This window comes from Pseudomonas sp. NY8896 (assembly GCF_039634505.1).
The window spans coordinates 4,015,845-4,241,832 of sequence record NZ_CP132350.1 but is presented as its reverse complement, the minus strand read 5'-3'; the positions used below and the strand labels follow the sequence as shown (position 1 = coordinate 4,241,832).

Here is a 225,988-nt window from a genome sequence, read left to right as displayed (position 1 = left end):
CATTGGGAATGCTGGTCAGTTTCTCGTCATACAGCTTCTGAAACGCCGGCAGGTCCTTGGCCACCACATGCAGCAAATAATCCGGGTCGCCGAACAGCCGCTGCGCCTCGACGATCTGCGGGATCTCCGCCAGTGCCGCTTCAAAGTCCGCCACCGGTTGGCGGGTTACCTCGCGCAGGGTAACGAACACCAACGCGGCAAAGTTCAGCCCCAGGGCGCTCGGCGCCAAGCGGGCGTGATAGCCCAGAATCGCTCCGGACTCTTCCAGCGCCTTCAAGCGCCGATGGCAGGGCGACAGGCTGAGCCCTACGCGGTCGGCCAGCTCGGTTACCGACAGCCGCCCATCCTTTTGCAGTTCGGCAAGGATTTTTCGATCTGTTCGGTCCATGGGGGAGAGTCTTCCAGTAAATAAATGAAGAGGGGGAATATACGAAAGAAAATCCCCGGGCGGAATCCGTAATCTTTCGACATCCAACGCAGTAGATAAGGAAGATTCAAGTGGCTATCAGTGTGCTGACGGCGTTTTGGGCCGTGTCGATGCTGTTCGTGATAACCCCGGGTGCAGACTGGGCCTACGCCATCTCGGCGGGCATGCGCGGGCGCTGGGTGATGCCGGCGGTGGTGGGGATGTTGTCGGGGCATTTTCTGGCCACGCTGGTGGTGGCGGCCGGGGTCGGCAGCCTGCTGGCAGGTCACCCCTTGGCGCTGACCTTGCTGACCCTGGCGGGTTGCAGCTACCTGCTATGGCTGGGCGGCAACCTGTTGCTGAGCCCGGCATTGCCGGCGGCCGGGCAGGGCGGTGCGGGGGAGTCGGGTTCGCGCTGGGCGTTCAAGGGGTTTTGCGTCAGTGGCCTGAACCCGAAAGTGTTCCTGCTGTTCCTGGCCTTGTTGCCGCAGTTCACCGACCCGCAGTCGAGCTGGCCGGTGCCGTTGCAGATCTTGTTGCTGGGGCTGGTGCACCTGTGCAGTTCACTGGTGATCTATTCGCTGGTGGGTTACGGCGCCAAGGCGGTACTGAGCACACGGCCAGGGGCGGCGAATTTGGTCGGGCGGGTGTCGGGGGTGGCAATGATTGCAGTAGCCTTGGGACTGATTGCAGGGCAAATCAACTGAACTCACCTGTATGCGATGGCTTCGGATAAACTCGCTGCAGCCCAACGCACAACAAGGATGTGCCCCATGCCCGATATCACCCAACTGCTCACCTTCGCCCTGATCTGCCTTGGCATGGTCCTTACCCCAGGGCCGAACATGATCTACCTGATCTCCCGCTCGATCTGTCAGGGCCGCAAGGCCGGGTTGATTTCCCTCGGCGGTGTGGCCCTGGGCTTCGTTATCTATATGTTCTGCGCCGCGTTGGGCATCACTGCCCTGGTGATGGCCGTACCCTTTGCCTACGATGCGTTGCGCATCGGCGGTGCGCTGTACCTGTTGTACCTGGCCTGGCAGGCGCTGCGCCCCGGTGGTCGTTCGCCGTTCCAGGTGCGTGACCTGCCTGCCGACAGCCCGAGGCGGTTGTTCACCATGGGCTTTGCCACCAGCCTGCTGAACCCGAAGATCGCCGTCATGTACCTGTCGCTGATGCCGCAGTTCATCGAACCGGGGCACGGCAGTGTGCTGTTGCAATCGCTGGTACTGGGTTCGACGCAGATCGCCATCAGCGTCACGGTCAATGCCATGATCGCGATCATGGCCGGATCCATCGCCGTGTTCCTTGCCGGTCGCCCATTGTGGCAGCAGGTTCAGCGCTGGTTGATGGGTACGGTACTGGCTGGCCTTGCCGTGCGCATGCTGGCGGAAGGGCGCCGCTGATCGCCCATCACAAGCGTGGGTTCAGTTGCCCAGCACTTTCCCGAGCAGGCGGCACACCTGTTCTGCCGAATAGGGCTTGGCCAGGAAGGTGAACCCCTGGTGCCCGCCTTCGGCAATCGCCTCGCTGTAACCCGACGTGAGGATCACCGGCAACCGTGGGTGCAGGCGGCGCAGCTCACGGGCCAGCGCCAGGCCGCCCATGCCGGGCATGACCACATCGGAAAACACCGCATCAAAGTCACCTGCCGGTCCCTCCAGCTGCGTCAGGGCCTCTTCCGCCGAGCGCGCATAGCTGATCCGATAGCCGTGGTCTTCTAGGATTTGAGCGGTGAAGTTGCCAAGATCAGGGTTGTCCTCCACCACCAGTATTCGCCGTCGTTCGCCCTGCGCCTGCGCCTGGCTGCTGCTTGGGGCATCCGCCGGCAAGGCTGCGGGCGGTGTCTCCTGTGGCAGGTACAGGGTAAAGGTGGTGCCCTGGCCCTGAACGCTGTGCACCTGCACGTCACCGCCAGACTGCTTGGCAAACCCGAACACCTGCGACAACCCCAGCCCGGTGCCTTCACCCGGCGCCTTGGTGGTGAAGAACGGGTCGAAAATGCGCTCCAGCAGCTCGCTGGCAATACCGACACCACTGTCGCTCACCGAGATGGCCGCAAACGGGCCAGGCTGCGGCGCCTGGCCGCGCAGGGCAGGCAGGCTCTGGTCGGCCTGCAGACGCAGCAGCAACGTACCTTCGCCGGCCATGGCGTCGCGTCCGTTGAGCATCAGGTTGATCACCGCCGTTTCCAGCTGGCTGAGGTCGGCGCGGATATGGCAGGGCGCCTGCGGCAGCTTCAGTGCGACCTGGATGCGTGCGCCGGTGGCGGTGTCGAGCATTTCGGCCATGGCTTCCAACCGAGGGCCGGCCTCGAACACTTGCGGGCTGAGGGCCTGGCGGCGGGCAAAGGCAAGCAGTTGGCCGGTCAGCTTGGCGCCGCGGTCCACGGTGTCGGACATGGTCTTGATGTAGCGTTCGCGGCGTTTCTCGTCCAGGTCGGGGCGCTGCAGAAAGTGCAGCGAGGACCGGATGATGGTCAGCAGGTTGTTGAAGTCGTGGGCGACACCACCTGTCAGCTGGCCGATGGCTTCCAGCTTTTGTGCCTGGCGCAGTACGGCTTCGGTGTGCAGCAACTGGGTAGTACGTTCTTCGACGCGGTGCTCCAGGGTGGCGTTGAGCGCCTCCAGCGCTGCCATGGCCTCGCGCACTTCGGCATTGGCCTGCACCCGCTGGATATGCGCCCAGCAACGTTCGGTCACTTCGCCGATCAGCGCTTGCTCGTAGTCGGTCCATACCCTTGGCACGCGGTCATGAATGGCCATCAGCGCCGTCAACCTGCCACCCTTGATCAGCGGTATGCAGATAGTGGCCGTAATGCCGATGGCCTGAAAGGTTGCCGCCTCGTCAGCCGCCAGCTCGCGGAGGTTGTCGTTGATCACCAAAGCCAGGCCGCTGCGCAGTCGGCTGACCGCCATGTGGCCGAAGTCATGCAGGTGGTACTGGCCCACCAGGCGTGGTGAACCGGGTGCCACCGCGTCGCCGCAGATAGTGAAGCCATCCTGGTCCGGCTCCATCACCGCATAGGCACAGCTGGACAGGCCAAGGTGCTCGACCAGCATGCGGGTGGTGATGGCCATGATCTGGTCCGGGTCGTTGGCCTCGGTCACGGCGCGCCCAAGGTTGTCGAGAAAATTCAGGCGCTGGTTGGTGACCACGCTGGCGGTGGTTTCGGTGACCGTGTCGAGCATGCCCAGCACCTTGCCGTCATGGCCGCGTATCGGGCTGTAGCAGAAGGTGAAATAGGCACGCTCGGGGCAGCCGTTACGCACGATCGCCAACGGGAAGTCTTCGATGTACACCGCTTCACCGGCCAATGCACGGTCGGCCATGCTGCTGATGTCGGCCCAAGCTTCTTGCCAGACCTCGCGGAAGGGGACGCCCAGGGCCAAGGGTTTCTGCCCGAGGATTGGCAAGAAGGCGTCGTTGTGCAGGGTAAGCAGGTCGGGGCCCCACAACACGGCCTGTGGGAAGCGCGAGGCCAGGCACAGCGCCACGGTGGTCTTGAGTGCATCCGGCCAGGCCTCGAGCGGGCCGAGGCTGGTACGTGTCCAGTCGTGGTTGCGGATGCGTTCGGCCATCAAGCCGCCGCCGTCTAACCATTTCGCCATGGCCTGATGCCGATCCTTTAGCTTGAGAAGCTAAAAGATGCACTGAGATGGCGTGATTTGCGAGTGTTTTGTAGCGGTCAGCCAGGCGAGTGGTGAGCTGTTAGCGAAAACCCGCCACGATCCCTTTGCGCTCTTCGAGTAAACGGTGGTTATCGGCGGTGTCCTTGTCCCCCAACCGGATACCGTCCACCTCGCGCTGCGGGTCTGACCAGTAAGGTAGCCGGACCGTATCCAGTCTGAAAGCGGTCATGACGGTATACAATTTTGGTCCGTCCGCTGGCTCATGAGCGTAGCCATGGCCATAGGCAAACGGACCGCTTGCGTTATCATGTGCCCCCCCTAAAAGGTGGCCGATTTCATGGGCAAAGGTGAATCTCCCGACCCCGATGCAGCGCACGTTTACTACGGTGAATGCAGTCTCGGCGCTGGCGCCGATCTCACCGGCAAATCCACAGCTCGTGTTGGCGTTGTCACGTAGCAAAACCACCACGTCGGCCTTCAAGGTGTCTCTCATATCATGGACTTCGTCCATGTAACCGTCATCGATCTTCATGAGCCTGTCCAAATCCCAGTTCGGACTGAATGACTGCTCGTAGTCCAGTGGGAACACGTCTGCAAGTTCCAGCGAAAGATCGATTCCGCTTTCGTCGAAGGTCTGGTTCGACTCCTCGATGGCCAGATGAGCCATTGCTCTCAAGTCTTCGCTGGCTTCGTCAGCCTGACGCGAAGCGACAACCAGTACCCGAATAGTGGCATGGCCCGGCTGGTAAGGCGCTATTGCGACATGTTGGCGGGGGCCGAGCATTGCCCCACTTGGTATTGACGGATCGTGGTCGGGAGGCAGCTTCGCTGCGTCGATCTTGCTCAGTACCGTTGCATCCCCACTGGGAAGGAGGCTGTAAGCCTGGCCATCGCGGCGGATGATTCCGCTAACTCGGTTGCTGGAGCGGATCAGAATGATGCTGTTCAGGGCGGCCTTGAGCGAACCGTTTGCTGCAGGGGCGGCACTCTCAGCGATGAGAGTGCCATGCCAGGCAATCGTGCCGTCTGGCAGCGTATGGACTGCTATCCGGTCTGCCAGGAGACGCCCCTCGCCGGGAATTACAAGGCTCAGGCGCTGGGTGTCCGTATCAATGCTCTGTGGATTGATGCGCACCTGCCACTGTTCGGGGATCCACGCCGCCCTGGTAGCCTGCACTGGCGGGTTGATGGTCGAACAGGCAGCTAGCGTTGTCGTTAGCAGCAGGCACAGGAGGCGATTCCAGATCTTCATGGGCACACTCCGAGTGGAGTGCATACGCTAGCAACCCGTTGCGGAACTGGAACCTGGCAGTTTTACTAGGTGGTTCGCCGGTTTCAGCGAATGAAGTGCACCTTGCCGGTGTCGTCATTGCCCATGTATATGCCATACACCCCGGCCTGGCGCTCGAGGATATAGCGCTCGAGAATCTGCCGGATCGCCGGGTAGTAGATTTGATCCCAGGGGATTTCATCCGGTTCGAAGAACTTGTAAGCCAGGGTCTCCGGCCCGTACTGCCCGGTCTCTTCGGTGACGCTGGCGCGGAAGATGATGTACACCTCGCTGATTTTCGGCACGCTGAAGATCGAATAGGGTGAGACGATGTCCGCACGAACGCCGGTTTCTTCCCACACTTCGCGCAATGCCGCCTGCTCGGTGGTTTCCCCAGCCTCCATGAACCCGGCGGGTAAAGTCCAGGTGCCCGGCCGCGGCGGGATGGCGCGTTGACACAGCAGGTACTTGCCATCGCGCTCGATGATGCAGCCGGCGATGATCTTCGGGTTGATGTAATGGATGTAGCCGCAGCCGGTGCAGTGCAGGCGTTCATGGGTGTCGCCTGTGGGAACGCCCCGGGCCAGTTCCGTGGTGCAGTGCGGGCAGTAGCGCGGGGCGTTGGGCATGATCAGCGGCCTATGCGGGGTTCCTTCAGGGCCAGGGGCTCGACAATGTCGCGCACCTTGGCGTTGTCATCCTGCTTCTGGCGCAGGTAGTCCAGGGCCACCTTGGCGGCGGCGCGGACGTGGTCGACCGAGGCCTGGTGGGCCACCAGTGGGTCGCCCCCCTTGATCGCCTCGACGATCTTTTCCATTTCGCGGTTGCTGGCACCACGGCGGTTTTCCTGCGACACCGAGGTGGCGCGCAGGTAGCTGATGCGGGCCTGCAACTGGCGCAGCTGCTGCGCCGCCACCTGGTTGCCGGAGCCTTCCAGCAGCACATCGTAAAAGCCTTGTACCGAATCCAGCACCTGTTGCAGCTCGCCTTCTTCCAGTGCTTCGCGGTTGACCTCCAGCGCGCGCTCCAGAGCACGGATGTCCTTGGCCTTGGCGTTGAGGGTGAACAGCTGCACGATCAGGCCTTCGAGCACACAGCGCAGTTCGTAGATGTCGCGGGCGTCTTCCAGGGTAATGATGGCCACGCGCGGGCCTTTGGCGTCGGCGAATTCCACCAGGCCTTCGGACTCCAGGTGGCGCAGGGCTTCACGCACCGAAGTACGGCTGACGCCCAAGCGGTCGCAGAGGTCGCGCTCGACCAGGCGGTCGCCTGGCAGCAGGTGAAAGTTCATGATCGCGGCGCGCAGCTTGTCGAGCACGATTTCGCGCAGGGTAACGGGGTTGCGGTTGACCTTGAAGCTGTCGTCGAGTGGCTGGCGTTTCATCAGGTGCGCTCTTTATGAGGCTGTTGCGCCAACATCGCGGAACGCCCCGAACCGAGGCTTTCCATGCAGTGGTTCGAACAGCCCGTTGTTAACGGGTTGACTCCGCATCGGCTTCGGCAAACGCTTCACGGGCCAGGCGGAAACTGTCCACCGCCGCGGGTACGCCGCAATAAATGCCGACCTGGAGCAGGATCTCGCGAATCTGTTCACGGCTCAGGCCATTGCGCAATGCGCCGCGAATGTGCAGCTTGAGCTCGTGGGGCCGGTTGAGCGCGGAAATCATGGCCAAGTTTATCATGCTGCGCTCTTTGAGCGAGAGGCCTTCGCGGCCCCAGACGTGGCCCCAGCAGTATTCGGTGACCAGCTCCTGCAACGGCTGGGTGAACGCGTCGGCGTTCTGGATCGAGCGGTTGACGTAGTCCTCGCCCAGCACCTGGGTGCGGATCTTCAGGCCTTTTTCGTACGTTTCATTGCTCATGTGCAGTACTCCGGAATAAAACAGGGGCCGCAACCGAGGGTGAGACGATAGCGCGGCCCCTAAAACAGGGGATCGGTGTTGGCGTACGTCAACCCAAGGGCGGCAGGGCGCCGAGTTTGCCTTTGTGGTAAACCATCGGCGTTACCGGCTGCTCGGGCAGCACCAGATTCTTCACCGCCCCGACGATGATCGCGTGGTCACCGCCGTCATACTCGCGCCACAGTTCGCACTCGATGATCGCCGTGGCCTTGGCCAGCAGCGGGTTGCCAAGCTCGCTCAGGTGCCACTCGACACCCTTGGCCTTGTCCTTGCCCTTGCCGGCGAAAGCATAGGCTTCGGCGGTTTGCTCGGCGGACAGCAGGTGTATCGCGAACTGCTTGCTGTCACGCAAAACCGGGTAGGTGTCGGAGGCATAGTTAGGGCAGAACAGCACCAGTGCCGGGTCGATCGACAGCGCGCTGAAGGCGCTGGCGGTGATGCCGACGATGGCGCCGTCGGCGTCCAGGGTGGTGACTACCGTGACGCCGGACGGGAAGGAGCCCATCACGTCTTTGTAGATGCCGGGTTCGATCATCTCGTGCTACCTCCTAACGCATCACAAACGGGTCGGGCATCGGTGCGGTGGACAGGTTGATCCACACGGTCTTCAGCTCGGTATAGGCCAGCACCGAATCGATGCCGCTCTCGCGGCCGTAGCCGCTGTTTTTGAAGCCACCGATCGGCGCCATGGCCGACACGGCGCGGTAGGTGTTGACCCAGATGATCCCCGAGCGCACGTCACGGGCCAGGCGGTGGGCACGGCCCAGGTCGCGGGTCCAGATGCCGGCAGCCAGGCCGAACTGGGAGTCGTTGGCGATGGCCAGGGCTTCTTCCTCGGTCTTGAAGCGGATCACCGCGGCGACCGGGCCGAAGACTTCCTCCTGCATGATGGTCATCGAGTTGCTGTCGCACTCGAACAGGGTCGGTTCGTAGAACCAGCCGTCACCTTCAACCTCGGCACGCTTGCCGCCCAGGTGCAGCTTGGCACCCTCGGCCTTGGCCGCAGCCACCAGGCCTTCGACCACGGCCAGTTGCTGTGCGGTGGCCATTGGGCCCATTTCGCTGGCGTCGTCCTGCGGGTTGCCGATGCGGATACGCTTGGCGCGGGCAATCAGGCGCTCGACGAATTCGTCGAAGATCTCGTCCTGCACCAGCAGGCGCGAACCGGCCACGCAGCTTTGCCCGGAGGCTGCATAGATGCCGGCCACGGCACCGTTGATGGCACTGTCCAGGTCGGCGTCGGCGAAGATGATGTTCGGCGACTTGCCGCCCAGCTCCAGCGACAGCTTGGCGAAGTTCTCGGCACTGCTGCGCACCACGTGGCGGGCGGTGGCAGCGCCGCCGGTGAAGGCGATCTTGCGCACCAGCGGGTGGCGGGTGAGCGCTGCGCCGGTGGTTGGACCGTAACCGGTGACCACGTTGACCACGCCGGCCGGGAAGCCGGCTTCGAGGGCCAGGCGGGCCAGCTCAAGGATGGTCGCCGAGGCGTGCTCGGACGGTTTGAGCACGATGGTGTTACCGGCGGCCAGGGCCGGGGCCAGCTTGATCGCGGTGAGGTACAGCGGGCTGTTCCAGGGGATGATCCCGGCCACCACGCCGATAGGCTCGTGTACGGTGTAGGCGAACAGGTCGGGCTTGTCCAGCGGCAAGGTGCCGCCTTCGAGTTTGTCGGCCAGGCCTGCGGTGTAGTGGAAGAACTCTGGCAGGTAGCCAACCTGGCCGCGGGTTTCGCGGATCAGCTTGCCGTTGTCACGGCTTTCCAGCTGGGCCAGGTGTTCCTTGTTCTCGGCAATCAGGTCGCCCAGGCGACGCAGCAGCTTGCCGCGTGCGGTGGCGGTGATGCTGCGCCACTCTTTGCTGTCGAAGGCACGCTGGGCGGCCTGTACGGCCAGCTCCACATCGGCTTCGTCGGCGTCGGGCAGTTGCGCCCAGGCCTGGGCGGTGGCCGGGTTGAGGCTGTCGAAGGTCTTGCCGCTCTGGGCATCGCGCCATTGGCCGTCGATGCACATCTGGAAACGAACGAGGGTCATGCAACAATCCCCTTGGCGGATTCGGTGAGGGTGCGGGCTTGCGCGAGGAAGTCCAGCAGCATCTTGTTGACTTCACGGGGTGCTTCCACCGGCATCATATGCCGTTGCTCGGCGAGGACCACACTGTGTGCGCCTGGAATGCTGGCGGCGAGCTGGCGGGTCATGGCCGGGGTGGAGCCAGCGTCGAGTTCGCCGGTGGCGATCAGCGTCGGCACCTGGATGCTGCCCAGGTCATTGGCGCGATACATGTCCTGGGTGGCGAACAGCGAATAAGTGGTGTGGTAGCCCTGCGGGTCGTTGCTCGCCAGTACCTGGCGAATGGCGGCGACCTGCGCCGGGTTGGCTGCCTTGTATTCACGGCTGAACCAGCGGTCCAGGGCTGCATCGACGTTGGCATCGGGGCCCAGCTCCGCCGCCTGGGCCGCGCGGGCAATCACGCCAGCGCTTTGCTCCGGGGTGCGGTTGAACACGCTGTTGAGCACCACCAGGGCAGTCAGGCGCTGCGGGTGGTTAAGGGCAAATGCTCGGGCAACCAGGCCGCCCATGGAGAAGCCGATCACGGTGGCCTGGGCAATTTGCAGGTGGTCAAGCAGTTCGGCGAGCTGGTCGGCATAGCCTTCCAGCGGTGTGTCGGCGGCCGGTACGCGGCTTTGACCGTGGCCGAGCATGTCGTAGGCGATGACGCGGTAGTCGTTGGCCAAGCCAACGAACTGACCGCCCCACATTTCCTTGTTCAGGCCCACGCCGTGGATCAGAACCACGGGTTGGCCCTGACCGACAGCCAGGTAGCTGGTGCCGGCAGGTGTGCGTTCAGCGACAGGCTGAATCATGGAGGGCGCTCCTTGAAGGTCGGGCGCGGCGGGTAAGCACGCCACGCCCCGGCCCGTCTTGGTTGTTGTTATTGAGCGTTGGCTTTTTCGGCAGCCAGTTCTTCCAGGTCGATGTAGCGGTTGCCGATGCGCGGATGCAGGCGGCCACCATCGGCTGCGCCCAGGACCACGACGATTTCGTCGGCGCGCGGGGCGTCTTCGATCTGCATCTCCAGGGTGATGTAGTGCGAGCGCAGGCCTTCGTCGTCCTTCTGCATCATCGGGATCTGGATCGAGGTGCCTGGGCCGCCGCGCTTGTTGGTGAAGCTCAGGTAGCTCTTGGCCTGTACCGCTTCGCGGTAGTGGTTGCCGAAGCGCAGGGTATGGATCACGGCCGAGGCGTGCTCGATTTCGCCGTCGGCGCCGACCACAGCAGCCTTACCGTAGGCTTCGATCTTGTCGGCACCGCCGATGGCGGCGGTCAGGCGCTCGACCATCAGGGCACCCAGTTCCGAGCAGTTGGCGCGAATTTCCGGCTTCAGATCTTCAACGAAACCGCGACCGGCCCATGGGTTCTTGATCACGACGGCCAGGCCGACCATGGTCACCGGTTTGTCGGTGGCCTTGCCGCCTTCGATGCGGGTCTCTTCGGAGTAGGTGACGATCTTGCGGATTTCGAAACTCATGGGTGGCTCCTGGTGAGGGTTATCAGCTCTTGTTGTCTGATGGTATACCATAATATTTGTTGTGCAAGAGGTGTCAGGAAATTTCTCTTGCCGGGGGACGAAAGGTGGCCTGATGCCTTGATTTTTGTGGTGTCTGCACTGGCCTCTTCGCGGGTAAACCCGCTCCCACAAGGGACCGCGTATTCCTGTGGGAGCGGGTTTACCCGCGAAGAGGCAGTGCAGGTTTCAAAAAAAAGCCCGCTCACGCAGGCCGAAGGGGCCCACGGGAGCGGGCGCGTCCCGCAATGATTCAGGCAAAGGGAATTCAGGCGAACGCCGGCACCACTTCCTTGATGAACAGCTCCAGCGACTTTTTCTTCTCGGCGTGGGGCAGGCTGTTGTCGCACCAGAAGCTGAACTCGTCGACGCCGAGTTCCTGGTAGTACTTGATGCGCGCGATGATTTCTTCCGGGGTGCCGATCATGGTGTTCTTGCGGATGTTCTCCAGCTGAAACGCCGGCACTTCGGCAAACTTCGATTCCGGGCTTGGCTCGAGGAAGCCGTTGACCGGGGTGGTCTTGTTGCCGAACCAGGCGTCGAAGGTCCGGTAGAAGCGCGAGATGGCCTGGGCACCGACCTTCCAGCCATCCGGTTCGGCTGGGCTGTGCACGTGGGTGTGGCGCAGCACCATCAGTTGTGGGCGCGGTACGTCCGGGTTGTTGTCCAAGGCGGCCTGGAACTTGTTCTTCAGGTCCAGGACTTCTTCGTCACCCTTCATCAGTGGGGTGACCATGACGTTGCAGCCGTTTGCCACGGCGAAGTTATGCGAGTCGGGGTCGCGGGCGGCAATCCACATCGGCGGCGTCGCGTTGAATGGTTTCGGCACGCTGGTGGAGGTGGGGAACTTGTAGACTTCGCCGTCATGGGCGTAGTCGCCTTCCCACAGCTTGCGTACCACAGGCACCATCTCACGCAGCGCCTTGCCGCCGTCGGTGGCCGGCATGCCATTGGCCATGCGGTCGAACTCGAACTGGTAGGCGCCACGGGCCAGGCCCACTTCCATGCGGCCGTTGCTGATCACGTCCAGCAGGGCGCATTCACCGGCAACGCGGATCGGGTTCCAGAACGGCGCGATAATGGTGCCGGCGCCCAGGCGGATCTTGTCGGTACGTGCGGCCAGGTAGGCCAGCAGCGGCATCGGGCTTGGCGAAATGGTGTACTCCATGGCGTGGTGTTCGCCGATCCACACGGTGCTGAAACCGCCGTTTTCGGCCATCAGGGTCAGTTCGGTCAGGTCTTCGAACAGCTGGCGGTGGCTGACCTGTTCATCCCAACGTTCCATGTGCACGAACAACGAAAATTTCATGGGGCTTTCCTCAACGCTTGAAAGGGTCTGGCGCCGGGCAGGGGAGGCGCCAGGGGTGTCGATTCAGAATAGGCTTCAGGCAAAGGCCGGCAGGCTGGCCATCTTGCCGCGGCAGTACACCATCGGCCGGGGCGCTTGCGCAGGGACAATCAGGTTGTGCACCTTGCCGACCATGATGGCGTGGTCGCCACCTTCATACTCACGCCACAGTTCACATTCGATGACGGCGGTGGCGCCGGCCAGGACAGGGTTGCCCAGTTCGCTCAGGGTCCACTCGATGCCGCTGGCCTTGTCCTTGCCCTTCTTGGCGAACGCATAGGCTTCGGCTTGCTGTTCACCGGACAGCAGATGAATGGCGAAGCGCTTCTGCTTGATCAGTACCGGGTAGGAGTCGGAGGTGTAGTTGGGGCAGAACAGCACCAGCGGCGGGTCCATCGACAGGGAAGAGAAGGCGCTGGCGGTCAGGCCGACGACCGAGCCGTCGTCGTCCAGGGTGGTGATGACGGTAACGCCGGATGGGAAGGAGCCCAGGACGTTCTTGTAGACGGTTGCGTCGATCATCGGAAGTACCTCTAAAAGGCTGCGGTGGTCCGCGGTTTTTATCGTTGATGTGTCTGATGGTATACCGTAATACCTATTTTGCAAGCGGAATTTTCAGCCCTGGTTTTTCACGATGAACGGCTCAAGGCCACGTATATCGTGGTCTTGAGCGGTGAGGTGGTTTGTCGCAGGGCTTTTGCAAGCGGATCAGCGGGCGTTTTTTACTGCGGATCAGTGTTGTCAAAAGTTTGGAATACCATAATATGGTCTGCAGCTGAGAGGCCGCCTAGATGCGGTTTCCTTACAAAGATAAAAACGACCTTTCGAGCTGAAAACCATGTCCCAACCGTCATCGCAACACCAGTTTGTCGAGAATCACACGGTCGATTACGTTCCACCTGCCGAGCGCCACGGGAAGGCGCGCGACCTGTTCACCCTCTGGTTCAGCACCAACATTGCGCCACTGCCCATCGTCACCGGCGCCATGGTGGTCCAGGTGTTCCACCTGAACCTGCTGTGGGGGTTGATCGCCATCGTGCTGGGCCATCTGGTTGGGGGCGTGGTCATCGCCCTGGCCTCTGCGCAGGGACCGCAGCTGGGCATTCCACAGATGGTGCAGAGCCGTGGCCAGTTTGGCCGATACGGCGCGCTGCTGATCGTGTTCTTCACCGCGCTGATCTATGTCGGCTTCTTTATTTCCAACATTGTCCTGGCAGGCAAGACCATCCACGGTATCGCCCCGAGCGTGCCGATGCCCGGCGCCATTGTGATCGGCGCCCTGAGCGCCACCGCCATTGGTGTGATCGGTTACCGCTTCATCCACATCCTCAACCGTATCGGTACCTGGGTGATGGGTTCGGCCTTGCTGGCCGGTTTCATCATGATGTTCATCCAGGACCTGCCGGCCGACTTCTTCAGCCGCGGCGCGTTCAACCTGTCCGGTTTCATCGCCACCGTGTCGCTGGGCACCATCTGGCAGATCAGTTTCTCGCCTTACACCTCCGACTACTCGCGCTACCTGCCGCGTGAAGTGGGTATTGCCAGGCCGTTCTGGGCTACCTATTTCGGCGCCACCCTGGGCACCATCCTGTGCTTCAGCTTTGGTGCGGTGGCGGTGCTGTGCGTACCGGAAGGAACCGATGCGATGGACGCGGTGAAGCAGGCCACTGGCTGGCTGGGCCCGGTCCTGATGGTGCTGTTCCTGCTCAACATCATCAGCCACAACGCCCTTAACCTGTATGGCGCGGTGCTGTCGATCGTCACGGCGATCCAGACCTTCATGGCCGAGTGGACGCCGAGCATCAAAGTGCGGGTGATCCTGGCGTCGGTGATTCTGGTTGGCTGCGCGATGGTTGCGCTGAACGCTTCTGCGGACTTCATCGGCCACTTCATCGGCCTGATCCTGGCGCTGCTGCTGGTGCTGGTGCCGTGGGCTTCGATCAACCTGATCGACTTCTACCTGATCAAGAAGGGGCAGTACGACATCGCCTCGATCTTCAGTGCAGACGGTGGCATCTATGGCCGCTTCAACCACCACGCGATCATTGCCTATGCTTGCGGCATCCTGGTGCAGTTGCCGTTTGCCAATACGTCGTTGTATGTGGGGCCGTATTCCAACATCGTCGAAGGGGCGGACTTGTCCTGGCTGTTCGGGCTGATTGTCACGGTGCCGCTGTATTACTGCCTGGCGACTCGGGGCAAGGCTGGCGAGAAGGCGGGGCGGGTTGTGAGTGTCAATGACTGATAGAGCGTCGTTGCTGTAACCGGGGCCGCAACGCGGCCCCGGCGGTTTCAGATCAGACCTTGAACTGCGCCACCATGCCGTTCAGATCCACCGCCAACCGCGACAAATCCTGTGCCGCCGCACTGGTCTGGTTCGCCCCTGCCGACGTCTGCATCGCCAGGTCGCGAATGTTCACCAGGTTACGGTCCACCTCCCGCGCCACCTGTGCCTGCTCCTCCGAAGCACTGGCAATCACCAGGTTGCGCTGGTTGATCGACGCAATCGCCTCGGCAATCACTTCCAACGCCAGCCCGGCGCCTTGCGCCACCTCCAACGTGCCGGTGGCACGCCCCTGGCTGCTGTGCATCGCCGTCACCGCGCGTTCGGTACCGTTCTGGATACCGGCAATCATTTGCTCGATCTCTGCCGTCGACTGCTGGGTGCGGTGGGCGAGGGCGCGGACCTCGTCGGCCACCACGGCAAAGCCACGGCCTGCCTCACCAGCGCGAGCCGCTTCGATGGCGGCGTTCAACGCCAGCAAGTTGGTCTGCCCGGCAATCGCACCAATCACATCCAGCACGCGGCTGATTTCGTTGGCATTGGTGGCCAGCTGTTCGATCTCGGCCGAGGTACCGGTCACGTCAGCCACCAGGTGCTGGATGGACGCCAGTGCCTGGTTGACCCGGTCGCGGCCGTCGCGGGTAGTCTGGTCGGCGCCTTTCGAGGCGTCGGCGGTGCTGACCGCATTGTTCGCCACTTCCTCGACCGCTGCAGTCATCTGGTTGACGGCCGTCGCCGCCTGGTCGATTTCTGCGCTCTGCTGGTGCAGGCCACGGCTGGTGTCCTCAGTGACCGTGTGCAGCTCTTCCGAGGCCGAGGCCAGTTGGTCGGACGAAGCCGCGATCTTGCGCAGGGTGTCGCGAAGGCTGTCTTGCATACGGCCCAAGGCGCGCAGCAGCAAGGCTGGCTCGTCCTGGCCGATCACGCGAATTTCCCGGGTGAGGTCGCCGGTGGCCACACGCTCGGCGACAGCCACGGCATCGGCCAGCGGCACAACGATACTGCGGGTGAGCACGGTGGCAATGGCGGCGAGCGCAAGCATGATCACCAGCAACGAGACGATGATGGCAGTGAATGCCTCGTCGGCCACATCGCTGCTGCGCTGCGAGGCATCTTCGGCACCCTTGCTGTTGTAGGCGATCAACGCGGTCAAGGCCTTCATCATGCCGTCGGCGCGCTGCGTGAGTGGGCCGCCGATCTGCTGCTTGGCCTCGCTCATGCGGCCAGCAGCAATGTCCTGCAGCACCCTCACTTGCAGGTCGAAATACTGCTGGTAGGCGTCGTTGAACGTGTTGAACAGGGCACGGTCGTCGGCCGCGATGATGGTATCGGCGTAGGCTTTCAACCCATCCTTGAGCTCGGCATTGATGCCATCGAGCAGCTGCAGGTTGCGTGTGCGTTCGTCGGGGTTGTCGTCCAGCGCGGCGCGCAGGGTGACGGCGCGAGCGCGCCCGAGGTTGCTGCTGATGTCACCCAACGCCACCACGGCGGGCATCCAGGTGACCCGGATCTCGTCGGTAGCCGTGTCCATCTGGCGGGTTTCGTAGAGTGCGATAAGGCCCATGAACAGGACCAGGATGCCCAACAGGGCGAATACGCTGGCAGCGCGAATGCCGATCTTCATATTCCGTAACTGCATGGAATGCTCCTTGACGGTGGCGTGCAGGCCTCAGGAGCTTGGACGGAAAAGCCGGAACACCGGTAAGGCGCCAGGCTCTTGATGCGCTGCGGATTGTGTTGTGTGCCTCACCCTCTTGCATACTTTTTGATTTGAATGATGCCATATGGCCATCATTGTTGAACAGTCATTCAATGTAACGAAATAATTGACAAAACCGTCGTATTTTGACGGCTTTGTCAGGTTTTTCCGTCAAACGATCGCGATCATCGGGTCGGCGGCGGCCAGGGCCAGGGCGCGGTCAGCTGCCGGCGGGTAGATCCACACCGAGTTGATCTGGCGCTTGAGGTCCTTGCCTTCTTGGCCCTGCAGTTTCAATTCGCGCTCCCAGCCTTCGCTGTATGCCGCGCCCCATTCACCCAGGTCCAGGCAGGTAACGTACTTGGGCTGGCGGTACACCACGGGCGTCACCCCAAGCAGGTCGGCCATGGCGTTGTTGCCACTGTGGCGGCCCATGGGGATGGCGTGCTGGCAGGTCATCAGCGCGTGGTTACCGATTTCATCCACGGCAGCCCAGGCGGTATCCCCGGTGGCATAGATGTGCTGCTGGCCAATCACCTTGAGGTGATCGTCGACCTTGAGCCGGCCGAAGTTGTCGCGCTCGCCGGCAACCTGTGCGGTCAGCGGGCTGGCCTTGACGCCGACGGTCCAGATCACGGTGTTGCTGGCGATGTAGTCGCCGTTGTCGAGGGTGACCCCGCCTGCATCCACGGCCACCACCGAGGTGCCGGTCAGCCATTCGACGCCGGCCAACTGCGAGGCCGCAACGATCGATGGCTTGATGCCCGCGCCCAGCGCCGCGCCGACACTGACACCACGGTCTACCAGCAGCACCCGTACATCGTTACCGAGGATGGCGCGCAGCCGCGCAGGCATTTCGGTGGCCGTTTCGATACCGGTGAAGCCACCACCGCAGACCACCACGGTATTGCGTGCAGGCGAAGCGGGCAGGGCGGCCAGGCCCGCCAGGTGTTGCTCCAGGCGCACGGCCGACTCCATCTGGTCGACGTCGAAGGTATGTTCGGCAAGGCCTGGGACTGCTGGGCGTGCAACCTGGCTGCCAGCGGCAAGGATTAGGCGGTCGTAGCTGATCTGCTGGCGCTGGCCGTGGCTGTCGGTGTAGCTGACGTTGCGTGCATCGGCGTCGATGGCTTCGGCGTTACCGGTAATGAAGCGCACGCCAACGGCCTCGAACAGTTCACCCACGGGGGCTTTCAAGGTGTGCGCGTTGGCCTCGTAAAAGCGCGGGCGAATGCGCAGTTCCGCTTGCGGGGCCAGCACGCTGATGCTCAGGTCGTCGCGTTGCGCCTGGTCGAGCAGGCGTGCTGCGCTCAGGGCGCTCCAGACACCGGCAAAGCCGGCACCGATGATGAGGATGTTCGATTTCATGCTGTGCTCCGCTGGAAAAGGGGGATTCGCCCCGTGAGTCGTGTTGCATCAATAACTCCGACTATAGTGGTCGTAGTTTGTTTGTGCAAGCGTTTCCAAACCGCAGTCGCCCCTGCCGAATGCTCGGCAGGGGTGATTGCGGGTGTGGCACAGCAGGGCCACAAACCTTGATATACCCAGCCCCATCCGTTATAGATAAAAAGGAAACCACAAAGAAAAGAGGCCATTGCAGCCCCCATGTACGAGAACACACGTATCTTGCGCCCCTCAGGCCCCCATTTTGCGCCCTGCGCTGATGGATACGGGCCCACCCCCATGATCCTTTCCCCGCTTTCAAGCCTGTTTCACGTGTTGTCGATTCCTCCCGCCAACATCCTGCTCCACCAGATGCGCAAACGCCCCGTCCCTCCGCCTGCACCGTAACGCCTGAACTCCGTTACCCCCGGCTTTTTGCCGTTCGGGGTTGGGGAGCCTTTGCATTTTTTTCAGCGTTCAACTGTTCAGGAATCACTATGACTCTTCGTGTAGCAATCATCGGTGCCGGCCCGTCCGGCCTTGCACAACTGCGTGCGTTCCAGTCTGCCCATGCCCAGGGCGCACCCATGCCGGAAATCGTCTGCTTCGAGAAACAAGCCGACTGGGGCGGTATGTGGAACTACACCTGGCGCACCGGTCTCGACCAGCATGGCGAGCCGGTGCACGGCAGCATGTACCGCTACTTGTGGTCCAACGGCCCCAAGGAGTGCCTGGAGTTCGCCGACTACAGCTTCGATGAACACTTCGGGCGGCCGATTTCCTCGTACCCACCGCGTGAGGTGCTGTGGGACTACATTCAGGGCCGCGTGAAGAAGGCCGGGGTGCGCGATTACATTCGCTTCAATACAGTGGTGAAGAACGTCAGTTTCAATGAGCGCACGCGCGAGTTCACCGTAAGCGCCCATGACTACAGCGTAGGGGTTGGTATCGAGCAGGTGTTCGATTTCGTGGTGGTGGCCAGTGGGCACTTCTCCACGCCGCACGTGCCGGAGTTCGAAGGCTTCGAGCGTTTCACCGGGCGTATCCTGCACGCCCACGATTTTCGCGAAGCGGTGGAATTCAAGGGGCAGGATCTGCTCATTGTCGGCAGCAGCTACTCCGCCGAAGACATCGGTTCGCAGTGCTACAAGTACGGCGCGCGTTCGATCACCACGGCCTACCGTACCCAGCCGATGGGCTACAAATGGCCCAAGGGGTGGGAAGAGCGCCCGCAACTGGTACGGGTCGAAAACGACCTGGCGTTCTTCGCAGATGGTTCGAGCAAGCGCGTGGATGCGATCATCCTGTGCACGGGCTACCAGCATCACTTCCCGTTCCTGCCGGATGAGCTGACCCTCAAGACCAACAACCGCCTGTGGCCTGCGGGCCTGTACCAGGGTGTGGTATGGGAGCAGAACCCGCAGTTGCTGTACCTGGGCATGCAAGACCTCTGGTACAGCTTCAACCTGTTCGACGCACAGGCATGGTTTGCCCGTGACTACATGATGGGCCGCATCAAGCTACCGTCCAGGGCCGGCATGCAAGCCGACAGCCAGCGCTGGCGCGAGGACGAAGAGGGGCTGGAAACCACAGCTTCGATGTACGAGTTCCAGGGCCGATACATCAAGCACCTGATCGAGCAGACCGATTACCCACGCTTCGATATCGATGCGGTCAACCGCATCTTCCTGCAATGGAAGCAGGACAAGAAGCACGACATCATGGGCTACCGGGACAAATCGTACCGCTCGGTGCTCACCGGCACCAAAGCAGTGCCCCACCATACCCGCTGGATGCAGGCGATGGATGACTCGCTGCAGGAATACCTGCGCGAGACGGACGGCAAGAAAGGCGAAGTGAAGGCTTTGCGCGGGTAGACGCCAGCCTTTTGCAGCGCGATGCGGTTGGCGCTCCAGCACTTCAAGGCAGAGGACCGCTTTGCGGTGCTGGCGTTACCCGCGTATTATTTGCGACAAAGTTGGTCGGAGATTGAAATGTCGCTTTACAGTGCTGGCGTCGAATACGGCATCCATTGCCTGTTGTTCCTGGTGGACGAGCGTGGTGATTCGCGCGAGTCCAGCGTGCGCGATCTGGCGGAGTTGCAAGGTGTGCCCCAGGAGTACCTGGCCAAGGTCTTCACCAAGCTGGCACGCGCCAAGCTGGTGGTTGCCACCGAAGGTGTGCGCGGCGGCTTCCACCTGGCCCGGCCTTCGGACGAAATCACCGTGCTGGACATCGTCAATGCCATCGATGGGCCGAAGAAGATCTTCGACTGTCGCGAAATCCGCGAACGCTGCACGCTGTTCGACGGTGCTGCACCGGGGTGGGCGACTGAAGGCACCTGTGCGATTCATGCGGTGATGCTGGGGGCACAGAAGCGTATGGAAGAGGCCTTGGCGCAACAGACCATACTGGACTTGGCGCGACGGTTCGGGCGCAAGGCCCCGGCCGAGTTCGGTCAACAGGTCAATAGCTGGATGGGTGAGCGGCGGGAAGGTAAAGGAGGCGGGGACATACCGGTCAGCCAAGTCTGAATGGGCCGCTACAGCAGTAACGCTTTCAGCGCCCTTCATGCTGGCGCCGGTACGCCCCCGGCTGCACCCCCACCGCTTTGGCAAACGCGCGGGTAAACGCTGCCACCGACTGATACCCCACCTGCGCACCCACTTGTTCAACAGTATTTCCTGCCCGCAGCAACTGGCTGGCATGGCGCATGCGCAGCGCCAACAGTACTTGCCCCGGCGACTGCCCGGCCAGTTCGCTGAACCGCTTGAAAAACGCCGACCGCGACAAACCCGTGCAGGCGGCCATGCTCTCCAGCGTCCAGGCTTGCCCCGGTTGCGCGACCAACTGTTCCAGCAGCCCGGCAAATGCCGGCTGGCGGGCGAGGGCGATCAGCCCGCCCAGTGACTGCTCGGCATTTACCTGCTGGCGCAGCACGTACAGGAACAACAGGTGCGTCAGCCGCTCAAGCATTACCTGCGACGGGCCTGCGGCACGCCGGCATTCTTCCAGAATCAGCCCGAACAGCGCCCGCGCTGCGCTGCCAGCGGGGTCTTCGGCGCGCAGCAAGATCCAGTCAGCCAGGCCCTCGACAATCAACGAAGTCAGGCCCGACTGAAAATGGAAGAAGCCGCAGACCAGCCCAACGCCGTCGCTGGCCTCGCTGTCCAGCGCCTGCATGGCCTGGCGCGGTTGGGCGCAGGCGTCTACCGGGTCCTGGTCGCTGGACAAGCGATAGGCCAGGTCGCGCAACAGGAACACCGCGTCGCCTTTTTCCAGCCGCACCGGTTGCGGTTGGCCATCGATGTGCAACCAGCAGTGCCCCTGCACCACCAGATGGAAGCTGGCGCGGCCCATGCCCTGGGTGCTGGCATGCCAGCCGCCACAGTAGCGGCCCACATGAAACAGGCTGGCATCGAGCTCCAGGCTTTCTAATAACCAATCGACAAGGTGGCTGGACGAAATCATCTAATGCAAAGACTCAGGAGCAAGGAAAGGCGACTGATGAATATGGAGGGTAATTCTTATAACCAACAGACTGTAGTGACCCCCATCAAAGGAGACCACTCCATGTCCTCGCGCATTACTTTACACACGCTGCAGAGCGCCCCGGAAGCGGCGCGTCCATTTCTCGAAAACGCCCAGAAGAATTCTGGCTTCATCCCCAACCTGCTCGGCGTGCTGGCCAACGCCCCGGCGGCGCTGGAAACCTACGTGACCGTCTCGGCACTCAATGGTAAATCCGACTTGAGCCTGGCCGAGCGCGAAGTGGTGCAGTTGATTGCCGCCACTGTGCATGGTTGTGATTTCTGCGTGGCTGGCCATACGGCTGTGGCGCTGAACAAGGCCAAGCTGCCGCAGGAGGTAGTGGATGCCCTGCGTGCCCGTGGTGAACTGCCCGATGCCCGATACGAAACCCTGGCTGCCTTCGCCCGTGAAGTGATCGCTACCCGCGGCAACGTCGGCGAAGCCACCTACCAGGCCTTCCGTGAAGCTGGCTTCAGTGAAGGCAACGCCCTGGAAGTGATTCTTGGCGTAAGTCTCGCAACCCTGTGCAACTTTGCTAATGTTTTCGCCCAGACCCCGCTCAACGACGAGCTTGGCAAGTACCGCTGGCAGCCAACTGCATAGCCCACGTGTGATAGCGACCCAGGCGCGGTCGCTGTAGGAGCGGCCTTGTGCCGCGAATGGGCCGCCAAGCGGCCCCGGCGTTCCAAAAGGAGCAAGACCATGCAAGATTGTGCATTTCGACAATGGCTGGATGCCAATGCCGAGGCCATCGACCGGGGCCTGTGCGAACCGCAACAGGTGCTGGCGCAGATTGCCGAGTCGCAGTTGCTGCGCATAGGTGTCGACCCGGCGCAGGGTGGCACGGGCGGGCGGGTGACCGACGCTGTCGAGGCAATCGCCGCTATTGCCAGCCGATCGTTGGCGGCGGCGTTCGTCTGCTGGGGCCAGCGCGCCTTCATCGAATACCTGTTGCACAGCCCCAACCACGCCCTGCGCGAGCGCCTGCTGCCGGGCTTGTTGACGGGCGAACTGGCCGGTGCCACCGGGCTGTCCAACGCCATGAAGTTTCTGTCCGGCATCGAAGCGCTGCAGGTGCGTAGCCGCCCGGCAGCCGATGGCTGGCAGCTGGAAGGGCGCCTGCATTGGGTGACCAACCTGCGCAAGAGCGGCTTCGTGGTGGCGGCGGCCATCGAAGATGAAGCCGGTGGCGCGCCGTTCGTCCTGGCGATTCCTTCCAATGCCCAGGGCCTGGAGCGCTCTGACGACCTGCAACTGATGGGGCTGCAGTCGAGCAACACGGCAGCACTGGCGTTTCACCAGGTGCCGCTGGCGCGTGATTGGCTGCTGCATGAAAATGCCCGCGAATTCTTGCCACGGGTACGCCCGGCGTTCCTGGCGCTGCAGTGCGGCATGGCCATCGGCCTGGCGCGACGGGCGTTGGAAGAGGTTCTGGCGCACTTGCATGGGCGCACCTCGTTCCTCGACGAAGCCCGTCAGGTGCTCAGCGAGCGCCTGGAAAATACCGTCAGCGAGCTCAAGCAGGGCCTGCTCGAAGGCCGCTTCCAGCAACACCCAGCGGCCTTGTTCAAGCTGCGCATCACCTTGGCTGAATGTGCCGCCGACGCCGTGCAGTTGGAGTTGCAGGCCAGTGGTGGCAAGGCTTATCTCAGCGAGTATGGCGAAGGCTTTGCCCGTCGCTGGCGTGAGTCGGCCTTCGTGCCGATCGTCACCCCCAGCTTGGTGCAACTGCGCGCCGAACTGCAACGCCAGGCGGGCGCCGCATGAGCGCAGTGTTGCTCGAGGCCCGTGACATCAGCCTGGGCTACCCACGCGAAGGTGGCTGGCAGGAAGTGCTGGCGCAGTTCGACCTGCAGCTGGCGCCGGGCGAAGTCGTGAGCATCCTTGGCCCCAGCGGCGTCGGCAAGTCGAGCCTGCTGCGGGTGCTGGCAGGCTTGCAGCAGCTCCGTGGCGGTCGCGTGAGCCTGCACGGTCAGCCGCTGCAGGGGCCGCACCCGCGTCTGGCGGTGGCTTTTCAGGACCCGAGCCTGCTGCCTTGGCTTAGCCTGGAGAAGAACGTTGCCTTTGGCCTGGACTTCGCCCGCCAGCCCAAACTGGCTGCTGCCGAGCGGCGTGCACGCATCGATCATGCGATTGCCGCTGTCGGCCTTGAGCATGCCCGTGGCCAGTACCCGGCGCAGCTGTCTGGCGGCATGGCCCAGCGTACCGCGCTGGCCCGCTGTCTGGCCCGCCAGCCTGAAGTACTGCTGCTCGACGAGCCGTTCGGCGCGCTGGACGAAGTGACCCGGGCCGACATGCAGCAACTGCTGCTGCAACTGATCGCTACACACAACACGGCGGCGGTGCTGATTACCCACGATATCGACGAAGCCTTGCTGCTGTCCGACCGGGTTCTGCTACTGGGCAACCACCCAGCGCACATCCTCGGCCAATGGCACATCGACCTGGCGCAACCGCGCGCGCAGCGGATCGAAGAACTGGGCGCCTTGCGCATCGAAATTCTCAAAACCCTTCGGCGGGCAAGCCGCACAGTCGAACCTACCTCAACCCCGTTGCCCTCGGAGGCTGTCCATGTGCATGGATGACTGCTGTTCCACTTCTTCGCGTCGTGATTTTCTCAAACTCGGAGCCATGCTTACCGCCGCCGGTGCGCTGCCGTTGCTGTCGAGCTTGCAGGCCCGCGCCGCCGCCGAGCCGGACGCACCGGTGCGCATCGGCTATCTGCCGATCACCGACGCCACGCCACTGCTGGTGGCGCATAACAACGGGCTGTTCGAGGCCGAAGGCATCAAGGCCGAGCGCCCGGTGCTGCTGCGCAGTTGGGCGCAGGTGATCGAGGCGTTCATCTCGGGTCAGGTCAACGTCATCCACCTGTTGTCGCCGATGACCGTATGGGCGCGCTATGGCAGCAAAGTGCCGGCCAAAGTGGTGGCCTGGAACCATGTGGGCGGTTCGGGGCTGACCGTGGCGCCCGATATCACCGACATGAAACAGCTCGGTGGCAAGACCGTGGCGATTCCGTTCTGGTATTCGATCCACAACGTGGTACTGCAGCAGATGCTCAACGACAATGGTCTGTCGCCGGTGTCGAAGCCGGCCAATGCGCAGCTAGCTGCCAACGAAGTCAACCTGCTGGTGCTGCCGCCGTCCGACATGCCACCGGCGCTGGCCAGCAAGCGCATCGCCGGCTACATCGTTGCCGAGCCGTTCAATGCCCTGGCCGAAAACCTCAAGGTTGGCCGCGTGCAGCGCTTTACCGGCGATGTGTGGCGCAATCACGCCTGCTGCGTGGTGTTCATGCACGAACATGACCTGAACAACCGTCCAGAGTGGTCGCAGAAGGTGGTCAACGCCATCGTCAAGGCCCAGCACTGGACCCGCGACCACCGCGCCGAGGCCGCGGCCTTGCTGTCCAAGGCCGGCCCCAACAAGTACACCCCGCACGAGCCTGCGGTGTTGGCCAAGGTTCTGGCGCCTGCCGCCGAGGACCGTGCAGGCTATATTGCCAGTGGCGCCATTCGCCATCAGCAGTGGGACGAAAAACGCATCGACTTCCAGCCATACCCGTTCCCGAGCTACACCGAAGAGCTGGTCAAGCGCCTGAAAACCACCCTGATCGAAGGCGACAACGGCTTTCTGGCCGGGCTGGACCCGGCGCAGACCGCCCGCGACCTGGTCGACGATCGCTTCGTGCGCAATGCCATCGCTGCAGTCGGCGGCCCGTCGGTGTTCGGCATTGCCGACAACTTCGAGCGTAGCGAGGAGTTCGCGGTCTGATGCGCACCCATGTCGTACATGCCGGCCTTGGGCTGGCCGGGTTGTTGGCCTTGTTGCTGTTGTGGTGGGCCGGTGTTGCCATGTTCGGCCAGGCCGACGGCCTGTCGGCGCGCTTTTCACCGGCGGCTACCTTGGCCAGTCTGGTCGAGCTGTTGGGGCAGGGCGAGGTCTACGGGCATATCTGGGTCAGCCTCAAGCGTATCCTGGTCGGGCTGCTGCTGGCGCTGCTGATAGGGGTACCGTTGGGCTTGCTGGTTGGCAGCTACCGGCACCTGGAGGCGGCGACCACGCCGGCGTTCCAGTTTTTGCGCATGATCTCGCCATTGTCGTGGATGCCGGTGGTGGTGATGCTGATGGGCGTGGGTGACCAGCCGATCTACTTCCTGCTGGCGTTTGCCGCGTTGTGGCCGATCTTGCTGAACACCGCGGCAGGGGTACGGCAACTGGACGCACGCTGGCTGCAACTGAGCCGCAGCTTGAGCGCCACGCGTTGGGAGACCTTGTGCAAGGTGATCGTGCCGGGGGTGATCGGCCATGTGCTGACCGGGGTGCGTCTGGCCATCGGTATTCTGTGGATCGTGCTGGTACCGTGCGAAATGCTGGGCGTGAGTGCGGGGCTTGGGTATTTCATTCTCGATACCCGCGACCGGCTGGCGTACTCCGAGCTGATGGCGATGGTGCTGCTGATTGGCGTGCTGGGGTTTGTGTTGGATGCCCTGGCGCGTGGGCTGCATCGACGCTGGGTACACGGTTGACGGGGCAATGGGGCTTCTCGCGGGCATGCCCGCGATGAAGCCCTACGCTCAATGCACGGTCTTGCGCTGCCGCACACATTCCTGGGCTTGAGCGGCCAATTCATCCAGCCGCTCATCGCGCATCTGCTCCGCTTCGATCATCGCATCCTCACCCTGCTGGTTAAGCAGGTAGGTATGAATCTGCAGCACTTCAGCCGTCTGATAAATCGGCGCAATGTCCAATCGCCCTATCAATGCGCCGCTGGCTTGCCCGGTGCTACTCATCAGCACTTGCGGACCATTGGCGGCCACCGCCTGCATACCCATGGCCTCGAACCACGGCACCTGGCTGGCGAAGGCATTCAGTTCTACACAGGCATGGCGAGCTCGCAAGTCGTCCAGCAAGGCGCGGGCGATGCCCTGGCGGCGGTGGCTGGGGCGCACGGCCAGGAATGCCAGTGCACAGGCCTGCTGGTCGTCCTCGGCTGGCAGAGACAGGGCAAAGCCCAGCAACTGGTCCGGTGCTTCGGCATCCAGCGCCAGGGTGAGCGCAACGGCCAGGCCACGGTTGCCGTCCAGTGCTTGCAGGTACTGGTGCACTTCCATGCCGACGCCGTACTGGTATAGCGGGTACAGCGGGTTGTCGGCAGTGATGGCGACACTGCTCAGTTCGCCGACATTGTGGATTACCAGCTCGCGGATCTGGTTCTGGAAAGATTCGGGCGGCACGCTGTCGAGGCGGCTCAGGATGAACATCGGGGGGCAGGCTCCGGCGGGTGAGATTACAGCCCGCGCTGTGTTGGCGCGGGTTGTACAGTCTAACCGGTTTTGCCGTATCAGCCTTGTGCCTGTAATGCACCGAGCATCAGGTCGAGGTTTTGCACCGCAGCACCCGAGGCGCCTTTACCCAGGTTGTCGAACACGGCGGTGAGCAGGACCTGGCCATGCTCGGGGTTGGCGTACAGCGCCAGGCGCAGGTTGTTGCTGTCGTTCAATGCCTCGGGGTCGAGGTTTGCCGCAGCGCCGTGCTGGTGCAAGGGCATCATCTGGACGTGGCGGGCACCCTGGTAATGCTGCTCCAGGCAGGCCTGCAACTGTTCGGCGTTGACCTGCCCAGGCAACAGGCGCAGCTGCAGTGGAATGCTCAGCACGATACCTTGGCGGTAGGCGCCGTAACCGGGCATGAACATCGGCCGCGCCGACAGCCCGGCATGCTGCTGGATTTCCGGCACGTGCTTGTGCGCCAGTTCCAGGCCATACAACTGCAAGGCCGGGGCTTTGCCCGCGCCGGGTTGTTCATGCCGCTCCACCGCAGTGCGCCCGCCGCCGGAGTAGCCGGAGATGGCATGGATGTTCAGTGGGTAATCTGCAGGCAACAGGCCAGCCTTGACCAGCGGCCGTAGCAAGGCGATGGCACCCGTGGGGTAGCAACCTGGGTTGCTGACCCGCTTGCTGTTCGCGATACGCTCGGCTTGTTGCTCGTCAAGTTCCGGCAGGCCATACACCCAGCCTGGCGTGATGCGGTGCGCGGAGCTGGCGTCGATCACCCGCACGTGAGGGTTGCTGATTGCTGCCACGGCCTCACGTGCAGCATCGTCGGGCAGGCACAGCAGCGCGATGTCGGCGCTGTTGATCGCCTCGCGGCGGCGTTGCGGGTCTTTGCGCTCGGCCTCGGGCAGGGTCAGCAGGCGCAGGTCGCCACGGCCCTGCAGGCGGGCATGAATTTGCAGGCCGGTGGTGCCTTGGTCGCCATCGATGAAGACAACAGGGGTGTGCATGGTCGGGGTCCGGTTGGGGAAGGATGGCCTATGCTCGCCTGTGGCTTTGCTAATGAAAATTTGAATATGATGATCGATATGTTCATTTTTTCTGAATTGATCCGACCATGCGCGAAATCAGCCTCGACCGCCTCCGCACGTTGGTGGTCATCACCGACCTGGGTTCATTTGCCGAGGCCGCCCGCCAGCTCAACCTGGCGCCGCCCACCATCAGCCTGCACGTGGCTGAACTGGAGGCGCGAGTGGGGGCCCCGTTGCTTACCCGCACCCGTGGTCAGGTGCGGCCCACGGCCATCGGCGAAACACTGCTGCTACGTGCCCGCCGCCTGTTGGCGGACGCCGACCTGGCGCTGGACGAAGTACGCCGGCAGGTCGAGGGGTTGACTGGGCGGGTGCGCCTGGGCGCTTCTACCGGCGCCATCGCCCATTTGCTGCCACAAGCCTTGGCGCGGCTGCGCATGGAGCACCCCGGGATCGACGTGCAGGTACAGGTGCTGACCTCACAGGCCTCGCTCACGCGCCTGCGTGAAGGCACGCTGGATATCGGCCTGGTGGCCTTGCCGCAGGTGGCCGGCAAAGGGCTGATGGTCACCCCCTGGCGGCGCGACCCGATTCTTGCCTATGTGCCGGCCGACTGGCAGCCACCGGCCAGGGTCACGCCGGGCTGGCTGGCGCAGCGGGCATTGATTCTCAACGACAGCACTACCCAGCTGTCACGGGTGACCGGGGAATGGTTCGCGACAGCGGGGTTGTACCCCACGCCGCGCATCGAGCTGAACTACAACGATGCGATCAAGAGCCTGGTCGGCGCCGGCTACGGGGCGACGCTGTTGCCGCAGGAGGGGGAGGCGGCCGAGCTGGACCGGCGTATTGCTCGCCGGCCATTGCGGCCGGGGTTGTGGCGGCAGTTGGGCATTGCTTGCCGGGCGGGGCAGGCAGAGCGGGCCACGGGGTATGTGCTGCAAGCGTTGGAGCGGTTACGGCAATAGGGGCCGCTCGGCGGCCCCAGGCCTCAACGCCGCTCTCGCGCCCGGACTGCGGTCACGGTCTCGCCACCGACACCCCAGTTATCGGTTGGCACCTCCTCGATCACCACAAAGGTGCTGGCAGGCGGCTTCCCCAGCACCTCCTGCAGCATACGGGTCGTCTGTTCGATCAACTGGCGCTTGTGCTCAGCGCTCACCCCTTCATCGGTTACGCGAATATGGACATAAGGCATGGTTGCTTGCTCCTCGGGTCAATGCCATGTGCCGGCGGTACTGCCGCCATCCACCGGCAGGATGACGCCGCTGACGAAGCGTGAATCGGCCAGGTACAACACCGCGTCCACCACGTCCTGGGGCGAACCGGTACGGCCGCTTGGCGACAGTGCGCCCATCCCCTGAACATTGTCGCCATGCAGGGGGGTCTCGATGATCCCCGGCGCCACGGCATTCACCTGCACGCCGCTGGCCGCCAGTTCCAGCGCCAGGCCTTTGACCGCCTGGTTCAGGCCGCCTTTTACCAACACCGGCAGCAGGGCTGGTACGCGGGTATCCGGCTGCAGGGCGATGGAGGCCGTGATGGCGATGATCTGCCCATGCCCTTGCTGGGTCATGATCCGCGCTGCTTCCTGGGCTGGGTAGAAAAAGCCTTTGAGGTTGGTGCCGACCAACGCGTCCACATCCATTGCAGTGTATTCGGCAAACCGTTTGGCAATGAAAATGCCGGCGTTGTTGATCAGGATGTCCACACCGCCAAAGGTGTGAGCGGCCTTGGCGAACAAGCGTTGCGCCGTGGCCGGTTCGGCGATGTCACCCGCTACGCCAATAAACCGCGAAGAGTTGCCGAGGCGAGCGGCGGCCTGCTCCAGGCGTGCCTCGCTGCGGGCATTGCCGACGACGTTGTCGCCGCGTTCCAGGAAGGCCTCGGCCAGGGCAAAACCCAGGCCGCTGGAGGCCCCAGTGATGATGACGGTACGTGGCTTGTTCATGTGCTTGGTCTCCAGTGAATTGAGCCATCGGCTCGATGTGGACTCACTGTAATTGGCTACCGATGCTTGAAAAATAAGGCGCGAGGCATTTCAATCGATACACCATGTAATTAATTGAGCCGCCATGCCCCGCCATTTCGATGACTTGCAACTGGGTAGCCTTGAGCTGTTCTGCCTGGCCGCCGACAGTGGCAGCTTCACTGCCGCAGCCGCACTGGCCGGCGTCACGCCGGCGGCGGTCAGCCGCAACGTGGCGCGTCTGGAGGAGCGCCTGGGGGCACGGTTGTTCGTCCGTACCACGCGGCAAATGCGCCTGTCCGCAGCGGGCCATGCCTATTACCTGCAATGCCGACAGGCGCTAGGGCAACTGGTCGAAGCCGAACGCCAGGTAACGGGTGGGCAGATCGAGCCCAGTGGCTTACTGCGCATCAGTGCGCCCACGCCCTATGCCCATCATCGGTTACTGCCGCTGCTGCCGCGCTTTCGCCAGCGCTACCCGCAGGTGCGGGTGGACGTGCATGTCAGCAACCGCAACGTCGATTTTGCCGAGGAACCCTTCGACCTGGCCATTCGTGGCCGCGAACCGGCCGACTCACGGCTGGTGGCGCGTCGGCTTGAGGATGCCGAGCTGGTGGTGGTGGCCACCCCGGGCTACCTGGCCGGTGCCGGCATGCCGCAGGTGCCACACGACTTGCAGCACCACGAGTGCATCCAGTTTGAAATGCCCAGCAGTGGCCGCCGCCCGCCGTGGACCTTTCGCCAGGATGGTCGTCAGGTGGAAGTGGAAACGCAGGGGGCGCTCACCTGCCTGGGCGACTTTCTAGCCACGGCCACGCTGGTGCGCCACGGCGGCGGGCTGATGCAGGCTTATCGCTTTACTGTGCAAGACGCATTGGTCAGCGGCGAACTGGTCGAGGTGCTGACGGCGTTTGGCGGCACCTCTCGGCCCTTCATGTTGATCTACCCGCAGGCACGGCACATGCCATTGCGGGTGCGGGTGTTCATCGATTTCCTGTTCGCCGAGGCCGGGCAACCGCTGAGCTGACGTGGTGCGGTGCAGGCATGGGCCGACTATGCTTTTGGCTGCGCCGAGCCGAATAGGCCTCGACGAACCTTACGGTTTTCCAGGAGAACGCTCCATGAAATCCATGAAATGCATACCCTTGCTGGTGATTACCTCCGTCCTCGCTTTTGCCGCACACGCAGACCCAGCAAGCAACTGTGCGGCCAAGATCAAGGAACTGGAGGATTTCCATAAAGCCAGTGGTCAGGCGATGCATGGCGGCATGGCCCATGACTTCAAAGTTCATCTGCAAAATGCCAAAGATGCTCAGAGCAAGGGTGACATGGCTCAATGTCAGGCCTCTGCGGACCAAGCCAAGACCATCTATAACAAGGCTCGTAGCAAATAAGCTCGTACGGGCCTCTTCGCGGGTAAACCCGCGAAGAGGCCCGTGCAGGATGGCCCCACCGTCAGAACCAGCGATCGTTCTTCTTGCGTCCCCGGGTCAGCGCCGGCAGGATCAACCCCGCCAGCAAACCCGCACCAGCAATGCTGCCGCCATACACCATGTAGCGCATCATCACCTGCTTGTTCTCATCCCCCAGGCGCGCCTGGGTATCGCGCAGCTCCGACTGGCTTTGGTCCAGCTGCTCGTTCAGCGCCTTGTTGCGCGCCTCCAGTTCGTCGATCAGCTGTTTGCGCGAATCGAGCGTTTCCTGCATGCCCTGCACGCGGTTTTTCCAGCTGTCGTCGATGGTCTTCAGCTGCCCGGTCAGTTCCACGACCTGGGCATCGAGCATCGGCAGGCGTTCGTTCTGTCCAGGAACCGCCTGCAGGTCGTTGCTGAGAATCCACACCACATCGCCGTTCTGCCCGCGCACCTGGCTGTAGTTGCCCTGGCTGCCGATCAGGGTGAGTTTTTGCCCGGACTTGAGCGTTCCGACGATGCGGTGGCCATCCGTCGGGCCGCTGCGCACGTAGGTGCTCAGGCTGTCGCTGACCCAGCGTGCATCGCTGGCAGGCTCTTCGGCGTGCACCGGTGCGGCAAGGGTCACCAGGGCGGCAATCAGGCCGCCGCGCAGGGCAGGGAGGACGGAAGCAATTGGGCGGGAATCGGGCATGTTGGGTCTTCGCTGAAACAGGACAAAAGTAGGCCCGGTGACTGGGCCGATGAACCGGTCGGTGAGTTGACCGTCAGCCAAAGACCGTTTTTTTGTAAGCAGGTTCACTACCTGACGTCGGAAATGTCTGCAGGATGTTGCAAGGCCCGACCCAGGGCATTGCCTTGTCGATGACGCAATTGTAATGCGCCGATCACCTTGGCGTTATCTGCCGGCCGTCAATCTCGGCCCGCCGACATAACAACAAATGCGACGTTCAAGGAGCATCGGATGACCTGCAGATCACCCCTGAAACTGGCGGCTTGCCTGGCACTGGCCAGCGTTGGCAACCAGGCCATGGCGGCAGAAGAAAGCGCTGAAGGCTTTATCGAGGGCAGTACCCTCAGCGTGCTCAACCGCAATTTCTACTTCAACCGCGACAACCGCGATTCCGCCGCCCCCATGCACAACCCCAACAAGCAACCTGACAATGGCTACTCCGAAGCCTGGGCTCACGCTGTGATTACCCGCTTCGAGTCGGGCTTCACCCAGGGTACTGTCGGTGTTGGCCTGGATGCGTTCGCCATGCTTGGCCTCAAGCTCGACACCGGCGGCGGTCGCAACGGCGGGCGTAGCTCTTTCGATGTAATGCCCGTTGACCGTGATGGCCAGGCCCGTGACGAATACACCAAGGTAGGTGGCGCGGCCAAGGTGCGCCTGTTCGACACGGTCCTGAAGGTAGGCGATGTGTTCCCGGCCAACCCGGTGGTGGCGGCAGGCGACTCGCGGCTACTGCCGGAAAGCTTCCGTGGCGTGACCCTGGAGAACACCAGCATCAAGGACCTGACCTTGCAGGCCGGGCGTTTGCACGCCATGAGCCAGCCAATGTCCAGCGACCTGCGGGAAAACTTCGTGACCTTCTACGGCGGCCCGGTCGATTCGCCGTGGATTGCCTATGGCGGTGGTGACTACACGCTCAATGACCATGTCAGCGTCAGCCTGTTCAGCAGCCGGCTCAAGGATGTGTGGAACCAGTACTACGCCGGCACCAGCCTGAGCTGGCCGTTGAGCGATGAGCTGGCCCTGCTTGGCGGTTTCAACTATTACAAGGCGGTTGATGAAGGGCAGCGGCGCCTGGGTGCCTTCGACAATGACATCTGGAGCGCCAAGGTCGGCGTGCGCCTTGGCGCTCACACCCTGGCGCTGACTCACCAGCGCAACAACGGCGACGATGACTTCGACTACCTGCGCCAGTCCGACTCGATCTTCCTCGACAACTCTATCCAGTACAGCGACTTCAACTCGCCCAAGGAGCGCTCGTGGATGCTGCGTTACGACCTGAACATGGCCGCCTATGGCGTGCCTGGCCTGTCGTTCATGACGCGCTACGGCAAGGGCACAGACGCCGACTACTCCAATGCCAACGCCACCTACATGCGCCGCGACGGCGACGGCAACCCACTGACCGACCAGAAGCGCTGGGAACGTGACATCGAGGTCAAGTACGTGGTGCAGACCGGCGCAGCCAAGGACCTGTCATTGCGCGTGCGCCAGGCCACCACCCGGGCCACGGCCTTCGAGTCGGACCTGGACGAAGTACGGCTGATCGTGGAATACCCGCTGTCGATCCTGTGAATTCACCTTGGCAGCCTTGTTGCTCCTTTGGTTTGGGTGAATATTTTGGCGCTCCGCATGGAGCGCTTTTTTTTCGGGCTATAAGTTGCAGCTAGACTCATGGGTTCACACCCTTTCAGGGAGCCAGGACCATGACTGCCAAGAATACCGTCTGCCTGTGGTATGACCACGATGCCGAAGACGCGGCGAACTTCTATGCCCGAACCTTCCCCGATAGCCAGGTGGTCGCGGTGCACCAGGCACCCGGCGATTACCCTTCAGGCAAGCAGGGCGATGTGATTACCGTGGAGTTCACGGTAATGGGCATTCCTTGCGTCGGGCTCAACGGTGGTTCGACCTTCAAGCACTGCGAGGCGTTTTCGTTCCAGGTCAGCACCGCGGACCAAGCCGAGACCGACCGTTTGTGGGATGCCATTGTCGGCAACGGTGGCGAGGCCAGCGTGTGTGGTTGGTGCAAGGACAAATGGGGGATTTCGTGGCAGATTACCCCACGTGTCCTCATCGAAGCCATCGGCCACCCCGACCGTGCGGCGGCCAAGCGGGCGTTCGAGGCCATGATGCAGATGGGCAAGATCGATGTGGCCAAGATAGAGGCGGCATTGAAGGGTTGAGGCAGGTTCTGCTTAAGTCCCCGCCTCGCAGCCCCTTTAGGTGACACAAGGCCGTTTCGACAGGGTACCGCCCAGCCTTGCAGGGTCAGGTTTGGGAAACTTCGTTCGCTGCCGTTACCGGCTTTGTCGAAGCCTTCTTTTCCTGCACCACAATGTAAAATTCCTCACCATGCTTTACCGCACCATACAGCACGGCTTTTTCGATCAGTTCGTTGCCGCGCAGGTGACGCAGCATCATCGGGTCCTTGCGCAGGTCGCGGTAAAGCGCCAGGCACAGCAGTACCATCACCATCACGAACGGCAAGGCGACGACGATGGTCAGGTTCTGCAGCCCGGTCAGTGCCTCGCCGGGGTCACGCGGGTCGCCAATCGCCAGCATGATCGCCGCCACCGTCCCGGTCAGCGCGCCCCAGAAAATTACCGTGCGCCGTGATGGCGCGGTGGTGCCGTGTTCCGATAGCGTGCCCATCACCAGCGAGGCTGCATCGGCTCCCGAGACGAAGAAAATGCCTACCAGGATCATCACCAGCACCGAAGTCGCCGAGGCCAGCGGGTAGCTGTCCAGCAGTTGGTACAACGCGTGGTTGCTGTTGACCGTACCGTTGGCCAATTGGAGGGCACCCTCGCGCACGGCATCGATGGCGGCGCCGCCGAAGATGGTGAACCACACCAGGCTGACCAGGCTCGGCACCAGCAGCACCCCTGTAACGAACTGGCGGATGGTGCGGCCGCGGCTGATGCGGGCGATGAACATGCCCACGAATGGCGTCCAGGAAATCCACCAGGCCCAGTAGAACACGGTCCAGCCGGCCAGCCAGTTGTTCATCTGCTCGCCGCCACTGGCGTTGGTGCGGGCCATCATTTCCGGGAGCATCTTGATGTAGATGCCGAGCGATGTCGGCAGCAGGTTGAGCATCAACAGGGTTGGCCCGACCATGAACACGAACACCGCCAGCACCAGCGCCAGCACCATGTTGGTGTTGGAAAGCCACTGGATGCCCTTGCCGATGCCCGACACCGCCGAGGTGACGAAGGCAATGGTCAGCAGGGTAATGATCGAGATGTAGAACAGCTTGCCGGGGCTTTCGATCCAGCCGTTGTATTCCAGGCCGCCGGCAATCTGCAGCGCACCCAGGCCCAGCGAGGCGGCCGAGCCGAACAGCGTGGCGAAAATCGCCATCATGTCGATCAGGCGGCCGAGTGGGCCGTTGGCGTGCTTGCCGATCAGCGGCCGGAAGGCTGCGGAAATCAACTGCGAGCGGCCACGGCGGAAGGTGCCGTAGGCGATCACCAGGCCGACGATGGCGTACATGGCCCAGGGGTGCAGGGTCCAGTGGAACAGGGTGGTGGCCATCGCCACCTGCATCGCTTCGCTGGTCTGCCCGCTGGCCGAACCGGGCGGCGGCGATACGTAGTGCGACAGTGGCTCGGCCACGCCGAAGAACATCAGGCCGATACCCATGCCTGCGCTGAACATCATTGCTACCCAGGACACCGTGCGGAACTCCGGCTGTTCGCCATCACGGCCCAACGGAATTCTGCCGTAGCGGCTGGCGGCCAGCCACAGCACGAACACCACGAACAGGGTGGAAGTGAGCACGAAGAACCAGCCAAAATTGAGAATGACCCAGGATTGCGCGCTGGAGGCGCTGCTGGCCAGGCTGGTCTGGTTGAGGAAGCCCCAGAGCACGAATGCGATGGCCAGGAGGCTGGTGAAGCCAAAGACGATCCAGTCGAGTTTGCCCTCGAAATGTCGGTCCTGGCGGGCTTCTGCGGTTTTCGAGGGGTCTGTCACGCCAAGATCGAGTGTTTCTGTGATGTGTTCCTTTGCCATGAATGATGAGGCCCCTTTGTGGTTTACCTGCGTATGCAGGCTTGTTGTTGTGTGGGCTACCGAGCGCGATGAAGGCTTCGGCGGGGTGGAGTGCTGGCGCGATTATCCTGCGCCGGAAAAGGCGACGCCTGTCCCCATAGCGCCCTGGGGCGTCCATTACGCGACTTGGCAAATACTTTTAGTTCTGGGGGCAGTGGCCCTTTCTGCCTCGGCTTCTGGTAACCTGATGGGCATTACCCGGGCCCGCACATACGAGCACCGTAGAAGCGCTGCTGCTTGCGGCCCTGGCCGTACCAGGAAACGGAGATTCGTCATAATGGCCACTGACCGTGTGAGCCTGATTCATTTCGATAAATTGAGCATGAGCCCTGCCGCTGCCGATCGGTTCCAGAAAGCCCTCGACGCGCTGGCAGCGCTCAAGCTGCAGGACCGTTACGTGTACCTCATCGCTCCTTATCTGGGTGATATCGCTGACGCCTCCGACCTTGAACAACTGGACACCGCCCTGGGCCAGTGCATTCGTGTGGTCGATGAGCTGCTGGCTGCCAGGTCGGTCAGCAAGGCCAAGGCCGAAGAAGTACGCCAGGTGTTTCACAGCGCCGCCGAACGTGCTCGGGCGGAAATGCCCGGCTGAGTGGTGGCATGGCCAAAGACATCGACAACCCTTGCGTCTCTTTATGCCAGCTGAACAGCGAGCTGTGCGTGAGCTGCGGCCGCACCCGTGACGAAATCCGCAAGTGGCGGGGCATGAAGCGCCCCGAGAAGATGGCCACTGTGCAGCGGGCGGCGACGCGAATGAAGGCTATCGCCAAGAAGGCGGCCAAGCGGCAGAATGCCGACTGAGCCTGCGTGCCATTCACGCAACCTTTCCTGATTGTTTGACGAGCCTGAAATGGATTCTCACTCGCTGTTTGCGTTTACCCTGGTCGCCGCCATCGCGATCGCCAGCCCTGGCCCTGCCACCTTGATGGCCATCAACAACAGCCTGGCCCATGGCCAGCGCAGCGCGATCTGGTCGTCGCTGGGCAATGGCACGGGCCTGTTCTGTCTGTCGGCCGCGGCCATGTTGGGGTTGGGCGCATTGCTGGCCAGTTCTGAAGTGCTGTTCAATGCCGTGAAAATCCTGGGGGCAGGCTACCTGTTTTACCTGGGGGTGCGGCAGTTGTTGAAAAAAAGCCCGATGCTGGAGCAGGGCGCCGCAGAGGGTGCAGCCAAGGCAAGGCCTACGCCGCTGAAACTGTTCAAGTCGGCCTTTCTGACGGCGGTGACCAACCCCAAGGCGACCATGTTCTTCACCGCGCTGTTCCCGCAGTTCATCGACCAGGGCGCGGCGTTATTACCGCAGTTCCTGACCTTGACAGGCATTTTCGTGGCCTTGTCGCTTACTTCACTGAGCTTGTATGCCGCCCTGGCTGCGCGGGCCAAGGGTGTGTTGACCCGACCTTCGCTGTCGCGCTGGGTGAGCCGGGTGGTGGGCACCACCTTTATCGGTTTTGGCGCGGCGATCCTGGCAATGCGGCGGCAGGGGGCCTGAAAAGGCCGGATTCCAGTCAACTGTGCGGGCCCTCATTGTCTATCCTCCGGCGGTTTTTCTGCTGGCCGATGAAAGGCCCGTCTATTGGCCGCTGATGGTCCAGACTGCCTAGAAGACGCACAGATGATTGCTGCAGCCGACCACAGTAGGTGGCAGCCTTTGGCCACCATGTCGGGTCGCCGGATGTACATGTGCCGAGGGTCGTAGATGATCGAGCGTTGCTTTCGCCGCGCCTTGCTACTGTTGTGCCTGTTGCCGCTGCCCCTGGCTGCGGTAGCGGATGATGCATGCCGACGGCTCACCGCGACCGGCAATCCTGAATACCCGCCGTACTTGTGGCGCGACCCGCAAAACCCCCAGCAATTGGTCGGTGCCAATGCTGACCTGCTCAAGTACTTGGGCAAGCAGTTGGGGCTGGATATCGAAGTGGTTTACGGCGGGCCGTGGTCGCGAGCCCAGGAAGAGGTGCGCACCGGTCGGATCGATTTGCTGGCCGGGTATTTCCTGACCGAAGCACGCCGGCTGCAGATGGACTTCATTGCCCCGCCATTCCTGCATACCCCCAGCGTGGTCTGGGTGCGCCAGGACAATGCCTTTGCCTACCGACAATGGGCCGACCTCAAGGGCCACAAGGGCGGCACTCTGGTCAACAACAGCCATGGCCAGCAGTTCGATGAATACGCCCGGGCCAACCTAACCCTTGAAGCGGTGCCCAGCGCCCGGCAGGCGTTCGAGAAGCTGATGCACAAGCGCAGCGATTACGTGGTGTACGAGCAGTACCCTGGTATGGCGCTGGCGCGTACCTTGGGCATCGCAGCCACTGTGCAGGTGTTGCAGCCGCCAGTGTCCAGCGAAGGGTTGTACCTGGCGATTTCGCATGATTCGCCCTGTAACCAGCCGCAGTTGCGTGAGGCGCTGGCGCGGGAAATGGCGAAGATAGTTGCCGGAGCGCTGCCCGATCATTTGCTGAAGCAGAACCTGGAGCGGTGGCAGTAACGCGCAGGTGCGCGCTTCTACAGGGACCGTGCCAATCGTTCTGCTTCCTTGGCTTGGGTGACGTTGACTGCCCCGGGCAAACTGACGTTGTTCTTCGCCGCGAGGATCTCGGCCATGACGCTGACTGCAATTTCCGCTGGGGTCTTGCTGCCGATGTAGATGCCAATCGGGCCGTGCAAGCGCCGCAGCGAAGCTTCGCTCTCACCGAAGTGCTCGATCAGCCGTTCACGGCGTAATTGGCTGTTGCGCCGCGAACCGATGGCGCCAATGTAGAACGCCGGGCTGTGCAACGCTTCGAGCAGGGCCAGATCATCCAGTTTTGGGTCGTGGCTGACGGCGACGATGGCGCTGCGAACGTCAGCGGCGAAGGCGCGGACCACGTCGTCTGGCATGCCAGGCAGCAAGTTGACCCCGGCAACATTCCAGCCTGCCGTGTACTCCGGGCGCGGGTCGCACAGCGAAACGCTGAAACCGTTGAACAGGGCCATGGTGGCGAGGTACTCGGCCAGTGCGCCGGCACCGATCAGCAGCAGGCGGTAGCCTGGGCCGAGGGTGCTGAGCATGCGCTGGCCATCGAAGCTGAACAGTTCAGGCAAGCCCGTGGCGCAGAGGCTGGCTTCGCCGCTTCGCAGGTTCAGGTCACGGCGTACCAGGCTTGCGCGGTCGAGGCAGGCCAGCAGTTGTTCAAGATGCTCCAGCGAAGGGGTGAACTCCAGCACCAGTTCGAGGGTACCTCCACAGGGCAGGCCGAAGCGGTGGGCCTCGTCGGCACTGACGCCATAGCGCACGACCTGGGGCTGGCTGGCGGGCATGCCGGGGCCTTCGTATGCACGGGTGTAGCGATGGATGAGGTCGTCCTCGATGCAGCCCCCGGAAACACTGCCGACCACTCGACCGTCACTGCGCAGGGCCATCATCGAGCCGACCGGGCGCGGGGATGAGCCCCAGGTGCGGGCGACCGTGGCGAGCAGGGCGCGGTGGCCGGCTGCAAGCCAGTCACGGGTAGTGCGCAGGACCAGCAGGTCGATGCTTTCCATTGGGGCTCCATTAACCTAGGTGTTCAAAAGTTGTCCGATTCAGCGCATATGCAAGATGATCGGGCTGCTACTGGCCGGGTCGGTATGCCCTCGCAGCTTGCCCACTGCTTGCGCGTTCACCGCGCCACCCTGGTTACCCCATGCCGTACGCACGAAGCTCAGCACTTCGGCAATCTCCTGATCACTCATCTGTTCGCGAAAAGCCGGCATGCGATAGGCATCCGGCACCCCGGCAGCCACCACCCGCTGCGAACCGTTGAGGGTGATATTGATGGCCGAGGCATCCTCCCTGGCCAGTGCCGAGGTTGCCCCGGCCAACGGCGGCATCCATTCGGCCTGGCCTTTGCCGTCCAGGCCGTGGCAGGAGGCGCAGCGGGTCACATAGGCATGCGCCCCAGGGCTGTCGAGCTGCGCAGCTGCCGATTCGGCCCGGTATTGCCACGGCGCGCCGTCACGCTGTGGGTCACCGGGCAGGGCCTTCAGGTAGTGCGCGATGGCGGCCAGGTCATCGTCATGCATGAATTGCGTGGAGTTGTTGAACGCCTCGGTCATCGAACCAAATACCACGGCATGCCGGTTGCGCCCGGTCTTCAGAAACTGCGCAATCTCAGCCTCGCTCCAGCGCCCCAGCCCGGTGTTGTGGTCGGCGCGCAGGCTAGGTGCGTACCAGCCGTCGAGCAAGGCGCCAGCCAGGAACGGCTTGCCACTGTCATCCAGTGCCTTCTCGTTGAACGCCAGGCCGCGCGGTGTATGGCAACTGCCGCAGTGGCCAGGCCCCTGGACGATGTAGGCGCCACGGTTCCATTGCGCATCTTGCCCGGCCTTGTCGGCGTAAGGCGTTGTGGCAGCGAACAGCCCGTTCCACAAGGCGATTGGCCAGCGCAGGTTCAGTGGCCAGGGGATGTCGCTGGCCAGGTTGGTCTGCTGCACCGGTTGCACGCTGTGCATGAAAAAGGCGTACAGCGCCTTTACATCGTCATCAGTGAGCTTGGCATAGGACGGGTAGGGCATCGCCGGGTACAGCCGTCGACCACCGGGCGCGACACCTTGGCGCACGGCGCGGTCGAAGTCGGCCAGGCTGTAGTTGCCGATACCCTTGTCGCGATCGGGAGTGATGTTGGTGGCGTGGATTGCCCCCAGTGGGGTGGCCATCTCCAGCCCGCCGGCAAACGGTTTGCCGTCTGGCAGGCTGTGGCAGGCCACGCAGTCGCTAAGCCGGGCCACGTACTCGCCGCGGCTGATCAGCGCCGGGTCGGCTTCGGTGGCCTGCGCCTGCGCCTGGGCCTGGGCTTTGGCGAACGGCGAAGCAGGCTCACGGGTGACATACCAGGCCAGCAGGCCTGCCGCGACCAGGCACGGCAGCGCCAGCCAGCCAGCGGTTCTTGCGAAACGATGGGTCATGGGGCGTCCCTTGTGCGATCAGCTGAAGGTATGGCGGCTCAATGGCAAGCTGCGTACGCGCTGGCCGGTGAGCTGCGCGACCGCGTTGGCCACCGCCGGGGCCACGGCCGGCAACGGTGGTTCGCCAATGCCGCCCATCTTCGCCCCGCTTTCGACGATGCGCACATGCACCCGGGCCATGCGCGCAGGCGGCAGGATCGGGTACAGGTCGTAATTGCGCGCGCGCGGCTTGCCGTCCACGTACACCGCTTCTTCCACCAGCGTCTGCGACAGGCCAAGGGCGACGGCGCCATTGACCTGGTGCTCGATGATCGCCGGGTTGACGATGCTGCCCGGGTCGATGGCCTGCCAGATGTCGTGCACCTTGACCTGGCCGTTGTCGATGGACACCTCGGCAATGACCGCAGCCTCCGAGCCGAACGGTGAGGCCATGGCCACACCGCGTGCGCGCTTGCTACCGTCTTCGGCGGTGAACGGCCCACGCTTCCAGCCACCGGACAAGTCGGCGACCGCGTTCAGCAGGTGGGTCAGGCGTGGGTTGTCGCGCAGCAGGTGCAGGCGCAGTTCGAACGGGTCTTTGCCGCCTTTGTCAGCCAGCTCGTCGAGGAATGACTCGTAGAAGAAGTCGTTCAGCGAATTGCCCACAGAGCGCCAGTAGCCGAGCATGGCTGGGCCTTTGACGTAGATCTGGGCGATGCGCTTGTTGGCGATGGCGTAGGCCTTGCCCGACAGCCCCTCAAGCGCGGTCGGGTCGATCTTGTCCCCCTGTTTGCCTGCGATGGCCTCGGTTGGGCCTTCGGTGGCGCTTATCGCTTCGAGGGCCACTGGCATGCCGTCGGCATCCAGCCCGGCGCGGAACTTCACCACGGCAACCGGGCGCAGTACATCACGCAGGAACTCTTCTTCGCGGCTCCAGATAAGCTTTACCGGCCGGCCAACGGCTTTGGCCAACGCAATGGCCTGCGGGTAAGGGTTGGCCGAGTCGTACAGGAAATGCCGGCCAAAGAACCCGCCCAGTAGCGGCGAGTGCAGGTTGATCTGTGCAGGCTCCAGGCCGGTGCGCTTGGCAATGTCGTCACGGAACATGTCCGGGGCCTGGTTGGGCAGCCAGACGTCCAGGGTGCCGTCCGGGTTGAAGCGGGCGAGGGCGGACGGCGGCTCGAGCTGGGCATGGTTGAGGTATTGATTGTGATAGCTGGCCTCGACCTTGGTCTTGGCATTGCTCAGGGCGCTGGCCACATCACCTTCATTTTCTTCATCACGGGCCGGGCCCTTGACCGTGGCGAGGTGTTCGCGCCAGGCGTCGCTGGAAAAGTCGGCCGGCATCGGCCGAACCTTGCTGTCGGCGGTTGGCTCTTTCCAGTCCACTTGAAGCGCCTCCACCGCACGCTTGGCGTGCCACCAGCGTTCTGCGACCACGGCCACGGCGCCCGGCAGCTGATGCACCGAATGCACGCCTTTCATGGCCTTGACCTGGTCTTCGTTGCGCAAGCTGCCCACGGTCATGCCCAAGCGTGGCGCATGCTGCACGGCGGCGTGGAGCATGCCGTCGACCTTGATGTCGATGCAGTACTGGGCCTTGCCAGTGGATTTGTCATAAGCATCCAGGCGGCGTACGGGCTTGCCGATCCAGCGAAACTGGCTGGGGTCGCGCAATTTGACGCTGGCCGGGTCGGGCACGGGCAGGTCCATGGCGCGCCCCGCCAGTTCTCCGTAGGGTATGGAGCGGCCAGTCGTGGTATGTACCACGTTACCCGGCGTGGTTGAAAGCTCATCGACCGGCACGCCCAGCTGTTCGGCGCCCGCCTGCAGCAGCATGGCTCGGGCGAGGGCGCCCAGGCGGCGCATGGTCGGATAGCTCATGCGTACCGACATGCTGCCGCCGGTAATGCGCATGCCGTTTTCCATCACCACGTAGGCTTCGCCCGGTGGTGCGCTGTCGACCACGAAATGAGCCGGGTCGACGTCAAGTTCTTCACCGACGATCTGTGCCATGGCGGTAAACGGGCCTTGCCCACCTTCCATGAAGGGGCTGAGCAGGCGTACCGTGCCGTCTGGGCGAATTTCCAGAAACGCCGGCACCTGGGTGCCGCGCTCAGCAGTTGCCGCCGCTGCAGCTTGCACGCGAGCCGAGCCCATGGGCAGGCCGAAGCCCAGTACCAGGGCACCGACTGCGGTGCTGGCCAGAAAGCGCCGACGCGACAGGTTGACCGTTTCGCCCAGTTGCAACCTGTGCAGTTCGGCGAGGGTATCGACGGGCGTGTTCATCAGGCCTGCTCCCCTTGGGCCAGGTCATGCACGGCGGCATGGATGGCGTTGTAGGTGCCGCAGCGGCACAGGTTGACCATGGCTGCATCGATCTGCGCATCGCTAGGCTTGGGCGTGTGCTTTAGCAGCGCAGTGGCTGCCATCACCTGGCCAGACTGGCAGTAGCCGCATTGGGCCACCTGGTGCTCGACCCAGGCGGCGACCACGCGTTTGCCGACGGCATCGGCCTCGATCGCCTCGATGGTGGTGACCTCGCGGCCGACCACACCTGCCACCGGGGTGACGCAGGCGCGCACCACGTTGCCATCCACCAGCACCGAACAGGCGCCGCACTGGGCCAGGCCGCAGCCGTATTTGGTGCCGGTCAGCCCCAGGTCATCGCGGATCACCCACAGCAAGGGCGTGTCGGCGTCCGCCTCGACCTGATAGGTCTTCTGGTTGATGCGTAGTTCCATGGTTCACCTGCCAGTCATCGGTTGCTGTCGCGTTGTTTTTTTCAGTGCGGGAATACGTTGTTCCCCAGAGAAGAAACGCTAGCACAGGGGGATGACCGCTGGTCTGGTGTCGGGGCGAGGTTCAGAGGATCAGGCAAGCAATCCGGTGGAATGCGCAAGGGCGTGAAGGGGTGGGGCAGGTAAACAGGACTTCCGTTGTGAAAACCCGGATAATGCCGGCCAATTTCGTTTTGCACGCTTAAATCACGGTAAATCCGCATGGAAATCAAGGTCAATTTTCTCGACAATCTCCGTCTCGAAGCCAAGTTCGACGACTTCACGGTGATCGCCGATCAACCGATCCGCTACAAAGGCGACGGTTCGGCCCCAGGCCCGTTCGACTATTTCCTGGCGTCTTCGGCCTTGTGCGCGGCTTACTTCGTCAAACTGTACTGCCAGACCCGCGACATCCCCACCGAAAACATTCGCCTGTCGCAGAACAACATCGTCGACCCGGAAAACCGCTACAACCAGATCTTCAAGATCCAGGTCGAGTTGCCCGAGGATATTTCCGAGAAGGACCGCCAGGGCATCCTGCGCTCCATCGACCGCTGCACTGTCAAGAAGGTGGTGCAGACCGGCCCCGAGTTCGTGATCGAAGTGGTCGACAACCTCGATGCTGACGCCCAGGGCTTGCTGATGCCGGTGTCGGACACCAGCACCTACATCCCCGGCAAGGACCTGCCGCTGGAGCAGACCATCGCCAACATGTCAGGCATTCTCGCCGGGCTGGGGATGAAGATCGAAATCGCCTCGTGGCGCAATATCGTGCCCAACGTCTGGTCGCTGCACGTGCGCGACGCGCAGTCGCCGATGTGCTTCACCAACGGCAAGGGTGCCACCAAGGAAGCCGCGCTGGCCTCGGCACTGGGTGAGTTCATCGAGCGCCTTAACTGCAACTTCTTCTATAACGACCAGTTCTGGGGCGAAGACCTGGCCAATGCGCCGTTCGTGCATTACCCCAACGAGCAGTGGTTCAAACCGGGCCCGCGCGATGCGTTGCCGGCCGAGATCCTCGACGAGCATTGTCTGGAGGTCTACAACCCTGACGGCGAATTGCGTGGTTCGCACCTGTACGACACCAACTCGGGCAACAAAGCGCGGGGCATTTGCTCGCTGCCGTTCGTGCGTCAGTCCGACCAGCAAGTGGTGTACTTCCCGTCCAACCTGATCGAAAACCTGTTCCTCAGCAATGGCATGAGCGCCGGCAACACCCTGGCCGAGGCGCAGGTGCAGTGCCTGTCGGAAATCTTCGAGCGCGCCGTCAAGCGCGAAATCCTGGAAGGCGAGCTGTGCCTGCCGGACGTGCCGCAGGAGGTGCTGGCCAAGTACCCGGCGATCGTCGCCGGCATTCAGGGGCTGGAAGAGCAGGGCTTCCCGGTACTGGTCAAGGATGCGTCGTTGGGTGGCGAGTTCCCGGTCATGTGCGTGACGCTGATGAACCCGCGCACGGGCGGTGTGTTTGCCTCGTTCGGCGCACACCCAAGCCTGGAAGTGGCGCTGGAGCGTAGCCTCACCGAGCTGCTGCAGGGCCGCAGCTTCGAAGGCCTGAACGACCTGCCGCAACCGACCTTCGAAAGCCACGCGCTGACCGAGCCGAACAACTTCGTCGAGCACTTCATCGACTCCAGCGGCGTGGTGTCATGGCGCTTCTTCAGCGCCAAGGCCGACTTCGAGTTCGTCGAGTGGGACTTCTCCGGCCACGGCGAGAACTCCAACCAACAGGAGGCCGCGACGCTGTTCGGCATCCTCGAGGCGCTGGGCAAGGAAGTGTACATGGCGGTGTACGACAATCTGGGCGCCACTGCTTGTCGCATTCTGGTGCCGGGCTACTCGGAAATCTACCCGGTCGAGGACCTGATCTGGGACAACACCAACCGTGCCTTGTCGTTCCGTGCCGACATCCTCAACTTGCACAGCCTCGACAGCCGCTCACTGAAGCTGCTGCTCAAGCGCCTGGACAACTGCGATGTGGATGACTACACCACCATCACCACGCTGATCGGCGTGGAGTTCGACGAGAACACCGTGTGGGGCCAACTGACCATCCTTGAGCTGAAACTGCTGATCTGCCTGGCGGTACAGCGCTTCGAGGATGCCAAGGAACTGGTCGAGGCGTTCCTGCAGTTCAACGACAACACCGTCGAGCGCGGCCTGTTCTACCAGGCGCTGAACGTGGTGCTGGAAGTGCAGTTGGATGACGAACTGGAGATGGATGACTACGAAGCCAACTTCCGTCGGATGTTCGGCAACGCGCGCATGGACGCGGTGCTGGGTTCGGTGGACGGCAGCGTGCGCTTCCATGGCCTGACCCCGACCAGCATGAAGCTCGAAGGGCTTGATCGCCACTTGCGCTTGATCGAGAGCTACAAGAAGCTGCACGCGGCGCGGGCCAAGTTTGCCTGATAACCGCCGCCCTCAAGCGTCGCTCATACGCGCCTTTTTTGGGTTGAAGGTGCTGGAGCTTCCTCGAACGCTTCTGGGGGCGGTGGCGCCGCTCGGACGTTGAACAGGCGGCAGATGCCGTACCAGCAGATGGCGACGGTGAGGTTATAGGGGAACAGCACGGCCCAGAACGGCAATTGCCAGTTCTTTTTGCCCTGCATTTCACCGGGCTCACCGGTTCGCCAAGGAGCGTAGTGGCGCCACGCTTCGGCTGGGGTCAGGCAGATGGCGTGCAGCGGCTTGTGCCACCAGTTGGGCTCGCCGGGCGGGGGGAGTTTGTCCGGGCCGTGAGCCATGAAATGGCGGAGGTATTCCCAGACTTCGGCGACGTGCTTCACGCCGGGTTCGGTGGGTTCGTTGCTGTCGACCCAGAGGCAGTCTTTTTGGTGGAGGCTGCCGTCTTCTCGGCGAGGGGCGAAGGCGAGGGCATAGCTGGTGCTGAACGATGAACCGCCGAATTCGGTGCGTTTGAAAAGGCCACCTCCGGTATTGCTCCATTCAAAAACTAGTACCTTGCTCAAGCGTTGGTAGTAGATTTTTTGGGTTGAGCGGTTGAGACAAAAGCTCGACAGGTTTTTTATATAAAATATGCGATAAATTAGAAAGGGAATGAAAGGAAATGGAGAAATTAAAAACAGGAGCATCAGTGCAATACTCTCATCGTAGAGGTCTAGGGTGATTGGGAGAATTTGAGGGTAAAATCCGAGTAGTGATATGACTGTTATTGCGCAGTACAATTTCCCCATAAATACGGAGTCTGTTACCCAAGGGTTCCGCAGGGTTAAAGTGTTATTTGACAAGTTTAATAGCTGTCCGCCAATAGCAGGTTTGTTCCCGGAGTCTGTGGTTGGATTGAATAGCCAGATGGTCGCCATACTCAGCGCTCCAGATGAAAAGTTGACAGGATCTCATTGTTCTCGTCCAGGCCTTGATTGGCGTTGTAAGTTAGATGCAGTGAGACATATTTTTGGCTAGCTAGCGTGTTTTCGAAGTGAAGAACCAAGCCAGCACCTACGATGTAGCCAGTCGGGGTAATTGGAAGCACGTCCCTTCCTTGGTCATCACGGTGGGCTTTTAAGCTTCCTGACCATTCGCTTACCCCAAGTACAAAACCAGGTAGCAGCACTGTAAACTCAACGGTTGGCTGAGGTGCGACTACTTCGTTATGTGTAATCGCTATCCAGTTTGGCGGAGACCAATGATTGTTCTGATGCCACCTAGTGTCGACATGAGTTACGCCGAGTGACAGGGCCTGTTTGGCGGATAGTAGTTTTGGCCCGTAATGCTCGTTGTGCCAGGCTTTGACTTCCGTTGGTAGTGAGGCGAAAGCAGGCAGTTTCTTCACATAGTCCAACGTGATGTCAGGACGCTCCTCTCCGTCATTAATACGATTGCCGAAGATGCTACGTGCTACCCACAACTCAATTGGGCTATGAAGGTGCTCATGTGCCTTGGCGTGTAGGTACAGGCCTGCTCCAATGATGGCGACGCCTACAAGTACAAGGGCCGCTGCGGCCCATCCGGCGAACGGCACAACTGATGTCACGCCCGCAACTGCAAGTCCTGCTTCAAGGACGACAGCGGAACCAATAGCCATGGTAAAGCCACCGGCCATCGTGTAACTGGCTGCAGTTAGATTGCCGTTGTTGTTCTGCCGCAGTGCCTTAGCAAGGTCAGCGAAAAAACCAAATACTATTGCGGGGTATCCTGTTAAACGCGCGAAAAGGTTACTGCTTAAGAACCTGATAACCCCGTTGCCAAACGCCATCCCCGGTGCTGTCGAGCTTAATCGCAGCATCACCGCCTTCTGCGTTGCCCGAACGCTGACCATTGTGGCTGCCGCTGCACCGATCACCCCGAATATCGATGAAGCAAAGCCCAAGGTGTATTCCGGTGCATTGCTCTTCTGCAGGCTGTTGTAGGCCGTCTTGAGCGATAAGATGTTGAACCACAGCATGCCTGCGTTAAAACCACCGCCACCGCCCGCGGTAAGCAAGCCGAGAAAGTTAGGTTTCACCCGCGCGGTAGTGGTCAGCTCGATCAGCACGTTTCGGCTACCCGAGATGCGCAGCGCTTTCATCTCCTCTACCTGCGCCATGCCGCTCTTCAAATACTTCTGTACCTCCTGGCTGAACGGATTGTCCGTGATGGCCTGGTTGGTGATCCGGTAGCGCGCTGCCAACAGCCCCAGCGCTTTCTCGGCATTCCCTTCACGCGCCGCCATCAACACCTGCTGGCGCAGGCCATGGCTGGCATCCCAGCGGGTTTGCCCGCGCAGGCGCTTGAGCACCACGGTATTGACCGTCTGGGCGGTGAGGTCGGTGATGCCGGCCATGGCCGGAAAGCGGCCGGCCAAGCCTTCGATCACGTTATCGCTGGCGCCGAGCAAACTGCCGATCGCGTCGGCCTTGTCCTTGAACGAATTGAACGGTGCCAGGGCGGTGTACAGCGGGCTGTCGTGTTGATCGAGCCATTGTTCCAGGCGTTTGAAGCGTCGATCCTGTTCCTCGGTGCCAGGGGCCGGCTGGCCCATCGGCTGAATCAGCAACGCCGAGGATATTTCCAGCCCGCGGGCGGAAGTGATTTCGTCACGGTCGTAACAGGCCAAGGCGGCGGCCAGGCTGTAGGGGTTATCGATGTGTTGGGGTTCGGCCGTCGCCAGCCAGGCGTCGTGATCGTTGCTGGCTTGCAAGGCTTGGTTGCGCAGGGCGGCAATGCGCCGTTCCAGTTCATCGCGCTCGGCGAGAAAACGCCGGTATTTCTCGACATCGAGGCGCTGTGCCAGGCGTGCGCCGTGGGGCGAGTAGTCCTTGTGGGTGAGCGCCTGAAATTGCGATTCGGCCGGCGACAGGGCGGGGCCCCGGCGCTCCAGGCCAAGCCGGAACGCGGCCAGTTCCGGTGAGGGGGCGTCCGCCGGGTACATGCTTTCCAGCGTCTTGTTCAGCAGCATGGCCACCAGGTTGCGATGGTGGAAATCGCGGCTTTGCACACTCAGTTGTTCGGCATCCAACCGGTAGCACGCCGGCACGCGCTCCTGCTCGGGCGGTTGTGCGGGCTTGGTGTGCTCCAGTTGCTCGGCGGGCATCAGGTCGCGCAGCTGATGCTGGTAGGCCGAGACCGACAGGCTCAGGTCCAGGGCCATGCCTTCGGCGTCGGCAAGCGCGACCACCACCGGCACTTTCGGCTGGGTGTAGGGGTAGTGCCGCGCCATGGCGACGAGGTTGCCGATGGGCAGGATTTCGCTGATCGGGTCGCTGCTCCAGGTCAGCGGCATGCGCCGGTGGGGCGGTTTGAAGTCTTCGACCCAGGTTTGCAGGGCGCTGACCGGCAGCACATGGGGCTGGGTGGACGGAGCTTGGTTGCCGCTCACCAGTTCGGCCATGTCCAACTGGCGCATGTGCCGTTTGCGCAGGGCAGGCGAACCGGTGATGCGGGCGGTCATGGCGTTGGTCCACAGGTGTGGGCTGTAGCCGATCCAGACTTCCTTGGCGGTATCGGGGCAGGTGTCGGCCCACACCCAGCCCAGGGTGCGGCTGGAGAGGTAGCGTTCACGCAGGTGGTAGTTCTCCAGCCCTTGGTAGCGCAGTTCCTTGTAAAGGCCTGCGCCGACGTACTCATGGATGACCAGCTTTTCGCCCAGCGGGCCTTTCATGAACACGTAGACATAGCCCTGCCGCAGGGCGCGGAGGGTGTAGGCGGAGTGTTGCAGTGGGGCGAAGCCTTGTTCGAGGTTGAAGCCTGCGTCGGCATAGCGGTAGGCGGGGGAGTCGCCGGTGCGCGGCACGATGGCATAGCGCACTGGCAGGATGGGGATGCGTGCACTGCAGGCGGGACCAGAGGTGGCACTGCTGACGGAGGCATTGCTCATGAGATTTCCTTGCTCAGAGAGCAGCCCTTTCAGACATTAGGCGTAGAGTGGCCTGCTCCAGTACAGAAAGGACTGAAAGATAATTGGCTGACGATTGTTGTGTAAGAAATTTCTTACTTGCTATTTTAAGTTGCAGGGATATGGATTTGCTGGGCGATAAGCGAAGTAGGATGCCTCGATTAATTATTTTTGGTCGAGGGTGAAAGTGTAATATTTTATGTGGGTTTATTAGTGCTTTAGTAACGTGGGAAGTTATAACTAAGTTTGTAGGAATTGCCTTACTTAAACCGTCCTCTATCTATTCAGTTTTTGCACTTGGCCATGACGACTTGGCAAGTTCTCGGTGTGCCTCCCGAGCGACTGGCATAGCGTATGCAGTTGTTCATCGACTTCTGACGGGCAATGCTGAGGGTATTGCCCCAGGCCAGGCCACCCTCGCCGGTCGTGGGGACGGCTTTGGCGAAGCAGTTGGAGCCCACCGCAGGTGTGGCGTAGCGGGGTTTGCTGGAGCAGCCAGCGGTGAGCGCCAGGCTGAGGGCTAGCAGGGTGTTCAGCACCCAGGACTCGATTGGGCGTATCGGTTGTCTGCGCATGTGATCCCCTTGTCCGCTTGGCGGCAAATGCCTTGCAGGATATTTCATTCAAGCCAAACGGTGAACTATCGCGGCGTCAAGGGGCTCCTTTGCTAAGCGCACCCTGCGCTCAACTGATGGTACAAGCCCATCAGCCCCGGGTCACTGAATGAAAAGGAGGCACCGTGACCGCATCTGACCAAAATTTCTACCGCTGTACACCCAGCCCGCTGCACGCCTTGTTGCTGGCCGGCAGTGTGCCGTTGTTTCTGGGTGCGCTACTGAGCGATATCGCCTACTACAACAGTTATCAAATCCAGTGGAGTAACTTCGCCGCCTGGCTGATCGCCGGTGCTTTGGTGTTCTGCGGGCTGGCACTGCTCTTCGCGTTGGCCAACCTGATCCGCGCCGAGCACAAGGGCAGGCGCGCAACGCTTTACTTCGCGCTGCTGCTGGTGACCTGGCTGCTTGGGCTGGTCAATGCGTTTGAGCATGCCAAGGATGCTTGGGCAGTGATGCCGTCGGGACTGGTGTTGTCGGTGATCGTAACCGTGCTTGCGGTAGCGGCTGCATGGACCGGTTTGAGTAATCTGCGTTCAGGGGGTGCGGCATGAAGCCTTTACATGCATTGACCCTGTTGAGCCTGACGCTGGCGCTTGGTGCCTGTGGTGGCGACGGTGAGCCGACCCAGGCCCACGGCCCAGACCCGAAGCTGCCGGAGCCGCAGCGCGGCTTGCTGCCGAGCATGAAGATTGCGCAGCCGGTTGCCTGGGGTGAACAGAAACCGACCGTGCCGGAGGGTTTCAGCGTCACGGCCATTGCCACTGACCTGAAGATTCCGCGGCAGAGCCTGGTGCTGCCCAATGGTGACATTCTGGTAGCCGAGGGCAGGGGTGGCAGTGCGGCCAAGCTCAAGCCCAAGGACGTGATTGCCAGCCAGATCAAGGCCAAGGGCAACACGCAGGTAAAGGGCGGCAACCGCCTGACCTTGCTGCGTGATGCCGACGGCGATGGCACCTATGAGGTGCAGACCGTGTTCGCGGAAAACCTCAACGCCCCCTACGGCTTGGCGTTTGCCGACGGCAAGCTGTATGTGGCCAACCAGGATGCGCTGGTGCGCTTCGACTACAAGGAAGGCCAGACCCAGGCCGAAGGCTCGCCCACCAAGGTCACCGACCTGCCGGCCGAGATCAACCACCACTGGACCAAGGCGCTGACCATCAGCCCGGATGGTCGTTACCTGTACGTGGGCATAGGCTCGAACAGCAATATCACCGAGCGCGGCCTGGAGGTCGAGATCGATCGGGCCATGGTCTGGCAGGTCGATGCCGAAACCGGTGCGCACCGGCCCTACGCCACCGGCCTGCGCAATCCGACGGCATTGACCATTCAGCCGCAGACCGGGCAGTTGTGGACGGTGGTCAACGAGCGGGATGAACTGGGCCCCGACCTGGTGCCGGATTACCTCACATCGGTGCGTGAGGGCGGCTTCTATGGTTGGCCTTACAGCTACTGGGGACAGAACGTGGATGACCGGGTGCGGCCGCAGAACCCAGGCAAGGTGGCAGCGGCGATCAAGCCGGATTACAGCCTGGGCTCGCATGTGGCTGCCCTGGGTGTCGACTTCTCGATACCGGCCATGGGGGATGGGTTTTCCGACGGTGTCTTCGTGGGCGAGCACGGCAGCTGGAACCGACCTGACCCGGTGGGCTACAAGGTGATTTTCGTGCCGTTCAGCAATGGCAAGCCTGCGGGAGAGCCGATCGACTTCGCCACGGGGTTCCGAGGTGAGGATGGCAAGACCCGTGGACGGCCGGTGGGGGTGACAGTGGACCCCCGTGGGGCGTTGATCATTGCCGATGATTTGGCGAATACGGTTTGGCGGGTGACGCGCAATCGCTGAATGAACTACCGGGGTTGCGCGATCCGCTGGGCTTGCGCGACAGCGTCTACACGGATCGCGCAGCGCTTCAGAAGCGGTAGTTGAAGCTGGCTTCCAGCGTCCGTGGTGCCCCTGGCGTAACCAGGTCCACCGAGCCGTGCGCCGAGGCATAGTAGTCACGGTCGAAGGCGTTCTTCAGGCGCAGCGCGGCATCCCACTGCGGCACGCTGTACAGCAGTGCGGCGTCGAAGGTGGTGTAGCCCGGCATCACCACTACGTTGTCGAGCGCGGTGTAGCGCTCGTCGACGTAGTTGGCACCGGCAGCCACGCGCCACTCTGGGGTCAGGGTGCGCACCAGCCAGATGTTGGCGCTGTTACGCGGCGTCAGCGTAGGGGTCTGGCCTTCATTGGCCACGCCATTGGTCTTGCTGTTCGACTTGGTGATCTCGGCATCCAGGTAGGCGTAACCGGCGTAGACTTGCCACTTGTCCGAGAGCTGCCCGCTGACGGTGGCTTCGAAACCATCGGTACGTTGCTCGCCCGCCAGTACGGTCAGGTTGGGGTTGGCCGGGTCGGCAGTCTTCATGTTGGTGCGCTCAAGGCGGAACACCGCAGCGGTCAGCGACAGGCGGCTGTCGAGCAGGTCCCATTTGGCGCCGATTTCATAGTTGGTGGTTTCTTCTGGCTCCAGATGCTGGTTGGTCGGGCTGACCGCGAACACTTCGCCCGAAGGCTGGTAGCTGCGGCTGACCGACACGTAGTAGGACTGGATGGTGTCCGGCTGATAGACCAGGCCGGCGCGCGGGCTCCAGGTCTTGTCGGTGCGGTCGAGGTCGACGTTCTGCACGCGGTCGTCGTCGTACTCCTGGCCGAAGATGTCATAACGCACACCCACCAGGGCCTTCCAGTGCTCGTTAAGCTCGATCATGTCCTGCAGGTACAAACCGGTGGTCTGCTGGAAGTTGGTGCCTTTGGACGACAGGTTGGCGGCATGGTCTGGCACCGGCACCAGGGCGTCGCGGTACACCGGCACCTGGGCCACATTGTTTTGGCTCAGCACGCGCTGGTACTTGTCCTGCAAGCCCACTTCCACGCCATACAGCAGGTTGTGCTGCATGCCGGCCACTTGCGCCTGCTGCTTGAGTTCGGTCTGGTTGAATACACCGTACTCGTCACGGGCAACGTTGCCACGGTTGAGCTTGACCAGCAGTTCGCCGTTGGGCGCAGTGACGAAGCGTGTCGGGCTGCTGTCGGCCAGGGTGTTGTTGCGGTCCAGGTCGTAGCGGTAGTAACGGCTGGTGTTGGTCAGCGTGAAGCTGTCGTTGATGCGGTAGTCCAGGCTGGCGGTCAGCGAGAACACCTCGCTGCGGGCGTAGTCCTGGTCGGCATCGCCAGAGCCGAAGCGCTTGTCGCGATCGACATCCACCGGGCGGTTGCCCAGGGCCGGGATGCCGAAGTCGATCAGGCGCTTGTCGTACAGGTAGGTGGCGCCCAGGTTCAGTTCCAGGTCGTCCGAGAGGCGGAAGTAGGCCGACGGCGCGATGGCCTTGCGGTCGATATAGCCATCGTCGCGGAAGGTGTCGCTGTCTTCGAAGGCGCCGGTCACGCGGTAGGCCTGGTTGCTTTGCGGGTCGGCCCAACCGGTGTCGAACTGCGTGCGGCGTTTGCCTTCGCTGTCGAAGCTCATGCCCACTTCGCGCTTGGGCGTGAAGCTTGGCTTCTTGCTGATGCTGTTGATCAGCCCGCCCGAAGAGCCACGGCCATACAGCACGGCGGCTGGGCCCTTGATCACCTCGACACGCTCGACGTTGGACAGGTCACGGAAGTACAGGGCATCGTCGCGCACGCCGTCGATGTACATGTCGCCAATGGCGCTGAAGCCGCGGATGGTCACCTGGTCGCGCTGGCCGTCGCCGTTGGACAGGCCGATGCCGGGCACGTTCTTCAGCACGTCCTCCATGGACTGCGCGCCCTGATCCTTGATTACGCTTTCGGGCACGACGTTGACGGTTTGCGGGATATCACGCAGCGGCGCGTCGATCTTCATGGCGCTGCGGCTTTCACTGGCCTTGTAGCTTTGCTGCTCGTAGGCGCTGGTGACGGCAGTGGCGGGCAGGGCGAGGCTACCCTGCGCTTGGGTTTGAACGGCAGCGTGAACAGCAGGCACAACCAGCAGGCCCAGCATGGAAATGGATGCTGGGGCAACAGACCTTTTTGCCATTACAGGTGACTCTTTGTTGTTTTCGAGGTCACGAATAGTAATGATTTGTAAATGTAAAGCAAGTGTAAAGAGTTCGCATTTGCTATTACAAGCGTGGGGTGGCGAGAAGGAGGCGAAACCGGTCGCAGCGGATGTGTGCGGGCAGGGTGGTGGGCAACGTCTATGCTTGTTGGCGCGTGAGCCTTTCGCGCCCTTTTTTGGTCTTGATCACATGGAAGCAGGCCTATGAACCCGATTCGTTCTCTCGCTCGTGCAGTTGCCTTGGCCACACTGGTTTCCGCTGCCAGCCTCACGGCACACGCTGCTGATATCCCGATTGCCAGCGAGGCACTGGAAAGCCACGTCACCACGCAAGTCACAGCCATCGACCTGGCCAACCGCCAGGTGACGGTGAAGGGCCCTGATAACAAGAAGGATGTGACGTTCCAGCTCACGGAAAAGGCCAAGGCCCTGCCTAATCTCAAAGTGGGCGACCAGGTCGACATCTTCGTCACCCGTGCCGTGGCTTATGTGCTCAACACCAATGTGGGTGGGGCGCCGAAGGCCAGTGAGGAGTCGGGGACCATTCGCGCCACTGCGCAAAACCCCAACCCGGGTGGCGAGGCATTCCGCCAGGTCAGGGTCACTTCGCAGATCAAGAAGATCGACCTCAAGCAGCATGAGGTGAGCCTGCTGCCACCAGAGGGCAAGCTGCAGGTCGTCAAGGTCGAGAACCCAGACCTGCAGGCGCGCATGAAGAACCTCAAGGTTGGCCAGACGGTCGACGCGATCTACACCGAAGTGCTGCGCATTGAAACCTCGCGCTGAGCATTCATCGAGGTAGGCTGCGGGTTGCCCGTGTATGTATCCGTCGTGATGCCTTGCATGACGGCGGATGGCGCACGAACAGCTGGATCACCCAATCCGGGCGGGTCTTGCTGGCGTCATTGAGCCAGTTGGCGACCGAGTCCTGAGCGTATTTGTCAGCTTCTGCCAGGCGCGGTACCAGCAGCGGCTCAGCCGCTTCAGGCGTTTGCTTGAGTGCGTTGATGTGCTCGCACCACACCCCACGTGGGCGTAGCACCTCGATGCAGAAGCGCCTTACCAGCGGGTTCAGGTCGCCTGCGTAAGGCCCGAGCAGTGCGAGGGCTGCGTCCAGTTCCCGGGCCAGGCGTGGGCGCAAGGCCATCCACGCCCACTCGCGTACGCCAAAATGCTCATCGCGAGCGAATCGCAACTGCGCCAGCAGTGCAGGCTCCAGCAGTTGCGTGCGCGATAAATGCGCTTGGGCGAAGGCCGCCCAGCTGCGCACGGTATCGGAAGCATGCGAGCTGCACTGCGCCAGCACTTGCTCGCGCATCGGCGAGGCGGCCTGCTCCAACCATTGCCCCAGCGCCAGCCCGATGGCTGCGATCTTCTTCGACAGGCCCAACGAGGCTGTGTCTTCAGCGCAGGCGGTCAAATCGTCGATGAGCGTGGCTGGCAGCAGGGTGGCCAACGAGCCGACCAGGGCTCTCTGGTCCACCGCCAGGCATTCGGCGAGGTTGCGGGTTGGTAACTGCCCTAGATCAAGCAGGGTTTTGCGTTCATCTGTCATCGAGTGTGTTCCATCACATCAGCTTTAGGTTTGCTCGTAACGAGGCCCTTGGGTGTCGCGACGGGACAGGAGCCTAGCTCAATAGGTAGAGAACGTATCTATTCATGCGCCTGGCGAATAGTGTGCGTGCATGTTTTCGATTTCCATAAGTGTGGGGAATTTTCGATCATGGCGTGAATATTGGTCAGCGATGAGGATTGCCATGTTCAGTAAAACCCTGTGTCTTCTGGTGCTTCCCTTTGCCCTGGCGTTGCTAGCCGGGGCAGTTTTGCCGTTCCAGGCCGCAGGTAATGCCGCCGTCGGCCGGGCGTTGGGGCACTGGCTGTGGGGGGCATTCACGTCGTTGACGGTGAGTTCGCTGGTGGTTGTCGCCGCGTTGTTGATTCTCAGAGTGCCAGTGCCAGACCTAGGCAAGGCCCTGCAGGGGCCATGGTGGCTTTGGGTCGGGGGAGTGCTGGGGGCGATGTATGTGGCCGGTGCCGCAGCACTTACTCCCAAACTGGGCGCGGCGGGGTTCCTGGTGCTGGTGGTGGCCGGGCAGATAATCACAGCGGTGCTCGCCGACCACTTCGGGGTAATGGGGCTGGGCGGTAAGCCGCTCAGCCTGGCCAGGGTAGCGGGTGTAGTGCTAATCCTGTGCGGTGTGCTGCTGGTGCAGGGTACATGGGCGCCGGCGCCATCGGCCGATTCCACGGTACCGGTGAAGCAGCAGGAAAACTGATCAGCGCCCTGGCTGGCTGCAGGCCCACACGGTTTCGCGCAGCCAGCGGTGCCCAGGGTCGCTGTCCTTGCGGCTGTGCCAGGCCTGCTGGTAGTCGAATGAGGGAATAGCCAGTGGCGGCGTGAACTGGCGCAGTGTCTTGTGTTGGCGTAACGACCCTACAGCGCGGCTGGCCACCGTCAGGATCAGATCGGTGCCAGCCAGCACTTCGACTGCCGCGCTCCAGTGTGGCAAGGCCAAGGCAATACGACGGCGCAGGCCTTGGGCGGCCAGTGCACGCTCGATTTCATCGAAGGCATCCGGGCGCATGGCCATCAACACATGCGGGCGTGCCAGCCAGTCTTCCAGGGCCAGATCACCGCGAGGGGGCAATACCTGGCGATCGGCAACACTGATGAAACGGTCGGCAAACAGGGGCTGGGCGGTGATGTCCTGGGGCAGGTCTGGGAACAGGCCCAGGGCCAGGTCCAGTTCGCCGTCGAGCAACTGGGCCAGCATCGTTTCGCGGCTGGCCTGGCTGATGGCCAGGTCCACCCCGGGTGCTACCTGGCGCAGATGGCGTAGCAGAGGCGGCAGGATAAGGCGCGAGGAATAGTCAGACAGTGACAGCCGGAAACGGCGCTGGGCCCTGGCGGGTTCGAACAACGGGGTAGCCAGCAGGCCGTTGAGGTTGCCCAGGGCATCTTGCAGGGGTTGGGCCAGCGACTGGGCGCGGGCGCTGAGGGCCATGCCGCCGCCTTGGCGTACCAGCAACGGGTCGTCGAAGTGTTTACGCAACTGCGCCAGGGCGTGGCTGACTGCCGGTTGACTGCGGTGCAGGCGCAGCGCGGCGCGGGTCACGTGCTTTTCGCTGAGCAGGGCGTGCAAGGCGAGCAGTAGGTTGAGGTCGATCTTGCGCAGCTCATCCATGGAGTGAATGATCCTGTAAGAATTTAAAGGCGTGAATCAGCTTAACAAATGATGTGGCCACATGGCCCCCACAAAGGGCTGCGCCGACCTGTCTAGCGTTATACTCCCCGTCCGTTTTACTGTTATCCGAGTATTCCGATGGGTCTTTCCGCAACTGCCACACCCGAACCGCGTCGCCTTGGCGCACCTATTATCGCCATGACCTTGCTGCTGGCTGGCGCCTGGTTCCTCAACTTCAATGCCGGCTTCAAGCAGGTTTTGTTGCTGGTGGTCGGCGCCGCGCTTGGTCTGACGCTGTATCACGCCGCCTTCGGTTTCACTTCGGCCTGGCGAGTGTTCATCAACGAGCGACGTGGCGCAGGCCTGCGCGCACAGATGGTCATGCTGACCTTGGCCGTGCTGCTGTTCTTCCCGGCGCTTTCGGCAAGTAGCCTGTTCGGTAACCCGGTCACCGGTCTGGTAGCCCCGGCGGGTGTCTCTGTGGTGTTCGGGGCGTTCATTTTCGGCATCGGCATGCAGCTGGGCGGCGGTTGCGCATCGGGCACGCTGTTCACTGTGGGTGGTGGTAATGCGCGCATGCTGGTAACCCTGCTGTTCTTCATCATCGGCTCGGTCAGCGCTACTCATCACGCTGATTGGTGGTTCGCCTTGCCGTCGTTCCCGGCCACCTCGATCGTGCAAGCTTGGGGGGTAGGGCCTGCGCTGTTGGTTAGCCTGGCGGTATTCGGGTTGATCGCCTGGGCCACCGTGGTGCTGGAAAAACGCCGGCATGGCGCGCTTGAGGCGCCGGTTGCCAGCGAACACCAGGGCCTGCGCCGCTTCCTGCGTGGTCCTTGGCCATTGCTGTGGGGCGCTGTCGCCCTGGCCTTGTTGAACTACGCGACCTTGGCGCTGGCGGGGCGGCCATGGGGCATTACCTCGGCGTTCGCCCTGTGGGGGGCCAAGGTGCTCAACGGGTTGGGCGTGGATGTCGGCAGTTGGGTGTTCTGGCAGGCTCCGGCCAATGCCAAGGCCTTGGCGGCGCCGTTGTGGCAGGACATCACCACAGTGATGGACCTGGGTATCGTGCTGGGGGCGTTGCTGGCGGCGGGCCTGGCCGGGCGCTTTGCGCCAAGCCTGAAGATCCCGCTGCCGTCGCTGGTGGCCGCAGTGATTGGCGGCCTGCTGCTGGGCTACGGTTCGCGCCTGGCGTACGGGTGCAACATCGGTGCGTATTTCAGCGGTATCGCCTCGGGCAGCGTGCATGGCTGGCTGTGGCTGGTGGCGGCCTATGCTGGCAACCTGGTCGGCGTGCGCCTGCGCCCGCTGTTTTTCGCTGGTGAGCGGCGCCCTGCGGTACTGAGCGGGTGCTGAAGCACTGATTTGATTGCTGCAAGGGGTGCAGAAATCATCTGCACCTCGCCTGATTGTTCAACGTTTCCTACCTGATTAGCCTGATTCGAACACTCATCCAGCAGGATTCGATCATGGTTACCCGCATCATTCTCAATGGCACCGGCACTGCCGATGTCATGCAGCTCGAACACATGGCGGCGCAAACTCCAGGGCCTGGGCAGGTCTGGCTGGAACAGACCGCCATGGGTGTGAACCCGCTGGACGTGTTGCAGCGCAAGGGTGGGGCAGGGCTGGCATTGCCGTCAGGCCTGGGGCTGGAAGGTGCAGGTAGGGTCACTGCCCTCGGCGATGGGGTTCGCAACGTGCAGGTCGGCGACCGGGTCGCCTATGCGATGGGGCCGGTCGGCGCTTATGCCAGCGGCCGGCTGTTCCCGGCCGAACGGCTGGTCAATCTGCCGCCGCAGCTGGAGGACGAAGCCGCCGCAGCGGTGCTGTTCAAGGGCATTACGGCGCAATACTTGTTGAAAACCACCTTTGCCGTGGGGCCGGGTACACAAGTGCTGCTATACGGCGCAGCCGGTGCCTTGGGCCAGCTGATGGCACCTTGGGCGCGGCACCTGGGGGCGACGGTGATCGGCGTGGTGTCGCGCCCGCAAAGTGTGGCGAGGGCACAGGCAGCAGGCTGCCAGCATGTGCTGGTGTTCGACGCGGCAACCTTGGCCAGCCAGGTGCGCAAGCTGACCCAAGGGCAAGGGGTGGATGTGGTGTATGACTGCGTGGGCAAGGTGTCGCTGGAGGCTTCGCTGGACAGCCTGCGAGTGCGCGGCCTGTTGGTGTCGTTCGGTGGCACCTCCGGTGCACCGGCGGCTATCGAGGTGGCCACGCTCAATGCCAAGGGCTCGTTGTACCTGACCCGGCCGTCGTTAGCGGCCCACACCCGCACGGTCGAGGAGTACCAGCAGCGTGCGGCCGATGTGCTGACGGCCGTCGCCGAGGGTATCATCCAGCCTCGGGTGTGGCGTCGCTACCCGCTGGCTGACGCAGCCAAGGCCCACGGGGACCTGGAGCAAGGGCGGTCGGAGGGCGCGTTGGTACTGACTGCCTGATGCCCGATCCTTGACCCCACTGCCCTGAGCCGAGCCTTGCCATGGATGCCTTCGACAGCCGCCGCGCCGATGAACTTGCCACTTTGCTGGCCTTGCATGAGCAGGGCTCGTTTGCTGCTGCCGGGCGACAACTGGAGCGCCACCCCACGGTGCTGTCGAAACGCCTGAGCTCACTGGAAACGCGGCTGGGCATTCGCCTGGTGGAGCGCAGCACGCGGCAGTTGCGCTTTACCGATGAGGGACAGCGGCTGGTAGCCAAGGTACGCGAGGCAAGCCGGCTGATTGCCGAAGCGGAGCAGGAGGCTGCCGAAGGCGCTGCAACGGTGCGTGGGCGCCTGCGTCTGGCGTTACCGGCGGCCATGGGCAGGCGCTGGTTAAGCGGGATGCTTGCCGACTTTGTGCTGGCCTACCCGCAAGTGACGGTGGAGGCCGAGTACGCCGACCGTTTCGTTGACCTGATCGGCGAGGGCTTCGACGCCGCGATTCGCATTGGTGAGCTAGCGGACAATCGACTGGTGGCGAGTAAATTATGCGATCACGTACGCATCCTGTGCGCATCGCCTCAGTACCTCGCTCGGCATGGGGTGCCTGCGGAGCCGGAACAATTGCCTGAGCATAATTGTTTAGGTTTCAGTGGTTTACGATCATTTCCTGAATGGCGCCTGAAGAGCGGCGCGCATCAGGTAAACGTCAAGGTTACCGGTAGCCTGCGCAGCAATGACAACGAAGCGCTGCTGGAGGCAGCGCGCCGCGGTGTAGGAATTTTGGCGGGTGGCGACTGGCTGATGGGCGAGGACCTGGCCAGCGGCAACCTAGTACGGGTGCTGCCGCAATGGCAATTGGACGTGGCGGCGGGCATCTACCTGGTGCGACCCACCGCACGCCTGAATACAGCGGCCCTGGGCGCCTTCAAGGCCTGGCTGGAGGACCGTTTCAAGGGCGGCGCCCCTTGGCGGCCCTGAAGCGGTCTTTGTAGGCGCAGCACAAGGTTACGCCTACATGACTTTATGTTTACTTAATAACTTATTGATAAATAAGTAATTATCTTTTTGCTACAGCATGCTGAACACACTGCTCGTAGTAGGTCTGCTTGATCGCGGCAGGCTTGAGTCGCGAGCGGCTATTGTAGGTCTGCTCGGTAATGCCAAAGGCGGTCATGCGCATCCACGGTTTGGGGAATTTGCGTACCTGCAGCTTCTTGCGCGTGGCATACAGGGTTACCCCGGAAAGCTTGGCCTGCTGGGCCTCGGCGGCTATCTGCGCACCCCAGCCGCAGGTGTGGCGATCGTTCTGGCTCAGTGCACGGGCCTGGGCGCTGAAAGCGAGCGTGGCCAGCAGGCAGCCGGCCATCGTTGCTAGAAGTACTCGCATGTTGCTGTCCTAAGCGTCTGAAAGGAAAAAGAGTTTGCCTTCACTTTAAGTGGCTGGGGGCCAGCAATTTGCCGTCAGAATATGGCCATGCGCAGCGGGCTGGCAGCAGGCTTGCGCAGGCTGATCCACGCCAGGCTGGCGACCCAGATCACCGACACACCATAGTTCAGGCGCTGATACAGGCCGAACAGCTGGCCGCTTTGGGCCGCCTGGCCCATCAGTATGACGGTGACGATCGCCAGCACTACACAGACCAGAGAAAACAGCGCAAATGCAGGCGAGCCAGCAATGCGGCTGCCCTGCCATGCCCAGAGGGCGCTGGCAACGGTCAGGGAGAGGAACATCAGCAAGCCGGACAGGTTATGCAGTTGCTGGGCGGTGGATGGCTGTGTCGGTGCGCAACCCTGATCGCAAGGGAACCACCCGGTTCCCAGGCTGCCGATGCCATGCAGCAACACCAGGCCGGCACTCAGCAGCGCCAGCTTCGAGCCACGCCAGCGTCGGGCGAGGCCCCAGGCAAACAGGCCGAACAACCCGGCCAAGGGAAAATTGTTGAGCAGTGGCGACCAGCTGTGGGTTGGCGAGCCTGTCGCACCCAGCTGGCTCATGGCCTGTTGCAGGTGGTCGTAGCCGGGGTACGCCAGGGCGGTGAGCCATACCCCTGCCAACAGCCAGAGGGGTATCAGCAGGCCGCTGCCGAGCAACAGGCGGTCGAGGGTTTTCATGCTGCGGTGTCCTTCCATGGATGAGTGAGCGTGAGGGCGCACAGTACAGGCTTGCGCGGGGCTTGAGCCAGTGCTTCTGTGGGTTTTTCCTGGGCTGGGGGCCTGCAAAGGTGAGCAATAAATACCGCACCGGGTGTATGTGATCGTACAACCGCTTGCGCTATGATGAGCGCTGTCTTTCAAGGTGAAATACAGGGCAATGACAGAGCAGCAGGTACAGGCAAGGACCCGGCGCAAGCCGCGCAGTCTGGCCCAGGAACTGGTCACAGTGCTGACCGAGCGCATTCGCAGTGGCCAGCTCAAGCGCGGCGACAAGCTGCCGACCGAATCGCAGATCATGGCCGAAGAGGGCGTCAGCCGCACCGTGGTGCGTGAGGCGATCTCGCGGCTGCAGGCTGCCGGGCAGGTAGAGACCCGTCATGGCATCGGCACCTTCGTGCTGGATGCACCGGCAACCGGGGGCTTTCGCATCGACCCGGCCACTGTGGTCACCCTGCGCGAAGTGCTGGCGGTGCTGGAGTTGCGCATTGCCCTGGAGATCGAGTCCGCTGGGCTGGCGGCGCAGCGGCGCAGTGATGAAGCGCTGGCTGGTATGCGGGCGGCGCTGGACGAACTCAACGAAGGGGCCGCCCATGCCACTGATGCGGTGTCGGCGGACTTCCAGTTCCACCTGCGCATCGCCCAGGCCAGCGGTAACCACTACTTCGCCGATATCATCAACCACCTGGGTACCAGTATCATTCCGCGCACCCGGCTGAACTCGGCGCGGCTGGCCCATGATGATCAGGCGCATTACATGAGCCGGTTGATGCATGAGCACGAGGCGATCTATGAAGCGATTGCCCGGCAGGACAGCGAAGGGGCGAAGATGGCCATGCGTATGCACCTGAGCAACAGCCGCGAGCGCTTGCGTCAGGCGCATGAGGCGGCTGAGGCACAAGGGGCCTGAGCCATTTGTCGCCGGTACAGCCAAAAGAAAGCCCCGCCATGTGCGGGGCTTTCTTGTTTCAGGCAACCCGTCAGATCACCTCCTCGCTCCATTGCCCGTTCACCAGCCGACGCAGCCCCAGCGGGTTGCCATCGCGCAGTGCTTCGGGCAGCAACGCCTGCGGATAGTTCTGGTAGCACACCGGGCGCAGGAAGCGGTCGATGGCCAAGGTGCCGACCGAGGTGCCACGCGCATCCGAGGTCGCAGGGTAAGGCCCGCCGTGAACCATGGCATCACACACTTCGACACCGGTCGGGTAGCCATTGATCAGGATCCGCCCGACTTTCTCCTCCAGCAGTGGCACCAACCACGCGTAGGCCTCGAAATCTTCCGCTTCGCCGATCAGGGTAGCGGTCAACTGGCCACGCAGGCCGAGCAGGGCGGCGCGCAGTTGTTCGTCGTCCTGCACTGCTACGGCCACGGTGGTGGGGCCGAACACTTCTTCCTGCAGCAGCGGGTCAGACTGGACCAGCAGGCCTGCATCGGCCTTGAACAGCTGGGCGCGGGCCTGGCTGCCTTCCTGCTTCTGGCCGGCCAGGTGCTGGATACCACTATGGGCATGCAGGTGCTCCAGGCCGCCAACGTAGCTGCGCAGGCCTCCCGCGTTGAGCATGGTTTGCCCGGCCTGTTGGTCCAGATGCTGGCCAAGGTCGGCCAGTAACTGGTTGTACTGCGGCGACTGCAGCCCGATCACCAGGCCCGGGTTGGTGCAGAACTGCCCGGCACCCATGCACACAGAGCCGGCCAGTTCGCGAGCAATGGCCTCGCCACGCTTGGCCAGGGCGCCCGGCAGGATGATGACCGGGTTGATGCTGGACATCTCGGCGAACACCGGGATTGGCTGCGGGCGCTCGGCGGCCATGCGGCACAGAGCGTCACCGCCTTTCAGCGAGCCGGTGAAGCCAACGGCCTGGATGGCTGGGTGCTTGACCAGCCACTCGCCCACGCCGCCTCCGAATACCATGTTGAACACGCCTTTGGGCATGCCGGTACGTTCGGCGGCGCGCACGATGGCGCAAGCAACCAGGTCGGCGGTGGCCATGTGGCCGCTGTGTGCCTTGAACACCACCGGGCAGCCGGCGGCCAGGGCTGCGGCGGTATCACCGCCAGCGGTGGAGAAGGCCAGCGGGAAGTTGCTGGCGCCAAACACAGCGACCGGGCCGACACCGATGCGCATCTGGCGCAGGTCTACGCGTGGCAGGGGTTGGCGTGCGGGCAGTGCCAGGTCGATGCGCGCGCCGAGGAAGTCGCCGCGACGCAGTACCTGGGCGAACAGGCGCATCTGCCCACTGGTGCGGCCGCGCTCGCCCTGGATACGGGCGGCGGGCAGGGCTGTTTCGCGGCAGACGATGGCGACGAAGGCATCGTCCAGTTCGTCCAGTTCGGCGGCGATGGCGTCGAGAAACTCGGCACGACGTGCCGGGGCCAGTTGGCGGAATTCGGCGAAGGCGGCGGCGGCGGCGCTGGCGGCCTGGTCCACTTCGGCCTCGGTAGCTTGGGCGAAGCTGAAGGGCAGGGCTTCGCCAGTGCTGGCGTCCAGGCTCTGCAGGCGCTGAGAACCAGCGGCACTGCGCTGACCGGCGATGAAGTTGTGGCCGAGGATTTCAGGCATGGGGTGCTCCTGTAGGTTGAAAGAAAATCTGGCGGGTTGTCGCATGACCTGTGGGAGCGGGCATGCCCGCTCCCACAGCATGCCCTCGGCATCAGGTAATCGGTGCCGGGTTGAACAGGGTGATGTCGTTGTGTAGCCGGTGCTGCTCGGCCCAGGTCTGCTTGCGGCCGCTGGCCACGTCCAGGTAGTAGTGGAACAGTTCCCAGCCCAGCTCTTCGATGGTCGAACGGCCTGTGGCGATGCGCCCGGCGTCGATATCGATCAGGTCGGGCCAACGCTGGGCCAGTTCGGTGCGCGTGCACACCTTGACCACGGGTGCCATGGCCAGCCCGTAAGGGGTGCCTCGGCCTGTGGTGAACACATGCAGGTTCATGCCGGCGGCCAGTTGCAAAGTGCCGCAGACGAAGTCGCTGGCCGGGGTGGCGCAGAAGATCAGGCCCTTGCGCGTTACCCGCTCGCCTGGGCCAAGCACGCCCTGGATAGCGCCGCTGCCCGACTTGACGATCGACCCCAGGGATTTCTCGACGATATTGGACAGGCCACCTTTCTTGTTGCCCGGCGTCGTGTTGGCACTGCGGTCGGCGGCCCCTTGCTGCAGGTAGCGGTCGTACCAGTCCATTTCGCGCACCAGGGCATCGGCAACGTCTTGGTTTTGCGCGCGCGAGGTCAGCATGTAGATGGCGTCTCGTACCTCGGTCACTTCCGAGAACAGCACCGTAGCACCGGCACGTACCAGCAAGTCTGCGGCGTAGCCCAGCGCAGGGTTGGCGGTGATGCCCGAGAAGGCATCGCTGCCACCGCACTGCATGCCGAGGATCAACTCGCTGGCCGGTACGGTTTCGCGGCGGCGCTGGTCGAGCTTCTTGAGGCGGGTTTCGGCCAGCTCCATGATTTGCTCGATCATTTCCACAAAGCCCAGGCTGGCGTCCTGCAGGCGGTACAACCATGGCTCGCTGAGGTCTACCGACGGGTCGTTGTCGTGCATCACCTGGCCGGCCTGCAGCTTTTCGCAGCCGAGGCTGATGACCAATGCCTCGCCACCCAGGTTGGGGTTGCGGGCCAGGTTGCGCACGGTGCGGATCGGGATGTAGGCGTCGCGAGCGTTGATGGCCACGCCGCAGCCGTAGCTGTGGGTGATGGCTACCACGTCATCGACGTTGGGGTACTTGGGCAGCAGTTCGCTGCGAATGCGCTTGACCGCATGCTCCAGCACGCCGGTCACACACTGCACGGTGGTGGTGATGCCGAGGATGTTGCGGGTGCCAACGGTGCCGTCGGCATTGCGGTAGCCTTCGAACGTGAAGCCTTCGAGTGGCGGCAGCGGTTGTGGGACGGCGTCGCAGCGCGGCAAGCTGTCCAGTTCCGGGGCGGCCGGCATGGCCAGTTGGCTTTCCTGCACCCAACTGCCCTGGCGTAGGTCTTCCAGCGCGTAGCCGATGATTTGCCCGTAGCGGCGCACGGGCTCGCCTTTGGCGATGGCCTTGGTTGCGACCTTGTGGCTTTGTGGCACGCCTTCGACCAAGGTCAGGCCGTCGGCGAAGTGGGCGCCTTCGCCCAGGCCGCCGTCGTTGACCACCACCACGACGTTATCGTCGTCGTGCAGGCGGACGTAGCGCGGCGAGTCGGAATGTTCGATCAACTGCATGTTTGGGCCCTACTTGTCAGGTTCTCAGGCTTTTTGTACATCTGCCCGCACCGGTTGCCCCGGGGCGGGCGTGTTCACTCAGTGGCGCGAGCTGGCCAGTTCGCCATTGGCGGCAGGCTCAGCCTGTGGCTTTGGGGCGTCGTCGCGCAGTTCGATACGCTTGATCGGGCCGACGATCACCAGGTAGCTGAACACCGCCACCAGCGCGTTGGCGCCCACGTACACCAGCGCCCATTTGAACGAGCCGGTGGCGCTGATGATGTAGCCGATCACGATAGGGGTGGTGATCGAGGCGATGTTGCCGAAGGTGTTGAACAGGCCACCGGACAGCCCGGCGATCTGTTTCGGCGAGGTGTCTGCCACCACCGCCCAACCCAGCGCGCCAATGCCTTTGCCGAAGAACGCCAGGGTCATGAAGCCAACCACCATCCACTCGGCATCGACGTAGTTGCAGAACACCATGGTGGTCGACAGCAGCAGGCCGCAGACAATTGGCAGTTTGCGCGAGAAGGTCAGCGAGTTGCCACGGCGCAGCAGCCAGTCGGAGATCACGCCACCCAGCACGCCCCCAATGAAACCGCAGACCGCCGGCAGCGAGGCGATGAAGCCGGCCTTGAGAATGGTCATGCCACGTTCCTGCACCAGGTACACGGGGAACCAGGTAAGGAAGAAGTAGGTGATGGCGTTGATGCAATACTGGCCCAGGTACACGCCCAGCAGCATGCGGCTGGTCAGCAGTTGCTTGATGTAGCCCCATTTCGGGCCGTCGTTGCCGCGCTTCTGGTCCATGTCCACCAGGCCGCCGTTCTGCTCGATGTGCTCAAGCTCGCTTTGGCTGATGCGTGGGTGTTGGCGCGGGTTGTGGATGGTTTTCAGCCACACCATGGAGAACACGATGCCCAGTGCACCCATGACGACAAACACGTGCTCCCAGCCGAAGCTGAACACGATCCAGCCCATTATCGGGGCGAACAGCGCCGTGGCGAAGTACTGCGCCGAGTTGAAGATGGCTGAGGCAGTGCCGCGCTCCTGAGTCGGAAACCAGGCGGCGACGATGCGAGCGTTGCCCGGGAACGACGGGGCTTCGGCGAAGCCAACCAGAAAGCGCAAGGTGAAGAGGGTGACAACCGCCCAGGCAACCGGCAGGCCACCGGCAAACCCCTGCAACAGGGTGAACAGCGACCAGGTGAAGATGCTGAAGGCGTAGACGTTCTTGGAGCCGAAGCGATCGAGCAGCCAGCCACCAGGAATCTGGCCAGCCACGTAAGCCCATCCGAAGGCGGAGAAGATATAACCGAGGGTTACGGCGTCAATGCCGAGGTCTTTCTGCAGGCTGGAGCCTGCGATGGCGATGGTAGCGCGGTCGGCATAGTTGATCGTGGTCACCAGAAAAAGCATGAACAGGATCAGGTAGCGCACATGCGTCTTTTTAGTCGCTTGCATGCTGGCAATACTCCCACTAGTTATTTTTGTGCGGGCTCACGAATTGTAACCGGAGTGGGGCTGGCCCACTCCGGGCGCGGCATCTGGCAGGCCGCGGGCAGGGCTTACTGCGGGCCCATCTTGTCCATCAGCGCGGCGAGCATCTCGTACTCTTCTGCGGTGAGGTCGGTCAGTGGGGTGCGCACGGGGCCTGCGTCGTAACCGGCAATTTTGGCGCCGGCCTTGACGATGCTCACGGCGTAGCCGGCTTTGCGGTTGCGAATGTCCAGGTACGGCAGGAAGAAATCGTCGATCAGCTTGGCCACGGCAGCGTGGTCGTCACGGGCGATGGCGCTGTAGAAGTCCATGGCGGTCTTCGGCACGAAGTTGAACACCGCGGAGGAGTACACCGGCACGCCCAGGGCCTTGTAGGCAGCAGCATACACTTCGGCGGTCGGCAGGCCACCCAGGTAGCTGAAACGTTCGCCCAGGCGGCGACGGATCGACACCATCAGCTCGATATCACCCAGGCCATCCTTGTAGCCGATCAGGTTCGGGCAGCGCTCGGCCAGTTTTTCCAGCAGGTCGGCGTTCAGGCGGCAGACGTTGCGGTTGTACACCACCACGCCGATGTTCACCGATTTGCACACCGCTTCTACGTGTGCGGCTACGCCGTCCTGGCTGGCTTCGGTCAGGTAATGCGGCAGCAGCAACAGGCCCTTGGCACCCAGGCGCTCGGCTTCTTGTGCGTATTCGATGGCCTGACGGGTGGACCCACCAACACCCGCGAGGATAGGAACCGAGGTGGCGCAGGTATCGACGGCGGTCTTGATCACCTGGCTGTACTCGCTGGCGGCCAAGGAGAAGAACTCACCGGTGCCGCCAGCGGCGAACAGGGCGCTGGCGCCATACGGGGCCAGCCACTCCAGGCGCTTGATGTAGCCAGCCGGGTTGAAGTCGCCCTGGGCGTTGAAGTCGGTGACCGGGAAAGACAGCAGGCCGTGGGAGAGGATGGATTTAAGTTCTTGTGGATTCATTGTTGTTGGCATCCTGTGGCGCTTGGGTGAAGGGTGTTGTTCTGCGTTAGAGGTAAGTTATCGTACAACTTAAGCGATGGCTAGCCCTCCTTGCAGAAAAATTTGTGTGCGCCGGTCTGGGGGTGGCGGCGCTCGATCTCGCAGGCGCTAAAAATGACACGGCGACCGCATGTTGGTCATCGTATCTCTTAGGTGGGGAGGGGTAAAAAACGATCGCGGAGACAGGTACAAGCCCGCCGCCCGATTCCACGGGAAGTGTTCTGGGACCAGCAGAGGGTGACCGGGGAAACGGGGGCGACCTTGCGCCGCCCCGCGATCAAAGCAGAGGAAACTGAATGTCAGGCAGCGTGCTGGCGCTTGACCTGCGCCTTGCGTACCTGGGCTCGGCAGGCATCGCCGAAAGCCTGGAAGATCTTGATCGAATCAGGGTTCTTCGCCGCTTGCCATTCTGGGTGCCACTGTACGGCGAACAGGAACGGCGAAATGCTCGGCGCGTGAATCGCTTCAACCAGGCCATCTTCAGCATGGGCGATAGCTTCGATACCGGCGCCGAGCTTGTGCAGGCCCTGGCCATGCAGCGAGTTGACGCGAATCTCGTCGGTACCCAGGGTGTCACGCAGCCAGCTGCCCGGCTGGATCTTCACCCCATGTACCTGGGCGTACTGCACTTCAACCGGGTCTTCCGGGTTTTCCCGGTGGTCATTGAAGCCAGGCTCGGCGTAGACCTTCTGGTAGATGTCGCCACCCAGGGCCACGTTGATTTCCTGCATGCCACGGCAAATGCCGAAGATTGGCAGGCCACGCTTGATCGCCGCCTTGACCAGTGGGATGTCGAACAGGTCGCGGTTCTGGTCCTGACCCTTGCCTGGGGTTTCATTTTTCTGGCCATACAGGGCCGGGTCGATGTTGCTGCCAGCGCCCGTCAGGTACACGCCGTCGGCCATGTCCAGGTAGGTCTCGAGGTCCTCAATGCCGCAGCAGGTGGGCACCAGTACCGGGACGCAATCGGAAAACTCGACCAGCGGGGTGATGTATTTGTGGGTCATGACCTGATAGTCATGGCCTTTGCGCTCTTGGCTGCCCATGGTCATCAGGACGACGGGTTTGCGCAGGGAAGGTTGCTTGTTGCCAATGTTGCTGTTGGACATATGTCACCTTGGGACAGGTTCAACCTGTCGTTGTTGTGCAGGCGCACGGCGCGGGGCTCTGGGTGCTGCCTGTAGCCCCGAGCACTGCCGGCTCGTCAGAGGCGACGATTCCGGTCGGGGCATGTAGATAGCTTGCCAGAGCCGTTCGATATGTCAAACGACGGAAGAGGGCTTTAATGCGGGGGATGCGCCGGTTTTTGGGGGCTGAAATCGATGCGGGCCTGTGGTGGCGTGGGTTTGGCGGGGGCGTTGGTCAATAATATTTAACGATGCAGTTGGGTCTTTGCAGCGGTGCAATGAGCAAGGCGCTCGAGGCAAGCGCGGTCCTTGTAGGAGCGGCCTTGTGTCGCGAAAGGGCCGCAAAGCGGCCCCGGATTTCAGCACTGATGCACATTGCTGGGGCTGCTGCGCAGCCCTTTTGCGACGCAAGGCCGCTCCCACACGCATCAGACCGCCATTCAGTGCAGTATCTGCGCCAGAAACGCCTTGGCCCGCTCGGTGCGCGGCTGGTTGAAGAACACCTGCGGCGGGCTGTCTTCGATGATCTGCCCACCCTCAAGGAACAGCACGCGCTCGGCTACCTGCCGGGCAAAGCCCATTTCGTGGGTGACGCAAAGCATGGTCATGCCCGTGCCGGCCAACTGCACCAGCACATCCAGCACCTCGGCGACCATTTCCGGGTCCAGCGCCGAAGTAGGCTCGTCGAACAGCATGATCCGTGGCTTCATGCACAGCGCCCGGGCGATGGCCACGCGCTGCTGCTGGCCACCGGACAACTGGCTGGGGTACTTGTGCGCCTGGCTTTCGATGCCGACCTTGCTCAGGTACATGCGTGCCCGCTCCTCGGCGTCCTTGCGTGACAGCCCGCGCACGCTGGTGGGGGCCAGCAGGCAGTTGTCGAGCACGCTCATGTGTGGAAACAAGTTGAAATGCTGGAACACCATGCCGATGTCGCTGCGCACCTGCGCGGCCTCGCGCGTGGTGGCTGACAGGTCGATGCCATCCACCTGGATGCTGCCCTGCTGGGCAATCTCCAGGCGGTTGATGCAGCGGATCAGGGTCGACTTGCCCGAGCCGGAGGGCCCGCACAGTACGATGCGTTCGCCTTCGCGCACCTGCAGGTCAATGTCACGCAGCACGTGGAAGGCGCCGTAATGCTTGTTCAGGCCTTCGATACGGATCAGCACCGGGCGCGGGTCGGGTTCGGGGGCAACGGTGGCAAGGCTCAGTGGTGCGGTCATGTTGTTTTTCTCCCGCGTGGGTTCAGTCGAAACGGGTCGCGCTGTAGGGCGCGGGGTCGGTGAAGGGGCGCTCGCCAGTGAGCAGTTCGGCCAATAGCCGGCCGCTGACCGGGCCCAGGGTGAGGCCGTGGTGGGCGTGGCCAAAGTTGAACCACAGCCCCGGGTGGCGCGGTGCCGGGCCGATCACCGGGCGCATGTCGGGCAGGCAAGGGCGACGGCCCAGCCATGGGGTGTCGTCCAGCCGCTCGCCGAGGGCCGGGAACAGCTTGCGCGCCAAGGCTTCGCAACGGCCCAGCTGGATCTGGTTGCCAGGCGCCCCGGCTGCGTCGAACTCGATGCCGGTGGTCAGGCGTACACCGCGCGCCATCGGCGCCAGCACGTAGCCGCCCTGGGTATCGCAGATCGAGTGCTCCAACTGTGCGCCGTCGCGGGTGCTGTAGTGCATGTGGTAGCCACGTTTGATCGCCAGCGGAATCTGATAGCCCAGGCCGCTGAACAGGTCCGCCGACTGCGGGCCGAGGCAGGCCACCACCTCGTCGGCGGTAACCGGGCCACGACGGCTTTCTACCCGCCACTGGCCGTTGGCTTGGCGCAGGCTGCGCGCATCGCCATGCAGGAACTGCCCGCCGCGCTGCAGGAACAGCGCGGCATAGCCACGGGTGAGGGCGCCGGGGTTGTTCACGGTCTTTGGGTCGAGCCAATGAATGCCACCGACCACGGTGGCGTCCAACTGGTGCTCGCGTGCCTGCAGTTGCCCGCATTCGAGTATCTCGAACTGCAAGCCGTAGCGGCTCAGGCCCTTGGCGTCAGTTTTGGCCTGCTCGAACAGCGCAGGGTCGCGGAACACTTCGATCCAGCCTTTGGCCTGCACCAGCCCTTCAAGGCCGGCCGCTTCGATCAGCGCGTCGTGTTCTTCGACGCAGCGTTGTACCAGCGGCAGCATATCGGCGGCGGCCCCGGCCAGGCGGCCGGGCGCCGACTGGCGCCAGTAGCGCCACAGCCACGGTGCGACCTTGGGCAGGTGCGCCAGGCTGTAGCGCACATCGGGCTGGCGGTTCAGGCCATAGCGCAGCAGCGCGCCCAGTTGCCGGGGGAAGGCGTAGGGGATGACGCTGGAGCGCTCGATCAGCCCGGCGTTGCCGTGGCTGGTGCCGCTGCCCGGTTCGTCGCGGTCGATCAGAATCACCTGGCGCCCGCGGGCCTGCAGGTGCAGGGCGGTGCTGACGCCGACGATACCGGCGCCGAGGACAAGGGTCTGGCAATGCATGGAACGTATCCTTCGGTCAGTTCAGGTGGCGGCCCAAGCGGCCTTCCAAGTGTTTCAGCAGGCGCCTTACCAGCTCGACGATCACCAGGTAGAGCACGGCCGCCCACAGGTAGATCTGGAAGTCGAAACTGCGCGAGAAGGCCAGTTTGGTCACGCCCATCAGGTCGTAGATGGTCACCAGCGAGGCAATCGCGCTGGCCTTGATCATCAGGATCAGTTCGTTGCCCAGTGGGCCGATGGCCACGAGCAGCGACTGCGGCAAGATCACCTTGAAGAAGGTGGTCGAGCGTTTCAGGTTCAGCGCCCGTGCCGCCTCATGCTGGCCGGGCGCAACGGCCATCAGGCTGCCGCGGAAGATCTCGGCTTGATAGGCGGCGGTGTTCAGGGTGAACGCCAGCAAGGTGCAGAACCACGCCTCGCGGAAGAACCACCACAGGCCGACGTCCTGCCAGAAGCCCTTGAGCGAGCCCAGCCCGTAATACAGCAGGAACAGCTGCGCCAGCAGTGGCGAGCCGCGGAAGAAGTACACGTAACCGGCGGCCATGCGCTGCAGCACCAGGCTGCGCGACATGCGTGCCAGGGCCAGCAGCAGGCCGAGCACGGCGCCCAGGGTGAAGGAAATGGCCACCAGTTTGGCAGTTACCAGCAAACCGTCGAGAAAGCGTGGGCCGTAGCGCTCCAGCAGGTCGGGGTCGAGTACCAGCGCCAGCAGTTGATCGAGGCTCATGCGCGTGCTCCTAGCAGGTGGCGGTTGCTACGCCGTTCGATGTAGGCGAACACGCGCCCGGACAGTGCCGCGAACAGCAGGTAACCCAGGCAGGCGACGCCGTAGAAGAACATCGGCTCCTTGGTCACGCTGACCGCCAGGTTGGTCTGGCGCATCAGGTCGACCAGTGAGATGGTCGACACCAGCGAGGTGTCCTTGAGCAGCGACAGCCAATTGTTGGAAAGGCCGGGCAGGGCGATGCGGGTCAGTTGTGGCAGCAGCACCTTGAAGAACCCGGTGCGCTTGCTCAGGCCCAAGGCCGAGCAGGCTTCCAGCTGGCCCTTGGGCAGGGTCTTGAAGGCCGCCAGCCAGATCTCGCTGGAAAACGCGGCAAATACCAGGCTGAAGGCAATCATCGCGGCGAGGAAGGTGTTGATCAGGAATTCACCCTCGTAGCCCATGGCGGCGAGGATCTTCTGCGCGGCGATCTGGCAGCCGTAATAGATGATCAGCAAGGTCAGCAGCTCGGGCAGGCCGCGAAACACGGTTGAAAAGGTAGTGGCCCAGGCCCGTGGCAGGCGCTTGCGCGAGCGCGCCGCCAGGGCGACCACCAGGCCCAGTGGCAGGCCGATGGGCAGGCAGGCCAGGGCCAGGGAAACGGTAACCAGCGCGCCGGCCAGCAACGCCTGGCCCCAGCCTCCGCTGGCGAAGGACAGCAAGGACAATTGATCGAGCATGACGAACCCCTAAGATGGGCAACGCGGTCTCTTTGTAGGAGCGGCCTTGTGTCGCGATAGGGGTGCGTAGCGCCCCCACATTTTCAGCTTCGCTGCGAAGAACGCCGGGGCCGCTTTGCGGCCCTATCGCGACACAAGGCCGCTCCTACAGGGATTGCGCAGTTTCCTGAAGATCAGTTGTAGATATCGAAAGCAAAGTACTTGCTGGCGATCTTCTGGTAGGTGCCGTTGGCCACGATCTGTTGTAGCGCGGTGTTCAGGCGCTGGCGCAGGGCTTCGTCGTCCTTGCGCACGGCAATGGCGGCATCGGCCTTGGTGTCGGCCACATCGCCGAGGATCTTGCAGCAGTCCCCGCCGTTCTTGCTCATCCACTCGTGCAGCGGGAATTTGTCGGCAATCACGCCGTCCAGGCGGCCTGCGGCAAGGTCCGCGTTGGCCTCGTCCATGGTTGGGTACAGCTTCACATCGGCACCGGCCTTGCCATACACGTCTTCGGCGTAGATGGCCTGGGTGGAGGACGACTGGGCGCCGACGGTGTAGCCGACAAAGTCGGTCTGGGCGCTGTCGATCTTGCTGTCCTTGGCCACCGCAACGGTCAGTGGCGTGCGGTAGTAGTGGTCGGTGAACGCGATTTTCTTGCGCCGCTCTTCGGTGTCGATCATTGACGCCACCACTGCGTCGTACTTGCGTGCCATCAGGGCGGGGATGATGCCTTCCCAGTCCTGGGCCACCAGCGTGCATTCCACTTTCATCTGTTCGCACAGGGCATGGGTGATGTCGATATCGAAGCCATGCAGCTTGTTATCGGCGTCTACATAGTTGAAGGGCGGGTAGGCACCCTCCGTGGCGAAACGCAGGGTTTCGGCACTGGCGGCACCCGCCAGCAGCAGGGCGCACGCACCCACCAAGGCCATGGACTTGTTCATCTCGCACCTCATTGCACTCTTGCTATTGTTGTTTGCCCGTCGACCACGAGGTGTAGCCGACGAATTCGTTATGTAGAGCGGCAGTCGCTTCCAAGCGTTTTTCAACATCCGGCCCGAGCTTCTTGCAGACCTCGTTGACCATCAGGTGCACCCACGACAGCATCGTCGAGGTGGATTCCCAGAACAGATTGAACTCGGTGGGGATGCGGAACACCTCGTCGGCATTGGCATCGGCCCAGTCACAGAAGGTGTCGGTCACCAGGGTGACCGCAATGCCAGCCTCGCGTGCCTTCTGGCACAGCATCAGGGCGTGGCGGGAATAGCGGCGCGCCTCGAACACCACCAGGGCGCTGTCTTCGGCGCGGCCCAGCAGCACTTCGCCGAAGTGCCCAGCGCTGATGTCGACCAGCTGCACACCATCGCGCAGGTATTGCAGCAAGTGGCTCATGCACATGGCGATGCCACGCTCGGTCTGGAAACCGGCGATGAACACCCTGGGCTTGCTCGCCAGGCGTTGCGCCACGGTGTGCCAGGCCGTGCTCTGGCGGTATTCGTGCACGCGCACCAAGGCGGCGATTTCCAGCTCCAGGCTGCCGGCGTTGTCGCTGGCGTCCTGGTTCTGGCGGTAATCTTGCAGGCGATCACCCACCAGCCATGGGCCATCGCCAAGATCGTTCTGCAGGTCTTGCTTAAGCGCCTTGAGGTGGGCATAACCCAATGAGCGGCAGAACCGCCCGACGCTCGATTCGCTGACGCCCAGCTTGGCGGCAATGCTGGCTGAAGTCTGGAACGGCAGTTCGTGCAGGTTGGCGAGCATGTAGGTGGCGATCTTGCGACCCGAGGCAGCGGCCCCTTCGAGGCTGTTTTCCAGGCGTTGCTTGATCGGTTGGCTCATGCTGCGGCTCCAGGGGTAAGGCTTGGGAAGAAAATGAATGTTTTCTGTCATCAAGTCAACATTTGACAGATTGCTGTCACATGCAGGAAAGTTTTTGTCGTTGCAACGCTGTAGCCAATCCAAAACAACAAGGAGCTTCAGATGTCCGCACCCTCCACCAGCACCATTGTGCGCGTGCCCTTTTCCGAGCTGCAGGGCCTGCTGCAGGCCATCTTCCAGCGCCATGGTTGCAGCGAGGCCGTGGCTCGGGTGCTGGCCCACAACTGCGCCAGCGCCCAGCGTGATGGCGCTCATAGCCATGGGGTGTTCCGCATGCCCGGTTATGTTTCGACCCTGGCCAGCGGTTGGGTCGATGGCCAGGCCACACCCAAGGTCAGCGACGTGGCTGCTGGTTATGTGCGTGTCGATGCCGCGGGTGGTTTTGCCCAGCCGGCACTGGCGGCGGCCCGAGAACTGTTGGTGGCCAAGGCGCGCAACGCCGGCATCGCCGTGCTGGCAATCCACAACTCGCACCACTTCGCCGCGCTGTGGCCGGATGTAGAGCCGTTCGCCGAAGAGGGCCTGGTTGCCCTCAGCGTGGTCAACAGCATGACCTGCGTGGTGCCACATGGCGCGCGCAAGCCACTGTTCGGCACCAACCCCATCGCTTTTGCCGCGCCTTGCGCCGAACATGACCCGATCGTCTTCGACATGGCCACCAGCGCCATGGCCCATGGCGACGTGCAGATTGCTGCGCGGGCTGGCCAGCAGCTACCTGAAGGCATGGGCGTGGATGCCAATGGCGAACCGACCACCGAGCCCAAGGCGATTCTGGAAGGCGGCGCTTTGCTGCCGTTTGGCGGGCACAAGGGCTCGGCGCTTTCGATGATGGTCGAGTTGCTGGCGGCGGCGTTGACCGGCGGGCACTTCTCCTGGGAGTTCGACTGGTCGGGGCACCCGGGGGCGAAGACGCCGTGGACCGGGCAACTGATCATCCTCATCGACCCCAGCAAGGCCGAAGGCGAGCGGTTTGCCCAGCGCAGCCGTGAACTGGTGGAGCAGATGCAGGCCGTAGGGCTGACGCGCATGCCGGGCGAGCGGCGTTACCGCGAGCGGGAGGTGGCCGAGGAGGAAGGGGTGGCGGTGACCGAGCAGGAGTTGCAGGGCCTGAAAGAGCTGCTTGGCTGACCCCTGCACCGTCGGGCCATGCAATGTTGCATAGACAACCTTGCACAATAGTGGATGTTCCTGAGCCTGCACTCCGGGTATGCTCAGGTCTGCCTTTTCGAACTGTCCTGATCCAAGGAGCTGCACGCTGTGTTCAAACATGTCGATGCCTATGCCGGCGACCCGATCCTCTCGTTGATGGAAACCTTCAAGGCCGACCCGCGCGCCGACAAGGTCAACCTGAGTATTGGCCTGTACTACGATGAGGCCGGCGTGGTGCCGCAACTGGCGGCTGTGGATGCGGTGGAAAAACGCATGGCCGGCCAGGACCACGAAGCCTCCCTGTACCTGCCGATGGAAGGCCTGGCCAGCTACCGCCAGGCGATCCAGGCGCTGCTGTTCGGTGCTGATCACCCCGCCGTGACGGGCGGTCGCGTGGCTACCGTGCAGACCGTGGGCGGCTCCGGTGCCCTTAAAGTTGGTGCCGACTTCCTCAAGCGCTACTTCCCGCAGTCCGAAGTCTGGGTCAGCAACCCGACCTGGGACAACCACCGCGCCATCTTCGAAGGCGCAGGCTTCAAGGTGCACTCCTACCCGTACTTCGACCAGGCCACCCGTGGCGTGGACTTCGACGGCATGCTGGCCACCCTGCAGACCCTGCCGGCCAACAGCGTGGTCCTGCTGCACCCGTGCTGCCACAACCCTACCGGCGCCGACCTGGAACAGCACCAGTGGCAGCAAGTGGTCGAAGTGGTCAAGGCGCGCCAGCTGATCCCGTTCCTCGACATCGCCTACCAAGGCTTCGCCGAAGGCCTGGTGGAAGACGCCTACGCCATCCGCGAAATGGCCCGTGCCGGCGTGCCGTGCCTGGTCAGCAACTCGTTCTCGAAAATCTTCTCGCTGTACGGCGAGCGGGTAGGCGGCCTGTCGGTGGTGTGCGATGACGACGCCACTGCCCAGAGCGTACTTGGCCAGTTGAAGGCCACCGTGCGCCGCAACTACTCCAGCCCGCCCAACTTCGGCGCCCAGCTGGTGGCTGGCGTGCTCAGCGATGCAGGCCTGAATGCCCAGTGGGCCGAAGAAGTCGAAGTGATGCGCAAGCGGATCCTCGACATGCGCCAGGCGCTGGTCGATGCCCTGGCCGTGCTGCTGCCAGGCCAGGACTTCCAGTTCTTCCTGCGCCAGCGCGGCATGTTCAGCTACACCGGCTTCAGCGTCGAGCAGGTGCGTCGCCTGCGTGACGAGTTCGGTGTGTACCTGATCGACAGCGGCCGCGTGTGCATGTCCGGCCTGCGCCCGGCCAACCTGCAGCGGGTTGCCGAAGCGTTCGCCGCCGTTCAGAAGTAATCCTCCAGGGGCCCAGCGCGGCCCCTGCATTCGCAGCTTCGCAGCGAGTAATGCCAGGGCCGCTTTGCGGCCCTTTCGCGGCGCAACGCCGCCCCCACAGGTCATTGCTGCAACCCGCGTTTTCAGCCAGCTGCACCTCACTTGTAAAGACAAGTGCAACCGCCCCTCGGAAAAGGGCTTCGCAAGTGCAACCTTTCCGTGCACAATCGCGCCCCTCTTTTCCGGTTGAGTTGGGCGAAGGCACTGTTTCGCCATTCTCAGCCTGTTGCAGTCTTGCGAGTGGAGCTTCACCCGGAATGAATGAGCAGGCCCCAAGCGTTGAACAACGCTTTGCAGAATCGACCCCCGCCACCCTTGGCAGCTGGGCGCGTCACGACACCACCTGGATGCTGGGCCTGTTCGGCACAGCCATTGGCGCCGGAACCCTGTTCCTGCCGATCAACGCCGGCCTTGGCGGCTTCTGGCCGCTGCTGATCCTGGCCATCCTGGCCTTCCCGATGACGTACTTTGCCCACCGTGGGTTGACCCGATTCGTCCTGTCGGGGCGCAACGGTGGCGACATTACCGAAGTGGTCAAGGAGCACTTCGGCAGCACCGCCGGTGCCTCGATCACCGTGCTGTACTTCTTCGCCATCTTCCCCATCCTGCTTATCTATAGCGTGGCGCTGACCAACACCGTGTCCAGCTTCATGGAGCACCAGTTGCACATGCAGCCGCCGCCGCGGGCCATCCTGTCGTTCGTGCTGATCCTCGGCCTGCTGGCCATCGTGCGCTGTGGCGAGCAGGCCACGGTCAAGGTCATGAGCCTGCTGGTGTACCCGTTCATCGTCGCCCTGGCGTTGCTGGGCCTGTACCTGGTGCCGCACTGGACGGGTGGCATCCTCGACAGCGCTACCCAGGTGCCACCGGCCTCGGCCTTCCTGCACACCCTGTGGCTGGCCATTCCGGTGATGGTGTTCTCGTTCAACCACTCGCCGATCATCTCGGCCTTTGCCGTTGACCAGAAGCGCCGCTACGGCGAGCACGCCGATGAGCGCAGCGGCCAGATCCTGCGCCGTGCCCACCTGCTGATGGTGGTGATGGTGCTGTTCTTCGTGTTCAGCTGCGTGCTCACCCTGAGCAGCGCCCAGCTGGCCGAAGCCAAGGCACAGAACCTGTCGATCCTGTCGTACCTGGCCAACCATTTCAGCAACCCGACCATCGCGTTCGCTGCGCCGTTGATCGCCTTCGTGGCCATTGCCAAGTCGTTCCTGGGCCATTACATCGGTGCCAGCGAAGGCCTGAAGGGCATCATCGCCAAGACCGGCGCGCGCCCGGGTGCCAAAACCCTGGACCGCGTAGTTGCCGCGCTGATGCTGGTGGTGTGCTGGATCGTCGCCACCCTCAACCCGAGCATCCTGCGCATGATCGAATCGCTCGGCGGTCCGATCCTTGCGGTGCTGCTGTTCCTGATGCCGATGTACGCCATCCGCCGTGTACCGTCGATGCGCAAGTACAGCGGTGCAGCCTCCAACGTATTCGTTGTGGTGGTCGGCCTGGTTGCGTTGACCTCGGTGGTGTACGGCCTGCTCGGCTGATTCGCTGCCAGAAATAAAAAATGCCCGGGGCGCTTGTCGCAACCTGGGCATTTTTTTGTCCACAAGAATTGTCCGGCAATAGAACAATTTCACCTGCCCCCATAGGCACCCGGCCGCCTTCATGCTTAACTCAGTGTCCTTTTCAAACCCCGTATAAGGATTTCGTCATGGCTCAAGTGACTCTCAAAGGCAACCCGGTTCAGGTCAAAGGCGAACTGCCGAAAGTCGGCGCCCAGGCTCCGGCCTTCTCCCTGGTCGGTGAAGGCCTGGCTGACAAGTCGCTGAAGGACTACGCCGGCAAGCGCAAGGTGCTGAACATCTTCCCGAGCGTCGACACCCCAACCTGCGCCACCTCCGTGCGCAAGTTCAACGCCCAGGCCAATGATGTAGCCAACACCGTGGTACTGTGCATTTCCGCCGACCTGCCGTTCGCCCAGGCCCGCTTCTGCGGCGCAGAAGGCCTGGAAAACGTGAAGAACCTGTCGACCCTGCGTGGCCGCGAGTTCCTCGAGAACTACGGCGTCGCCATCGCCGACGGCCCACTGGCCGGCCTGGCCGCCCGCGCCGTGGTGGTGCTGGACGAGAGCGACAAGGTGCTGCACAGCGAGCTGGTTGGTGAAATTGCCGACGAGCCGAACTACGATGCAGCGCTGGCTGTACTGAAGTAAAGGTTGTGGGGTAGGGCGGGCATCTGCAGCCCACCGTCGCCCCAAGCAACACCCTGTAACGGCCCGGAACGCGTTCCGGGCCGTTTTCATTTAAAATTCCGCGTCTTGGCAACGTCAGGCAAAGGTAAACCTCTGGTAAAGGCCCTTTGCTAAAACGATGGCAGTGCTTATCGTTCACCCTCCCGAAGTCGTCATTCCGAACAAGGTTCGTTCAACCCATGCAAGCGTCCAATTCCCGTTCCCCTCGTCGCTGGCTCGTCGGCCTGCTGATCCTGCTGCTGGTGGCTGCACTGGCCTGGTGGCTTTGGCCTGCAGCAACGCCCGCGCACAAAGAAGCCAGCGGCGGCGGGCGCGGCGGCAAGGGCATGGGCATGATGGGGGGGCGGCCAGGCTTCGGCGGCTCCAGCGACCCGGTGCCGGTGCGCGTCGAACCGGTACGGGTGGGTGATTTTCCGCTGTACTACAAGGCCCTGGGCACCGTCACTGCGACCAACACAGTGAACGTCCGCAGCCGGGTGGCAGGCGAACTGGTGAAAATCCACTTCAAGGAAGGCCAGCAGGTCAAGGCCGGCGACCTGCTCGCCGAAATCGACCCGCGCTCGTACCGCATCGCCCTGCAGCAGGCCGAAGGCACCCTGGCGCAGAACCAGGCACAGTTGAAGAACGCCCAGGTCGACCTGGCCCGCTATAAAGGCCTGTACGCCGAAGACAGTATCGCCAAGCAAACCCTCGACACCGCCGAAGCACAAGTGGCGCAGTTTCAGGGGCTGGTCAAGACCAATCAGGCACAGGTCAACGATGCTCGCCTGAACCTCGACTTCACTCAAATTCGTTCGCCAATCAACGGCCGTGTAGGCCTGCGCCAACTCGACCTGGGCAACCTGGTGGCGGCCAACGACGCCACCGCACTGGTGGTGATCACCCAGACCGAGCCGATCAGCGTCGCCTTCACCCTGCCGGAAACCGAGCTGAGCACCGTGCTGGAGCGCTACCGCAGTGGCGCGAGCCTGCCGGTCGAGGCCTGGGACCGCAGTGACAGCAAGCTGCAGTCCACTGGTGTGCTGGGCAGCATCGACAACCAGATCGACACCACCACCGGCACCCTGAAGTTCAAGGGCCGCTTCGAGAACAAGGACCTGGCCCTGTTCCCCAACCAGTTCGTCAACGTGCGCCTGCTGGCCGACACACTCAAGCAGGTGGTCATGGCCCCGGCTGCGGCCATCCAGTTTGGCAACGACGGCACCTTTGCCTATGTGGTCAACGCCGAAAGCACCGTGAACGTGCGCAAGCTCAAGGTTGGCGCCAGCGACGGCGAGAACAGCGTCATTCTCGAAGGCCTCAAGGCGGGCGACCGCCTGGTGCTTGAAGGCACTGACCGCCTGCGCGAAGGCACCAAGGTGGAAGTGGTAGAAGACAGCTCGCAAGTGCCGACCACGCCCGGCCAGCACCTGCAAGGCCAGGAAGCCAAGGGCTCGGCGCACACAGGTGAAGCACAGCCCGGTAACGCAGCAGGCAAGGCGGGCGCATGAACCTCTCGCGTCTGTTCATCCTGCGGCCGGTCGCCACCACGCTGAGCATGCTGGCCATTGTCCTGGCCGGCCTGATCGCCTACAAGCTGCTGCCGGTGTCCGCATTGCCGCAGGTGGACTACCCGACCATCCGCGTGATGACCCTGTACCCTGGCGCCAGCCCGCAGGTCATGACCAGCGCCGTCACCGCGCCACTGGAGCGCCAGTTCGGCCAGATGCCGGGCCTGGAGCAGATGGCCTCGACCAGCTCCGGTGGCGCGTCGGTGCTGACCCTGCGCTTCAACCTCGACATGAACATGGACGTTGCCGAGCAACAGGTGCAGGCCGCGATCAACGCCGCCAGCAACCTGCTGCCCAGCGACTTGCCGGCACCGCCGGTGTACAACAAGGTCAACCCGGCCGACACCCCGGTGCTGACCTTGGCCATCTCCAGCAAGACCATGCCGCTGCCCAAGCTCAACGACCTGGTCGATACCCGCGTGGCGCAAAAGCTCGCGCAGATCAGCGGCGTGGGCATGGTCAGCATTGCCGGCGGCCAGCGCCAGGCGGTGCGGATCAAGGTCAACGTCGACGCTCTGGCGGCCAACGGCCTGAACCTGGACGACGTGCGTACCCTGATCGGCGCTTCCAACGTCAACCAGCCCAAAGGCAACTTCGACGGCCCGACACGGGTGTCGATGCTCGATGCCAACGACCAACTGCGTTCCCCCGAGGAATACGCCAACCTGATTCTGGCCTACAACAATGGCGCTCCGCTGCGCCTGAAAGACGTAGCCGAAATCGTCGACGGCGCCGAAAACGAACGCCTGGCCGCCTGGGCCAACGAAAACCACGCGGTGCTGCTGAACATCCAGCGTCAGCCGGGCGCCAACGTGATCGAAGTGGTCGACCGCATCAAGGACCTGCTGCCGTCGATCACCGACAACCTGCCGGCTGGCCTCGATGTCTCGGTGCTGACCGACCGCACCCAGACCATCCGCGCCGCGGTCAAGGACGTGCAACACGAACTGCTGATCGCCATCGTGCTGGTGGTGATGGTCACCTTCGTCTTCCTGCGCCGCTTCAGCGCCACCCTCATTCCATCGATTGCCGTGCCACTGTCGCTGATTGGCACCTTCGGGGTGATGTACCTGGCCGGTTTCTCGGTCAACAACCTGACGCTGATGGCCCTGACCATTGCCACAGGCTTCGTGGTCGATGATGCCATCGTCATGCTGGAGAACATCTCCCGGCACATCGAAGAGGGCGAGACCCCCATGCAGGCGGCGCTCAAGGGCGCCCGGCAGATCGGCTTCACCCTGATTTCGCTGACCTTCTCGCTGATCGCCGTACTGATCCCGCTGCTGTTCATGGCTGACGTGGTCGGCCGCTTGTTCCGCGAGTTCGCCATCACCCTGGCGGTGGCCATCCTGATTTCCCTGGTGGTGTCGCTGACCCTGACGCCGATGATGTGCGCGCGCCTGCTCAAGCGTGAGCCCAAGGAAGAGGAACAAAGCCGTTTCTACCGCGCCAGCGGTGCCTGGATCGACTGGCTGATCAAGCACTACGGCAGTGCCCTGCAGTGGGTGCTGAAGCACCAACCGCTGACCCTGCTGGTGGCAGTGGCCAGCCTGGCGCTGACGGTATTCTTGTACATGGTGGTGCCCAAAGGCTTCTTCCCGGTGCAGGACACCGGGGTGATCCAGGGTATCTCCGAAGCGCCGCAGTCCACCTCGTTCGCCGCCATGAGCGAGCGCCAGCAGGCGCTGAGCAAGGTGATCCTGCAAGACCCTGCGGTGCAAAGCCTGTCGTCCTACATCGGTGTCGACGGCGACAACGCCACGCTCAACAGCGGCCGCCTGCTGATCAACCTCAAGCCCCACGGCGAGCGCGATGTCACCGCCAGCCAAGTGATCAGCCGCCTGCAGCCGCAAGTCGACCGGCTGGTGGGCATCCGTCTGTTCATGCAGCCGGTACAGGACCTGAGCATCGAGGACCGGGTCAGCCGTACCCAGTACCAGTTCAGTCTGTCGTCGCCGGACGCCGACCTGCTGGCGCAGTGGAGCGGCAAGCTGGTGCAGGCGCTGCAGCAGCGCCCGGAACTGGCCGACGTGGCCAGCGATCTGCAGGACAAGGGCCTGCAGGTGTACCTGGTGATCGACCGTGACATGGCCAGCCGCCTGGGCATTACCGTGTCACAAATCACCAACGCCCTGTACGACGCCTTCGGCCAGCGGCAGATCTCCACCATCTACACCCAGGCCAGCCAGTACCGCGTGGTGCTGCAGTCGCAGGATGCCGCCGTGATTGGCCCGCAGGCGCTGGAGTCAATCCACGTCAAGGCCACCGATGGCGGCCAGGTGCGCCTGTCGGCGCTGGCGCGCATCGAGCAGCGTCAGGCGCAGCTGGCCATTTCCCACATCGGCCAGTTCCCGGCGGTGATCCTGTCGTTCAACCTGGGGCACGGTGCATCGCTGGGCGAGGCGGTGCAGGTGATCGAGCAGGTGCAGAAGGACATCGGCATGCCGCTGGGCGTGCAAACCCGCTTCCAGGGCGCGGCCGAGGCTTTCCAGGCATCGCTGTCGAGTACCTTGCTGCTGATTCTGGCAGCGGTGGTGACCATGTACATCGTGCTGGGCGTGCTGTACGAGAGCTACATCCACCCGGTGACCATCCTCTCGACCTTGCCATCGGCAGCGGTGGGGGCCTTGCTGGCCTTGCTCATCAGCGGCAACGACCTGGGCATGATTGCCATCATCGGCATCATCCTGCTGATCGGCATCGTCAAGAAGAACGCGATCATGATGATCGACTTCGCCCTGGAGGCTGAGCGCCACCAGGGCATGAGCCCGCGCGATGCCATCTACCAGGCGGCGCTGCTGCGCTTCCGGCCGATCCTGATGACCACCCTGGCCGCGCTGTTCGGTGCGGTGCCGCTGATGCTCGCCACCGGTTCCGGTGCCGAACTGCGCCAGCCGCTGGGCCTGGTGATGGTCGGTGGGCTGCTGGTCAGCCAGGTGCTGACGCTGTTCACCACCCCGGTCATCTACCTGTACTTCGACCGCCTGGCCCGCCGCTGGCGCCCGGCCACTGACGTGAAGCAGGCCGAGGCATGAACCTGTCTGGTCCGTTCATCCGTCGCCCGGTGGCGACCATGCTGTTGAGCCTGGCGATCATGCTGCTGGGTGGGGTCAGCTTTGGCTTGCTGCCGGTGGCGCCGCTGCCGCAAATGGACTTCCCGGTAATCGTGGTGTCGGCCAACCTGTCCGGCGCCAGCCCCGAGGTCATGGCCTCCACCGTGGCCACGCCGCTGGAGCGCAAGCTGGGGAGTATTGCCGGCGTCACCACGCTCACCAGCAGCTCCAACCAAGGCTCCACGCGTGTGGTGATCGGCTTCGAGATGGGCCGCGACATCGACGGCGCGGCACGTGAGGTGCAGGCAGCGATCAACGCCACCCGCAACCTGCTGCCCAGCGGCATGCGCAGCATGCCCACCTACAAGAAGATCAACCCGTCACAAGCGCCGATCATGGTGTTGTCGCTGACCTCGGATGTGCTGCAGAAGGGCCAGCTGTACGACCTGGCCGACACCATCCTGTCGCAGAGCCTGGCCCAGGTGTCGGGGGTAGGGGAGGTGCAGATCGGTGGCAGTTCGTTGCCGGCCGTGCGCATTGCCGTCGAGCCGCAATTGCTCAACCAGTACAACCTGTCGCTGGACGAGGTGCGCACGGCGGTGTCCAACGCCAACCAGCGCCGGCCCATGGGCTTTGTCGAGGACGCCGAGCGCAACTGGCAGGTGCGTGCCAACGACCAGCTGGAAAGCGCCAAGGACTATGAGCCGGTGGTGATCCGCCAGCAGAACGGCACCATCCTGCGGCTGTCCGACGTGGCGACCATCACCGACGGCGTCGAGAACCGCTACAACAGTGGCTTCTTCAATGACCAGGCAGCGGTGCTGCTGGTGGTCAACCGTCAGACCGGCGCCAACATCATCGAAACGGTCGACCAGATCAAGGCGCAGTTGCCGGCCTTGCAGTCGTTGCTGCCAGCCAGCGTGCAACTGAACGTGGCCATGGATCGCTCGCCTGTGATCAAGGCCACGCTGAAAGAGGCCGAGCACACCTTGCTGATCGCCGTGGTGCTGGTGATCCTGGTGGTCTACTTGTTCCTCGGCAGCCTGCGCGCCTCGCTGATCCCCAGCCTGGCGGTGCCGGTATCGCTGGTGGGCACGTTCGCGGTCATGTACCTGTGCGGCTTTTCGCTCAACAACCTGTCGCTGATGGCGCTGATCCTCGCCACCGGGCTGGTGGTGGACGACGCCATCGTGGTGCTGGAGAACATTTCCAGGCACATCGAGGACGGCCAGCCGCCGATGAAGGCGGCCTTCCTGGGCGCCAAGGAAGTGGGCTTCACCTTGCTGTCGATGAACGTGTCGCTGGTGGCGGTGTTTGTCTCCATCCTGTTCATGGGGGGCATTGTGCGCAACCTGTTCCAGGAGTTTTCCATTACCCTGGCGGCGGCGATCATCGTCTCGCTGGTGGTGTCGTTGACCCTCACACCGATGCTTTGCGCTCGTTGGCTCAAGCCGCACCAGGCCGAGCAGACCCGCCTGCAGCGGTGGAGCGACAAGCTGCATCAACGCATGGTCAATGCCTATGACCGCAGCCTGGGCTGGGCCATTCGCCACAAGCGCCTGACCCTGCTCAGCCTGCTGGCCACCATCGGCATCAACATCGCCCTGTACGTGGTGGTGCCCAAGACGCTGATGCCGCAGCAGGACACCGGCCAACTGATGGGCTTTATCCGCGGCGACGATGGTCTGTCGTTCAGCGTGATGCAGCCGAAGATGGAAATCTACCGTCGCGCCTTGCTTGCCGACCCGGCCGTGCAGAGCGTTGCCGGGTTCATCGGTGGCAACAGCGGCACCAACAACGCCATGGTGCTGGTGCGCCTGAAACCGATCAGCGAGCGCAAGATCGATGCGCAGAAGGTGATCGAGCGCCTGCGCAAGGAAATGCCCAAAGTGCCCGGAGGGCGTCTGTTCCTGATGGCCGACCAGGACTTGCAACTGGGGGGCGGGGGGCGTGACCAAACCTCGTCGCAGTACCTGTATACCCTGCAAAGCGGTGACCTGGCGGCATTGCGCCAGTGGTTCCCCAAGGTGGTCGCGGCGCTGCGTGCGCTACCGGAGCTGACCGCCATCGACGCCCGCGATGGTGCCGGTACCCAACAGGTGACGCTGGTGGTCGACCGTGACCAGGCCAAGCGCCTGGGCATCGACATGGACATGGTCACCACGGTACTGAACAACGCTTACAGCCAGCGGCAGATCTCCACTATCTACGACAGCCTCAACCAGTACCAGGTGGTGCTGGAGATCAACCCGAAATACGCCTGGGACCCAAGCACTCTCGAACAAGTGCAGGTGATTACCGCCGACGGGGCTCGCGTGCCGTTGTCGACCATCGCCCGCTACGAAAACAGCCTGGCCAACGACCGGGTCAGCCACGAAGGCCAGTTCGCCTCGGAGGATATCGCCTTCGACGTCGCCGAAGGCTACAGCCCCGACCAGGCCATGGCGGCGCTGGAGCGCGCGGTGGCCAAGCTGGGCTTGCCCGAGGAGGTGATTGCCAAGCTCGGCGGCACTGCCGATGCCTTTGCCAAGACCCAACAGGGGCAGCCCTTCATGATCCTTGGCGCACTGCTGCTGGTGTACCTGGTGCTGGGCATTCTTTATGAGAGCTACATCCACCCGCTGACCATTCTCTCGACACTGCCTTCGGCCGGCGTCGGGGCCTTGCTGGCGTTGTACGTCACCGGCGGCGAGTTCAGCCTGATCTCGCTGCTGGGGCTGTTCCTGCTGATTGGCGTGGTGAAGAAGAACGCCATTCTGATGATCGACCTGGCTTTGCAACTGGAGCGCCACCAGGGCCTGTCGCCGGAAGAGTCGATCCGCCGGGCCTGCCTGCTGCGCCTGCGGCCGATCCTGATGACCACCCTGGCAGCCATCCTCGGCGCCTTGCCGTTGCTGTTGAGCCACGCCGAAGGCGCAGAAATGCGCCAGCCGCTGGGCCTGACCATCATCGGCGGCCTGGTGTTCAGCCAGATCCTCACCCTTTATACAACGCCGGTTGTCTACCTGTACCTGGACCGCCTGCGCCACCGTTTCAACCGTTGGCGCGGCGTGCGCACCGACGCCGCCCTGGAAACCCCGCTATGACTTTTGCCCAGACCCCACTTCACCGCGCCCTGCAAGCGCTGACCCGTGGGCGTGGCTCGCGCCTGCTCGGCGCCGGGCTGTGCGTGGCCTTGCTCAGTGCCTGCACACTGAGCCCGGACTACCACCGCCCCGAGCTGAACAGCTCGGCGGCGCAGTTCAAGCACGCCGAAGGCTGGACCCAGGCCTCGCCGTCCGATGCCATCGCCCGCGGCGCCTGGTGGGAAATCTACGGCGATGCCGGGCTCAATGCGCTGGTCGAGGAGCTTAACCGCAGCAACCAGACCGTGGCGCAATCAGAAGCCCAGTACCGTCAGGCCCAGGCGCTGGTGCGCAGCAGCCGTGCGGCGCTGTTCCCCAGCCTGGACCTGAGCGCCAGCAAAAACCGCTCGGCGCAGGGTACCGGCAGCTCCAGTTCGAGCCTTTCCAACAACAGCAGTGGCATTCGCAACACCTACAACGCGCAGTTGGGCGTGAGCTGGGAAATCGACCTGTGGGGCAAGCTGCGGGAAACCATGAATGCCAACGAGGCCAGTGCCGAAGCCAGCTTCGCCGACCTCGCTTCGATCCGCCTGAGCCAGCAATCGGAGCTGGTGCAGAATTACCTGCAATTGCGCGTTATAGACGAGCAGAAACGCTTGCTGGAAGCCACCGTGGCGGCCTACGAGCGCTCGCTGCGCATGAACGAGAACCAGTACCGTGCCGGTGTCGCTGGCCCTGATGCCGTGGCCCAGGCCCGCACCCAGCTCAAAAGCACCCAGGCCGACCTGATCGACCTGATCTGGCAGCGCGCGCAGTTCGAGAACGCCATTGCCGTGCTGCTGGGCAAGGCCCCCGCCGACTTTGCCCTGGCCGACAGCAAGGCGATTCCGGCACTGCCGCAAATACCGGTTTCACTGCCTTCGCAACTGCTGGAGCGGCGCCCGGATATCGCGGCGGCCGAACGTAATGTGATGGCGGCCAACGCCAACATTGGCGTGTCGCGGGCAGCGTACTTCCCGGACCTCAGCCTGAGCATGAGTGGCGGTTATTCCAGCAGCAGCTTCAGCAACTGGATCGAGCTGCCCAACCGCTATTGGTCGGTAGGCCCGCAGCTGGCGCTGACTCTGTTCGACGCTGGCAAACGCAGCGCCGAGGTCGACCGCACGGTGGCAGTGTATGACCAGACCGTTGCGCAGTATCGCCAGACGGTGCTGGACGGCTTCAAGGAAGTGGAAAACCTGCTGGTGCAGTTGAAGGTGTATGGCGATGAAGCCGTGGTGCGCCAGGAAGCGCTGGATGCCGCCCGCGAGTCGCTGCGCCTGACCGAGAACCAGTACCGCGCCGGGCTGATCGGCTACCTGGATGTGGTCAACGTGCAGACCACGGCGCTGAGCAACGAGCGCAGTGTGTTGAACCTGCTGCAAGGGCGCCTGGTGGCCAGCGTGCAACTGGTGGCTGCGCTGGGCGGCGGCTGGGATGCCGAGCAAGCCTTTGCCGAGCAGGACTGAAGTAATCGCACGCATTTGTGGGCGCGGCCCTGTGTCGCGAAAGGGCCGCAAAGCGGCCCCAGATTATTCGCGTAACCATTAATATTGCTGGGGCTGCTTCGCAGCCCTTTCGCGACACAAGGCCGCTTCCACAAGGTACAGCGCACAGTTGTATCATCCAGGTATTGGATCCATTCCCATTCGCAAAAACCCCGTGCGTTTCGCTTAAGCTTGAGTACAATCGTCAGCTTTTGCCGGGCACCCTGTCCCGTCGCTGGAATTCCCCAATGTTGACCGGTAGCTACTCCTCTTCGCTGGTGTTGATTTCGCTGTGCGTGGCGATCCTGGCGTCCTATACCGCCCTCGATCTGACCGGCCGTATCGCCACGGCCAAGGGCCGAGCTGCCTACCTGTGGATGGGCGGCGGTGCGCTGGCCATGGGCATCGGCGTGTGGTCGATGCACTTCATTGGGATGCTAGCCTTCAGCTTGCCCATCGACCTGGGTTACGACCTTGCCCTGACCGCGTTCTCGCTGTTGATTGCCGTGCTGTCCTCGGGCTTTGCCTTGTGGTTGGTCAGCCAGCCGAGCCTGCCGGCGCTGCAACTGGGGCTTGGCGCGTTGATCATGGGCGCTGGCATCGCCTGCATGCATTACACCGGTATGGCCGCGCTGCGCATGCTGCCGGGTATCGATTACGACCCGACGTTGTTCGGCGCCTCGTTGCTGATTGCCGTGGGCGCCTCGGCGGCGGCGTTGTGGATCGCCTTCCGCCTGCGCAGGCACACCCCCTACGTGCGGCAGATTCGAGGCCTGGCGGCGGTGGTCATGGGCTTTGCCATCGTCGGCATGCATTACACCGGTATGGCGGCGGCGAATTTCCCCGAGGGCAGCTTCTGTGGTGCGCTGGGCGGCGGGCTGCAGGGTGAGGGCCTGGTCTACCTGGTACTGATCACCACCCTGGCGGTACTGGCTGTGGCTTTGTTGACCTCGGTGTTGGACGCACGCCTCGAAGCGCGTACGGCCGAGCTGGCCCGTTCGCTGACCTTGGCCAACCAAGAGCTCACCCAACTGGCCCTGCACGACACCCTCACCGATCTGCCCAACCGTACCTTGCTGGCCGACCGTATCGAGCAGGCCATCGCCAAGGTAGCGGAGCAGGGCGGTTGCTTTGCCCTGATGTTCATCGACCTGGACGGCTTCAAACCGGTCAACGATGCCTTTGGCCATCACATCGGCGACCTGCTGCTCAAGGCCGTGGCGGCGCGCCTGCGTGGCCACCTGCACAGCCAGGACACCCTGGCGCGAATTGGCGGTGACGAGTTCGTGCTGTTGGTGGAACTGCAGGAGCCGAATGATGCCATGGACGTGGCGGTCAAGCAGGTCAACCTGGTGTCACGGCCATTTCGCGTGGCCGAGCACGACCTGCAACTGTCGGCCAGCCTGGGCATCGTCCTGTACCCAGGCAACGGCCAGGACCAGCATGAGTTGCTGCGCAATGCCGACGCGGCCATGTACCACGCCAAGAGCGCCGGCAAGAACGGCTACAGCTTCTTCGATGTGTCGATGAACAGCAACGCCCGCCAGCAACTGCAGTTGTTGCAGGACTTGCGCCAGGCACTGGAACAGCGCCAGTTCCGCCTGCATTACCAGCCCAAGTTCGACGCCCAAGCCTGCCAGCCGATCGGCGCCGAGGCGTTGTTGCGCTGGGAGCACCCGCAGCATGGCCTGCTGCTGCCCGACCGTTTCATCGGCCTGGCGGAAAAGACCGGCCTGATCATTCCTATTGGTGAGTGGGTGTTGATAGAGGCCTGCCGGCAGATGCGCCAGTGGCTGGACCAGGGCCACAACGGCTGGCGCATGGCGGTGAACCTGTCGGCCATCCAGTTCTGCCACGCCGGGCTGGTAGAGAGCGTGGCACGCGCCCTGGAGCAGAATGGCCTGCCCGCCAACTGCCTGACCCTGGAAATCACCGAAACCACCGCCATGCACGACGCCGACGCCAGCCTGACCGTGTTGCAGCGCCTGTCCGACATGGGTGTGGACCTGTCCATCGATGACTTTGGCACCGGCTATTCCAGCCTGATGTACCTCAAGCGCTTGCCAGCCAACGAGCTGAAGATCGACCGCGGCTTCGTGCGCGACCTGGAGCAGGACAGTGACGATGCCGCGATCGTTTCGGCCATTGTCGCACTGGGCCAGGCGTTGGGCCTGCGTATCGTTGCCGAGGGGGTGGAGACCGACATGCAGCAGGACTTCCTGACCCGCTTGGGTTGCGATTCGCTGCAGGGTTACCTGCTGGGCCAGCCGGTGCCGGCCGAGCAGTTCATGGGCAAGTTGCGGGCGATGGGCGAGGAAAGTAACGCTGCGGGCTAGACCGCAGCGCGCAAGGTAACCGCGGGTATGAAGGCATCCATCTCCGCCTCGACGGCCTCGATGATGCGTTCTACATCGGCGGCGGCCATGATCGCCGCACAAGGGATGCCGGCAATCGCCAGCAGGGTTTCACCGCTGGCGCGGTCAAACAACCGCGCGACCATGCTGCGTGGCGCATCCATGCTGGCCTCGAAGCCCAGCGGGTGGAAATGCCAGCGCATCACCTGGCAGGCGTTGGGGAACGTCATCTTGTTCATGCCAGCCTCCTTGTCCATGCCTGGACGTGGTGAGCGGGTGGCCACTTCGATGCAGCCGCCGGGAAGGTAAACATAGCACCTGTCACGGGCGATTCTCGGCTGCAAATACGACAAATGCGCTAATGCATGACAGCGATCACATCCTTGTCGTGGGTTAGGATTGTTCGGTGGCCGCGTGGCAAACGTTTTCCTGGCAGTGTGGCGGCCGGTTTTCCTGTTGAGTTGCAATGATTTCGCCACCGTTCAGCATCCAGGTTTCAGACGAGCGGTTCAACCCAGCAGCCCGGCGGCGATATTGATGGTGAACCCCAAAATGGCCGTATTGAACACGAACCCCACCAATGAATGCGCCAGCACCACCCGGCGTAATCCTCGCCCTGCGACGCCCACGTCAGACGTTTGCACCGCGACGCTGATGGTGAACGAGAAGTAATGAAAGTCCCAGTAATCCGGGTTGCGTTCGCCATCAGCGAAGCGCAGAGGCGGTTCGTGGTTTTGCCCGGTGTAGAACAGCCGCGCGTAGTGCAGGCTGAAGATGCAGCCGATCAGCAGCCAGGAACCGGCTACGGTCAGGCCGGTGTAAAGGTAGTGCAGGGCCAGCGGTGTGCCTTGCAGGCCGCGGCTGGAAACCAGTTGCAGGGTGACCGCGGCAAGGCTGGCGATGGCGGCGATGCACACGGTCAGCAGGACTATGCCCGCGTTTTCGTCTTCGACACGGGCGACCTTGCGGACTTTATCGGGGCCTGCGTTCCAGCTCAGGTACAGCACCAGCAGCAGGTACAGCCATACGCCTAGGTTCCAGCCGGCGAGGATGTGCTGCACGGTATCGCCAGCTGGGATCAACCAGGCGCCAACAAGGCCAACTGCTGCGGCGAGGCTCAGGCGAGGGTGTGTGCGGGTCAGGCGGTGGAAAGCCATGGGGCCTCTTTTACAAGGGTATGGCTTGTACTCTAGACCAAGACACCAGCACAAAGCTGCAGCACAGGCTGAACCGCCTGTTCTTTACTGCCCCCCATCGCACACCCTTGCAACTCTCAGTACACTGCACGCTCCAACCCCAACATTCGTTGAACTCGAGGTTTTTGCATGACGCTCAGTCCTTTGGCAGGCAAGCCGGCTCCGGCCAGCGTGCTGGTCGATATTCCCCGACTGCTCACCGCCTACTACACCGGCCGCCCCGACGCCGCCGTGGCGGCCCAGCGCGTGGCCTTCGGCACCTCGGGGCACCGGGGCACTTCGCTTGAATTGAGTTTCAACGAATACCACGTCCTGGCCATCACCCAGGCCATCTGCCTGTACCGCCAGGAAAAGGGCATCGACGGCCCGCTGTTCATCGGCGCCGACACCCACGCCCTGTCGGCACCGGCCACCGCCAGCGCCCTGGAAGTGCTCGCAGCCAACGGCGTGCAGGTGATGCTATCGAAGGATGACGAGTACACGCCCACGCCGGCCGTGTCCCACGCCATCCTTTGCTACAACCGTGGCCGCCAGCAGGGGCTGGCCGACGGCATCGTCATCACCCCGTCGCACAACCCGCCGCAAAGCGGTGGCTTCAAATACAACCCGCCCAATGGCGGCCCGGCCGACAGTGATGTGACCAAGTGGGTCGAGGCCAAGGCCAACGAACTGCTGGCGGCGAACCTGGCGGGCGTCAAGCGCATGGACCATGGCCAGGCGCTGCAGGCCCCGACCACCCAGCGCCACGACTACGTGAGCAACTATGTAGCCGACCTGGAAAACGTCATCGACTTCGACGTTATCCGTGGTGCCAAGCTGCGCCTGGGCGTCGACCCGCTGGGTGGGGCAGGGGTGCGCTACTGGTCGGCCATTGCCGAGCACTATCAGCTGGACCTGGAAGTGGTGAACACCGAGGTCGACCCGACCTTCCGTTTCATGACCGTCGACTGGGACGGCCAGATCCGCATGGACCCTTCGTCGCCATACGCCATGCAGGGCCTGATCGGCCTTCGTGAGCGCTTCGACGTAGCGTTCGCCTGCGACCCGGACCACGACCGCCACGGCATCGTCACCGCCGATGGCCTGCTGCAACCGAACAACTACCTGGCCGTGGCCATCGACTACCTGTATCGCCACCGCCCGCAATGGCGCAGCGACGCCGCCGTGGGCAAGACCGTGGTCTCCAGCGGCCTGATCGACCGTGTAACCGAGCGCCTGGGTCGCGAGCTGTATGAAGTGCCGGTGGGCTTCAAGTACTTCGCCCAGGGCCTGTTCGACGGTTCGCTCGGTTTTGGTGGTGAAGAAAGTGCAGGGGCTTCGTTCCTGCGCCGCGATGGCTCGGTGTGGGCCACCGACAAGGACGGGTTGATCCCGGCCTTGCTCGCCGCCGAAATGACCGCCCGCACCGGGCGCAACCCAAGCCAGGCCTACGCCGACCTGACCGAAGCGCTGGGCAAGCCGTTCGCCACCCGTGTCGAGGCCAAGGCTGACGCCCGGCAGAAGGCGCTGCTGAGCAAGCTGGCGCCGGAGCAGGTGAAATCGACCGAGCTGGCCGGTGAGCCGATCGTGCAGATCCTCAGCCACGCGCCAGGCAATGGTCAGGCCATTGGCGGGCTGAAGGTGATGACCGCCAATGGCTGGTTCGCCGCGCGCCCGTCGGGTACCGAAGACATCTACAAGATCTACGCCGAAAGCTTCATCGACGAGGCGCACCTGCAGCGCCTGGTGCAGGAAGCACAAGTGCTGGTGGATGCGGCAATTGCCTGACCGGTAACAAACCGCTTGGTTCTGTGGTGTGATGTAAATTAGAATTAATCTTATTTACACCGCCGCAGGGCCTTCCCGATGATAGACGCCGCGCCGCCAACCGAGCCAAGCCTGCCTGCCCTGTACCGGGAGCACCGCGGCTGGCTTGAAACCTGGTTACGTCGGCGTCTGGGCAATGCCTGGGATGCTGCCGACCTCAGCCAAGATACCTTTCTGAGGGTATTGGCCAGTGCCCAGCCACTGGCAGACATTCGCGAACCGCGCGCTTATCTGCTGACCGTGGGCAAGCGCCTGCTGAGCAACTTCCACCAGCGGCGCAGCCTGGAGCAAGCCTACCTTGATGCCCTGGCCAACCTGCCCGAGCAGCATGTGCCTTCGCCAGAACAGCGTTGGGTGTTGCTGGAAACCCTGCAAGCACTGGATGAGTTGCTCGACGGCCTGAAGGCGCCGGTGCGCAAGGCCTTTCTCTGGAGCCAGCTGGAAGGCCTGGGTTACGCCGAAATTGGCCAGCGCCTGGGTATTTGCGAACGCTCCGTCAAGCGCTACATGGCGCAGGCCTATGAACATTGCCTGCTGGCCGACTTGCAATGAGCCACAATCCTCCCCAAACGCGCGAAGCGCTGCGTGCAGCGGCCCGTTGGCTGGCGCTGCTGGATTCCGGCGATGCCAGTGAGACTGACTTGCACCACTTGGCGCAATGGCGCGCCAGCAACAGCCTGCACGAAGACGCCTGGCAAAAGGCAGCATTGCTGCGTGCGCGGTTTTCCGGGTTGCCCGGGGCGTTGGCGATGGCCACCCTGGACCGCCCGGATGCCGGCCGCAGGGCGCTGCTCAAACAGGCCCTGGGCGTGGCGGCGCTGCTGCCGACGGCCTGGCTGGTGGGCCGCGAGCTGCCACTTGATGCCTGGACCGCTGACCTGCGCACCTCGGTAGGCGAGCGCCGTCAGGTACTGCTGAGCGACGGAACTTTCGTGCAGTTGAACACCGACAGTGCGGTCAGTATCGACCTGGATGCACGCCGTGTGGCACTGCTGCGCGGCGAAGTGGCAGTCAAAGTCCCCGGTAACCTTTTCCTGAGCCTGCAGGTGCCTTACGGCCAGGTGCTGCTCAGTGAAGGCGATGTGTGCTTGCGTCTGGTCGATGAGGCCTGTCGGGTGTCGGTGGTCAATGGGATGGCCAGTCTGCAGCCGTTGCGTGGCCCAGCAGTGATGTTGCGGGCCGGGCAACAGGCCAGTTTGCAGGCCGCGGGTGTCGGCCCTGTCAACGGGTTCGACGCTTGGCCACTGGGCTGGCGCGAAGGCGTGCTGCGGTTGGATGATCGCCCATTGGGCGAGTTGCTGCACGAGCTGCGCAGGTATCGCCGCGGCGTGTTGCGTTGGGCACCTGCGCTTGAGGGCCTGCGTGTTACCGGCACATTCCGCCTTGACGATACCGACCGGGTGCTGGCCTTGCTGGCCGCCAGCCTGCCGTTGCAGGTGCATACCCGCACGCGTTATTGGGTGAGCCTGGCCGCACAAGAAAATCGTGCATGAGGCTGTCCCCTTTTTTTCACTCGCCGGTCATTACCGGTATGAGAAAATAAAGGGGAGCCTTGTTCGATGCCTGCAGTAAAGTCTTGCCGCCCGCGCCCACTGGCGCGCGCAGCACATCCGTTGTTTGCGATGAGCCTGTTGTTGTGTGCACCGGCGTGGGCCGATGAGCCTGCCCGGCGTACCTACCAGGTAGCACCCGCCAGCCTGGGCACCGCGTTGACCCACTTCGCCGACCAGGCTGGTGTCAGCCTATCGCTGGACCCGGCACTGGTCCAGGGCCGGCACAGCAGCGGCCTGTCCGGTAACTACAGTGTCGAAGAGGGCTTCTTGCAGCTGCTGCGCGACAGCGGTTTGCAGTTGATGCCGGTGGGTGAGGGCGCCTTCACCCTGGTACCAACACAGTCCAGCGGCGCACTGGAAATCGCCCCGACCAGCATCGTCGGCGGCTTGGCTGCAGGTAGCGAAACGCAGCCATACGCCGGTGGCCAGGTGGCGCGCCAGGGCGCTCAAGGCCTGCTGGGTTCGCGTGATTTCATGGAAACCCCATTCAGCATCACCAGCTACACCAGCGAGCTGGTGAAGAACCAGCAGGCACGTACCTTGGGTGAGTTGATTGCCAGTGATCCCTCGGTGCGCGCGACCAACCCGGCGGGTGGGCGTTTCGAGCAGTTCACCATTCGCGGCTTCAGCCTGTTCAACAGTGATGTGGCGTACAACGGCCTATACGGCATCTTGCCGACCTACTCGATCGACATGGAAATGGCCGACCGGGTCGACATCATCAAAGGCCCCAGCCAGTTGATCAACGGCATTTCGCCCCGTGGCAGCGTGGGCGGCGGGATCAATGTGCAGCCCAAGCGGGCCGGCGACAAGCCGATCACCGCGTTCACCGGCAGCTATGCGTCGGCTGGGCAGGCAGGTGGCGCCGTGGACGTTGGTCGACGCTTTGGTGAAGGGCAGCAGTTCGGCGTGCGTTTCAATGGGGTGAAGCAGGCCGGTGACACCGAATGGGACCACCAGCGTGTCGATCGCGAAATGGCCGTGCTGGGCCTGGATTTTCGCGGCGAGCGGCTGCGGCTTTCAGCGGACCTCGGGCATACCGAGCGTGATACCGACGCGCCGCAGGAGCGTGTGCTGGTGGGTGCGAATGCCAAGGTGCCGGATGCCAATGACGTACGCCACAACTACGCTCAGGCCTGGAGCAAGGCGCGCACCAACGACACCTTCGGTGCGCTGAACGCCGAGTACGATATCAGCGAATCGCTGCTGGCCTATGGGGCAGTCGGCGCGCGCAAGAGTAACCATGACTTCCTGCGCCACAACGTGTCTATTACCAACGATGCCGGCGATTTCACCGTTCAGCCGCGCGATTTCACTCGCGACGAATCGGTGCGCACCGCCATGGCCGGCCTGCGCAGCTGGTTTCATACCGGGCCGGTCAGCCATGAGCTGAACCTGGCCGCCAGCTATTTCTACATGGACTTCACCAACGGCGGTGCGCGTTATGCCTCGGCGCCGAGCAACCTCTACAACCCGGTTGCCACCCCGACACCGGGTACGCCAACCCGCATCGACCCGCAGGTTTACACGGAGAACCGCTTCTCCGGCGTGGCCCTGGCCGACACGCTGGGCTTTTTCGCCGACCGTCTGCTGCTGACCCTGGGGGCGCGCTGGCAGCGGGTGCAGGTGGATGACTGGAGCGACGGCATCAAAGGCGACACGGCCTATGACGAAGAAAAGGTCTCACCGTCGGGTGGCGTGTTGCTCAAGGTGACCGACCAGCTGTCGTTGTACGCCAACTACATGGAGGGCCTGAGCCAAGGCAAGATCGCGCCATCGACCTCGATCAACGAGGACCAGATTTTCCCGCCGTTCACCAGCCGCCAGGTTGAGGTAGGGGCCAAGTACGATTTTGGCCAGGTGGCGTTCACAGCCAGCGCCTTCCGCATTCGCCAGCCGGCCTACGAAACCAACGCCACCTCGCGGGTGTTCGGCCCCAACGGCAAGCGCGACAACCGTGGGATCGAGCTGAGTGTGTTTGGTGAGCCTGTACAGGGGGTGCGCGTACTGGGTGGGGTGATGTACATCGACAGCGAGCTTACCGATACCGTGGGTGGCGCCTTCGATGGCAACCGCGCGCCAGCGACGCCCGAATACAACGTCAATCTCGGTGCCGAGTGGGATGTGCCGGGCGTGAACGGCCTAACCCTGACGGCGCGGGGCATTCATTCCAGTTCGCAGTACCTGGACCAGAACAACAGCAAGCAGATCGACGGCTGGGAGCGGTATGACCTGGGGGCGCGCTATGCCTTCAAGGTGGATGCTGCCGAGGTGACCTTGCGTGCCAGTGTCGAGAATGTGCTGGATGACCGTTACTGGAGCTCGGCGGGGGCTTCGGATGACAGTGAGCCCGGCTTGACCCTTTCCACACCGCGCACCTACTTGCTGTCGGCCACAGTAGGTTTTTAAGCCCTGTACGGTCCATGTGGGAGCGGCCTTGTGTTTTGAGGAGGGATTAGAATCTGGAGTGAGAGCGGTGAATGGCCAGCTGAATGCCACTCTGATCTCGAATCACAAGCGTGGGCCAGCCAAAGTCCTCAAGCTGGTGGCCCATCCGGAGTTGGCCTCGGTGAAAAGCACGGCATCACAGGTGTGAAACACACGGCCACCGGCTGGGCATCAATTATGTAGCCCGACCACAGGGCCCTGGGTCATTAGCCTCTGTACTCCCCGAAAATGGAGCAACGACGATGACCCAGCCCCCCTTGTCCCCGCATTTGTCCTTCATTCACACGCGCATGCCTTCCTGGTTCGCGCAGGCGTCCACGGCCGAGCGCCAGTTGCTCAAGCAGCGCGTCAGGCAGAGCCATGCCGCGATGCGCCGCCTGCGCGAGGCGCTGGCGCCGGTGCAAAGCATCGAGACCTTCTGCCGCCCGCTGCTGGAGCAAGCCCTGCAGCGCTGGTTCCCGGACCAGGTGCTGCCCAAGGTCGACCAAGCTCGGGTGTGGAGTGATGGCAACGGCCATAGCTGGCTCGAGGCAGCCTTGCAGAACTTCGATGCCGGCGCTCGCGTCACCCTGTACGACTCGGCCACCCGCCTTGAAAAGCGCTCGGGCGAACAAGCGGCCACCTTCGTCAGCGGCGTACGCAATCTCGACCTCGGTCAGCGCTATCGCTATCACCTGGGCGACCATATAGATACCGACGGTTTTCGCGACCTGGTGCGCCAGTACGCCCGGGCCACCTTCGCTGCCGAGCTGACCCAGGCTACGCTGCAAGGGCATCTGGATGCCGAGGGTGCACTGATGGGTGAAACGATATTCGCCGGTCTAGCCGAATCAGCACGCAGTCAGTTGCAATGCGGCTTCCTCAGCCTGTTCGGCATCCCCTTGCATGGCCCTATGCTGGTCCGCCTCGCACCGCGCGATGCTGTCGAGCGATGCCTGCTGTATCTGCCAGGTCATCCTGGTCAGCCACTGCGCCAGTACCCCTCAGCGCAGGCCGCGAGCACGGCGCTCACCCAGATGCTGTGGCAGCAAGAGGAGCGCGAGTACTTCACTCGCTTTGTCTGTCTTGCCGAGCAACCTCTTTTCAGCGCACGGCTGCGTCAGATCCTGTACCCGCGCTACCCATATGCCGAGCTGCATCCATCTGCTCCCGTGCTGGAGAAAGGCGAACGCTTCAGCTGGCTCAAACGCGTGTTTCCTGCCACTACCGACCTCTGGCAGGAAACCCTCGACAAGAACGCGAGGCTGGACATCACCTTCACGCCGTGGCCTAGGGATGGCTTCGTCGAGTACGCGCGCATCGAGGTCGAGCGACGCATGCAGGATGCCGCCATCCTGGCCGTTCCAGTCGCCCAACGTGATGCCGATGCCCAGTTAGCCCGCATCCAGAGCTGGCTGGGCGTCGGCCTGACCGTGCTCAACCTGGCGGGATTCTTCGTGCCCGGTCTGGGCGAGGTGATGCTGGTCATCGGCGGTGCGCAGGTGGTCGACGAATTCCTCGACGGCGTGCACGCCGCCAACGAAGGCGATGCCGATGCCGCGATCGGTCACCTGTTCGACGTGCTGGCAAGCCTTGCACAGTTCGCCGCCCTAGGCGCCGCGGGACGCTTCATCGAACCTCAGGGCATCTTGCACAGCTGGCAACCAGTAGGCACCGACGGTGAACAGCGACTGTGGTCCGGTGAGCTGACACCCTTTTCCCGCCCCCGGCCCTGGCCACTCGGCCAGGCCCGTGATGGCCGAGGCCTGTACCTGTGGAAGGGCAAGCCATGGTTCGAGCGCGACGGGCAGGCGCTGCCGCTCGAACAGGTCACAGACGGCACCGCTCGCCTGCCATCGGTCCGGGGACAGCGGCACCAGCCTACACTGCTCGGCAACGGCCAGGGCACATGGCTGTTCGAACACGATCGCCCCTTGGACTGGCAGGCCGACACCCTGCTCGAACACCTGGGCCCCGCTGCCCAAGGCCTGGATGCGCAAACCCTCGGCAAAGCGTTGCAATGCAGCGGCTACGATGCCGCAGCGCTGCGCCGAGTGTTGCTGGATCACAGACCAACCCCCGCGTTGCTGCTCGAAAGCCTCGAAGCTCTCGGCGCACATCCGATCGGCGTCCCGGCCAACGAACAGCCGTTGACCGCCATCCTGGCTCGCGACTTCCCATCGCTCACCCAGGCAAGCCGCTCGGAGATCCTCGCCCAGGCGTCGGCCAGCGACATCGCCCGGCTACAGCAATCGGGGCGCTTGCCCTTGCGGCTGGCCGAGACCGCACGGCTGTACCTGCGTGAAAGCCGCATCGGCAAGGCCCTTGCCCGCTTCCACCATGGCAACGGCGCCACCACCGACCGCGATGCCCTGGCATTCGCCGCGTTACGGCGTCTGCCTGGATGGCGCGGCAAGCTGCGCCTCGAACTGCGCGACTCGAACCTCAGGGGGCGGCTGCTCGCCAGCACAGGCGAGCAAGGGCTGCCCACCAAGACCCTGGTGCGCAACGCCGATGGATATACCCCCCATGACGCGTTCGGCAACGAGCTGGCGGGGCGCAGCGATGTATACCGCGCGATGCTGCAGGCGTTGCCCGACAGCGAACGTGACGCACTCGGGCTGCTGATCCATGAGCAGGGCAAGCTGCGCGACAACCTGTTCGAACTGGCCGCCCGTGACCGTCGGCAAGCCGCTCTGGACCTAGGCATGACACCGGTTCGACCGATGTACCGACTGCCCACCCGCCTACCCGGTGATCGTCGTATCGGCTATCGCCTCAGTGGCCGAGGACGCGCTTACTGGACTGAAGACGAGCTGTTCGATCAACTGTTCCCCGCCACACCGCAAGGCGACCGGGAGATGCTGCGCCAGCGCCTGCGCCACCAGGCCGGCCCGTCTGCCGGCGCGTTCGGTCGCATGCTGTCGCGACTGCTGGTGGACTACCGCCGACTCGACAGCGTACTGCAACGCTGGGTACACGCCCCCGAGGGCCTCCTGCCCGGTGCGCAGGAACAGCAACATGGATTGCGCGAAACCTTCGCGCAACGCATTCGCAGTGCGTGGCGCCGGGAAAGCGCAGAAGGGCCGCACGACAACATCGACGATATCAACCTGGTGCTGGAGGGGCATGGCCTGACCAGCGTACCCGCTTTGCCCATAGGCCTGCCTCACGTTCGCCTGCTCAACCTCAACGGTCTCAACACCCCAGACATGCCCGGCCTGAACGCGTTTCTCGAAGCCTTTCCCGGCCTGCGCCTGCTTGACCTGGCGGAAAACAGCCTCAGCCGCCTGCCCCAGGCATTGGCCGAGATGCACGAACTGCAGGCACTGGATATCTCGGAAAACAACATTGACCTGGACGGGGAGGAAAGCCTCGCGCTGCTCGAACGTATGCCCCACTTGCAACGGCTCAACCTCACCGATGGCATTCACACCCTCTCGGTGACTACGCTCGAGCGCCTCAGCGCCCTGCCGTCGCTGGCCTGGTTCCAGGCCGACCTCAACCACCTGATCATGACCGCCGAACACTTTCAGGCCCTGCAACGCTGGCCGGCCTTGATCGGGTTGAGCCTGGCTCAGAACGCGATCGTGCTGGATGAGGCTGCACGTACCGCACTGGCCGGGCTCAACCGTCTGGAGATGCTGTCGCTGTACGAAAACCCGCTGGCCCTGGCCCCCGACTTGAGCGGCTGGACACGCCTGCAGCGACTGGACCTGGAACTGACCAACATCAGCCAATGGCCGGCGGGGCTCGAGGCCCTCATGAACCAGGAGCCTCTGGTGCTGCGCCAGCTGGACCTGAGCGCCAACGAGCTCGCCGTTACCCCCGACCTGAGCCAGACAGCCTTTGCCCGCGCGGTACGCGATCACCTCGAAGGCATTGCCTATTCCTTCAACGGCAATCCTTTCGACGAAGCGGCCCTGGCCAATCTCGAACAGGCCGGCTTCACCACCCTCCCAGCCCTTGCACAGGCCAACCCTTGGGCCGCCGACTGGCCTGAGTCGTTGCGTTTGCACATTGCCGAAACGGCTGACGATCCACAGTGGCAGCCGCTCTACAACCTACTCGAACGGCTGCCCGATACACAGGACTTCCTGGACGCCCCAACCCAGATGCGCCAGCGCATGCAACACGTGGTCGAAATGCTGTCCAGCACGCAAGAAGGCGAAGCCGATACCGGCTGGGGCCGGGCGCAGGTGCAGCAGCAGATCAACGACCTGCTCGAGGACGCCACCCAGGAGTGCGTGGACCAGGCCATCGTGCTGTTCCAGCAAGTCGAGACGCAAGTGACGGTGTGGCAGACGGTCGCCCATGCCGCGGCTGCCGAAGCCGACGAACAGGTTGCCGTGGACAGTGCCCGCGCGCTGCTGCGCCAGCGCCTGCTCGACGAACGCGTCGGCGCTCTTTATCAGGCGCGGCTGGCCAGACGCAGGGCCTTGCGGGCCGATGACCATCACCCGACGGACAACCCCGTTCCAGCCCTGCACCCCGACGATGGCATCAGCGATCGGGAACTGGTCAGCGATCACCCCGACGAACTGGAGATGGCCCTGCATGCGCGTATCCAGCTACGACAGAGGCTGAACCTGCCGCCGCAACCGCAGGCCATGCGTTTCCCGCAACTGGCGCACCTCGATGAGCCGACCCTGCAACGCCTGGGTGATGCCGTGATCGAGGGCACGAGTGCCTCCGCCCTCGAACACTGGGCAGTGGACCAACCCTTCTGGCGAGCCTGGCTGCGCCGTTTACGGCCACTGGCCTTCGAAAGGCTGGCCGAACGCTGGATGGGCGCCTCCGAATATTTCGACACGCTCACTGACCCGTCGGCCGAAGCGGGTGCCTATACCGGCCCCGCAGTGCCAGCGCTCTACATCGACGCACTGGAGCGTGAGGTGGGCGATGTGGATGGGCTTGCCTGGCGCTTGAACGGCGTGCTGCAACGCGTCAACCTGGCCAGCGGTCGCTATCCCAACGAGAACACCCTCTACCAGAGAGCCGCGGACCTGCTGCTGCGTTGTCGCAAGGAAGATGAAGCCGAACTGCTGCGCGAGCTGACCGAAACCATGGTCCAGGCCCACCGCGAATGAGTCGGCAGGCGGCCAGCCATTGCGCCGGGTGACGATAGCCCGTAACCCTGCGCCAGGTCGCAGCCCAGCGGCATCAGCACCCGCACATGCTCCACGCTCTCTGTCCTGCTGGGTGCCGGCGAAACCCGCCTGTCGGCGGAGCAGATCTACCCTCGGCTGTTCGATGCCATTCTCGAACAGCGCCTGCGACCGGGCAGCGCCTTGCCCGAGCAGGCGCGCCAGGTGCTCAGCGCCCGGCGCCTGGCCGAGACCACGCTGATCGGCCTGGTCACCCAGCGCGCGCCCGGCACAGATCCTCCAGCTGGTCGAACGCGAACGCCAGCACCATGAGCAGGGCGAACGCTGCACGGCGATCCGCCTGGGTGGCGAATTCCACATGAGGCTGGCGCACCTGGCCGCCAATGTACCCCTGGCGCGTTTTCTCAACGGGCTTGTGCCGATGACTTCGCTGATCATCGTCCGATATGAGTCGCCCAGCTGCGAGCATTGCGCCTGGCAAGAGCACGCGGCGATCATCGATGCGGTGGAGAGCGGTGACAGCGGCGCTACGCGCCCCGTCGCCAGCAAGGCCAGCCTCCACAAGAGGTCGCACCCATCTGCATCAGCTTGATGCCACCGCTCTCCCAAGCCTCTGCGCCTGGCCCTGCAACACCCGCATCAAATGCACCGCTGCATGAGACGGCGGCTCGAACCGTGAATAGACAAAGCTGATATCGAAGTGAATTTCATCGGCCAATGGCACCACCGCCAGCCCGCTGTCCTGCGCAACGAACTCGTCGATCACGCTGATGCCCATGCCTTGTTTGACCAGCGCCACAGCCTCGTTGGCATTGGTAAACGACAACAGTGATTTCAGCTGCACTGCGCTGCGCTCGATGTGCTCGGCGAGCAGCTTGCCAAACGGCATGTCGGGCCGGAACAGCAGCAAGGCATGGCCTTCCAACTGTTGCAAGCTCAGCGTGGGTTGCCCAGCCAGCGGGTGGTCGGGCGGCATCACCACCACCATGCGCCCACGCATGAACGCCTGCGAATGCAGGTGGTCATGCACCACCGGCAGGGCGGCAATCGACAGGTCGACCTTTTTCGACAGGATCTGGTTGGGCATTTCGCCCATCAGCGAGGTTTGCCACTCGATGTTCAGCGACGGTGACTCGCGCTTGAGCTGGGCCAGGGCGATGGGGATGACCACCGTCGACAACGACGCGCTGCACGAAATGCGCAGCTTGCGCTGGCCACCGGCGCCCAGTGCCAGGGCGCATTCATTGACCTCCAACGCGGCTTGGTACACCCGCTCGACTTCACGAAACAGCACCTGCGCTTCGGCCGTGGGCACCAGGCGGTTGTTGATGCGCTCGAACAGCGGATAGGCCAGGCGCCCTTCGATGTACTGGATCAGCTTGCTCACAGCCGGCTGCGACACGTAAAGCAGCTTGGCCGCCGCGCTGATCGAGCCGGTCAGCATCACCGCCCGGAACACTTCCATGTGCCGCAGTTTGAACACCATCGGGTTTGCGTCTGCGCCTTCGTTGCCAAGCAGCATGTGTATTACCTTCGGTTATGGTCTTCGCCATCTGGGTATGAGCGTCAAACTCGGCCGCGCAGTATCGTAAACCCCAGCCTGATCGCCCTTGCGGCGAACAATAACAAGATCTGCAGGCAAGCGCAGTGGCGCTTGACGGGAGTGCTGCGTGACCATCTTTGACGAAGCGAAGATCGATTGCCATAACCATTTGTTTGACCCTGCGCGTTTCCCTTACCACCCCGACGCACCCTATGCACCTTCCGGGCAGGAGGTCGCCACCCAGGCGCAGTTCAGTCGGGTGATGGATGCCTATGGGGTGCAACATGCCTTGCTGGTTGGCCCCAACAGCGGCTACCACACCGACAACCGCTGCCTGCTGCATGCCTTGGCCACCGGGCAGGGGCGCTTCAAGGGCGTGGCGGTGGTCGAAGCGGATATCAGCCTCGATGCGCTGGCGGCCTTGCAGTCGCAAGGTGTAGTGGGTATCGCCTTCAACCCCGCGCTGTACGGGGTAACCAGCTTGAAGGACGCTGATGGGCTGTTCGGCAAACTCGCCGAGCTTGGCCTGTTTGCGCAGGTGCAGGTATGTGAGGACCAGTTGCTTGACCTGCATGGCCTGCTGCAAGGCGCCCATGCACGCCTGCTGATCGACCATTGCGGCCGACCGGATGTTGCGGCGGGTGTGCAGCAAGCCGGCTTCCAGGCGCTGCTGCGGTTGGCCGACAGTGGCCGCGCCTGCGTGAAGTTGTCCGGTATGCAGAAGTTCGCCGCAGCCGATGCCTTGCTGGAGCAAAGCGGTGCCTACGTCCAGGCCCTGCTCGAAGCCTTTGGCGCCGAAGCCTGTGTGTGGGGTTCGGATTGGCCGTTCATTCGCCAGCGTTCGCGGGTGGACTACGGGCCGCTGCTGAAACTGGCCGAGCGCCTGATGCCGGATGCCCGGCAGCGCCGTGCGGTGATGTGGGACACCCCGCGTCGATTATTCGGGTTTGCCTAACGCCCCGTTGATTGCCATTCCAATAACAAGAGAGCAACCGTCATGACCACTGAACAGAACGCCAGCCTCGGGGTGTTCGACACCCCTGCGCGCGTCCAGCAACGCACCCGCACCCGTTTCATGATCCTGGCGCTGATTTCCGGCGGTACCATGATCAACTACCTCGATCGCAGCGTGATGGGTATTGCCGCGCCCAGTATCAGTGCTGACTTGGGCCTGAACGCAGCGATGATGGGGGGGATCTTTTCCGCCTTTTCCTGGACCTACGCCGCTGCGCAGATTCCGGGCGGCATCCTCATCGACCGGCTGGGCACCAAGCTCACTTACTGGCTGGCACTGACCTTGTGGTCGCTGTTCACCGGGCTGCAAGGGCTGGCGCAGGGCTTCCTGTCGTTGCTGGGCATGCGCTTTCTGGTGGGGATGACTGAAGCACCATGCTTTCCCACCAACAGCCGGGTGGTGGCCACCTGGTTCCCGCAGAGCGAGCGGGCCAGGGCGACCGGTATCTACACCTTTGCCGAATACACCGGGCTGGCGTTTCTGACCCCGCTGCTGTTCTGGGTGCTACACGCTTACGGCTGGCGTTTCCTGCTGCTGGCGGTCGGCCTGATGGGCATCCTCTATGGCCTGGTGTGGTGGCGCAAATACCACGAGCCACACCAGTCGACCACGGCCAACCAGGCCGAGCTGGACTACATCGCCGCTGGCGGTGGGGTGATAGATGGTGGGCAGAAAGCCACGTCGTTCCGCTGGTCGCAGATTCCGGCGTTGCTCAAGCACCGCAACATGCTGGGCATCTGCCTGGGCCAGTTCGCCTGCAATTCGACCAACGTGTTCTTCCTCACCTGGTTCCCCACCTACCTGGTGACCGAGCGGCACATGCCCTGGCTCAAGGTCGGCTGGGTAGCGGTGCTGCCATTCATTGCCGCCTCGCTGGGCACGCTGGTCGGCGGTTGGCTGTCTGACGCGTTGCTGCGCCACGGCTACTCGCTGAACGTGGCGCGCAAGCTGCCGGTAATCGCCGGGTTGCTTACCGCGTCGGTGATCGTGCTGGCCAACTACGTCGAGTCCGACGCGCTGGTGATTGCCATCCTGTGCATCGCCTACTTTGCCCAGGGCATGTCGGCGCTGGCCTGGATGATCGTGTCCGATATCGCCCCCAAAGGCCTGCTGGGCCTCAGCGGCGGCTTGTTCAACCTGTTCGCCAACGCAGCAGGCATCGTCACGCCGTTGACCATCGGCATCATCGTCTCGCTGACAGGCTCGTTCGTCTGGGCCTTGGCATTCGTGTCGTCGATCACCGTACTCGGTGCGCTGTGCTACCTGTTCATGGTCAGCGACCTGCGTCGCTTGCCGGAGATTCCTTCAGTCGAAAATGGAGCAAAACAATGAGCCAGTACCTGCAAGGCCAGACCGCAATCGTCACCGGAGGGATGCGTGGCATCGGCCTGGCGATTGCCCAGCGCCTGCATGCCGCCGGCGCCCAGGTTGTGATCTGGGACCTCGCCGTGGAGGGTTGGAGCAACGCGGAAAACGGCTTTGAGCCCGTGCTGCGCCAGGCGGTGGATGTATCGTCGCTGGCCTCGGTAGAGACAGCCTTCGCCGAGACGCTGAGGCGTATAGGGCAGGTGCAGATTCTGGTCAACAACGCTGGCATCAATGGCCCTGTGGTGTCGTCGTGGGAGTACCCGCCAGAGGCCTGGGACAAGGTCATCGCCATTGACCTGAACGGCGTGTTCTATTGCTGCCGTACCGCCATCCCGCATATGCGTGACAACGGCTACGGGCGCATCGTCAATATCGCCTCCATGGCCGGCAAGGATGGCGTGCAGTACATCTCGGCCTATTCGGCAGCCAAGGCTGGGGTCATCGCCTTTACCAAGGCAGCGGCCAAGGAGCTGGCGCAGGACGGCGTGCTGCTCAACTGCGTGGCACCGGCCATGGTCGAGACCCCGCTGATGGCCGAGATGACGGCCGAGCACATTGCCGCGAGCAAGGCCAAGATCCCCATGGGGCGGTTCCTCAAGGCCGAGGAGATCGCCAATATGGTCAGCTGGATTGCCGGGCCGGAGTGCAGCTTTACCACCGGCTTCGTCTTCGACCTCAGCGGCGGGAGGGCGACCTATTGAATGGCCTGGGCGTGGCGCACCTCACCGCCCTGGAACTGGCGCCGGCCAGGCTGGTACGTGAGGCGCGGCGCGCGGGCTTTAGCGCGGTTGGGCTGCGCCTGCACCCGGTGATGCCGGGTGCACAGGCGTACCCGGTTGCGCCGGGTAGCCAGGCGCTGCGCGAACTGCGGGCGGTGATGGCAGGTGAAGGTGTGCGTGTTACCGATATCGAGTTTGTTTCGTTGACGGCACAGGCACAGGTTGCCGATTACCAACCGCTGTTGGCCGCAGGTGCCGAGCTGGGGGCGCTGAGCCTGACGGTGTCCGGGGACGACGACGATGTAGCGCGGCTGACCGGCAATTTCGCGGCGCTGTGTGAACTGGCGCGTGGTCATGGCCTGCGTGTGGACCTGGAGTTCATGCGCTGGCGGCCAGTGGCAACCCTGCAACAGGCATGCACGGTTGTGACAGGGGCGGGGCAGGACAACGGCGGCGTACTGGTCGATGCCTTGCACCTGTTCCGCTCCGGTGGCCAGGTGGCCGACCTCGCCGGGGTCGATCCGCGCCTGCTGCGTGCGGTGCAGCTGTGTGATGCGCCGTTGCTGGCGCCCGTAGAGGAGCTGATCATCGCGGAAGCGCGTGAGGGCCGTATGCTGCCGGGGCAAGGGCAACTGCCGCTGGCCGCGTTGGTGGCGGCGTTACCGGCGCAGCTGTGCGTCAGTGTAGAGGTGCCATCCGCTGGCGTGCCCGCAGAACAGCGGTTACAAGCGGCGGCACGAGTAACCCAGGCGTGGTTGCAGGGCAGGCGGCGGTTCCCGTCCACCCTGCAGGCCGCCGGTCATTCCTGATCGGGCACCACGGCGATCACGTCGATTTCCATCAGCCACTCGGCCTGGGCCAACCCGGCGACCACCAAGCCGGTGGAGATCGGGAATACGCCCTTCAGCCACTTGCCCACTTCCTTGTACACCGGCTCGCGGAAGCGTGGGTCGGTGATGTAAGTGGTGGTCTTGACGATGTGCGAAAGGTCCGAGCCAGCTTCTTCAAGCAGTTGCTTGACGTTCTTCATCGCCTGTTCGGTTTGCGCCTGCGGGTTACCCAGGCCCACCAGCTTGCCTTCGAAGTCGGTACCCACCTGGCCTCGCACATAAATGGTGTTGCCGGCCCGCACGGCCTGGCACAGGTCGTTGTCCAGGGTCTGGTTGGGGTAGGTTTCCTTGGTGTTGAACATGCGGATGCGAGTATGGGTAGGCATCAGTGGGCTCCGAGGGTGCTGACGTTGCTGATCATGTTGGTTTGCTGCTCATCCGCTTCGCGCTGTTCGCGGTCGCGGTAGGCCAGGTAGGTGCGTTGCGTGGCGATGTGGCCAGCGACGTGCTTGGCGTCGTGCCACACGCCCCAGATGAACGACGAGCCACGGCGGGACAACCACGGCAGGCCCAGGAAGTACACGCCGGGTTCGCGGGCCACGCCGCGTTGGTGCTGGGGCTTGCCGTTGGCATCGAAGGTGTCCACCTGCAGCCAGCTGAAGTCCACGCCGTAACCGGTAGCCCAGATGATGCTGCTGACGCCGGCCTTGGCCAGGTCCAATTGCTGCAGCGGGTTGCTCATGCAGGCCGGGTCGGCCAGGCGTGTGCGGGCTTCGGGTTCTTCCGGCAGGTCCAGGCCGTTGCATTCGATGTAGGCATCGGCGGCATCCAGCAGGGCCAGGTAGTTTTCATCGCCGCGGTTGATGTTCTCGACCAGGTTGTCCTGGAAGTGCGCCACGCCGTTCTCGAACGACTGGGTCAGGCCGACCAGGGTCATACCCTGGTGGGCGAGGGCGCGGAAGTCCACGGTGTGGCCGCCACGGGCACCGCTGACGGCGATCGTCACGTGCTCGCGTCCGGGCTTGGCGATTTCTGCGTCCCACTCACCCAGCACGCCCAGCCACCAGCAGAAGTCGCGGTTGCGGTAGGCACGCGGCGGGCGGTCGTGGGCGCCGACCGACAGGTACACCTGGCGCCCGGCGCGCATCAGCTCTTCGGCAATCTGCACGCCGGAGGAACCGGCACCAACCACCAATACCGCGCCCTCGGGCAGTTGCTCTGGGTTGAAGTAGGCGGCGGAGTGGATCTGATGCAGGTTGCTGTCTTTAGGCGCAATGGCCGGGATCACCGGCTTCTGGAACGGGCCGGTGGCGGCGACCACTCGGTTGGCGCGAATCACGCCTTCATTGGTTTCGATGGTGAAGCCGGGGCGGTCGCTGTTACGAACCACGCGCTTTACTTCAATGCCGGTGCGTACCGGCAGGTTGTACTTGCGTACGTACTGCTCGAAGTAGTCGGCCACCTGGTCCTTGCCTGCGAAGGCGTCGGCGTCGAGGTTGAATTCCAGCCCCGGGAAGCGGTCGTGCCAGACCGGGCCATTGGCGACCAGCGAGTCCCAGCGGCCAGTGCGCCATGCCTCGGCGATACGGTTGCGCTCCAGCACCAGGTGCGGCACGCCAAGCTTGCTCAGGTGTTCGCTCATGGCCACGCCGGCCTGGCCGGCGCCGACGACGAGGGTGTCGATTTCGAGGTTGTTCAGTGTCATGTCCGAGCCCTTGTTCAGGCGGTTGTTGTCAGGTCGGTTTGGAGGACCGCCGTTGTCTGGAGCCAGACTAGGGATGCGGCACGAATGGCGAAAATAGTATTTAGCTGGTGCTTGCCGATAAAACGGCGAAGGCCTTGAATTGCATGGCCTGTAGCAAACTTTAAGGGGATTTTCGTGTGGTGTTTGGCGCACTTTTGCGGGCTTAGTTTTTTCCTGCTCAAGGCACAGGAAAATGTTGGTTTCGTGGGGTAGAAGGTTGCACCCAGAATGCCCTGCATCGCACAGGACAACAGGAGCTTCACCATGACCTTCTCCATCATTGGCCGCTGCCAGGAAACCGGCCAGGTCGGCATCGCCATCAGCTCGTCGAGCATCGCCGTAGGCGCCCGTTGCCCGTGGGTGCGCGCCGGTGTAGGCGCGGTCTCTACCCAGAACATCACCCTGCCGGCACTGGGCCCGCAGATTCTCGATGCCATGGAGCAAGGCCAGTTGCCACCCGCCGCGGCCCTGGACCGGGTGCTGAGTGCCAACGGCTGGAGTGAGTATCGCCAGGTCACGGTGATCGACAGCCAGGGGCAAGTGGCGCTGTTCACGGGGCGCGAAGCGCTGGGTACACACAATGCGGTGGCCGGCGAACACTGCGCAGCGGCGGGCAACCTGCTGTCTTCTACCCAGGTAATAGAGGCCATGGTGCTGGCTTTCGAGCAGGCGGGTGGGCACCTGGCCGACCGCCTGCTGGCGGCCATGCACGCGGCGATGGCCGCCGGTGGCGAAGCCGGGCCGGTGCACTCGGCGGCGTTGAAGATTGCTGGCGAACTGACCTGGCCACTGGTGGACCTGCGCGTCGACTGGGCCGATGCAGACCCGATCGGTGTGCTCGATGGCTTGTGGCAAGCCTATCGGCCACAGATGCAGGACTATGTCACCCGCGCCCTCAACCCGACCGCCGCGCCAAGCTACGGGGTGCCAGGCGATGAGTGAATTTGCCAGCCGCGCGCTGCTGGCCCGGCTGATCGGCTTTGCCACGGTCAGCCGGGACTCCAACCTTCAGCTGATCGGCTTTATCCGTGATTACCTGGCGGAACTGGGGGTGGAAAGCGAACTGTTCCATAACCCGGAGGGCACCAAGGCCAACCTGTTCGCCACCATCGGCCCCAAGGACGTAGGCGGTGTGGTGCTGTCGGGGCACACAGATGTAGTGCCGGTGGATGGCCAGGCCTGGAGCGTCGAGCCGTTCGCCCTGAGCGAACGCGACGGGCGCCTGTATGGTCGCGGCACGGCTGACATGAAAGGTTTCATCGCGTCGGTGCTGGCAGCCGTGCCCGCGTTCCTCGCCCAGCCGTTGCGCATGCCCGTGCACCTGGCGTTCTCCTACGACGAGGAAGTCGGTTGCCTGGGCGTACGCTCGATGCTGGAAGCCCTCGAACAGCGCCCGCACAAACCCCGACTGTGCCTGATTGGCGAACCCACCGAGCTCAAGCCGGTGCTGGGGCACAAGGGCAAGCTGGCAATGCGCTGCCAGGTGCATGGCGCGGCCTGCCACTCGGCGTATGCGCCGTCTGGGGTGAATGCCATCGAGTACGCGGCGAAACTGATCGGCAAGTTGGGTGACATCGGTGATGCACTGGCCTTGCCGCAGCATCATGACGAGCGCTTCGACCCGCCGTTTTCCACGGTGCAGACCGGAGTAATCAAAGGGGGCAGGGCGCTGAACATCGTGCCCGCCGAATGTGAATTCGATTTTGAAGTGCGCGCGCTGCCAGGGTTCGAAGCGCAGGCGGTGGCCGATCAGTTGCAGACTTATGCAGAGGCCGAGTTGCTGCCGCGTATGCGCAAGGTCAATGCCGCCAGCGCCATTCGCCTGGAGCCGCTGAGCGCCTATCCGGGGCTGGCCACACCGCAGGACAGTGAGGCTGCGCGGCTGGTGGCATTGCTCAGTGGCTCGAATGAGTTCGGCACGGTGGCGTTCGGTACCGAAGGCGGCTTGTTCGACCAGGCCGGCATCCCGACCGTGGTGTGCGGGCCTGGCAGTATGGACCAGGGGCACAAGCCGGATGAGTTTGTCAGTGTGGAGCAGTTGCAGGGCTGTGATGCCATGCTGCTCAGGCTGGTCGATTACCTCAAGCAGGATTGATAGCTGTGGCGTCTTCGCGGGTACACCCGCGAATGGGCCACAGCGAGGCCCTGGCGAATCAGAAGGTAGCCTTGACCTGCAGGCCCACCACCAGCGCGTTGTCGATGTCCTTCCCCGAGAACGCCCCTGGCTCGATGATGTATTGCACATCTGGGCGCAGGTTCAGCCACGGTGTGGCCTGGTAGCCATAACTCAGTTCGATCAACTGCTCGGCACTGTCGATATCGGGGAACTGCTGGCCAGCGTTGAAGGCGGCATCTTCAAGCACATCGCGGCTACGCGGATTAGGCACGGCACGGCCGTAACCCAGTGCCACGGTATCTTTCGGGCGGCCTTCGAACGGTTTGTACAGCACCACACCGGCACCATACCACTTGGTGAACGGCGAGGCGGCCTTGCTCGACGCCGAGTACTGGCCGAAGGCGTGCAGGCTACGGCCTGGCGAGCCCTGGTCGTTCCATACCGCCTGGTCGACCAGCAGGTAGTGGCCTGAGCGGCCGGATACTTCGTCGTCGCTGCCGATGCGTTTCACGTCGGAGCTGTCGTAGTAGTAACCGAGCTTGTACTCGCCCGGCAGTTCACCCTGCAGCTTGTACACCAGCTCCACCGGTACCACGGTGCCGGTGGTGTGCTTGGGCCCCAGGTGCCAGGCGCGGCTGGAGTTGCCGTTGCTCTCGGGGTCGACGTTGAACGCCGCCACGCGCAGCTGCCAGGAAGGCGACAGGTCGTACTTCACCCGCACGCCGAGGTGAGCATTGGGGTAGTTGGTCCAGCCGCTGCCACCGGACATGTTCAGCGGGTGGCCGCAGAAGCCGGCGTTCATGAAGTTGCACAGGATGCCGCTGTCCAGGCCGCCGAGGTCGTTGCCCATGGCCATGTAGCCAAGCTTAACGTTGAGCGCCGGAGTGAACAGGGTACGCTCGTAGCTCAGCTCGGTCAGGCGGGTGTACAGGCCACCGAAGTTTTCCTGGATCGGCAGGCGGTTGCCTACCAGGTCTTCCGACGCGCTGTTACCGCGGCGGTCGTTGACGGTCAGCTGGACTTTGCCGCCGTTGTCCAGGCCGTACAGCTTCGACAGGTCGAACTGCACGCCCAGCTTGACGTTCTGCGAATAGCGCGCCGATCGGTGCAAACCACCGTGGGCGTTGTAGGCGGTTTCGCCGCTGTAGTCACCGGTGACTTTGACGCCGTCTTCTTCGAGTTGATGACGCAGGCCGCCCCAGTCACCGGTCAGGGTGCTGCGGGTCAGCAGGTCGCCGTCGGCCAGGGCTGTGGTGCTGGCCAGGGCCAGCAGCAGGGTGGGGGTGATGCGAATTGCGGATGGCATTGCTGAATCTCGGGTTGTCTTTGGGGCCATTCGCGGGCAAACCCGTGCCTACATGGCCGCTGTGGGCCTTGTGGGAACGGGCGTGCTCGCGAAGAAGGCGACGCGGTCTTACGGCAGCGCGTAAGAAATCACGTAGTCGCCACGGTCAGTCGACTGGCGGGCGCCGCCAGCAGTGATCACCACGTACTGCTTGCCGGTCTTCGGCGAAACGTAGGTCATCGGGCCGCCCTGGCTGCCCACTGGCAGGCGAGCTTTCCAGATTTCGTTACCGTTGCTGCTGTCATAGGCGCGCAGGTAGAAGTCCTGGGTGCCGGCAATGAACACCAGGCCGCCTTGGGTCGACAGGGTGCCGCCCAGGGTTGGCAGGCCGATCTTGATCGGCAGGTGCATGCGGATGCCGAGCGGGCCAGTGTCTTCAACGGTGCCCACGGGTACCTGCCAGGCCACCTGGCGGGTTTTCATGTCGATGGCGGTCAGGGTGCCGAACGGCGGCGCCTGGCATGGAATGCCCGCTACCGACAGGAAGCGGTTCTTGTTCACGGCATACGGCGTGCCCTTGAGTGGTACCGCGCCCATGCCGGTGTTCAGTGCCTCACCGCCAGAGGCCGCGCCACCTTTGTTCTGCGACGGGATCATCTGGATCCACAGGCCCAGACGCATGTCGTTGACGAAGATGAAACCATGCACCGGGTCGGTGGAAATGCTGCCCCAGTTCATGCCACCCAGCGAACCTGGGAAGCTCAGCGACAGGTCGGTGCCCGGCGCGGTGTACAGGCCGTCGTAGCGCATTTTCTTGAAGTCGATGCGGCACAGCAGCTGGTCATACGGGGTGGCACCCCACATGTCCGACTCGGTCAGGGTCTGTGCGCCGATCTGCGGCATGCCTACCGATTTGGGCTGGGTTGGGGAGTATGGCTCGTTCGGGATGTTGCTTGGCTTGACGGGTACTTCGTCGACCTGGGTCAACGGCTTACCGGTGGCGCGGTCGAGCACGTAGATCTGCCCGGCCTTGGTGCCGATCACTACCGCAGGTACCGACTGGCCGTCATCCTTGGTGAAGTCGATCAGGCTTGGCTGCATCGGCAGGTCGAAGTCCCAGAGGTCGTTGTGCACGGTCTGGTATACCCACTTCTGGTTGCCGGTAGTGGCGTCCAGGGCCAGCACCGAAGCGCCGTAGGTGTGGTCCAGCTTGTTGCGCTCAACACCGTAGATGTCGGTGGACGACGAGCCCATCGGCAGGAACACGGTGTTCATCGCCGGGTCGTAGGACATCGGTGCCCAGCTGTTCGGCGTGCTGCGCACATAGGTGCTGTCGCCTTGCGGTGCCTGGCGATCTTCCGGGTTGCCCGGGTCGAAGGCCCAGCGCATTTCACCGGTGATCACGTCGAAGCCACGGATCACGCCACCTGGCATGTCGGTCTGGACGTTGTCGGCAACGCGGCCGCCAACCACCACGGTGGTACCGGCCATCAGCGGTGCCGAGGAGAGCTGGTAGTAGGAGTCCGGGACATTGCCCAGGCCGGCCATCAGGTTGACCTGGCCATTGTTGCCAAAGCCCTGGCAGAACTCGCCGGTGTCGGCGTCGACGGCAATCAGGCGGCCATCGATGGTGTTGGTCAGCAGGCGACGCTGGCAGTTGGCACCCGCCGCTACGCTACCGCCGGTAATCGGCGAGCTGTTCGGCTGGGTCGGCTGAGCGATGGCGGCAGTGGCGTCGAAGTAGGCCATGCCACGGCAACGCTGCCAGACCTTGGACTGGGCGTTGATTGCGTTTTTCCACAGCTCTTTGCCGGTGTCGGCATCGAGGGCGATCAGGTTGTTGTGCGGGGTGCAGATGAACACCTTGTTGCCGATCTGCAGCGGTGTCAGCTGGTCTTCGGCACCGTTGCCGTCACTGATGGCGACGTCACCGGTGTGGTAGGTCCAGGCCACTTTCAGCTTGTTGACGTTGTCCCGGTTGATTTGGTCCAGCGCGGCGAAGCGGCTGCCACCTTCGGTGTTGCCGTAGTGGGCCCAGTCTTTCTGTTCCTTGCCGGCTTCGACCGGGGTCATGCCTGGGCCTTTGCCGGTGGGGGCGACGCTTGGGTGGGCAACGAACATGTTGCCGGCAGCGATCACCAACACCACCGCCATTACCCCGGCGATACCGTAGGCACCGCGACCGGCGCTGGCGCCGTTGGTACGCGCCAGCAGCGGGTAGACCAGTGCCACCACCATGCCGATTGCGCCGAACATGAACAGGCGCGAGAACAACGGCCAGAACACCAGGCCGACATCGCTCAGTGCCCAGATCACGGTGCCGATCAGGAATGCGGCATACAGCCAGGCGCCAGCCAGCTTGCGGCGAGCAATGAGTACACCGGCGATGGCCATGGCCAGGCCGCCGATCAGGAAGTACCAGGACCCGCCCAGGCCGGCGAGCTTGACGCCGCCGGCAGCCAGGAGGAGGCCGAGCAGGGCGATGATTACGCCCAGGCCGATCAGAATGATGTTTGGGGCGCCAGAGGCGCGCGGTGTTTCTTTCATGCCAGGGATCTCAGCAGGTGGAATGCGCGCAGTCTAAGCCCTTAGCTTGCTAATTAACAAGTTGGTACATAATTTTCTGAGGCTGATTGTCGCAGGGCTGAATGTGCGAAGGTGTCGCTAAAAGTCTAGATCAGGTGCTGAAAAAAGCATTAAACGGGGAGTTTCTGCCGTTTTTGCAACCGGCATTCATACTTTCGTCGAGTGTGTTGCGCGCCCACGTTCAGCCTCAGCTTCAGGCTGGCCACGGGGAACTACTGCCATAGAACACCGCCAACCAGATGGTGGCCGTGCCGGGTGCGGTCCATTCCACGCGGTGGCGGTAGTGCGGCGGAATATCCAGGCAATCGCCTGGCGCCAACAGGCGGGTGTGGTGCTCGTGCTCGAAGCGCAGCCCCGCAGCTCCACTGAGCAGCACGATCCACTCGCCTTCGGCCTGGTCGTACCAGAAACCGGGCGGGCTGGCCTGGCCGCTGGAGACGATACGCTCCACGCGCACCCCTGGGCGGCTGAGCAGTTCGTCGACATGTTCGGCACTGGCGGGGTCGCAGGGCGGCAGGGCGGCCAGCAGGTTGTTCGGTATCATGGAAAGCCTCGCTGTGAAGGTGTGATGCCACTATGGACGCAAATGCCATGCAGCGCGCTTCTTGACCCGCCCGGCCGTTTGTAAGAACTTTCCGAGTTTTGGAAGGTGGCCAGCAAATGGACAAACTCCTGGCAATGAAGATGTTCGTGGCCACCGTCGATGCCCAGGGCTTTTCTGCGGCCGCGCGCAGGCTAGGGCTGGCGACATCGTCGGTGACGCGCCTGGTCGATGCCCTGGAAACGGCGCTGGGCGCCACCTTGCTCAACCGTTCCACGCGTCAGGTGAGCTTGACTGAGGCCGGTGCCCGTTACTACGAGCGCGCACGGGGTATTTTCGAGGCGCTGGACGAGGCTGATGCCAGTGTTGCCGATCGCGGCGAAGAGCCAGTCGGCGTATTGCGACTGTGCTTGCCAGTGGAGTTCGGCAGGCGGGTCATCGCCCCGCACCTGGGGCCGTTCCTGGCAAGGCACCCGGCACTGGAGCTGGACATCGACCTCAGCGACCGCCTGGATGACCTTCTGGACGGGCGCTACGATCTGTCGGTTCGCCTGGGCGACCCATCGCCCAATGACGAGCTGGTGTGCCGCCAGCTCGGTCGCTTCCAGCGTTGGTTGGTGGCCAGCCCGGCTTACCTGGCGGGGCGTGAGCCGCTGCAGCACCCCCGGCAATTGCTGGAGCACGCCTGCCTGCGCTTTCGCTACGGGCAGAAAGCGCGGCCCTGGCGCCTGGCCTGCGGCCAGGAGAGCCTGGAGCTGGACGTAAGCGGGCCGCTGCGCAGCGCCAACGCCGACATGCTGCGTGAAACGGCATTGGCAGGCAGTGGCATCGCACTGCTGGCCGACTGGCTGGTACGCGCAGATGTGCTGGCCGGACGCCTGCAGCGGGTATTCCCCGACTGGCAGGCCAGCCCTGGCACGGCCAACAACAGCATCAATGCCCTGTACCTGCCCAACCACCGGGGTTCGCGGCGGGTGAACGCGTTCATCGACTTTTGCGAAAATTTACTGAAAAACGACGGGTAGTGTTGCGCAGAGCGCAAAGCCGCGTTGCGCCAAGACCGGATTCTCGGCGAAAGCGCGCATGGGTAAGGTAGCCAGCATATACCCCTAGTCGAGGAACCTCGCATGAATCCCTCCCTTGCGGCAGCGCAACCGGCAGCTGCCAGCCTGAGCCGGGCCCTGGTCGTGCTACTGGCATTCTGCTGCGGCGCGATCGTCGCCAACATCTACTATGCCCAGCCCATCGTCGGGCTGATTGCCCCAGACTTGGGGCTATCCACCGAGCATGCCAGCCTGATCGTTTCCCTTACCCAACTGGGTTATGCCCTGGGCCTGTTGTTGCTGGTGCCGCTGGCCGACCTGCTGGAAAACCGCCGCCTGATGGTGGCTACCGCTGTCCTGGCCTGTGTCAGCCTGCTGCTGGCGGGCACCAGCAGCAGTGGTCAAGGGCAGTTGTTCCTGGGTTACGCACTGCTGATCGGTTTCAGTTCTGTGTCGGTGCAGATGCTTATCCCGCTGGCGGCGCACCTGGCGCCGGAACAGCAGCGTGGCCGGGTGGTGGGTAATATCATGGGCGGCCTGCTGCTGGGTATCCTGCTGGCGCGCCCGGTTTCGAGCCTGGTGGCTGACCACTTTGGCTGGCGCGCGGTGTTCATTGGCGCCGCCGGAGTCATGCTGGCGATCATCCTGTTGCTGGCGCTGACCCTGCCGCAGCGTCGTCCCGAGCACAAGGCCAGCTATGCCGGGCTCATGCTGTCGCTGCTCACTCTGCTGCGCCGTTATCCACTGCTGCGCCAGCGTTCGTTGTACCAGGCGTTGATGTTCGCAGCGTTCAGCCTGTTCTGGACGGCCGTGCCGATGGCCCTGGCCAGTGAACACGGCCTGTCGCAGAGCCATATCGCCGTGTTCGCCCTGGTCGGTGCAGTGGGCGCCATCGCTGCGCCCATGGCCGGGCGCCTGGCGGATGCCGGGCATGCCCGCGCCGGCTCGCTGTTGGCGCTGATGCTGGCGCCGGTGGCCTTGCTGCTGGGGCTATCAAGCCCGGGTTACAGCGTGATCGGCCTGGGCCTTACCGGCGTGCTGCTGGACTTTGCGGTGCAGATGAACATGGTCATTGGCCAGCGCGAAGTGTACGCACTGGACCCGGCCAGCCGCGGGCGGCTGAACGCGGTGTACATGACCAGCATCTTCCTTGGCGGGGCGCTGGGGTCGGCGGTGGCCAGCGCGTTGTTCAGCCAGTTTGGCTGGCAGGGGGTGGCGCTGGTGGGGGCAGGCTTGCCGGGTGTTGCGTTGCTGGTCTTCCTGCTGAAGGCCCGGCGCGCCTGAACAGGGAGCGTGCTATCGGCCAAGCGGCAGCGCCACGCCAATCAAGGCGAACAGGCTGCCGCAGCAGCGATTGAAACCCTTGCCGCCCTTGGCCAGCCAAGGGCGAATGCGAAATGCCAGGCGCGCCAGCAGGTACTCGACCAGGAACTCGACGCTGGCGAAGGTCGCCGCCATTACCACGAACTGCAGCACCAGCCCACGCTGTGGGTCGATGAATTGTGGCAGGAAGGCACCATAGAACAGCAGCACCTTGGGGTTGGCCATGGCCGACAGCAGGCCTTGGCGGAACAACCCGGCATTGCCGAGCCGCGCGCTGCGCTCGGTCAGCTCCAATTGCAGGCCGGGGCTGCGCCACAGCTGGATACCCAGCCAGATCAGATAGGCGCCACCCACCCACTTCAAAACGCCCAACACCGAAGCCGAGGTTTGTAGCAGCGCGCTGAGGCCGAACATGGCCAGGGCGATCAAGGCGCTGAAGCCAAACACCCCGCCCACGATGGTGAACAACGTTCGCCGCGCGCCATACAGGGCGCCATGTGTCAGCGCCAACAGGCTGTTGGGCCCTGGGGTCAGCGACAGGCCGATGCTGGCCAGCAGGTAGATGAGCCATGTGTCGAGGGCCATGTTGGAAATGCCTGGTGATGTGGGGATGCCAGTTTAGGGCCTGATGATCCGGCTGATAGGGTATGATCTAGACATTTAATGGTCGTTTATGGACTCGCTGACATGCAGCCCGACATCCGCCTGCTGATCCTGCCGTTACCGGATTTTGCCCTGCTGCCGTTTGGCGCCTTTCTCGACAAATTGCGCTTCAGCGCCGACGACGAGGACTACAGCCAGCAGCGCTATTGCAGCTGGACCGTGGCCGGGCTCAGCCTTGACCCGGTGCAATCAAGCAGTGGTGCGGTGCTGCAGGTCGAGGCGATTGCCAGCCAGCTCGACCTGAGCAGTTTCGACTACCTGGTGGTGTTCGGCGGTCGCAATGCCATGGCCACTGCCGCGCTGGCGCCACGCTATCAGGCGCTGCTGCACCAGGCCGGCAAGGCCGGTGTGAAGCTGGTAGGGGTCGATAATGGCGCCTTCCTGCTGGCCGCCTGCGGACTGCTGCAGGGGCATGAGGTGGTGGTGCACTGGCGTCACGAAGCCGAGTTTCGTGCTGCCTTCCCGCAGCTGCGATTGCTGCGTGAGCAGTTGTACTGCATCGATGGCAATCGCATCACGTGTGCCGGCGGCACCGCCGCCATCGACCTGGCTGTTGCGCTGCTCTCACACGCTTGCGGGCGTACCCGCGCGCTCAAGGGGCTGGCCGATATGCTGGTGGACGAAACCCGCGACAGCCGTCATGCCTTGCGTTCGCTGGAGCTGGGCGCCGGGCAGGGGCGGCAGGTGCAGCGGGCACAGGCGCTGATGCGCCATCACCTGGGCTCGCCGTTGGCAGTGGAGCAACTGGCCAAGGAACTGGGCATCAGCCGGCGCCAGCTGGACCGCCAGTTTCAGGCCAGCCACGGCATGAGCGCCAAGGCCTGGTGGCTGGAAATGCGTTTGCAGCAGGCGCGCTGGCGTTTGCTCAACTCCAGTCATAGCCTGGCGCAGATTGCCGATGAAGTGGGCCTGGGCGATGCCAGCTACCTGGGCAAGTGCGTGCGCCGTCGGTTTGGCTGTACGGCCTTGGCCTTGCGAGCAGGCAGCGCTTACTGCGGTGTGCCGAACAGGCCTGTCCAGTAAATCCCGGCATCGCTCTTCGGGTCTACCGCATAGGCAGCCCCCAGTTCACGGAAGTCTGGGTTCATCAGCGTGGCGCAGTGCCCTGGGCTATCCAGCCAGCCGTCGACCACTTTGTGCGCAGTATCACGCCCGGCGGCAATGTTCTCGCCGATTTGCTGATACAGGTACCCGGCCAGTTCCGCCCGGTCACCGGGTGTGCGGCCATCCTTGTCGATGTGGTCGAAGAAGTTCTGGTTGGCCATGGACCGCGTGTGGTTGGCAGCCACCCCGGCCAGTACTGTGCTCCAGCTCAGTGGCGGGGCGGCGGCAAAGGGTTGGCCACCGCATTGGCGTGGCACCTTGCGCGCAGCGTTGATCTCCTGCAGCACTTTCTGCCCCTCGGCTTGCCAGTCACCCAGGCGGCCGCTGAGCAACGGCCGGGCCAGCACGATGCGCCAGTCGCGGCCCTCCTGGCTGACGCCGATATCGACGAATTGCGGGTCGAGCACTACCTGGCAGAAGCTTTCCTCGATGGCATGCATGGCGGCGCGCGCATCGCGCGGGCCCGACAGGCTGATGGCCTGGACGTTGACCATGGGGTAGGCCGCGCGGGTCATGGCCTGTTGCAAGTCGCGGGTGCCTTCTGGCGACAGCGCAAGGCGGGTGTCGCTATTGAGCGGCGGCAGCTCCAGCGACGCCTCGCCACCGCAGGGCTGGGCCTTGCTGCGGTACACATTGATCGAATCGATCAGTTGCGCCTCTTCGCCGGTGACAGCCAGTACCCCGGTCGAAACGACCAGGCCCAGCGACAAGGCGGCAACGGATGACAGGACGCGCATGTGGATCTCCCTATGACTGGCAGCGTCGTGGTATGCGCTGCTCATCCTACACAAGCCGGGGGCTTTTGGCCCTAGCTCGTGCAAAGCAATGAAAGCGCCGGCAATCGTTGCTGGCGGCAAAAGAGGGAGTAGACCACTGGCCTGCGGAAAAGTGCGATGAATTGCTAATCATTCTTATCGAGCCCGCACGGTCCGCCGCGTTCGCATCAACGCGCCAACGCCTGGTTCGGCTTGTAGAACAGGAAGTGGGTAGTCTGCGCTGTTTTGCGATACGCCTTGGCCCAATCGGGGTGCACGGTGCGGTCGTGGAAGTACAGCGCGCCGCCGGTGGGGTCCTTCAACTGCTGGTTCAGTGCCTTGCGTGCGATTTCTTTGGCGACATCGTAGCGCTGGGCTTCCTCGACCTGATCCGAGCGCCCGTCGCACCACCAGGAAAACTGGCAGGCCTTGCTTTCCACGCCCTGCTTGACCACCCCGCAGATGGTGTCCGGGAAGCCATCGTGGCCCAGGCGGTTGAGCACCACGCTGGCCACGGCGGTCATGTCCTCGGCATCGGCGCCTTTGGCTTCCCAGTAGATGGTGCGGGCCAGGCAGGTGATGCTGTCATCCAACGGCGCCTTGCCAACCGGGTCGACCGCCTGCGCTTCGCCTGGGGTCAGTTTTTCAGCTTTTTTGGGGGGAGGGGCATCTTCCACCACCTTTTCTTCAAGTACTTCGGCCTTGTCCTCGGCGACGGCGGCCTTGGCCGGGTCGGCCGCATTCAAGGGGCCAGCGAGCAGTGCCGAGGTGAGGCCGAGCAGCATCCAGTAACGGCGCATGGGCAAGCTTCCGAAGGGTGGAGTGAGTCTCAGTCTAGCCAAGCGTAAGCATTAACACCAAAGGCAGGGTGGCGGCGGCCGCTACGGTCTGCAGGGCGATGATGGTGGCCATCAAGGGCGCATTGCCGCCCATTTGCCGGGCCATCACATAGGATGACGAAGCGGTGGGCAGCGCTTGGAACAGCACCGCCACCACCGCCGCCTGACCACTCAGGCCGAGCACTCTGCACAGGCCCCAGGTGGTCAGTGGCATGACCAGGAACTTGAACGCCGACGCCGCCATCAGCGGGCGCACCTGCTGGCCCAGGCGAGCGCCGCCCAGTGCCGCACCGACGCACAGCAAGCCCAGCGGCAGGGCGGCCTGGCCCAAGGCCTTGACCGTGGGCTCGATCCCGGTCGGCAAGCCCAAACCGGTGGCCCTCAGCAGCAGCCCACCCGCACAGCCGACGATCAGCGGGTTGGCGAAGATTGCCCGTAGCACCGTGAGCGGTGAACTGTGGCGGGCGCTGAAGCGGGCGAACACCAGCACGCAGAGCAGGTTGACCAGGGGGACGATGGCGGCATTGGCTACCGCCGCCAGGGCAATCCCTGCACTGCCGTAGATGCCAGCCGCCAGGGTGGCACCAATGTAGTTGTTGAAACGAATACCACCCTGGAACACCGAGGTGAAATCGGCGCCATCGTGGCTTACCGCCCCTTGATACAGCATCAGTAATACGGCGCCGGCCAGGGTCGAAAGCATCAGTGCGCCGACCATGCCCAGCACCGGTACGCCATCAAGGTTGGCGGTGGCCAGGCCGTGCAGAAACAGCGACGGCAGCAGTACGTAGTAGCTCAGGCGCTCGGCGCCGGGCCAGAAGCTTTCGCCAAGAAAGCCGCGTAGGCGCAGGAAGGTGCCCAAGGCAATCAGCAGGATGATCGGGAGCAGGGTGGTCAGCAGCAAATGGAGCATGATCGACGTTCCGTGGTCGGGTACGCGAACAGACTACGGGTGAGGAACGGTCTGTAAAAACGTTGTTTTCTGCACTGACCATTGAGAAAAAATGCATTGTTGCAGCTTACGACTCCAAGGCTGTCTTCAGCACAGCACTCAAATGCCGTCGCTGGCTTTTCTCATGCTCCAGCAACACCACACGTCGCGTCAGCTGCGGCTCGCCAAACGGCAGGCAAGTGGCGGGCGGCAAGCGCTGCAGGTCGTCATCGGCCATGGGTACGATCGCCACGCCCAGGCCCATAACCGCCATGCGCGCCAAAGCTTCCTGGCTGTCCAGTTCCATCTGCTCGCTCACCTGCAAATGCTGGCGACGCAACTCCTGCTCGATCTGCCGCCCGGCCCAGGCGCGCTTGTCGAAGCGCAGGAATGGCTGGCTGGCCAGCAACTGCGGCACGCTGTACCCGGCCAGTTCAGGGCTGGCGATGACCCAGAAGCGGTCTTCGAACAATGCAGTGAAGTCCAGGCTTTGCGGGTAAGGGCTGACGGGTTCGGTGGTGATCGCCGCGTCGAGTTCACCGTCCTCCACGCGTCGCGCCAGCTCCGCCGACATGCCCGAGGCCACGCTGATGTGCAACTGCGGGTGGTTGGCCTTGATCCACACCAGCGCCCTGGGCAGGCGCCGCGCCAACACCGTATGGATCGCCCCCAGGCGCAGGCGGCCGCGCAGGCTCGGGCCGCAGGCCAAGGCGTCGGCCAGTTCGTCGTAGGCAGCCAGAATGCTCTCGGCGCGAGCCACCGCCAATTGGCCTGCTTCAGTCAGGGCCACCTGCCTGCGGCTGCGGTCGAACAGGGGAACCTGCAACTCGTCTTCAAGGGTTTTGATGTGCAGGCTCACCGCTGAAGGGGTGAGGCTGAGCAGGTCGGCGGCGCGGGCGAAGGTGCCGTGGCGGGCGATGGTCACCAGGGTGCGCAGGGCTTTGAGAGACATGCGGGCGGGTCCAGGGTTGAACGGTCAGTGCTGCATTGTCAGGCCCGGCCGTTTCGCAGCACAAGGCTGCTCAGCGCCTATTACGCCCATACGCCTGGCTGATCCTGTCGATCACCATGGCCAGGGCAACAATTGCCAGCCCGGCCTGCACGCCCTGACCAACATTCAAGGTCTGGATCCCCGCCAGCACATCCTCACCCAGCCCACGGGCGCCGATCATCGACGCCACTACCACCATCGACAAGGCCATCATCACCGACTGGTTGAGCCCGGCCATGATGCTTGGCAGCGCCAAGGGCAGGGCGATGCGCCGCAACCGCTGCCAGCGGCTGGCGCCCAGGCCGTGGGCCGCCTGCAACAACGAAGGGTCGATTTGGCTCAAGCCCAGTTCGGTCAACCGCACCAGCGGTGGCAGGGCGTATATCAGCGTGGCGAATACGGCGGGCACCTTGCCCAGGCCAAACAGCATCAGCACCGGGATCAGGTAAACGAACGCCGGCAGCGTCTGCATCACATCCAGTACCGGCAGAAGCAACCGCCTGGCCAGCGGTCGGGCGGCCAGCAGGATGCCCAATGGCACGCCCACCAGCACGCACAGGCCGGTACTGACCAGCACCAGCGCCAGGGTTTGCAGCAGCTTGTCCCACAGCCCGAGCATGCCGATAAATGCCAGCAGCGCGACCAGTATTGTGCTGCGCACAACGCTGCGGGTGGCGTGCCAGGCCAGCAGGCCGACCAGCAGCAACAACAGCCACCAGGGCAGCAGGCGCAACAGGTTCTCCAGGCCGACCAGCAGTTGCAGCAAGTGGTCTGAGACGCTGCGCAGGTGGTCGCCGTAGTTCATCACCAGCCAGTCGACCAGGCGGTTGACGCTGTCGGCAAAGGAAAACTGCAGAGTCTGCGGGAAGCCGTCACTCACAGGCTGGCCTCGACCTTGGCGGCGATGTCCGCAGGCAGCCAGGTTTTCCACACATCAGGGTTATCGCGCAGGAAGGTCAGGGCTGCGTCGCGCGGTGGCGTGCGTTTTTCGCTCATTGCGGCCAAGGCCTGGTTCAGGCGATCGATGGGCAGGTCCACCCGTTCGAACACGCTGACCAGGTCCGGGTAGCTATCGCGAAAGACCTTGGACACGCCAATCGACAACTTCGCCGGCAGCGACCGGCTGCCCTTCGGGTTGGGGTTGCCGGCATCGGTGAGGGTGGCCCAGGCCTGGGCATTGAACGGTGGCTCTTGCAGGCGTACAAGCTTGTAGCGCCCCATCAGCGGGGTCGGGTTCCAGTAGTAAAACAGCACCGGTTGGCCACGACGGATAGCCGAGCCGATCTCGGCGTCCATCGCCGCGCCGGAGCCACTGCGGAAGTTGGTATAGAGGTCATTCAAACCGTAGGCCTTGAGCTTCTGGCTGTTGACCGTTTCAGACGTCCAGCCGCTGGGGCTGTTCAGGAAACGGCCCTTGTCGGGCGACTCGGGGTCGCGGAAAACCTGCGGGTAACGCTTGAGGTCCTCGACACTGCGCAACTGGGGTGCCAAGGGTTTCAGTTTGCGTGCGGCATCGCCTTCGATCACATAGGCCGGCACCCACCAACCTTCCTCTGCATTTTTCACCGTATCGCCCAGCGCGAACACCTGGCCGGCCTGTTCGGCCTTGACCCAGGCAGGGCTGCGCCCGGCCCACTCCTCGGCGATCACTTGCAGGTCATTGCGCGCCAGGGCCACCTCCATGCTGACGGTGCTACCGGGCAGGGTGTCGGTGGTGTAGCCGTAGCCGCGCTCCACGATCAGCCGCAGGATTTCGGTGGTGAGGGCACCGCTTTCCCAGCCGATGGCGCCAAAGTGGATGGGCTCGCTGCGTTCTGCCGAGGCGGCGCTGTCGGTGGCGGCCAGGCTGACAGCGAGCAGCAGGCTGGCCAGCAGCATTGGAAGTCTGTTCATCGGGGCCTTCGATTGCCATTGAGTGGATGCGGGCAAGTGTAGACGAGGCCCCTGGCGCATCGCCGGCGCGGTCGGGGGAAGGTGCTCCCACTGCCCAGGCGTGCTGCGCGTTGCAAAGCTGGGCTCTTCTGCTTGGCATGCACACCTGAAGAGGTAGCCCCGATGACGCTGGATTTACATTTCGTGTATTACCGCAACTTTCGTTTCGATGGAAAACTTCATGTTCGCTGTTACGGTGCAGACCTGCACAAGGTCAATCGCATCCGCTACGAACTTGAACGGGCTGGCCCCGACGGCCCGGTTTCATTCCCGGGAAAGTCCGTGTACTCCCAGGCACGCAGCGGCAAGCCGAGCGACCATGGATGCCCTGCCACGTTGCTGGCCGAAGAAGAGGCGGGCGTGTATTCGATCCAGCCCAAAGTCGTGCTGCTCGATGCGCATGCTCGGGCGCTGGGCCGGCCGGTTGGCGCAGCTGGCGTTATCGACATGCGGCCCTTGGTGCTCGACATAAAGGCTGACGAGGTCAACAGGAGCATCCTCGACAAGGTGCCGGTACCCGGTGCTGGCGGGCGTCGTAAACGAGCCGTGGAGCAGGTGCAGGGAGGCGACGATGGGCCGCAAGGGATGCCCACCTTGGCACCCGGCACACCGTTCCCGCCGGTTGTCATCGAATTCATCCCCGGAGGGCACGAGCGATTTCTCCGAGAGCTGGAGCCGGGCTCAGGTTCTGCATGGGTCCGCTACTGGCCGAACCTTGAATCGGTACTCGCGTTGCGACCTGTTCTGGACGCACAGGAACAGGGCGAAGACAGGCTCCGGCCATTGCGCGACCATTACATTCTCGACCAGCCAGCCAGCATGCTCGGTGACACCTACCTCGCCTTGCTCAAGTCTTTGGCGGCGCGGGAGTATGTGCAGTCACTGCAGTTCATGCCGGCAGCGCCCCAGCCAAACCTAATTTTGCTCGGCCTGGCCGGGCTACTGGCAACGCTGCTGACCGGCGGCGCCGTGGTGGCGGGCAACCATGCCTATGAAAATGCTCAAGCCACACCCGATTTCGAGCCGCGCCAGCATTACCTCGACGCACCTGGCCCCCGGTGGCAAGGGCTGAATGTGCGCGAGGCCTGGGCGCAGCAGGTAACGGGTTACGGCGCGCGGATTCACTTCAGTGATGGGGGGTTGCACCCTGATCATGAAGACTTGCGCGGCAATCCTGCCTTGAAAATCGTCTCGCTCGAACCCAACCATGATCCCGACCACGGAACGGCTTCGGTGGGAATCATTCTGGCTGCGGGCAACGGTATTGGCGCGACCGGGATCAGCCGTAACAGCGAACTGTACCTGTACAACAACCGCGCGGAGGATGCCCAAGGCAGCTTCCAGGCGCTCAAGGACCTGCTACGGAATGTAGAACCCGGCGACATCGTGGGTATCAATCGGCAGACCGCCCATGCCGAGGTGCTGAGTACCATGTTGCCATCCTTGCACGACAAGGCCTGGTGGACTGTCATGCAGCAGTTGAGCCGGCGCGGTGCCGTGGTGGTCAATGCAGCAGCCAATGGCAGCAGCAGGACGCTTGCGGACAAAGGCACCCGTGCTGGCGAAGGTGTCGACCTGGCCAACTGGCCCTATTTTGCCGACCATGGCGATTCAGGTGCGATTCTGGTGGGGGCCTGCCATTCGTATGACGGCAAGCCCCACGCCTACTCCAATCACCATTACCGTTACCGTATGCTCAATGCCTGGGGCGACAGCGTAGTCACGCTTTCCTATGGCGATTTGCAGGACCTGCGTGGTGAGGAAAGGGACTACACAGGCCGCTATGCTGGCACTTCCAGCGCCACGCCGATGGTGTGCGGTGCATTGAGCCTGATCCAGTCCTACGCCATGGAGCAGCACCACGTCTACCTCAATGGCAACCAGATGCATCAGTTGGTCATGGCGTCTGGCTACGACGATGCCACGTTAGCGGGTACCGAGGTGCTGCCGATGGGCGCCAGGCCCAATGTGCATGGCGCGCTGGTGCTGCTGGACCGCATCCTCGGCGGCGGCAGGTTCGCGGCCTGAGTCGGGGCCGGCAGGTGCCGGCCCCGCCCGGCTCATACGCGAAACTGGTCCATCAGCGCCTGCTGCTGGTTGGCCAGGCTGTTCAGCGACTGGCTGACCCGCGCCGACTCGTTGGCCTGGCCTGACAGCGACTCCGTCACATCACGAATGGTCGCCACGTTGCTGTTGATTTCCTCGGCTACCGCGCTTTGCTCTTCGGCGGCCGAAGCGATCTGCAGGTTCATGTCGGTGATCACCGTCACCGCCTGGCCAATGCGCTGCAGTGCAGTGACGGCCTGGCCGACCTGCGCAACGCCACTCTGTGCCTGGCGGTGGCTGTGGTCCATGGCGCCGACCACTTCCTGGGTGCCGTTCTGCAAGGCTTCGATCACCTGGCGGGTTTCTTCCACCGACTCCTGAGTGCGTCGAGCCAGGTTGCGTACTTCATCGGCGACCACGGCAAAGCCACGGCCGGCTTCACCGGCACGGGCCGCCTCGATGGCGGCGTTGAGCGCCAGCAGGTTGGTCTGTTCGGCAATCGAGCGGATCACCTCCAGCACCGAACCGATCTTTTCGCTGTTCTGCGCCAGGCCTTCGACTTCGGCCATGGCGTCGCTCATGTTGGCGGCCAGGGTATCGATGCTGGTGGTGGTGCGGTCGATCACGGCCAGGCCTTCCCGGGTGGCCTGGTCGGCGTCACGCGCGGCCTGTGCCGCCTGCGCGGCGCTGCGGGCGACATCCTGGGCGGTGGCGCTCATTTCATGCGAGGCGGTGGCTACCTGGTCAACCTGGCGATACTGCTGCTCCATGCCGGCGCTGGTTTCAGTGGCAATTGCCGAGGACTGGTCGGCAGTGCCTCGCGCGGCCTGCACCGAGCGTTTGACCTCGGCGATGGTCGGCTGCAACTTGTCGAGGAAGCGGTTGAACCAGCCGGCCAATTCACCCAGTTCGTCCTGCTTCTGGTAGGTCAGGCGGCGGGTCAGGTCGCCTTCGCCGCTGGCAATGTCCTTGAGCATGGCAGCCACGCCGAGGATCGGCCGGGTAACGCCACGGGCCATCAGCCACACCATGAGCAGGCCGGCAATGGCAGCGGCCAGGCCCAGGCCCAATTCCAGCAAGGTGCCGCTGGTATTCAGCGCGTCCAGTTCCTGCTTCAGTGTTTCGGCCGGGCCGGTCAGGGCATTTTCCGGTACATCCAGCAACACGCCCCAAGGTTGTGCGTCGGGGATCGGCCGGAAGGCCGCCAGCACCTTCAAACGCTGCTGGTCGTGGAGGATAGTCATCTTGCCATTGGCCAGTTTGCCTACCAGTTCGGCGCCCTTGGCCGGGTCTACCTGGTCGAAGCGCTGGGCCAGCTTGCTGGCATCGGCGCTGTAGCCCGCCAGCAGGCCGACCGGGCTGAGTATGCCGACCGTGGTGCGGCCTTCGTAGAGGCTGCGGCTGGCCTCCTGGCTCAGTGCCTGCAGGCTGTTGAGGTTGATGTCGATGGACAGGGTGGCAATGATCTTGCCGTTGACCGCCAGCGGGAAGACGATGCTGGTCATCAGCACCTGCTGGCCGTCGATGTCATAGAAGTAGGGTTCTACCACGCACACCTTGCCGGTCGTGCGCGGGCATACCCACCAGGTGTTGGCTGGCTGGCCGCTGGGGCCGATCTCGGTGTTGGCCATGTCATGCTCAGGCAGCGCCATGGCGGTCAGCTGGCCGGCACGCGGCTGCGACCAGTACAGGGCAAAGCGACCGGTTTCGTTGCTGCCCAGCTCTGCCTTGCCGGCGAACAGGCTGTCCTTGCTGTCCAGGGCGTTGGGCTCGAACACCAGCGACAGGCCGAGGAGGTCGGGGTTGGCCTGTAGCGCGGCGCGTACCTGACGGGTCATGTCCTCGCGCAGGTCGAAGGCATCGAGAAAGCGCTTTTCGGCCTGCTCGCGCAGGAACAGCACCTGGCGGGCGAAGCCGGCGCCGTACTGGTAGGCATCCATGAACTGGCGGCGGATGTTCAGCGCCTGCACTTCACCCTGCGACTCGATACGCGACTGCGCCGCCTCGGTCAGCATCTGCATGCTGCTGGCCTTGACCAGGTCCGAGCTGTGGTCCATGCGGTACAGCGACAGGCCGACGAGCAAGGTGACGATGCCGGCCAGGCAGAGACCGGCGAGCAGGGTGATCTTCCACTGGATGGAAAGTTGTCGCAAAGGCATGGGGGCGGATCCCTTGTAATAAGAGTGTGGCTTGCGACTGTGTCGGCGGCCTGGGTTTTTTCTTTATTCAAACGTTCAATTTAATTATCAGGTCCGCTGCAAGGCATTGGTAATGTGACGCAACATGGCGCTTTTGACATCTGCCGCCCACTGCTTCAGAGTTCGCGCTTTTTTCCGCCGTAATGAGGTAAGCCAATCATGAATGCAGTGATCGCCGCGGTCGGCATCATGCTGATACTCAGCCTGTCCCGCGTGCACGTGGTCATCGCCCTGATCATCGGCGCCCTGGTCGGTGGGCTGGTGGGTGGCCTGGGTGTCGAAGGCACGCTCAAGGCCTTCAACGGTGGCCTCGGCGGTGGCGCCACGGTGGCGTTGTCCTATGCACTGCTGGGCGCCTTTGCCGTGGCCATCGCCAAGTCTGGTCTGGCCCATGCCCTGGCCGATCGCGCCCTGGTCATGATCGACCGCCAGGGCCATGCCCATGGCGGCAAGGTCAAATGGCTGATGATCGGCCTGATGCTGGTGGTGGCCGTGTCGTCGCAGAACATCCTGCCCATCCACATTGCCTTCATCCCGTTGCTGGTGCCGCCGCTGCTGTACGTGCTGACGCGCCTGCGCATCGACCGCCGGTTGATCGCCTGTGTGATCACCTTTGGTCTGATCACGCCGTACATGTTCCTGCCGGTGGGTTTCGGCAACATCTTCCTCAACGAAATCCTGCTGGCCAACGTCGCCCGCGCGGGTGTCGACGTGAGTGGCGTCAATGTCACCCACGCCATGGCCATCCCGGCTGCCGGTATGCTCGTCGGCCTGTTGCTGGCGGTGTTCATCAGCTATCGCAAAAAGCGTGACTACGACCTGGCGCGTATCGAACAGGTGGAGCAGGTGAGCGTGCAGTACAACCCGCTGACCTTGCTGGTGGCCGGGTTGGCGATCGCTGCTGCCTTTATCGTTCAGTTGCTGTTGGACTCGATGATCATCGGTGCCATGGTTGGCTTCCTGATCTTCTCGCTGTCAGGCATCGTCAAGTGGAAGGATACCGACGACCTGTTCACCGAAGGCATGAAGATGATGGCCATGATTGGTTTCATCATGATTGCCGCGTCCGGTTTTGCCGACGTGATGAAGGCTACCGGTGAGGTGAAGAGCCTGGTGGAAACCTCGGCCCAATGGATCGACCACAGCAAGGGCATCGGCGCCTTGCTGATGCTGTTGGTGGGCCTGCTGGTGACTATGGGGATCGGCTCGTCGTTCTCCACTGTGCCGATCCTGGCCGCGATCTTCGTGCCGCTGTGCGTGCAACTGGGCTTCGACCCGCTGGCCACGGTGTGCATCGTCGGTACTGCCGGTGCGCTGGGGGATGCGGGTTCACCGGCCTCGGACTCGACCCTGGGGCCGACCTCGGGCCTGAACGTGGATGGCCAGCACCACCATATCTGGGACACGGTGGTGCCGACCTTCATCCACTACAACCTGCCGTTGCTGGCGTTCGGCTGGTTGGCGGCAATGACCTTGTAAGGCGGGGAGGGCGTCAGCCCTTGTCGGGGGGCGGCGAGATGCGGTTTAGCACGGTGCTGCCGTCCTTGCTGCGGGTCAGGTAGACCGGCAGCACCTTGGGCAGGTTGTTGACCAGGCGCCCCACTTCACGGGTGTTGTAGATACCGCTGATGCGAATGCGACCGGTACTGGCGTCGGCCAGCTGCAGCGGTGCGTCGAGGTAGCGGTTGATCACCGGCAGCGCTTGTTCCAGGCTCAAGTTGTCGAGCACCAGCTTGCCGCTGCGCCAGGCCAGGCTGTTGCCGTAGTCGTCGCTCTGCTCCAGTTGTGGCTCGAAGTCGCCCTTGTGGTAGCTGGCCTGCATGCCAGGGCCGAGGCGATAGCCGCCGGCGCTGCCATCGCTGGACACCAGCACCGAGCCTTCCACCAGGGTAACCTTGACCTGGTCCTGGTACTTCCACACGTTGAACTGGGTGCCGGTGACCCGGGTCTGGCCACGGCCGGCACGCACGATGAACGGGTGGCTGCTGTCGTGCTGCACCTTGAAGAACGCCTCGCCGCGCTTGAGCGTGACCTGGCGCTGGTCTTTGTAGTTGAGGTAGGTGAGCTCGGTGTTGAGGTTGAGCTGCACCGTGCTGCCGTCGCTCAGCTCCACCGTCTGCATGCGGTCACTGGCTTCGAAGTGTTGGTAGTGGTTGGGCAGCCAACCCTGCTCCCACCCCATCCAGCCTGCCAGTGGCAGCACTGCCAGGGCAATCGCCGCCGCAGACGCCAGCGGCCGCCAGTTGCGCGGGCGTGCGGCTTGCTTGGCGGGCGGGTTGAAGTCGATGACGGTGGCGTTGCGCGGCAGCAAGTCGGCGGTTTGCCAGATTTCCAGCATCGCCTGGTATTCCTCGGCATGCCGTGGGTCGGCCGCCTGCCAGCGGGCGAATGCCTCGCGCTCGGCCGCCGTGCAATCTTCGGCGTGCAGGCGCATGCACCAGTGCGCGGCGGCGTCGGTGATGGCATCGTCTGGGCTGGGATTGAGGCGGTCGTGGTTCATTGCGGCTCCGGGTTTTGCGCATTCTACCCTTGCAGAAGGGCCCCCGAGAACCGGCGTAATGGCGAATGACTATCAGTTGTGCCGGTTTTTCGTCGGTTTTGCAACGGTTTTTCAGCGTCTGAGAACCCTTCGCGTACAAGAATACAAGCTGAAATCCACGGGGCTGCTGTGCAGCCCGTCGCGACAAAAGGCCGCCCGCACAAGTGACCGCATGTCTCTTGTGGGGGCGGCCTTATGTCGCGCTAGGGACGCCAAGCGCCCCCAGGGCCTTTCAGAACTGTGCTGCCTCCAACCCATAAAGGCTGTCGCTGCCCGCTCTGATGCTGGCCTCCAGCCCTAACCCGCGCGGCAATACCCGCTGGTAGAAGAACGCCGCACACGCAAGCTTGGCCCCATGAAACGTTTCGTCCTCATCACGCTTGGCCAACGCCACCGCCGCCATTCGCGCCCACATATAGGCATATGCGGTAAGCCCGAACAGTTGCAGATACTCGACTGCCACTGCGCTGACCAGGTTGGCATCCGCGCCGGCCCGCGCCCGTAGCCAGGCGCTGGTAGCCTCCAACCGCGCCAGGCTTGCCTGCAGTGCCTCGCGGTGCAATGGCGCATCCACACTGAACGCTCGTACTTCGGCGGCAAAGCTGGCCAACGCCTGACCGCCGTCGGCCAGCACTTTGCGCCCGAGCAGATCAAGGGCCTGAATACCGTTGGTGCCTTCATAGATTTGCGCAATCCGCACGTCGCGCACTCGCTGCTCCTGGCCCCATTCGCGGATGTAGCCGTGGCCGCCGTACACTTGCTGGCCCAGCACGCAGCTTTCCAGGCCGTTGTCGGTGAAGAATGCCTTGGCCACTGGTGTCAGCAGCGCCACCAGGCGCTGGGCATGTTCGCGCTCGCCGGCGTCTTCGGCATAGCGCGCCAGGTCCAACTGTTGGCCAACGTAGGCGGCGAACGCCCGGCCACCTTCGGTGAGGGTGCGCATGGTCAGCAGCATGCGCCGTACATCGCCGTGGTGGATGATCGGGTCGGCAGCCTTGTCCTGCGCCTGTGGGCCGCTAGCGGCGCGGCTCTGCAGGCGCTCGTTGGCGTAGCGGGCGGCGCTCTGGTAGGACGCCTCGGCGCAGCCGATGCCTTGTATGCCGATGGACAGACGCTCGTAGTTCATCATGGTGAACATCGCCGCCAAACCTTTGTTGGGTTCGCCCACCAGGTAACCGAAGGCACCATCGAAATTCATTACACAGGTCGCCGAGGCTTTGATGCCCATCTTGTGCTCGATCGAGCCGCAGTGGGCGGCGTTACGCGCGCCTAGCTGGCCATTGGCCTCGACCTGGTACTTGGGCACCAGAAACAGCGAGATGCCCTTGGCGCCGGCGGGTGCGTCGGGCAGCTTGGCCAGCACCAGGTGGACGATGTTCTCGGTCAGGTCCTGCTCGCCACCGGTGATGAAGATTTTGCTGCCGCTGATGCGGTAACTGCCATCGGCTTGGGGTTCGGCGCGGGTTCGGATCAGCCCCAGGTCGGTGCCGGCATGGGGTTCGGTCAGGCACATGGTGCCGGCCCAACGGCCTTCGTACAGGGGCGGCAGGTAAGTGGCCTTGAGCGTTTCGCTGGCGTGGGCATCGATTGCCAGGCAGCTGCCGGCGCTCAACGCCGAATACAGGCTGAAGCTGCAGTCGGCGGCGTAGAGCATTTCCTCGAACAGCACGCCGAGCATCTTCGGCATGCCCATGCCGCCGTATTCCGGGTTGCCACCCAGGCCGACCCAGCCACCTTCGCGGTAGGTGTTCCAAGCCTCGCGGAAGCCGTCGGGGGTGGTAACCACGCCTGCGTCGAAGTGCACGCCTTGCTCGTCACCGTTGCGGCTGAGCGGGGCGATCAACTGGGCGGTGACTTTGGCGGCTTCCTCGAGGATGGCGTCGGCGGTATCGGCGTCGATGCGCTCGGCCAGGGTGGGCAGGCGGGCCCACAGGGCCGGGGCGTTGAATACGTCATGCAGGACGAAGCGCATGTCACGCAGGGGGGCGGAATAGGTAGTCATCGTTGGCTCTTGAAGGAGGAAGTCAGGGTCGGCTCTTCGCGGGCAAGCCCGCGAAGAAGCGGCTGCGCTTTCAGAGGGCCTTGGCCCGGTCGCGCAGCACGTACTTCTGGATCTTGCCGGTGGAGGTTTTGGGCAGCTCACCAAACACCACGGTCTTCGGCACCTTGAACCCGGCCAGGTGCTCGCGGCACCAACTGGTGATATCGGTCTCGCGGGTGTCTTCCCGGCCCGGCTTGAGGGCAACGAAGGCGCACGGCGTTTCGCCCCACTTTTCATCCGGGCGTGCCACCACGGCGGCTTCCAGTACAGCCGGGTGCTTGTAGAGGGCGTCTTCGACCTCGATGGTGGAAATGTTCTCGCCACCGGAAATGATGATGTCCTTGAGCCGGTCCTTGATTTCGACATATCCGTCGGCATGCCATACGGCCAGGTCGCCGGTGTGGAACCAGCCGCCACGGAAGGCTTCGGCGGTGGCTTCAGGGTTTTTCAGGTAGCCCTTCATCACGGTATTGCCGCGCATGAAAATTTCGCCCAGGGTGTTGCCGTCGCGCGGCACCGGCTGGAGGGTTTGCGGGTCGGCGACCATCAGGCCGTCCAGGGTCGGGTAGCGTACGCCCTGGCGCGACTTGATCCGCGCACGCTCGTCCAGCGACAGCGCATCCCATTCGTCATGCCAGGCACACACGGTCACCGGGCCGTAGACCTCGGTCAGGCCGTAGGTGTGGGTGACCTTGATGCCCATTTCCTCCACGGCGCCAATCACCTTGGCCGGCGGCGCGGCACCGGCGACCATGGCCTGCACCGGGTGCTCGATGGCTGCCTTGGCGGCTTCGGGCATGTTGACCAGGGCGTTGAGCACGATTGGCGCCCCGCACAGGTGGCTGACCCGGTGCTCGCGGATCAGGGTGAGGATTTTCTGCGGGTCGACCCGACGCAGGAACACATGGGTGCCGGCCAGCGCGGTGATGGTCCAGGGGTAGCACCAGCCGTTGCAGTGGAACATTGGCAGGGTCCACAGGTAAACCGGGCGGTGCCCCATGGCCCAGGTCATCTGGTTGCCCAGTGCGTTCAGGTAAGCGCCGCGGTGGTGGTAGACCACGCCCTTGGGGTTGCCGGTGGTACCGGAGGTGTAGTTCAGCGAAATGGCCTGCCACTCGTCATCGGGCCATTCCCAGGCAAAGTCCGGGTCCCCTTCGGCAAGCAGGGCTTCATAGTCCAGTTCGCTGACAGCGCGGCCCTCGCCATACTCCGGGTCATCCACATCAATCACCAGCGGCGGGTGTTCGAGCAGCGCCAGGGCGGCTTCGATGACGGCATGGAACTCGCGGTCGGTGATCAGCACCTTGGCCTCGCCGTGCTGCAGCATGAAGGCGATGGCCTCGGCATCCAGGCGCACGTTCAAGGTATTGAGCACGGCACCGATCATGGGTACGCCGAAGTGCGCCTCAAGCATGGCCGGGGTGTTGGGTAGCATCACTGCCACGGTGTCGCCACGGCCGATGCCACGGCCAGCCAGGGCACTGGCCAGGCGCAGGCAGCGTTGGTAGGTTTCCTGCCAGTTGCGGCGGATAGCGCCGTGGATGACGGCCGGGTAATTGCCGTATACGGCGGCGGTGCGTTCGATGAAGCTCAGCGGGGTGAGGGCGACATGGTTGACGGCAGCGGGCATCAGGCCCTGGGCATAGATCGACATGCGGTAATCCTGTAAGGGAGGCAGACGCAGCCTGTGCGCTTGGCCCCCGATGGCTGATTGTTAGCTCTGTTCAGGGTGCAGGGAGGCGGACGGTGGGCCGCTCCCTCTGTCGCAGTTTTACGCGAGTCGCTATGGTAGTAGGAATATCGACTATAGCAATATAGTAAAACTACTATAACAACGAGCCGCCCATCGTGGATAACACTGCCTACCCCTTGCTCGCCAAAGACCCACAACCCAGCCTGTTGCTGGCCAGCGATGCCAGCCCGCTGGCGCTCAACCCAGCCCTGCAGGCCTGGGTTGCCGAAGGCCCGGCGCTGGTCCATTGGCTGCCGGCCAACTGTGCCGCCCTGGTGCGTGCCTGCCTGCGCCAGCATCGGGCGATCAGCGATGTCGAAGTGCAGGTTGGCGAGCGCATCGTGCTGTGGACGTTCATGCCGGATGACCAGGGCCAACAGGTGCTGGGCCGCTGTCGTGATGCCAGTGAAGAACGCCACGGTGCACGTGAAGCCAGCCGCGCCCGGCGCCTGTACCGGCTGATCATCGAAAACACCACCGACCTGATTTCCCGGCACAGCCCCGATGGCCGTTTTCTCGATGCTTCACCGGCAGCATTTCGCCTGCTCGGCCTGTGGCCCGAGCAACTGCGCGGCATGCCCGTGCACACCCTGCTGCACCCGCGTGAACGGCGCCAGGTACTGCGCCAGGCCGCTGCCGCGCTGGACCAGGACGGCTACCACACCATGACCTGCCGGGTGCGTCAGGCCGCTGGCGGCTACCGCTGGTTCGAAATCGCCAGCCGGGCGATCCGCGAGACCTACACCGGCGCGGTGGTTGAGGTGGTCAGTGTGTCCCGTGACATCACCTTGCGCATCGAAGCGCAGGAAAGCCTGGCACACAGTGCCCGCCTGGCCACCCTGGGCGAACTGGCTTCGGGCATTGCCCATGAGATCAACCAGCCGCTGGCTGCGGTGGTTAACTACGCCAACGCCAGCCAGCGTTACTTGCAGGGACTGGAGCGCGACCCGCAAGCCCGCGAGCGGGTAGGCCAGGGCCTGCAGCGCATCAGCGAGCAGGCCACTCATGCCGCCGAAGTGATCCGCCGCCTGCGCGCCTTTCTACGCAAGGGACCGCGACGCCTGCAGGCACTGGACGTGGCCGAGGTGGCCGGCGAAGCCATGCGCCTGTGCGCCTGGGAAGCCGCGCGTGACCAGGTGCAGGTCGAGCTGCGCATCAGCGCGCAACTGCCCTCGGTGTATGCCGACCGGGTGTTGCTTGAACAGGTGCTGCTCAACCTGTTGCGCAATGCCATCGATGCCAACCGCGAGCTGCACGGGGAAAAACCGTCACGTATCCTGCTCGGCGCCACCCGCGATGGCGAGGGTGTGCTCGTCGAGGTCGCCGACCAGGGCCCGGGCGTATCGCCCGAGTGCCTGGATGAAATCTTCACGCCGTTCACCACCAGCAAAGCCGACGGCCTGGGCCTGGGCTTGAGTATGAGCCGCAGCCTGATCGAAGGCTTTGGTGGCAACCTGTGGGCGCGGGCGGGTGTCGACGGCGGTTTGGTACTGTGCTGCCGGCTGGCGGTCAGCAGGGGTTAGGGAGAGGCTAGGGTGCAAGCGAAAGTGTATGTGGTCGATGACGACCAGGGTATGCGCGACTCGACGGTGTGGCTGCTGCAGTCGGTGGGCCTGCAAGCCTTGCCGTTTGCCAGCGGGCAGGCATTTCTCGACGCCTGCGTGAACGATGCGCCCGCGTGTGTGTTGTTGGACGTGCGCATGCCGGGGTTGGGCGGGTTGGCCGTGCAGCAGGCGATGCGCGAGCGTGGCCTGATGTTGCCGGTGATCTTCGTCAGCGGCCATGCCGATGTGCCGATCGTGGTGCGGGCGTTCAAGGCGGGTGCCTGCGACTTCATCGAAAAGCCCTACAACGACCAGTTGCTGCTCGACAGTGTGCAGGCCGCACTGGAGCACGCCGCGCGGGCACGCCAGGGCGACCAGGCGCTGGCCTTGGTGCAGGTGCGCATCGACGGCCTCACACCGCGTGAGCGTGACGTGTTCGTGCCACTGGTCCAAGGGTTGAGCAACCGCGAGATTGCTGAGCAGTTGGGCATCAGCGTAAAGACCGTGGACCTGTATCGGGGGCGGGTGATGAAACGCTTGCAGGCGGCTAGCCTGGCGGAGCTGGTGGGCATGGCGATTGCCTGCGGGGCGGTCGAGGCGTTGGGCCTGCAAGCGCGCTAGCCGCTTTTGCACGGCCCCTTGCTGGAGCGGCGTATTCCGTAGAAATCATGAAATTTTTCATAGCTAGCTAATCAAAGCTTTGACATTCACTGCCTAGGCAGTAATATTTTTACACAATTACCCGAGCAGTCTTCGATGGCCCATTTCTCTCCCGAAAACTTCCAGACCTGCGCCATCGGCATGTTGCTTGGCCGTGCGGCGATCCTGAAGGACCGCATTCTCGACTGGCACCTCGAATCAGAGGGCGTCACCGCCGCGCAGTTCAAGGTGTTGATCATCGTCACCCAGTACCAGGTGGATACCCCGGCCGAGTTGTGCCGCTACTTGGGCCTGGACAGCGGTTCGATGACCCGCATGCTCGACCGCCTCGAGCAGAAGGAGCTGATCGTGCGCAACCGTTGCGCCGACGACCGGCGCTTGGTGCGCCTGGCGCTCACGGCCGACGGCCAGCGTCTGGCCGACCGCCTGCCAGAAATAGGCGCCGCCGCGATGAACGAGTTGTGCGGCGTGCTGGCACCTGAAGAGCTCAAGACCCTGGAAGGCCTGCTGGCCAAGGTGCTGCTCGGTGCTGGCGACCCGTTGACGATCCGCCGTTTCGGCGACCGTTGAACCCTGTCACGAATTATCCAAGGTATTGTCATGGCCACTCCCGCAGACACCCCGACTCCCTCCGCCGAGCCCTCGCGCAAGCGCAAGGCCTGGCTGCTTGGCCTGCTGTTGCTGCTGATACTTGGTGGTATCGGCACGTGGGCCTGGTACAGCCTGGTCGGCCGCTGGCACGAAAGCACCGACGATGCCTACGTCAATGGCAACGTCGTGGAAATCACCCCACTGGTCACCGGCACTGTGACCAGCATCGGAGCCGATGACGGCGACCTGGTCCATGCCGGCCAGGTGTTGCTGCAATTCGACCCAGCCGACAGCGAGGTGGCCTTGCAGTCCGCCGAAGCCAAGCTGGCGCGCAGTGTGCGCCAGGTCCGCGGGCTGTACAGCAACGTCGACTCGCTCAAGGCCCAGCTGGAAACGCGCCAGGCCGAACTGCGCAAGGCGCAGCAGGACTTCAACCGGCGCAAGGTGCTGGCCGACAGCGGTGCGATTGCCGCAGAAGAGCTGTCCCATGCCCGCGACGACTTGAGCGTGGCCCAGGCCGCCGTCAACAGTGCACGCCAGCAACTCAGCACCAGCAGCGCGCTGGTCGACGACACCGTGGTGTCCTCGCACCCCGAGGTGATGGCTGCCGCAGCCGACTTGCGCCAGGCCTACCTCGACCACGCCCGTACCACCCTGGTCGCGCCGGTCACCGGCTATGTCGCCAAGCGCACCGTGCAGCTGGGCCAGCGCCTGCAGCCGGGCACCGCGACCATGGCGGTAATCCCGCTGGACCAGGTGTGGATCGACGCCAACTTCAAGGAAACCCAACTGCGTGACATGCGCATTGGCCAGCCCGTGGAAATCAGCGCTGACCTGTACGGTAGCGAGGTCAAGTACAGCGGCACGGTCGACAGCCTTGGCGCGGGTACCGGCAGTGCCTTTGCCTTGCTGCCGGCGCAGAACGCCACCGGTAACTGGATCAAGATCGTCCAGCGCGTACCCGTGCGCATCCACCTCAGCCCCGACCAGCTCAAGGACCACCCGCTGCGTATCGGCCTGTCCACCGTGGTGGAAGTCGACCTGCACGACCAGAGCGGCCCGACCCTGGCCCAGCAGCCACCGCAGCAGGCCAGTTACACCACCCAGGTGTATGACCGCCAGCTGGTCGAAGCCGATAACCTGATCGCTCAGCTGATTCACGAAAACAGCGCTCCCGGCAAGACGGCGCAGCGATGAGCAACAACGCCGCTGCCCAGTTCACGCCGCCAAGCCTGCTGCTGACCACCATCGGCCTGTCGCTGGCGACGTTCATGCAGGTGCTCGACACCACCATCGCCAACGTGGCCTTGCCGACCATTTCCGGCAACCTGGGGGTGAGCTATGAGCAGGGTACCTGGGTTATCACTTCGTTCGCGGTGAGCAACGCCATCGCCTTGCCGTTGACTGGCTGGCTGAGCCGCCGCTTTGGTGAGGTGAAACTGTTCATCTGGGCCACACTGCTGTTCGTGCTGGCTTCGTTCCTGTGCGGTATCGCCCAGTCGATGCCCGAGCTGGTCGGGTTTCGTGTGCTGCAGGGTGTGGTCGCCGGGCCGTTGTACCCGATGACCCAGACGCTGCTGATTGCTGTTTATCCCCCGGCGAAACGGGGGATGGCCCTGGCATTACTGGCGATGGTCACGGTGGTGGCGCCGATTGCCGGGCCAATTCTGGGTGGCTGGATCACTGATAGCTACAGTTGGCCGTGGATCTTCTTCATCAACGTGCCGATCGGCCTGTTCGCTGCCGCGGTGGTGCGTCAGCAGATGCGTACGCGGCCGGTGGTCACCAGTCGTCAACCGATGGACTACATCGGCCTGCTCACGCTGATCATCGGCGTCGGCGCCTTGCAGGTGGTGTTGGATAAAGGCAACGACCTGGACTGGTTCGAGTCATCCTTCATCATCGTCGGCAGCCTGATCTCGGTGGTGTTTCTGGCAGTGTTCGTGATCTGGGAGCTGACCGACCGCCACCCGGTGGTCAATCTACGTTTGTTCGTGCATCGAAACTTCCGCGTCGGCACCATCGTGCTGGTCGGGGGGTATGCCGGGTTCTTCGGTATCAACCTGATCCTGCCGCAGTGGTTGCAGACGCAGATGGGCTACACCGCGACCTGGGCGGGCCTGGCGGTGGCGCCGATTGGCTTGCTGCCGGTGATCATGTCGCCTTTCGTGGGCAAGTATGCGCACCGGTTCGACTTGCGGGTGCTGGCGGGGCTGGCGTTCCTGGCGATCGGTACCAGTTGTTACATGCGCGCGGGGTTCACCAGTGAAGTGGACTTCCAGCATGTGGCCTTGGTGCAGTTGTTCATGGGTATTGGGGTGGCGTTGTTCTTCATGCCGACCTTGAGCATTCTGCTGTCCGACCTGCCGCCGCACCAGATTGCCGATGGTTCTGGGCTGGCGACGTTCCTGCGTACCTTGGGCGGGAGTTTTGCGGCTTCGTTGACGACGTGGATCTGGATTCGGCGGGCGGACCAGCATCATGCCTACCTGAGCGAGAACATCAGCCAGTTCGACCCGGCGACGCGGCATACACTTGAGCAGTTGGGTGGGGCCAGCCCGCAGAGCTATGCGCAACTGGAGCAGATACTCAATGGGCAGGCTTACATGATGTCCACGGTGGACTACTTCACTTTGATGACCTGGGTGTTTGCTGGGTTGATTCTGTTGGTGTGGTTTGCCAAGCCACCGTTTACGGCCAAGGCGGGGCCGGCGTCGGCTGGGCATTGAGCACGTACACGATTAGATTCAAACGCTCTTGCTCTTGCTCTTGCTCTTGCTCTTGCTCTTGCTCTTGCTCTTGCTCTTGCTCTTGCTCTTGCTCTTGCTCTTGCTCTTGCTCTTGCTTCGGCGTTTGCTTCTAAGCGCGTGATAGTCCAGGCGACGATCTGCGTGAATGAATGTTTACTCGGTGTGAAGGCCCACATCCAAGAAGCAAGAAGCAGAGTTTGTCTGTTTTGACCCGGCGCACAGTCCGTTTGCGATGGCGACACTGACTCACCTTTTCGCCCTTACGGCGAGTCACTTTTTGTCAAACGCGACAAAAAGTAACCAAAAAACGCTGCGCTCCCATCATCCGGCCCCTACGCTGCGCTCCGGGGTCCCCTCACTCCGGCCTTGCTCCCGGGAGGACCGCGCTGCAGGCCCCATCCTGGGGCCCAGCGCTTGACGGGCATCCATGCCCGTCACCTCCCTCCGCAAGGCCTACGTTCGGCCTCCTGAAGTCGCGAAGATCAAGATCAAGATCAAGAGCAAGAGCAAGAGCAAGAGCAAGATCAAGAGCAAGAGCAAGAGCAAGAGCAAGAGCAAGAGCAAGATCAAGAGCCGGAGTGGGGTGGGAACCGGAGGTGGGAGCTGACCTTGGTCATTCCCCTACGTCGCCTTTTCGCCTATTGTCGATCCTCCCTTCCCCAAACGATTGGCACATTCATGGAGAACGTCATCGTCATCACCGGCGGCAGCCGCGGTATCGGCGCCGCCACGGCGTTGCTGGCCGCCCGTCACGGCTACCGCATCTGCATCAATTACCACACCGACGACCAAGCTGCGCAAAACATCCTCGGCCAGGTACGCGCCCTGGGCGCCGAGGCCATTGCCGTGCGCGCCGACGCCAGCGTCGAGGATGAAATCATCCAGCTGTTCCAGCGCGTCGACGAAGAACTCGGCCCGGTCACCGCATTGGTCAACAACGCCGGCACCATCGGCCAGCAAAGCCGCGTCGAGGAAATGTCCGAGTTCCGCCTGCTCAAGATCATGAAGACCAACGTCGTCGGCCCCATGCTCTGCGCCAAGCACGCCTTGCTGCGCATGGCGCACCGGCATGGCGGGCAGGGCGGCGCCATCGTCAACGTGTCGTCGATGGCCGCACGGCTTGGTTCACCCAATGAATATGTCGACTATGCAGCCTCCAAGGGCGCGCTCGATACCTTCACCATCGGCCTGGCCAAAGAGGTGGCAGGCGAGGGCGTACGGGTCAATGGCGTACGACCGGGCTATATCCACACCGGTTTCCATGCGCTGTCCGGTGACCCGGATCGCGTCAGCAAGCTCGAACCCGGCTTGCCCATGGGCCGCGGTGGACGCCCCGAGGAAGTGGCCGAGGCCATCCTCTGGCTGCTCTCGGACAAAGCATCCTATTCCACCGGTAGTTTCATCGACCTGAGCGGAGGGCGCTGAACGCGCCCGTCAATCCTCCAGCAGTTCTCGTACCCGCTCGGCCAGCACTTCCAGCTCGAACGGCTTGGTCAGCACCAATGTACCTTGCAGCAACTGGCCGTCGCTGAGCGCCGCGCTTTCGTCGTAGCCAGTGATGAACAACACTTTGATGTCTGGGTAGCGCTCACGGCAGCGTTCGGCCACCTGGCGACCATTCAGGCCGCCCGGCAGGCCGATATCACTCAGCAGCAGGTCTGGCCGTTCGCCACGTTGCAGGTGCGCGAGGGCAGTCGGGCCATTCTCGAAAGCGTCCACCTGGTAGCCCAGCTCCTCCAGCACTTCGCCGACCACCATGCGCAAGGCCGCCTGGTCCTCGATCAGCAGGATTCGCCGTGCCGCCGTGCTGCTTTTTTCAAGTCGCGTGTCGCGGGCCTTGGGCGCTGGGGCTTTGGGTTGCTCATGGTGTCGTGGGAACAGCAGCTCGATTCGTGTACCTTCACCAAGTACGGACAACACGCGCAATTGCCCTCCCGATTGGCGCACGAAGCCGTAAGTCATCGACAATCCCAGGCCGGTGCCCTGGCCGATAGGTTTTGTGGTGAAAAACGGGTCGACTGCGCGCTCCGCCACTTCGGCCGACATGCCTTTACCGTTGTCGACGATGCTTAGCCGCACGTACTCGCCGGCAGGTATCTCCAATGCCTGGGCCTGCGCTTCGTCAATTTGCAGGTTGTCGCCGATGATGTCGATCAAACCACCCGCAGGCATTGCGTCGCGGGCGTTGATGCAAATGTTGAGCAGGGCACTTTCCAGTTGTGGCGGGTCGATGAAGGTCGGCCACAGCTGGCTGGCGAACTGGCTGTTCAGGGTAATTTCCGGGCCTATGGTGCGGCGCAGCAACTCTTCCATGCCGGCCACCAATGTGGCCACCTGCGTGGAGCAGGGTTGCAGGGTCTGCTGGCGGGAGAACGCCAGCAGCCGGTGCACCAGCGAAGAGGCCAGCTGCGCCGAGCCGCTGGACAGCTCCAGCAACGGCTCCAGGGCGTCGAAGCGTGATTGGTCCAGGCGTTGGCGCATCAGTTCCTGAGCGCCGAGTATGCCGCCCAGCAAGTTGTTGAAGTCGTGGGCGATGCCGCCGCTGAGCTGGCCCACGGCTTCCATCTTCTGCGCTTGACGAAGGGCTTCTTCGGCCTTGGCCAAGCGATCCTGCTCTTGCACCCGCTCAGTGATGTCGTAGGCGAACAGAAAGGCCCCTTGTATTTCTCCTTCATGGTCGCGCAGGGCGTTGAAGCGCAGCTCGTAATGGCGCGCCAGGGGCTCCTTGCCGAAGGTGCCGACTTCTACGAACTGCTCACCCGCCAGGGCGCGCTTCCACAAGGACAGGTTCAGCGCCTGACCGTGAAGCCCATCATCTATCAGATCTGTCAGGCAATCGCCGATTTCCGGGGTTTTCCCAAACAGCAGCTGGAAATCAAGCTTGGCCTGGCGGTTGATGGCCAGCCAGCGCATGTCGTTGTCGAGCACATGCACATTGACCACACTGTGGTCGACCAACTCTGCAAACAAGCGTCGCTCTGCCAGTGCCGTGTTCACGCGTTGCTCGAGCTCTTCGTTCAGGCGCTGCAGGGCTTGCTCCGCACGCCGGCGTTCGGTCACGTCCTTGAACAACACGGCTACCTGACGCTTTTCGGCTGGCTCTACGCGAAAAGTGGTCACTGATAGCACATGGCCGGTGGCGACCAGCTCCTGCTCGAAGTGCAGGGGGGCGCCGGTACGAAGTACAGCGCCATAGCGCGCCACCCAGTCATCGGCCTCGTCAGGCACCATCTCGCGCAGCTTCTGCCCGACCACGTTGGGAATACCGGCGTGCTTGGCGTAGGCCGCGTTGGCCAGCACATGCACATAGTCACTCAACGGACCGTGCGGGCCGTCGAAGAATTCGATGATGCAAAAGCCTTCGTCCATGGTGTCGAACAACGACCGGTAAAAGCCCTGATCATGGTCTTGAAGGCTGGCAAGACGTGCTTCCAATAGTGCGTTCTGCCGTTGCAGAGCTTCGACTTGTTGACGCAGGGAGAGCAGGTCGCGGGAGGGCATGCCGTTGTCCGACAAAAGAGGAGAAGCAAACTTTAACGTGTTCACCTGCTGGCGGATAGACGATCAGCGTTGCGGCGGCGCAATACCCAGCAAGCGGTTTACCCGACTGCAGAAGCTCTGCAGGTCGAACGGTTTGGACAGCAGCTCGGTGCGGCTGTCGGGACGGGTACTGGGCGGGAGCTCGGCAGCGTCATAGCCGGTGATCAGCAATACCGGGGCGTTGGCCTGAAACCCTTGAAACGCCTCTGCCAACTGATAACCGTCGATACCTCCGGGTAGGCCGACATCTGTGATGAGCAAGTCCGGTAGCGGGCCCGCATGCAGCGCCTCAAGTGCCGGGCGGCCAACGTCGAAAGCCTGTACTTCATGGCCAAGTTCAGTCAGTACTTCGACGAGCACCAAGCGCATGGCGGACTGGTCCTCCACTAGCATGACCCGCTGCACACGGGGGGCGGAAAGCACAACACAGGTTGTGGCTGGCACAGGTGGGCTGTCGGCACTGATGCACTCTTCCCGAGGAAAATACAGGTGAATGCACGTGCCTTGCCCAGCCACGCTTTCGATCTGCAACTGCCCGCCGGACTGGCGGACGAAGCCATAGACCATGGACAGCCCCAGGCCGGTACCTTGTCCGAGCGGTTTGGTGGTGAAGAAGGGTTCAAGGGCTCGCTGCATCACTTCGTTGGACATGCCCATGCCGGTATCGGTGACGCGAATGTGCAAATACCGCCCTGCGGGCAGGTCCAGTTGCCCGGCCTCGGCCACAGCAAGGTCACTGTTTGCACACGAGATGCTGAGGATACCGCCCAAGGGCATGGCATCTCGGGCATTGATGCACAGGTTCAGCAAGGCATTTTCCAGTTGCTGCGGATCGATACGAATCTGCCACAGTCCGGCCAATGTCTGGTCGTGGAAATCAATGTGAGGACCGGTAGAACTGGCGATCAAGTCTTGCATACCGGCAACCAAGCACTGCACATCGATGGGTTGCGGAATCAGCGTTTGCTGGCGCGAGAAGGCCAGTAGGCGCTGTACCTGCGTGGCGGCGCGTATCGTGGTGTTGCGGCAAAGTTCCAGCATGCGCGCGGTGTCGGCGTGGCGTTGTTCGCGCAAGCGCTGCTCGGCCAGTTCCAGCGCACCTAGCAGGCTGCCCAGCAGGTTATTGAAGTCGTGGGCAATACCACCGGTCAACTGGCCGACCGCTTCCATTTTTTGCGACTGACGCAACGCTTCCTCGGCCTGGCGCAGGCGTTGCTGTTCGGCCGTGCGCTCGGTGATGTCATAGGCGAACATGTAGCCGCCCTGGATGCGTTGCTGAATATCGAGCAACGGGTGGCAACGAATTTCGTAATGGCGTGGTGCGTCAACGGGCCCGAGGGTGATGGTGTCGATGAACGCTTCGCCGGCCATTACGCGCGGCCATACCGGGGCCAGACGGTCCATGATGTCGGGTTGGTTGGTCAGAAACTGCGGTACGTGGTCGCCAATCTGCGGTACGAAACCTCGGTAACGCTCGAAGGTTTCGCGTGCCGTACGGTTGATGGCCACCAGGCGCATCTTGCGGTCGGCAGCGAATACATTGGCCAGGCTGCTGTCGAGCAGTTCGCCCAGCAGCTTGACGTGTGCTTGTGAGGTGTCTTCGCGCTCTGCCAGGCGCGCCTCCAGCTCTGCGACACGCGCTTGCAACTGGATAATCGACGGAGGCGCGTCTGGTTGCATGGCGAGGGCCCGATGAACGGATCGAGCAACTATAGTCGCCCCTCGGGCCAGTCGCTATCAAAACGAGCGAATGATCCGCCCAAGGGTTTCCATGGCCCGCTCGGCACCGTCGTGCCAGGGGCTGCCGTAGTTCAGGCGGATGCAGTTGCCGAAGCGCCGGGTGGGTGAAAAGATTGGCCCGGGAGCGATACTGATCCCTTGCGCCAGGGCCATGTGGAACAGCTTGAGGGCGTCCATTTGCTCGGGCAGTTCCAGCCATAGGAAGTAGCCGCCAGAGGGCTGGCTGACCCGCGTCTGCGCCGGGAAGTGGCGCGCGATGGCCGCCAGCATGTTGGCCTGCTGGCCTTCCAGGGCGTAGCGCAGTTTGCGCAGGTGGCGGTCGTAGCCGCCGTGTTGCAGGTAGTCGGCGATGGCCGCCTGGGCCGGCATCGAGGCACACAACGAAGTCATCAGTTTCAGCCGTTCGATCTTCTGCGCAAAGCGCCCGGCGGCCACCCAGCCAATGCGATAGCCCGGTGCCAGGCTTTTGGCGAACGAACCGCAGTGCATGACCAGGCCTTGGGTGTCGAAAGCCTTGGCTGGCTTGGGCGCCTGTTGCGAGTAGTACAGCTCGGCATAGACGTCGTCTTCGATCAACGGCACCTGATGGCGTGTCAGCAACTCAACCAAAGCCTGCTTCTTGGCTTCTGGCATGCTCGCACCCACCGGGTTCTGGAAGTTGGTCATGCACCACACGGCTTTAACCGGGTGCTTCTCCAGGGTTTGCGCAAGTACCCCCAGGTCCATGCCCTCGCGCGGGTGGACCGGAATCTCCACGGCCTTGAGCTTGAGCCGCTCCAGCACCTGCAGGCAGGCATAGAAGGCGGGGGCTTCGATCGCGACCAGGTCACCCGGCTGGGTCACTGCCTGCAGGCACAGGTTCAAGGCTTCCAGCGCACCGTTGGTGATCAGCAGCTCTTCCATGGGCAACATCAGCCCGCCGACCATGTAACGCAGCGCGATTTGCCGGCGCAGCTGCGGGTTGCCCGGCGACAGGTCAGTCACCACCATGCGCGGGTCCATGCTGCGGCTGGCGCTGGCCAGCGAGCGCGACAAGCGTTGCAGGGGGAACAGCTCGGGGCTGGGGAAGGCCGAGCCGAACGGTATGGTGTTGGGGTCTTTGATCGAGTCGAGGATGGAGAACACCAACGCGCTGACGTCCACGTCGGTAGACTCGCTGACCGGCTGCAGCGCCTGCGGCTCGCTGAACTGGCGCGGAGCGTGGGCGTTGACGAAATACCCGGAGCGCGGCCGGGCGCGAATCAACCCGCGCCGCTCCAGCAGGTAATAGGCCTGGAACACAGTAGACGGGCTGACCCCGTGGGTCTGGCTGGCGTAGCGCACCGAAGGCACGCGCTGGCCGGGGCCCAGCACCCCGGAGCGAATCAGTTCGGCAATGTCGTCGGCGAAGCGTTCGTAGCGTTTCATTCTGGCCTTCTGTCGAAGCCTGGCAGGCAAGGTGGCGTCAGTGTAAGGGATCAACGGTTCATGGGGGCGACGAAGCGACTGTGCGCCACGCTACGGATAGCGGGGTCGTCACGTTCGCTGATTTCAAAACTCAGCGTCTGCGAGCTGCTGGTCGGGCGTTCGGCGAGCATTGCCACCGACACCGGCAATTCGCTCATTTCACCCGCAGGGATGACCAATGCGGTGTTGCCCTGCAAGGCAAAGCCGTCGGCGTCCACCAGGCGCAGCTCATAATGCTGGGTACGTTCGGTCTTGTTGATGACCTTGAGCAGGTAGATGTTCTCGATCTGGCCCAGGGCGTTTTCACGGAACAGGCCGCGGTCCTTGATCACATCCAGCGACACCATCGGGCGCAACTGCAAGGCCACCACCAGCGCCCCGATCATCACCACCAGTGCGGCGGCGTAGCCCAGCAGGCGCGGGCGTAGCCAGTGAGTGGTACCGCCTTGCAGGCTGTGCTCGGACTTGTAGCCAATCAGGCCGCGGGCGTAACCCATCTTGTCCATCACCCCGTCACAGGCGTCTATGCACGCGGCGCAACCGATGCAGGCCATCTGCAAGCCATCGCGAATGTCGATGCCGGTGGGGCACACCTGCACGCACAAGGTGCAATCGATGCAGTCGCCCAAGCCCTGAGCTTGAACGTCACTGCCTTTCTTGCGGGGGCCACGGGTTTCGCCACGACGCGGGTCATAGGCGACTGCCAGGGTGTCCTTGTCGAACATCACGCTCTGAAAGCGCGCATACGGGCACATATGCAGGCACACGGCATCGCGCAGCAGGCCGGCGTTGATGTAGGTGGCGGCCGTGAAGAACAGAACCCAGAACAACGCCACGCCACCCAGTTGCAGGGTGAACAGCTCTGCAGCCAGTGGCCGGATCGGGGTGAAGTAACCGACGAAGGTCAGCCCGGTGACTACGCCAATGGCCAGCCACAGGCTGTGCTTGAGCGTGCGGCGCGCCAGTTTGTTCAGGCTCCAGGGCGCGGCGGCCAGCTTGATGCGTTGGTTACGGTCACCCTCGGTCACCTTTTCGCACCACATGAACAGCCAGGTCCAGGTACTTTGTGGGCAGCTGTAACCGCACCATACGCGCCCGGCATAGACGGTGATGGCAAACAAGCCAAAGGCGCAGATGATCAGCAGCGCTGACAGCAGGATGAAGTCCTGTGGCCAGAACGTGGCGCCGAAGATATGGAATTTACTGTTGCCCAGGTCCCACAGCACGGCCTGGCGGCCGTTCCAGTTCAGCCAGGCGGTGCCGAAGAACAGCACGAACAGGGCGCCGGCAAAGCCGATGCGCAGGTTGCGGTACAGCCCGGTGAAGCTGCGGGTATGGATGCCGCTGTCGGTGCGTCGCGGTTGGGGGCTGGCTGGGGCGGTGGCGATCTCTGTAAAAGGGATTCTATCGTTCATGGCTCGGTGCTCATCAGGCCTCGATCAGGCATGAGCACTATGGCCTTGAACCTGTTATCAGCACAGGTTCAGGTTTTGCGATAAAAACCATATCAGATTTACCGCTTGGCCCCGCCAGGCCTTAGATTACCGAGCCTGGCACGCTAGCCTTCAGATGCCTGCGGCTATCCACCGCACCCGCCACGGTGAGTGCGTCGGCCTCGGCTTCAGTGATCGGCACACGCTGGCCCGCAAGCAGGGCCACCGACATATGCAACTGTTCGTCGGTGATGATTTCGATATCAGGGCCTTCACCTTCGATGCGCAGGTCTTCGCCGATCAGTGTGCAACGGCGCGTGGTTTCGTCGACTTCAATGGGCATGGGGTGGTCCTCGTGGGGGTGGTTACAGGGTGGACCGCGGTTTGGGGCTGGTTGCTGCATCGGCAGGCTGAGCGGCACTTTGCCCTGTGTGCAGAGGTCAACCATGCAAGCACGATGTTCAGGCAGGGGCACCACCGCGATGGACGTCATCTGGCAAGCAATCCAGGCCGAGTTCGCCGATGTCACCGATGAGCGCGAGGTTACACAAATCCTTGTGCGCCTGCTGATGGCTGCGGTACTTGGCGCCGTGCTCGGATTCGAGCGTGAACACAAAGGCAAGTCTGCCGGGGTGCGTACCCATATGCTGGTCTCGCTGGGTGCCGCCTTGTTCGTGCTGGCACCCAGTATGGCCGGGGCTGACGAGCAAGCGTTGAGCCGGGTGATCCAGGGCATCGTCGCCGGGATCGGCTTTCTGGGGGCGGGCACCATCCTCAAGGGTAACGGCCAGGACACCAGCCATGTGAAAGGCCTGACTACTGCTGCCGGGTTGTGGATGACAGCAGCCATCGGTACAGCAGCTGGCATGGGCCGCGAAGCCACGGCACTGATCAGCACGGTACTGGCCCTGTTGGTGCTGGGCACGATGCCGTTACTGGTAGAGAAGGTCGAAGGGCAGGATGAGGAGAAGCAGAAGGAGGAAGAGGGCAGGAAGCACTGAGGGGAGCCGAAGCTCCCCTCAAAGCGTTGTTGCCTGCTCTTTTTTTATTATTGGGACCGGCCTATTGTTGTTTTTGTCGGCTTGTCCTGGTGTTGCGGGCGACCCCCATGCGGGGTCAAGAGCAAACGTATTTTTTTGAGCGCTGACCTGCTTTCATCATGGCTGATCCGAACCTGGCTGCTGCTACCTTGAGGTAGTTTTATTGTTCTGTGCCAGACCGCGGGGCGTACCCCTGAAAAGCGTGTCGACTCCAAAAAAATCTGCTTGCTACGCCTCTGCCGTGTTGTTCTTGTTATGTCAGAGCCGTTACCTGTTGTTTTTATTGGGTGTCACATTTTTTTTGTTGTTGTACCGAAGATATAGCAGGGTGCGTGCCAACTTTTACAAACCCTTTAAAATCAAGCACTTAGCTTTTTTCGTCAAAACCGCTTGGCCTGAAATTTTGTCGATTTGTTTCCCTGTTACCCGATTTTTTGCTGTGAAACGTGGGGGCGGTAACACTTCACCCACACGTATGTGACACCCGTGTGACTTATTGCGCGCTGCGCGCCCGTGCTACCCGCGACCCGTTGTCGCGGCCCAGCACGCTGCTGATGCGCTGGCCGGCGGCGATCAGCCGGCCCAGGTCGACGCCGGTTTCAATACCCAGCCCTTGCAGCAGGTACACCACGTCTTCACTGGCGATGTTGCCGGTAGCGCCCTTGGCGTAAGGGCAACCGCCCAACCCGGCCACCGAGCTGTCGAACACGCTGATGCCTTCAAGCAGGCTGGCATAGACGTTGGCCAGGGCCTGACCATAAGTGTCATGGAAGTGCCCGGCCAGTTGCTCGCGCGGTACTTGCGCCGAGACCACCTCGAACAGGTGGCGGGTGTCGCCGGCGGTGCCGGTGCCGATGGTGTCGCCCAGCGAGACCTCGTAGCAGCCCATGTCGTGCAGGGCGCGTGCCACCAGGGCTACCTGCTCGGCACTGACCTTGCCCTCATAAGGGCAGCCGAGCACGCACGACACATACCCACGCACGCGCACACCATGGCTGCGCGCAGCTTCCATGATGGGCTCGAAGCGTTTGAGGCTGTCACTGATCGAGCAATTGATGTTGCGCTGCGAGAACGCTTCGGAGGCCGCAGCGAAAACCGCCACTTCTTTCACCCCGGCAGCCAGGGCGTCCTCGAAACCGCGCAGGTTCGGCGCCAGCGCTGCATAGGTCACGCCTGGGCGTTGCTGAATGCCGGCGAACACCTCGGCAGAGCCGGCCATCTGCGGCACCCACTTGGGCGAGACGAAACTGCCCACTTCGATATAGGCCAGGCCTGCTTCGGTGAGGTCGTCAACCAGTCGCACCTTGTCGGCGACACTGATGGGCTGGGCTTCGTTCTGCAGGCCGTCGCGGGGGCCTACTTCGACCAGGCGGACGTGTTTGGGCAAGGACATGGCGGGTTTCCTGTGGCGTTCAGCGGTTGTCTTTGTTGTTCAGGGTGGCGGCCAGGGCTTGTTCGCAGCGCTCCTGGGCGGTGTCCAGTTCCAGTTGCATCTGGTGAATGTCGAGCATCTGCTGCTCCAGCTGGGCGCGACGCTCGGCGATTTTCGCCAGCATGCTGTTGAGCTGCTTGAGGTTGCCGCTGGTGGGGTCGTACAGCTCGATCAGCTCGCGGCACTCGGCCAAAGAAAAGCCGATGCGCTTGCCGCGCAGGATGAGCTTCAGGCTGACCTTGTCGCGCGGCGAGTAGATACGCTCCAGGCCACGGCGCTCTGGGCTCAACAGGCCCTGTTCCTCGTAGAAGCGAATCGCGCGGGTGGTGATGTCCAGCTCGCGGGACAGGTCGGAGATGCTGTAGGTCTGGGTGCTCATGCTGGGGCTCGGCGTGGGGTATGCGGCTATCCTGAAGGCAGGTTGACGTATACGTCAAGCAGGCGGCTGCAAATCAGTCAGGCTGCCCCGATCGCCGATATCCATTGGGCGTCTGCCCGCTCAAACGCTTGAACCACCGCGCAAAGTAAGTCGGGTCGGTGAACCCCAGGCTATCCGATAACTGCCCGATGCTCATCCGCGTATAAATCAGGTTACGCCGAGCCTCCAGCAACAAACGCTGGTGCACAACCTGCAGCGCAGTCTGGCCACTGAGCGCCCGGCACAGCTGGTTAAGCTGCAAGCTCGGTACATTCAGCCGCGCGGCAAAATCCTCTACCGACAGATGCTCGCGATAATGCGCTTCAACCAGGCGCAAATACTGCCCCAGCAACAGGCGGTCACGCTCATCGCGGTTACGTGGCGCTTGCCCCAACTGTTGGCGGCGGCTGATCCATACCATAAGCGCGGTAACCAATGCTTCAAGCATTGCCGCGCGCGCCGGGGCATTGCCCTGGTACTCCTGCTGCAGGGTGTCGATCAGGCTGCGCAGGTGCACGCGCTCATGCCCCAGCGGGTAACAGGCAGGTTGTGCCAGCACGGTCAGTGGCGCACCCAGGCGTTGTTCCAGATTCGCTACCAGCGCAGTGCCGAAGGTCAGCACGTAGCCCTGGATATCGGCGCTGAAGCGAAAGCCATGCACGGTCATCGGCGGTACCACCTGGATCGCCGCCTCATCGATGGCACTGCGCACCCCCTCGATCTCCACCTGGGCCTGGCCGCGCTGCACATACAGCAATTGGAACAGCTCGGCATGCTGGTGCGGCTTGATCTCCCAGTGATGCAGGCGGCTGCGTGCCGGGATCGATTCGCAATGCATCAGGTCAGTGCCGGGCCACGCCTGGTTTTCGCCATACAGCTTGAACAACGGGACGCCGGGGAGGGTGGATTTCATCTGGGCTGACCTGTCCGTTAATCGAACGTTTTTTGTAAAAGTGCAGGTTTTGCATGGAATAGCACAGTTAACTGGCGTTTTTTGTCAGTAAAAATGCAAGGGCAAACCCTAACAGCAGATGCGGGCCCACTGCCAGTCCTGGGCCGGCATCGTCCGAACAAGAGACAACAACAATGAAAACTCAGGTTGCAATTATTGGTGCAGGTCCATCGGGCCTGCTGCTGGGCCAGCTGCTGCACAAGGCCGGTATCGATAACGTCATCCTCGAACGCCAGACGGCCGAATATGTCCTTGGCCGCATCCGCGCCGGGGTGCTGGAGCAAGGTACTGTCGACCTGTTGCGCGAAGCCGGAGTCTCAGAACGCATGGACCGTGAGGGCCTGGTGCACGAAGGTGTCGAGCTGCTGGTTGGCGGGCGCCGCCAACGCCTGGACCTCAAGGCCCTCACCGGTGGCAAGACGGTGATGGTCTATGGGCAGACCGAAGTCACCCGTGATCTTATGCAGGCCCGTGAAGCCAGCGGCGCGCCAATCATCTATTCAGCCAGCAATGTCCAGCCGCACGAACTGAAGGGCGAGAAGCCGTATCTCACCTTCGAAAAAGACGGCCAGGTGCATCGGGTGGACTGTGACTATATCGCCGGCTGTGACGGCTTCCACGGCGTCTCTCGGCAAAGCATTCCCGAGGGCGTGCTGAAACAGTACGAGCGGGTTTACCCGTTTGGCTGGCTGGGCCTGCTGTCGGACACCCCACCGGTCAACCACGAGTTGATCTATGCCCACCACGAGCGAGGTTTCGCGTTGTGCAGCCAACGCTCGCAAACCCGCAGCCGCTACTACCTGCAGGTACCTTTGCAGGACCGGGTCGAAGCATGGTCTGACGAGCGTTTCTGGGACGAGCTGAAAGCCCGTTTGCCAGCCGACGTGGCGGCAGACCTGGTTACGGGCCCAGCCCTGGAAAAAAGCATTGCGCCACTGCGCAGCCTGGTGGTGGAGCCGATGCAGTATGGCCACTTGTTCCTGGTGGGTGACGCCGCGCACATCGTCCCGCCTACCGGCGCCAAAGGCCTTAACCTGGCCGCTTCGGACGTCAACTACCTGTACCGCATTCTGCTCAAGGTATACCGCGAAGGGCGCACCGACCTGTTGCAGCAGTACTCGCCGCTGGCCTTGCGCCGGGTATGGAAAGGCGAGCGCTTCAGCTGGTTCATGACCCAGCTGCTGCATGACTTCGGTAGCCACAAGGATGCCTGGGACAAGAAGATGCAGGAGGCTGACCGCGAGTATTTCCTGACCTCGCCAGCGGGGCTGGTGAACATTGCTGAGAACTATGTGGGGCTGCCGTTCGAAGAAGTGGTGTGATTTCTAAGGGGCGCTTTGCGCCCCAGCATTTCAACGCCAGGCTTTACTCGTGGGCCAGCAGCATCTCCATCTGCCGATACCCCCGCTGCCGCGCATGCTCCAGCGCGGTCACCCCGTCCTTGTCGGCAATCTGCCGATCCGCCCCGGCCGCCAGCAACCGCCGCACGACCTCCACATGCCGCGGCCCGCCATTGCCCAGCACCACGGCCTCCATAAGCGCGGTCCAGTGCAGCTGGTTAAGGTGGTTCACGTCAACGCCGGCATCAATCAACATTTGCACGGTCTCGACATGCCCGCGCTCGGCAGCCGGAATCAGCGCGGTGCCGCCGTAACGATTGGTGCTCTTGAGGTCCGCCCCGTGGCGCAGGGTCAGCCGCAGGATGTCGTTCAGGCCCCGGGCGCCAGCATACAGGTAGGGGCTGTCGTCGATGTTGTCCTTGGCATTCACATCGGCCCCGGCTTCGATCAGGGCTTTCGCCGCCGCCAGCTGGTTGCCGTGGGTCGCCACCAGCAGGGCAGTGCGCCCTTGCTCATCACGGCTGTCCAGCCGGGCACCTTGCCCCAGCAATTGTTGCAAAGTGCGCACGTCATCGTGGCGGGCGGCGTTGTGCAGGCGGTTGTCCACAGTGCGGGTCTCGGCGTGGGTGGCAAGGCTGGTGCACAGGGCAAACAGCGTCGCGGCAATTGATAAACGCATGGGCGGGCTCCTTATCGACCTGGCTACATCCTAGAAAAATCGCGGCAAGGCTTGAAGTTAACTTTGCGCATGACCGACAGTGCCTGGCTGAATAGTTGAAGGCAGGAAGCAAGACGATGAAATTTTCTACGCCGCTGATGAGCGCTCTGTGCCTGGTGGCTGCCAGTGGCTGGGCCTGTGCCGACCAGGTGCTGCCCGCACCACCGGAGCTGGCCTCTGGTTACCGCAGCGGGCTGCAGCCGGTGCACGCCAGCCGGCACATGGCCGCTGCCGCCAACCCGCTGGCCAGTGAAGCGGGGCGGGCGATATTGCGTGCCGGGGGCAGTGCGATTGACGCTGCCATCGCCATGCAGATGGTGCTGACCCTGGTCGAACCCCAGTCCAGTGGCATTGGCGGCGGGGCGTTCATCTTGTATTGGGACGGCAGGCGCGTACAGGCATTCGACGGTCGCGAGGCTGCGCCGGCGGCGGTGACAGAGAAGCTGTTCCTGCAAGCCGACGGTACACCGGTGCCGTTCCGGGCAGCGCAGATTGGTGGCCGTTCGGTCGGCGTGCCAGGGGGGCTACGTGCCTTGAAACTGGCCCACGATCAACACGGTAAGCTGCCTTGGCGCGACCTGTTCGCCCCGGCCATTGCCCTGGCACGCAACGGTTTCGCGGTTTCCGAGCGCCTGCACACGTTGCTGGCCGGGGACCCCTACATTGGCCGTTCACCCGCAATGGCTCGCTATTTTCTGGATGAACAGGGCAAGCCGCTGGCAGTGGGCACAACACTGCGAAACCCTGAGTTGGCCTACACCTTCGAGCGGATCGCGGCAGAAGGCCCCGAGGCGTTCTACAGCGGTGAAATTGCCGAAGCCATTGTGGCCAAGGTGCGCAGCCATGCCAATGCGGGTTACCTGTCGCTGCAGGACTTGCAGCAGTATCAGGCCAAGGAGCGCGAGCCGGTGTGTGGCCCTTACAAAGCCTGGCGAATATGCGGCATGCCGCCGCCATCGTCGGGCGGGGTGACGGTGCTGCAGACCTTGGGCATGCTCGAAGCCGTGCAACGCGCTGCGCCCCAGCGCGACCTGGCAGCGCTGCGTCCGCTGGCCACCTCGTCCCCGGCCCGGCTGGAGGCACCGCCACTGGCCGTGCATCTGATTGCCGAGGCCGAACGCCTGGCCTATGCCGACCGCGCCCAGTACCTGGCCGACAGCGACTATGTGCCGGTGCCGGTCAAGGCCCTGACCGATCCCGCCTACCTGGCCAGCCGCGCCGCCTTGATCGGTGAGTACAGCATGAAGCGTGCACTGCCGGGCCGGCCGCAAGGCGCGGACCTGGCCCTGGCGCCTGACCGCTCGCCATTGCGCATTTCCACGTCGCACCTCAGTGCCGTGGATGACAGTGGGCAGGCCTTGGCCATGACCAGCTCGGTGGAGGCCGCATTCGGTTCGCACCTGATGGTCAAAGGCTTCCTGCTCAACAATCACCTGACCGACTTTTCCTTCACCCCCCAAGAGCACGGCAAGCCGGTGGCCAACCGGGTGCAGCCGGGCAAGCGGCCACTGTCGGCCATGGCGCCGACCTTGGTGTTCTCGCGTGCCTCTGGCGAGCTTGTGGCCAGCCTCGGCTCGCCGGGCGGTTCTCAGATCATTGGTTACGTGAACAAGGCGCTGGTCGGCCTGCTGGATTGGCAGCTCGACCCGCAGCAGGCCGCCGGCCTGCCCAACTTCGGCAGCCGCAATGCGGGTACCGAAGTGGAAGCAGGGCTGGCCAGCCCGTCGCTGATCCGCCAGTTGGCGGCCTGGGGACACGACGTGACACCGATGACCATGACCAGCGGCATGCAGATCATCCAGCGCAGTGGCGAGGGTTGGTCAGGTGGTGCCGACCCTCGGCGGGAAGGTGTGGCCCTTGGCGACTAGCCGTGATAGAACGCAGGTTCGCCATTCAGTAGTTGAATACCAAGATGTCCATCAGCGTGAAATCGAATAGGGCTCTGTTCGACCTCGACCTGCTGCGCGCCATTGTCGTGGTGGCCGATTGCGGCAGCTTCACCACCGCTGCCGCGCGCCTGCATTCGACCCAGTCGACGATCAGCCAGAAGGTGCGCCGCCTGGAAGACATGGTCGGCCACCGCCTACTGGTACGCGGCAACCGTGATGTGCTACCGACCGATGCCGGGCAAACCCTGCTCGGCTATGCCCGGCACATGCTGGCGCTGAACGACCAGATGCTCGAAGCCCTGGCCGGGGCGATGGTGGGTACCACCGTGCGCCTTGGCGTGCCCGAGGACTTCGTTGGCGGGCGTACCACCAATGCGTTGTCGGCCTTCAGCCGGCTGCAGCCACAGGTGAAGCTGGAAGTGACCAGTGGCTTGTGCCGGGACCTCAGCCAGGCCTACGACAATGGTGAACTTGACCTGGTGCTGCTCAAGCAGCGGCGCAACACCCGCGAGGGCGTGGCCTGCTGGCCAGAGCGCCTGCAATGGATCGACAGCGCGCGTACGCCCGCCTTCGAGCTCGACCCGATCCCGCTGGTGACCTTCCCGCCACGCGGCCTGTACCGCGAAGACATGATCAACGCCATCGAAGGCATGGGCCGACGCTGGCGTATCAGCTTCACCAGTTCCAGCCTCAGTGGCATCCAGGCCGCGGTCGCCGATGGCATGGGCGTGAGCCTGCTGCCACCAAGGGCGGCCACTGGTGAGCACCGGGTGCTGGGGGCAGGGCAAGGGCTGCCGGAGGTCGACAGCTATGAGATCGTCATCGTCCACCGGCCGACGGCAGATGTGATGGTCAAGGCGTTGGCCGAGGTGATGACGCAGCTATTGGCAGGTGGTGGCATCTGACGCGGCCTGACGATCTGACGCGGTCGCTGTAGGAGCGGCCTTGTGTCGCGAAAGGGCTGCAAAGCAGCCCCAGAATTTCAGCGGTGGTGCACAAGTTGCTGGGGCCGCGTGGCGGCCCTTTCGCGACACAAGGCCGCTCCTACACCGACCGCGTCAACCAGCACCAAGGCCGCGAGTCATCCGGCGCAGGTGTACGCCGCAGCCAGGCGGGGCGACAGGTGAATGCCGGCAATCATGCAGCGCACCGAGCCGCCGGCCATCTCGATGGTCGGCACGTCCAGTGGCACCAGCCGCGCCGAGCGTTCGATGCGTTGGCGTTGCTCGGCGTTCAGGCTGTCGAAGGCCTTGCGTGACAGCGCCAGAATGCGCCCGTCACGCCCGGACAGTTCGATGGCATTGCCGGCAAACTGGCTGATTTGCTGGTTGCTCAGGTCGATCACATCGCGCCCCGATTCAATCAGGCGCATGCGCACTTCCTCGGCTCGCGCCTTGTTGGTGAAGGTGCCGAAGCCTACCAGGGCAAACTCGGTCGCCACGCACATCAGCACATTGGTGTGGTAGATCGGCGTGCCTTGTTCATCGGCCGTGTCGAACACCATCGGCTCAAAGTTGAAGTGTGTGCTGAAACGTTCGAGAGCAATCGGGTCGGCGCGGTTGGAACGCGCGGTGTAGGCCACCCGTGACAGGTGGTCGAACACCATGGCGCCGGTCCCTTCGAGGAACAGTTCGTCCTGCTCCAGCCCTGAATAGTCGATGACATCCTGTACGCGGTACTCATGCTTGAGCATTTCGATCACATCGGTGCGCCGCTCGCGGCGGCGGTTGCGCGAGTACATCGAGTAGATCGCGATGTGCCCTCCGGGGTGGGTGGAGAACCAGTTGTTGGGGAATACCGAGTCAGGGGTATTGAGTTCGCCGAAGTCGTCGAACAGGTGTACCCGTACGCCTTCGGCCTCAAGGCGACCGACGGCCTGGGTGACTTCATCACGTGCCACCTCGGCCAGCGCTTGTGCGGCGAGGCTCGGGTGGCTGCGTTGAAACGAGTTGTCGGCTGCGGTCTCTGGGTTGGGGGTGAAGGCATGTGGCCGGACCATGACCACGGCTGCAGGTGCTTGAATCGAACGCGTTGGAAATGCCATGTGGGAATACCGGGTTGGGAGCAGGGTCAGGCAACGCGTCGGATGCGGCTTTTGCCCGCGCGACCGCGGGTATGGCTGAACAGGTCTTTCGGGTCGTCTTCTACCCATGGCACCAGGTCGATCTTCGCGCCCATGCCGCGCTTTTCAGCCTGCTGTAGTACGTACCGTAGTACGGTGTAGTCTTCCAGGGCGAAGCCCACCGAATCGAACACGGTGACTTGGCTGTCGCTTTGGCGGCCCTCGCTTTCACCGCGCAGCACGCGCCACAAATCGATCACCGGGAAGTCTGCCGGCAACTGCTGGATGTCACCTTCGACACGGGTTTGCGGTTCGTACTCGACGAACACTCGGGCCTTGCGCAGTACATCGGCGTGCAGCTCGGTCTTGCCTGGGCAGTCACCACCCACAGCGTTCAGGTGCATGCCGGGTTCGAGCATGTCGGGGGTGATGATGGTGGCGTAGGCCTTGTCGGCGGTCACCGTGGTGATGATGTCCACGCCTTTCACCGCTTCGGCCACCGAGCCGGCCCGGCGGATGGTCAGGCCACTGTATTCCTTGAGGTTGGCGATCAGCTTGGCGGTGGCCAGCGGGTCGGTGTCGTAGGCTACGATTTCTTCGATGCCCAGGTGCTTGTGGAAGGCCAGTGCCTGGAACTCGCTTTGTGCGCCGTTGCCAATCAACGCCATCTTGCGCGAGTTGGGCCGGGCCAGTGCCTGGGCTGCCATCAGCGATGTCGCAGCGGTGCGCAGGGCGGTGGCGATGGTCAGCTCGGACAGCAGCACCGGGTAACCGGTGTCGACATCGGCCAGCACGCCGAAGGCCATGACCGTATGCAGGTCGCGGGCCGTGTTGGCCGGGTGGCCGTTGACGTATTTGAAGGCATAGCGGCTGTTGTCGGCGACCGGCATCAGTTCAATTACACCCACTTCCGAATGGCTGGCAACTCGCGCAGACTTGTCAAACTCCTGCCAGCGTTTGAAGTCTTCGCGAATGGCTGCCGCCAGTTCACCAATGAAGGGCGCTACGCCAATGTCATGTACCAAGTCCGACATGGTTGGAACATCAATGAAATACGTCATGCTCTTGCACCTTGTTATTGCGCGGTCACCCCTGTACTTCCGGGTACACGCTTGAGATTGTTGAAGTGGCGTGAACATTTTGATGAAAGGTTGCGTCAATCGGAAGAATGCAGGTTGCCAGTTTTGTCAACTTTCTAGACAATCTGCCACCCCAAAGTAGCAATCTGATTATTTGGCAGGCCTATGGACACTATTGATCGGGAACTGATTGCACTGTTGCGGGACAATGCACGCACCCCCGTGCTGACCCTGGCAAAGAAGCTCAAGGTGGCACGGGCAACCGTGCAAAACCGTATTACCCGGCTCGAAGAGCAGGGCGTGATCATCGGCTACACGGTACGCCTGCGCTCCGATGCGCTGGAGCAGGGCGTGCGCGCAATCACCAGCATCGGTATCAGCGGCCACCACGCCGCAGAGGTCAAGCACGCGCTGCGTGGGCACCCCAACGTGGTGGCCATCCATACCACCAATGGCCGCTGGGACCTGATGGCCGAGCTGCGCGCCGACACCCTCGAGGCCTTCGACCGGGCGTTGAACACCATTCGCTCGATACCACACATCGAAAACACCGAGACCAGCATTCTGCTTTCGACCTACAAGATGTGACTGCCGGGTCAAGCCTTCTGGCAGGTGCATTGTGCAAACTGTCACCCGGGCTTTTCACACTGCACAAAATCCCGATGGGGGTGTGCATTCTGTAGCGTTCCGCTTGACCGGGGCCGCTGGCAGAATGAAACGGCTTTCGCGGGACTGTATCGGACGCGCCACTTGGGTGCGTTTCAATAGAACAAATACACCCGCTGCGAAGTTGCACCGGGCACTGTTTTTTCATCTGAGTTAATACCCACGTTTCGACTGACTTGAATGGCGAGAACCTGCACTTTAGTACCAATTAAATGGTGCGGCGCGGGGCGGCGGGGTTTTACAAAAAAAGAATAAGAGGTCAACTATGCAACCAACGTGCAACGCGCAAAGCGCAGTTCCAGAAGAAAGCCGTGTGCTCAAACGGCGGCTGGAAAACCGGCACATACAGCTCATTTCCATCAGTGGTGCGATTGGTACCGGCCTGTTCATGGGTTCGGGCAAGATCATTGCGCTGTCTGGCACCTCGATCATCCTCGTCTACGCCATCATCGGTTTTTTCGTGTTCTGCATCATGCGCGCCATGGGCGAGATGCTGCTGGCCAACCTGCAGATGGAATCGTTCGCCGACCTGGTGCACAACTACCTGGGCCCACGGGCCGGTTACATTCTCAGCTGGTCGTACTGGCTCAGCTGGGTAGTGGCAGCGGTGGGTGACGTGGTGGTGGTCGCGGGGTTCGTGCAGTACTGGTACCCCGATGTGCCCACCTGGCTACCGGCCTTCGGTACCATGTTCCTGCTGCTGGGGCTGAACATGCTGGCGGTGAAGGCCTTTGGCGAAGTGGAGTTCTGGTTTGGCCTGATCAAGATCGTCGCCATCGTGCTGTTGGTGGTGACCGGCCTGGTAATGGTCGCGACCTCCTACACTTCGCCGGCAGGGGTAACCGCCTCGTTCAGCCACCTGGTAGCACCGGGCGTGGTCATGCCACATGGCATCCTGGGCTTTCTCGCCGGGTTTCAGATCGCCATCTTCTCCTTTGTCGGCACCGAGCTGATCGGCACCGCAGCGGCGGAGGCCAAAGACCCGGAGAAGACCCTGCCCAAGGCAATCAACACCATCCCCGTGCGCATCCTGTTGTTCTACATCTGTTCGCTGGTGTGCATCATCAGTGTGGTCTCCTGGGCCAATGTGCCGGCCAACCGCAGCCCATTCGTTGAACTGTTCCTGCTTGGCGGGTTGCCCGCAGCCGCTGGCATCATCAACTTCGTGGTGCTGACGTCGGCTGCGTCGTCGGCCAACAGCGGTGTCTACTCGGGCTCGCGGATGCTCTACGGCCTGTCACATCAGCAGCAGGCGCCTGTGGCGTTCGGGCGGCTGTCCGGCTCGGGTACGCCCGTGCGGGCGCTGGTGTTCTCGGGGGTGTGCATGGCGATTGCCTTGACGCTGCTGTTCGTGATTCCAGAAGTGATGACCGTGTTTACCCTGGTGTCGACCATCTCCGCAGTGATGATCATCGTTACCTGGTCACTGATCCTGCTGTCCTACTTCGCTTACCGTCGGCAGAATCCGCAGGCCCATGAGCGGTCCAGGTTCAAGCTGCCAGGTGGCAAGGCCACCGCTGCGCTGGCGCAGCTGTTTCTGATCTTCGTGCTGTGCCTGCTGGCCCTGGAACCGGACACCCGCACGGCGTTGTACGTGATGCCGTTGTGGTACGCGGGCCTGCTGCTGGCCTACCGGCGCCGGGCCAAGGCATGTATGCGGCCACAGGCAGCTACCGCCGCCTAGCGTTCGCGGCCGTAAAGCGCAGGGCTGCCCACACCTCAAGGCTGGCGCTCAGCCACCGCCCGCAACGTACGCAACGTCACCACTGGTGCATCCACCACGAACCGATTGGCAAGCCAGCCCGGCACGTCCCCGGCCGGGTCGGCTTGCAACTGATACGTCACTTCGGTTTCGCGCTCACCCAGCGGCTTCATCCGCCACTCGCCGCTCAGGTGCTGCACGCGGATCAGCCCGTCCACCTTGGGGATCCTGTCGGGCTCGGCACTCAGGTGCCGCAGCAGGGTGCCGTCGTCCAGGCGTTCGCTGGTCACCTTCAGCACGATGTCCCGCGGCATCGTCGGCCAGGGCAGGTTGGTGGTCAGGTACACCCAGGTATTGGCGCCGTCCACGTCCAGCAAACGCATCTGGTCACAGGCGTACAGCCATTTGCAGGCTACGCGCAGGTTCTCTTGCAGGTCGGTAAGGGTGCGTACGCTGGCTTTCATGGTGCTCACGCCACGAAATTGCTGGTAGGGCGAATCCGCTGCGGCGCTCAGGTACACGCGAATGCCTTCGCGATCGTAGGCCAGGTTCCAGTCATCGGCAGCCAGGGCAGAGGTGCACAGCAGCAGGGCGGCGAGCAGCAGGCAGCGGTTCATGGCTGGTACCGCGCGAGGGATGGGTGTTTGAGTATGCGCGGCAAACAGAAAGCCCGCCAGGTTGGCGGGCTTGCGGGCATCAGCCTGGGCTTAGCGCTTAGGGTTCAGTGTCAGGTGTACGTGACGGTTCACGTCCTTGTACAGCAAGTAGCTGAAGTTGCCTGGGCCGCCGGCGTAGCAGGCTTGCGGGCAGAAGGCGCGCAGCCACATGAAGTCGCCAGCTTCCACTTCGACCCAGTCCTGGTTCAGGCGATACACCGCCTTGCCTTCCAGCACGTACAGGCCGTGTTCCATCACGTGGGTTTCAGCGAACGGGATCACGCCGCCCGGCTGGAAGGTGACGATGTTCACGTGCATGTCGTGGCGCATGTCGGCCATGTCGACGAAACGGGTGGTTTTCCAGCGGCCTTCGGTGCCCGGCATCTCGATGACGGTGGCGTTGTCACGGTGGGTGACGAAGGATTCTGGTATGTCCAGGCCTTCAACTTTCTGGTAGTGCTTGCGCAGCCAGTGGAAGGTGACGTTGGACTTGCTGTTGTTGCGCAGGCTCCATTCGGCGCCCGGGGCCAGGAAGGCGTAGCCGCCTGGTACCAGGGTGTGGTGCTTGCCTTCGACGGTGATGTCCAGTTCGCCCTCTACGATGAACACCACGGCTTCCGCGTTCGGGTCCAGCTCAGGGCGCTCGCTGCCGCCTTCCGGGGCCAGCTCGACGATGTACTGGGAGAAGGTTTCGGCAAAGCCGGTCAGCGGGCGGGCGATGACCCACATGCGCATCTTGTCCCAGAACGGCAGGTGGCTGGTGACGATGTCACGCATCACGCCTTTAGGGATGACAGCGTAGGCTTCGGTGAACATGGCACGGTCAGTCAGCAGCTCGGTTTGAGCCGGGTGCCCACCGTGGGGGGCGAAGTACGAATGGTTCGACATGGACGATCTCGACTTGTTGTTCTCTCCCCGTGCCTTGAACCGCACCGGCCGGTGCGGCGCAGGGGATGTGGCGACAGAATAGGGTCGAGCGCGCGCCATCCACAAATTAAATGTTGGAATACCCGGTATTTGGTTGCTGAATGTCGACCTGACGCCCAACATGCTGTTCCGGTAGCTGGTCGCCTTGGCCGAACAGTTTGTGGCGCAAGGTACCTTCGGTGTAGTTCAGCGGGTAGCAGCCGCGGCGCTGCAGTTCGGGCACCAATAGCTCGACCACATTGGCCAGGTCGTCCGGTTGCACGGCGTACGTCAGGTTGAAACCATCGATGCCGGTCTGGTCCAGCCAGCTTTCCAGCTGGTCGGCCACCTCGCTGGCGGCACCCACCAACACCGGGCCTCGGCCCCCCAGGCCAACGAACTCGGCGGCCTCGCGTACGGTCCAGCGGCGGCCAGGGTCGGCTGCCGTAAAGGCCGCCAAGGCAGCGCGGCCAGCGTCGTTTTCGACGTATTCGATCGGCGCGTCGGGGTCGAGGCCCGCAAAGTCGATACCGGTCCAGCCCGACAACAGTGCCAGGGCGGCGTCCAGGTCGACATAGCGCCGGTATTCGGCGAAGCGAGCTTCGGCTTGCTCCCTCGTGGGGGCGACGATCAATAGCGCCTGGGCGTAGATCAGCACTTCGTCACGGCCACGCCCAGCTGCCTCGCTGGCCTGGCGAATGCCGTCGGCGTAACGGCGCAACACCGTGGGCGTTGGGCCGCTGATGAACACGCATTCGGCATGCCGTGCGGCAAACTGCTGGCCGCGTGCCGAAGCCCCGGCCTGGAACAGCACCGGCGTGCGCTGCGGCGACGGCTGGCACAGGTGCATGCCGGGCACCTGAAAATGCTCGCCCACATGGTTGATGGGGTGTACCCGCGAGGGTTCGATATAGCGCCCACTGTCGCGCTCCAACAGCACGGCATCGTCGTCCCAGCTTTTTTCCCACAGTTTGTACAACACCTGCAGGTATTCCTCGGCCAGGTCGTAGCGTTGGTCGTGGCCCAGTTGACGCGCCAGGCCCAGGTTGCGGGCGGCGCTGTCCAGGTAGCCGGTGACGATGTTCCAGCCGACCCGGCCATTGCTCAGGTGATCGAGCGTGGACATGCGCCGGGCGAAGGGGTAAGGGTGCTCGTAGGTCAACGAGAAGGTGACACCGAAACCCAGGTGTTCGGTAACGCCGGCCATCGCCGGCACCAGCAGTAGCGGGTCGTTGACCGGCACCTGCACGCCGCCGCGCAGGGCGGCTTCAGGGCCGCCCTGGTAAACGTCGTAGATGCCCAGCACATCGGCAATGAAGAGTGCGTCGAACAGGCCCCGTTCAAGCAGGCGGGCCAGGTCGGTCCAGTAGTTCAGGCGGTTGAACGCCACGCTGGTGTTGCGTGGGTGGCGCCACAGGCCGGGGGATTGGTGGCTGGCAGCGTTCATGCTGAAGGCGTTGAAGCGGATCGGGCGAGGCATGGTCGGCGCGCTCCGCTCAAGGCAACACGGAAGCCGGGTAGACCGCATCGGCCACCTGCAGCTTGCGTGGAATCAGGCCTAGGCCCTGGAAGGTATCGGCCAGCTTCTGTTGTTCGGCAACGATCTGCGGGGTAATGGCCACGGCGTTGTAGTTGCGCCGTTCGCTGGCCACTTCCAACACGTTGGCGCTGATACCCAGCTGCGGAGCCAGCAGCGCGGCGACTTCGGCTGGCTTGGCGTTGGCCCACTGGCTGACCTTGCCCAGTTCGGTAAAGAAGGTCTTCAGCAGCGCACGGTGCTGGTCGGCATAGCTGGCGGTGGACAGGTAGAAGGTGCGGTTGTTGGACAGGCCGCTGCCGTCGCGCAGGTTTTTCAGCCCTGGTTGGCTTTCTGCGGCGGCGAGGAACGGGTCCCACAGGGTCACCGCCTGGACACTGCCCGATTGCAGCGCGGCCACGGCATCGGCGGCATTGTTGACGTAGGCGGGGGTGATGTCCTGATAGCTGAGGCCCGCTTGTTCCAGCGCGACGGCCAGCAGGTACTGGGCATTCCAGCCACGGCCGGTAGCCACGCGCTTGCCTTTGAGGTCCTGCACGCTGGCCAGGTGGTCCTGCTCGCGCACCACCAGGCCGATGCCGCGTGGATACGGTTGTTCGGCAGCCAGGTACACCACCGGCTTGCCTGCGGCTTGGGCGAATACCGACGGGGCGTCGGCAGCGTGGCCGAGGTCGATGGCGCCAGTGCTCAGCGCTTCGAGCAACTGCGGGCCGGCGGCAAACTCGTGCCAGCTCACGTTCACGCCTTGCGGTGCCAGGGCCTTCTCCAGCGCGCCGCTGCCTTTGAGGATGTTGATGCTGTTGAACTTCTGGTAACCGATGCGCAGGGTCTTGGCGTCATCGGCAATGGCTTCGGACCAGGGCAGCAAGGCGCTGGCGACACTGGCCAGCAATCCGCCGATCAGCAGACGGCGTAGGGGAGAGAAGGTGCGGGCGGGCATGGGCATAGTTCCTTGAATCGGCTGAGAGGCGATGCATCCAGACTAAGGAGCCGGCGTTAGGCTTTCAATTTATATATTCCAGTTTGTTAGATTGTTTTGTTATTTTTATATCCTTTTGTTTTGTAACTGTACGGTGGGTTTCGACATTTTTTTCACATTCGCTTGCTAGGATCCCCAGCAATCCCGAGGAGCCCTACATGCCGCACATCCTGCGCAAGCGCAGCACCCGCATCGCCTTGACTGCCACCACTGGCCTGCTCGTGGCCACCCTGGGCTTCTTCGCCTGGCAAAGTTTCTACCCGGTTCAGGCCGCTTCCGGTTGGGATGTCGAGGTGTTGCATCGCGACGTGACCAAGGCCGCCTCGTTGCTGCCACAAGCCGATGGCAGCTTGCTGGTCAGCCGTGAGCTGGACGACGGCCGGGGCAGCATCCTCAAGATCACCGCTAGCGGTGATCGCGTGGTGGTGATCGACAACCTGTCCAAGCCTGATGGCATGGTGGCGGCGCAGGACGGTTGGGTGTTCAGCCAGGAAGGTGGTCAGGCTCCCGTCAGCCTGTCTCGCGATGGCCAGGTAACCCACCTGTTCGATGGCGAGAGCGTGCAAGGCCTGTGGAACGACGGCGATCATCTGTTCGCTATCGAAGACCGCAAGGGCAACGGCCGCCTGATGCGCTATGACTGGAACAGCGGCCAGCTCGATGTGCTGCGTTCCGGCCTGACCGAAACCGAAGGCCTTACCCGTTGCAGTGATGGCCGCCTGCTGTATACCGAAAAGGCCAATGGCAAGGTCCGCGCCCTGTCCGACGATGGCCGCGACCCAGTAGTGGTCGACGGCCTGCGTAACCCTACGTTCTTGTACTGTGACCAACGTGGCCTGTGGATCAGCGAGGACAACACGCACCGCGCGCGCTTGTTGCTCATCGACGCTGACGGCGTCCAGCACACCATGCTGACCTTCCTCAAGGCGCCGCAGTCGATCGTGGCAGACGGCAAGGGCGGCTACTTGCTCGCCGAGGGCGGGCGCAATCGCGTGCTGCACCTGACCCCGCCACCGACGCGCGACACCGCCCAGCGCGACTGACCCCGCACTAGCTGGGCAGCCGCTGCTTGCGCCTTGGCAGCAGGCCCAGCACCAGCATGCAGCCAAGCAGAATTATCAGGCCACCTGCTGCCTGCAACAGGCTGAGGGCTTCATCGAGAAACAGCGCGCCGACCAATACCGCTACCAGCGTGACCACGAACTCCACGCTGATGGCGCGGGTCGCGCCGATGCGGGCTACCAGGCCAAAATACAGTACATAGGTGGTAGCGCTCATCACTGCGCCGCTAATCAGCAGGTAAAGCCAATCGCCCGCCTGTGGCACGCTGGGCACCGGTACTACCAGCAGCAGCGGCAGGGTCAGCAGCCCGCCAGCCAGGAACGCGCCGCCGGTGACTGTCCACGGGTCCTGGCCGCGCAGGTGCAGGCTGGCGTAATTGCTGCCGTAGGCGGCGCTGATGGCGCCTAGCAGCGAAGCGATGCAGCCGTGGATGAAATCGTCATCTACAGGGCGGGCCGGAAAACCGACCAGTATGACGATGCCGACAATACCCAGCAGCAGCCCGGCCAGGCCTTGCGGGGTGATTTTCTCCAGCCCCCACACCCGCCCGATCAGCATAGAAAACAGCGGAATGGTGGCGACAAAAATGGCCGCCATGGCCGTACCGATACGTGGGGTGGCGTATGACATGCCGATCAGTTGCCCGGCCACCGTGGTCGCGCCCACCACCAGCAAGGGTACCAGCAGCGAGCGCAGGCGCAGCCTGCGGCCCAACAGGGCGGCAAGGGTCGCCAGGGTGCCGCTGGCAATCAGTGCCCGTAGGCTGACCGCGCCCACCCAGCCAAAGGCATGCACCACCTTGAGCAGCACCAGGAAAGAAAAGCCCCAGGCGATGGCCAGGAACAGGTAGGCGGCGAGGTCGCGCGGGTGCATGAGGCAGGGTCCATCCACGGCAAGGGCAGGCAGGCTAGCGGGTTGCGGGGCGCGATATCAAGGCCCGCCAGCCACAATGCGTTATGGCTACCCGACCAACAGCGTGCTTCCCTGCGTGGCCGCGCTCGCGGATAATCCCCCCACATTCCAATAAATAGCCTGTGAGTGGGTATGAGTGATTCCGTAGTCAGCCTCGGCCAGCCTGAAACCGAAGGGGGGCGCAAAACGCGCAAGAACAACCCCGAGAAAACCCGCGAGGACATCCTCCAGGCCGCCATCAACGAGTTCGTCCAGCAAGGGCTGGCCGGCGCACGCGTGGACGCCATCGCCGAGCGTACCGCTACCTCCAAGCGCATGATCTACTACTACTTCGGCAGCAAGGAGCAGCTGTACTGCGAGTGCCTGGTGAAGCTGTACGGGGATATTCGCAAGACCGAGCAGAGCCTGGACCTGGAGTCGTTACCGGCTGAGCAGGCGATACGCCGGCTGGTGGAGTTCACCTTCGATCACCACGACCGCAATGTCGATTTCGTGCGCATCATCTGCACCGAAAACATCCACTACGGGGAATACGTCAAGCAGTCGCCGGCCATTCGCGAAATGAGCAGCCTGGTGCTCGAAGCCTTGGGCAACACCCTGCATCGTGGCGTGCAGGAAGGCGTGTTCCGCACCGGCATCGAGGTTATCGACCTGCACATGCTGATGAGCTCGTTCTGTTTCTATCGGGTGTCGAACCGCCACACCTTTGGCGAGATCTTCCAGATCGATCTGTCTGATGACCAGGTCAAGCAGCGCCACAAGGCCATGATCTGTGACGCCGTATTGCGCTACATCCGCGCCTGAACGCCGCTCACTCGCCCAGCCGCTGCTCACGTGACGGCGGGTAACCAAAGTACGCCGCATAGCACTTGCTGAAGTGCGACACCGAAACAAAGCCGCAGGCCACTGCCACGTCCATCACCGACAGGTCGGAGTACTGCAGCAGGCGGCGGCTTTTGGTGATGCGCAGCTCCATGTAGTAACGCCGTGGCGACGTGCCAAGCTGGGCCTGGAACAGCCGGTCGATCTGCCGCCGCGAGCGCCCGCTGTAGGCCGCCAGTTGGTCGAGGCTGAGGGTTTCCTCAAGGTTGTTTTCCATGAGTTCGACGATGGTACGCAGGTGCAGGCTCATGGACTTCTTCGCCCCCGGGCCAACCTGGCGGTAGCGCGCACCGGAGAACGACAGGATTTCCTCCACGCCTTCGGCCAGGCCGTCACCATACAGCCGGCGCACCAGGCCCAGCATCAGCTCCATGGCGCCGTTGGGGCTGGCGGCGCTCAGGCGATCGCGGTCGAGGGTGAAGCTTGCCGGGGTAATACGTGTTTGCGGGCTGCGTTCGGACAGGCTGGCGCGCTGTTCGGGGTGGATGCTGCAGCCATAGTCGTCCAGCACCCCGGCGCGGCCAAGAAACCAGGCACCGTTCCACAAGCCGCCCAGGGCCATGCCGTGGGTGGCGCAGTCGTCCAGCAGGCGGTCGAGTTCCGGGTACTTCAGCGGTGTGCGCAAGCCGCCACAGATCACCAACAGGTCCAGCTCCCGCAACGCTTCGGCGGACAGCTCGGTGGCCACCAGTTCCAGCCCCAGGTCGCTGAGCACGCTGTCGCCGTCCAGCGACAGCGGGGTGAACTGGAAGCTGTCGGCGCGCAACAGGTTGGCTGTGACCAGCACGTCCATGGCCACGGTGAAACTGGCCATCGAGAAGTGTTCGAGCAGGACGAAGTCGACCCGATAGGGAGCCTGGGCACTGGCGCTGCTGGTTTTGAGCCGCAGCATGTTGCTGGTGCTGGTCTTCTTGCTGAACTGGCGTGGCGTGGGCACTCTGGACTCCGCTTCCTGGCTGGCCCGCAGAGTGTGGACGGTGCCCGGAGGAAAGACAATCTCCCCGGTGGCTGTGTCGCATTGCAGGTCGTGTTCAGGCAACCGGTCTAGCCTGGCGCAGTGGTTGCAACTGCGTTAGGGCCCTTGAGGCGGGAAAATCAATCTGAACCCTCAGCGCTTGCAGCAACCCAACCCATAACATGCCAATTGGGAGAGCGCTCATGGAAATCGGTACGATCTGGCTCATCATCGCGGCCCTGGTCATCCTGCTGGAGATCTGGGCCATCTGGCACATCATCGGCAGTGAGCGGCGCGCCGAACGCAAGATGCTGTGGATTGTGTTCGTGGTCTACGCACCATTCCCCGGGTTGCTGTTCTGGGCCTGGCGCGGGCCGCGGGCGGTGAAAGGCAGGGCGGTACTGCAGGAGAAATGACGGTACTCGGCATCAGGCGCGGGGGCGCCTGATGCCGTCGAGGTTCATCTGGGCAGGATGTCGAAGCGTACGGCCGGGCCCAACCCGTCCACCATCAGGCAGCCGTAGAATTCTACGGTGGACAGAACGCGCAACTGTTTGAGCGCGTCATGGATGTAATCGTGAAGCAGCTTCTCAGCTTCCCGCTTGCGGTCTGCGACAGTGGCGCTTTTGAGGGTGATGACCCCGAGCAAAGTGGTTTCGATATGCTCGACGGTGTCCAGGCCGAGCTTCACGCGCAGGTGCAGGCGCGCTTGCGCGGCGTCGGCTTCATCGTGGGCAGCGTTGTGCGGTTTGATGGTATAGGCCAGCTGAAAATCATACTTGCTCATGAGCATTTCCTTGTTATGGACAGGCCTCCATGCCGGGTCCTGCAATCTACTACCGGGCCGCCAGTGCGCAAACAGACGCGTGGTTCAAGCAGCACATTGCCTTGTGCGAAACGTCCTACTCTGTGCTTGACCTCGAGTTAACTCAAGGTCTGATACTGCGCCACTCTTTCAACCAAGCGAGGGCGTGTCGTGACCCCATCAAGTGCATTCCAGCTAAGCAACCCCGAAGGCCTGTACGACCCCAGTGGCAACGCCTATTCCCATGTCGCCGAAGTGCGCGCCGACAGCCGTCTGCTGTTCATCGCCGGCCAGGGTGGAGAGGACAACAACGGCCAGTTGTCGCCATTGTTCGCCGAACAGGCCCGCCAGGCACTGGCCAACCTGGAGCTGGCCCTGGCGTCGAAAGGTGCCAGCCTGGCGCAGGTGTTCAAGTTGACCCTGCTGATTGTCGAGCATTCCGAAGCGCGCCTGCGCCAATGGGTGGCCGAGGCCGACAAGGCCTGGGGCCCGCACATGAAACCGACCTGCACGCTGATACCGGTGCCCCGGCTGGCGCTGGATGCCATGTTGGTCGAGATCGAGGCCGTAGCTGTGCTGTAGCGCCGGGCGATTCACCGGTGGCGCCCAGGAATCACTTTGTTGTATATCGGTGCTGGCCCTTTCAGCATTGCCGCCATGACAACAATGTTTACTCAGAGGTGACCACACCATGAGCACCGGCACCACCACGCTTGCCCACCGCAAGGCCAGGGCCTGGCTTTGGCCTGCACTGTTCAGCCTGGTGGCTTTCGCTGCCAACTCGGTGTTTTGCCGGCTGGCGCTGAAAGACGGGGCCATCGACCCGGCATCCTTCACCGTGGTGCGCCTGACCAGTGGTGCGTTGTTTCTGTTGTTGCTGATCCGCCTGCGCAGGCCGGCGCAGGCCATGGGTGGCAGTTGGCGGGGCGGCCTGGCCCTGTTCCTGTACGCGTTCCTGTTTTCTGCGGCGTATCTGCAATTGGGGGCAGGCGCGGGCGCATTGTTGCTGTTCGGTGCAGTGCAGATCACCATGTTCGGCTTTGCCTGGTACAAGGGTGAACACATCACGGTGCGCATGCTGCTGGGCATGCTGATCGCCTTTGCCGGCCTGCTGGTGCTTCTTTTGCCCGGTGCCTCGGCGCCGCCGTTGGCCAGTGCCTTGCTGATGGCCTTGTCCGGCGTGGCCTGGGGCGTGTATACGCTGCTGGGCAAAGGCTCGCCCAGGCCGCTGGCCGACACCGCCGGCAATTTTTCTCGCAGCCTGCCTTGCCTGGTGCTGCTGCTACCGATGCTGTTGCTGAGCGCCGGCCCGCACCTTACGCCACTTGGCTTGTTGTATGCCCTGGGCTCCGGTGTGCTGGCTTCTGGCGCCGGCTACGCCGTTTGGTATGGCGTGGTCAGGCAGGTCAGCGCGCAACAGGCGGCGACCCTGCAGCTTAGCGTGCCGGTGATTGCCGCACTGGGTGGGGTCGCCCTGATCGGTGAGCCGTTGTCGTTGCGCTTGCTGATTGCCTGCGTGGTGGTTTTGGGCGGTATTGCCCTGGCGCTGGCACCGCGTCGTTAAAAGAAGCTGCGCTGCGCCTTGAGGGTAACCACGCTGTCGCAATAGGTGTTGATGCCCGAGTACGCGTCACAGCCGCCGCCACTGAGGCTGGAGTTGCTGTAGATCAGGTTCAGGTCGATGCCCAGCCAGGGCCGCGACAGCTCCAGCGACCAATCGGAAAAGGCATTCACCTGGCTGCCATCGCCAATGGTAAAGGGCGTGCCCAGGCGGTGGTGGGCGAGCTTGACGGTGAAGTCTGCGTCGAACAATGGCAGTTGGCCGAAGTCGGCGAACAACGTGCCAGTGCGGTTGTCGGGGTTGTCACGCAGCGCCCCGCCGAAGCGGCTGCCCAGCACCGAGATACCCCCGTACAGGGCGTAACTGTCGGGGCCTGCGATGTTTGGCTGACTATAATGGATCAACCCCACTTCGTAGCCCAGGCTGCTGTCAAACTGATGCTTGTAGCCCAGGTAGCTGTCCAGACGCAGGGTCGAATTGGGGGTGACGCCCATGCTTGGGGCGTACTGGCCCAGGTACCAGCCACTGGTGTGGCTGAAATCGAGGCCACCGTGGAATGCGCCGACGGCGCTGGGTGAGATAAGCCCTTGCGCCATGCTGCGCGAAGGCGTGGTGCCGAGTGTGAAGTCGAAATCGCCCAGTTGGCGTTTCATCTGCTGGGCCAGCAACACGGGGCTGAAAAGCACTGCAGCACTCAGCAACAGAAGGGGCCTGATCATGGTCTCCGTCCTGGAAGGCTTGCGGTTGAGCGGTAGAGGATACCTGCGCAGGGGGAGGGATGGAACCGTTGGCTGGCCTGTTCAGCCTTTGGTCGAGCGGTCAGCGTCGACGGCTTCGGTCACCACAGGCAGGTTGTCGGCGCGCTGGATCACCCGGCGTTGCTGCTCGTAGTCGTCAAGGGACAGGCTGCGGCGCTGCAGCGCTTCGAGCTGCAGCTGGCGGGCTTCTTCTGCCGTGTACGGGCGCAGTTCAGGGTGGCTGGCACATCCGCTGCTGATGGCGATGGCAAGCACGGCAAGGGCGGCGGACAGCAGGCGAGCCAGGGTATTCATCAGGTAGCTCCAGGGAATGGGGTCGTGGGCGGCGAGTCGATAGCGCTAGGTTATGTGGCCACGGCGTTCGGTAGAAATTGCCATTCTCGATAGTGACTATCGATGGTTCCTGAGGGGCCGGGAGGGCGTGATGGGGCAAGGCGAACAACCGCGTAAATGGGGTGTGCTGGAGCCAATCGATCGGATTACCGAAGTCATCTTTGGCCTGCTGATGGCTATGACCTTCATCGGCTCGCTCAGCGTGGCCACGGCAGGGCGCGAAGACGCTCGGCTGATGCTGGTCGCTGCGCTTGGCTGCAACCTGGCCTGGGGCCTGGCCGATGCGGTCATCTACCTGATGCGCACCTGGACCGAGCGCACCCGCGCACGTACTTTGCTGGCGCGCCTGCAGGCCGCTGAGGATGGCCAGGGGCGCAGGCTGATTGCTGATGCACTGCCAGAACGCATCGGCCTGGCACTGGATGACGAAGGGTTGGAGGTGCTACGTCGCCAGATGCAACGTGATGCCGCCCGCCCGATGCCGGCGCGCCTGTGCCTGGATGATTTCAAGGCTGCGCTGGGGACATTCCTGCTGGTGGTGCTGGCGACGTTCCCAATGGTTATCCCGTTCCTGCTGATAGACACCACTGGCACGGCCATCCGTGTCTCGAACTGGGTTGCCTTGGCCATGCTGTACCTGGCGGGCTGGCTGTTGGCGCGCTATTCCGGTGGACGCACCCAGTTGACCGGCGTGGTCCTGGTAGCTGTGGGCGCGTCACTGATCCTGGCGATCATTGCCCTGGGTGGTTGAGCAGCGCCCGATCAGCACCTATGTCACGGGCACGCTCGCGGCCTTGTTGTTTGGTGTGGTGTTTGTCCTGGCTAGAGCACAAAAAGTTTGCGCCTTCGCATCTGGCCAAACCCGCCGCCGTTGCTACCCTTATTCCACGCGGTCTGACCTCATGGGGATTAGCGATGCGCACGCTATTGTTTGCTGTCCTGTCGGCACTCCTGTGCCTGAGCGCGGCGCCCGGGCTGGCGCTGGCCGAAGACGTACCCGCACCGGACCCAGCCCCCCCAGCCGAGACGGCTGCAGCCAAGGACCCGGTCTTCAGCCAGGAACAACTCGATCAGATGACCGCGCCCATCGCGCTGTATCCTGATCCGCTGTTGGCCCAGGTGCTGATGGCGTCGACCTACCCAGGGCAGGTCAGTGAAGCGGTGACCTGGTCCAAGGCCAACCCCAAGGCCACCGGCGACGAGGCGGTCAAGCAAGTAGCCAAGCAGCCCTGGGACCCGAGCGTACAAGCCTTGGTGGCATTCCCGCAGGTGCTGGCGACCCTTGGCCAGGACCCGGTCTGGGTACAGCGCCTGGGTGATGCCTTCCTCGCCCAGCCCGACGATGTCATGGGCAGCGTGCAGCGTTTGCGTCACCAGGCGCAGGCTGCCGGCAACCTGCAAAGCAACCAGTACCAGAATGTGACCGTGCAAACCACCACGGCCCCTGCAGCGGCCCCTGCACCCGCACCCGCTTCCGGCGGCACCCAGGTGGTCACCGCCAGCGCGCCGCCCACCACCATCGTCATCGAGCCGGCCGACCCACAAGTGGTGTACGTCCCCAGCTACAACCCGACCACCACCTATGGCACCTGGGCCTACCCGGCCTCACCGCCGGTGTACTACCCACCACCGCCGATGTACTACCCCGGCTCCGCACTGGTGGCAGGCCTGGCCTTCGGTACTGGCGTTGCGATCGTCGCCTCGTTGTGGGGCGACTGTGACTGGGGTAACAATGACATCGACATCGACGTCAACCGCTACAACAACATCAACGGCAACAATCGCATCACCAACAACCAGAACAAATGGCAGCACAATGCCGTCAACCGTGACGGTGTGCCTTACCGCGACGCGCGCAGCCGTCAGCAGTACGGCCGCCAGTTGGACGGTGCCACCCAGCGCAGCGCATTTCGCGGTGATGACGCACAACGTGCCCAGGCGCGTGACAAGGCGCGTGCCTCCATGGACCGAGCGGGTATCGAACGCCCAGCCACCAGCAACATTCAGGCACGCCAACAAATGCGTGAAGCGAAGTCGGGCAATGCATTGGGCAACCGTGTACAGCCCCGTGGCGACAATCCGAGGGTTGCCGACCGTCAACAGCAGGCACGCAACACTCAGGGCCGGCAGCAGAACAACCAGATGGATCAACGCCGGCAAGGGCAAGCGCGGCAAGTCGGTCAGAATCGTCCTGTGAATACCGCAGGGCGTGCCCGTAACAACGCCTTCGATGGCGTACGCTCGCCATCGCGCACCAATGCGCAGGCCAACCGTGGTCGCACCAGCCAGGCGTTTGCCCAGCGGCCCAGTGCATCGCGTGCAGCCGGGCACCAGATCTCTCGGCCCAGTGCACCCGCTCGTCGTGGCGGAGGAGGTCGTCGATGAAACGTCCAGCACTGGCGGCAATGCTGCTTACAGTGGGCTTGGCCTGCGCATCCCTGGCCGCTGCCCAGGACGCTTTCCCGACCCCAGAGAAAGCCGTTGAATCCTTTGTCGCGGCGCTGGGCACGGAGAAAGCTGATGAGGCCCGCCTGACCCAGTTGCTGGGCGACGACTGGCGCACCTACATCCCGCGCGGCGGAGTGCAACGCAGCGACGTGGACACCTTTCTGGAGCAGTACCGTGCGCAGCACAGTATCGACATGGCAGGCGAGGGCAAGGCCATCCTGGCGGTGGGCAGCGATCACTGGACCTTGCCCATTCCGTTGACCAAAAGCAGCCAAGGCTGGCGCTTCGACCTCAAGGCCGGCAGCGCCGAAATCCGCGCCCGGCGCATCGGTCGCAACGAGCTCGGCGTGCTGCAGTCGCTGCTGGCCTATCACGATGCGCAAATGGACTACGCGACCCAGGACCATAACGGCAACGGTGCGCTGGAGTACGCACAGAAAATCTTCAGCGAGCCCGGCAAGCATGACGGTTTGTACTGGGATGACGACGGCGATGGCCAGGTCAGCCCGCTGGGGCCGCTGTTCGGCCAGGATGTGATCGGTGATGACTGGTATGGCTATCACTTCCGCATCCTCGACGCACAAGGCCCATCCGCCCCTGGCGGCGCCTACAGCTACCTTATCGGCAACCAGATGAGCCGTGGCTTCGCCATGGTCGCCTGGCCGGCCAAGTACGACGACACTGTCGTTTTCAGAAGACGACCGCACCATCTGACTGGATGTAACGCCTGGTGTGCATACGGCTCCTGACAGCCCAATATCAGGAGTCGTCTGCACCAATCTCGACTATGCTCAATACTCGTGTGCACCAAAGCGAGGTTTGGGCATGACATCAGACACTCCACCGATTGCCGCGCAAGGCGTGGCCACCCTGCCCGACGAGGCATGGGCGCAAGCCCGGCACCGGACGGAAATCATCGGGCCACTGGCAGCGCTTGAGGTGGTCGGGCATGAAGCCGCCGATGAGGCAGCCCAAGCGCTGGGCCTGTCCCGGCGACAGGTATATGTCCTGATCCGTCGCGCCCGGCAGGGTACTGGCCTGGTAACAGACCTGACGCCCGGCCGATCCGGCGGCGGCAAAGGCAAGGGGCGCTTGCCGGAACCGGTCGAGCGCATCATCCGCGAGCTGCTGCAAAAGCGCTTCCTGACCAAGCAGAAACGCAGCCTGGCGGCGTTCCACCGCGAAGTCGCGCAGGCGTGCAAAACCCAGAAGCTGCCGGTGCCGGCGCGCAACACCGTGGCCCAGCGGATTGCCGGACTACACCCGGCGAAAATAGCCCGCAGCCGGGGCGGGCAGGACGCTGCCCGTCCCTTGCAAGGCGCGGGTGGCATTCCGCCCGAAGTCACCATGCCGCTGGAACAGGTGCAGATCGACCACACCGTCATCGACCTGATCGTGGTCGACGAGCGCGACCGGCAACCGATTGGCCGCCCATATTTGACCCTCGCCATCGACGTGTTCACGCGCTGCGTACTCGGCATGGTGGTCACGCTGGAAGCGCCGTCCGCCGTCTCGGTCGGCCTATGCCTCGCGCATGCCGCCTGCGACAAGCGGCCCTGGCTGGAAGGGCTGAATGTGGAAATGGACTGGCCGATGAGCGGCAAGCCCAGGCTGCTCTATCTGGACAACGCGGCCGAGTTCAAAAGCGAAGCGCTGCGCCGTGGCTGCGAACAGCATGGCATCCGGCTGGACTATCGCCCACCAGGCCAGCCGCACTACGGCGGCATCGTGGAACGGATCATCGGCACGGCGATGCAGATGATCCACGACGAATTACCGGGGACGACCTTCTCCAATCCCGGCCAGCGCGGCGAGTACGATTCCGAGAAGATGGCCACCCTGACGCTGCGCGAGCTGGAGCGCTGGCTCGCGTTGGCGGTAGGCACCTATCACGGCTCCGTGCACAACGGCCTGCTCCAGCCGCCGGCCGCGCGCTGGGCCGAGGCCGTGGAGCGCGTTGGCGTCCCGGCCGTCGTTACCCGCCCCACCGCGTTTTTGGTCGATTTCCTGCCGGTGATCCGCCGCACCCTGACCCGCACCGGCTTTGTCATCGACCACATCCACTACTACGCCGACGCCCTCAAGCCGTGGATTGCCCGGCGCGAGCGCTTGCCCGCCTTCCTGATCCGGCGCGATCCGCGCGACATCAGCCGCATCTGGGTACTGGAACCGGAAGGTCAGCACTATCTGGAGATCCACTACCGCACCTTGTCCCATCCGGCCGTCACCCTCTGGGAACAACGCCAGGCGCTGGCCAAATTGCGTCAGCTCGGGCGCGAGCAGGTGGACGAGTCGGCGCTGTTCCGCATGATCGGGCAGATGCGCGAGATCGTGACCACCGCCCAGAAGGCCACGCGCAAGGCGCGGCGCGACGCTGATCGCCGCCAGCACCTCAAGACGTCGGAGCCACCGGCCAAGCCCATACCGCCGGATGTGGACATGGCTGACCCGCAGGCAGACAACCTGCCGCCGGCCAAACCGTTCGATCAGATCGAGGAGTGGTAGCCGTGGACGAATATCCCGTCATTGACCTGTCCCACCTGCTGCCAGCGGCACAGGGTTTGGCCAGGCTGCCGGCAGACGAGCGCATCCAGCGCATTCGCGCCGACCGCTGGATCGGCTACCCGCGCGCGGTCGAGGCGCTGAACCGGCTGGAAACTCTGTATGCGTGGCCGAACAAGCAACGCATGCCAAACCTGCTGCTGGTCGGCCCCACCAACAACGGCAAGTCGATGATCGTCGAGAAATTCCGGCGGGCGCACCCGGTCGGCACCGACGCTGACCAAGAACATATCCCGGTGCTGGTCGTGCAGATGCCGTCAGAGCCATCGGTGATCCGCTTCTATGTCGCGCTGCTGGCTGCGATGGGCGCGCCGCTGCGCCCGCGCCCACGGCTGCCGGAAATGGAGCAACTGGCGCTGGCCCTGCTGCGCAAGGTCGGCGTGCGCATGCTGGTGATCGACGAACTGCACAATGTACTGGCTGGCAACAGCGTTAACCGGCGCGAGTTCCTCAACCTGCTGCGCTTCCTCGGCAACGAGCTGCGTATCCCCCTGGTCGGGGTCGGCACGCGCGAGGCGTACCTGGCCATCCGTTCGGACGATCAGTTGGAAAACCGCTTCGAGCCGATGCTGCTGCCGCCGTGGGAGGCCAATGAGGACTGCTGCTCGCTGCTGGCCAGCTTCGCGGCGTCACTCCCGCTACGGCGGCCATCCCCGATTGCCACGCTGGACATGGCCCGCTACCTGCTCACCCGGAGCGAAGGCACCATCGGCGAGCTTGCACATCTGCTGGTGGCGGCGGCCGTCGCCGCCGTGGAGAGTGGCGAGGAAGCGATCAACCACCGCACGCTCAGCATGGCCGACTACATCGGCCCCAGTGAGCGGCGGCGACAGTTCGAGCGGGAACTGATGTGAAGTCCGCGCCGCGCTGGCCGCTGCATCCGGCACCCAAGGAAGGCGAAGCCCTGTCCTCATGGCTCAACCGGGTCGCCGCCTGCTACCAGATGGACGTGCACGAGCTGCTGGCCCACGATCTTGGTCACAGCCAACTTGATGACCTGGATACCGCACCATCCTTGTCGTTGCTGACGGCGCTCTGCCAGCGCAGTGGCGTCGAGCTGGAGCGGTTGCGCAGCATGAGTCTTGCAGGCTGGGTGCCGTGGCTGCTCGACAGTCTCGACGATTCGGTACCAGCAGCCTTGGAAACCTATACATTCCAATGCGCGGTGCTCCTGCCCAAGCGCACCCGCAAGGTGCGGTCCATCACTCGCTGGCGTGCCTGGCTACCGAGCCAGACGATTCGCCGGGCGTGTCCGCAGTGTCTGAACGATCCAACGAATCAAGCTGTGCTACTCGTCTGGCAGCTCCCCTTGATGCTGAGCTGCCCGCAGCATGGCTGCTGGCTGGAGTCCTACTGGGGCATGCACGGCCGGTATCTTCAGTGGGAAATCGCCGATGCTGCGCCGCGCCCTGCCGATGACGCAATCGCCTGCATGGACCGGCGCACCTGGCAGGCGCTGACGACGGGTTTTGTGGAGCTGCCGCGTCGGCGTGTCCACGCCGGCTTGTGGTTCCGGCTGCTGCGCACCCTGCTTGATGAGCTGAACACGCCGCTCTCGCACTGCGGCAGTTGCTCGGCGAGCATCCGCCATGTCTGGGAGCGCTGCGGCCATCCGCTGCGCGCCGGGCAGAGTCTGTGGCGTCCCTACGAGATTCTGGCCCCGGCGGTGCAGTGGCAGATGCTGGAGGCGGCGGCCACCGCCATCACGCTGATCGAGTCAAAGGCGCTGATCCCGCGCGGGGAACAGGCCGCGCTGTTTCAGACGGAGCCGCACACTGGTTTCACCAACGGCCTGCCGGCGAAGGTGCCGAAGCCGGAACCCATCAACCACTGGCAACGAGCAGCCCAGGCCATCGATGAGGCCATCATTGAAGCGCGACACAACCCGGAGACGGCCCGCTTGCTGTTCACACTGGCGTCCTACGGGCGACGCGACCCCGAATCCCTGGAACGTTTGCGCGCCACGTTCACCAAGGAGGGCATCCCGCCGGAGTTTTTGTCACATTACGAGCCTGAATGGCCGTTTGCAGGTCTTAGACTAAATGACGGGTTAAGTGACAGTTTTTGACGGCGAGAACTTTCTGGCTCACACTGTCACATAATCGAACGTATACGTGACGGGTGAAAAGGTGCTGATCGGCTACATGCGGGTATCGAAGGCGGACGGATCCCAGTCCACCAATTTGCAACGCGATGCGCTCATCGCCGCTGGTGTGAGCCTTGCGCACCTTTACGAGGATCTGGCCTCGGGCAGGCGCGATGATCGCCCAGGGTTGGCTGCTTGCCTGAAGGCGCTTCGTGAAGGGGACACGCTGATCGTGTGGAAGCTCGATCGGCTTGGCCGTGATCTGCGCCACCTGATCAACACCGTGCACGACCTAACTGCGCGTAGCGTGGGCCTGAAGGTCCTGACCGGTCACGGTGCGGCGGTCGACACGACGACTGCCGCCGGCAAGCTTGTGTTCGGTATTTTTGCCGCGCTGGCCGAGTTCGAGCGTGAGTTGATTTCCGAGCGAACAGTCGCTGGACTTATCTCGGCGCGCGCTCGCGGCAGGAAAGGGGGGCGCCCCTTCAAGATGACCGCCGCCAAGCTACGCCTGGCGATGGCCAGCATGGGGCAACCGGAAACCAAGGTGGGCGATCTCTGCGAAGAACTCGGGATTACCCGGCAGACGCTCTACCGGCACGTGTCGCCCAAGGGCGAACTGCGGCCAGACGGCGTAAAGCTGCTCTCCCTCGGTTCAGCCGCATAAATGGAGGCGACCTGGAACGGGGCGCTGTTCAGTGCGGCAACGATCCGATTACCGGTGTCGACCCAGAGCAGCCGTAGAGCTTTTGGGAAAGCTGTCGTTCAACGCCGAAGTTCAGCCGCCAGAACGGAGCGCAGCGGAGTGATGGTCGGCTGCAACTTCATGTTATGCCGCATCTGCCTGCTACTCAACGACTGAGCGATTTGTGTGCGCTTTTACAACATTCGTTGTGTGCTTGAGCAAGTCTAGACCGCCCGGCAGGCCGTGCCCCGGAATGACGAACTGTGCTTCCGGGTAGTGTTGTTGAATCCGCTCAATGGAGGTGGGCCATTCAGCCAGATCGGCATCGGCCACGTTCCCCGCAGACGTGCGTGACAACTCATAAATCGCACAACCACCATAGAGCACACTCGCAGACGGGACGTACACAACTAAGTTGTCGGTCGAATGCGCAGCACCAGGATAGAAGAGTTCTACTGGACCGAAGCGCACTGCGTCCCCGCTCGATGAGAGTCCTTCTAGAGAGTGCGTGGGAATCTCGTTCCCCTCTACCTCGGCTAGCCGGCGTGTCGACGGTGATGCGTACGTTGCCACCCCAGCCGCCCGAAGGACATCAACGCCGCCGACGCGGTCGTCATGAAAGTGCGTGGAGACTGCACGCGTTACAGGAAGTCCAATTTGCTTCTCAATCTCCGCGAGAAGTGCCGCTGTGTTTTTCGCACCCCACGCTGTATCAATCAAAAGCAACTCATCACCATCACGGACAATGAGACCATTGGACGGGTAGACTGCGCCATCAAACGACTGCGTTGCGATATGCGACCAAACACCATCGGCAATCTGGTAAAGCCGGACCTCCCCGACCGGAATTTCGCTGACTGTCGGATACTCACCGCTAGAATCTACGGAAAAAGCGAGCGGACTCGCAATAGCCATGATAGACGCGGTCAAATAGACCAATAACTTACTCAAAAGTTTGAACATCAAAACTCCATGGGGGTGAGTGCGGCATAACTTTGTTTTAGGGCGACTGCCCTGCTGCGTAACATCGTTGCTGCTCCATAACATCAAACATCGACCCACGGCGTAACGCGCTTGCTGCTTGGATGCCCGAGGCATAGACTGTACAAAAAAACAGTCATAACAAGCCATGAAAACCGCCACTGCGCCGTTACCACCGCTGCGTTCGGTCAAGGTTCTGGACCAGTTGCGTGAGCGCATACGCTACTTGCATTACAGTTTACGAACCGAACAGGCTTATGTCCACTGGGTTCGTGCCTTCATCCGTTTCCACGGTGTGCGTCACCCGGCAACCTTGGGCAGCAGCGAAGTCGAGGCATTTCTGTCCTGGCTGGCGAACGAGCGCAAGGTTTCGGTCTCCACGCATCGTCAGGCATTGGCGGCCTTGCTGTTCTTCTACGGCAAGGTGCTGTGCACGGATCTGCCCTGGCTTCAGGAGATCGGAAGACCTCGGCCGTCGCGGCGCTTGCCGGTGGTGCTGACCCCGGATGAAGTGGTTCGCATCCTCGGTTTTCTGGAAGGCGAGCATCGTTTGTTCGCCCAGCTTCTGTATGGAACGGGCATGCGGATCAGTGAGGGTTTGCAACTGCGGGTCAAGGATCTGGATTTCGATCACGGCACGATCATCGTGCGGGAGGGCAAGGGCTCCAAGGATCGGGCCTTGATGTTACCCGAGAGCTTGGCACCCAGCCTGCGCGAGCAGCTGTCGCGTGCACGGGCATGGTGGCTGAAGGACCAGGCCGAGGGCCGCAGCGGCGTTGCGCTTCCCGACGCCCTTGAGCGGAAGTATCCGCGCGCCGGGCATTCCTGGCCGTGGTTCTGGGTTTTTGCGCAGCACACGCATTCGACCGATCCACGGAGCGGTGTCGTGCGTCGCCATCACATGTATGACCAGACCTTTCAGCGCGCCTTCAAACGTGCCGTAGAACAAGCAGGCATCACGAAGCCCGCCACACCGCACACCCTCCGCCACTCGTTCGCGACGGCCTTGCTCCGCAGCGGTTACGACATTCGAACCGTGCAGGATCTGCTCGGCCATTCCGACGTCTCTACGACGATGATTTACACGCATGTGCTGAAAGTTGGCGGTGCCGGAGTGCGCTCACCGCTTGATGCGCTGCCGCCCCTCACTAGTGAGAGGTAGGGCAGCGCAAGTCAATCCTGGCGGATTCACTACCCCTGCGCGAAGGCCATCGGTGCCGCATCGAACGGCCGGTTGCGGAAAGTCCTCCCTGCGTCCGCTGATGGCCGGCAGCAGCCCGTCGTTGCCTGATGGATCCAACCCCTCCGCTGCTATAGTGCAGTCGGCTTCTGACGTTCAGTGCAGCCGTCTTCTGAAAACGACAGACACCGGGGTGATGAGCTTCATGATCAGCCATGACGGCCAGGTGTTCGAGAAAGACCTCGGGCCGCACGGTGACAGGCTGGCCAAGGAGATGAAACGCTTCGACCCGGATGACAGCTGGAAGGTGGTGGATGTGCCGGCGGGGGATTGATCCTGTTCCTGCAGCACGTAGCCATAATCGCGAGGCTGGCGCAACGGGTCGGTGTGCATCGTAGGAATCTTCGCTTTCGGCTCAATGGGTGCCTGCAGCCCGCACCTCCCGCGCCGTGCACCCATACTGCTGGCGAAACGCGCGGGTGAACTGCGCCTGGTCGGTAAAGCCCCAGCGCAATGCCAGTTCGCCGATGGCCAGGTGGCAATGCGGGTCACGCAATTGCCGGTACACGGCCTCCAGGCGCAGCTGGCGTATCCACTCACTCAGGGTGTAGGGCGTGATCACGAACAGCTTGTGCAGGTAGCGCAGCGACAGCCCGCAGGCACTTGCAATGGTTCGCGGCGACAGCTCGGGGTCGCTCAGGTGTTGCTGCACATACTGTTCCACCCGCGTCAGGTGCAGGGTGCTGAGGTTGCTGCCTTCGCTACCCAGCACTCGCTCGTCCTGTTGCAGGGCCAGCAGCAAGGTGGCCGAAGCCTGTTCCAGCAGCAGATGCCGGGCCGCGATGGGGCTAGCGTCGAAGTGGCGGGCGCACAGGTCCAACTGTTCGACAAAAATGCGCCCCAAGCCCTGGCGGGCATCGAAACAGTGCCGGGTATAGCGCCTGTGCCCCAGCAGGTTGGCCTTGAGTGCACGTTCGGGCAGCTTGAGTACCCACAGGTCATTCAGCGTGCCGTAATGGAAGCGGTAAGGCGCATCGCCGCGCTCGACGATGAAACCACCTGGGCTGCAGCTGAGCTGATGACCGTCCTGCTCGAAGTGCACCTCGCTGCGATGCGGCACGGTCACCAGGTAGAACGCCTCTTGGTCCTGGCCGATATGCGCCTTGCTGCGCGAGTAGCCCAGCTGGCTGGAGCGCAGGCGCGAGAGGCTGAGCGGTGTGCTTGGTGTACTCCAGCGCTGCAAGTGGCCATCGAAGGGTTGTTCGGCGGCAAACGCCAGGCTCAAGGGGAAATAGGTGTCACTGATGGCTTCGGCCCAGCGCGCCTGGCGTTCGGGCTGTGGCCAGCCGAGGGTCGAGAGTTCTGTGGGCATGGTGGGTCCTTTTTCAAAGAGGGCAGCATTGAAAAAAGGAACTGCAGGCAAGCTACTCAAGCAGCTCTTGTTATTGTGCAAAACGCCTGGCAGCGCAAAGCTGCCAGGCGATTGTCAGGCCCATGATCGGCGCACGCCGACCTTCAGATCAAGCCCCGCGTGTCACCCGGTAGGTGGCCGAAGGCTCCAGGCGTGCCTGCCAGCCAGGCGGTAGCACGATGTTGGTGGTGTCTTCCTCGATCACGCAGGGGCCATGCACGACCTGCCCTGGCAGCACATGGTTGCCGTTGAATACCGGTGTGGGCTGCCATTGGCCGTCGGCGCTGAACAGCATCGGGCGAACGCTTTGCGCCTGTGGCGCGGGTGGCTCGGCCGGGCCCTGCAGCTCGGGTTGTGGCGGGCGTGGCAGGTGGCCGATCACCGAGCACTCCAGGTTCACCAGTTCCACCGGGCTTTCGGGCTCGCTGTACGAATACAGGGTTTGGTGGCGGCTGTGGAAGCGGCTGATCAGGGCGGCCAGGCCTGTGTCATCCAAGGCATGCTGTTCCAGCTCCACGCTGCATTCATGGATCTGCCCCAGGTAGCGCATTTCCAAGGTGTAGTGGCAGCTGCTGGCCTGGTCGCCAAAGCCGTCTTCGCGCAGGTTGGCCAGGCCTTGCTGACGCAGCTCGGCAAGGGCCTGGTTGAGCTGCACCAGGTCCACGTGCCCGCAGTCCAGGCGCATCGACAGGCTGGTGAGCTGGTCGTAGCGCACGTCGGAAAGGATCTGGCCGAACGCGCACAGGCCCGACGCCACCTTGGGGATCAGCACGGTGTGCATGCCGATTTCTTCGGCCAGGCGCACCACGTGCATGCCTGCCGCACCGCCTGCGCCGATCAGGGCGAAGTCGCGCGGGTCGTGGCCGCGCTCGATCGACACCCGGCGGATGCCGTTGACCATGTTCAAGTTGACCAGGGTGGTGATGCCGAATGCGGCGCGTTCCACGCTGATACCCAGTGGTTCGGCTATCTTGCTGCGGATAGCGTCCAGCGCGGCCTGGCGGTTCAGGCGAATGCTGCCGCCCAGCAGCGCGCCGTCTGGCAGGTAGCCCAAGGCCAGGTTGGCGTCGGTGACCGTGGGTTCGCAGCCACCTTTGCCGTAGCACACGGGCCCAGGCATGGCGCCGGCGCTGCGCGGGCCCACCTGGAGCATGCCGAACTCGTCCAGATGAGCGATGGAGCCGCCGCCGGCGCCCAGGGTCTCCACTTGAATCATCGGCACGCCGATGCGCTGGCGCAGAAAGTCCACGTCCTTGCTGAAATTGGTGCGCCCGGCGTTGGTCAGGGTGATGTCGAACGAAGTGCCGCCCATGTCCACGGTAATGACGTTGTCGATACCGAACGGCTTCGCCACCGCCAGCCCGGCTTGTGGCGCCGAGGCCGGGCCGGAGTTGATCGCATTGACAGCGCGCTCACGCATCAGGTACCCAGGCGCCAGGCCACCGTTGGACTGGAAGTAGCGCACCGGCTGCTGTGCGCCAAGTTCCTGGAACAGGTTGTCGATGCGCGCCACGTAGCGTGCCATTACCGGGCTGAGGTAGGCGTTGACCACGGTGGTGGAGGTGCGGGTGTACTCGCGAATCTGCGGGAACACCTCGCAGCCGGTGCAGACGAACACGTCGGGCAGGGCGGCCCGTACGAGCTCGGCGGCCCGCTGCTCGTGGCTGGGGTTGCGCACCGACCACAGGAAGGAAATGGCCACGGCCTGCACGCCTTCGGCCCGGAAGTAGTCGATGGCCGCATGGACAGCGGCTTCGTCGAGGGGACTGTGCTCACGGCCATCGCCAAGGATACGGCCGCCAATCGGGCGGCGCAGGTGGCGTGGGGCAAGCATGTGTGCCGGCGGGTAATGGGCGTCGTAGCGGTGGCCTTCTTCCTTGTGGCCCAGGCGGATTTCCAGGCTGTCCTCATGCCCCTCGGTGCACAGCAGGCCCACCTTGACCCCGGTGCGCTCGATCAGCGCGTTGAGGGCCACGGTGGTGCCGTTGATGCACAGGTCACAGTTGGCGATGAGTTCGGCCGGGCTGCGCCCGGTGGCGTCGGCGATCTGTGCCAGGCCGGCGCGAATGGCCAGGGTGCCGTCTTGCGGCGTGGAAGGGGCCTTGAACAGCTGCACGCCGCCGTCGCGGTCGGCCAGGATGAAATCGGTGAACGTGCCGCCGGCGTCGATGCCCAGGCGATATTGGTTACGCATGATGGTTCTCCGGTCAGCGCGGGGCGCGGGCAAGGCGGGTGGCGGTTTCGTCGAGGTGGCCTTGGTCATCGAGGACCACGCCATACTCCAGGGCTGCCCCTTGTGGCGAGACCAGGCCATTGCGCACATCCTCCAGCACGGCTGCGACCGGGCGACGCAGCGGGTCGCCGTAGCCACCACCGCCGGGGTTGACGTTGATGATGCGTTCGCCTGGTTGCAGGGTGAGCATGGGGTTTTGCGTGTAATGGTCTTCGCTGCCGTCGGCGTGGCGATGGATCAGCCGGCCCAGCTTGGGCTCAAGCAATGCGTTGCGTGCCCCGGCGGCACCGGCGGTGGGCAGTTGGCGGCCCTCGCCAAAGCCGACCACGGTCATGGCGTGGTCCAGTGGTTCGATCTCCAGGCGGGTGCCCGAACCGCCACGGAATTCACCGGCACCACAACTGTCGGCCATCAGGCTGTAGCGGTGGATCAGCACCGGGTAGGCGTGTTCGAGCAGCTCGATGTCACCGCTCATCAGCGCCCCGAAACAGCACAACGGGCCGCAGGCGTGCCAGCCATCCATCACCTTGTTGGCGCCGGCACCGGAAATGATCGAGGCCAGCACCATGGTCACGTACTCGCTGTTGCCGTTGCGCGGGTCATGGCCGGCGATGTTGATGCCGCTGGTATGCCCCCAGGAGGCCGTTACCCGCTGTGGCGAAGCCTGTTCCAGCGCGGTGCGCACGGCATCGGCCAGGGTTTCCATCGGCGTGGTGGTGCAGTTGACGTGGGGTGCGGGTTCTTCGGCATTGCACAGCGTGCCTCTGGGCCCGACATCGACCGTGACGCAGCGGTACAGCCCTTCGTTGTAGGGGGGCGCCACCTGGGCGAACATCATCAGCCCCAGGTACACACCCGACACCGAGTTGCCCTCGTAGGAATTGATGAAGTACGGCACTTGCGGCGGGCTGTCGATGCGCACGTGGGCCTGGTCGCCACGTATCTGTACATGGGCGGTGATGGCCAGTTCGCCCAGGCCATGGCCGGCATCTTCGAGCACGGCGGTGCCGCTGTAGTCACCGTCCGGCACATCGCGCAACAGTGCGCGCATGTGCCGGTCGGCCATGTTCTTCAGTTCGGCGATGCAGGCTCGCACCTGCGCCACGCCGTACTTGTCGAGCAGTTCCAGCAAGTGCCGCTCGCCGACCTTGCAGGCGCCATACTGGGCATTGAGGTCGCCTTCCTGATAGGGCCGGGCGCGCATGTTGGTGAGCATGAAGTTGATCACGTCCTCACGGCGTTTGCCCTTTTCCCACAGCTTGACCGGCGGAATGCGCAAGCCTTCGGCGTAGATTTCCTTGGCATCTGGGTTGTAGCCAGCCGGCACCGGGCCGCCGATGTCGGTCAGGTGGCCTTTGCACACGGTCCAGAACACCAACTCGCCCTGGTAGTACACCGGCTTGTACATGCAACAGTCGAGAATATGGCTGCCCTTGTAGGCCGGGTCGTTGTGGTAGATCACGTCGCCTTCTGCGATGTCGTCGCCGAAGAACTCGGCCACGCATTTCATGGCCGGGATCAGCGAACCCAGGTGGATGGGAATGTCCTGGCCTTGCAGGATCATTTCCGGCAGGTGATCGAACAGCGAGTTGGAATAGTCGTGGGCCAGGTTGAACACACTGGAGCGCCCGGTCTTTTCCAGGGTCAGGGTCATTTCGCGTTGCGCTGTCTCCAGCGCACCCCGGACAACCGCAAGGGTGATCGGATCTACTGTCTGCATAGGTCACCAACGTTTGTTCTTGTGCTTTGGGTGCGTGCCGCCAGAGGGGCGGCGCGTGGTGACAGGCTACGGGGCAGGGCGAGGGAAGGATTGTCGTTGGGTGTACTGGTTGTTGCGTTTGGGCGCACACGGCGACAGCTCCCCCAGGGTGGGGTGCGCAGCAGCGCCAACTTATTGCAGGTGAAAACCTTACGGTTTCAACATCTGCCGCACCAGCCATTGCCCCGCTGGCCCCAATGCCCGCCGGCTAGACCAGACCACATCCATATCCACTCGGCGTGGGTAACCCGCTATCGGCAACTCCACCAGCCCATTGCCAAACCGTGCCACCAGCGCCCTGGGCAGCTCGGCCCAACCAAACCCGCGCACGGCGAACTCCAGCAGGGTGAGGTAGTCCGGTGCCGACCAGGCCTGGCCGCGGCCGTGGTGCAGGCTGGGGGCATAGGTCTTGATATACAGCTGCCGTGCATGCTCCAGATGCTGCGCCTGCACCTGCGCCAGGCTTGCCAACGGGTGCCCGCTGGCCACGTAAACGCCAAATTCCGCCTGCTCCGGCAAGCGCGCCACGGCCACGTCGGCGGGGTAGCTGGGTTGGGTGGCAAGAATGCCGACATGGGCCAGGCCCTGTTGGATCATTTCGATCACATCAGCGTCCTCCGCCGGGCCGCAGCGCAATTCAGTGTGTGAGTACTGCTGGGCGAAGCGGGCCATCACCGCGCCCTGGAACGTGACGCTGTAGCTGTCCGACATCACCACCGATACCAAGGGCTCGACGTTCTGTGCCAGTCGCACCGCCAGCGCATCGAGCTGGGCGCTGGCATCGAGAATCGCCTCGACATGGCTCAGTACCTGCCGGCCCGCTTCATTCAGCGTGGGGTGGCGGCCACCGCGATCAAACAACGGGCAGCCGATATCAGTCTCGAAATTGGCGATGGCGATGCTGATGGTGGACTGACTTTTGCGCAGTTTGCGCGCTGCAGCAGAGAACGAACCCAGCGATGCAGCTTCGACAAACGCGACCAGAGCTTCGGGTGAATAGCGCATTGTATTGATAAAACCGATAGTAGCTATGTCGTGAGTATCAGTTTTATCAAAGAAAATAGACAGCACGACTCACGCAATGGATGGAATTTGCAATGAAACACGTGTCCTTTACCGAACGCCTGGTTCACGCCGTTGGCTACGAAGTGTTCGCGGTGTTGCTGTGTGCGCCGCTGCTGTCCTGGATCATGGGCAAGTCACTGGCGACGGCGGGCGCGCTGGCTGTGACCCTGTCGGTCATCGCCATGTTGTGGAACATGGTCTACAACGCGCTGGTCGACCGCTACGTGCAGGCCGAGCGTATCCACTGGAAGGCCCGTGCGCGTTTCGTGCACGGCCTGGGCTTCGAAGCCGGGCTGGTGGTGTGGTGTTTGCCGGTGGCGGCGTGGATGCTGGATATTTCGCTGGCGCAGGCGTTCATGGTGGAGCTGGGCTTCTTCGTCATCATTCTGCCCTACACCGTGCTGTACAACTGGGCCTTCGACAAAGCCCGGCATCTGCTGATGCAGCGTCGCCTGGCGTGAAGATTCTGCCAGTGTCGACAAAAAAAAGGGCATGCCACCGCTGGCATGCCCTTTTTCAAATCGCTGAAGCGCCTCAGGCGACTTTGACGATCCAGCCAGCCGGTGCTTCAACGTCACCGCTCTGGATGCCGGTCAGCTCGTTGTAGAGCTTCTGGGTAACCGGGCCGACCTTTTCCAGGTCGTGGAATACGTGCAGCTTGCCGTTGTACTCGATGCCGCCGATCGGGGTGATCACCGCAGCGGTACCGCAGGCACCCGCTTCGATGAAGCGGTCCAGCTTGTTGATTTCGACATCGCCTTCGATCACGGTCAGGCCCAGGCGCGATTGCGCCAGTTCCATCAGCGACAGGCGGGTGATACCGGGCAGCACCGAAGCCGATTTCGGGGTCACGAACTCGTTGTTGGCGGTGATGCCGAAGAAGTTGGCCGAACCGACTTCCTCGATCTTGGTGTGGGTCAGCGGGTCGAGGTAGATGGCGTCGGCGAAGTTGGCTTTCTTCGCTTCAGCACCCGGTTGCAGGCTGGCAGCGTAGTTGCCGCCGACCTTGGCTGCGCCGGTGCCTTGCGGGGCGGCACGGTCGAAGCTGGAAATCTGGAAGTTGTGCGGCTTCATGCCGCCCTTGAAGTACGAGCCAACCGGGATGGCGAACACCGAGAAGATGAACTCGGGGGCGGTGCGCACGCCAATGTTGTCGCCGGTGCCGATCACGAACGGGCGCAGGTACAGGGCGCCTTTGCCGTGCGGTGGCACGAATTTTTCGTTGGCCTTGACCACTTGCTTGCACGCTTCGATGAACACATCGGTCGGCACGTGCGGCATCAGCAGGCGAGCGCAGCTGCGCTGCATGCGAGCGGCGTTCTGGTCTGGGCGGAACAGGTTGATCGAGCCGTCCTTGCAACGGTAGGCCTTCAGGCCTTCGAAGCACTGCTGGCCATAGTGCAAGGCCGTGGAGCCTTCACTGATGTGCAGTACGTTGTCTTCGGTCAGGGTGCCCTTGTCCCACTCGCCATTGCGCCATACGGACAGGTAGCGTTTGTCGGTCTTGATGTAGTCGAAACCCAGCTTGTCCCAATTAATGCTTTCGTTGCTCATGACACCCTCATTGTCTTGCAAGTGCCCGATCGCTCGGGCTGCTGTTATATGCGCACCATGCCACCTTAATACATCCTTGGCGGATCGGGAACGGCCAGTCACGAATTGATAGCGTGCGATGCATTTTTCGCAGCACATGGCTGCGCCTACAAGTGCAGGTATTCATCGAGCGCCAGGTTTTCCAGCAATACCGCATCATGGGACGCCACCATCAGCGCCCCGCGAAATTGCCCAAGCATGCGTTCCAGGGCTGTCAGCGATGGCAGGTCCAGGTGGTTGCCGGGTTCGTCCAGCAGCAACAGGTCGAGCGGCCGTTCGCGGTATAGCACGGCGGCCAGCGCCGCCTTCATCCGCTCGCCGCCGCTGAGCAGGCTGCTGGGCAGTTCGACACGGGCCGCATCCAGGCCCAATTGCGCCAGGCGGCTGCGCAACTCGCCCTGGGCCAGCATCGGGTTGGCTTGGCGCAGGTGTTCGAGCACGCTGCCGTGGCCCGCTAGCGTGTTGCAGTGCTGGTCGAGCAGGGCGGTTTCGCCACTGAGGCGCACATTGTCGGGCGGTGCCGGCAACTCCCCGTTCAGCAGCCTGAGCAGGGTGGACTTGCCACTGCCATTGGCGCCGATCAGCCCCACGCGCTGGCCCAGGCACACACGCAGGTCAAGCGGTTTGCGGGTGCCACGCGGCAAGCGAAGTGCCTGCAAGGCCAACACTTCTCGGCCTGGATGACGCTGAGGTGTAGGCGCGTGCAAGGTAATAGCGCTGTCATGCTCGACCTCACGGGCGGCGTCACGCACTTTACCCACCAACGCTTGCTGGGCATCGCGATGGTCGCGGCGCTGCTTGCCAGCAGTGGCCTGGCTGCGCTCCTGCTGGCGGTCGACCAGGATCTTGGCCTGGTTGGCGTGCTTGGCCTGGCGCCCGGCCCGCGCCTGATGGCGCTCCAGGTCTTCGCGCTGGCGCTGCAGTTCACGGGCCTGGCGTAGCTGCGCCTGCTTCAGCCGGGCAAGGTGCTGCTGGGCCTGCGCCGTCTGGTTGGCTTTTTGCGCTGCATAGATGCTGTAGTTGCCACCATAGCCCTGCAAACCCAGGCTGGATAATTCAACAATGCGTGCCATGTGCGCCAGCAGGCTGCGGTCGTGGCTGATCACCAGCAAGCCACGGTCCCAGGCTTCGATCATGCTCAGCAGTTGGGCACGGGCGTCGCTGTCCAGGTGATTGCTTGGCTCGTCGAGGATCAGGTAGTCGGCATCGCTGAGCCACGCGCCAATCAGCGCCACGCGCATGGCCTGGCCGCCGCTCAGGCTCCGTGCGGGCTGGCGCCAGTCGAGTTGGCCCAGGCCGTGGCCCTGAAGCTGGCGTTGCAATTGCTCGCGGATATCCCAGCGCTCGCCAACGGTGTCGAAATCGTGGGGCTGGATGCTGCCTTGCTCGATACGCTCCAGCGCCGCAATCACCGGCCCCACTTGGGCCAGGTCGGCAAGCGTGGCGCTGCGCTCGATGACTTGCTGGTCCAGCAAATGGACAGGCCCGAGGCGCCGGCAATGGCCGCTGCTCGGTTCACGCTGGCCGGCAAGAATCTGCCCTAGCAGGCTTTTGCCCACGCCATTGCGCCCGACCAGGCCGGTGCGGCGTTGGTCGAAGGTTTCGTTGAGGTTGCTGAACAGCAGCCTGCCATCAGGCAAGGCCAAGGAGACGCTGTCCAGCGTCAGAATCGACGTGTTCGTCATGCACAACTCCACAAATGCCGCGACATCTCCGGAGCGAGCCGGAGGCTGAAGACTGGCCGTCGAACGGACGGCGGCATCAATGGCGCATTGGACGAACACCTCGTAATTGGAGAGCGCGTAGCCTAACGGACCGTCCGGGGCCGGGTAAAGCACCGGCCGCCGGTTGGGGCCTCAGCGTTGCGCCTGCAAGCGTTTAGCCCAGTCCCCGGCGTGGCCGTGCGCGCAGGCTTGTTCACTGTCGAACCGCACATGCCAGGCCGGATGGTCCAGCTGTATGCCGGCTTGCTCCAGTGCATGGCGGGTCAACGCCAGCATGTGCGCCTTCGCTTCGCCCGCGACGGCAGCGGCTTTGTCGGCCTCTTGCTCAAATACCCAGGTAATACGAAGGCTGCCCGGAAAGTCCTCGGGGTCGAGGCGGTGAGTGAGCCAGCTGAAACCGACGATCTGCGCCTTGGCGGTTTCGCAGGCATCGGTCAGGCACGCCACCAGCTCCCGCTCCAGGCGGGCCATTTCGCGTTTGCCCAGTGCCTTCACGGGTTGGCCTCGTCATCGATCTGCTGGCAAAAGCGCAGGCGGTTGCCGAACGGGTCCCACACCTGCATCTGCAGGCCCCAGTCCAGGCGCTCGGCCTCTGGCCGGGCGTAACCGTACTGTTTGTCCTGCAGCTCGCGCTCCAGCGCGCGCAGGTCGTCGATGCGGGCGAACACGGTAGAACCGGGGCATGCATCGCCATGGTGCTCGGAAAGGTGCAGGATCAGGCCGTCGCGGTGAATCTGTACGTACAACGGCAGGTCCGGGCTGAAACGATGCTCCCAGTCCAGGCTGAAACCGAGGAAATCGAGGTAGAACTCCTTGGCCTTGTCGACCGAGAAGATGCGCAGTACGGGTATGGCGGGGGCGAGGGGCATGGGACGTCCTTGACCGTGGGCAGAGTCGCTACTGTAACGCAGTAGCACCAAGAGTGGTCGACCAGCCCGCCGCAATGGTTGACCACCCGCCAGCCACTGCGTAGCCTTGCCAGTTCGAGGTTCTTCGGCCAGGCCGAAGCTAAGATGGGAACGCGGTACATGCCGCGGCTGCCCCCGCAACTGTAAGCACCGACAACGGATCGACACTGCCACTGCGCCAGCGCGCGGGAAGGCGTCATCCCGCCAGCCCGCTGTTCAACCGTACGGGGGCCTGGAACGGTGCGAGCCAGGAGACCTGCCTCGTCACGTTTTCGACTTTCAACCGGGCGGGGTGATCCGGTGGCGAACAAGCCCGGCCAACCTCTGGCCCGTGGCTGTCGTCCTGCATGCCCGCGCCACACTGCCAAGGGCAATGCGACATGAAAACACTGGCCAAGCTCCCCGTCACCATCGTCACCGGCTTCCTCGGCTCGGGCAAGACCACCTTGCTGCGCCACATGCTCGACAACGCCCAAGGCCGCCGCATCGCGGTCATCGTCAACGAATTCGGCGAGCTGGGCATCGACGGCGAAATCCTCAAACAGTGCAGCATCGGTTGCACCGAGGAAGAAGCCAGCGGCCGCGTCTACGAACTGGCCAATGGTTGCCTGTGCTGCACCGTGCAGGAAGAATTCTTTCCGGTGATGCGCGAGCTGGTGGCACGCCGTGGCGACCTCGACCACATCCTGATCGAAACCAGCGGCCTGGCCCTGCCCAAGCCTTTGGTACAAGCGTTCCAGTGGCCGGAAATCCGCAACGCCTGCACCGTCGATGCGGTCATCACCGTGGTCGACAGCCCGGCCGTGGCCGCTGGCACCTTCGCCGCCTACCCTGACCAGGTCGATGCCCAGCGCAAACTCGACCCTAACCTGGACCATGAATCGCCACTGCACGAGCTGTTCGCCGACCAGCTGGCCAGCGCCGACCTGGTGGTACTGAACAAGGCCGACCTGATCGACGCCGAAGGCCTGGCCAAGGTGCGCGCCGAAGTGGCTGAAGAACTGCCGCCGGCCGTCAAGGTGATCGAGGCCAGCAGCGGCAAGCTGCCACTGGAAGTGCTGTTGGGCGTGGGTGCCGAGTCCGAGGCGCACATCGATGGCCGCCGCACCCACCACGACACGCACCACGACGGCGACGACCATGACGATCATGACCACGACGCCTTCGATTCCATTTCCATCGACCTGCCCGAGGCCGACGAAAGCCTGCTGCTCGACGCACTGACGCAACTGGTGGTGGAGTTCGGCATCCTGCGTGCCAAGGGCTTCGCCGCCATCCCGGGCAAGCCGATGCGCCTGCTGGTGCAAGGCGTGGGTACCCGCTTCGACAAGCACTTCGATCGCGCCTGGCGCAACGACGAGCCGCGCATCACCCGCCTGGTGCTGATCGGTCAGGACCTTGACGCTGTTCAACTGGAAGCGCGCCTGCGCCAGGCCCTGGGCGCCTGACCCATGCACCTGCTGCGGACCCAGCCCGGCGGCTTCGTGCCGGATGACAGCATTGCCGACCTCGGCCAGACACCCGCCGAGCTGGTGATTCTCTGCAGCGGCGATTCGCACCTGGCATTGCTCGCCGATACCGCCGAGCAATTGCCTGAAGACTTCCCCAGCCTGCGCCTGGCCAACCCGATGCAGGTGCAGAACCATGCCTCGGTCGACTTGTACGTCGACCAGGTGCTGCGCCACGCCAAGGTCATTCTGGTGTCGCTGCACGGTGGCGTTGGCTACTGGCGCTACGGCGTCGAGCAACTGGTCGAATTGGCCGCCCGTGGCGTGCAACTGATTCTGGTGCCGGGCGATGATCGCCCGGACCCGGAACTGACCAGCTTGGGTAACGTTTGTGGCGAACAGGCCGAACGCCTCTGGCACTACCTGCGCCAGGGCGGCAAGGCCAATGCCATCAACCTGTTCAATTGCCTGGCCAGCCAGTGGCTGGGGCGTGACTACGCCTGGGACGAGCCACAGCCTTTGCCACGCACCGCCGTGTATCACCCGGCCAAGGGGAGCGTGGCGCTAGAAGACTGGTACCCGCACTGGCACCCGGATTACCCGGTGACGCCGCTGTTGTTCTACCGCTCGCACCTGCAGGCGGCCAACACCGCCTTCATCGACGTGTTCTGCCAGCGCCTGCAAGCAGCCGGGCTGAACCCGTTGCCGATCGCAGTGGCCAGCCTCAAGGAAAGCGCCTGCCTGGAGCAGGTCGAAGCCTGGCTGGACGAGGTCGGCGCTGAAGTGCTGGTCAATACCACCGGCTTTGCCCTGTCCAGCCCAGAGCGCCCCAACCTGCGGCCGTTGCGCCGTGACATCCCGGTGTTGCAGGCCATTTGCGCGCAAGACAACCAGCCCGGCTGGGAAACCAGCGAGCAGGGCCTGGGCGCGCGTGACCTGGCCATGCACATCGCCTTGCCGGAGCTGGACGGGCGCATCATCACCCGTCCGGTCAGTTTCAAGGACATGGCCTGGCGCAGCGAGCGCAGCCAGTCCGACGTGGTGTGCTACCGCGCGCACCCCGAGCGCATGGACTTCGTCGCCGAGCTGGCCCGCCGCTGGGTTGAGCTGGCGCGCCTGCCTAATGCCCAAAAGCGTATTGCCCTGGTGCTGGCCAATTACCCGACCCGTGATGGCCGCATTGGTAACGGCGTCGGCCTGGACACCCCGGCAGCGGCGCTGAACATCCTCAAGGCGCTACAGGCCGAAGGCTATCCGCTGGCCGATTTGCCGAGCAGCGGCACGCAGTTGATTCACCAACTGCTCGGTGGCGTGACCAACGACCTTGACCACCTGGACCAACGCCCCTGCGCCCAGAGCCTGAGCCTGGCCGACTACCAGGCTGCATTCGAGCGCCTGCCCGAGGCCAACCGCCAGGCCGTGCTGGAACGCTGGGGGCCGCCCGAGCAAGACCCGATGTACCGCAGCGGCCGGCTGATGGTGGCCGGCTTGCGCTTTGGCCTGACTTTCGTCGGTATCCAGCCGGCGCGGGGGTATCAGGTGGACCCGAGCGCGGTGTACCACGACCCCGACCTGGTGCCGCCGCACGGCTACCTGGCGTTTCACTTCTGGCTGCGTCACGCCTTTGCCGCCGACGCGGTGATCCATGTCGGCAAGCACGGCAACCTTGAGTGGCTGCCCGGCAAGGGCGTGGGGTTGTCGGCACAGTGCTGGCCGGATGCGCTGCTCGGCCCGCTGCCGAACATCTACCCGTTCATCGTCAACGACCCGGGCGAGGGTGCTCAGGCCAAGCGCCGCACCCAGGCGGTGATCATCGATCACCTGATGCCGCCGCTGACCCGTGCCGAAACCTATGGGCCGCTGCGCCACCTGGAACAGTTGGCTGATGAGTTCTACGAAGCGCAGCTGCTCGACCCACGGCGTGCTCGCGAGTTGCAGCGCGATATTCTCGAACTGGTAAAAGCCAACCACATCGACCGCGAGTTGCAACTGGAAGGGCAACTGGACGATGCCGCCGTATGGCTGCCACGCCTGGACACCTACCTGTGTGACCTCAAGGAATCGCAGATTCGCGATGGGCTGCACGTGTTCGGGCAGTCGCCTGAAGGGCGCCTGCGCCTGGATACATTGCTGGCGCTGTTGCGGGTTGAGCGTGGCGACGGTCGTGGTGGCAATGCCAGCCTCCTGCGGGCGCTGGCCAAAGCACTGGTGCCGGGCTTCGACCCGCTCGACTGTGACCTTGGGCAGCCGTGGCAGGGTACACGCCCTGAACAGCTGCAAGCCATCGGCAATGACCCTTGGCGCACGTGTGGCGATACCCGCGAGCGCCTCGAACTGTTGGCACACCAGGTGATCGGGCAGGCGCTGGAAGGCACTGCAGCGTTACCCGCCCTAAGTGAATGGCAGCCGGTGCACGACGTACTTCAGGCCCTGCGTGACGCGGTGGCACCCAGCCTGGACGCCTGCGGCACTGCCGAAATGAATGGCCTGCTGGCGGCATTGGCGGGGCGCTTCGTGCCCGCCGGCCCCAGCGGCGCACCCAGCCGCGGGCGCCTCGACGTGCTGCCCACCGGCCGCAACTTCTATACCGTGGACGTGCGCAACCTGCCCACCACCACGGCCTGGCGCCTGGGTTTCGCCTCGGCCAGCCTGATCCTCGAACGCCACCTGCAGGACCACGGCGATCACCTGCGCCAGCTCGGCCTGTCGGTATGGGGTACGGCGACCATGCGCACTGGCGGCGACGACATTGCTCAGGCCATGGCGCTGATGGGCGTGCGGCCGGTGTGGGCCACTGGCAGCCAGCGCGTGGACGATTTCGAAATCCTGCCGCTGAGCTTGCTCGACCGCCCGCGTGTAGACGTGACCTTGCGCGTTTCCGGCTTCTTCCGCGATGCGTTCGGTAACCTGATCCGTCTGTTCGATGCCGCCGTGCAGGCCGTGGCCGCGCTGGACGAGCCCGACGACCTCAACCCCCTGGCTGCCCGTGTACGCAGCGAGCGGGCAGTGCTGCAGGCGCAAGGCGTGGACGCCGATCAAGCTGCTCGCCAGGCCGGTTGGCGGGTGTTCGGTGCCAAACCCGGCGCTTACGGTGCCGGGGTGCAGAACGCCATTGATGGGCGGCTGTGGCACAGCCGTGACGACCTGGCCGAGGTCTACCTCAACCATGGCGGCTATGCCTACGGTGGCAGCGACGATGGCACCCCGGCCCGCGCCCAGTTCGCCCAGCGTCTGGCCAAGGTGCAGGCGGTGCTGCAAAACCAGGACAACCACGAGCATGACCTGCTCGACTCCAATGATTACTACCAGTTCCAGGGCGGTATGCTGGCAGCGTCGGAAACGCTGTCCGGGGCGGCGGTGGCCAGCTACCACGGCGACCACAGCCAGGCCGATCGACCGCGTATCCGTACCCTCAAGGAGGAGCTGAACCGGGTAATCCGTGCCCGTGCGCTCAACCCGAAGTGGATCGACGGGGTCAAGCGTCACGGCTACAAGGGCGCCTTCGAGATGGCGGCGACAGTCGACAACGTGTTCGCCTTCGACGCCACCACGCACCTGATCGACGACCATCATTATCAGGGGCTGGCCGATGCCTACGTGCTCGACCCGGCCACCCGCGATTTCATGCGCGAGCACAACCCCGAGGCCTTGCGCGACCTCACCGAGCGCCTGCTGGAGGCCCAGCAGCGCGGTTTGTGGCAGGCGCCGGGCAATTACCGCGAAGCCCTCGAAGAACAACTGCTCGACGGCGAGGAACAGGCTTGAAATGAGTGAACCCGTACAATTTCCGCTGGCGGCGGTGGTCGGTGCCGACGACCTGAAGCTGGCGCTGTGCCTGACCGCCATCGACCCGAAGATCGGCGGCGTGCTGATCGAAGGGCCGCGTGGCATGGCCAAGAGCACCCTGGCCCGTGGCCTGGCTGACCTGCTTGGCGAAGGCCCGTTCGTGACCTTGCCATTGGGCGCCAGTGAAGAGCGGCTGGTCGGCACCCTCGACCTGGATGCCGCGCTGGGGCAGGGCAAGGCGCAGTTTTCCCCTGGGGTGCTGGCCCAAGCCGACGGTGGCGTGCTGTATGTCGATGAGGTCAACCTGCTGCCGGACACGTTGGTTGACCTGTTGCTCGATGTGGCTGCCAGTGGCACCAACCGCATCGAGCGCGACGGCATCTCGCACCGGCACAATGCCCGTTTCGTGCTGATCGGCACCATGAACCCGGAAGAGGGCGAGCTGCGCCCGCAACTGCTCGACCGTTTTGGCCTGAACGTGGCGCTGGAAGGCTTGCCCGAGCCCGAGGCCCGGCAGCAGATCATTCGCCGACGCCTGGCGTTCGACAGTGACCCCAAGGCGTTCTGTGACCAATGGGCAACGGCCCAGGCGCAACTGCGTGAGCGCTGCCAGGCGGCGCGCCAGGCCTTGGCCCAGATTGCCCTGGATGATCAGGCGCTGGCCTGGATTACCGAGCGCTGCTACGCCGCTGGCGTCGACGGCCTGCGCGCCGACCTGGTCTGGCTGCGTGCGGCGCGCGCCCATTGTGCCTGGCGCGGTGCTGCGGCTATTGAAGAGGTGGATGTCGAAGCGGTGGCCGAGTTCGCCTTGCGTCATCGCCGCCGTGTCATGCCCCAGGCCAAAACGCCGTCGGCGCCGCAGCCGCCTGACCAGCAGCCCGGCCAACCGGGTGGCGGCAACCCTGGTGAACAGGGTGCGCAGGGCGACTGGGGGGCATTGCCGGCGCAGCCGGTGGCCAGCGGCGCACGCCGCGAGGTACCGAACTGGGCAAAAAAGCCCTGAGCATCCCCCAGCTACCTGCCAAAGGGGCGGATGCAAGGCCTGGTGCAGGCAAGCAGGGCGAGGCCAGCCGTGGCCGCGGTCGCAATGCGGCGGCCGGCCGGGTGGCCTGGCTACCGACATTGCTCAAAGGGCGGCCACGGCTGCGCCAAGACCTGTGTTGGCAACAGCGCCAGGCTCGGCCCGCAGAACTGTGGCTAGTCATCGTCGACGCGTCGGCCTCGACCCGTCGCCATCAGGCGCTGGCGCAGACCAAAGGGTTGCTGGCAGCGCTGTTCGATCAGGCTTACCGCCAGCGCGCCCGGTTGGCGTTGCTGACCGCCAGCGGGCGTACACCGCAGTGGCAGCGCCACGGCCTGAAGGCCTCGGCGGCTTTGCAACCCTGGCTGCAGGCGTTGGGTGCAGGTGGCGGCACGCCGCTGATTTGTGCATTGGAGCAGGCCCGACACTGGCTACAGGCACGACAGCGCGCCTATCCAGATGAAGCCGTGCGCTGCCTGGTGTTTACCGACGGTCGTCTGCAGCGCTGGGACACTGTTCAACCCATGCCCTGTGCAACGTTGCTGGTGGATATGGAATTGGCGCCGGTGCGTGTTGGCCGCGCGCAGCACCTGGCAGAACAGTTGCAGGCCGATTATCAGCACTTGCAACACTTCAAGGTCGTGGATTGAACCGTACTGGCGCGACACTATGTCGCAACAGGAAAAGTTGCCAGAACAGCAACTTTGCATCCGAACAAGTGCGTGGCGCTGCACGCACTTGGTTTACCGGGCGATATTACTTCGGCATCGACCACGGTTGCAGGTCGTAACCCTTTTCACATAATTCGGCGCGCACTTCTTCAATCAGGCTGGCCCATTGGGCCGGGTCGGAGTAGATACGCGAGGACACTTGCTTGGCGCCGATGCGGGTGCTGGTCCGGTCGATCACTGCCAGGCTCAGCTCACCAGTACCGTTGGGTGCATCCCAGGCTACGCACTGGAAAGGTTCGAAGGCGTGGTCGGCAATCAGCAGTGCTTCGTTGACACGGAGCGGGGCATTCATGGTTCGGTCTCTCTATGGTCCCAAACATCGAAGTGAAGTCCGCGTTGCTTCAAAGTCGCCTCAATGATCGCGAAGTGCAGCGCGGGGTTATGTGTACTGATGCTCGTTGTCCGGGGGCAAGTCACACATTGGTTGTAAATTTTTTTGTCAGAGGCATATTCGTTGTTGCCTGCGCCGCCATGTGATGTCGATAAAGTGCGAAAATTCCCGGGGCACTTTGTAAAAAAATGCGTCCGCAGACAAACGGTAGTGGGCACTGTCAACTTCGTTGCTACTGTTAAACGGGCGCCACAACTTGCTGTTTTACTTCAAAAAACCAAAAACTGGCGCCAAGGATCGGTCATGCAGCAGCCTGCCGCTCAACGCCGTTTGCTAATCGTCGACCCCTGCGACGACTGCCACCGCTTATTGCCTGGCCTGCGCAACGCAGGCTGGGATGTGGACAGCTGTATGCTCGGGGCCGCGCTGGACCATCCCTGCGATGTAGGCCTGCTGCGCTTGCAGGCCACGCACCTGAGGCATCCGGATGCGGTCAAGGACATGATCAAGCGCAGCAACACCGAATGGATTGCCGTGCTCAGCGCCGAACAGCTGCGCATGCCGGCGTTCGGTGATTTTGTTTGTGAGTGGTTTTTCGACTTCCACACCTTGCCGTTCGACGTCTCCCGCGTGCAGGTGACCCTGGGCCGCGCCTTCGGCATGGCCCGTTTGCGCGGCAAGGGGGCGGTCAAGGTCGATGAGGCGACCCACGAGTTGCTCGGCGAAAGCCGGCCGATCCGTGAGCTGCGCAAGTTGCTGGGCAAACTGGCGCCCACCGAATCGCCCGTGCTGATCCGTGGTGAGAGCGGCACCGGCAAGGAACTGGTGGCACGCACCCTGCACCGTCAGTCGCAACGCAGCGAGCAGCCGTTCATCGCCATCAACTGTGGGGCGATCCCCGAGCATCTGATCCAGTCCGAACTGTTCGGCCATGAAAAGGGCGCATTCACCGGGGCGCATCAGCGCAAGGCCGGGCGCATCGAAGCGGCCCATGGTGGCACGCTGTTTCTCGATGAAATCGGTGACCTGCCGCTGGAGTTGCAGGCCAACCTGCTGCGTTTTCTGCAGGAGAAGCACATCGAGCGGGTGGGCGGCAGCCAGCCGATCCCAGTGGATGTGCGAGTGTTGGCGGCCACCCATGTGGACCTGGAGCGGGCCATCGAGCAAGGGCGTTTTCGCGAAGACTTGTATTACCGCCTGAACGTGTTGCAGGTGGTGACCGCGCCGTTGCGCGACCGGCATGGTGACCTGTCCATGCTGGCAAGCCACTTTGCCCATTTCTACAGCCTGGAAACCGGGCGCCGGCCGCGTTCGTTCAGCGACCATGCCCTGGCCGCGATGGGCCGGCATGACTGGCCGGGCAATGTGCGCGAGCTGGCCAACCGTGTGCGCCGGGGGCTGGTGCTGGCTGAAGGGCGGCAGATCGAGGCGCAGGACTTGGGCCTGCAGCTGCTCGACCAGGAACAACAACCGCTGGGCACGCTGGAGGAGTACAAGCAACGCGCCGAGCGCCAGGCGCTGTGCGATGTGCTTAACCGGCACAGTGACAACCTGAGTGTGGCGGCGAAGGTGCTGGGTATCTCGCGGCCGACTTTTTATCGATTGCTGCACAAGCATCAGATTCGTTGACTCCCCTTGCAGGTTTGACGTGGCATCTCCAGGGCCTGGCAGATCGAGCGCCGCCCGCGCGGCGCTCGATCTGCCAGGCGGCGAAGATGTCACGCCGAGTTTCACAATTCTTAACAAAGTATCAAATGAGACAAAATTGACTCATTTTGTCTTCGCTCATATCATTCGGGCCGTTTTTCCATTTGAAGCTCGGGTGAATCATGAGCAACTTGCGTGCAATAGGAATGGCCAGCTGCCTGGCGGCGGCAGTCGCGCTGGCCGGCTGCGGCGAAGCTGAAGCGCCGCCGTCTGCGGCCCACAGTGCCTTTCCGGTCCAGACCGTCACGGTCGCCAGCGAACCCCTGACCTTGGCGGCAACGCTGCCGGGCCGGGTCGAACCCATGCGGGTGGCCGAGGTTCGCGCCCGAGTGGCCGGCATCGTCCTGCACAAGCGCTTCGAAGAAGGCGCCGACGTAAAAGCCGGCGATGTGCTGTTCCAGATAGACCCGGCACCCTTCAAGGCCGCGCTGGCACGCGCCGAGGCCGACCTGGCCAGGGCCCAGTCGGTCATGTTCGAAGCCCAGGCGCGGGTACGCCGCTACGAACCGCTGGTGAAGATCGAGGCAGTCAGCCAGCAGGACTTCGACACCGCCAGCGCCGACCTGCGCAGCGGCCAGGCCGCTGTGCGTTCGGCCCAGGCCGATGTCGAGACCGCGCGCCTGAACCTGGGCTACGCCACGGTCAAGGCGCCGATCTCTGGCCGTATCGGCCGTGCCCTGGTCACCGAAGGTGCGCTGGTGGGGCAGGGCGACGCCACGCTGATGGCGCGCATCCAGCAACTCGATCCGATTTACGTCGACTTTACCCAGTCCGCCGCCGACGCGCTGCGCCTGCGCCAGGCGCTGAAGGAGGGTGCGCTGGCAGCCGGTGATCAGCAGGCCCTGACCGCCCAGGTGGAAGGCACCGACTACGAGCGCCAGGGTGCGCTGATGTTCACCGACGTCGCGGTCGACCGCGGCACCGGCCAGGTCACCTTGCGCGGCCGCTTCGACAACGCCGACGGCATCCTGCTGCCGGGCATGTATGTGCGCGTGCGCACCCCGCAAGGCACCGACAACCAGGCCATCCTTGTGCCGCAGCGCGCCATCCAGCGCGGCAGCGACGGCGAGGCGCGGGTCATGCTGGTGGGCATCGGTGGGGTTGCCGAGGCGCGCAGTGTGCGCACCGGTGCCATGCACGGTGCCCGCTGGCAAGTCACCGAGGGCTTGCGCCCAGGTGACCAGGTGATCGTCGGCAGCCCTGCCGGGCTGGCTGCGGGCATGCCGGTGGTGACTGCCCCGGCGCAACAAGCCGCAGCACGCTGAGGCGAGGGTAACGAGATGTCCAAGTTCTTCATCAAACGGCCGAACTTCGCCTGGGTCGTGGCGCTGTTCATTTCCCTGGCGGGGTTGCTGGTCATACCTACGCTGCCGGTGGCCCAGTACCCTAACGTAGCGCCACCACAAATCACCATCACCGCTACCTACCCAGGGGCTTCGGCCAAGGTGCTGGTGGACTCGGTTACCAGCATCATCGAAGAGTCGCTCAACGGCGCCAAGAACCTGCTGTATTTCGAGTCGACCAACAACTCCAACGGCATGGCCGAAGTGGTGGTCACCTTCGAGCCGGGTACCGACCCGGAACTGGCCCAGGTGGATGTGCAGAACCGCCTGAAAAAGGCCGAAGCACGCATGCCGCAGGCGGTGATCACCCAAGGCATCCAGGTCGAGCAGACCAGTGCCGGCTTCCTGCTGATCTACGCCCTCAGCTACAAGGAGGGCGCAGGCCAGGCCGATACCACGGCGCTGGGCGACTACGCCGCGCGCAACATCAACAATGAGCTGCGCCGGGTCCCGGGCGTGGGCAAGTTGCAGTTCTTCTCGTCGGAAGCCGCCATGCGCGTGTGGGTCGACCCACAGAAACTGGTGGGCTATGGGCTGTCGATCGATGACGTGAGCAATGCCATCCGTGGGCAGAACGTGCAGGTGCCGGCCGGCAGCTTCGGCAGCGCGCCGGGCAGCAGCCAGCAGGAGCTGACTGCCACCCTGGCGGTGCAAGGCACCCTGGACGACCCTCAGGCGTTCGGCCGAGTGGTACTGCGCGCCAACCCGGACGGTTCGCTGGTGCGCCTGGCCGATGTCGCCCGCCTGGAAGTGGGCATGGAAAGCTACAACTTTTCTTCGCGCCTGAATGGCAAACCTGCGGTGGCCGGTGCGGTGCAGCTGGCGCCGGGCGCCAATGCGCTGAAAACTGCCGATCTGGTCAAGGAACGCCTGGCCGAGCTGAGCGCGTTCTTCCCCGAGGGCGTCGAGTACTCGGTGCCCTATGACACCTCGCGTTTTGTCGACGTGGCCATCGAAAAGGTCATTCACACCCTGCTCGAAGCCATGGTGCTGGTATTCCTGGTGATGTTCCTGTTCCTGCAGAACATCCGCTACACGCTGATCCCGTCGATCGTGGTACCGGTGTGCCTGCTGGGCACGTTGATGGTGATGAAGCTGCTGGGCTTCTCGGTGAACATGATGACCATGTTCGGCATGGTGCTGGCGATCGGCATCCTGGTCGACGACGCCATCGTGGTGGTGGAAAACGTCGAGCGGATCATGGCCGAGGAAGGGCTGTCGCCTGTCGACGCCACCATCAAGGCAATGGGCCAGGTGTCCGGCGCGATCATCGGCATCACCCTGGTACTGTCGGCCGTGTTCATGCCACTGGCGTTCATGTCGGGTTCGGTGGGGGTGATCTACCAGCAGTTTTCGCTGTCGCTGGCGGTGTCGATCCTGTTCTCGGGCTTCCTCGCGCTTACCTTCACCCCGGCCCTGTGCGCCACGATGCTCAAGCCGGTGGCCCCTGGGCACCATGAAAAGCGCGGCTTCTTCGGCGCTTTCAACCGTGGCTTTGCGCGGCTGACCGAGCGCTACTCGGTGATGAACAACGCCCTGGTGCGCCGTGCCGGCCGCTACATGCTGCTGTATGCCGGTATTCTGGCGATGCTCGGCTATTTCTACCTGCGCCTGCCGGAATCCTTCGTACCGGTGGAAGACCAGGGCTATGCGATCGTTGACGTGCAGCTGCCGCCGGGCGCCAGCCGCGTGCGTACCGACGCCACCGGGCAGGCCCTGGAGCAGTTCCTGATGTCCCGCGAGGCGCTGGCCTCGGCATTCCTGGTCAGCGGCTTCAGCTTCTCGGGCATGGGCGAGAACGCCGCGTTGGCATTCCCTACCTACAAAGACTGGTCGGTACGTAGCGCCGAGCAATCGGTGGATGCCGAAACCCAGGCGATCAATGCGCAATTTGCCAGCCATGGCGATGGCACGATCATGGCGGTCAACCCGCCGCCGATCGATGGCCTGGGCAACGCCGGTGGCTTCGCCCTGCGCCTGCTCGACCGTGGCGGCCTGGGCCGTGAGGCCTTGCTGGCGGCACGCGACAAGATCCTGGGCGAGGCCAACGGCAACCCAGTCATCCTTTACGCGATGATGGAAGGGTTGGCAGAAGCGCCGCAGTTGCGGGTCGACATCGATCGGGAAAAGGCCCGTGCCCTTGGCGTGCCCTTCGAAACCATCAACAGCACCCTGGCCACCGCCTTTGGCTCGGCAGTGATCAACGACTTCACCAACGCTGGCCGGCAACAACGGGTGGTGGTGCAGGCAGAGCAGGGCGAGCGCATGACCCCGGAAAGCGTGCTGCGCCTGTACGCGCCGAACGTCGATGGCCAGCAGGTGCCGTTCAGCAGCTTCGTCACCACCCGTTGGGAAGAAGGGCCGGTACAGATCGTGCGTTACAACGGCTACCCGTCGATCCGCATTTCCGGTGATGCCACGCCGGGCTACAGCACCGGCCAGGCGATGGCCGAAATGGAGCGCCTGGTCAGTGAACTGCCGCCGGGGATCGGCTACGCCTGGACGGGGCTTTCTTACCAGGAGAAGGTCTCCAGCGGCCAGGCCAGCAGCCTGTTCGCCCTGGCCATCCTGGTGGTGTTCCTGCTGCTGGTGGCGTTGTACGAAAGCTGGGCGATCCCGCTGACGGTGATGCTCATCGTGCCGATCGGTGCGTTGGGCGCGGTGCTGGCGGTGATGGTCACCGGCATGCCCAACGATGTGTACTTCAAGGTTGGCCTGATCACCATCATCGGCTTGGCGGCGAAGAACGCCATCCTCATCGTCGAGTTCGCCAAGGAGCTGTGGGAGAAAGGCTATAGCCTGCGTGACGCTGCGATCGAAGCCGCGCGCCTGCGCTTTCGGCCGATCGTGATGACTTCGATGGCGTTCATCCTCGGCGTGGTACCCCTGGCGATCGCCAGCGGTGCCGGTGCTGCCAGCCAGCGGGCGATTGGTACCGGGGTGATCGGCGGCATGCTCAGCGCCACGTTGCTGGGCGTGCTGTTCGTGCCGATCTGTTTTGTCTGGGTGCTGTCGCTGCTCAAGCGCAAGCCAGCGCCGCAGGCCCAACCTGCCGAGGTGCTGGAGTGATGGCCATGCGTAATCTGTTCGTGCCGATTGCCATGGCTTTGCTGGCCAGCGGCTGCTCCCTGGCACCGACCTACCAGCGCCCCGAGGCGCCGGTGGCGAACCAATGGAGCGACGCCACCAACCACACAGGGCAGCAGGTGGACAAGCTGGGCTGGCAAGCCTTTATCGTCGACCCGACGTTGCGCCAGTTGGTGAACACGGCGCTGGACGACAACCGCTCGCTGCGCCAGACGCTGCTGGACATCGACCAGGCACGGGCGCAGTTCCGCATCCAGCGCGCGGACCGTGTGCCGGGGCTGAGCGCTGGTGCTTCCGGTAATCGACAGCACCAGCCTGCCGGGCTGTCCAGTGATGGCCGCGAGGGCGCCGCCAGCACCTATCAGGTTGGCCTTTCGTTGCCTGAGTACGAGGTCGACCTGTTCGGTCGGGTGAAAAGCCTGAGCGATGCAGCGCTGGAGCAATACTTGGCCACGGAGGAGGCTGGCCGTGCGGCGCGCATCGCCTTGATCGCCGAGGTGAGCCAGGCCTACCTGACCCTGGACGGTAGCGAGCGGCGCCTGGCGTTGATCCGGCAGACCCTGGCCAGCCGCGAGCGCTCGCTGGCGCTGATCGACCAACGCCGCGCCGCCGGGACCGCCACGGCGCTGGACCACCAGGAAGCGCTCGGCCTGGTCGAGCAAGCGCGCGCCGAGCAAGAAAGCAACCTGCGCCAGCGCCAGCAGGCCTACAACGCCTTGGTGTTGCTGGTAGGCAATAGTGAGGCGACCCAGGCTCTACCGGTCGAACGCCAGGCAGAACCCAGCGTGCTGCAGGACATTACCCCCGGTGCCCCGTCGGCGCTGCTTGAACGGCGCCCGGACATCCTTGCTGCCGAGCACCGCTTGCGGGCGCGCAATGCCGATATCGGCGCGGCGCGGGCGGCGTTCTTCCCGCGTATCAGCCTGACCGGCAGCTTGGGTACGTCGAGTACGCAGGTGTCTGGTTTGTTCGAGGGCGGTTCGCGTAGCTGGAGCTTCATGCCCCAGGTGTCGCTGCCCATATTCGATGCTGGGCGCAATCAGGCTGGGCTGAGCCTGGCCGAGGCGCGCAAGGATTCGGCGGTGGCAGCTTATGAAGGGGCGATCCAGCAGGCGTTCCGCGAAGTAGCGGATGCCCTGGCGGCCACCGATACCCTGCGCCGTGAGGAAGTCGCGCGGCGGGCCCTGGCCGATACCAGTCGCGCCACCTTGACCCTGGCCAAGGCGCGCTATGAGGGTGGGATCGACAGCCACCTGCGTTACCTGGATGCGCAGCGTAGCGATTTTGTGAATGAAGCGGCGTACATCGAGGCGAGTACACAACGGCAGCTTGCGCTGGTGGACCTGTTCCGCGCCTTGGGCGGCGGCTGGCCGGCACGCGGCTGAAAAAGGCTCCTTTGGTTGGATGATCCAACCGCTTTGGCCCTTGGGACTTGTGCCCAGGGGCCTTTTTTTTGCGCGTAGGCCAATGGCCTCAACCCCTGGCCAGCGCCCCCTGCAGGAACAATTGCTCCAAGGCCTGCGCCGAATTGGCACTGGCTGCGCGCCCGCGCCGCTCGGCGTCGACCATGGCGTAGATCTGGGTGATGAACACTTCGGTAAACACCGCTGCGCTGATGTCGATGCGCAACACGCCCATCTGTTGCGCACGCAGGAAAAACGCATCCATCGCCCGGGTATAGGTCAACCAGCGGCGGTCTTCACTGTCGCCGAGCAATGTATCGGGGCGGTACTGAAACATCAGAAACACCAGCATTTCGCGGTGCTTGAGGTGTTCGGCAATCAGGTGACGCACCGCTTCCAAGGGGGCAGCGGTGTGCAAGGCGGCATTTGCAATCACCTGGTTGAGCACTTGCTCGCCGTGGTTTTCGAGCATGGCCACCAGGTTGTCGCGGGTGCCGCAGAAGCGGTGCAGGGTAGCTTTGCTGACGCCGGCGGTCTCGGCCAGTTCCTTGAGCGTGGCGCGCGGGTGGACCACGATGGCGTGGGCCAGGGCCTTGAGCAGGCGTTCATCGTGGGGAGTGGGGGTCATCGGCATGCCTCGCGTGGGGTCGCAGGGCAATTATTGTGCAGAAAATGAGGCATGGATCAAGCTTTAAGGTCTCATATGAGACTTTTTTGTGTCTTGGCTGGCCGCCCCGCCGCACAGGGCTACTCCCACAGGGTGTAGGAGCAGCTTTGTGCGGCGAAAGGGCCGTTACCGGCTAACGATCAATGCGCCCCGCGCGGAATCGTCTTCAACAGGTCTTCCGGGCTGATATGCCCCACCACCTGCGCCACCGCGCTACCTGGGGTCGGCAGGTCGATGATGTGGTTTTTCATCTTGCCGATCACATGCATCTCGCACGGCTTGCAGTCGAACTTCAGGGTCAGCACTTCGTCACCCTGAATCAGCTGCATCGGTGCCACCTTGGTGCGCACACCGGTTACGCCTTTGGCCTGCTTGGGGCACAAATTGAAGGAGAAGCGCAGGCAGTGCTTGGTGATCATCACCGGTACTTCGCCGTGTTCTTCATGGGCCTCGTAGGCCGCGTCGATCAGTTGCACGCCGTGGCGGTGGTAGAAATCGCGCGCCTTCTGGTTGTACACGTTGGCCAGGAACGACAGGTGCGACTCGGGGTATACCGGCGGCGGCGTGGTCTCGGCCTTGCGCCCGCCGCGCGGGTGCGCCTGCACGCGTGCTTCGGTCAGTGCCTCGATGGCTTCGCGGCGCAGAGCCTTGAGCTGTGAGTTGGGGATGAAGTACGCCTGCGGGGCATCCAGCTGGATGCTGTCGGCATGGTACATCGTGGTACCCAGTTGGCCGAGCAGGTCGTGCAGTTGTTCCAGCGCCTGCTGCGGCTTGTTGGCTGCGCCGAACGGGCCGTCCAGGGCTACCTGCACGCTCACACCTTCTTCACTGCCAAGGGTAAGCATCAGGCGCTGCTCGCGCAGTACTGCGTGCCATTCCACACCGACCCGGCGCTCGGAGGAGGTGCGTTGCAGGGCTTGCTGCCAGTTGTGGTCGAGGTTGCGCGACAGCGGGTGGTTGGGCCGCAGCTTGTACAGGCCTTCGGGCATTTCGTTGGGTTCGACGCGGTAGCGGTAGCGCTTGCTGCCGTCTTCCTCGAACTCGCCACGGGGTTCGGCGATGTTGGCGCGAAAGCCCACCACTTCGCGTTTGACCAGCACATTGAGGCCGTCGCCGTTGGTCAGCGGTACGTCGGTGACCACTTGCATGTCACGCTTGCCGACCTTTTCCACCACACCCACCGGCAGGCCGGTGAAGGTTGGCGAGTCGAAGGCGCCGATATCGACCTTGCGGTCGGTGACGAAGTAGTCGGTGCTGCCACGGTGGAACGTTTTGTCAGGGTCGGGCAGGAAGAAGTGCTGGGTCCGGCCGCTGGACGCACGGGCGTATTCCGGGCGGCCTTCAAGAATGGCGTCGAGCTCTTTGCGGTAGTGGGCGGTGATGTTCTTCACATAGCCCATGTCCTTGTAGCGGCCCTCGATCTTGAACGAACGCACGCCGGCATCCACCAGGTCGGCCAGGTTGGCGGTCTGGTTGTTGTCCTTCATCGACAGCAGGTGCTTCTCGAACGCCACCACGCGGCCCTGGTCATCTTTAAGGGTGTAGGGCAGGCGGCAGGCTTGCGAGCAGTCGCCACGGTTGGCACTGCGGCCGGTCTGCGCATGGGAAATGTTGCATTGGCCGGAAAACGCTACGCACAGCGCGCCGTGGATGAAGAACTCGATGGCGGCATCGGTTTCAGCGGCGATGGCGCGGATCTGCTGCAGGTTCAGCTCACGGGCCAGTACCAGCTGCGAGAAACCGGCCTGGTCGAGGAACTTGGCCCGTTCCAGGGTACGGATGTCGGTCTGGGTACTGGCGTGCAGCTCGATGGGCGGAATGTCCAGCTCCATCACCCCCAGGTCCTGCACGATCAGTGCGTCGACGCCGGCGTCGTACAGCTGATGGATCAGCTTGCGCGCCGGTTCCAGCTCGTTGTCGTGGAGGATGGTGTTGATCGTGGTGAACACGCGTGCATGGTAGCGACGGGCGAACTCGACCAGTTCGGCAATATCGCTGACGTCGTTGCAGGCGTTATGGCGCGCGCCGAAGCTTGGGCCGCCGATATAGATGGCGTCAGCGCCGTGCAGGATCGCTTCACGGGCGATGGCCACGTCACGGGCAGGGCTGAGCATTTCCAGGTGATTCTTTGGAAGAGACATGTCGTTATATTTTCGGGCTGTCACGGTTTAGGCGGGCATTGTAGCGGTGAAACGGGTTGGCGGCATCATCGGGGTGCCGGGAGGTGCAGGGTAAGGTGGGAGCGAGGACCGCTCCCACAAGCGCCGATCAGCGCTTGGCGGCCATTGCGGTCACTTCGACGCGCATGCCTTCGAATGCCAGCGAGGCCACACCCACGGCGGCACGCACCGGCCAGGGCTTGCTGAAGAAGCGCTGGTACACCTCGTTGAACGCGGCGCGGTCGGCCATGTCGGTGAGGTAGATGGTCAGGTGCAGCACGCGGTCCATGCCGCTGCCGGCTTTCTCCAGCGCCACTTTCAGCGCCTGCAGGGTGCATTCGCTCTGCTCGACGATGCCGCCCAGCTCCAGGCTGCCATCGGCGTGGGTCGGGATCTGCGTGGTGACCAGCACGCCGTTGTACTCGGCGACATCGGACGAAATCGATTCGGCGTCCGGGTCCGGGGTGTAGATGATGTCTGCATGTGCCATGGTGTGTTTTGCCTTGCTACGGAAGGAAAACGGCAAGCCTACGCGAGCGCACCAGCCCGGTCGAGGGTGCCCCGGTGTTTGAAATACGCGGCGTTCACCGTCAGAATCGCGGCCGATTGCAAAACCAGGGGTTTACGTTGAACGAACAGACTTTGTCCAGGCGCCTGGAGCGCGTGGCCGCTCATGTGCCGCAGGGCGCGCGCCTGGCCGACATCGGCTCGGACCACGGCTACCTGCCAGTGGCCTTGATGCTGCGTGGCGTGCTCGAGGCCGCCGTGGCGGGTGAAGTGGCCGAGACGCCGTTCGCTTCGGCCCAGCGCAATGTGCGCAGAAACGGCCTGCAGGAGCGGGTAACCGTGCGCCTGGCCAATGGCCTGGCAGCGATCGAGCCGCAAGACCGCATCTCGGTGGTGAGCATCTGCGGCATGGGCGGCGACACCATGTGCGAGATTCTCGAGGCCGGCAAGCAGTGTCTGGGCGGCGTCACGCGCCTGGTACTGCAGCCCAATGGCGGTGAGCGCGAGCTGCGCCAGTGGTTGGCGGGCAATGGTTACCAGATCGTCTGCGAAGAGCTGCTGCGGGAAAACCGCTTCGACTACGAAATCATCGTCGCCGAGCCGGGCAGGGTGGTGTATAGCGCAGAACAGCTGTACTTCGGCCCGGTACTGATGCAGGAAAAAAGCGAAGCGTTTCGGGTCAAGTGGCAGCGGATGCTGCGGCAGAAGCAGCAGACCCTGGCCAATTTCCAGCGGGCCCGTGACGCGGTGCCACAGGCGAAAATCGACGACTTCAATCAGCAGGTGGGTTGGATCACCCAGCTACTGGCCTGATTCACTGCTGCGAGCAGTTGCCCATTTCCCGGTAGTCGACTTCGCGCTTCTGGCCCTGGTGGTCGACGTACACCATGTGTGCGGTGCCCACCTGGCAGTCGGCGGCGTTGCTGGCCGGGGTGATGGAGATGACCTTGGCCACGTCCAGCGGCATGCCGTATTCATAGGTGTTGCTCACGGGCTGGTTGCTGGCCGTATCAGCGAAGGCACCGAACGAAGCCAGGGCAGCGGCAACGGCAAACACAGCGATCGAACGTTTCATGGCAGGCTCCTTTTTCAATGTATGACTAATGATGTATTCATTGGTCATCCACAATAAATGGGCTAACTCGTGATAGATTCCTGCCTGTAACGCAAGAATAAGACTGAACAAGGAGCACACCCTCATGGACATGCTGCATGCCATGCGTACCTTCGCTCGTGTGGTGGAATGTGGCAGCTTCGCTGCAGCCGCCAATGCCCTGGATATTTCCGCAGCACAGGTTTCGCGCATCGTCGCGGAGCTTGAGAACCAGCTGCAGACCCGCCTGTTGCACCGCACCACCCGGCGCCTGCGCATGAGCGAGGCGGGCGAACGGTTTCTGGAGCGTGCGCGGCAGATCATGCTGCTGACCGAGGAAGCGGTGGGCGAGGCCCGAGGTGCGCACCTCACGCCGCGTGGCCATCTGCGCCTGCATTGCCCGCACGGCCTGGGCCTGTTGTTGATGCCGCTGGTGGCCGGCTACAACGCGCTGTGCCCGGAAGTGGTAATCGAATTGACCCTGTCCCAGCGCAACCCAGACCCGCTGGCCGAAGGGCATGACGTGGTGATCACCGTGGACGGTGCGCTGCCGGATTCGCAGTTGATAGCCGTGCCGCTGGGCAACATCTTCAGTATCCCTTGTGCGGCACCCAGCTACCTGAACCGGCATGGCGTGCCCGAGCGCCCCGAGGACCTGCATGCGCACCGCTGCCTACGCATGGCTTACCCGATGTATGAAGGCGACTGGGTATTCCCCCAGGGTGTGGACCAGTGCGTGATCACACCGAGCGACAACTTCTCCACCAACGTGGCCGACGCCATGCTGGTGGCCAGTGAGTTGGGCATGGGGATTGGCCTGCTGCCGTTCTATACGGCCAGCCAGGCGATCGAGCAGGGGCGTTTGTGCCGGCTGCTGGCGCCGTACCGGCTGCGGGAAAGTGCGCTGTATGCGATGTACCCGTCACGGCATTACCTGGATGCCAAGGTGCGGACCTGGATCGACTACCTCAAGGAGCAACTGCCGGCGTTGTTCGAGGGGCATGCCAAAGTGGTGGATGATTCGAGGTATTGGCGCTGAAATACTGATCTGCTTTCTTGTAGGAGCGGGCTTGCGTCGCGATTGGGCCGCAAAGCGGCCCCAGCAATATCGGCGTGTGACGCAGATTGTGGGGCCGCGTTGCGGCCCAATCGCGACACAAGGCCGCTCCTACAGGCCGCCGTATTACAGGGGATAGTGCTTCAGCTCGCGCGCAATCAGCATGCGCTGGATCTCGCTCGACCCTTCATAGATCTGGGTAATCCGCGCATCCCGGTAATAGCGCTCCACCGGGTAATCTTCCAGGTAGCCATAGCCACCATGTACCTGGATCGCCATCGAACACACCCGCTCGGCCATTTCCGAAGCGAACAGCTTGGCCTGTGACGCTTCCGAAAGGCACGGCTTGCCGGCGCTGCGCAGGCGCGCGGCATGCAGGATCAGCAAACGTGCGGCGTTCACCTGTACCTGCATGTCGGCCAGCAGGTTGGCGATGCTCTGGTGTTCGTTGATCGGCTTGCCGAACTGCACGCGGTCACGTGAGTAGACTAGCGCGGCCTCGAATGCAGCGCGGGCAATGCCCAAGGCCTGGGCGGCAATGCCGATACGGCCGCCTTCGAGGTTGGACAGGGCAATGGCCAGCCCCTTTCCACGCTCACCCAGCAGGTTGGCGGCAGGGATGCGGCAGTTGTCGAAGGTGACCGCGCAGGTGTCGGAAGCGCGGATACCCATCTTGTGCTCGCTGCGGTCAACCTTGAACCCAGGGTTGTCGGTGGGCACCAAAAACGCCGACAGGCCTTTCTTGCCCAGCTCCGGGTCGGTCACTGCGAAAACGATGGCCAAACCGGCACGGCGGGCGTTGCTGACGAACTGCTTGGCGCCGTTGATCACCCACTGGCCATCCACCAGCTCGGCGCGGGTGCGCAGGTTGTGCGCTTCGGAGCCGGCCTGCGGCTCGGTCAGGCAGAAGCAACCGATCACCTCGCCGCTGGCCAGCCGTGGCAGCCATTGCTGTTGCTGTTCAGCCGTGCCATAGGCCAGCAGCGGGCCGCAGCCTACCGAGTTGTGGATGCTCATCATTGCCCCGGTGGCGCCGCAGCCCGCGGCAATTTCTTCCACGGCCAGGGCGTAGGCCACGTAGTCGGTGTAACTGCCGCCGAAGTCCTCTGGCACCACCATGCCCAGCAGGCCCAGTTCGCCCATTTTGCGCACCACGCCATCATCGATCCAGCCGGCCTTTTCCCAGGCCTGGGCATGCGGGGCGATTTCGCCACGGGCAAAGTCCCGGGCCATGTCGCGGATCATGACTTGTTCTTCGCTCAGTTCCAGGTCTTGCATCTGTGTACTCCCGGGCTCACAGGCCTTCGAAGAATTGGTCGACCCGCTGGCGCTGCAGCGCGGCCAGGGTCGGCGGGTTCCAGCGGGGCTGCTTGTCCTTGTCGATGATCAGGGCACGCACGCCCTCTATGATGTCGCCATGCTGGAACCACTGGCGGTCCAGGTGCAGCTCCATGGCAAAGCAGTCGTCAAGGCCCAACTGGCGGCCCCGGCGCAGCATCTCCAGAGTAACCGCCATGGCCAGGGGGGAGCGGGTTTCCAGCTGGTCGGCGGTGGCCACCGCCCAGGCGTGGCTGTCGCCAATGCTCACCGCGCGCAGTTGTTCGACAATGGCAGGCAGGTCGGGCAGGGCGAAGAAGTGGTCGATGACCGGGCGCAGTTTTTCCAGTGGTGCATCGCCCAGCACCTGGGTGCCGAGCTTGGCCAGCAGGTTTTGCAGGTCTTTGAGCGGGGTGTCGCCAAACGTCAGCTGGTCCAGGCCCTGGTCGAGGGCGGCGAGCTGGTCGCTGGCCAGGTACCAGTCGGCCAGGCCGCAGTACAGGGCGTCGGCTGCCTGGACCTGGGCGCCGCTGACACCCAGGTAGATGCCCAGCTCGCCGGGGATGCGCGACAGGAAATAGCTGCCGCCGACATCAGGGAAGTAGCCGATACCGACTTCGGGCATGCCCAGGCGGCTACGTTCGGTCACCACGCGCAGGTCGCAGCCCTGGGCCAGGCCCATGCCGCCACCGAGGGTGAAACCGTCCATCAATACCAGTATCGGCTTGCGGTAGCGGTGGATGACCAGGTCGAGGGCGTATTCCTCGACGAAGAAGGTTTCATGCAGCGTGTCGCCGGCTTTGAAACTGTCGTGCAGCGAGCGGATATCGCCACCGGCACAGAACCCCTTGGGGCCTTCGCCGCGCAGCACCACGGCATGCACATGCGGGTCTTCGGCCCACTGGTCCAGGTGCTGGCGCAGGCTGCGTACCATGTCCAGGGTCAGGGCATTGAGGCCGGCAGGGCGGTTCAGGGTCAGGTGACCGATCTGGTTGCGGACTTCGGCCAGGATAGTGTCGGTTGCCGAGGCATTAGCGTGCGCAGTCATTGCGTTCTCCCTGCTTTGTTATTGATTTTCCAAGTGAAGTCTGGAGTTCGCTGGAGGATCTGCGGATCCTGTCATGCGAATTTGCCTTGCACAATCGACAATTATGCAGGGGCATCGTGCATTTTTGCTGTGAGCCAGTCATCGGGCTGGGCGATTCATTAACCTGACCGTAACGAACATGCCAGTTGCTTGATTGATCCGCCAAGCGGCCCAACCCTAAGGTGGCCTCCACGACAGCGAACCTGTGGAGTCACCATGACAATAACTCAGAATCCACCGCCGCAATGGTCGCGACGGCGCGCCGAAAAGCAGCGCCGCCTCGATCGGGTCCGCCACCTTGCCGATGGCGTGGTGCTGCCCACCGACCGCATCGTCGAAGCCCTGGAGTTGCTGCTGGCGCCCGGCGACCGGGTAGTGCTGGAAGGCAACAACCAGAAGCAGGCCGACTTCCTTTCCCGCTCGCTGGCCAAAGTCGACCCCGGGCGCCTGCACGACCTGCACATGATCATGCCCAGTGTCAGCCGCGCCGAGCACCTGGACCTGTTCGAGCGCGGCATCGCGCGCAAGCTCGACTTTTCTTTCGCTGGCCCGCAGAGCCTGCGCATTGGCCAGTTGCTGGAAGATGGCCTGCTCGAAGTCGGTGCCATCCACACCTATATCGAGCTTTACTCGCGGCTGCTGGTCGACCTGATCCCCAACGTTACCCTGGTAGCGGGCTTCATGGCCGACCGCGACGGCAACCTGTACACCGGCCCCAGCACCGAAGACACACCGGCCCTGGTGGAGCCGGCCGCGTTCAGCGATGGCATCGTCATCGCCCAGGTCAACCAACTGGTGGACCGCGTGGATGACCTGCCACGGGTCGATATCCCCGCGTCGTGGGTCGATTTCGTGGTGGTTGCCGACCAGCCTTTCTATATCGAGCCGCTGTTCACCCGCGACCCGCGCCATATCAAGCCGGTGCATGTGCTGATGGCGATGATGGCCATACGTGGCATCTACGAGAAACATCAGGTGCAGTCGTTGAACCACGGCATTGGCTTCAACACTGCCGCCATCGAGCTGATCCTGCCGACCTACGGCGAGTCTCTGGGCCTCAAGGGCAAGATCTGCCGCAACTGGACGCTCAACCCGCACCCGACACTGATCCCGGCCATCGAAACCGGCTGGGTGCAAAGCGTGCACTGTTTCGGCACCGAGCTGGGCATGGAGGACTACATTGCCCAGCGCCCGGATGTGTTCTTCACGGGCCGCGATGGCTCGCTGCGTTCCAACCGCATGATGTGCCAGCTGGCCGGGCAGTACGCGGTCGATCTGTTCATTGGCGCCACCTTGCAGGTGGATGGTGATGGCCATTCCTCGACCGTGACCCGTGGCCGCCTGGCCGGCTTCGGCGGTGCGCCGAACATGGGCCACGACCCTCGTGGCCGGCGCCACGCGACCCCGGCCTGGCTCGACATGACCGTGCCGGAAACAATGCTGGAGCGTGGCCGCAAGTTGGTGGTGCAGATGGTCGAGACCTACCAGGAAGGCGGCAAGCCCACCTTCGTGGAAACCCTCGATGCCGTGGAGGTGGCCAAAAAGGCCGGTATGCCGCTGGCACCAGTGATGATCTACGGCGACGACGTCACCCACCTGCTGACCGAGGAGGGCATTGCCTACCTGTACAAGGCCCGTAGCCTGGAAGAGCGCCAGCAGATGATCGCGGCCGTGGCCGGGGTTACTGCCATCGGCCTGCGGCACGACCCGAAGGACACCCTGCGTATGCGCCAGCAGGGCCTGATCGCCTTGCCCGAAGACCTCGGCATCCGCCGTACCGACGCCAGCCGTGAGCTGCTGGCCGCGCGCAGCATCGCCGACCTGGTCGAATGGTCCGGCGGCCTTTACAACCCGCCTGCACGGTTCAGGAGCTGGTGATGAAGGCACAAAACCTGAATTTTGAAGCCACTTCGGTCCTTGTGGGAGCGGGTGTGCCCGTTAAGCGGCCAGCCCAGCCAACGCCAATCCCACTGCCAGACCACCTCGCCGACCTGGCTGTGGAAGCGCTGATCGACGAAGCCGACCTGTCCCCCAAACCCGGCCTGGTCGACCGCCGCAGCAACGGCGCTCACCACGACATGACGCTGGCCTTGATGCACGCCTCGGCACTGGCCCTGTGGCCATGCCTGCGCAACATGGCAGCTGCCGCCCAGTCCATCGGTACGATCGGCCAGCCCCTGCGCGCCACGCTGGGCCAGCTCGGCCGCGAAGGAGAAACCGCGATGCTGGCCGCCACCCACGGGGTAAACACCCACCGTGGCGCGATCTGGGCGTTGGGCTTGCTGGTAGCCGCCAGGGCCCTTGCCCCTCAGGCCGACGCCGCCACCCTGGCCGCCCGCGCCGGGCGTATCGCCCTGTTCGACGACCCGGCCATGCCGCACCACAACAGCCACGGCCAGCAGGTGCGCCACCGTTACGGCACTGGCGGCGCCCGCGAGCAGGCACAGCAAGGCTTCCCCGCGGTTATCGGCCATGGCTTGCCGCAACTGCTGCGCAGCCGCGCTGCCGGGGCCGGCGAGCCGCATGCCCGGCTCGACGCGTTGCTGGCGATCATGGCCGTGCTCAGCGACACCTGCGTGCTGTGGCGCAGCGGCCCAGCCGGGTTGGCCGCCGTGCAGCACGGGGCGCGTGCCGTACTCACTGAAGGCGGCAGCGCCACCCTGGCCGGGCGCCGGCACCTGCGCCGGCTGGACCAGCAACTGCTGCACCTGAATGCCTCACCGGGCGGCGCCGCCGACTTGCTTGCCGCCTGCCTGTTCCTCGACAAAGCCGGGAGCCTGTGACATGGAAACCCTGACCTTTAATTTTCCCGCCGCCGAACCTGGGCGTGGCCGTACGTTGGTGGGCTGCGTCAGCTCCGGCGACCTCGAAGTGCTGATCGAACCCGGCACTGCCGGCAGCCTGCAGATCCAGGTGGTGACCTCGGTCAACGGCAGTGCAGCCCGCTGGGCGCAACTGTTCCAGCGCCTGTTCGAGGGCCGCGCCTGGCCGGCCGTGAACATCGACATCCATGACTTCGGCGCCACCCCAGGCGTGGTGCGCCTGCGCCTTGAGCAAGGCTTCGAGGAGATCGCCCATGACTGACACCGCACGCTTGCTGCGCAGCCGCAGCTTTGTCGAACTGGGTGCCCGCCAGCGCGCCCGCGTTGTGCTCGACCCTGGCAGCTTCCGTGAACTGCTGGGCCCGTTCGACCGCCTGATGTCGCCGTGGTTGCCGCGCCAGGGCATCGTGCCACAGGCCGATGATGGCGTGGTTATCGCCAAGGGCCTGCTGAACGGGCGCAATGCCGTGGTCGCTGCGATTGAAGGGGGGTTCCAGGGCGGCAGCATGGGCGAGGTGGGCGGCGCCAAGATTGCCGGAGCCTTGGAACTGGCCATCGAAGACAACCGCAACGGCATCCCCACCTGCGCCGTGTTGCTGCTGGAAACCGGCGGCGTGCGCTTGCAGGAAGTCAACCTGGGCCTGGCGGCGATTGCCGAAATCCAGGCTGCCATCGTCGAGCTGCGCGCCTGGCAGCCGGTGATCGGGCTGATCGCAGGTTCGGTCGGCTGCTTTGGCGGCATGTCGATCGCCGCCGGCCTGTGCAGCCACTTGCTGGTCACCCGCGAAGCCCGCCTGGGCCTCAATGGCCCGCAGGTCATCGAGCAAGAGGCGGGCATTGGCGAATACGACGCCAAGGACCGCCCCTTCATCTGGAGCCTGAGCGGTGGCGAGCAACGCCATGCCAGCGGGCTGGTGGACGCCTACGTGGCCGACGACATCGAAGCCCTGCGCGAACGCTTGCAGCAACTGCTGGGCCAACCTTCCAAAGACCGCGCCAGCCAACACGCCTGGTTCCTTGCACGCCTGGCCCAGCTGGGCGACGACTGCCCGCAACTGGATGCCGCCGCCGTGCGCGCCCTTTACCAAGGAGAAACCCAATGAACCGTGCCTTGAACTGGCTGCCGGGCCTGGCCGGTGGGCAAGCCTTGCCAGGCTATCCTGCCTCGCTGCGGGTGATCGACGGCGAATTGGACAACCGCCTGGCACGCTTCATCGCCGTGGTGCCGGATGCCGACAACCCGTTCCCCCGCGCGCGCTCAGGCGAGGTCGGCCTGCTGGAAGGCTGGGGTTTGGCCAAGGCCGTGAGCGACGCGGTGGAAGCTGATCGCAACGGCCAGAAGCGCGCCATTGTCGCGGTGATCGACGTGCCCAGCCAGGCCTATGGCCGCCGCGAAGAAGCGCTGGGTATCCACCAGGCGTTGGCCGGTGCCGTGCAGGCCTATGCCCAGGCGCGGCTGGCCGGGCACCCGGTGATCGGCCTGCTGGTCGGCAAGGCCATGTCTGGCGCCTTCCTGGCCCATGGCTACCAAGCCCAGCGCCTGATTGCCCTGGACGATGCCGGGGTGATGGTGCACGCCATGGGCAAGGCGGCAGCGGCGCGCATCACCTTGCGCAGCGTCGAGCAACTGGAAGCCTTGGCCGCCGAGGTGCCGCCGATGGCCTACGACCTGGGCAGCTACGCCTCGCTGGGCCTGCTGTGGCGCCGCCTGGCGGTAGACAGCGCCGAGACGCCGAGCAGCGCTGACCTCGCTCGGGTGCGTACTTGCCTGGCTGAGGCGGTGCATGACATCGGCAACTCGACTGACCTGACGTCACGGCTGGCGGGCGAAAACCGCAGTGCCTCGCGCCAGGTTCGTGAACAGCTGCGTCGTCAGTGGCAGGGCGCCTGAGATGAACGCGCCAAGGCCGCACGACCTGCTGTGGGGGATGCCTGTGTCGGCCTTGCCTGCCGATGCGCCGCAGTGGGCGCTGGACGTGCTGGCCGGTGCTCAGCCGGTGGTGGTACGCCGTGCCATTTGTGACCATGGCTGGGTGGCGGTCGGGCTGCGTGGTCAGGGCCGGACACAGCGTTTTGCAGCGTTGATGCGTCTGGTCGACATTCAGCGCCAGCAAGGCCCCGAAGCGCTGCGCGGGCCTGGGCAAAGCCCGTGGCCTGCGCTGCAGGCGTTGGCCTCGGTCGCCCCGGTGTTGAATGCCAGTGGCCTGGCCTGGGGACCAACAGGCGGGGCGGGGTACCAGATCGCTACCGGTATCGAAGTGCTCCATACCGGCAGCGACCTGGACTTGCTGCTGCATACGCCACAACCGCTGGCCCGTGCCCAGGCGCGGGAGCTGTTGGATATCCTCGACTGCGCGCCTTGCCGTATCGACGTGCAGCTGGAAACCCCAGCGGGGGCTGTCGCCCTGCGAGAATGGGCCGGTTTCGCTCGCCGCGTGCTGCTCAAGTCGGACCATGGGCCACGCTTGGTCGGCGACCCGTGGGCGGCGCAGGAGCGCGCGGCATGAGCAGCCTGTTCGCCTTCCCCGGTCAAGGCGCCCAGCAGGTAGGCATGTTGCAGCGCCTGCCTGAAGGTTCGGGGCAGTTGCTGGAAGAGGCCAGCGATGTGCTTGGTCAGCCGGCGCTGGCACTGGACAGCCAGCATGCACTGCAAGCGACCCGTGCCGTGCAGCTGTGCCTGCTGTTGAGCGGTGTGGCCTGGGCGCGCTGGCTGATGCAACGCAGCCCTGCGCCGGACTACGTGGCGGGCTTGTCGATTGGTGCCTATCCGGCTGCGGTGGTAGCGGGCGCCTTGGGGTTTGCCGACGCCGTGCGCCTGGTTGCCCTGCGTGGCGAGCTGATGCAGCGCGCCTACCCACAGGGGTATGGCATGACTGCACTCAGCGGCCTGGACCTGGCCAGCGCCGAGCGCCTGCTGAGCGAGGCGCCGGGAGAGGTGTACGTCGCCAACCTCAACAGTGAAAACCAGATCGTTATCGCCGGTAGCGATACCGCGATGGCTGCGGTCGCAGCCAGGGCGCGTCGCCTTGGCCAAGGTGCGGCCCGGCGCCTGGCAGTCAGCGTGCCGTCGCATTGCCCGCTACTGGCCGGCCCGGCGGCGGAACTGGCTAGTGCTTTCGCCACGGTCGTGCTGCAACGGCCACGTATCACGTACCTAAGTGGCAGCAGCGCACGGCCGATATTCGACCCACAGCGCCTGCGCGACGACCTGGCCGGCAACATGGCGCGGGTGGTCGACTGGCGTGCTACGTTGCGCAACGCCTATGAGCGCGGCGTACGCCTGCACCTTGAGCTACCGCCCGGTAGCGTGCTCAGCGGGCTGGCCCGCCCGGTGTTCGAACAGGGCAGGGTGGTGGCTGTGGAGGGTACCCGTTGGGACAGCCTGGATGCGCTGCTGCGCCAGGAGGTGGCCCAGAACCGATGATGGCAGGCTGATGCGCTCCCACATTGACCGCGTGAGCCGGGCAAGTGTGTTTACGAAGAACAACAACAAGCAACTTCGACACTATCTGAGGGCAACAACAATGATCATCTATGGTGTGGCACTGCTGGCAGTCTGCACGCTGGCCGGCGTTATCGTCGGCGACTTCCTGGGC

Annotated in this window: 198 protein-coding genes, 2 pseudogenes and 1 riboswitch (2 of these 201 only partly in view); of the genes and pseudogenes, 100 read left to right on the top strand and 100 right to left on the bottom strand. The window is 63.4% G+C overall.

Annotated elements, in window-relative coordinates; all coding sequences use genetic code 11:
• A protein-coding gene (locus tag Q9451_RS18925) for an Lrp/AsnC family transcriptional regulator (protein ID WP_012271902.1) crosses the window boundary here: on the bottom strand, positions 1-388 show its 5' portion. 65 nt of this gene lie to the left of the window's left edge; 388 of the gene's 453 nt are visible here — the first part of the coding sequence; it begins with the start codon at positions 386-388; its stop codon lies off the left edge, out of view.
• A gap of 110 nt (positions 389-498) precedes the next feature.
• On the opposite strand from Q9451_RS18925, the gene Q9451_RS18920 reads away from it, so the two are divergent.
• Both Q9451_RS18920 and Q9451_RS18915 read left to right on the top strand, forming a co-directional pair.
• Positions 499-1,113, top strand: coding sequence for a LysE family translocator (locus Q9451_RS18920; RefSeq protein ID WP_012271903.1), 615 nt, complete (start codon positions 499-501; stop codon positions 1,111-1,113).
• Positions 1,114-1,179: 66 nt separating this feature from the next.
• Entirely contained in the window at positions 1,180-1,812 is a 633-nt protein-coding gene (locus Q9451_RS18915; RefSeq protein WP_012271904.1) for a LysE family translocator, read from the top strand.
• 21 nt (positions 1,813-1,833) lie between these two features.
• Here the strand turns inward: Q9451_RS18915 and Q9451_RS18910 are convergent, their stop codons facing one another.
• The 11 genes from Q9451_RS18910 to Q9451_RS18860 all read right to left on the bottom strand — a co-directional run bounded on the left by Q9451_RS18910 (position 1,834) and on the right by Q9451_RS18860 (position 12,640).
• Entirely contained in the window at positions 1,834-4,017 is a 2,184-nt protein-coding gene (locus Q9451_RS18910; protein WP_012271905.1) for an ATP-binding protein, read from the bottom strand.
• 100 nt (positions 4,018-4,117) lie between these two features.
• Positions 4,118-5,290, bottom strand: coding sequence for a zinc-dependent metalloprotease family protein (locus Q9451_RS18905; RefSeq protein WP_012271906.1), 1,173 nt, complete (start codon positions 5,288-5,290; stop codon positions 4,118-4,120).
• An 83-nt stretch (positions 5,291-5,373) separates the two neighbouring features.
• The gene (locus Q9451_RS18900) at positions 5,374-5,937 is read right to left on the bottom strand and encodes an NUDIX hydrolase (RefSeq protein ID WP_012271907.1); all 564 of its coding nucleotides are present in this window, start codon (positions 5,935-5,937) and stop codon (positions 5,374-5,376) included.
• Positions 5,938-5,939: 2 nt separating this feature from the next.
• Entirely contained in the window at positions 5,940-6,692 is a 753-nt protein-coding gene (locus tag Q9451_RS18895) for a GntR family transcriptional regulator (RefSeq protein ID WP_003256074.1), read from the bottom strand.
• An 88-nt stretch (positions 6,693-6,780) separates the two neighbouring features.
• The gene (locus Q9451_RS18890) at positions 6,781-7,170 is read right to left on the bottom strand and encodes a carboxymuconolactone decarboxylase family protein (RefSeq protein WP_012271908.1); all 390 of its coding nucleotides are present in this window, start codon (positions 7,168-7,170) and stop codon (positions 6,781-6,783) included.
• Positions 7,171-7,258: 88 nt separating this feature from the next.
• The gene (locus Q9451_RS18885; protein WP_012271909.1) at positions 7,259-7,744 is read right to left on the bottom strand and encodes a flavin reductase family protein; all 486 of its coding nucleotides are present in this window, start codon (positions 7,742-7,744) and stop codon (positions 7,259-7,261) included.
• Between the two features lie 13 nt (positions 7,745-7,757).
• Positions 7,758-9,239, bottom strand: coding sequence for an aldehyde dehydrogenase (locus tag Q9451_RS18880; protein WP_012271910.1), 1,482 nt, complete (start codon positions 9,237-9,239; stop codon positions 7,758-7,760).
• Positions 9,236-10,069 carry an alpha/beta fold hydrolase gene (locus Q9451_RS18875; RefSeq protein ID WP_012271911.1) on the bottom strand — a complete coding sequence of 278 codons (834 nt, stop codon included), beginning with the start codon at positions 10,067-10,069 and terminating at the stop codon, positions 9,236-9,238. Before Q9451_RS18875 ends, Q9451_RS18880 begins: the two co-directional genes overlap by 4 nt.
• A 68-nt stretch (positions 10,070-10,137) precedes the next feature.
• The gene (locus Q9451_RS18870; protein ID WP_003256068.1) at positions 10,138-10,734 is read right to left on the bottom strand and encodes an amino acid synthesis family protein; all 597 of its coding nucleotides are present in this window, start codon (positions 10,732-10,734) and stop codon (positions 10,138-10,140) included.
• Between the two features lie 304 nt (positions 10,735-11,038).
• The gene (locus Q9451_RS18865) at positions 11,039-12,079 is read right to left on the bottom strand and encodes an LLM class flavin-dependent oxidoreductase (RefSeq protein ID WP_012271912.1); all 1,041 of its coding nucleotides are present in this window, start codon (positions 12,077-12,079) and stop codon (positions 11,039-11,041) included.
• 75 nt (positions 12,080-12,154) lie between these two features.
• Positions 12,155-12,640, bottom strand: coding sequence for a flavin reductase family protein (locus tag Q9451_RS18860; RefSeq protein ID WP_012271913.1), 486 nt, complete (start codon positions 12,638-12,640; stop codon positions 12,155-12,157).
• A 316-nt stretch (positions 12,641-12,956) separates the two neighbouring features.
• Between Q9451_RS18860 and Q9451_RS18855 the strand changes: the two genes are divergently transcribed.
• Positions 12,957-14,363 (top strand): cytosine permease, encoded by a 1,407-nt coding sequence (locus Q9451_RS18855; RefSeq protein ID WP_012271914.1) that lies wholly within the window; start codon positions 12,957-12,959, stop codon positions 14,361-14,363.
• A gap of 52 nt (positions 14,364-14,415) precedes the next feature.
• Here the strand turns inward: Q9451_RS18855 and Q9451_RS18850 are convergent, their stop codons facing one another.
• Positions 14,416-16,041, bottom strand: coding sequence for a methyl-accepting chemotaxis protein (locus Q9451_RS18850; RefSeq protein WP_012271915.1), 1,626 nt, complete (start codon positions 16,039-16,041; stop codon positions 14,416-14,418).
• Positions 16,042-16,272: 231 nt separating this feature from the next.
• Entirely contained in the window at positions 16,273-17,469 is a 1,197-nt protein-coding gene (locus Q9451_RS18845) for an NAD(P)/FAD-dependent oxidoreductase (RefSeq protein WP_012271916.1), read from the bottom strand.
• 512 nt (positions 17,470-17,981) lie between these two features.
• Between Q9451_RS18845 and Q9451_RS18840 the strand changes: the two genes are divergently transcribed.
• Positions 17,982-19,361, top strand: a complete 1,380-nt coding sequence (locus tag Q9451_RS18840; RefSeq protein WP_012271917.1) for an NAD(P)/FAD-dependent oxidoreductase — start codon at positions 17,982-17,984, stop codon at positions 19,359-19,361.
• Between the two features lie 117 nt (positions 19,362-19,478).
• Positions 19,479-20,018, top strand: a complete 540-nt coding sequence (locus Q9451_RS18835) for an Rrf2 family transcriptional regulator (RefSeq protein WP_012271918.1) — start codon at positions 19,479-19,481, stop codon at positions 20,016-20,018.
• Positions 20,019-20,043: 25 nt separating this feature from the next.
• Here the strand turns inward: Q9451_RS18835 and Q9451_RS18830 are convergent, their stop codons facing one another.
• The gene (locus tag Q9451_RS18830; RefSeq protein WP_012271919.1) at positions 20,044-20,955 is read right to left on the bottom strand and encodes an AraC family transcriptional regulator; all 912 of its coding nucleotides are present in this window, start codon (positions 20,953-20,955) and stop codon (positions 20,044-20,046) included.
• A 102-nt stretch (positions 20,956-21,057) separates the two neighbouring features.
• Between Q9451_RS18830 and Q9451_RS18825 the strand changes: the two genes are divergently transcribed.
• The 5 genes from Q9451_RS18825 (at position 21,058) to Q9451_RS18805 (ending at position 25,547) form a co-directional block, all read left to right on the top strand.
• Positions 21,058-21,618: a carboxymuconolactone decarboxylase family protein gene (locus tag Q9451_RS18825; protein WP_041166474.1), complete on the top strand. Its 561-nt coding sequence runs from the start codon at positions 21,058-21,060 to the stop codon at positions 21,616-21,618.
• Between the two features lie 99 nt (positions 21,619-21,717).
• Positions 21,718-22,782, top strand: a complete 1,065-nt coding sequence (locus tag Q9451_RS18820) for an acyl-CoA dehydrogenase family protein (protein WP_012271921.1) — start codon at positions 21,718-21,720, stop codon at positions 22,780-22,782.
• On the top strand, positions 22,779-23,600 hold the full coding sequence (locus Q9451_RS18815; RefSeq protein ID WP_345960704.1) for an ABC transporter ATP-binding protein: 822 nt from the start codon (positions 22,779-22,781) through the stop codon (positions 23,598-23,600). The genes Q9451_RS18820 and Q9451_RS18815 overlap by 4 nt, the downstream gene beginning before the upstream one ends.
• The gene (locus Q9451_RS18810; RefSeq protein ID WP_012271923.1) at positions 23,587-24,792 is read left to right on the top strand and encodes an ABC transporter substrate-binding protein; all 1,206 of its coding nucleotides are present in this window, start codon (positions 23,587-23,589) and stop codon (positions 24,790-24,792) included. The genes Q9451_RS18815 and Q9451_RS18810 overlap by 14 nt, the downstream gene beginning before the upstream one ends.
• On the top strand, positions 24,792-25,547 hold the full coding sequence (locus tag Q9451_RS18805) for an ABC transporter permease (RefSeq protein WP_012271924.1): 756 nt from the start codon (positions 24,792-24,794) through the stop codon (positions 25,545-25,547). Before Q9451_RS18810 ends, Q9451_RS18805 begins: the two co-directional genes overlap by 1 nt.
• Before the next feature lie 48 nt (positions 25,548-25,595).
• On the opposite strand, the gene Q9451_RS18800 is transcribed toward Q9451_RS18805, so the two are convergent.
• Together Q9451_RS18800 and argC are read right to left on the bottom strand one after the other, a co-directional pair.
• Positions 25,596-26,282 carry a GNAT family N-acetyltransferase gene (locus Q9451_RS18800; protein ID WP_012271925.1) on the bottom strand — a complete coding sequence of 229 codons (687 nt, stop codon included), beginning with the start codon at positions 26,280-26,282 and terminating at the stop codon, positions 25,596-25,598.
• A gap of 80 nt (positions 26,283-26,362) precedes the next feature.
• Positions 26,363-27,304, bottom strand: a complete 942-nt coding sequence (gene argC, locus Q9451_RS18795) for an N-acetyl-gamma-glutamyl-phosphate reductase (RefSeq protein WP_012271926.1) — start codon at positions 27,302-27,304, stop codon at positions 26,363-26,365.
• Between the two features lie 107 nt (positions 27,305-27,411).
• Between argC and Q9451_RS18790 the strand changes: the two genes are divergently transcribed.
• On the top strand, positions 27,412-28,293 hold the full coding sequence (locus tag Q9451_RS18790) for a LysR family transcriptional regulator (protein ID WP_012271927.1): 882 nt from the start codon (positions 27,412-27,414) through the stop codon (positions 28,291-28,293).
• 23 nt (positions 28,294-28,316) lie between these two features.
• Here the strand turns inward: Q9451_RS18790 and Q9451_RS18785 are convergent, their stop codons facing one another.
• Positions 28,317-28,523, bottom strand: a complete 207-nt coding sequence (locus tag Q9451_RS18785; protein WP_012271928.1) for a 4-oxalocrotonate tautomerase family protein — start codon at positions 28,521-28,523, stop codon at positions 28,317-28,319.
• 18 nt (positions 28,524-28,541) lie between these two features.
• The gene (locus tag Q9451_RS18780; protein WP_012271929.1) at positions 28,542-29,276 is read right to left on the bottom strand and encodes an SDR family oxidoreductase; all 735 of its coding nucleotides are present in this window, start codon (positions 29,274-29,276) and stop codon (positions 28,542-28,544) included.
• A gap of 124 nt (positions 29,277-29,400) precedes the next feature.
• On the opposite strand from Q9451_RS18780, the gene Q9451_RS18775 reads away from it, so the two are divergent.
• On the top strand, positions 29,401-30,321 hold the full coding sequence (locus Q9451_RS18775) for a LysR family transcriptional regulator (RefSeq protein WP_012271930.1): 921 nt from the start codon (positions 29,401-29,403) through the stop codon (positions 30,319-30,321).
• Positions 30,322-30,415: 94 nt separating this feature from the next.
• Positions 30,416-30,688: a hypothetical protein gene (locus Q9451_RS18770; RefSeq protein WP_012271931.1), complete on the top strand. Its 273-nt coding sequence runs from the start codon at positions 30,416-30,418 to the stop codon at positions 30,686-30,688.
• A gap of 61 nt (positions 30,689-30,749) precedes the next feature.
• On the opposite strand, the gene Q9451_RS18765 is transcribed toward Q9451_RS18770, so the two are convergent.
• Positions 30,750-31,400 (bottom strand): TIGR04211 family SH3 domain-containing protein, encoded by a 651-nt coding sequence (locus tag Q9451_RS18765; protein WP_012271932.1) that lies wholly within the window; start codon positions 31,398-31,400, stop codon positions 30,750-30,752.
• A gap of 270 nt (positions 31,401-31,670) precedes the next feature.
• Between Q9451_RS18765 and Q9451_RS18760 the strand changes: the two genes are divergently transcribed.
• Together Q9451_RS18760 and Q9451_RS18755 are read left to right on the top strand one after the other, a co-directional pair.
• Positions 31,671-33,014, top strand: a complete 1,344-nt coding sequence (locus tag Q9451_RS18760) for an OprD family porin (RefSeq protein ID WP_012271933.1) — start codon at positions 31,671-31,673, stop codon at positions 33,012-33,014.
• A gap of 131 nt (positions 33,015-33,145) precedes the next feature.
• Complete coding sequence (locus tag Q9451_RS18755) at positions 33,146-33,625, top strand: VOC family protein (protein ID WP_012271934.1); 480 nt, start codon at positions 33,146-33,148, stop codon at positions 33,623-33,625.
• Between the two features lie 85 nt (positions 33,626-33,710).
• Here Q9451_RS18755 and Q9451_RS18750 read toward each other — a convergent pair whose 3' ends face one another.
• A complete protein-coding gene (locus tag Q9451_RS18750; RefSeq protein ID WP_345960703.1) occupies positions 33,711-35,459 on the bottom strand; it encodes a BCCT family transporter in 1,749 nt (582 codons plus the stop codon).
• A 316-nt stretch (positions 35,460-35,775) separates the two neighbouring features.
• Here Q9451_RS18750 and Q9451_RS18745 point away from each other — a divergent pair, with 316 nt between their 5' ends.
• The 4 genes from Q9451_RS18745 (at position 35,776) to Q9451_RS18730 (ending at position 37,989) form a co-directional block, all read left to right on the top strand.
• Entirely contained in the window at positions 35,776-36,093 is a 318-nt protein-coding gene (locus tag Q9451_RS18745; RefSeq protein WP_012271936.1) for a hypothetical protein, read from the top strand.
• A gap of 8 nt (positions 36,094-36,101) precedes the next feature.
• Positions 36,102-36,302, top strand: a complete 201-nt coding sequence (locus tag Q9451_RS18740; RefSeq protein ID WP_012271937.1) for a DUF1289 domain-containing protein — start codon at positions 36,102-36,104, stop codon at positions 36,300-36,302.
• Positions 36,303-36,351: 49 nt separating this feature from the next.
• Positions 36,352-36,993 (top strand): LysE family translocator, encoded by a 642-nt coding sequence (locus tag Q9451_RS18735; protein ID WP_012271938.1) that lies wholly within the window; start codon positions 36,352-36,354, stop codon positions 36,991-36,993.
• A gap of 207 nt (positions 36,994-37,200) precedes the next feature.
• On the top strand, positions 37,201-37,989 hold the full coding sequence (locus Q9451_RS18730) for a transporter substrate-binding domain-containing protein (protein ID WP_012271939.1): 789 nt from the start codon (positions 37,201-37,203) through the stop codon (positions 37,987-37,989).
• A 17-nt stretch (positions 37,990-38,006) separates the two neighbouring features.
• Here the strand turns inward: Q9451_RS18730 and Q9451_RS18725 are convergent, their stop codons facing one another.
• From Q9451_RS18725 to Q9451_RS18710, 4 genes are read right to left on the bottom strand one after another with little or no spacing between them, the layout of a single operon-like run.
• Positions 38,007-39,026, bottom strand: a complete 1,020-nt coding sequence (locus Q9451_RS18725) for an XdhC family protein (protein ID WP_012271940.1) — start codon at positions 39,024-39,026, stop codon at positions 38,007-38,009.
• Positions 39,027-39,065: 39 nt separating this feature from the next.
• Positions 39,066-40,427, bottom strand: coding sequence for a cytochrome c (locus tag Q9451_RS18720; protein ID WP_012271941.1), 1,362 nt, complete (start codon positions 40,425-40,427; stop codon positions 39,066-39,068).
• Positions 40,428-40,445: 18 nt separating this feature from the next.
• Entirely contained in the window at positions 40,446-42,695 is a 2,250-nt protein-coding gene (locus Q9451_RS18715) for a molybdopterin cofactor-binding domain-containing protein (protein WP_012271942.1), read from the bottom strand.
• Positions 42,695-43,150 carry a (2Fe-2S)-binding protein gene (locus Q9451_RS18710; RefSeq protein ID WP_012271943.1) on the bottom strand — a complete coding sequence of 152 codons (456 nt, stop codon included), beginning with the start codon at positions 43,148-43,150 and terminating at the stop codon, positions 42,695-42,697. The genes Q9451_RS18715 and Q9451_RS18710 overlap by 1 nt, the downstream gene beginning before the upstream one ends.
• Before the next feature lie 258 nt (positions 43,151-43,408).
• On the opposite strand from Q9451_RS18710, the gene Q9451_RS18705 reads away from it, so the two are divergent.
• Entirely contained in the window at positions 43,409-45,595 is a 2,187-nt protein-coding gene (locus Q9451_RS18705; RefSeq protein WP_012271944.1) for an OsmC domain/YcaO domain-containing protein, read from the top strand.
• Positions 45,596-45,618: 23 nt separating this feature from the next.
• Here the strand turns inward: Q9451_RS18705 and Q9451_RS18700 are convergent, their stop codons facing one another.
• The 3 genes from Q9451_RS18700 to Q9451_RS18690 all read right to left on the bottom strand — a co-directional run bounded on the left by Q9451_RS18700 (position 45,619) and on the right by Q9451_RS18690 (position 50,095).
• Positions 45,619-46,509, bottom strand: a complete 891-nt coding sequence (locus tag Q9451_RS18700) for a hypothetical protein (RefSeq protein WP_012271945.1) — start codon at positions 46,507-46,509, stop codon at positions 45,619-45,621.
• A 2-nt stretch (positions 46,510-46,511) separates the two neighbouring features.
• Entirely contained in the window at positions 46,512-49,502 is a 2,991-nt protein-coding gene (locus Q9451_RS18695) for a T6SS effector BTH_I2691 family protein (protein ID WP_012271946.1), read from the bottom strand.
• Between the two features lie 302 nt (positions 49,503-49,804).
• Positions 49,805-50,095: a hypothetical protein gene (locus Q9451_RS18690; RefSeq protein ID WP_012271947.1), complete on the bottom strand. Its 291-nt coding sequence runs from the start codon at positions 50,093-50,095 to the stop codon at positions 49,805-49,807.
• Positions 50,096-50,259: 164 nt separating this feature from the next.
• Between Q9451_RS18690 and Q9451_RS18685 the strand changes: the two genes are divergently transcribed.
• Complete coding sequence (locus tag Q9451_RS18685) at positions 50,260-50,688, top strand: DUF2231 domain-containing protein (protein WP_012271948.1); 429 nt, start codon at positions 50,260-50,262, stop codon at positions 50,686-50,688.
• Positions 50,685-51,977, top strand: coding sequence for a sorbosone dehydrogenase family protein (locus Q9451_RS18680; RefSeq protein WP_012271949.1), 1,293 nt, complete (start codon positions 50,685-50,687; stop codon positions 51,975-51,977). The genes Q9451_RS18685 and Q9451_RS18680 overlap by 4 nt, the downstream gene beginning before the upstream one ends.
• A gap of 67 nt (positions 51,978-52,044) precedes the next feature.
• On the opposite strand, the gene Q9451_RS18675 is transcribed toward Q9451_RS18680, so the two are convergent.
• The gene (locus Q9451_RS18675; protein WP_012271950.1) at positions 52,045-54,177 is read right to left on the bottom strand and encodes a TonB-dependent siderophore receptor; all 2,133 of its coding nucleotides are present in this window, start codon (positions 54,175-54,177) and stop codon (positions 52,045-52,047) included.
• Positions 54,178-54,402: 225 nt separating this feature from the next.
• Between Q9451_RS18675 and Q9451_RS18670 the strand changes: the two genes are divergently transcribed.
• Positions 54,403-54,984 carry a hypothetical protein gene (locus tag Q9451_RS18670; protein WP_012271951.1) on the top strand — a complete coding sequence of 194 codons (582 nt, stop codon included), beginning with the start codon at positions 54,403-54,405 and terminating at the stop codon, positions 54,982-54,984.
• A 4-nt stretch (positions 54,985-54,988) separates the two neighbouring features.
• Here Q9451_RS18670 and Q9451_RS18665 read toward each other — a convergent pair whose 3' ends face one another.
• A complete protein-coding gene (locus tag Q9451_RS18665; protein WP_012271952.1) occupies positions 54,989-55,753 on the bottom strand; it encodes a hypothetical protein in 765 nt (254 codons plus the stop codon).
• Positions 55,754-55,955: 202 nt separating this feature from the next.
• Here Q9451_RS18665 and Q9451_RS18660 point away from each other — a divergent pair, with 202 nt between their 5' ends.
• On the top strand, positions 55,956-56,474 hold the full coding sequence (locus tag Q9451_RS18660) for a DMT family transporter (RefSeq protein ID WP_012271953.1): 519 nt from the start codon (positions 55,956-55,958) through the stop codon (positions 56,472-56,474).
• On the opposite strand, the gene Q9451_RS18655 is transcribed toward Q9451_RS18660, so the two are convergent.
• On the bottom strand, positions 56,475-57,383 hold the full coding sequence (locus tag Q9451_RS18655) for a LysR family transcriptional regulator (protein WP_012271954.1): 909 nt from the start codon (positions 57,381-57,383) through the stop codon (positions 56,475-56,477).
• Positions 57,384-57,521: 138 nt separating this feature from the next.
• On the opposite strand from Q9451_RS18655, the gene Q9451_RS18650 reads away from it, so the two are divergent.
• The 3 genes from Q9451_RS18650 (at position 57,522) to Q9451_RS18640 (ending at position 60,786) form a co-directional block, all read left to right on the top strand.
• Positions 57,522-58,736, top strand: a complete 1,215-nt coding sequence (locus tag Q9451_RS18650; protein WP_012271955.1) for a YeeE/YedE family protein — start codon at positions 57,522-57,524, stop codon at positions 58,734-58,736.
• Between the two features lie 113 nt (positions 58,737-58,849).
• Positions 58,850-59,824, top strand: coding sequence for a quinone oxidoreductase (locus Q9451_RS18645; protein ID WP_012271956.1), 975 nt, complete (start codon positions 58,850-58,852; stop codon positions 59,822-59,824).
• 41 nt (positions 59,825-59,865) lie between these two features.
• The gene (locus Q9451_RS18640) at positions 59,866-60,786 is read left to right on the top strand and encodes a LysR family transcriptional regulator (RefSeq protein WP_012271957.1); all 921 of its coding nucleotides are present in this window, start codon (positions 59,866-59,868) and stop codon (positions 60,784-60,786) included.
• Positions 60,787-60,865: 79 nt separating this feature from the next.
• On the opposite strand, the gene Q9451_RS18635 is transcribed toward Q9451_RS18640, so the two are convergent.
• Together Q9451_RS18635 and Q9451_RS18630 are read right to left on the bottom strand one after the other, a co-directional pair.
• On the bottom strand, positions 60,866-61,195 hold the full coding sequence (locus tag Q9451_RS18635) for a hypothetical protein (protein ID WP_012271958.1): 330 nt from the start codon (positions 61,193-61,195) through the stop codon (positions 60,866-60,868).
• A 74-nt stretch (positions 61,196-61,269) separates the two neighbouring features.
• Positions 61,270-61,920 carry a DUF998 domain-containing protein gene (locus Q9451_RS18630; protein ID WP_012271959.1) on the bottom strand — a complete coding sequence of 217 codons (651 nt, stop codon included), beginning with the start codon at positions 61,918-61,920 and terminating at the stop codon, positions 61,270-61,272.
• A 199-nt stretch (positions 61,921-62,119) separates the two neighbouring features.
• Here Q9451_RS18630 and Q9451_RS18625 point away from each other — a divergent pair, with 199 nt between their 5' ends.
• Positions 62,120-62,869 (top strand): FadR/GntR family transcriptional regulator, encoded by a 750-nt coding sequence (locus Q9451_RS18625; RefSeq protein ID WP_012271960.1) that lies wholly within the window; start codon positions 62,120-62,122, stop codon positions 62,867-62,869.
• 70 nt (positions 62,870-62,939) lie between these two features.
• Here the strand turns inward: Q9451_RS18625 and Q9451_RS18620 are convergent, their stop codons facing one another.
• From Q9451_RS18620 to Q9451_RS18570, 11 genes are all read right to left on the bottom strand, one after another.
• Complete coding sequence (locus tag Q9451_RS18620; RefSeq protein WP_012271961.1) at positions 62,940-64,520, bottom strand: aldehyde dehydrogenase (NADP(+)); 1,581 nt, start codon at positions 64,518-64,520, stop codon at positions 62,940-62,942.
• Positions 64,521-64,611: 91 nt separating this feature from the next.
• Positions 64,612-66,165 carry a galactarate dehydratase gene (gene garD, locus Q9451_RS18615; RefSeq protein WP_012271962.1) on the bottom strand — a complete coding sequence of 518 codons (1,554 nt, stop codon included), beginning with the start codon at positions 66,163-66,165 and terminating at the stop codon, positions 64,612-64,614.
• Between the two features lie 78 nt (positions 66,166-66,243).
• On the bottom strand, positions 66,244-67,608 hold the full coding sequence (locus tag Q9451_RS18610) for an MFS transporter (RefSeq protein WP_012271963.1): 1,365 nt from the start codon (positions 67,606-67,608) through the stop codon (positions 66,244-66,246).
• 104 nt (positions 67,609-67,712) lie between these two features.
• A complete protein-coding gene (gene kdgD / locus Q9451_RS18605) occupies positions 67,713-68,624 on the bottom strand; it encodes a 5-dehydro-4-deoxyglucarate dehydratase (RefSeq protein ID WP_012271964.1) in 912 nt (303 codons plus the stop codon).
• Positions 68,625-68,962: 338 nt separating this feature from the next.
• A complete protein-coding gene (locus Q9451_RS18600; protein WP_012271965.1) occupies positions 68,963-69,772 on the bottom strand; it encodes a type 1 glutamine amidotransferase in 810 nt (269 codons plus the stop codon).
• Between the two features lie 458 nt (positions 69,773-70,230).
• On the bottom strand, positions 70,231-71,013 hold the full coding sequence (locus Q9451_RS18595; protein WP_012271966.1) for an amino acid ABC transporter ATP-binding protein: 783 nt from the start codon (positions 71,011-71,013) through the stop codon (positions 70,231-70,233).
• Between the two features lie 22 nt (positions 71,014-71,035).
• On the bottom strand, positions 71,036-72,280 hold the full coding sequence (locus Q9451_RS18590; RefSeq protein WP_012271967.1) for an FAD-binding oxidoreductase: 1,245 nt from the start codon (positions 72,278-72,280) through the stop codon (positions 71,036-71,038).
• Between the two features lie 16 nt (positions 72,281-72,296).
• On the bottom strand, positions 72,297-73,007 hold the full coding sequence (locus tag Q9451_RS18585) for an ABC transporter permease subunit (protein WP_012271968.1): 711 nt from the start codon (positions 73,005-73,007) through the stop codon (positions 72,297-72,299).
• Positions 73,004-73,723 carry an ABC transporter permease subunit gene (locus Q9451_RS18580; RefSeq protein ID WP_012271969.1) on the bottom strand — a complete coding sequence of 240 codons (720 nt, stop codon included), beginning with the start codon at positions 73,721-73,723 and terminating at the stop codon, positions 73,004-73,006. The genes Q9451_RS18585 and Q9451_RS18580 overlap by 4 nt, the downstream gene beginning before the upstream one ends.
• 173 nt (positions 73,724-73,896) lie before the next feature.
• Complete coding sequence (locus Q9451_RS18575; RefSeq protein ID WP_012271970.1) at positions 73,897-74,649, bottom strand: transporter substrate-binding domain-containing protein; 753 nt, start codon at positions 74,647-74,649, stop codon at positions 73,897-73,899.
• 22 nt (positions 74,650-74,671) lie between these two features.
• Positions 74,672-75,544, bottom strand: a complete 873-nt coding sequence (locus tag Q9451_RS18570; protein WP_012271971.1) for a MurR/RpiR family transcriptional regulator — start codon at positions 75,542-75,544, stop codon at positions 74,672-74,674.
• A 141-nt stretch (positions 75,545-75,685) separates the two neighbouring features.
• On the opposite strand from Q9451_RS18570, the gene Q9451_RS18565 reads away from it, so the two are divergent.
• The 9 genes from Q9451_RS18565 to Q9451_RS18525 all read left to right on the top strand — a co-directional run bounded on the left by Q9451_RS18565 (position 75,686) and on the right by Q9451_RS18525 (position 91,851).
• The gene (locus Q9451_RS18565) at positions 75,686-76,711 is read left to right on the top strand and encodes an Ldh family oxidoreductase (protein ID WP_012271972.1); all 1,026 of its coding nucleotides are present in this window, start codon (positions 75,686-75,688) and stop codon (positions 76,709-76,711) included.
• Between the two features lie 129 nt (positions 76,712-76,840).
• Positions 76,841-78,037, top strand: coding sequence for an amino acid aminotransferase (locus Q9451_RS18560; protein ID WP_012271973.1), 1,197 nt, complete (start codon positions 76,841-76,843; stop codon positions 78,035-78,037).
• A gap of 296 nt (positions 78,038-78,333) precedes the next feature.
• Entirely contained in the window at positions 78,334-79,614 is a 1,281-nt protein-coding gene (locus Q9451_RS18555; RefSeq protein WP_012271974.1) for a serine/threonine transporter, read from the top strand.
• A gap of 167 nt (positions 79,615-79,781) precedes the next feature.
• On the top strand, positions 79,782-80,282 hold the full coding sequence (gene tpx, locus Q9451_RS18550) for a thiol peroxidase (protein ID WP_012271975.1): 501 nt from the start codon (positions 79,782-79,784) through the stop codon (positions 80,280-80,282).
• Positions 80,283-80,500: 218 nt separating this feature from the next.
• Positions 80,501-81,811, top strand: a complete 1,311-nt coding sequence (locus tag Q9451_RS18545) for an MdtA/MuxA family multidrug efflux RND transporter periplasmic adaptor subunit (protein WP_012271976.1) — start codon at positions 80,501-80,503, stop codon at positions 81,809-81,811.
• Positions 81,808-84,906, top strand: a complete 3,099-nt coding sequence (locus Q9451_RS18540; RefSeq protein ID WP_012271977.1) for an MdtB/MuxB family multidrug efflux RND transporter permease subunit — start codon at positions 81,808-81,810, stop codon at positions 84,904-84,906. Before Q9451_RS18545 ends, Q9451_RS18540 begins: the two co-directional genes overlap by 4 nt.
• Positions 84,903-88,010 (top strand): efflux RND transporter permease subunit, encoded by a 3,108-nt coding sequence (locus tag Q9451_RS18535; protein ID WP_012271978.1) that lies wholly within the window; start codon positions 84,903-84,905, stop codon positions 88,008-88,010. Before Q9451_RS18540 ends, Q9451_RS18535 begins: the two co-directional genes overlap by 4 nt.
• Positions 88,007-89,497: an efflux transporter outer membrane subunit gene (locus Q9451_RS18530; RefSeq protein ID WP_012271979.1), complete on the top strand. Its 1,491-nt coding sequence runs from the start codon at positions 88,007-88,009 to the stop codon at positions 89,495-89,497. Before Q9451_RS18535 ends, Q9451_RS18530 begins: the two co-directional genes overlap by 4 nt.
• Before the next feature lie 266 nt (positions 89,498-89,763).
• Entirely contained in the window at positions 89,764-91,851 is a 2,088-nt protein-coding gene (locus tag Q9451_RS18525) for an EAL domain-containing protein (protein WP_012271980.1), read from the top strand.
• Here the strand turns inward: Q9451_RS18525 and Q9451_RS18520 are convergent.
• Together Q9451_RS18520 and Q9451_RS18515 are read right to left on the bottom strand one after the other, a co-directional pair.
• Positions 91,848-92,108: a DUF1652 domain-containing protein gene (locus Q9451_RS18520; protein ID WP_012271981.1), complete on the bottom strand. Its 261-nt coding sequence runs from the start codon at positions 92,106-92,108 to the stop codon at positions 91,848-91,850. The two genes, Q9451_RS18525 and Q9451_RS18520, sit on opposite strands and share 4 nt — an antisense overlap.
• A 270-nt stretch (positions 92,109-92,378) precedes the next feature.
• Positions 92,379-93,026 carry a DUF1345 domain-containing protein gene (locus Q9451_RS18515; RefSeq protein ID WP_012271982.1) on the bottom strand — a complete coding sequence of 216 codons (648 nt, stop codon included), beginning with the start codon at positions 93,024-93,026 and terminating at the stop codon, positions 92,379-92,381.
• 168 nt (positions 93,027-93,194) lie between these two features.
• Between Q9451_RS18515 and pgm the strand changes: the two genes are divergently transcribed.
• From pgm to Q9451_RS18485, 6 genes and pseudogenes are all read left to right on the top strand, one after another.
• Positions 93,195-94,832 (top strand): phosphoglucomutase (alpha-D-glucose-1,6-bisphosphate-dependent), encoded by a 1,638-nt coding sequence (gene pgm / locus Q9451_RS18510; protein WP_012271983.1) that lies wholly within the window; start codon positions 93,195-93,197, stop codon positions 94,830-94,832.
• Positions 94,833-94,910: 78 nt separating this feature from the next.
• A complete protein-coding gene (locus Q9451_RS18505) occupies positions 94,911-95,423 on the top strand; it encodes a sigma-70 family RNA polymerase sigma factor (protein WP_012271984.1) in 513 nt (170 codons plus the stop codon).
• Positions 95,420-96,364, top strand: a complete 945-nt coding sequence (locus Q9451_RS18500; RefSeq protein ID WP_012271985.1) for a FecR domain-containing protein — start codon at positions 95,420-95,422, stop codon at positions 96,362-96,364. Before Q9451_RS18505 ends, Q9451_RS18500 begins: the two co-directional genes overlap by 4 nt.
• A gap of 66 nt (positions 96,365-96,430) precedes the next feature.
• On the top strand, positions 96,431-98,833 hold the full coding sequence (locus Q9451_RS18495) for a TonB-dependent receptor (RefSeq protein ID WP_012271986.1): 2,403 nt from the start codon (positions 96,431-96,433) through the stop codon (positions 98,831-98,833).
• 281 nt (positions 98,834-99,114) lie between these two features.
• On the top strand, positions 99,115-103,941 hold the full coding sequence (locus tag Q9451_RS18490; protein WP_345960702.1) for a DUF6543 domain-containing protein: 4,827 nt from the start codon (positions 99,115-99,117) through the stop codon (positions 103,939-103,941).
• 105 nt (positions 103,942-104,046) lie between these two features.
• Positions 104,047-104,482: pseudogene (locus tag Q9451_RS18485) on the top strand (FCD domain-containing protein); the annotation flags it as partial.
• A gap of 60 nt (positions 104,483-104,542) precedes the next feature.
• On the opposite strand, the gene Q9451_RS18480 reads toward Q9451_RS18485, so the two are convergent.
• Positions 104,543-105,481 carry a LysR family transcriptional regulator gene (locus tag Q9451_RS18480; RefSeq protein ID WP_012271988.1) on the bottom strand — a complete coding sequence of 313 codons (939 nt, stop codon included), beginning with the start codon at positions 105,479-105,481 and terminating at the stop codon, positions 104,543-104,545.
• Between the two features lie 148 nt (positions 105,482-105,629).
• Between Q9451_RS18480 and Q9451_RS18475 the strand changes: the two genes are divergently transcribed.
• Genes Q9451_RS18475 through Q9451_RS18460 form a run of 4 tightly spaced genes read left to right on the top strand, consistent with a single transcriptional unit; the run spans position 105,630 to position 109,413 of the window.
• A complete protein-coding gene (locus tag Q9451_RS18475; protein ID WP_012271989.1) occupies positions 105,630-106,457 on the top strand; it encodes an amidohydrolase family protein in 828 nt (275 codons plus the stop codon).
• Between the two features lie 42 nt (positions 106,458-106,499).
• Positions 106,500-107,849 carry an MFS transporter gene (locus Q9451_RS18470; RefSeq protein ID WP_012271990.1) on the top strand — a complete coding sequence of 450 codons (1,350 nt, stop codon included), beginning with the start codon at positions 106,500-106,502 and terminating at the stop codon, positions 107,847-107,849.
• Positions 107,846-108,586 carry an SDR family NAD(P)-dependent oxidoreductase gene (locus tag Q9451_RS18465; protein WP_012271991.1) on the top strand — a complete coding sequence of 247 codons (741 nt, stop codon included), beginning with the start codon at positions 107,846-107,848 and terminating at the stop codon, positions 108,584-108,586. Before Q9451_RS18470 ends, Q9451_RS18465 begins: the two co-directional genes overlap by 4 nt.
• Positions 108,583-109,413, top strand: a complete 831-nt coding sequence (locus tag Q9451_RS18460; RefSeq protein ID WP_012271992.1) for a sugar phosphate isomerase/epimerase — start codon at positions 108,583-108,585, stop codon at positions 109,411-109,413. Before Q9451_RS18465 ends, Q9451_RS18460 begins: the two co-directional genes overlap by 4 nt.
• Here the strand turns inward: Q9451_RS18460 and Q9451_RS18455 are convergent.
• From Q9451_RS18455 to Q9451_RS18445, 3 genes are read right to left on the bottom strand one after another with little or no spacing between them, the layout of a single operon-like run.
• Positions 109,404-109,820, bottom strand: coding sequence for a RidA family protein (locus Q9451_RS18455; protein WP_012271993.1), 417 nt, complete (start codon positions 109,818-109,820; stop codon positions 109,404-109,406). The two genes, Q9451_RS18460 and Q9451_RS18455, sit on opposite strands and share 10 nt — an antisense overlap.
• On the bottom strand, positions 109,820-111,139 hold the full coding sequence (locus tag Q9451_RS18450) for an NAD(P)/FAD-dependent oxidoreductase (protein WP_012271994.1): 1,320 nt from the start codon (positions 111,137-111,139) through the stop codon (positions 109,820-109,822). The genes Q9451_RS18455 and Q9451_RS18450 overlap by 1 nt, the downstream gene beginning before the upstream one ends.
• A 14-nt stretch (positions 111,140-111,153) precedes the next feature.
• Positions 111,154-111,444 carry a hypothetical protein gene (locus Q9451_RS18445; RefSeq protein WP_041166477.1) on the bottom strand — a complete coding sequence of 97 codons (291 nt, stop codon included), beginning with the start codon at positions 111,442-111,444 and terminating at the stop codon, positions 111,154-111,156.
• Here Q9451_RS18445 and Q9451_RS18440 point away from each other — a divergent pair.
• Both Q9451_RS18440 and argE read left to right on the top strand, forming a co-directional pair.
• Positions 111,443-112,120, top strand: a complete 678-nt coding sequence (locus tag Q9451_RS18440) for a DUF1028 domain-containing protein (protein WP_012271995.1) — start codon at positions 111,443-111,445, stop codon at positions 112,118-112,120. The two genes, Q9451_RS18445 and Q9451_RS18440, sit on opposite strands and share 2 nt — an antisense overlap.
• The gene (gene argE / locus Q9451_RS18435) at positions 112,113-113,273 is read left to right on the top strand and encodes an acetylornithine deacetylase (protein WP_012271996.1); all 1,161 of its coding nucleotides are present in this window, start codon (positions 112,113-112,115) and stop codon (positions 113,271-113,273) included. The genes Q9451_RS18440 and argE overlap by 8 nt, the downstream gene beginning before the upstream one ends.
• 58 nt (positions 113,274-113,331) lie before the next feature.
• On the opposite strand, the gene Q9451_RS18430 is transcribed toward argE, so the two are convergent.
• The 3 genes from Q9451_RS18430 to Q9451_RS18420 form a co-directional block, all read right to left on the bottom strand.
• Positions 113,332-114,600 (bottom strand): carbohydrate porin, encoded by a 1,269-nt coding sequence (locus Q9451_RS18430; RefSeq protein ID WP_012271997.1) that lies wholly within the window; start codon positions 114,598-114,600, stop codon positions 113,332-113,334.
• Positions 114,601-114,708: 108 nt separating this feature from the next.
• Positions 114,709-117,126 carry a glucose/quinate/shikimate family membrane-bound PQQ-dependent dehydrogenase gene (locus tag Q9451_RS18425; RefSeq protein ID WP_012271998.1) on the bottom strand — a complete coding sequence of 806 codons (2,418 nt, stop codon included), beginning with the start codon at positions 117,124-117,126 and terminating at the stop codon, positions 114,709-114,711.
• 232 nt (positions 117,127-117,358) lie between these two features.
• Positions 117,359-117,709 (bottom strand): cupin, encoded by a 351-nt coding sequence (locus tag Q9451_RS18420; protein WP_012271999.1) that lies wholly within the window; start codon positions 117,707-117,709, stop codon positions 117,359-117,361.
• A gap of 116 nt (positions 117,710-117,825) precedes the next feature.
• Between Q9451_RS18420 and Q9451_RS18415 the strand changes: the two genes are divergently transcribed.
• Positions 117,826-118,731: a LysR family transcriptional regulator gene (locus tag Q9451_RS18415; protein ID WP_012272000.1), complete on the top strand. Its 906-nt coding sequence runs from the start codon at positions 117,826-117,828 to the stop codon at positions 118,729-118,731.
• 102 nt (positions 118,732-118,833) lie between these two features.
• A complete protein-coding gene (locus Q9451_RS18410) occupies positions 118,834-120,033 on the top strand; it encodes an MFS transporter (protein WP_012272001.1) in 1,200 nt (399 codons plus the stop codon).
• Positions 120,034-120,045: 12 nt separating this feature from the next.
• Here Q9451_RS18410 and Q9451_RS18405 read toward each other — a convergent pair whose 3' ends face one another.
• Complete coding sequence (locus Q9451_RS18405; protein ID WP_012272002.1) at positions 120,046-120,657, bottom strand: LysE family transporter; 612 nt, start codon at positions 120,655-120,657, stop codon at positions 120,046-120,048.
• Between the two features lie 102 nt (positions 120,658-120,759).
• On the opposite strand from Q9451_RS18405, the gene Q9451_RS18400 reads away from it, so the two are divergent.
• Complete coding sequence (locus tag Q9451_RS18400; RefSeq protein ID WP_012272003.1) at positions 120,760-121,758, top strand: helix-turn-helix domain-containing protein; 999 nt, start codon at positions 120,760-120,762, stop codon at positions 121,756-121,758.
• Here the strand turns inward: Q9451_RS18400 and Q9451_RS18395 are convergent.
• The 6 genes from Q9451_RS18395 to Q9451_RS18370 form a co-directional block, all read right to left on the bottom strand.
• Positions 121,725-122,576 carry a CAP domain-containing protein gene (locus Q9451_RS18395; protein ID WP_012272004.1) on the bottom strand — a complete coding sequence of 284 codons (852 nt, stop codon included), beginning with the start codon at positions 122,574-122,576 and terminating at the stop codon, positions 121,725-121,727. The two genes, Q9451_RS18400 and Q9451_RS18395, sit on opposite strands and share 34 nt — an antisense overlap.
• A 206-nt stretch (positions 122,577-122,782) precedes the next feature.
• Entirely contained in the window at positions 122,783-123,394 is a 612-nt protein-coding gene (locus Q9451_RS18390) for a cell wall hydrolase (protein ID WP_012272005.1), read from the bottom strand.
• A 34-nt stretch (positions 123,395-123,428) separates the two neighbouring features.
• Positions 123,429-124,346, bottom strand: a complete 918-nt coding sequence (locus Q9451_RS18385; protein ID WP_012272006.1) for an AEC family transporter — start codon at positions 124,344-124,346, stop codon at positions 123,429-123,431.
• A 106-nt stretch (positions 124,347-124,452) separates the two neighbouring features.
• Positions 124,453-125,316: a LysR family transcriptional regulator gene (locus tag Q9451_RS18380; protein WP_012272007.1), complete on the bottom strand. Its 864-nt coding sequence runs from the start codon at positions 125,314-125,316 to the stop codon at positions 124,453-124,455.
• 70 nt (positions 125,317-125,386) lie between these two features.
• Positions 125,387-126,235 (bottom strand): ABC transporter permease subunit, encoded by an 849-nt coding sequence (locus Q9451_RS18375; protein ID WP_012272008.1) that lies wholly within the window; start codon positions 126,233-126,235, stop codon positions 125,387-125,389.
• A complete protein-coding gene (locus Q9451_RS18370) occupies positions 126,232-127,248 on the bottom strand; it encodes an ABC transporter substrate-binding protein (RefSeq protein ID WP_012272009.1) in 1,017 nt (338 codons plus the stop codon). The genes Q9451_RS18375 and Q9451_RS18370 overlap by 4 nt, the downstream gene beginning before the upstream one ends.
• Before the next feature lie 162 nt (positions 127,249-127,410).
• Between Q9451_RS18370 and Q9451_RS18365 the strand changes: the two genes are divergently transcribed.
• Positions 127,411-129,315 (top strand): S8 family peptidase, encoded by a 1,905-nt coding sequence (locus Q9451_RS18365; protein ID WP_012272010.1) that lies wholly within the window; start codon positions 127,411-127,413, stop codon positions 129,313-129,315.
• Positions 129,316-129,347: 32 nt separating this feature from the next.
• On the opposite strand, the gene Q9451_RS18360 is transcribed toward Q9451_RS18365, so the two are convergent.
• A complete protein-coding gene (locus tag Q9451_RS18360; protein WP_060493461.1) occupies positions 129,348-131,492 on the bottom strand; it encodes a methyl-accepting chemotaxis protein in 2,145 nt (714 codons plus the stop codon).
• A gap of 198 nt (positions 131,493-131,690) precedes the next feature.
• On the opposite strand from Q9451_RS18360, the gene Q9451_RS18355 reads away from it, so the two are divergent.
• On the top strand, positions 131,691-133,010 hold the full coding sequence (locus Q9451_RS18355) for a Na+/H+ antiporter NhaC family protein (RefSeq protein WP_012272012.1): 1,320 nt from the start codon (positions 131,691-131,693) through the stop codon (positions 133,008-133,010).
• Positions 133,011-133,023: 13 nt separating this feature from the next.
• Here Q9451_RS18355 and Q9451_RS18350 read toward each other — a convergent pair whose 3' ends face one another.
• From Q9451_RS18350 to Q9451_RS18340, 3 genes are all read right to left on the bottom strand, one after another.
• Complete coding sequence (locus Q9451_RS18350) at positions 133,024-134,031, bottom strand: FecR family protein (RefSeq protein WP_012272013.1); 1,008 nt, start codon at positions 134,029-134,031, stop codon at positions 133,024-133,026.
• A 271-nt stretch (positions 134,032-134,302) separates the two neighbouring features.
• Positions 134,303-136,072, bottom strand: coding sequence for an acyl-CoA dehydrogenase C-terminal domain-containing protein (locus Q9451_RS18345; RefSeq protein WP_012272014.1), 1,770 nt, complete (start codon positions 136,070-136,072; stop codon positions 134,303-134,305).
• A gap of 70 nt (positions 136,073-136,142) precedes the next feature.
• The gene (locus Q9451_RS18340; RefSeq protein WP_012272015.1) at positions 136,143-137,765 is read right to left on the bottom strand and encodes an acyl-CoA synthetase; all 1,623 of its coding nucleotides are present in this window, start codon (positions 137,763-137,765) and stop codon (positions 136,143-136,145) included.
• A 194-nt stretch (positions 137,766-137,959) separates the two neighbouring features.
• Between Q9451_RS18340 and Q9451_RS18335 the strand changes: the two genes are divergently transcribed.
• The 7 genes from Q9451_RS18335 (at position 137,960) to Q9451_RS18305 (ending at position 144,813) form a co-directional block, all read left to right on the top strand.
• Positions 137,960-139,366, top strand: coding sequence for a PAS domain S-box protein (locus Q9451_RS18335; RefSeq protein ID WP_012272016.1), 1,407 nt, complete (start codon positions 137,960-137,962; stop codon positions 139,364-139,366).
• Between the two features lie 12 nt (positions 139,367-139,378).
• Positions 139,379-140,008, top strand: coding sequence for a response regulator (locus tag Q9451_RS18330; protein ID WP_012272017.1), 630 nt, complete (start codon positions 139,379-139,381; stop codon positions 140,006-140,008).
• A 135-nt stretch (positions 140,009-140,143) separates the two neighbouring features.
• Positions 140,144-140,617 carry a MarR family transcriptional regulator gene (locus Q9451_RS18325; protein WP_012272018.1) on the top strand — a complete coding sequence of 158 codons (474 nt, stop codon included), beginning with the start codon at positions 140,144-140,146 and terminating at the stop codon, positions 140,615-140,617.
• 30 nt (positions 140,618-140,647) lie between these two features.
• Positions 140,648-141,835: an HlyD family efflux transporter periplasmic adaptor subunit gene (locus Q9451_RS18320; protein WP_012272019.1), complete on the top strand. Its 1,188-nt coding sequence runs from the start codon at positions 140,648-140,650 to the stop codon at positions 141,833-141,835.
• Complete coding sequence (locus Q9451_RS18315) at positions 141,832-143,367, top strand: DHA2 family efflux MFS transporter permease subunit (RefSeq protein WP_012272020.1); 1,536 nt, start codon at positions 141,832-141,834, stop codon at positions 143,365-143,367. The genes Q9451_RS18320 and Q9451_RS18315 overlap by 4 nt, the downstream gene beginning before the upstream one ends.
• 448 nt (positions 143,368-143,815) lie before the next feature.
• A complete protein-coding gene (locus tag Q9451_RS18310) occupies positions 143,816-143,995 on the top strand; it encodes a hypothetical protein (RefSeq protein ID WP_345960701.1) in 180 nt (59 codons plus the stop codon).
• A gap of 71 nt (positions 143,996-144,066) precedes the next feature.
• Positions 144,067-144,813 carry an SDR family oxidoreductase gene (locus Q9451_RS18305; protein ID WP_012272022.1) on the top strand — a complete coding sequence of 249 codons (747 nt, stop codon included), beginning with the start codon at positions 144,067-144,069 and terminating at the stop codon, positions 144,811-144,813.
• 9 nt (positions 144,814-144,822) lie between these two features.
• Here Q9451_RS18305 and Q9451_RS18300 read toward each other — a convergent pair whose 3' ends face one another.
• The 5 genes from Q9451_RS18300 to Q9451_RS18280 all read right to left on the bottom strand — a co-directional run bounded on the left by Q9451_RS18300 (position 144,823) and on the right by Q9451_RS18280 (position 151,890).
• Complete coding sequence (locus tag Q9451_RS18300) at positions 144,823-146,889, bottom strand: PAS domain-containing protein (protein ID WP_012272023.1); 2,067 nt, start codon at positions 146,887-146,889, stop codon at positions 144,823-144,825.
• A 63-nt stretch (positions 146,890-146,952) separates the two neighbouring features.
• Positions 146,953-148,608 carry a PAS domain-containing sensor histidine kinase gene (locus tag Q9451_RS18295; protein ID WP_012272024.1) on the bottom strand — a complete coding sequence of 552 codons (1,656 nt, stop codon included), beginning with the start codon at positions 148,606-148,608 and terminating at the stop codon, positions 146,953-146,955.
• Positions 148,609-148,665: 57 nt separating this feature from the next.
• Positions 148,666-150,075 (bottom strand): GntR family transcriptional regulator MpaR, encoded by a 1,410-nt coding sequence (gene mapR, locus Q9451_RS18290; RefSeq protein WP_012272025.1) that lies wholly within the window; start codon positions 150,073-150,075, stop codon positions 148,666-148,668.
• Between the two features lie 50 nt (positions 150,076-150,125).
• Positions 150,126-151,529 (bottom strand): cytochrome c oxidase accessory protein CcoG, encoded by a 1,404-nt coding sequence (gene ccoG / locus Q9451_RS18285; protein WP_012272026.1) that lies wholly within the window; start codon positions 151,527-151,529, stop codon positions 150,126-150,128.
• A gap of 121 nt (positions 151,530-151,650) precedes the next feature.
• Positions 151,651-151,890: a DUF3203 family protein gene (locus Q9451_RS18280; protein WP_012272027.1), complete on the bottom strand. Its 240-nt coding sequence runs from the start codon at positions 151,888-151,890 to the stop codon at positions 151,651-151,653.
• Between the two features lie 139 nt (positions 151,891-152,029).
• Here Q9451_RS18280 and Q9451_RS18275 point away from each other — a divergent pair, with 139 nt between their 5' ends.
• Complete coding sequence (locus Q9451_RS18275) at positions 152,030-152,548, top strand: MgtC/SapB family protein (RefSeq protein ID WP_003247836.1); 519 nt, start codon at positions 152,030-152,032, stop codon at positions 152,546-152,548.
• 532 nt (positions 152,549-153,080) lie between these two features.
• Here the strand turns inward: Q9451_RS18275 and Q9451_RS18270 are convergent.
• From Q9451_RS18270 to Q9451_RS18260, 3 genes are all read right to left on the bottom strand, one after another.
• Entirely contained in the window at positions 153,081-153,980 is a 900-nt protein-coding gene (locus Q9451_RS18270; RefSeq protein WP_012272029.1) for a hydroxymethylglutaryl-CoA lyase, read from the bottom strand.
• Positions 153,981-153,999: 19 nt separating this feature from the next.
• On the bottom strand, positions 154,000-154,398 hold the full coding sequence (locus Q9451_RS18265; RefSeq protein ID WP_003247847.1) for a MerR family DNA-binding transcriptional regulator: 399 nt from the start codon (positions 154,396-154,398) through the stop codon (positions 154,000-154,002).
• Between the two features lie 73 nt (positions 154,399-154,471).
• Complete coding sequence (locus tag Q9451_RS18260) at positions 154,472-155,350, bottom strand: helix-turn-helix domain-containing protein (RefSeq protein ID WP_012272030.1); 879 nt, start codon at positions 155,348-155,350, stop codon at positions 154,472-154,474.
• 173 nt (positions 155,351-155,523) lie between these two features.
• On the opposite strand from Q9451_RS18260, the gene pobA reads away from it, so the two are divergent.
• On the top strand, positions 155,524-156,711 hold the full coding sequence (gene pobA, locus Q9451_RS18255) for a 4-hydroxybenzoate 3-monooxygenase (protein ID WP_012272031.1): 1,188 nt from the start codon (positions 155,524-155,526) through the stop codon (positions 156,709-156,711).
• Between the two features lie 43 nt (positions 156,712-156,754).
• Here pobA and Q9451_RS18250 read toward each other — a convergent pair whose 3' ends face one another.
• Positions 156,755-157,408, bottom strand: coding sequence for an ankyrin repeat domain-containing protein (locus Q9451_RS18250; protein ID WP_012272032.1), 654 nt, complete (start codon positions 157,406-157,408; stop codon positions 156,755-156,757).
• Between the two features lie 116 nt (positions 157,409-157,524).
• Between Q9451_RS18250 and ggt the strand changes: the two genes are divergently transcribed.
• Entirely contained in the window at positions 157,525-159,315 is a 1,791-nt protein-coding gene (ggt, locus tag Q9451_RS18245) for a gamma-glutamyltransferase (protein WP_012272033.1), read from the top strand.
• A 44-nt stretch (positions 159,316-159,359) separates the two neighbouring features.
• Positions 159,360-160,241: a LysR substrate-binding domain-containing protein gene (locus Q9451_RS18240; protein WP_012272034.1), complete on the top strand. Its 882-nt coding sequence runs from the start codon at positions 159,360-159,362 to the stop codon at positions 160,239-160,241.
• A 176-nt stretch (positions 160,242-160,417) separates the two neighbouring features.
• Here the strand turns inward: Q9451_RS18240 and Q9451_RS18235 are convergent, their stop codons facing one another.
• Together Q9451_RS18235 and Q9451_RS18230 are read right to left on the bottom strand one after the other, a co-directional pair.
• Positions 160,418-161,380: an arginine deiminase-related protein gene (locus Q9451_RS18235; protein ID WP_171577261.1), complete on the bottom strand. Its 963-nt coding sequence runs from the start codon at positions 161,378-161,380 to the stop codon at positions 160,418-160,420.
• Positions 161,381-161,406: 26 nt separating this feature from the next.
• Positions 161,407-162,459, bottom strand: a complete 1,053-nt coding sequence (locus Q9451_RS18230) for an ornithine cyclodeaminase (protein WP_060493445.1) — start codon at positions 162,457-162,459, stop codon at positions 161,407-161,409.
• Between the two features lie 183 nt (positions 162,460-162,642).
• Between Q9451_RS18230 and Q9451_RS18225 the strand changes: the two genes are divergently transcribed.
• Both Q9451_RS18225 and Q9451_RS18220 read left to right on the top strand, forming a co-directional pair.
• A complete protein-coding gene (locus tag Q9451_RS18225; RefSeq protein WP_012272037.1) occupies positions 162,643-163,065 on the top strand; it encodes an Lrp/AsnC family transcriptional regulator in 423 nt (140 codons plus the stop codon).
• A 343-nt stretch (positions 163,066-163,408) separates the two neighbouring features.
• On the top strand, positions 163,409-164,827 hold the full coding sequence (locus Q9451_RS18220) for an amino acid permease (protein ID WP_012272038.1): 1,419 nt from the start codon (positions 163,409-163,411) through the stop codon (positions 164,825-164,827).
• 35 nt (positions 164,828-164,862) lie between these two features.
• On the opposite strand, the gene Q9451_RS18215 is transcribed toward Q9451_RS18220, so the two are convergent.
• From Q9451_RS18215 to Q9451_RS18200, 4 genes are all read right to left on the bottom strand, one after another.
• Positions 164,863-165,462 (bottom strand): START domain-containing protein, encoded by a 600-nt coding sequence (locus Q9451_RS18215; RefSeq protein WP_012272039.1) that lies wholly within the window; start codon positions 165,460-165,462, stop codon positions 164,863-164,865.
• Positions 165,463-165,552: 90 nt separating this feature from the next.
• Positions 165,553-166,389, bottom strand: coding sequence for a bifunctional allantoicase/(S)-ureidoglycine aminohydrolase (locus Q9451_RS18210; RefSeq protein ID WP_012272040.1), 837 nt, complete (start codon positions 166,387-166,389; stop codon positions 165,553-165,555).
• 106 nt (positions 166,390-166,495) lie between these two features.
• Complete coding sequence (locus tag Q9451_RS18205; protein WP_012272041.1) at positions 166,496-167,887, bottom strand: LLM class flavin-dependent oxidoreductase; 1,392 nt, start codon at positions 167,885-167,887, stop codon at positions 166,496-166,498.
• 16 nt (positions 167,888-167,903) lie between these two features.
• Positions 167,904-168,884 (bottom strand): aliphatic sulfonate ABC transporter substrate-binding protein, encoded by a 981-nt coding sequence (locus tag Q9451_RS18200; RefSeq protein ID WP_012272042.1) that lies wholly within the window; start codon positions 168,882-168,884, stop codon positions 167,904-167,906.
• A 197-nt stretch (positions 168,885-169,081) separates the two neighbouring features.
• On the opposite strand from Q9451_RS18200, the gene Q9451_RS18195 reads away from it, so the two are divergent.
• Positions 169,082-169,966: a hypothetical protein gene (locus tag Q9451_RS18195; protein ID WP_012272043.1), complete on the top strand. Its 885-nt coding sequence runs from the start codon at positions 169,082-169,084 to the stop codon at positions 169,964-169,966.
• Positions 169,967-169,973: 7 nt separating this feature from the next.
• On the opposite strand, the gene Q9451_RS18190 is transcribed toward Q9451_RS18195, so the two are convergent.
• Positions 169,974-170,858, bottom strand: a complete 885-nt coding sequence (locus Q9451_RS18190) for a DMT family transporter (protein ID WP_012272044.1) — start codon at positions 170,856-170,858, stop codon at positions 169,974-169,976.
• Positions 170,859-171,029: 171 nt separating this feature from the next.
• On the opposite strand from Q9451_RS18190, the gene Q9451_RS18185 reads away from it, so the two are divergent.
• Positions 171,030-171,701 (top strand): TetR/AcrR family transcriptional regulator, encoded by a 672-nt coding sequence (locus Q9451_RS18185; RefSeq protein ID WP_012272045.1) that lies wholly within the window; start codon positions 171,030-171,032, stop codon positions 171,699-171,701.
• 7 nt (positions 171,702-171,708) lie between these two features.
• On the opposite strand, the gene Q9451_RS18180 is transcribed toward Q9451_RS18185, so the two are convergent.
• The gene (locus Q9451_RS18180) at positions 171,709-172,716 is read right to left on the bottom strand and encodes a GlxA family transcriptional regulator (protein WP_345960700.1); all 1,008 of its coding nucleotides are present in this window, start codon (positions 172,714-172,716) and stop codon (positions 171,709-171,711) included.
• A 221-nt stretch (positions 172,717-172,937) separates the two neighbouring features.
• Here Q9451_RS18180 and Q9451_RS18175 point away from each other — a divergent pair, with 221 nt between their 5' ends.
• Positions 172,938-173,150 carry a PLDc N-terminal domain-containing protein gene (locus Q9451_RS18175; protein ID WP_012272047.1) on the top strand — a complete coding sequence of 71 codons (213 nt, stop codon included), beginning with the start codon at positions 172,938-172,940 and terminating at the stop codon, positions 173,148-173,150.
• 44 nt (positions 173,151-173,194) lie between these two features.
• On the opposite strand, the gene Q9451_RS18170 is transcribed toward Q9451_RS18175, so the two are convergent.
• Entirely contained in the window at positions 173,195-173,521 is a 327-nt protein-coding gene (locus Q9451_RS18170; RefSeq protein WP_012272048.1) for a hypothetical protein, read from the bottom strand.
• A 189-nt stretch (positions 173,522-173,710) separates the two neighbouring features.
• On the opposite strand from Q9451_RS18170, the gene Q9451_RS18165 reads away from it, so the two are divergent.
• Both Q9451_RS18165 and Q9451_RS18160 read left to right on the top strand, forming a co-directional pair.
• On the top strand, positions 173,711-174,121 hold the full coding sequence (locus Q9451_RS18165) for a RidA family protein (RefSeq protein ID WP_012272049.1): 411 nt from the start codon (positions 173,711-173,713) through the stop codon (positions 174,119-174,121).
• A 109-nt stretch (positions 174,122-174,230) separates the two neighbouring features.
• Positions 174,231-175,103, top strand: coding sequence for a DMT family transporter (locus Q9451_RS18160; protein ID WP_012272050.1), 873 nt, complete (start codon positions 174,231-174,233; stop codon positions 175,101-175,103).
• On the opposite strand, the gene Q9451_RS18155 is transcribed toward Q9451_RS18160, so the two are convergent.
• Positions 175,100-175,819 carry a TorF family putative porin gene (locus tag Q9451_RS18155; protein ID WP_012272051.1) on the bottom strand — a complete coding sequence of 240 codons (720 nt, stop codon included), beginning with the start codon at positions 175,817-175,819 and terminating at the stop codon, positions 175,100-175,102. The genes Q9451_RS18160 and Q9451_RS18155 overlap by 4 nt on opposite strands.
• An 81-nt stretch (positions 175,820-175,900) precedes the next feature.
• On the bottom strand, positions 175,901-176,152 hold the full coding sequence (locus Q9451_RS18150; RefSeq protein WP_012272052.1) for a hypothetical protein: 252 nt from the start codon (positions 176,150-176,152) through the stop codon (positions 175,901-175,903).
• Between the two features lie 130 nt (positions 176,153-176,282).
• Here Q9451_RS18150 and Q9451_RS18145 point away from each other — a divergent pair, with 130 nt between their 5' ends.
• From Q9451_RS18145 to Q9451_RS18115, 7 genes are all read left to right on the top strand, one after another.
• Positions 176,283-176,942, top strand: a complete 660-nt coding sequence (locus Q9451_RS18145; protein ID WP_012272053.1) for a hypothetical protein — start codon at positions 176,283-176,285, stop codon at positions 176,940-176,942.
• A gap of 164 nt (positions 176,943-177,106) precedes the next feature.
• Positions 177,107-178,576, top strand: a complete 1,470-nt coding sequence (locus Q9451_RS18140) for a DUF3300 domain-containing protein (protein WP_012272054.1) — start codon at positions 177,107-177,109, stop codon at positions 178,574-178,576.
• Complete coding sequence (locus Q9451_RS18135) at positions 178,573-179,388, top strand: DUF2950 domain-containing protein (RefSeq protein ID WP_345960699.1); 816 nt, start codon at positions 178,573-178,575, stop codon at positions 179,386-179,388. The genes Q9451_RS18140 and Q9451_RS18135 overlap by 4 nt, the downstream gene beginning before the upstream one ends.
• A 76-nt stretch (positions 179,389-179,464) precedes the next feature.
• Positions 179,465-181,144 carry a DDE-type integrase/transposase/recombinase gene (locus Q9451_RS18130; RefSeq protein ID WP_003465068.1) on the top strand — a complete coding sequence of 560 codons (1,680 nt, stop codon included), beginning with the start codon at positions 179,465-179,467 and terminating at the stop codon, positions 181,142-181,144.
• Positions 181,145-181,146: 2 nt separating this feature from the next.
• Positions 181,147-182,055 carry a TniB family NTP-binding protein gene (locus Q9451_RS18125; RefSeq protein WP_003465065.1) on the top strand — a complete coding sequence of 303 codons (909 nt, stop codon included), beginning with the start codon at positions 181,147-181,149 and terminating at the stop codon, positions 182,053-182,055.
• Positions 182,052-183,269, top strand: a complete 1,218-nt coding sequence (locus Q9451_RS18120) for a TniQ family protein (protein ID WP_054471483.1) — start codon at positions 182,052-182,054, stop codon at positions 183,267-183,269. The genes Q9451_RS18125 and Q9451_RS18120 overlap by 4 nt, the downstream gene beginning before the upstream one ends.
• 61 nt (positions 183,270-183,330) lie before the next feature.
• On the top strand, positions 183,331-183,954 hold the full coding sequence (locus Q9451_RS18115; protein WP_003155741.1) for a recombinase family protein: 624 nt from the start codon (positions 183,331-183,333) through the stop codon (positions 183,952-183,954).
• Between the two features lie 180 nt (positions 183,955-184,134).
• Here Q9451_RS18115 and Q9451_RS18110 read toward each other — a convergent pair whose 3' ends face one another.
• Positions 184,135-184,935, bottom strand: coding sequence for a subclass B1 metallo-beta-lactamase VIM-2 (locus Q9451_RS18110; protein WP_003108247.1), 801 nt, complete (start codon positions 184,933-184,935; stop codon positions 184,135-184,137).
• Positions 184,936-185,101: 166 nt separating this feature from the next.
• Between Q9451_RS18110 and intI1 the strand changes: the two genes are divergently transcribed.
• Together intI1 and Q9451_RS18100 are read left to right on the top strand one after the other, a co-directional pair.
• On the top strand, positions 185,102-186,115 hold the full coding sequence (intI1, locus tag Q9451_RS18105; RefSeq protein ID WP_000845048.1) for a class 1 integron integrase IntI1: 1,014 nt from the start codon (positions 185,102-185,104) through the stop codon (positions 186,113-186,115).
• A 202-nt stretch (positions 186,116-186,317) separates the two neighbouring features.
• Positions 186,318-186,467 (top strand): annotated as a pseudogene (locus Q9451_RS18100) (DUF2950 family protein); the annotation flags it as partial.
• A gap of 81 nt (positions 186,468-186,548) precedes the next feature.
• On the opposite strand, the gene Q9451_RS18095 reads toward Q9451_RS18100, so the two are convergent.
• The 4 genes from Q9451_RS18095 to Q9451_RS18080 form a co-directional block, all read right to left on the bottom strand.
• Positions 186,549-187,505, bottom strand: coding sequence for a helix-turn-helix domain-containing protein (locus Q9451_RS18095; protein ID WP_012272056.1), 957 nt, complete (start codon positions 187,503-187,505; stop codon positions 186,549-186,551).
• A gap of 148 nt (positions 187,506-187,653) precedes the next feature.
• The gene (locus Q9451_RS18090; RefSeq protein WP_012272057.1) at positions 187,654-189,738 is read right to left on the bottom strand and encodes a hydantoinase/oxoprolinase family protein; all 2,085 of its coding nucleotides are present in this window, start codon (positions 189,736-189,738) and stop codon (positions 187,654-187,656) included.
• Between the two features lie 13 nt (positions 189,739-189,751).
• A complete protein-coding gene (locus Q9451_RS18085; protein ID WP_231118583.1) occupies positions 189,752-191,431 on the bottom strand; it encodes a hydantoinase B/oxoprolinase family protein in 1,680 nt (559 codons plus the stop codon).
• 255 nt (positions 191,432-191,686) lie between these two features.
• On the bottom strand, positions 191,687-192,541 hold the full coding sequence (locus Q9451_RS18080; protein ID WP_012272059.1) for a LysR family transcriptional regulator: 855 nt from the start codon (positions 192,539-192,541) through the stop codon (positions 191,687-191,689).
• Positions 192,542-192,633: 92 nt separating this feature from the next.
• Between Q9451_RS18080 and Q9451_RS18075 the strand changes: the two genes are divergently transcribed.
• The gene (locus Q9451_RS18075) at positions 192,634-193,062 is read left to right on the top strand and encodes a multidrug/biocide efflux PACE transporter (protein ID WP_012272060.1); all 429 of its coding nucleotides are present in this window, start codon (positions 192,634-192,636) and stop codon (positions 193,060-193,062) included.
• A gap of 73 nt (positions 193,063-193,135) precedes the next feature.
• Here the strand turns inward: Q9451_RS18075 and Q9451_RS18070 are convergent, their stop codons facing one another.
• The 4 genes from Q9451_RS18070 to Q9451_RS18055 all read right to left on the bottom strand — a co-directional run bounded on the left by Q9451_RS18070 (position 193,136) and on the right by Q9451_RS18055 (position 196,787).
• Positions 193,136-194,155 (bottom strand): branched-chain amino acid aminotransferase, encoded by a 1,020-nt coding sequence (locus tag Q9451_RS18070; protein ID WP_012272061.1) that lies wholly within the window; start codon positions 194,153-194,155, stop codon positions 193,136-193,138.
• 146 nt (positions 194,156-194,301) lie between these two features.
• A complete protein-coding gene (locus Q9451_RS18065; protein WP_060494051.1) occupies positions 194,302-195,879 on the bottom strand; it encodes an ATP-binding cassette domain-containing protein in 1,578 nt (525 codons plus the stop codon).
• Between the two features lie 171 nt (positions 195,880-196,050).
• Positions 196,051-196,413, bottom strand: coding sequence for a hypothetical protein (locus tag Q9451_RS18060; RefSeq protein WP_012272063.1), 363 nt, complete (start codon positions 196,411-196,413; stop codon positions 196,051-196,053).
• Positions 196,410-196,787: a glyoxalase superfamily protein gene (locus Q9451_RS18055; protein ID WP_012272064.1), complete on the bottom strand. Its 378-nt coding sequence runs from the start codon at positions 196,785-196,787 to the stop codon at positions 196,410-196,412. Before Q9451_RS18055 ends, Q9451_RS18060 begins: the two co-directional genes overlap by 4 nt.
• Positions 196,788-196,887: 100 nt before the next feature.
• A riboswitch (cobalamin riboswitch) is annotated at positions 196,888-197,105 on the top strand.
• Between the two features lie 101 nt (positions 197,106-197,206).
• On the opposite strand from Q9451_RS18055, the gene cobW reads away from it, so the two are divergent.
• From cobW to Q9451_RS18035, 4 genes are all read left to right on the top strand, one after another.
• Positions 197,207-198,274 (top strand): cobalamin biosynthesis protein CobW, encoded by a 1,068-nt coding sequence (gene cobW / locus Q9451_RS18050; RefSeq protein ID WP_012272065.1) that lies wholly within the window; start codon positions 197,207-197,209, stop codon positions 198,272-198,274.
• A 3-nt stretch (positions 198,275-198,277) separates the two neighbouring features.
• Positions 198,278-202,039 (top strand): cobaltochelatase subunit CobN, encoded by a 3,762-nt coding sequence (gene cobN / locus Q9451_RS18045; protein WP_012272066.1) that lies wholly within the window; start codon positions 198,278-198,280, stop codon positions 202,037-202,039.
• A 1-nt stretch (position 202,040) separates the two neighbouring features.
• Entirely contained in the window at positions 202,041-203,063 is a 1,023-nt protein-coding gene (locus tag Q9451_RS18040) for an AAA family ATPase (RefSeq protein ID WP_012272067.1), read from the top strand.
• Positions 203,064-203,164: 101 nt separating this feature from the next.
• Positions 203,165-203,731 carry a VWA domain-containing protein gene (locus tag Q9451_RS18035; RefSeq protein WP_012272068.1) on the top strand — a complete coding sequence of 189 codons (567 nt, stop codon included), beginning with the start codon at positions 203,165-203,167 and terminating at the stop codon, positions 203,729-203,731.
• A 106-nt stretch (positions 203,732-203,837) separates the two neighbouring features.
• Here the strand turns inward: Q9451_RS18035 and Q9451_RS18030 are convergent, their stop codons facing one another.
• Positions 203,838-204,104 carry a hypothetical protein gene (locus Q9451_RS18030; RefSeq protein ID WP_003247923.1) on the bottom strand — a complete coding sequence of 89 codons (267 nt, stop codon included), beginning with the start codon at positions 204,102-204,104 and terminating at the stop codon, positions 203,838-203,840.
• A gap of 342 nt (positions 204,105-204,446) precedes the next feature.
• Here Q9451_RS18030 and Q9451_RS18025 point away from each other — a divergent pair, with 342 nt between their 5' ends.
• The 4 genes from Q9451_RS18025 to Q9451_RS18010 all read left to right on the top strand — a co-directional run bounded on the left by Q9451_RS18025 (position 204,447) and on the right by Q9451_RS18010 (position 211,665).
• Positions 204,447-205,772: a sigma-54 dependent transcriptional regulator gene (locus tag Q9451_RS18025; protein ID WP_012272069.1), complete on the top strand. Its 1,326-nt coding sequence runs from the start codon at positions 204,447-204,449 to the stop codon at positions 205,770-205,772.
• Between the two features lie 200 nt (positions 205,773-205,972).
• Positions 205,973-207,115 (top strand): MexC family multidrug efflux RND transporter periplasmic adaptor subunit, encoded by a 1,143-nt coding sequence (locus tag Q9451_RS18020; protein WP_012272070.1) that lies wholly within the window; start codon positions 205,973-205,975, stop codon positions 207,113-207,115.
• A gap of 15 nt (positions 207,116-207,130) precedes the next feature.
• Entirely contained in the window at positions 207,131-210,262 is a 3,132-nt protein-coding gene (locus Q9451_RS18015) for an efflux RND transporter permease subunit (protein ID WP_012272071.1), read from the top strand.
• Between the two features lie 5 nt (positions 210,263-210,267).
• Positions 210,268-211,665: an efflux transporter outer membrane subunit gene (locus tag Q9451_RS18010; RefSeq protein ID WP_041166694.1), complete on the top strand. Its 1,398-nt coding sequence runs from the start codon at positions 210,268-210,270 to the stop codon at positions 211,663-211,665.
• A gap of 88 nt (positions 211,666-211,753) precedes the next feature.
• Here the strand turns inward: Q9451_RS18010 and Q9451_RS18005 are convergent, their stop codons facing one another.
• The 3 genes from Q9451_RS18005 to Q9451_RS17995 form a co-directional block, all read right to left on the bottom strand.
• Positions 211,754-212,311, bottom strand: coding sequence for a transcriptional regulator (locus tag Q9451_RS18005; protein ID WP_012272073.1), 558 nt, complete (start codon positions 212,309-212,311; stop codon positions 211,754-211,756).
• A gap of 179 nt (positions 212,312-212,490) precedes the next feature.
• Complete coding sequence (locus tag Q9451_RS18000; protein WP_041166480.1) at positions 212,491-214,491, bottom strand: U32 family peptidase; 2,001 nt, start codon at positions 214,489-214,491, stop codon at positions 212,491-212,493.
• Between the two features lie 127 nt (positions 214,492-214,618).
• On the bottom strand, positions 214,619-214,999 hold the full coding sequence (locus Q9451_RS17995; protein WP_004577524.1) for a RidA family protein: 381 nt from the start codon (positions 214,997-214,999) through the stop codon (positions 214,619-214,621).
• A gap of 137 nt (positions 215,000-215,136) precedes the next feature.
• Between Q9451_RS17995 and Q9451_RS17990 the strand changes: the two genes are divergently transcribed.
• Positions 215,137-215,829: a tRNA (adenine(22)-N(1))-methyltransferase TrmK gene (locus Q9451_RS17990; RefSeq protein ID WP_041166481.1), complete on the top strand. Its 693-nt coding sequence runs from the start codon at positions 215,137-215,139 to the stop codon at positions 215,827-215,829.
• A 1-nt stretch (position 215,830) separates the two neighbouring features.
• Here the strand turns inward: Q9451_RS17990 and Q9451_RS17985 are convergent, their stop codons facing one another.
• Entirely contained in the window at positions 215,831-216,091 is a 261-nt protein-coding gene (locus Q9451_RS17985) for a DUF2790 domain-containing protein (protein WP_012272076.1), read from the bottom strand.
• Between the two features lie 124 nt (positions 216,092-216,215).
• Here Q9451_RS17985 and Q9451_RS17980 point away from each other — a divergent pair, with 124 nt between their 5' ends.
• Positions 216,216-217,148, top strand: coding sequence for a LysR family transcriptional regulator (locus Q9451_RS17980; protein WP_012272077.1), 933 nt, complete (start codon positions 216,216-216,218; stop codon positions 217,146-217,148).
• 144 nt (positions 217,149-217,292) lie between these two features.
• On the opposite strand, the gene Q9451_RS17975 is transcribed toward Q9451_RS17980, so the two are convergent.
• Both Q9451_RS17975 and Q9451_RS17970 read right to left on the bottom strand, forming a co-directional pair.
• On the bottom strand, positions 217,293-218,444 hold the full coding sequence (locus tag Q9451_RS17975; protein WP_012272078.1) for an acyl-CoA dehydrogenase family protein: 1,152 nt from the start codon (positions 218,442-218,444) through the stop codon (positions 217,293-217,295).
• Between the two features lie 16 nt (positions 218,445-218,460).
• Complete coding sequence (locus Q9451_RS17970) at positions 218,461-219,531, bottom strand: enoyl-CoA hydratase/isomerase family protein (RefSeq protein WP_012272079.1); 1,071 nt, start codon at positions 219,529-219,531, stop codon at positions 218,461-218,463.
• Positions 219,532-219,786: 255 nt separating this feature from the next.
• On the opposite strand from Q9451_RS17970, the gene mdcA reads away from it, so the two are divergent.
• From mdcA to madL, 8 genes are all read left to right on the top strand, one after another.
• Complete coding sequence (gene mdcA / locus Q9451_RS17965; RefSeq protein ID WP_012272080.1) at positions 219,787-221,448, top strand: malonate decarboxylase subunit alpha; 1,662 nt, start codon at positions 219,787-219,789, stop codon at positions 221,446-221,448.
• A complete protein-coding gene (locus tag Q9451_RS17960) occupies positions 221,448-222,353 on the top strand; it encodes a triphosphoribosyl-dephospho-CoA synthase (RefSeq protein ID WP_012272081.1) in 906 nt (301 codons plus the stop codon). Before mdcA ends, Q9451_RS17960 begins: the two co-directional genes overlap by 1 nt.
• A gap of 1 nt (position 222,354) precedes the next feature.
• On the top strand, positions 222,355-222,654 hold the full coding sequence (locus Q9451_RS17955) for a malonate decarboxylase subunit delta (RefSeq protein ID WP_012272082.1): 300 nt from the start codon (positions 222,355-222,357) through the stop codon (positions 222,652-222,654).
• The gene (locus Q9451_RS17950) at positions 222,647-223,495 is read left to right on the top strand and encodes a biotin-independent malonate decarboxylase subunit beta (protein WP_345960698.1); all 849 of its coding nucleotides are present in this window, start codon (positions 222,647-222,649) and stop codon (positions 223,493-223,495) included. Before Q9451_RS17955 ends, Q9451_RS17950 begins: the two co-directional genes overlap by 8 nt.
• Positions 223,492-224,283, top strand: a complete 792-nt coding sequence (gene mdcE, locus Q9451_RS17945; protein ID WP_012272084.1) for a biotin-independent malonate decarboxylase subunit gamma — start codon at positions 223,492-223,494, stop codon at positions 224,281-224,283. The genes Q9451_RS17950 and mdcE overlap by 4 nt, the downstream gene beginning before the upstream one ends.
• A gap of 1 nt (position 224,284) precedes the next feature.
• Entirely contained in the window at positions 224,285-224,899 is a 615-nt protein-coding gene (locus Q9451_RS17940) for a malonate decarboxylase holo-ACP synthase (protein WP_012272085.1), read from the top strand.
• On the top strand, positions 224,896-225,816 hold the full coding sequence (gene mdcH / locus Q9451_RS17935; RefSeq protein WP_012272086.1) for a malonate decarboxylase subunit epsilon: 921 nt from the start codon (positions 224,896-224,898) through the stop codon (positions 225,814-225,816). The genes Q9451_RS17940 and mdcH overlap by 4 nt, the downstream gene beginning before the upstream one ends.
• 100 nt (positions 225,817-225,916) lie before the next feature.
• On the top strand, positions 225,917-225,988 hold the 5' portion of the coding sequence (gene madL, locus Q9451_RS17930) for a malonate transporter subunit MadL (RefSeq protein WP_012272087.1). 351 nt of this gene lie beyond the right edge of the window; the window shows 72 of its 423 coding nt (coding positions 1-72); the start codon lies at positions 225,917-225,919; its stop codon lies off the right edge, out of view.

What these genes read in the sequence shown, in the direction of transcription:
- Q9451_RS18420 (WP_012271999.1), bottom strand. Translation starts at nt 117,709, where the DNA reads ATGATACCGAACAACCTGCTGGCCGCCCTGCCGCCCTGCGACCCCGCC.
- Q9451_RS18465 (WP_012271991.1), top strand. Translation starts at nt 107,846, where the DNA reads ATGAGCCAGTACCTGCAAGGCCAGACCGCAATCGTCACCGGAGGGATG.
- Q9451_RS18390 (WP_012272005.1), bottom strand. Translation starts at nt 123,394, where the DNA reads ATGCGCCGTTACTGGATGCTGCTCGGCCTCACCTCGGCACTGCTCGCT.
- Q9451_RS18690 (WP_012271947.1), bottom strand. Translation starts at nt 50,095, where the DNA reads ATGCGCAGACAACCGATACGCCCAATCGAGTCCTGGGTGCTGAACACC.
- Q9451_RS18570 (WP_012271971.1), bottom strand. Translation starts at nt 75,544, where the DNA reads ATGAGCCAACCGATCAAGCAACGCCTGGAAAACAGCCTCGAAGGGGCC.
- Q9451_RS18130 (WP_003465068.1), top strand. Translation starts at nt 179,465, where the DNA reads ATGACATCAGACACTCCACCGATTGCCGCGCAAGGCGTGGCCACCCTG.
- Q9451_RS18705 (WP_012271944.1), top strand. Translation starts at nt 43,409, where the DNA reads ATGGAAATCAAGGTCAATTTTCTCGACAATCTCCGTCTCGAAGCCAAG.
- Q9451_RS18490 (WP_345960702.1), top strand. Translation starts at nt 99,115, where the DNA reads ATGACCCAGCCCCCCTTGTCCCCGCATTTGTCCTTCATTCACACGCGC.
- Q9451_RS18280 (WP_012272027.1), bottom strand. Translation starts at nt 151,890, where the DNA reads ATGCCCATTGAAGTCGACGAAACCACGCGCCGTTGCACACTGATCGGC.
- Q9451_RS18325 (WP_012272018.1), top strand. Translation starts at nt 140,144, where the DNA reads ATGGCCCATTTCTCTCCCGAAAACTTCCAGACCTGCGCCATCGGCATG.
- Q9451_RS18610 (WP_012271963.1), bottom strand. Translation starts at nt 67,608, where the DNA reads ATGCAAGCGACTAAAAAGACGCATGTGCGCTACCTGATCCTGTTCATG.
- Q9451_RS18520 (WP_012271981.1), bottom strand. Translation starts at nt 92,108, where the DNA reads ATGAACAAGATGACGTTCCCCAACGCCTGCCAGGTGATGCGCTGGCAT.
- Q9451_RS18870 (WP_003256068.1), bottom strand. Translation starts at nt 10,734, where the DNA reads ATGAGTTTCGAAATCCGCAAGATCGTCACCTACTCCGAAGAGACCCGC.
- Q9451_RS18085 (WP_231118583.1), bottom strand. Translation starts at nt 191,431, where the DNA reads ATGACCCTGACCCTGGAAAAGACCGGGCGCTCCAGTGTGTTCAACCTG.
- argC (WP_012271926.1), bottom strand. Translation starts at nt 27,304, where the DNA reads ATGCACACCCCTGTTGTCTTCATCGATGGCGACCAAGGCACCACCGGC.
- Q9451_RS18905 (WP_012271906.1), bottom strand. Translation starts at nt 5,290, where the DNA reads ATGAAGATCTGGAATCGCCTCCTGTGCCTGCTGCTAACGACAACGCTA.
- Q9451_RS18415 (WP_012272000.1), top strand. Translation starts at nt 117,826, where the DNA reads ATGGACAAACTCCTGGCAATGAAGATGTTCGTGGCCACCGTCGATGCC.
- Q9451_RS18145 (WP_012272053.1), top strand. Translation starts at nt 176,283, where the DNA reads ATGGGGCAAGGCGAACAACCGCGTAAATGGGGTGTGCTGGAGCCAATC.
- tpx (WP_012271975.1), top strand. Translation starts at nt 79,782, where the DNA reads ATGGCTCAAGTGACTCTCAAAGGCAACCCGGTTCAGGTCAAAGGCGAA.
- Q9451_RS18005 (WP_012272073.1), bottom strand. Translation starts at nt 212,311, where the DNA reads ATGACCCCCACTCCCCACGATGAACGCCTGCTCAAGGCCCTGGCCCAC.
- Q9451_RS18135 (WP_345960699.1), top strand. Translation starts at nt 178,573, where the DNA reads ATGAAACGTCCAGCACTGGCGGCAATGCTGCTTACAGTGGGCTTGGCC.
- Q9451_RS18665 (WP_012271952.1), bottom strand. Translation starts at nt 55,753, where the DNA reads ATGACAGATGAACGCAAAACCCTGCTTGATCTAGGGCAGTTACCAACC.
- Q9451_RS18505 (WP_012271984.1), top strand. Translation starts at nt 94,911, where the DNA reads ATGATAGACGCCGCGCCGCCAACCGAGCCAAGCCTGCCTGCCCTGTAC.
- Q9451_RS18855 (WP_012271914.1), top strand. Translation starts at nt 12,957, where the DNA reads ATGTCCCAACCGTCATCGCAACACCAGTTTGTCGAGAATCACACGGTC.
- Q9451_RS18680 (WP_012271949.1), top strand. Translation starts at nt 50,685, where the DNA reads ATGAAGCCTTTACATGCATTGACCCTGTTGAGCCTGACGCTGGCGCTT.
- Q9451_RS18540 (WP_012271977.1), top strand. Translation starts at nt 81,808, where the DNA reads ATGAACCTCTCGCGTCTGTTCATCCTGCGGCCGGTCGCCACCACGCTG.
- Q9451_RS18820 (WP_012271921.1), top strand. Translation starts at nt 21,718, where the DNA reads ATGCAAGATTGTGCATTTCGACAATGGCTGGATGCCAATGCCGAGGCC.
- Q9451_RS18370 (WP_012272009.1), bottom strand. Translation starts at nt 127,248, where the DNA reads ATGAACAGACTTCCAATGCTGCTGGCCAGCCTGCTGCTCGCTGTCAGC.
- Q9451_RS18530 (WP_012271979.1), top strand. Translation starts at nt 88,007, where the DNA reads ATGACTTTTGCCCAGACCCCACTTCACCGCGCCCTGCAAGCGCTGACC.
- Q9451_RS18595 (WP_012271966.1), bottom strand. Translation starts at nt 71,013, where the DNA reads ATGACCGCACCACTGAGCCTTGCCACCGTTGCCCCCGAACCCGACCCG.
- Q9451_RS18185 (WP_012272045.1), top strand. Translation starts at nt 171,030, where the DNA reads ATGAGTGATTCCGTAGTCAGCCTCGGCCAGCCTGAAACCGAAGGGGGG.
- Q9451_RS18735 (WP_012271938.1), top strand. Translation starts at nt 36,352, where the DNA reads ATGGATTCTCACTCGCTGTTTGCGTTTACCCTGGTCGCCGCCATCGCG.
- pobA (WP_012272031.1), top strand. Translation starts at nt 155,524, where the DNA reads ATGAAAACTCAGGTTGCAATTATTGGTGCAGGTCCATCGGGCCTGCTG.
- Q9451_RS18865 (WP_012271912.1), bottom strand. Translation starts at nt 12,079, where the DNA reads ATGAAATTTTCGTTGTTCGTGCACATGGAACGTTGGGATGAACAGGTC.
- Q9451_RS18590 (WP_012271967.1), bottom strand. Translation starts at nt 72,280, where the DNA reads ATGCATTGCCAGACCCTTGTCCTCGGCGCCGGTATCGTCGGCGTCAGC.
- Q9451_RS18320 (WP_012272019.1), top strand. Translation starts at nt 140,648, where the DNA reads ATGGCCACTCCCGCAGACACCCCGACTCCCTCCGCCGAGCCCTCGCGC.
- Q9451_RS18565 (WP_012271972.1), top strand. Translation starts at nt 75,686, where the DNA reads ATGTCCGCACCCTCCACCAGCACCATTGTGCGCGTGCCCTTTTCCGAG.
- Q9451_RS18380 (WP_012272007.1), bottom strand. Translation starts at nt 125,316, where the DNA reads ATGTCTCTCAAAGCCCTGCGCACCCTGGTGACCATCGCCCGCCACGGC.
- Q9451_RS18090 (WP_012272057.1), bottom strand. Translation starts at nt 189,738, where the DNA reads ATGCGTAACCAATATCGCCTGGGCATCGACGCCGGCGGCACGTTCACC.
- Q9451_RS18835 (WP_012271918.1), top strand. Translation starts at nt 19,479, where the DNA reads ATGTCGCTTTACAGTGCTGGCGTCGAATACGGCATCCATTGCCTGTTG.
- Q9451_RS18580 (WP_012271969.1), bottom strand. Translation starts at nt 73,723, where the DNA reads ATGCTCGATCAATTGTCCTTGCTGTCCTTCGCCAGCGGAGGCTGGGGC.
- Q9451_RS18575 (WP_012271970.1), bottom strand. Translation starts at nt 74,649, where the DNA reads ATGAACAAGTCCATGGCCTTGGTGGGTGCGTGCGCCCTGCTGCTGGCG.
- Q9451_RS18410 (WP_012272001.1), top strand. Translation starts at nt 118,834, where the DNA reads ATGAATCCCTCCCTTGCGGCAGCGCAACCGGCAGCTGCCAGCCTGAGC.
- Q9451_RS18755 (WP_012271934.1), top strand. Translation starts at nt 33,146, where the DNA reads ATGACTGCCAAGAATACCGTCTGCCTGTGGTATGACCACGATGCCGAA.
- Q9451_RS18220 (WP_012272038.1), top strand. Translation starts at nt 163,409, where the DNA reads ATGCAACCAACGTGCAACGCGCAAAGCGCAGTTCCAGAAGAAAGCCGT.
- Q9451_RS18010 (WP_041166694.1), top strand. Translation starts at nt 210,268, where the DNA reads ATGCGTAATCTGTTCGTGCCGATTGCCATGGCTTTGCTGGCCAGCGGC.
- intI1 (WP_000845048.1), top strand. Translation starts at nt 185,102, where the DNA reads ATGAAAACCGCCACTGCGCCGTTACCACCGCTGCGTTCGGTCAAGGTT.
- Q9451_RS18160 (WP_012272050.1), top strand. Translation starts at nt 174,231, where the DNA reads ATGAGCACCGGCACCACCACGCTTGCCCACCGCAAGGCCAGGGCCTGG.
- Q9451_RS18075 (WP_012272060.1), top strand. Translation starts at nt 192,634, where the DNA reads ATGAAACACGTGTCCTTTACCGAACGCCTGGTTCACGCCGTTGGCTAC.
- Q9451_RS18545 (WP_012271976.1), top strand. Translation starts at nt 80,501, where the DNA reads ATGCAAGCGTCCAATTCCCGTTCCCCTCGTCGCTGGCTCGTCGGCCTG.
- Q9451_RS18110 (WP_003108247.1), bottom strand. Translation starts at nt 184,935, where the DNA reads ATGTTCAAACTTTTGAGTAAGTTATTGGTCTATTTGACCGCGTCTATC.
- Q9451_RS17975 (WP_012272078.1), bottom strand. Translation starts at nt 218,444, where the DNA reads ATGCAAGACCTGGAACTGAGCGAAGAACAAGTCATGATCCGCGACATG.
- Q9451_RS18385 (WP_012272006.1), bottom strand. Translation starts at nt 124,346, where the DNA reads ATGCTCCATTTGCTGCTGACCACCCTGCTCCCGATCATCCTGCTGATT.
- Q9451_RS18875 (WP_012271911.1), bottom strand. Translation starts at nt 10,069, where the DNA reads ATGATTCAGCCTGTCGCTGAACGCACACCTGCCGGCACCAGCTACCTG.
- Q9451_RS18025 (WP_012272069.1), top strand. Translation starts at nt 204,447, where the DNA reads ATGCAGCAGCCTGCCGCTCAACGCCGTTTGCTAATCGTCGACCCCTGC.
- Q9451_RS18890 (WP_012271908.1), bottom strand. Translation starts at nt 7,170, where the DNA reads ATGAGCAATGAAACGTACGAAAAAGGCCTGAAGATCCGCACCCAGGTG.
- Q9451_RS18345 (WP_012272014.1), bottom strand. Translation starts at nt 136,072, where the DNA reads ATGACTACCTATTCCGCCCCCCTGCGTGACATGCGCTTCGTCCTGCAT.
- Q9451_RS18750 (WP_345960703.1), bottom strand. Translation starts at nt 35,459, where the DNA reads ATGGCAAAGGAACACATCACAGAAACACTCGATCTTGGCGTGACAGAC.
- Q9451_RS18215 (WP_012272039.1), bottom strand. Translation starts at nt 165,462, where the DNA reads ATGAACCGCTGCCTGCTGCTCGCCGCCCTGCTGCTGTGCACCTCTGCC.
- Q9451_RS18675 (WP_012271950.1), bottom strand. Translation starts at nt 54,177, where the DNA reads ATGGCAAAAAGGTCTGTTGCCCCAGCATCCATTTCCATGCTGGGCCTG.
- Q9451_RS18350 (WP_012272013.1), bottom strand. Translation starts at nt 134,031, where the DNA reads ATGAACCACGACCGCCTCAATCCCAGCCCAGACGATGCCATCACCGAC.
- Q9451_RS18210 (WP_012272040.1), bottom strand. Translation starts at nt 166,389, where the DNA reads ATGTCGAACCATTCGTACTTCGCCCCCCACGGTGGGCACCCGGCTCAA.
- Q9451_RS18670 (WP_012271951.1), top strand. Translation starts at nt 54,403, where the DNA reads ATGAACCCGATTCGTTCTCTCGCTCGTGCAGTTGCCTTGGCCACACTG.
- Q9451_RS18645 (WP_012271956.1), top strand. Translation starts at nt 58,850, where the DNA reads ATGGTTACCCGCATCATTCTCAATGGCACCGGCACTGCCGATGTCATG.
- Q9451_RS18190 (WP_012272044.1), bottom strand. Translation starts at nt 170,858, where the DNA reads ATGCACCCGCGCGACCTCGCCGCCTACCTGTTCCTGGCCATCGCCTGG.
- Q9451_RS18625 (WP_012271960.1), top strand. Translation starts at nt 62,120, where the DNA reads ATGACAGAGCAGCAGGTACAGGCAAGGACCCGGCGCAAGCCGCGCAGT.
- Q9451_RS17995 (WP_004577524.1), bottom strand. Translation starts at nt 214,999, where the DNA reads ATGGCACATGCAGACATCATCTACACCCCGGACCCGGACGCCGAATCG.
- Q9451_RS18765 (WP_012271932.1), bottom strand. Translation starts at nt 31,400, where the DNA reads ATGCCCGATTCCCGCCCAATTGCTTCCGTCCTCCCTGCCCTGCGCGGC.
- Q9451_RS18640 (WP_012271957.1), top strand. Translation starts at nt 59,866, where the DNA reads ATGGATGCCTTCGACAGCCGCCGCGCCGATGAACTTGCCACTTTGCTG.
- Q9451_RS18200 (WP_012272042.1), bottom strand. Translation starts at nt 168,884, where the DNA reads ATGCCCGCCCGCACCTTCTCTCCCCTACGCCGTCTGCTGATCGGCGGA.
- Q9451_RS17985 (WP_012272076.1), bottom strand. Translation starts at nt 216,091, where the DNA reads ATGAAACGTTCGATCGCTGTGTTTGCCGTTGCCGCTGCCCTGGCTTCG.
- Q9451_RS18170 (WP_012272048.1), bottom strand. Translation starts at nt 173,521, where the DNA reads ATGAGCAAGTATGATTTTCAGCTGGCCTATACCATCAAACCGCACAAC.
- Q9451_RS18660 (WP_012271953.1), top strand. Translation starts at nt 55,956, where the DNA reads ATGTTCAGTAAAACCCTGTGTCTTCTGGTGCTTCCCTTTGCCCTGGCG.
- Q9451_RS18000 (WP_041166480.1), bottom strand. Translation starts at nt 214,491, where the DNA reads ATGTCTCTTCCAAAGAATCACCTGGAAATGCTCAGCCCTGCCCGTGAC.
- Q9451_RS18555 (WP_012271974.1), top strand. Translation starts at nt 78,334, where the DNA reads ATGAATGAGCAGGCCCCAAGCGTTGAACAACGCTTTGCAGAATCGACC.
- Q9451_RS18020 (WP_012272070.1), top strand. Translation starts at nt 205,973, where the DNA reads ATGAGCAACTTGCGTGCAATAGGAATGGCCAGCTGCCTGGCGGCGGCA.
- Q9451_RS18355 (WP_012272012.1), top strand. Translation starts at nt 131,691, where the DNA reads ATGAATGCAGTGATCGCCGCGGTCGGCATCATGCTGATACTCAGCCTG.
- Q9451_RS18470 (WP_012271990.1), top strand. Translation starts at nt 106,500, where the DNA reads ATGACCACTGAACAGAACGCCAGCCTCGGGGTGTTCGACACCCCTGCG.
- Q9451_RS18150 (WP_012272052.1), bottom strand. Translation starts at nt 176,152, where the DNA reads ATGAATACCCTGGCTCGCCTGCTGTCCGCCGCCCTTGCCGTGCTTGCC.
- Q9451_RS18040 (WP_012272067.1), top strand. Translation starts at nt 202,041, where the DNA reads ATGAGTGAACCCGTACAATTTCCGCTGGCGGCGGTGGTCGGTGCCGAC.
- Q9451_RS17950 (WP_345960698.1), top strand. Translation starts at nt 222,647, where the DNA reads ATGACTGACACCGCACGCTTGCTGCGCAGCCGCAGCTTTGTCGAACTG.
- Q9451_RS18450 (WP_012271994.1), bottom strand. Translation starts at nt 111,139, where the DNA reads ATGACACTGAACAACCTCGAAATCGACACCCTCGTCGTCGGCGCCGGC.
- Q9451_RS18275 (WP_003247836.1), top strand. Translation starts at nt 152,030, where the DNA reads ATGGACGTCATCTGGCAAGCAATCCAGGCCGAGTTCGCCGATGTCACC.
- Q9451_RS17955 (WP_012272082.1), top strand. Translation starts at nt 222,355, where the DNA reads ATGGAAACCCTGACCTTTAATTTTCCCGCCGCCGAACCTGGGCGTGGC.
- Q9451_RS18845 (WP_012271916.1), bottom strand. Translation starts at nt 17,469, where the DNA reads ATGAAATCGAACATCCTCATCATCGGTGCCGGCTTTGCCGGTGTCTGG.
- Q9451_RS18430 (WP_012271997.1), bottom strand. Translation starts at nt 114,600, where the DNA reads ATGCCATCCGCAATTCGCATCACCCCCACCCTGCTGCTGGCCCTGGCC.
- Q9451_RS18270 (WP_012272029.1), bottom strand. Translation starts at nt 153,980, where the DNA reads ATGTCCTTGCCCAAACACGTCCGCCTGGTCGAAGTAGGCCCCCGCGAC.
- Q9451_RS18650 (WP_012271955.1), top strand. Translation starts at nt 57,522, where the DNA reads ATGGGTCTTTCCGCAACTGCCACACCCGAACCGCGTCGCCTTGGCGCA.
- Q9451_RS18300 (WP_012272023.1), bottom strand. Translation starts at nt 146,889, where the DNA reads ATGCCCTCCCGCGACCTGCTCTCCCTGCGTCAACAAGTCGAAGCTCTG.
- argE (WP_012271996.1), top strand. Translation starts at nt 112,113, where the DNA reads ATGAGTGAATTTGCCAGCCGCGCGCTGCTGGCCCGGCTGATCGGCTTT.
- Q9451_RS18140 (WP_012272054.1), top strand. Translation starts at nt 177,107, where the DNA reads ATGCGCACGCTATTGTTTGCTGTCCTGTCGGCACTCCTGTGCCTGAGC.
- Q9451_RS18295 (WP_012272024.1), bottom strand. Translation starts at nt 148,608, where the DNA reads ATGCAACCAGACGCGCCTCCGTCGATTATCCAGTTGCAAGCGCGTGTC.
- Q9451_RS18500 (WP_012271985.1), top strand. Translation starts at nt 95,420, where the DNA reads ATGAGCCACAATCCTCCCCAAACGCGCGAAGCGCTGCGTGCAGCGGCC.
- Q9451_RS18360 (WP_060493461.1), bottom strand. Translation starts at nt 131,492, where the DNA reads ATGCCTTTGCGACAACTTTCCATCCAGTGGAAGATCACCCTGCTCGCC.
- kdgD (WP_012271964.1), bottom strand. Translation starts at nt 68,624, where the DNA reads ATGAATCCACAAGAACTTAAATCCATCCTCTCCCACGGCCTGCTGTCT.
- Q9451_RS18265 (WP_003247847.1), bottom strand. Translation starts at nt 154,398, where the DNA reads ATGAGCACCCAGACCTACAGCATCTCCGACCTGTCCCGCGAGCTGGAC.
- Q9451_RS17980 (WP_012272077.1), top strand. Translation starts at nt 216,216, where the DNA reads ATGGACATGCTGCATGCCATGCGTACCTTCGCTCGTGTGGTGGAATGT.
- Q9451_RS18880 (WP_012271910.1), bottom strand. Translation starts at nt 9,239, where the DNA reads ATGACCCTCGTTCGTTTCCAGATGTGCATCGACGGCCAATGGCGCGAT.
- Q9451_RS18720 (WP_012271941.1), bottom strand. Translation starts at nt 40,427, where the DNA reads ATGACCCATCGTTTCGCAAGAACCGCTGGCTGGCTGGCGCTGCCGTGC.
- Q9451_RS18725 (WP_012271940.1), bottom strand. Translation starts at nt 39,026, where the DNA reads ATGGAAAGCATCGACCTGCTGGTCCTGCGCACTACCCGTGACTGGCTT.
- Q9451_RS18455 (WP_012271993.1), bottom strand. Translation starts at nt 109,820, where the DNA reads ATGCCTACCCATACTCGCATCCGCATGTTCAACACCAAGGAAACCTAC.
- Q9451_RS18365 (WP_012272010.1), top strand. Translation starts at nt 127,411, where the DNA reads ATGACGCTGGATTTACATTTCGTGTATTACCGCAACTTTCGTTTCGAT.
- Q9451_RS18515 (WP_012271982.1), bottom strand. Translation starts at nt 93,026, where the DNA reads ATGGCTTTCCACCGCCTGACCCGCACACACCCTCGCCTGAGCCTCGCC.
- pgm (WP_012271983.1), top strand. Translation starts at nt 93,195, where the DNA reads ATGACGCTCAGTCCTTTGGCAGGCAAGCCGGCTCCGGCCAGCGTGCTG.
- Q9451_RS18815 (WP_345960704.1), top strand. Translation starts at nt 22,779, where the DNA reads ATGAGCGCAGTGTTGCTCGAGGCCCGTGACATCAGCCTGGGCTACCCA.
- Q9451_RS18495 (WP_012271986.1), top strand. Translation starts at nt 96,431, where the DNA reads ATGCCTGCAGTAAAGTCTTGCCGCCCGCGCCCACTGGCGCGCGCAGCA.
- Q9451_RS17960 (WP_012272081.1), top strand. Translation starts at nt 221,448, where the DNA reads ATGAAGGCACAAAACCTGAATTTTGAAGCCACTTCGGTCCTTGTGGGA.
- Q9451_RS18425 (WP_012271998.1), bottom strand. Translation starts at nt 117,126, where the DNA reads ATGAAAGAAACACCGCGCGCCTCTGGCGCCCCAAACATCATTCTGATC.
- Q9451_RS18830 (WP_012271919.1), bottom strand. Translation starts at nt 20,955, where the DNA reads ATGATTTCGTCCAGCCACCTTGTCGATTGGTTATTAGAAAGCCTGGAG.
- Q9451_RS18400 (WP_012272003.1), top strand. Translation starts at nt 120,760, where the DNA reads ATGCAGCCCGACATCCGCCTGCTGATCCTGCCGTTACCGGATTTTGCC.
- Q9451_RS18405 (WP_012272002.1), bottom strand. Translation starts at nt 120,657, where the DNA reads ATGGCCCTCGACACATGGCTCATCTACCTGCTGGCCAGCATCGGCCTG.
- Q9451_RS18235 (WP_171577261.1), bottom strand. Translation starts at nt 161,380, where the DNA reads ATGGCATTTCCAACGCGTTCGATTCAAGCACCTGCAGCCGTGGTCATG.
- Q9451_RS18600 (WP_012271965.1), bottom strand. Translation starts at nt 69,772, where the DNA reads ATGTCCAACAGCAACATTGGCAACAAGCAACCTTCCCTGCGCAAACCC.
- Q9451_RS18310 (WP_345960701.1), top strand. Translation starts at nt 143,816, where the DNA reads ATGCCCGTCACCTCCCTCCGCAAGGCCTACGTTCGGCCTCCTGAAGTC.
- cobN (WP_012272066.1), top strand. Translation starts at nt 198,278, where the DNA reads ATGCACCTGCTGCGGACCCAGCCCGGCGGCTTCGTGCCGGATGACAGC.
- Q9451_RS18900 (WP_012271907.1), bottom strand. Translation starts at nt 5,937, where the DNA reads ATGCCCAACGCCCCGCGCTACTGCCCGCACTGCACCACGGAACTGGCC.
- Q9451_RS18205 (WP_012272041.1), bottom strand. Translation starts at nt 167,887, where the DNA reads ATGCCTCGCCCGATCCGCTTCAACGCCTTCAGCATGAACGCTGCCAGC.
- Q9451_RS18635 (WP_012271958.1), bottom strand. Translation starts at nt 61,195, where the DNA reads ATGCGAGTACTTCTAGCAACGATGGCCGGCTGCCTGCTGGCCACGCTC.
- Q9451_RS18915 (WP_012271904.1), top strand. Translation starts at nt 1,180, where the DNA reads ATGCCCGATATCACCCAACTGCTCACCTTCGCCCTGATCTGCCTTGGC.
- Q9451_RS18315 (WP_012272020.1), top strand. Translation starts at nt 141,832, where the DNA reads ATGAGCAACAACGCCGCTGCCCAGTTCACGCCGCCAAGCCTGCTGCTG.
- Q9451_RS18760 (WP_012271933.1), top strand. Translation starts at nt 31,671, where the DNA reads ATGACCTGCAGATCACCCCTGAAACTGGCGGCTTGCCTGGCACTGGCC.
- Q9451_RS18305 (WP_012272022.1), top strand. Translation starts at nt 144,067, where the DNA reads ATGGAGAACGTCATCGTCATCACCGGCGGCAGCCGCGGTATCGGCGCC.
- Q9451_RS18910 (WP_012271905.1), bottom strand. Translation starts at nt 4,017, where the DNA reads ATGGCGAAATGGTTAGACGGCGGCGGCTTGATGGCCGAACGCATCCGC.
- Q9451_RS18840 (WP_012271917.1), top strand. Translation starts at nt 17,982, where the DNA reads ATGACTCTTCGTGTAGCAATCATCGGTGCCGGCCCGTCCGGCCTTGCA.
- Q9451_RS18525 (WP_012271980.1), top strand. Translation starts at nt 89,764, where the DNA reads ATGTTGACCGGTAGCTACTCCTCTTCGCTGGTGTTGATTTCGCTGTGC.
- Q9451_RS18825 (WP_041166474.1), top strand. Translation starts at nt 21,058, where the DNA reads ATGTCCTCGCGCATTACTTTACACACGCTGCAGAGCGCCCCGGAAGCG.
- Q9451_RS18445 (WP_041166477.1), bottom strand. Translation starts at nt 111,444, where the DNA reads ATGGTGAAGCTCCTGTTGTCCTGTGCGATGCAGGGCATTCTGGGTGCA.
- Q9451_RS18715 (WP_012271942.1), bottom strand. Translation starts at nt 42,695, where the DNA reads ATGAACACGCCCGTCGATACCCTCGCCGAACTGCACAGGTTGCAACTG.
- Q9451_RS18395 (WP_012272004.1), bottom strand. Translation starts at nt 122,576, where the DNA reads ATGCGCGTCCTGTCATCCGTTGCCGCCTTGTCGCTGGGCCTGGTCGTT.
- Q9451_RS18800 (WP_012271925.1), bottom strand. Translation starts at nt 26,282, where the DNA reads ATGTTCATCCTGAGCCGCCTCGACAGCGTGCCGCCCGAATCTTTCCAG.
- Q9451_RS18850 (WP_012271915.1), bottom strand. Translation starts at nt 16,041, where the DNA reads ATGCAGTTACGGAATATGAAGATCGGCATTCGCGCTGCCAGCGTATTC.
- Q9451_RS18080 (WP_012272059.1), bottom strand. Translation starts at nt 192,541, where the DNA reads ATGCGCTATTCACCCGAAGCTCTGGTCGCGTTTGTCGAAGCTGCATCG.
- Q9451_RS18055 (WP_012272064.1), bottom strand. Translation starts at nt 196,787, where the DNA reads ATGCCCCTCGCCCCCGCCATACCCGTACTGCGCATCTTCTCGGTCGAC.
- Q9451_RS18740 (WP_012271937.1), top strand. Translation starts at nt 36,102, where the DNA reads ATGGCCAAAGACATCGACAACCCTTGCGTCTCTTTATGCCAGCTGAAC.
- cobW (WP_012272065.1), top strand. Translation starts at nt 197,207, where the DNA reads ATGAAAACACTGGCCAAGCTCCCCGTCACCATCGTCACCGGCTTCCTC.
- Q9451_RS18340 (WP_012272015.1), bottom strand. Translation starts at nt 137,765, where the DNA reads ATGTCGATCTATGCCCAGGGCCTGATGCCCGCTGCCGTCAACCATGTC.
- Q9451_RS18225 (WP_012272037.1), top strand. Translation starts at nt 162,643, where the DNA reads ATGGACACTATTGATCGGGAACTGATTGCACTGTTGCGGGACAATGCA.
- Q9451_RS18155 (WP_012272051.1), bottom strand. Translation starts at nt 175,819, where the DNA reads ATGATCAGGCCCCTTCTGTTGCTGAGTGCTGCAGTGCTTTTCAGCCCC.
- mdcE (WP_012272084.1), top strand. Translation starts at nt 223,492, where the DNA reads ATGAACCGTGCCTTGAACTGGCTGCCGGGCCTGGCCGGTGGGCAAGCC.
- Q9451_RS18195 (WP_012272043.1), top strand. Translation starts at nt 169,082, where the DNA reads ATGCCGCACATCCTGCGCAAGCGCAGCACCCGCATCGCCTTGACTGCC.
- mdcH (WP_012272086.1), top strand. Translation starts at nt 224,896, where the DNA reads ATGAGCAGCCTGTTCGCCTTCCCCGGTCAAGGCGCCCAGCAGGTAGGC.
- Q9451_RS18785 (WP_012271928.1), bottom strand. Translation starts at nt 28,523, where the DNA reads ATGCCTTATGTCCATATTCGCGTAACCGATGAAGGGGTGAGCGCTGAG.
- Q9451_RS18250 (WP_012272032.1), bottom strand. Translation starts at nt 157,408, where the DNA reads ATGCGTTTATCAATTGCCGCGACGCTGTTTGCCCTGTGCACCAGCCTT.
- Q9451_RS18745 (WP_012271936.1), top strand. Translation starts at nt 35,776, where the DNA reads ATGGCCACTGACCGTGTGAGCCTGATTCATTTCGATAAATTGAGCATG.
- Q9451_RS18620 (WP_012271961.1), bottom strand. Translation starts at nt 64,520, where the DNA reads ATGCCTGAAATCCTCGGCCACAACTTCATCGCCGGTCAGCGCAGTGCC.
- Q9451_RS18730 (WP_012271939.1), top strand. Translation starts at nt 37,201, where the DNA reads ATGATCGAGCGTTGCTTTCGCCGCGCCTTGCTACTGTTGTGCCTGTTG.
- Q9451_RS18810 (WP_012271923.1), top strand. Translation starts at nt 23,587, where the DNA reads ATGTGCATGGATGACTGCTGTTCCACTTCTTCGCGTCGTGATTTTCTC.
- Q9451_RS18480 (WP_012271988.1), bottom strand. Translation starts at nt 105,481, where the DNA reads ATGCTGCTTGGCAACGAAGGCGCAGACGCAAACCCGATGGTGTTCAAA.
- Q9451_RS18030 (WP_003247923.1), bottom strand. Translation starts at nt 204,104, where the DNA reads ATGAATGCCCCGCTCCGTGTCAACGAAGCACTGCTGATTGCCGACCAC.
- Q9451_RS18065 (WP_060494051.1), bottom strand. Translation starts at nt 195,879, where the DNA reads ATGACGAACACGTCGATTCTGACGCTGGACAGCGTCTCCTTGGCCTTG.
- Q9451_RS18895 (WP_003256074.1), bottom strand. Translation starts at nt 6,692, where the DNA reads ATGAAACGCCAGCCACTCGACGACAGCTTCAAGGTCAACCGCAACCCC.
- Q9451_RS17940 (WP_012272085.1), top strand. Translation starts at nt 224,285, where the DNA reads ATGAACGCGCCAAGGCCGCACGACCTGCTGTGGGGGATGCCTGTGTCG.
- Q9451_RS17970 (WP_012272079.1), bottom strand. Translation starts at nt 219,531, where the DNA reads ATGACTGCGCACGCTAATGCCTCGGCAACCGACACTATCCTGGCCGAA.
- Q9451_RS18240 (WP_012272034.1), top strand. Translation starts at nt 159,360, where the DNA reads ATGTCCATCAGCGTGAAATCGAATAGGGCTCTGTTCGACCTCGACCTG.
- Q9451_RS18015 (WP_012272071.1), top strand. Translation starts at nt 207,131, where the DNA reads ATGTCCAAGTTCTTCATCAAACGGCCGAACTTCGCCTGGGTCGTGGCG.
- Q9451_RS18805 (WP_012271924.1), top strand. Translation starts at nt 24,792, where the DNA reads ATGCGCACCCATGTCGTACATGCCGGCCTTGGGCTGGCCGGGTTGTTG.
- Q9451_RS18700 (WP_012271945.1), bottom strand. Translation starts at nt 46,509, where the DNA reads ATGGCGACCATCTGGCTATTCAATCCAACCACAGACTCCGGGAACAAA.
- Q9451_RS18780 (WP_012271929.1), bottom strand. Translation starts at nt 29,276, where the DNA reads ATGAACAAGCCACGTACCGTCATCATCACTGGGGCCTCCAGCGGCCTG.
- Q9451_RS18070 (WP_012272061.1), bottom strand. Translation starts at nt 194,155, where the DNA reads ATGAGCAACGAAAGCATTAATTGGGACAAGCTGGGTTTCGACTACATC.
- mdcA (WP_012272080.1), top strand. Translation starts at nt 219,787, where the DNA reads ATGACAATAACTCAGAATCCACCGCCGCAATGGTCGCGACGGCGCGCC.
- Q9451_RS18770 (WP_012271931.1), top strand. Translation starts at nt 30,416, where the DNA reads ATGAAATCCATGAAATGCATACCCTTGCTGGTGATTACCTCCGTCCTC.
- Q9451_RS18860 (WP_012271913.1), bottom strand. Translation starts at nt 12,640, where the DNA reads ATGATCGACGCAACCGTCTACAAGAACGTCCTGGGCTCCTTCCCATCC.
- ccoG (WP_012272026.1), bottom strand. Translation starts at nt 151,529, where the DNA reads ATGAACGATAGAATCCCTTTTACAGAGATCGCCACCGCCCCAGCCAGC.
- Q9451_RS18260 (WP_012272030.1), bottom strand. Translation starts at nt 155,350, where the DNA reads ATGAAATCCACCCTCCCCGGCGTCCCGTTGTTCAAGCTGTATGGCGAA.
- Q9451_RS18585 (WP_012271968.1), bottom strand. Translation starts at nt 73,007, where the DNA reads ATGAGCCTCGATCAACTGCTGGCGCTGGTACTCGACCCCGACCTGCTG.
- Q9451_RS18710 (WP_012271943.1), bottom strand. Translation starts at nt 43,150, where the DNA reads ATGGAACTACGCATCAACCAGAAGACCTATCAGGTCGAGGCGGACGCC.
- Q9451_RS18440 (WP_012271995.1), top strand. Translation starts at nt 111,443, where the DNA reads ATGACCTTCTCCATCATTGGCCGCTGCCAGGAAACCGGCCAGGTCGGC.
- Q9451_RS18095 (WP_012272056.1), bottom strand. Translation starts at nt 187,505, where the DNA reads ATGCCCACAGAACTCTCGACCCTCGGCTGGCCACAGCCCGAACGCCAG.
- mapR (WP_012272025.1), bottom strand. Translation starts at nt 150,075, where the DNA reads ATGAAACGCTACGAACGCTTCGCCGACGACATTGCCGAACTGATTCGC.
- Q9451_RS18175 (WP_012272047.1), top strand. Translation starts at nt 172,938, where the DNA reads ATGGAAATCGGTACGATCTGGCTCATCATCGCGGCCCTGGTCATCCTG.
- garD (WP_012271962.1), bottom strand. Translation starts at nt 66,165, where the DNA reads ATGCAGTTGATCGAACATTCCGACTCGCCGCGCTACGTCCGCCTGCAC.
- Q9451_RS18230 (WP_060493445.1), bottom strand. Translation starts at nt 162,459, where the DNA reads ATGACGTATTTCATTGATGTTCCAACCATGTCGGACTTGGTACATGAC.
- Q9451_RS18790 (WP_012271927.1), top strand. Translation starts at nt 27,412, where the DNA reads ATGCGCGAAATCAGCCTCGACCGCCTCCGCACGTTGGTGGTCATCACC.
- Q9451_RS18775 (WP_012271930.1), top strand. Translation starts at nt 29,401, where the DNA reads ATGCCCCGCCATTTCGATGACTTGCAACTGGGTAGCCTTGAGCTGTTC.
- ggt (WP_012272033.1), top strand. Translation starts at nt 157,525, where the DNA reads ATGAAATTTTCTACGCCGCTGATGAGCGCTCTGTGCCTGGTGGCTGCC.
- Q9451_RS18655 (WP_012271954.1), bottom strand. Translation starts at nt 57,383, where the DNA reads ATGGATGAGCTGCGCAAGATCGACCTCAACCTACTGCTCGCCTTGCAC.
- Q9451_RS18885 (WP_012271909.1), bottom strand. Translation starts at nt 7,744, where the DNA reads ATGATCGAACCCGGCATCTACAAAGACGTGATGGGCTCCTTCCCGTCC.
- Q9451_RS18695 (WP_012271946.1), bottom strand. Translation starts at nt 49,502, where the DNA reads ATGAGCAATGCCTCCGTCAGCAGTGCCACCTCTGGTCCCGCCTGCAGT.
- Q9451_RS18630 (WP_012271959.1), bottom strand. Translation starts at nt 61,920, where the DNA reads ATGAAAACCCTCGACCGCCTGTTGCTCGGCAGCGGCCTGCTGATACCC.
- Q9451_RS18535 (WP_012271978.1), top strand. Translation starts at nt 84,903, where the DNA reads ATGAACCTGTCTGGTCCGTTCATCCGTCGCCCGGTGGCGACCATGCTG.